Annotated in this window: 208 protein-coding genes, 1 other RNA gene, 4 pseudogenes and 2 riboswitches (2 of these 215 only partly in view); of the genes and pseudogenes, 109 read left to right on the top strand and 104 right to left on the bottom strand. The window is 66.7% G+C overall.

Translation table 11 applies throughout. The annotated features are described in order from the left end of the window. A protein-coding gene (locus tag ACIIOY_RS01315; protein WP_411032796.1) for an Hsp20/alpha crystallin family protein crosses the window boundary here: on the bottom strand, positions 1 to 116 show its 5' end (the start). The gene continues 394 nt to the left of window position 1, outside the view; only the first 116 of its 510 coding nucleotides appear in the window; it begins with the start codon at positions 114 to 116; its stop codon lies beyond the left edge, outside the window. A 96-nt stretch (positions 117 to 212) separates the two neighbouring features. Then, a complete protein-coding gene (locus ACIIOY_RS01310; protein WP_411032795.1) occupies positions 213 to 689 on the bottom strand; it encodes an Hsp20 family protein in 477 nt (158 codons plus the stop codon). Between the two features lie 230 nt (positions 690 to 919). On the opposite strand from ACIIOY_RS01310, the gene ACIIOY_RS01305 reads away from it, so the two are divergent. Further along, positions 920 to 1,633 carry a Crp/Fnr family transcriptional regulator gene (locus ACIIOY_RS01305; protein ID WP_411032794.1) on the top strand — a complete coding sequence of 238 codons (714 nt, stop codon included), beginning with the start codon at positions 920 to 922 and terminating at the stop codon, positions 1,631 to 1,633. Then, positions 1,590 to 1,991, top strand: coding sequence for a DUF6894 family protein (locus ACIIOY_RS01300; RefSeq protein WP_411032793.1), 402 nt, complete (start codon positions 1,590 to 1,592; stop codon positions 1,989 to 1,991). Before ACIIOY_RS01305 ends, ACIIOY_RS01300 begins: the two co-directional genes overlap by 44 nt. Positions 1,992 to 2,038: 47 nt before the next feature. Here ACIIOY_RS01300 and ACIIOY_RS01295 read toward each other — a convergent pair whose 3' ends face one another. Together ACIIOY_RS01295 and ACIIOY_RS01290 are read right to left on the bottom strand one after the other, a co-directional pair. Beyond that, positions 2,039 to 2,620, bottom strand: a complete 582-nt coding sequence (locus tag ACIIOY_RS01295) for a cysteine hydrolase family protein (RefSeq protein WP_411032792.1) — start codon at positions 2,618 to 2,620, stop codon at positions 2,039 to 2,041. A gap of 8 nt (positions 2,621 to 2,628) precedes the next feature. Continuing rightward, positions 2,629 to 2,754: pseudogene (locus tag ACIIOY_RS01290) on the bottom strand (ammonia-dependent NAD(+) synthetase); the annotation flags it as partial. Between the two features lie 76 nt (positions 2,755 to 2,830). Here ACIIOY_RS01290 and ACIIOY_RS01285 point away from each other — a divergent pair. From ACIIOY_RS01285 to ACIIOY_RS01275, 3 genes are all read left to right on the top strand, one after another. Beyond that, positions 2,831 to 3,373 (top strand): DUF2934 domain-containing protein, encoded by a 543-nt coding sequence (locus ACIIOY_RS01285; protein ID WP_411032791.1) that lies wholly within the window; start codon positions 2,831 to 2,833, stop codon positions 3,371 to 3,373. Between the two features lie 60 nt (positions 3,374 to 3,433). After that, on the top strand, positions 3,434 to 4,933 hold the full coding sequence (glgA, locus tag ACIIOY_RS01280) for a glycogen synthase GlgA (RefSeq protein WP_411032790.1): 1,500 nt from the start codon (positions 3,434 to 3,436) through the stop codon (positions 4,931 to 4,933). A 102-nt stretch (positions 4,934 to 5,035) separates the two neighbouring features. Continuing rightward, complete coding sequence (locus ACIIOY_RS01275; protein ID WP_411032789.1) at positions 5,036 to 6,016, top strand: sensor histidine kinase; 981 nt, start codon at positions 5,036 to 5,038, stop codon at positions 6,014 to 6,016. On the opposite strand, the gene otsA is transcribed toward ACIIOY_RS01275, so the two are convergent. The 7 genes from otsA to ACIIOY_RS01240 form a co-directional block, all read right to left on the bottom strand. After that, positions 6,000 to 7,448: an alpha,alpha-trehalose-phosphate synthase (UDP-forming) gene (gene otsA / locus ACIIOY_RS01270; protein ID WP_411032788.1), complete on the bottom strand. Its 1,449-nt coding sequence runs from the start codon at positions 7,446 to 7,448 to the stop codon at positions 6,000 to 6,002. The genes ACIIOY_RS01275 and otsA overlap by 17 nt on opposite strands. Before the next feature lie 179 nt (positions 7,449 to 7,627). Further along, positions 7,628 to 8,731 carry a sialidase family protein gene (locus ACIIOY_RS01265; RefSeq protein ID WP_411032787.1) on the bottom strand — a complete coding sequence of 368 codons (1,104 nt, stop codon included), beginning with the start codon at positions 8,729 to 8,731 and terminating at the stop codon, positions 7,628 to 7,630. Next, on the bottom strand, positions 8,728 to 9,021 hold the full coding sequence (locus tag ACIIOY_RS01260) for a SemiSWEET family sugar transporter (RefSeq protein ID WP_411032786.1): 294 nt from the start codon (positions 9,019 to 9,021) through the stop codon (positions 8,728 to 8,730). The genes ACIIOY_RS01265 and ACIIOY_RS01260 overlap by 4 nt, the downstream gene beginning before the upstream one ends. A gap of 13 nt (positions 9,022 to 9,034) precedes the next feature. Beyond that, positions 9,035 to 9,409, bottom strand: coding sequence for a GFA family protein (locus ACIIOY_RS01255; protein WP_411032785.1), 375 nt, complete (start codon positions 9,407 to 9,409; stop codon positions 9,035 to 9,037). Positions 9,410 to 9,522: 113 nt separating this feature from the next. After that, entirely contained in the window at positions 9,523 to 10,644 is a 1,122-nt protein-coding gene (locus ACIIOY_RS01250; RefSeq protein ID WP_411032784.1) for a two-component system sensor histidine kinase NtrB, read from the bottom strand. A gap of 26 nt (positions 10,645 to 10,670) precedes the next feature. Beyond that, the gene (gene kaiC / locus ACIIOY_RS01245) at positions 10,671 to 12,170 is read right to left on the bottom strand and encodes a circadian clock protein KaiC (RefSeq protein ID WP_411032783.1); all 1,500 of its coding nucleotides are present in this window, start codon (positions 12,168 to 12,170) and stop codon (positions 10,671 to 10,673) included. Further along, on the bottom strand, positions 12,167 to 12,478 hold the full coding sequence (locus tag ACIIOY_RS01240; protein ID WP_411032782.1) for a circadian clock KaiB family protein: 312 nt from the start codon (positions 12,476 to 12,478) through the stop codon (positions 12,167 to 12,169). Before ACIIOY_RS01240 ends, kaiC begins: the two co-directional genes overlap by 4 nt. A gap of 273 nt (positions 12,479 to 12,751) precedes the next feature. On the opposite strand from ACIIOY_RS01240, the gene ACIIOY_RS01235 reads away from it, so the two are divergent. From ACIIOY_RS01235 to ACIIOY_RS01210, 6 genes are all read left to right on the top strand, one after another. Further along, entirely contained in the window at positions 12,752 to 13,531 is a 780-nt protein-coding gene (locus tag ACIIOY_RS01235; RefSeq protein ID WP_411032781.1) for a Crp/Fnr family transcriptional regulator, read from the top strand. Between the two features lie 315 nt (positions 13,532 to 13,846). Then, positions 13,847 to 15,208: a DegQ family serine endoprotease gene (locus ACIIOY_RS01230; protein WP_411032780.1), complete on the top strand. Its 1,362-nt coding sequence runs from the start codon at positions 13,847 to 13,849 to the stop codon at positions 15,206 to 15,208. Positions 15,209 to 15,253: 45 nt separating this feature from the next. Then, positions 15,254 to 16,447: a COG1470 family protein gene (locus tag ACIIOY_RS01225; RefSeq protein WP_411032779.1), complete on the top strand. Its 1,194-nt coding sequence runs from the start codon at positions 15,254 to 15,256 to the stop codon at positions 16,445 to 16,447. Beyond that, the gene (locus tag ACIIOY_RS01220; RefSeq protein WP_411032778.1) at positions 16,444 to 17,382 is read left to right on the top strand and encodes an ABC transporter ATP-binding protein; all 939 of its coding nucleotides are present in this window, start codon (positions 16,444 to 16,446) and stop codon (positions 17,380 to 17,382) included. Before ACIIOY_RS01225 ends, ACIIOY_RS01220 begins: the two co-directional genes overlap by 4 nt. Beyond that, positions 17,372 to 18,325: an ABC transporter permease gene (locus ACIIOY_RS01215; RefSeq protein ID WP_411032777.1), complete on the top strand. Its 954-nt coding sequence runs from the start codon at positions 17,372 to 17,374 to the stop codon at positions 18,323 to 18,325. The genes ACIIOY_RS01220 and ACIIOY_RS01215 overlap by 11 nt, the downstream gene beginning before the upstream one ends. Positions 18,326 to 18,397: 72 nt before the next feature. Continuing rightward, a complete protein-coding gene (locus ACIIOY_RS01210; RefSeq protein ID WP_411032776.1) occupies positions 18,398 to 18,709 on the top strand; it encodes a DUF982 domain-containing protein in 312 nt (103 codons plus the stop codon). 186 nt (positions 18,710 to 18,895) lie between these two features. Here ACIIOY_RS01210 and groL read toward each other — a convergent pair whose 3' ends face one another. From groL to ACIIOY_RS01195, 3 genes are read right to left on the bottom strand one after another with little or no spacing between them, the layout of a single operon-like run. Further along, positions 18,896 to 20,524 (bottom strand): chaperonin GroEL, encoded by a 1,629-nt coding sequence (groL, locus tag ACIIOY_RS01205; RefSeq protein ID WP_411032775.1) that lies wholly within the window; start codon positions 20,522 to 20,524, stop codon positions 18,896 to 18,898. Positions 20,525 to 20,571: 47 nt separating this feature from the next. After that, positions 20,572 to 20,886, bottom strand: a complete 315-nt coding sequence (gene groES, locus ACIIOY_RS01200; protein ID WP_411032774.1) for a co-chaperone GroES — start codon at positions 20,884 to 20,886, stop codon at positions 20,572 to 20,574. Positions 20,887 to 20,925: 39 nt separating this feature from the next. Continuing rightward, positions 20,926 to 21,138, bottom strand: coding sequence for a hypothetical protein (locus tag ACIIOY_RS01195; RefSeq protein WP_411032773.1), 213 nt, complete (start codon positions 21,136 to 21,138; stop codon positions 20,926 to 20,928). A 30-nt stretch (positions 21,139 to 21,168) separates the two neighbouring features. Here ACIIOY_RS01195 and ACIIOY_RS01190 point away from each other — a divergent pair, with 30 nt between their 5' ends. Then, positions 21,169 to 21,441: an usg protein gene (locus ACIIOY_RS01190; RefSeq protein WP_411032772.1), complete on the top strand. Its 273-nt coding sequence runs from the start codon at positions 21,169 to 21,171 to the stop codon at positions 21,439 to 21,441. Positions 21,442 to 21,504: 63 nt separating this feature from the next. Here the strand turns inward: ACIIOY_RS01190 and ACIIOY_RS01185 are convergent, their stop codons facing one another. From ACIIOY_RS01185 to ACIIOY_RS01150, 8 genes are all read right to left on the bottom strand, one after another. Further along, entirely contained in the window at positions 21,505 to 22,713 is a 1,209-nt protein-coding gene (locus ACIIOY_RS01185; RefSeq protein WP_411032771.1) for an MFS transporter, read from the bottom strand. 95 nt (positions 22,714 to 22,808) lie between these two features. Then, complete coding sequence (locus tag ACIIOY_RS01180) at positions 22,809 to 23,012, bottom strand: cold-shock protein (protein ID WP_411033043.1); 204 nt, start codon at positions 23,010 to 23,012, stop codon at positions 22,809 to 22,811. Positions 23,013 to 23,187: 175 nt separating this feature from the next. Beyond that, on the bottom strand, positions 23,188 to 23,490 hold the full coding sequence (locus ACIIOY_RS01175) for a DUF982 domain-containing protein (protein WP_411032770.1): 303 nt from the start codon (positions 23,488 to 23,490) through the stop codon (positions 23,188 to 23,190). Positions 23,491 to 23,604: 114 nt separating this feature from the next. After that, complete coding sequence (locus ACIIOY_RS01170; RefSeq protein ID WP_411032769.1) at positions 23,605 to 24,639, bottom strand: DUF6925 family protein; 1,035 nt, start codon at positions 24,637 to 24,639, stop codon at positions 23,605 to 23,607. Then, entirely contained in the window at positions 24,632 to 25,426 is a 795-nt protein-coding gene (locus tag ACIIOY_RS01165; RefSeq protein ID WP_411032768.1) for an ABC transporter ATP-binding protein, read from the bottom strand. Before ACIIOY_RS01165 ends, ACIIOY_RS01170 begins: the two co-directional genes overlap by 8 nt. Beyond that, the gene (locus tag ACIIOY_RS01160; protein WP_411032767.1) at positions 25,423 to 26,424 is read right to left on the bottom strand and encodes a FecCD family ABC transporter permease; all 1,002 of its coding nucleotides are present in this window, start codon (positions 26,422 to 26,424) and stop codon (positions 25,423 to 25,425) included. Before ACIIOY_RS01160 ends, ACIIOY_RS01165 begins: the two co-directional genes overlap by 4 nt. Then, the gene (locus ACIIOY_RS01155) at positions 26,421 to 27,266 is read right to left on the bottom strand and encodes an ABC transporter substrate-binding protein (protein WP_411032766.1); all 846 of its coding nucleotides are present in this window, start codon (positions 27,264 to 27,266) and stop codon (positions 26,421 to 26,423) included. Before ACIIOY_RS01155 ends, ACIIOY_RS01160 begins: the two co-directional genes overlap by 4 nt. After that, positions 27,266 to 29,173, bottom strand: coding sequence for a TonB-dependent receptor plug domain-containing protein (locus ACIIOY_RS01150; RefSeq protein WP_411032765.1), 1,908 nt, complete (start codon positions 29,171 to 29,173; stop codon positions 27,266 to 27,268). Before ACIIOY_RS01150 ends, ACIIOY_RS01155 begins: the two co-directional genes overlap by 1 nt. Positions 29,174 to 29,332: 159 nt before the next feature. Further along, positions 29,333 to 29,536, bottom strand: a riboswitch (cobalamin riboswitch). 141 nt (positions 29,537 to 29,677) lie between these two features. Here ACIIOY_RS01150 and ACIIOY_RS01145 point away from each other — a divergent pair. Genes ACIIOY_RS01145 through ACIIOY_RS01130 form a run of 4 tightly spaced genes read left to right on the top strand, consistent with a single transcriptional unit; the run spans position 29,678 to position 31,336 of the window. After that, positions 29,678 to 30,001: an ArsR/SmtB family transcription factor gene (locus tag ACIIOY_RS01145; protein WP_411032764.1), complete on the top strand. Its 324-nt coding sequence runs from the start codon at positions 29,678 to 29,680 to the stop codon at positions 29,999 to 30,001. Beyond that, positions 29,998 to 30,444 (top strand): SRPBCC family protein, encoded by a 447-nt coding sequence (locus ACIIOY_RS01140; RefSeq protein WP_411032763.1) that lies wholly within the window; start codon positions 29,998 to 30,000, stop codon positions 30,442 to 30,444. The genes ACIIOY_RS01145 and ACIIOY_RS01140 overlap by 4 nt, the downstream gene beginning before the upstream one ends. A 14-nt stretch (positions 30,445 to 30,458) precedes the next feature. Next, positions 30,459 to 30,824 carry a DoxX family protein gene (locus tag ACIIOY_RS01135; RefSeq protein WP_411032762.1) on the top strand — a complete coding sequence of 122 codons (366 nt, stop codon included), beginning with the start codon at positions 30,459 to 30,461 and terminating at the stop codon, positions 30,822 to 30,824. 44 nt (positions 30,825 to 30,868) lie between these two features. Then, positions 30,869 to 31,336: a DUF1801 domain-containing protein gene (locus ACIIOY_RS01130; protein WP_411032761.1), complete on the top strand. Its 468-nt coding sequence runs from the start codon at positions 30,869 to 30,871 to the stop codon at positions 31,334 to 31,336. A 39-nt stretch (positions 31,337 to 31,375) separates the two neighbouring features. Here ACIIOY_RS01130 and ACIIOY_RS01125 read toward each other — a convergent pair whose 3' ends face one another. From ACIIOY_RS01125 to ACIIOY_RS01105, 5 genes are all read right to left on the bottom strand, one after another. Continuing rightward, the gene (locus ACIIOY_RS01125) at positions 31,376 to 32,767 is read right to left on the bottom strand and encodes an FAD/NAD(P)-binding protein (RefSeq protein ID WP_411032760.1); all 1,392 of its coding nucleotides are present in this window, start codon (positions 32,765 to 32,767) and stop codon (positions 31,376 to 31,378) included. A 170-nt stretch (positions 32,768 to 32,937) separates the two neighbouring features. After that, positions 32,938 to 33,273 carry a protein tyrosine phosphatase family protein gene (locus ACIIOY_RS01120; protein WP_411032759.1) on the bottom strand — a complete coding sequence of 112 codons (336 nt, stop codon included), beginning with the start codon at positions 33,271 to 33,273 and terminating at the stop codon, positions 32,938 to 32,940. A 544-nt stretch (positions 33,274 to 33,817) separates the two neighbouring features. Beyond that, positions 33,818 to 34,246, bottom strand: a complete 429-nt coding sequence (locus ACIIOY_RS01115) for a hypothetical protein (protein WP_411032758.1) — start codon at positions 34,244 to 34,246, stop codon at positions 33,818 to 33,820. A 61-nt stretch (positions 34,247 to 34,307) separates the two neighbouring features. Continuing rightward, entirely contained in the window at positions 34,308 to 34,928 is a 621-nt protein-coding gene (locus ACIIOY_RS01110) for a helix-turn-helix domain-containing protein (RefSeq protein ID WP_411032757.1), read from the bottom strand. Next, complete coding sequence (locus ACIIOY_RS01105; RefSeq protein ID WP_411032756.1) at positions 34,918 to 35,103, bottom strand: hypothetical protein; 186 nt, start codon at positions 35,101 to 35,103, stop codon at positions 34,918 to 34,920. Before ACIIOY_RS01105 ends, ACIIOY_RS01110 begins: the two co-directional genes overlap by 11 nt. A gap of 323 nt (positions 35,104 to 35,426) precedes the next feature. Here ACIIOY_RS01105 and ACIIOY_RS01100 point away from each other — a divergent pair, with 323 nt between their 5' ends. From ACIIOY_RS01100 to ACIIOY_RS01070, 7 genes are all read left to right on the top strand, one after another. Further along, complete coding sequence (locus ACIIOY_RS01100) at positions 35,427 to 36,380, top strand: sulfonate ABC transporter substrate-binding protein (protein WP_411032755.1); 954 nt, start codon at positions 35,427 to 35,429, stop codon at positions 36,378 to 36,380. Further along, positions 36,380 to 37,216: an ABC transporter permease subunit gene (locus tag ACIIOY_RS01095; protein WP_411032754.1), complete on the top strand. Its 837-nt coding sequence runs from the start codon at positions 36,380 to 36,382 to the stop codon at positions 37,214 to 37,216. Before ACIIOY_RS01100 ends, ACIIOY_RS01095 begins: the two co-directional genes overlap by 1 nt. Further along, positions 37,213 to 37,956 (top strand): ABC transporter ATP-binding protein, encoded by a 744-nt coding sequence (locus tag ACIIOY_RS01090; RefSeq protein WP_411032753.1) that lies wholly within the window; start codon positions 37,213 to 37,215, stop codon positions 37,954 to 37,956. The genes ACIIOY_RS01095 and ACIIOY_RS01090 overlap by 4 nt, the downstream gene beginning before the upstream one ends. Before the next feature lie 52 nt (positions 37,957 to 38,008). Continuing rightward, positions 38,009 to 39,049: an isopenicillin N synthase family dioxygenase gene (locus ACIIOY_RS01085; protein ID WP_411032752.1), complete on the top strand. Its 1,041-nt coding sequence runs from the start codon at positions 38,009 to 38,011 to the stop codon at positions 39,047 to 39,049. A 51-nt stretch (positions 39,050 to 39,100) separates the two neighbouring features. Next, on the top strand, positions 39,101 to 39,949 hold the full coding sequence (gene cysE / locus ACIIOY_RS01080) for a serine O-acetyltransferase (RefSeq protein WP_411032751.1): 849 nt from the start codon (positions 39,101 to 39,103) through the stop codon (positions 39,947 to 39,949). Positions 39,950 to 40,087: 138 nt separating this feature from the next. Further along, positions 40,088 to 41,017 carry a sulfurtransferase gene (locus tag ACIIOY_RS01075; RefSeq protein WP_411032750.1) on the top strand — a complete coding sequence of 310 codons (930 nt, stop codon included), beginning with the start codon at positions 40,088 to 40,090 and terminating at the stop codon, positions 41,015 to 41,017. 102 nt (positions 41,018 to 41,119) lie between these two features. After that, positions 41,120 to 42,283 carry a YeeE/YedE family protein gene (locus tag ACIIOY_RS01070; RefSeq protein WP_411032749.1) on the top strand — a complete coding sequence of 388 codons (1,164 nt, stop codon included), beginning with the start codon at positions 41,120 to 41,122 and terminating at the stop codon, positions 42,281 to 42,283. Between the two features lie 16 nt (positions 42,284 to 42,299). On the opposite strand, the gene ACIIOY_RS01065 is transcribed toward ACIIOY_RS01070, so the two are convergent. From ACIIOY_RS01065 to ACIIOY_RS01030, 8 genes are all read right to left on the bottom strand, one after another. Beyond that, positions 42,300 to 43,793, bottom strand: a complete 1,494-nt coding sequence (locus ACIIOY_RS01065; RefSeq protein WP_411032748.1) for an ABC transporter permease — start codon at positions 43,791 to 43,793, stop codon at positions 42,300 to 42,302. Next, complete coding sequence (locus ACIIOY_RS01060; protein ID WP_411032747.1) at positions 43,790 to 44,638, bottom strand: ATP-binding cassette domain-containing protein; 849 nt, start codon at positions 44,636 to 44,638, stop codon at positions 43,790 to 43,792. The genes ACIIOY_RS01065 and ACIIOY_RS01060 overlap by 4 nt, the downstream gene beginning before the upstream one ends. Before the next feature lie 3 nt (positions 44,639 to 44,641). Continuing rightward, positions 44,642 to 45,610, bottom strand: a complete 969-nt coding sequence (locus tag ACIIOY_RS01055) for an ABC transporter substrate-binding protein (RefSeq protein WP_411032746.1) — start codon at positions 45,608 to 45,610, stop codon at positions 44,642 to 44,644. A 1-nt stretch (position 45,611) separates the two neighbouring features. Then, on the bottom strand, positions 45,612 to 46,988 hold the full coding sequence (locus ACIIOY_RS01050; RefSeq protein ID WP_411032745.1) for an LLM class flavin-dependent oxidoreductase: 1,377 nt from the start codon (positions 46,986 to 46,988) through the stop codon (positions 45,612 to 45,614). A gap of 157 nt (positions 46,989 to 47,145) precedes the next feature. Next, the gene (gene ssuD / locus ACIIOY_RS01045; RefSeq protein WP_411032744.1) at positions 47,146 to 48,315 is read right to left on the bottom strand and encodes an FMNH2-dependent alkanesulfonate monooxygenase; all 1,170 of its coding nucleotides are present in this window, start codon (positions 48,313 to 48,315) and stop codon (positions 47,146 to 47,148) included. 100 nt (positions 48,316 to 48,415) lie between these two features. After that, positions 48,416 to 49,540, bottom strand: coding sequence for an amino acid ABC transporter permease (locus ACIIOY_RS01040; RefSeq protein ID WP_411032743.1), 1,125 nt, complete (start codon positions 49,538 to 49,540; stop codon positions 48,416 to 48,418). Continuing rightward, positions 49,537 to 50,739, bottom strand: a complete 1,203-nt coding sequence (locus ACIIOY_RS01035; RefSeq protein ID WP_411032742.1) for an amino acid ABC transporter permease — start codon at positions 50,737 to 50,739, stop codon at positions 49,537 to 49,539. The genes ACIIOY_RS01040 and ACIIOY_RS01035 overlap by 4 nt, the downstream gene beginning before the upstream one ends. Further along, positions 50,739 to 51,770 (bottom strand): amino acid ABC transporter substrate-binding protein, encoded by a 1,032-nt coding sequence (locus ACIIOY_RS01030; RefSeq protein ID WP_411032741.1) that lies wholly within the window; start codon positions 51,768 to 51,770, stop codon positions 50,739 to 50,741. The genes ACIIOY_RS01035 and ACIIOY_RS01030 overlap by 1 nt, the downstream gene beginning before the upstream one ends. Positions 51,771 to 52,303: 533 nt before the next feature. Between ACIIOY_RS01030 and ACIIOY_RS01025 the strand changes: the two genes are divergently transcribed. From ACIIOY_RS01025 to ACIIOY_RS00995, 7 genes and pseudogenes are all read left to right on the top strand, one after another. Then, positions 52,304 to 53,338, top strand: coding sequence for an ABC transporter substrate-binding protein (locus tag ACIIOY_RS01025; RefSeq protein ID WP_411032740.1), 1,035 nt, complete (start codon positions 52,304 to 52,306; stop codon positions 53,336 to 53,338). 16 nt (positions 53,339 to 53,354) lie between these two features. Further along, positions 53,355 to 54,344: an ABC transporter permease gene (locus tag ACIIOY_RS01020; RefSeq protein ID WP_411032739.1), complete on the top strand. Its 990-nt coding sequence runs from the start codon at positions 53,355 to 53,357 to the stop codon at positions 54,342 to 54,344. Then, positions 54,344 to 55,132 (top strand): ABC transporter ATP-binding protein, encoded by a 789-nt coding sequence (locus ACIIOY_RS01015; protein WP_411032738.1) that lies wholly within the window; start codon positions 54,344 to 54,346, stop codon positions 55,130 to 55,132. Before ACIIOY_RS01020 ends, ACIIOY_RS01015 begins: the two co-directional genes overlap by 1 nt. Then, positions 55,122 to 55,421 carry a hypothetical protein gene (locus tag ACIIOY_RS01010; RefSeq protein ID WP_411032737.1) on the top strand — a complete coding sequence of 100 codons (300 nt, stop codon included), beginning with the start codon at positions 55,122 to 55,124 and terminating at the stop codon, positions 55,419 to 55,421. The genes ACIIOY_RS01015 and ACIIOY_RS01010 overlap by 11 nt, the downstream gene beginning before the upstream one ends. 29 nt (positions 55,422 to 55,450) lie before the next feature. Next, the gene (locus ACIIOY_RS01005) at positions 55,451 to 56,812 is read left to right on the top strand and encodes an O-acetylhomoserine aminocarboxypropyltransferase/cysteine synthase family protein (protein WP_411032736.1); all 1,362 of its coding nucleotides are present in this window, start codon (positions 55,451 to 55,453) and stop codon (positions 56,810 to 56,812) included. A 56-nt stretch (positions 56,813 to 56,868) separates the two neighbouring features. Further along, positions 56,869 to 56,979 (top strand): annotated as a pseudogene (locus ACIIOY_RS01000) (ABC transporter permease); the annotation flags it as partial. A gap of 27 nt (positions 56,980 to 57,006) precedes the next feature. Beyond that, positions 57,007 to 58,221 carry an SfnB family sulfur acquisition oxidoreductase gene (locus ACIIOY_RS00995; RefSeq protein WP_411032735.1) on the top strand — a complete coding sequence of 405 codons (1,215 nt, stop codon included), beginning with the start codon at positions 57,007 to 57,009 and terminating at the stop codon, positions 58,219 to 58,221. An 86-nt stretch (positions 58,222 to 58,307) separates the two neighbouring features. Here the strand turns inward: ACIIOY_RS00995 and ACIIOY_RS00990 are convergent, their stop codons facing one another. Further along, on the bottom strand, positions 58,308 to 59,519 hold the full coding sequence (locus ACIIOY_RS00990) for an acyl-CoA dehydrogenase family protein (RefSeq protein ID WP_411032734.1): 1,212 nt from the start codon (positions 59,517 to 59,519) through the stop codon (positions 58,308 to 58,310). Next, positions 59,516 to 59,722: a hypothetical protein gene (locus ACIIOY_RS00985; RefSeq protein ID WP_411032733.1), complete on the bottom strand. Its 207-nt coding sequence runs from the start codon at positions 59,720 to 59,722 to the stop codon at positions 59,516 to 59,518. Before ACIIOY_RS00985 ends, ACIIOY_RS00990 begins: the two co-directional genes overlap by 4 nt. 21 nt (positions 59,723 to 59,743) lie before the next feature. Here ACIIOY_RS00985 and ACIIOY_RS00980 point away from each other — a divergent pair, with 21 nt between their 5' ends. Further along, positions 59,744 to 61,159 carry an LLM class flavin-dependent oxidoreductase gene (locus ACIIOY_RS00980; protein ID WP_411032732.1) on the top strand — a complete coding sequence of 472 codons (1,416 nt, stop codon included), beginning with the start codon at positions 59,744 to 59,746 and terminating at the stop codon, positions 61,157 to 61,159. 10 nt (positions 61,160 to 61,169) lie between these two features. After that, positions 61,170 to 62,630, top strand: coding sequence for an FAD/NAD(P)-binding protein (locus tag ACIIOY_RS00975; RefSeq protein ID WP_411032731.1), 1,461 nt, complete (start codon positions 61,170 to 61,172; stop codon positions 62,628 to 62,630). A gap of 36 nt (positions 62,631 to 62,666) precedes the next feature. On the opposite strand, the gene ACIIOY_RS00970 is transcribed toward ACIIOY_RS00975, so the two are convergent. After that, the gene (locus ACIIOY_RS00970) at positions 62,667 to 63,671 is read right to left on the bottom strand and encodes a helix-turn-helix transcriptional regulator (protein WP_411032730.1); all 1,005 of its coding nucleotides are present in this window, start codon (positions 63,669 to 63,671) and stop codon (positions 62,667 to 62,669) included. 239 nt (positions 63,672 to 63,910) lie between these two features. Between ACIIOY_RS00970 and ACIIOY_RS00965 the strand changes: the two genes are divergently transcribed. Genes ACIIOY_RS00965 through ACIIOY_RS00955 form a run of 3 tightly spaced genes read left to right on the top strand, consistent with a single transcriptional unit; the run spans position 63,911 to position 68,388 of the window. Then, a complete protein-coding gene (locus ACIIOY_RS00965; RefSeq protein WP_411032729.1) occupies positions 63,911 to 66,133 on the top strand; it encodes a TonB-dependent siderophore receptor in 2,223 nt (740 codons plus the stop codon). A gap of 47 nt (positions 66,134 to 66,180) precedes the next feature. Further along, a complete protein-coding gene (locus tag ACIIOY_RS00960; RefSeq protein WP_411032728.1) occupies positions 66,181 to 67,299 on the top strand; it encodes an ABC transporter substrate-binding protein in 1,119 nt (372 codons plus the stop codon). 9 nt (positions 67,300 to 67,308) lie between these two features. After that, positions 67,309 to 68,388, top strand: coding sequence for a DUF2218 domain-containing protein (locus ACIIOY_RS00955; RefSeq protein ID WP_411032727.1), 1,080 nt, complete (start codon positions 67,309 to 67,311; stop codon positions 68,386 to 68,388). Positions 68,389 to 68,429: 41 nt separating this feature from the next. Here the strand turns inward: ACIIOY_RS00955 and ACIIOY_RS00950 are convergent, their stop codons facing one another. The 3 genes from ACIIOY_RS00950 to ACIIOY_RS00940 all read right to left on the bottom strand — a co-directional run bounded on the left by ACIIOY_RS00950 (position 68,430) and on the right by ACIIOY_RS00940 (position 71,975). Continuing rightward, positions 68,430 to 68,891, bottom strand: coding sequence for a hemerythrin domain-containing protein (locus ACIIOY_RS00950; protein WP_411032726.1), 462 nt, complete (start codon positions 68,889 to 68,891; stop codon positions 68,430 to 68,432). A 177-nt stretch (positions 68,892 to 69,068) separates the two neighbouring features. Further along, a complete protein-coding gene (locus ACIIOY_RS00945; protein ID WP_411032725.1) occupies positions 69,069 to 70,217 on the bottom strand; it encodes an alpha-hydroxy acid oxidase in 1,149 nt (382 codons plus the stop codon). 84 nt (positions 70,218 to 70,301) lie between these two features. Continuing rightward, positions 70,302 to 71,975: an L-lactate permease gene (locus ACIIOY_RS00940; RefSeq protein WP_411032724.1), complete on the bottom strand. Its 1,674-nt coding sequence runs from the start codon at positions 71,973 to 71,975 to the stop codon at positions 70,302 to 70,304. A gap of 176 nt (positions 71,976 to 72,151) precedes the next feature. On the opposite strand from ACIIOY_RS00940, the gene ACIIOY_RS00935 reads away from it, so the two are divergent. Both ACIIOY_RS00935 and ACIIOY_RS00930 read left to right on the top strand, forming a co-directional pair. Beyond that, positions 72,152 to 72,946 carry an FCD domain-containing protein gene (locus tag ACIIOY_RS00935; protein ID WP_411032723.1) on the top strand — a complete coding sequence of 265 codons (795 nt, stop codon included), beginning with the start codon at positions 72,152 to 72,154 and terminating at the stop codon, positions 72,944 to 72,946. A gap of 140 nt (positions 72,947 to 73,086) precedes the next feature. Beyond that, positions 73,087 to 73,281 carry a hypothetical protein gene (locus tag ACIIOY_RS00930; protein WP_411032722.1) on the top strand — a complete coding sequence of 65 codons (195 nt, stop codon included), beginning with the start codon at positions 73,087 to 73,089 and terminating at the stop codon, positions 73,279 to 73,281. Between the two features lie 84 nt (positions 73,282 to 73,365). Here ACIIOY_RS00930 and katG read toward each other — a convergent pair whose 3' ends face one another. Continuing rightward, positions 73,366 to 75,543: a catalase/peroxidase HPI gene (gene katG / locus ACIIOY_RS00925; protein ID WP_411032721.1), complete on the bottom strand. Its 2,178-nt coding sequence runs from the start codon at positions 75,541 to 75,543 to the stop codon at positions 73,366 to 73,368. Positions 75,544 to 75,712: 169 nt separating this feature from the next. Between katG and ACIIOY_RS00920 the strand changes: the two genes are divergently transcribed. Further along, the gene (locus ACIIOY_RS00920) at positions 75,713 to 76,636 is read left to right on the top strand and encodes a hydrogen peroxide-inducible genes activator (protein WP_411032720.1); all 924 of its coding nucleotides are present in this window, start codon (positions 75,713 to 75,715) and stop codon (positions 76,634 to 76,636) included. A gap of 94 nt (positions 76,637 to 76,730) precedes the next feature. Here ACIIOY_RS00920 and ACIIOY_RS00915 read toward each other — a convergent pair whose 3' ends face one another. Next, positions 76,731 to 77,009 (bottom strand): hypothetical protein, encoded by a 279-nt coding sequence (locus tag ACIIOY_RS00915; protein ID WP_411032719.1) that lies wholly within the window; start codon positions 77,007 to 77,009, stop codon positions 76,731 to 76,733. Between the two features lie 83 nt (positions 77,010 to 77,092). After that, positions 77,093 to 77,416: a hypothetical protein gene (locus ACIIOY_RS00910; protein ID WP_411032718.1), complete on the bottom strand. Its 324-nt coding sequence runs from the start codon at positions 77,414 to 77,416 to the stop codon at positions 77,093 to 77,095. A 221-nt stretch (positions 77,417 to 77,637) separates the two neighbouring features. On the opposite strand from ACIIOY_RS00910, the gene ACIIOY_RS00905 reads away from it, so the two are divergent. Further along, positions 77,638 to 78,498 carry an urea carboxylase-associated family protein gene (locus ACIIOY_RS00905; RefSeq protein WP_411032717.1) on the top strand — a complete coding sequence of 287 codons (861 nt, stop codon included), beginning with the start codon at positions 77,638 to 77,640 and terminating at the stop codon, positions 78,496 to 78,498. Between the two features lie 38 nt (positions 78,499 to 78,536). Here the strand turns inward: ACIIOY_RS00905 and ACIIOY_RS00900 are convergent, their stop codons facing one another. Continuing rightward, a complete protein-coding gene (locus ACIIOY_RS00900; protein WP_411032716.1) occupies positions 78,537 to 79,169 on the bottom strand; it encodes a Vgb family protein in 633 nt (210 codons plus the stop codon). Between the two features lie 33 nt (positions 79,170 to 79,202). After that, a complete protein-coding gene (locus tag ACIIOY_RS00895) occupies positions 79,203 to 80,423 on the bottom strand; it encodes a helix-turn-helix domain-containing protein (RefSeq protein ID WP_411032715.1) in 1,221 nt (406 codons plus the stop codon). A gap of 283 nt (positions 80,424 to 80,706) precedes the next feature. Between ACIIOY_RS00895 and ACIIOY_RS00890 the strand changes: the two genes are divergently transcribed. Continuing rightward, positions 80,707 to 81,915, top strand: a complete 1,209-nt coding sequence (locus ACIIOY_RS00890; RefSeq protein ID WP_411032714.1) for an MFS transporter — start codon at positions 80,707 to 80,709, stop codon at positions 81,913 to 81,915. A gap of 203 nt (positions 81,916 to 82,118) precedes the next feature. Here ACIIOY_RS00890 and ACIIOY_RS00885 read toward each other — a convergent pair. Both ACIIOY_RS00885 and ACIIOY_RS00880 read right to left on the bottom strand, forming a co-directional pair. Further along, positions 82,119 to 82,304, bottom strand: a pseudogene (locus ACIIOY_RS00885) (hypothetical protein); the annotation flags it as partial. 33 nt (positions 82,305 to 82,337) lie between these two features. Then, positions 82,338 to 82,535: a hypothetical protein gene (locus ACIIOY_RS00880; protein WP_411032713.1), complete on the bottom strand. Its 198-nt coding sequence runs from the start codon at positions 82,533 to 82,535 to the stop codon at positions 82,338 to 82,340. 218 nt (positions 82,536 to 82,753) lie between these two features. On the opposite strand from ACIIOY_RS00880, the gene ACIIOY_RS00875 reads away from it, so the two are divergent. Beyond that, complete coding sequence (locus tag ACIIOY_RS00875) at positions 82,754 to 83,137, top strand: hypothetical protein (protein ID WP_411032712.1); 384 nt, start codon at positions 82,754 to 82,756, stop codon at positions 83,135 to 83,137. A gap of 26 nt (positions 83,138 to 83,163) precedes the next feature. Here the strand turns inward: ACIIOY_RS00875 and ACIIOY_RS00870 are convergent, their stop codons facing one another. Next, positions 83,164 to 83,823, bottom strand: a complete 660-nt coding sequence (locus ACIIOY_RS00870) for a glutathione S-transferase family protein (RefSeq protein WP_411032711.1) — start codon at positions 83,821 to 83,823, stop codon at positions 83,164 to 83,166. Between the two features lie 138 nt (positions 83,824 to 83,961). Between ACIIOY_RS00870 and ACIIOY_RS00865 the strand changes: the two genes are divergently transcribed. After that, positions 83,962 to 84,348, top strand: coding sequence for a hypothetical protein (locus ACIIOY_RS00865; RefSeq protein ID WP_411032710.1), 387 nt, complete (start codon positions 83,962 to 83,964; stop codon positions 84,346 to 84,348). Between the two features lie 46 nt (positions 84,349 to 84,394). Here ACIIOY_RS00865 and ACIIOY_RS00860 read toward each other — a convergent pair whose 3' ends face one another. Then, complete coding sequence (locus ACIIOY_RS00860) at positions 84,395 to 84,649, bottom strand: hypothetical protein (protein WP_411032709.1); 255 nt, start codon at positions 84,647 to 84,649, stop codon at positions 84,395 to 84,397. Between the two features lie 31 nt (positions 84,650 to 84,680). Continuing rightward, positions 84,681 to 85,562, bottom strand: coding sequence for a LysR family transcriptional regulator (locus ACIIOY_RS00855; RefSeq protein ID WP_411032708.1), 882 nt, complete (start codon positions 85,560 to 85,562; stop codon positions 84,681 to 84,683). Between the two features lie 128 nt (positions 85,563 to 85,690). Here ACIIOY_RS00855 and ACIIOY_RS00850 point away from each other — a divergent pair, with 128 nt between their 5' ends. Genes ACIIOY_RS00850 through ACIIOY_RS00840 form a run of 3 tightly spaced genes read left to right on the top strand, consistent with a single transcriptional unit; the run spans position 85,691 to position 90,514 of the window. Beyond that, entirely contained in the window at positions 85,691 to 88,141 is a 2,451-nt protein-coding gene (locus ACIIOY_RS00850; RefSeq protein ID WP_411032707.1) for a GcvT family protein, read from the top strand. Then, on the top strand, positions 88,138 to 88,983 hold the full coding sequence (locus ACIIOY_RS00845; RefSeq protein ID WP_411032706.1) for an isocitrate lyase/PEP mutase family protein: 846 nt from the start codon (positions 88,138 to 88,140) through the stop codon (positions 88,981 to 88,983). Before ACIIOY_RS00850 ends, ACIIOY_RS00845 begins: the two co-directional genes overlap by 4 nt. After that, the gene (locus ACIIOY_RS00840) at positions 88,976 to 90,514 is read left to right on the top strand and encodes a trimethylamine methyltransferase family protein (protein WP_411032705.1); all 1,539 of its coding nucleotides are present in this window, start codon (positions 88,976 to 88,978) and stop codon (positions 90,512 to 90,514) included. Before ACIIOY_RS00845 ends, ACIIOY_RS00840 begins: the two co-directional genes overlap by 8 nt. Here the strand turns inward: ACIIOY_RS00840 and ACIIOY_RS00835 are convergent. After that, the gene (locus ACIIOY_RS00835; RefSeq protein ID WP_411032704.1) at positions 90,511 to 90,954 is read right to left on the bottom strand and encodes an Lrp/AsnC family transcriptional regulator; all 444 of its coding nucleotides are present in this window, start codon (positions 90,952 to 90,954) and stop codon (positions 90,511 to 90,513) included. The two genes, ACIIOY_RS00840 and ACIIOY_RS00835, sit on opposite strands and share 4 nt — an antisense overlap. A 110-nt stretch (positions 90,955 to 91,064) precedes the next feature. On the opposite strand from ACIIOY_RS00835, the gene ACIIOY_RS00830 reads away from it, so the two are divergent. Continuing rightward, positions 91,065 to 91,613, top strand: a complete 549-nt coding sequence (locus ACIIOY_RS00830; RefSeq protein WP_411032703.1) for a cysteine hydrolase family protein — start codon at positions 91,065 to 91,067, stop codon at positions 91,611 to 91,613. Here ACIIOY_RS00830 and ACIIOY_RS00825 read toward each other — a convergent pair. The 5 genes from ACIIOY_RS00825 to ACIIOY_RS00805 all read right to left on the bottom strand — a co-directional run bounded on the left by ACIIOY_RS00825 (position 91,610) and on the right by ACIIOY_RS00805 (position 96,538). After that, positions 91,610 to 92,125 (bottom strand): hypothetical protein, encoded by a 516-nt coding sequence (locus ACIIOY_RS00825; protein ID WP_411032702.1) that lies wholly within the window; start codon positions 92,123 to 92,125, stop codon positions 91,610 to 91,612. The genes ACIIOY_RS00830 and ACIIOY_RS00825 overlap by 4 nt on opposite strands. A 59-nt stretch (positions 92,126 to 92,184) precedes the next feature. After that, positions 92,185 to 93,294, bottom strand: a complete 1,110-nt coding sequence (locus ACIIOY_RS00820; RefSeq protein ID WP_411032701.1) for an ABC transporter substrate-binding protein — start codon at positions 93,292 to 93,294, stop codon at positions 92,185 to 92,187. Continuing rightward, complete coding sequence (gene fhuF, locus ACIIOY_RS00815) at positions 93,291 to 93,953, bottom strand: siderophore-iron reductase FhuF (RefSeq protein ID WP_411033042.1); 663 nt, start codon at positions 93,951 to 93,953, stop codon at positions 93,291 to 93,293. The genes ACIIOY_RS00820 and fhuF overlap by 4 nt, the downstream gene beginning before the upstream one ends. Before the next feature lie 97 nt (positions 93,954 to 94,050). Further along, positions 94,051 to 96,222, bottom strand: a complete 2,172-nt coding sequence (locus tag ACIIOY_RS00810) for a TonB-dependent siderophore receptor (RefSeq protein ID WP_411032700.1) — start codon at positions 96,220 to 96,222, stop codon at positions 94,051 to 94,053. 142 nt (positions 96,223 to 96,364) lie between these two features. Continuing rightward, positions 96,365 to 96,538, bottom strand: a complete 174-nt coding sequence (locus ACIIOY_RS00805; protein ID WP_244766861.1) for a DUF1328 domain-containing protein — start codon at positions 96,536 to 96,538, stop codon at positions 96,365 to 96,367. Between the two features lie 113 nt (positions 96,539 to 96,651). Here ACIIOY_RS00805 and ACIIOY_RS00800 point away from each other — a divergent pair, with 113 nt between their 5' ends. From ACIIOY_RS00800 to ACIIOY_RS00790, 3 genes are read left to right on the top strand one after another with little or no spacing between them, the layout of a single operon-like run. Continuing rightward, complete coding sequence (locus ACIIOY_RS00800) at positions 96,652 to 97,563, top strand: alpha/beta hydrolase (protein ID WP_411032699.1); 912 nt, start codon at positions 96,652 to 96,654, stop codon at positions 97,561 to 97,563. Next, positions 97,560 to 97,976 (top strand): ACT domain-containing protein, encoded by a 417-nt coding sequence (locus ACIIOY_RS00795; protein ID WP_411032698.1) that lies wholly within the window; start codon positions 97,560 to 97,562, stop codon positions 97,974 to 97,976. The genes ACIIOY_RS00800 and ACIIOY_RS00795 overlap by 4 nt, the downstream gene beginning before the upstream one ends. After that, the gene (locus ACIIOY_RS00790; protein ID WP_411032697.1) at positions 97,976 to 98,326 is read left to right on the top strand and encodes a PAAR domain-containing protein; all 351 of its coding nucleotides are present in this window, start codon (positions 97,976 to 97,978) and stop codon (positions 98,324 to 98,326) included. The genes ACIIOY_RS00795 and ACIIOY_RS00790 overlap by 1 nt, the downstream gene beginning before the upstream one ends. A gap of 240 nt (positions 98,327 to 98,566) precedes the next feature. On the opposite strand, the gene ACIIOY_RS00785 is transcribed toward ACIIOY_RS00790, so the two are convergent. The 9 genes and pseudogenes from ACIIOY_RS00785 to bcoG form a co-directional block, all read right to left on the bottom strand. Continuing rightward, positions 98,567 to 100,198, bottom strand: coding sequence for an ABC transporter ATP-binding protein (locus ACIIOY_RS00785; protein ID WP_411032696.1), 1,632 nt, complete (start codon positions 100,196 to 100,198; stop codon positions 98,567 to 98,569). Further along, a complete protein-coding gene (locus ACIIOY_RS00780) occupies positions 100,191 to 101,018 on the bottom strand; it encodes an ABC transporter permease (RefSeq protein WP_411032695.1) in 828 nt (275 codons plus the stop codon). The genes ACIIOY_RS00785 and ACIIOY_RS00780 overlap by 8 nt, the downstream gene beginning before the upstream one ends. After that, positions 101,015 to 101,968: pseudogene (locus tag ACIIOY_RS00775) on the bottom strand (ABC transporter permease); the annotation flags it as partial. The gene ACIIOY_RS00780 and the pseudogene ACIIOY_RS00775, both read right to left, overlap by 4 nt. 155 nt (positions 101,969 to 102,123) lie before the next feature. Continuing rightward, positions 102,124 to 103,713: an ABC transporter substrate-binding protein gene (locus tag ACIIOY_RS00770; protein WP_411032694.1), complete on the bottom strand. Its 1,590-nt coding sequence runs from the start codon at positions 103,711 to 103,713 to the stop codon at positions 102,124 to 102,126. A 276-nt stretch (positions 103,714 to 103,989) separates the two neighbouring features. After that, positions 103,990 to 104,772 (bottom strand): carnitinyl-CoA dehydratase, encoded by a 783-nt coding sequence (locus ACIIOY_RS00765; protein ID WP_411032693.1) that lies wholly within the window; start codon positions 104,770 to 104,772, stop codon positions 103,990 to 103,992. Continuing rightward, on the bottom strand, positions 104,769 to 106,835 hold the full coding sequence (locus ACIIOY_RS00760) for an acetate--CoA ligase family protein (protein WP_411032692.1): 2,067 nt from the start codon (positions 106,833 to 106,835) through the stop codon (positions 104,769 to 104,771). The genes ACIIOY_RS00765 and ACIIOY_RS00760 overlap by 4 nt, the downstream gene beginning before the upstream one ends. A 172-nt stretch (positions 106,836 to 107,007) precedes the next feature. After that, on the bottom strand, positions 107,008 to 108,168 hold the full coding sequence (locus ACIIOY_RS00755; RefSeq protein WP_411032691.1) for an acyl-CoA dehydrogenase family protein: 1,161 nt from the start codon (positions 108,166 to 108,168) through the stop codon (positions 107,008 to 107,010). 162 nt (positions 108,169 to 108,330) lie between these two features. Continuing rightward, positions 108,331 to 109,827 carry a carnitine 3-dehydrogenase gene (locus tag ACIIOY_RS00750; protein ID WP_411032690.1) on the bottom strand — a complete coding sequence of 499 codons (1,497 nt, stop codon included), beginning with the start codon at positions 109,825 to 109,827 and terminating at the stop codon, positions 108,331 to 108,333. A 186-nt stretch (positions 109,828 to 110,013) separates the two neighbouring features. After that, a complete protein-coding gene (gene bcoG, locus ACIIOY_RS00745) occupies positions 110,014 to 110,928 on the bottom strand; it encodes a 3-dehydrocarnitine:acetyl-CoA trimethylamine transferase BcoG (protein ID WP_411032689.1) in 915 nt (304 codons plus the stop codon). Positions 110,929 to 111,042: 114 nt separating this feature from the next. On the opposite strand from bcoG, the gene ACIIOY_RS00740 reads away from it, so the two are divergent. Continuing rightward, the gene (locus tag ACIIOY_RS00740; RefSeq protein ID WP_411032688.1) at positions 111,043 to 112,017 is read left to right on the top strand and encodes a GlxA family transcriptional regulator; all 975 of its coding nucleotides are present in this window, start codon (positions 111,043 to 111,045) and stop codon (positions 112,015 to 112,017) included. A gap of 4 nt (positions 112,018 to 112,021) precedes the next feature. Here ACIIOY_RS00740 and ACIIOY_RS00735 read toward each other — a convergent pair whose 3' ends face one another. Continuing rightward, complete coding sequence (locus ACIIOY_RS00735) at positions 112,022 to 113,113, bottom strand: nucleotidyltransferase family protein (RefSeq protein ID WP_411033041.1); 1,092 nt, start codon at positions 113,111 to 113,113, stop codon at positions 112,022 to 112,024. Between the two features lie 117 nt (positions 113,114 to 113,230). Then, positions 113,231 to 114,394 (bottom strand): LysR family transcriptional regulator, encoded by a 1,164-nt coding sequence (locus tag ACIIOY_RS00730; RefSeq protein ID WP_411032687.1) that lies wholly within the window; start codon positions 114,392 to 114,394, stop codon positions 113,231 to 113,233. A gap of 172 nt (positions 114,395 to 114,566) precedes the next feature. Here ACIIOY_RS00730 and ACIIOY_RS00725 point away from each other — a divergent pair, with 172 nt between their 5' ends. The 7 genes from ACIIOY_RS00725 to ACIIOY_RS00695 all read left to right on the top strand — a co-directional run bounded on the left by ACIIOY_RS00725 (position 114,567) and on the right by ACIIOY_RS00695 (position 123,456). Next, a complete protein-coding gene (locus tag ACIIOY_RS00725) occupies positions 114,567 to 116,105 on the top strand; it encodes an aromatic amino acid lyase (protein WP_411032686.1) in 1,539 nt (512 codons plus the stop codon). A gap of 13 nt (positions 116,106 to 116,118) precedes the next feature. Continuing rightward, a complete protein-coding gene (gene ertD / locus ACIIOY_RS00720; protein ID WP_411032685.1) occupies positions 116,119 to 117,495 on the top strand; it encodes a hydantoin-5-propionate amidohydrolase in 1,377 nt (458 codons plus the stop codon). A gap of 2 nt (positions 117,496 to 117,497) precedes the next feature. Next, positions 117,498 to 118,775: a Zn-dependent hydrolase gene (locus ACIIOY_RS00715; protein WP_411032684.1), complete on the top strand. Its 1,278-nt coding sequence runs from the start codon at positions 117,498 to 117,500 to the stop codon at positions 118,773 to 118,775. Beyond that, entirely contained in the window at positions 118,775 to 119,866 is a 1,092-nt protein-coding gene (gene ertC / locus ACIIOY_RS00710; RefSeq protein WP_411032683.1) for a thiohydantoin desulfurase, read from the top strand. The genes ACIIOY_RS00715 and ertC overlap by 1 nt, the downstream gene beginning before the upstream one ends. Positions 119,867 to 120,045: 179 nt before the next feature. Continuing rightward, positions 120,046 to 121,707: a thiourocanate hydratase gene (ertB, locus tag ACIIOY_RS00705; RefSeq protein WP_411032682.1), complete on the top strand. Its 1,662-nt coding sequence runs from the start codon at positions 120,046 to 120,048 to the stop codon at positions 121,705 to 121,707. Between the two features lie 15 nt (positions 121,708 to 121,722). Further along, complete coding sequence (locus ACIIOY_RS00700; RefSeq protein WP_411032681.1) at positions 121,723 to 122,295, top strand: helix-turn-helix domain-containing protein; 573 nt, start codon at positions 121,723 to 121,725, stop codon at positions 122,293 to 122,295. Positions 122,296 to 122,433: 138 nt separating this feature from the next. Continuing rightward, a complete protein-coding gene (locus ACIIOY_RS00695) occupies positions 122,434 to 123,456 on the top strand; it encodes a glycoside hydrolase family 25 protein (protein ID WP_411032680.1) in 1,023 nt (340 codons plus the stop codon). Between the two features lie 23 nt (positions 123,457 to 123,479). Here the strand turns inward: ACIIOY_RS00695 and ACIIOY_RS00690 are convergent, their stop codons facing one another. After that, the gene (locus ACIIOY_RS00690) at positions 123,480 to 124,079 is read right to left on the bottom strand and encodes a YdeI/OmpD-associated family protein (protein WP_411032679.1); all 600 of its coding nucleotides are present in this window, start codon (positions 124,077 to 124,079) and stop codon (positions 123,480 to 123,482) included. Between the two features lie 166 nt (positions 124,080 to 124,245). Here ACIIOY_RS00690 and ACIIOY_RS00685 point away from each other — a divergent pair, with 166 nt between their 5' ends. Next, complete coding sequence (locus tag ACIIOY_RS00685) at positions 124,246 to 124,959, top strand: L,D-transpeptidase (RefSeq protein ID WP_411032678.1); 714 nt, start codon at positions 124,246 to 124,248, stop codon at positions 124,957 to 124,959. Between the two features lie 2 nt (positions 124,960 to 124,961). Here ACIIOY_RS00685 and ACIIOY_RS00680 read toward each other — a convergent pair whose 3' ends face one another. Beyond that, positions 124,962 to 126,125, bottom strand: a complete 1,164-nt coding sequence (locus tag ACIIOY_RS00680; RefSeq protein WP_411032677.1) for a polyamine ABC transporter substrate-binding protein — start codon at positions 126,123 to 126,125, stop codon at positions 124,962 to 124,964. Positions 126,126 to 126,413: 288 nt separating this feature from the next. Here ACIIOY_RS00680 and ACIIOY_RS00675 point away from each other — a divergent pair, with 288 nt between their 5' ends. Then, entirely contained in the window at positions 126,414 to 127,211 is a 798-nt protein-coding gene (locus ACIIOY_RS00675; RefSeq protein ID WP_411032676.1) for a helix-turn-helix transcriptional regulator, read from the top strand. Between the two features lie 96 nt (positions 127,212 to 127,307). Here the strand turns inward: ACIIOY_RS00675 and ACIIOY_RS00670 are convergent, their stop codons facing one another. The 6 genes from ACIIOY_RS00670 to ACIIOY_RS00645 all read right to left on the bottom strand — a co-directional run bounded on the left by ACIIOY_RS00670 (position 127,308) and on the right by ACIIOY_RS00645 (position 132,984). Beyond that, complete coding sequence (locus ACIIOY_RS00670) at positions 127,308 to 127,784, bottom strand: 6,7-dimethyl-8-ribityllumazine synthase (protein ID WP_411032675.1); 477 nt, start codon at positions 127,782 to 127,784, stop codon at positions 127,308 to 127,310. A gap of 94 nt (positions 127,785 to 127,878) precedes the next feature. Beyond that, positions 127,879 to 128,027: riboswitch (FMN riboswitch) on the bottom strand. Between the two features lie 104 nt (positions 128,028 to 128,131). Further along, positions 128,132 to 129,199 carry an ABC transporter ATP-binding protein gene (locus ACIIOY_RS00665; RefSeq protein ID WP_411032674.1) on the bottom strand — a complete coding sequence of 356 codons (1,068 nt, stop codon included), beginning with the start codon at positions 129,197 to 129,199 and terminating at the stop codon, positions 128,132 to 128,134. A 10-nt stretch (positions 129,200 to 129,209) separates the two neighbouring features. Then, positions 129,210 to 129,998 carry an ABC transporter permease gene (locus ACIIOY_RS00660; protein WP_411032673.1) on the bottom strand — a complete coding sequence of 263 codons (789 nt, stop codon included), beginning with the start codon at positions 129,996 to 129,998 and terminating at the stop codon, positions 129,210 to 129,212. Further along, entirely contained in the window at positions 129,995 to 130,891 is an 897-nt protein-coding gene (locus ACIIOY_RS00655) for an ABC transporter permease (RefSeq protein WP_411033040.1), read from the bottom strand. The genes ACIIOY_RS00660 and ACIIOY_RS00655 overlap by 4 nt, the downstream gene beginning before the upstream one ends. 19 nt (positions 130,892 to 130,910) lie before the next feature. After that, positions 130,911 to 132,017 carry an ABC transporter substrate-binding protein gene (locus ACIIOY_RS00650; protein WP_411032672.1) on the bottom strand — a complete coding sequence of 369 codons (1,107 nt, stop codon included), beginning with the start codon at positions 132,015 to 132,017 and terminating at the stop codon, positions 130,911 to 130,913. Positions 132,018 to 132,078: 61 nt separating this feature from the next. Beyond that, positions 132,079 to 132,984, bottom strand: a complete 906-nt coding sequence (locus ACIIOY_RS00645; RefSeq protein WP_411033039.1) for a MurR/RpiR family transcriptional regulator — start codon at positions 132,982 to 132,984, stop codon at positions 132,079 to 132,081. Positions 132,985 to 133,172: 188 nt separating this feature from the next. Here ACIIOY_RS00645 and ACIIOY_RS00640 point away from each other — a divergent pair, with 188 nt between their 5' ends. The 6 genes from ACIIOY_RS00640 (at position 133,173) to ACIIOY_RS00615 (ending at position 141,618) form a co-directional block, all read left to right on the top strand. Then, positions 133,173 to 133,934 (top strand): N-formylglutamate amidohydrolase, encoded by a 762-nt coding sequence (locus ACIIOY_RS00640; RefSeq protein WP_411033038.1) that lies wholly within the window; start codon positions 133,173 to 133,175, stop codon positions 133,932 to 133,934. A 135-nt stretch (positions 133,935 to 134,069) separates the two neighbouring features. Further along, complete coding sequence (locus ACIIOY_RS00635) at positions 134,070 to 135,584, top strand: amino acid permease (RefSeq protein ID WP_411032671.1); 1,515 nt, start codon at positions 134,070 to 134,072, stop codon at positions 135,582 to 135,584. Positions 135,585 to 135,660: 76 nt separating this feature from the next. Then, positions 135,661 to 137,025, top strand: a complete 1,365-nt coding sequence (locus ACIIOY_RS00630; protein ID WP_411033037.1) for a glutamine synthetase family protein — start codon at positions 135,661 to 135,663, stop codon at positions 137,023 to 137,025. A 184-nt stretch (positions 137,026 to 137,209) separates the two neighbouring features. Continuing rightward, positions 137,210 to 138,595, top strand: a complete 1,386-nt coding sequence (locus ACIIOY_RS00625) for an aldehyde dehydrogenase family protein (protein ID WP_411032670.1) — start codon at positions 137,210 to 137,212, stop codon at positions 138,593 to 138,595. Beyond that, complete coding sequence (locus ACIIOY_RS00620) at positions 138,592 to 139,737, top strand: iron-containing alcohol dehydrogenase (protein WP_411032669.1); 1,146 nt, start codon at positions 138,592 to 138,594, stop codon at positions 139,735 to 139,737. The genes ACIIOY_RS00625 and ACIIOY_RS00620 overlap by 4 nt, the downstream gene beginning before the upstream one ends. A gap of 357 nt (positions 139,738 to 140,094) precedes the next feature. Further along, positions 140,095 to 141,618, top strand: coding sequence for a methyl-accepting chemotaxis protein (locus ACIIOY_RS00615; protein ID WP_411032668.1), 1,524 nt, complete (start codon positions 140,095 to 140,097; stop codon positions 141,616 to 141,618). Positions 141,619 to 141,802: 184 nt separating this feature from the next. Here ACIIOY_RS00615 and ACIIOY_RS00610 read toward each other — a convergent pair whose 3' ends face one another. Next, a complete protein-coding gene (locus tag ACIIOY_RS00610; RefSeq protein ID WP_411032667.1) occupies positions 141,803 to 143,251 on the bottom strand; it encodes a L,D-transpeptidase family protein in 1,449 nt (482 codons plus the stop codon). Positions 143,252 to 143,491: 240 nt separating this feature from the next. Here ACIIOY_RS00610 and ACIIOY_RS00605 point away from each other — a divergent pair, with 240 nt between their 5' ends. Both ACIIOY_RS00605 and ACIIOY_RS00600 read left to right on the top strand, forming a co-directional pair. Next, positions 143,492 to 144,346, top strand: coding sequence for a DUF4432 family protein (locus tag ACIIOY_RS00605; RefSeq protein WP_411032666.1), 855 nt, complete (start codon positions 143,492 to 143,494; stop codon positions 144,344 to 144,346). Positions 144,347 to 144,418: 72 nt separating this feature from the next. Next, positions 144,419 to 144,757 carry a protein tyrosine phosphatase family protein gene (locus ACIIOY_RS00600; protein WP_411032665.1) on the top strand — a complete coding sequence of 113 codons (339 nt, stop codon included), beginning with the start codon at positions 144,419 to 144,421 and terminating at the stop codon, positions 144,755 to 144,757. Between the two features lie 54 nt (positions 144,758 to 144,811). On the opposite strand, the gene ACIIOY_RS00595 is transcribed toward ACIIOY_RS00600, so the two are convergent. The 4 genes from ACIIOY_RS00595 to ACIIOY_RS00580 all read right to left on the bottom strand — a co-directional run bounded on the left by ACIIOY_RS00595 (position 144,812) and on the right by ACIIOY_RS00580 (position 149,720). Then, complete coding sequence (locus ACIIOY_RS00595; protein ID WP_411032664.1) at positions 144,812 to 146,461, bottom strand: thiamine pyrophosphate-binding protein; 1,650 nt, start codon at positions 146,459 to 146,461, stop codon at positions 144,812 to 144,814. Next, complete coding sequence (gene caiB / locus ACIIOY_RS00590; RefSeq protein ID WP_411032663.1) at positions 146,458 to 147,654, bottom strand: succinate--glutarate CoA-transferase; 1,197 nt, start codon at positions 147,652 to 147,654, stop codon at positions 146,458 to 146,460. The genes ACIIOY_RS00595 and caiB overlap by 4 nt, the downstream gene beginning before the upstream one ends. Positions 147,655 to 147,819: 165 nt before the next feature. Further along, a complete protein-coding gene (locus ACIIOY_RS00585) occupies positions 147,820 to 148,764 on the bottom strand; it encodes a DMT family transporter (protein WP_411032662.1) in 945 nt (314 codons plus the stop codon). After that, entirely contained in the window at positions 148,761 to 149,720 is a 960-nt protein-coding gene (locus tag ACIIOY_RS00580; protein ID WP_411032661.1) for an alpha/beta fold hydrolase, read from the bottom strand. Before ACIIOY_RS00580 ends, ACIIOY_RS00585 begins: the two co-directional genes overlap by 4 nt. A 176-nt stretch (positions 149,721 to 149,896) precedes the next feature. On the opposite strand from ACIIOY_RS00580, the gene ACIIOY_RS00575 reads away from it, so the two are divergent. From ACIIOY_RS00575 to metF, 5 genes are all read left to right on the top strand, one after another. Then, on the top strand, positions 149,897 to 150,649 hold the full coding sequence (locus ACIIOY_RS00575) for a ribonuclease T2 family protein (RefSeq protein ID WP_411032660.1): 753 nt from the start codon (positions 149,897 to 149,899) through the stop codon (positions 150,647 to 150,649). 132 nt (positions 150,650 to 150,781) lie between these two features. After that, positions 150,782 to 152,593 carry a hypothetical protein gene (locus ACIIOY_RS00570; protein WP_411032659.1) on the top strand — a complete coding sequence of 604 codons (1,812 nt, stop codon included), beginning with the start codon at positions 150,782 to 150,784 and terminating at the stop codon, positions 152,591 to 152,593. Between the two features lie 107 nt (positions 152,594 to 152,700). Continuing rightward, positions 152,701 to 154,350, top strand: coding sequence for an energy-dependent translational throttle protein EttA (gene ettA / locus ACIIOY_RS00565; protein ID WP_411032658.1), 1,650 nt, complete (start codon positions 152,701 to 152,703; stop codon positions 154,348 to 154,350). Between the two features lie 328 nt (positions 154,351 to 154,678). Next, positions 154,679 to 155,686, top strand: coding sequence for an ArsR/SmtB family transcription factor (locus tag ACIIOY_RS00560; RefSeq protein ID WP_411032657.1), 1,008 nt, complete (start codon positions 154,679 to 154,681; stop codon positions 155,684 to 155,686). A gap of 1 nt (position 155,687) precedes the next feature. After that, on the top strand, positions 155,688 to 156,593 hold the full coding sequence (gene metF, locus ACIIOY_RS00555) for a methylenetetrahydrofolate reductase [NAD(P)H] (protein ID WP_411032656.1): 906 nt from the start codon (positions 155,688 to 155,690) through the stop codon (positions 156,591 to 156,593). A 483-nt stretch (positions 156,594 to 157,076) separates the two neighbouring features. Here the strand turns inward: metF and ACIIOY_RS00550 are convergent, their stop codons facing one another. The 4 genes from ACIIOY_RS00550 to ACIIOY_RS00535 form a co-directional block, all read right to left on the bottom strand. Continuing rightward, positions 157,077 to 158,006 (bottom strand): DMT family transporter, encoded by a 930-nt coding sequence (locus ACIIOY_RS00550; RefSeq protein ID WP_411032655.1) that lies wholly within the window; start codon positions 158,004 to 158,006, stop codon positions 157,077 to 157,079. Positions 158,007 to 158,150: 144 nt separating this feature from the next. Further along, positions 158,151 to 159,347, bottom strand: a complete 1,197-nt coding sequence (locus ACIIOY_RS00545) for a lytic murein transglycosylase (RefSeq protein ID WP_411032654.1) — start codon at positions 159,345 to 159,347, stop codon at positions 158,151 to 158,153. A 131-nt stretch (positions 159,348 to 159,478) separates the two neighbouring features. Further along, complete coding sequence (locus ACIIOY_RS00540; RefSeq protein ID WP_411032653.1) at positions 159,479 to 160,258, bottom strand: glycoside hydrolase family 25 protein; 780 nt, start codon at positions 160,256 to 160,258, stop codon at positions 159,479 to 159,481. Positions 160,259 to 160,418: 160 nt separating this feature from the next. After that, positions 160,419 to 161,084 (bottom strand): outer membrane protein, encoded by a 666-nt coding sequence (locus ACIIOY_RS00535; protein ID WP_411032652.1) that lies wholly within the window; start codon positions 161,082 to 161,084, stop codon positions 160,419 to 160,421. Between the two features lie 232 nt (positions 161,085 to 161,316). On the opposite strand from ACIIOY_RS00535, the gene ACIIOY_RS00530 reads away from it, so the two are divergent. Further along, entirely contained in the window at positions 161,317 to 162,876 is a 1,560-nt protein-coding gene (locus tag ACIIOY_RS00530; protein ID WP_411032651.1) for a putative bifunctional diguanylate cyclase/phosphodiesterase, read from the top strand. 64 nt (positions 162,877 to 162,940) lie between these two features. Next, entirely contained in the window at positions 162,941 to 164,347 is a 1,407-nt protein-coding gene (locus ACIIOY_RS00525; RefSeq protein WP_411032650.1) for a serine hydrolase domain-containing protein, read from the top strand. Here ACIIOY_RS00525 and ACIIOY_RS00520 read toward each other — a convergent pair. Continuing rightward, positions 164,332 to 164,733 (bottom strand): ketosteroid isomerase-related protein, encoded by a 402-nt coding sequence (locus ACIIOY_RS00520; RefSeq protein ID WP_411032649.1) that lies wholly within the window; start codon positions 164,731 to 164,733, stop codon positions 164,332 to 164,334. The two genes, ACIIOY_RS00525 and ACIIOY_RS00520, sit on opposite strands and share 16 nt — an antisense overlap. Positions 164,734 to 164,814: 81 nt before the next feature. On the opposite strand from ACIIOY_RS00520, the gene ACIIOY_RS00515 reads away from it, so the two are divergent. Next, positions 164,815 to 165,402, top strand: a complete 588-nt coding sequence (locus tag ACIIOY_RS00515) for a GNAT family N-acetyltransferase (protein WP_411032648.1) — start codon at positions 164,815 to 164,817, stop codon at positions 165,400 to 165,402. Positions 165,403 to 165,442: 40 nt separating this feature from the next. Here the strand turns inward: ACIIOY_RS00515 and ACIIOY_RS00510 are convergent, their stop codons facing one another. Both ACIIOY_RS00510 and ACIIOY_RS00505 read right to left on the bottom strand, forming a co-directional pair. Next, positions 165,443 to 166,369 (bottom strand): transglycosylase SLT domain-containing protein, encoded by a 927-nt coding sequence (locus ACIIOY_RS00510; RefSeq protein WP_411032647.1) that lies wholly within the window; start codon positions 166,367 to 166,369, stop codon positions 165,443 to 165,445. Positions 166,370 to 166,608: 239 nt separating this feature from the next. Then, a complete protein-coding gene (locus ACIIOY_RS00505) occupies positions 166,609 to 167,823 on the bottom strand; it encodes a pyrophosphate--fructose-6-phosphate 1-phosphotransferase (protein WP_411032646.1) in 1,215 nt (404 codons plus the stop codon). 296 nt (positions 167,824 to 168,119) lie between these two features. On the opposite strand from ACIIOY_RS00505, the gene ACIIOY_RS00500 reads away from it, so the two are divergent. The 18 genes from ACIIOY_RS00500 (at position 168,120) to aqpZ (ending at position 187,411) form a co-directional block, all read left to right on the top strand. Further along, on the top strand, positions 168,120 to 168,803 hold the full coding sequence (locus ACIIOY_RS00500) for a TerB family tellurite resistance protein (RefSeq protein ID WP_411033036.1): 684 nt from the start codon (positions 168,120 to 168,122) through the stop codon (positions 168,801 to 168,803). Beyond that, complete coding sequence (locus tag ACIIOY_RS00495) at positions 168,800 to 169,564, top strand: N-acetylmuramoyl-L-alanine amidase (protein WP_411032645.1); 765 nt, start codon at positions 168,800 to 168,802, stop codon at positions 169,562 to 169,564. Before ACIIOY_RS00500 ends, ACIIOY_RS00495 begins: the two co-directional genes overlap by 4 nt. 225 nt (positions 169,565 to 169,789) lie before the next feature. Beyond that, positions 169,790 to 170,452, top strand: a complete 663-nt coding sequence (locus tag ACIIOY_RS00490) for a lytic transglycosylase domain-containing protein (protein WP_411032644.1) — start codon at positions 169,790 to 169,792, stop codon at positions 170,450 to 170,452. Positions 170,453 to 170,532: 80 nt separating this feature from the next. Next, positions 170,533 to 171,714 (top strand): NAD(P)/FAD-dependent oxidoreductase, encoded by a 1,182-nt coding sequence (locus tag ACIIOY_RS00485; protein ID WP_411032643.1) that lies wholly within the window; start codon positions 170,533 to 170,535, stop codon positions 171,712 to 171,714. A 41-nt stretch (positions 171,715 to 171,755) separates the two neighbouring features. Continuing rightward, positions 171,756 to 172,151, top strand: an RNA gene (gene rnpB / locus ACIIOY_RS00480) — RNase P RNA component class A. A gap of 422 nt (positions 172,152 to 172,573) precedes the next feature. Continuing rightward, complete coding sequence (mraZ, locus tag ACIIOY_RS00475; RefSeq protein ID WP_411032642.1) at positions 172,574 to 173,014, top strand: division/cell wall cluster transcriptional repressor MraZ; 441 nt, start codon at positions 172,574 to 172,576, stop codon at positions 173,012 to 173,014. A gap of 14 nt (positions 173,015 to 173,028) precedes the next feature. After that, positions 173,029 to 174,054, top strand: a complete 1,026-nt coding sequence (gene rsmH / locus ACIIOY_RS00470) for a 16S rRNA (cytosine(1402)-N(4))-methyltransferase RsmH (RefSeq protein ID WP_411032641.1) — start codon at positions 173,029 to 173,031, stop codon at positions 174,052 to 174,054. Positions 174,055 to 174,057: 3 nt separating this feature from the next. Then, positions 174,058 to 174,447, top strand: a complete 390-nt coding sequence (gene ftsL, locus ACIIOY_RS00465) for a cell division protein FtsL (protein WP_411033035.1) — start codon at positions 174,058 to 174,060, stop codon at positions 174,445 to 174,447. Position 174,448: 1 nt separating this feature from the next. Beyond that, positions 174,449 to 176,197: a peptidoglycan D,D-transpeptidase FtsI family protein gene (locus ACIIOY_RS00460; RefSeq protein ID WP_411032640.1), complete on the top strand. Its 1,749-nt coding sequence runs from the start codon at positions 174,449 to 174,451 to the stop codon at positions 176,195 to 176,197. A gap of 66 nt (positions 176,198 to 176,263) precedes the next feature. Continuing rightward, positions 176,264 to 177,715, top strand: a complete 1,452-nt coding sequence (locus ACIIOY_RS00455) for a UDP-N-acetylmuramoyl-L-alanyl-D-glutamate--2,6-diaminopimelate ligase (RefSeq protein WP_411032639.1) — start codon at positions 176,264 to 176,266, stop codon at positions 177,713 to 177,715. After that, positions 177,712 to 179,145, top strand: a complete 1,434-nt coding sequence (locus tag ACIIOY_RS00450; protein WP_411032638.1) for a UDP-N-acetylmuramoylalanyl-D-glutamyl-2,6-diaminopimelate--D-alanyl-D-alanine ligase — start codon at positions 177,712 to 177,714, stop codon at positions 179,143 to 179,145. The genes ACIIOY_RS00455 and ACIIOY_RS00450 overlap by 4 nt, the downstream gene beginning before the upstream one ends. Positions 179,146 to 179,260: 115 nt before the next feature. Further along, positions 179,261 to 180,361, top strand: a complete 1,101-nt coding sequence (gene mraY, locus ACIIOY_RS00445) for a phospho-N-acetylmuramoyl-pentapeptide-transferase (RefSeq protein ID WP_411032637.1) — start codon at positions 179,261 to 179,263, stop codon at positions 180,359 to 180,361. Between the two features lie 6 nt (positions 180,362 to 180,367). After that, positions 180,368 to 181,765, top strand: coding sequence for a UDP-N-acetylmuramoyl-L-alanine--D-glutamate ligase (gene murD / locus ACIIOY_RS00440; RefSeq protein WP_411032636.1), 1,398 nt, complete (start codon positions 180,368 to 180,370; stop codon positions 181,763 to 181,765). Positions 181,766 to 181,890: 125 nt separating this feature from the next. Further along, positions 181,891 to 183,045 carry a putative lipid II flippase FtsW gene (gene ftsW, locus ACIIOY_RS00435; protein ID WP_411032635.1) on the top strand — a complete coding sequence of 385 codons (1,155 nt, stop codon included), beginning with the start codon at positions 181,891 to 181,893 and terminating at the stop codon, positions 183,043 to 183,045. 9 nt (positions 183,046 to 183,054) lie between these two features. Next, positions 183,055 to 184,176: an undecaprenyldiphospho-muramoylpentapeptide beta-N-acetylglucosaminyltransferase gene (murG, locus tag ACIIOY_RS00430; protein WP_411032634.1), complete on the top strand. Its 1,122-nt coding sequence runs from the start codon at positions 183,055 to 183,057 to the stop codon at positions 184,174 to 184,176. After that, positions 184,173 to 185,588: a UDP-N-acetylmuramate--L-alanine ligase gene (murC, locus tag ACIIOY_RS00425; protein ID WP_411032633.1), complete on the top strand. Its 1,416-nt coding sequence runs from the start codon at positions 184,173 to 184,175 to the stop codon at positions 185,586 to 185,588. The genes murG and murC overlap by 4 nt, the downstream gene beginning before the upstream one ends. After that, the gene (murB, locus tag ACIIOY_RS00420; protein ID WP_411032632.1) at positions 185,585 to 186,559 is read left to right on the top strand and encodes a UDP-N-acetylmuramate dehydrogenase; all 975 of its coding nucleotides are present in this window, start codon (positions 185,585 to 185,587) and stop codon (positions 186,557 to 186,559) included. The genes murC and murB overlap by 4 nt, the downstream gene beginning before the upstream one ends. Positions 186,560 to 186,724: 165 nt before the next feature. After that, positions 186,725 to 187,411 carry an aquaporin Z gene (gene aqpZ / locus ACIIOY_RS00415; protein WP_411032631.1) on the top strand — a complete coding sequence of 229 codons (687 nt, stop codon included), beginning with the start codon at positions 186,725 to 186,727 and terminating at the stop codon, positions 187,409 to 187,411. 68 nt (positions 187,412 to 187,479) lie between these two features. Here aqpZ and ACIIOY_RS00410 read toward each other — a convergent pair whose 3' ends face one another. Further along, entirely contained in the window at positions 187,480 to 188,784 is a 1,305-nt protein-coding gene (locus tag ACIIOY_RS00410) for an MFS transporter (RefSeq protein WP_411032630.1), read from the bottom strand. A gap of 441 nt (positions 188,785 to 189,225) precedes the next feature. Here ACIIOY_RS00410 and ACIIOY_RS00405 point away from each other — a divergent pair, with 441 nt between their 5' ends. The 8 genes from ACIIOY_RS00405 (at position 189,226) to ligA (ending at position 200,473) form a co-directional block, all read left to right on the top strand. Continuing rightward, positions 189,226 to 190,152 (top strand): D-alanine--D-alanine ligase, encoded by a 927-nt coding sequence (locus tag ACIIOY_RS00405; protein ID WP_411032629.1) that lies wholly within the window; start codon positions 189,226 to 189,228, stop codon positions 190,150 to 190,152. Next, positions 190,140 to 191,060, top strand: coding sequence for a cell division protein FtsQ/DivIB (locus ACIIOY_RS00400; protein WP_411032628.1), 921 nt, complete (start codon positions 190,140 to 190,142; stop codon positions 191,058 to 191,060). The genes ACIIOY_RS00405 and ACIIOY_RS00400 overlap by 13 nt, the downstream gene beginning before the upstream one ends. After that, complete coding sequence (gene ftsA, locus ACIIOY_RS00395; RefSeq protein WP_411032627.1) at positions 191,057 to 192,388, top strand: cell division protein FtsA; 1,332 nt, start codon at positions 191,057 to 191,059, stop codon at positions 192,386 to 192,388. Before ACIIOY_RS00400 ends, ftsA begins: the two co-directional genes overlap by 4 nt. A 96-nt stretch (positions 192,389 to 192,484) precedes the next feature. Then, on the top strand, positions 192,485 to 194,224 hold the full coding sequence (gene ftsZ, locus ACIIOY_RS00390; protein WP_411032626.1) for a cell division protein FtsZ: 1,740 nt from the start codon (positions 192,485 to 192,487) through the stop codon (positions 194,222 to 194,224). A 332-nt stretch (positions 194,225 to 194,556) separates the two neighbouring features. After that, positions 194,557 to 195,513, top strand: coding sequence for a UDP-3-O-acyl-N-acetylglucosamine deacetylase (lpxC, locus tag ACIIOY_RS00385; protein WP_411032625.1), 957 nt, complete (start codon positions 194,557 to 194,559; stop codon positions 195,511 to 195,513). Between the two features lie 155 nt (positions 195,514 to 195,668). Beyond that, complete coding sequence (locus ACIIOY_RS00380; protein WP_411032624.1) at positions 195,669 to 196,535, top strand: outer membrane protein assembly factor BamD; 867 nt, start codon at positions 195,669 to 195,671, stop codon at positions 196,533 to 196,535. A gap of 31 nt (positions 196,536 to 196,566) precedes the next feature. Beyond that, on the top strand, positions 196,567 to 198,237 hold the full coding sequence (recN, locus tag ACIIOY_RS00375) for a DNA repair protein RecN (protein ID WP_411032623.1): 1,671 nt from the start codon (positions 196,567 to 196,569) through the stop codon (positions 198,235 to 198,237). 76 nt (positions 198,238 to 198,313) lie between these two features. Beyond that, positions 198,314 to 200,473 (top strand): NAD-dependent DNA ligase LigA, encoded by a 2,160-nt coding sequence (gene ligA / locus ACIIOY_RS00370; RefSeq protein WP_411032622.1) that lies wholly within the window; start codon positions 198,314 to 198,316, stop codon positions 200,471 to 200,473. On the opposite strand, the gene ACIIOY_RS00365 is transcribed toward ligA, so the two are convergent. The 4 genes from ACIIOY_RS00365 to ACIIOY_RS00350 form a co-directional block, all read right to left on the bottom strand. After that, positions 200,460 to 201,374, bottom strand: a complete 915-nt coding sequence (locus ACIIOY_RS00365; protein ID WP_411032621.1) for a M23 family metallopeptidase — start codon at positions 201,372 to 201,374, stop codon at positions 200,460 to 200,462. The genes ligA and ACIIOY_RS00365 overlap by 14 nt on opposite strands. 131 nt (positions 201,375 to 201,505) lie before the next feature. Next, the gene (locus ACIIOY_RS00360) at positions 201,506 to 201,916 is read right to left on the bottom strand and encodes a TIGR02588 family protein (protein WP_411032620.1); all 411 of its coding nucleotides are present in this window, start codon (positions 201,914 to 201,916) and stop codon (positions 201,506 to 201,508) included. Positions 201,917 to 201,923: 7 nt separating this feature from the next. Next, on the bottom strand, positions 201,924 to 202,766 hold the full coding sequence (locus ACIIOY_RS00355) for a TIGR02587 family membrane protein (protein ID WP_411032619.1): 843 nt from the start codon (positions 202,764 to 202,766) through the stop codon (positions 201,924 to 201,926). Positions 202,767 to 202,904: 138 nt separating this feature from the next. Next, positions 202,905 to 204,842: a DEAD/DEAH box helicase gene (locus ACIIOY_RS00350; RefSeq protein WP_411032618.1), complete on the bottom strand. Its 1,938-nt coding sequence runs from the start codon at positions 204,840 to 204,842 to the stop codon at positions 202,905 to 202,907. A 269-nt stretch (positions 204,843 to 205,111) separates the two neighbouring features. On the opposite strand from ACIIOY_RS00350, the gene panC reads away from it, so the two are divergent. The 4 genes from panC (at position 205,112) to ACIIOY_RS00330 (ending at position 207,958) form a co-directional block, all read left to right on the top strand. Next, a complete protein-coding gene (panC, locus tag ACIIOY_RS00345) occupies positions 205,112 to 205,987 on the top strand; it encodes a pantoate--beta-alanine ligase (RefSeq protein WP_411032617.1) in 876 nt (291 codons plus the stop codon). A gap of 1 nt (position 205,988) precedes the next feature. Next, complete coding sequence (gene panB / locus ACIIOY_RS00340; protein WP_411032616.1) at positions 205,989 to 206,813, top strand: 3-methyl-2-oxobutanoate hydroxymethyltransferase; 825 nt, start codon at positions 205,989 to 205,991, stop codon at positions 206,811 to 206,813. A gap of 96 nt (positions 206,814 to 206,909) precedes the next feature. Further along, the gene (locus tag ACIIOY_RS00335) at positions 206,910 to 207,644 is read left to right on the top strand and encodes an AzlC family ABC transporter permease (protein ID WP_411032615.1); all 735 of its coding nucleotides are present in this window, start codon (positions 206,910 to 206,912) and stop codon (positions 207,642 to 207,644) included. A gap of 2 nt (positions 207,645 to 207,646) precedes the next feature. Then, on the top strand, positions 207,647 to 207,958 hold the full coding sequence (locus ACIIOY_RS00330) for an AzlD family protein (protein WP_411032614.1): 312 nt from the start codon (positions 207,647 to 207,649) through the stop codon (positions 207,956 to 207,958). Here the strand turns inward: ACIIOY_RS00330 and ACIIOY_RS00325 are convergent. The 4 genes from ACIIOY_RS00325 to ACIIOY_RS00310 form a co-directional block, all read right to left on the bottom strand. Beyond that, complete coding sequence (locus ACIIOY_RS00325) at positions 207,948 to 209,783, bottom strand: aminopeptidase P family protein (RefSeq protein ID WP_411032613.1); 1,836 nt, start codon at positions 209,781 to 209,783, stop codon at positions 207,948 to 207,950. The two genes, ACIIOY_RS00330 and ACIIOY_RS00325, sit on opposite strands and share 11 nt — an antisense overlap. Positions 209,784 to 210,259: 476 nt before the next feature. Then, complete coding sequence (locus ACIIOY_RS00320; protein WP_411032612.1) at positions 210,260 to 211,141, bottom strand: 50S ribosomal protein L11 methyltransferase; 882 nt, start codon at positions 211,139 to 211,141, stop codon at positions 210,260 to 210,262. An 80-nt stretch (positions 211,142 to 211,221) separates the two neighbouring features. Continuing rightward, complete coding sequence (locus ACIIOY_RS00315; protein WP_411032611.1) at positions 211,222 to 211,821, bottom strand: SCO family protein; 600 nt, start codon at positions 211,819 to 211,821, stop codon at positions 211,222 to 211,224. A gap of 127 nt (positions 211,822 to 211,948) precedes the next feature. After that, a complete protein-coding gene (locus tag ACIIOY_RS00310) occupies positions 211,949 to 212,107 on the bottom strand; it encodes a hypothetical protein (RefSeq protein ID WP_411032610.1) in 159 nt (52 codons plus the stop codon). Positions 212,108 to 212,370: 263 nt separating this feature from the next. Here ACIIOY_RS00310 and ACIIOY_RS00305 point away from each other — a divergent pair, with 263 nt between their 5' ends. Both ACIIOY_RS00305 and ACIIOY_RS00300 read left to right on the top strand, forming a co-directional pair. Beyond that, complete coding sequence (locus tag ACIIOY_RS00305) at positions 212,371 to 212,835, top strand: chemotaxis protein CheW (protein WP_411032609.1); 465 nt, start codon at positions 212,371 to 212,373, stop codon at positions 212,833 to 212,835. A 189-nt stretch (positions 212,836 to 213,024) separates the two neighbouring features. After that, positions 213,025 to 213,387: a hypothetical protein gene (locus ACIIOY_RS00300; protein ID WP_411032608.1), complete on the top strand. Its 363-nt coding sequence runs from the start codon at positions 213,025 to 213,027 to the stop codon at positions 213,385 to 213,387. A 49-nt stretch (positions 213,388 to 213,436) separates the two neighbouring features. On the opposite strand, the gene ACIIOY_RS00295 is transcribed toward ACIIOY_RS00300, so the two are convergent. From ACIIOY_RS00295 to ACIIOY_RS00265, 7 genes are all read right to left on the bottom strand, one after another. Continuing rightward, positions 213,437 to 213,943, bottom strand: coding sequence for a CreA family protein (locus ACIIOY_RS00295; protein ID WP_411032607.1), 507 nt, complete (start codon positions 213,941 to 213,943; stop codon positions 213,437 to 213,439). A gap of 62 nt (positions 213,944 to 214,005) precedes the next feature. Next, the gene (locus ACIIOY_RS00290; RefSeq protein ID WP_411032606.1) at positions 214,006 to 214,752 is read right to left on the bottom strand and encodes a copper homeostasis protein CutC; all 747 of its coding nucleotides are present in this window, start codon (positions 214,750 to 214,752) and stop codon (positions 214,006 to 214,008) included. A 22-nt stretch (positions 214,753 to 214,774) separates the two neighbouring features. Next, the gene (locus ACIIOY_RS00285) at positions 214,775 to 215,830 is read right to left on the bottom strand and encodes a dipeptidase (protein ID WP_411032605.1); all 1,056 of its coding nucleotides are present in this window, start codon (positions 215,828 to 215,830) and stop codon (positions 214,775 to 214,777) included. Between the two features lie 92 nt (positions 215,831 to 215,922). Continuing rightward, complete coding sequence (gene nagA / locus ACIIOY_RS00280; protein ID WP_411032604.1) at positions 215,923 to 217,083, bottom strand: N-acetylglucosamine-6-phosphate deacetylase; 1,161 nt, start codon at positions 217,081 to 217,083, stop codon at positions 215,923 to 215,925. Further along, positions 217,080 to 218,102: an SIS domain-containing protein gene (locus tag ACIIOY_RS00275; RefSeq protein ID WP_411032603.1), complete on the bottom strand. Its 1,023-nt coding sequence runs from the start codon at positions 218,100 to 218,102 to the stop codon at positions 217,080 to 217,082. The genes nagA and ACIIOY_RS00275 overlap by 4 nt, the downstream gene beginning before the upstream one ends. Positions 218,103 to 218,126: 24 nt before the next feature. Continuing rightward, positions 218,127 to 218,891, bottom strand: coding sequence for a GntR family transcriptional regulator (locus ACIIOY_RS00270; RefSeq protein WP_411032602.1), 765 nt, complete (start codon positions 218,889 to 218,891; stop codon positions 218,127 to 218,129). Beyond that, on the bottom strand, positions 218,888 to 219,775 hold the full coding sequence (locus ACIIOY_RS00265) for a glucosamine kinase nucleotide-binding domain-containing protein (protein ID WP_411032601.1): 888 nt from the start codon (positions 219,773 to 219,775) through the stop codon (positions 218,888 to 218,890). Before ACIIOY_RS00265 ends, ACIIOY_RS00270 begins: the two co-directional genes overlap by 4 nt. A gap of 196 nt (positions 219,776 to 219,971) precedes the next feature. Between ACIIOY_RS00265 and ACIIOY_RS00260 the strand changes: the two genes are divergently transcribed. Together ACIIOY_RS00260 and ACIIOY_RS00255 are read left to right on the top strand one after the other, a co-directional pair. Next, positions 219,972 to 220,895, top strand: coding sequence for an N-acetylmuramic acid 6-phosphate etherase (locus tag ACIIOY_RS00260; protein ID WP_411032600.1), 924 nt, complete (start codon positions 219,972 to 219,974; stop codon positions 220,893 to 220,895). 14 nt (positions 220,896 to 220,909) lie between these two features. After that, positions 220,910 to 221,535 carry the 5' portion of an ABC transporter substrate-binding protein gene (locus ACIIOY_RS00255; RefSeq protein WP_411032599.1) on the top strand. Its footprint extends 634 nt past the window's final position, so only the first 626 of its 1,260 coding nucleotides appear in the window; it begins with the start codon at positions 220,910 to 220,912; its stop codon lies beyond the right edge, outside the window.

The raw sequence follows: 221,535 nt of genomic DNA, 5'->3' as shown, positions 1-221,535 counted from the left end.
AGCCGGTTCACCTCGCGGTGCAGCGAGAGGAACGGATCGCGGTCGTCATCGCGGAAGATGGTCGGAACCTGGTTGCCGTCGTTGCGGCGCCAGGGGATCAGATCACGGACACTCATTGTTTCTCTCCTTTCGTTCGTTCGATTGGCAATGCTTTCCCGGCGGCGCCGGACACATCGTCCGGCGCCGTGCGCGAAATACGCTCGCGGGAGGCCTCAGGCGGCCTGCTTCGCGGACTCGATCTGCTTCGTCTCGGGCTTCGGCAGCGCCTCGCCGGTCGCAATCTCGATCCTGCGCGGCTTCATTTCCTCGGGAATCTCACGCTTGAGGTCGATCGTCAGCAGACCGTTGACGAGGCTCGCGCCCACGACCTTCACATGGTCGGCCAACTCGAAGCGGCGCTGGAAAGCGCGTCCGGCGATGCCGCGGTGCAGATACTGGCCATCGTCCTCGCCCGCCTTCTGGCCGGACACCACCAGCATGTTCCGGTCCTGGGTGATGGTCAGATCGTCCTGGCTGAAGCCGGCCACCGCCATGGTGATGCGGTAGTCGTCCTCACCGGACTTGGCGATGTCGTAGGGAGGCCAGTTGTCGATCGTCTCGACGCGGCTTGCGGCTTCGAGCGCGTTCAGCATCCGGTCGAAACCGATGCTCGACCGGAACAGGGGAGAAAAATCGAAAGTGGTTCTCATAGCCACATCCTCCTTTTGAAGCAACATGGATACAAGTTCTTCTGCCGCCGGATACTTTTGCATCCGCTCGACATGCCGGCCCCGAATTGGGCGTCCGGCAGGTTACGATTTAGTTCAATCCACTGGCTGTTCAAGAGGGCCTTTTATACGAATGCTGCCGGATCGCCTTTGCGTGCCGGCGCCCTATATATGGGAGGCTTCCGGGGTAACGTGACGCGAGGAGCCGAGCGATGATGGAGCAGAACCGGCTCTTGGCCGGACTCGAGCTGGAGGACAGCGAGCTTCTGTTTCCGCACATGGCGGAGATGGAGTTTCCGCAAGGGATGGAACTGTCCATGCCCGGCCTGCCGGCCGATCATTGCTACTTTCCCACCGCCGGCATCATTTCCACCGTCGTCGTTTCGCCTGAGGGCAACCAGGCGGAAATCGGCGTCATCGGGCGCGAGGGCATGTCGCCGTCCTCGGCCATTTTGGGGGCGGACCGCAATCCCTACAGGACCGTCATACAGGTGGCCGGGCGGGGCTGGCGTGTTCCGCGGACGGACCTGCTCCGGTATCTGGACGCGCGGCCCGCCGCGCGGAGCATCATGCTGCGCTGGACGCAGGCCTTCTCCTGCCAGATCGCCTTCAGCGCGCTTTCCAACGCCGTGCACAGCGTCGACGAGCGGCTCGCCCGCTGGATCCTGATGTGCCACGATCGCCTGGAGGGGGACCGGCTGGTTCTGACGCACGAATTCCTGGCCATCATGCTGGCGGTGCGCCGCGCAAGTGTCACGAACGCCCTGCACGTGCTCGAGGGACACGGCTTCATCTACTCCCAGCGCGGAGTGATCATCGTGCGCGACCGCGCCGCGCTCGAGGCTTTCGCGGCGGACGCCTACGGCGGCAGCGAGCGGGAGTATGCCCGCCTTTTTCCTGCCCGCGCGGCGGGTTCGGGCGGATGAAGCTTCCGCCGCCCGGCAAGCGCCGGTCCCGCAAACCTTCCCAGGGAACAAAACCGGTGCCGGCCTGTTCGCCCCCGTCACGGAGGCGCAAATGCAACGGTATTTCTTTCACATCCGCGACGGTGAGAAAAAGGAAGTCGATCTGGAAGGAGCTGAATTTGAAACGCTTGGGCTTGCCATCGAGGATGCCCGCATGGCGGCGCGCGAGATCATGGCGGAGAAGGTGCTGGCCGGCTACGAGCCCGACGGGCAGTTCTTCGAGATCACCGACGAAAGCGGAGTTGTGTTGGCAGAAGTCAGTTTTCGTTCGGCCCTGAAGCCGAAAACGACCGTAGACGGCGAGCCGCCGCCGCGATAATTCGCCGATGTTCCGCCGGGACCTGGACGGGAGGCGCGGCACCGGCGTCAGGTCGCCGCCAGGAAGGCCTCCGTCGGGACCAGATCGAGCTGTACCGAGAAGCGTCCGCGCAGGATCGTCAATGCCGCGTCATGGGTCGTATCGGCGCTGCCGCACAGGGCGTCCTCCAGCACGATCGTCCGATAGCCGAGATCGATCGCGCCGAGCACCGTGGTGAGCACGCAGACATCGGTTTCCCCGCCGGTGACGACCAGCGTCGTCACCTTCTCTTCGCGAAGGCCCGCGTGCAGGCGCCCGTCCATCCAGGGCGAATAGCCCGCCTTGTCGAAGATGCGGGCGGGCGGGACGAGACGGCGCAGCTCCGGCACGATGTCGACAAGCTCGTCCGGCAGATGCTCGCGGGTCATCGTCCGCCATTTCTCGTAATAGGTCTTCCAGGTGCCGTGCGCATTCTCCGCCGTCCGAGGCGGAAGGAAGCGCGTGAAGATCGTCCGGGCCGCGTGGCGGCGCGACACTTCCGCGACCTGGTCCCTGACGCCGTGCAGCCAGGGAACATGCCATGGCGTATCCTCGGCGAACATGCCCTGCATGTCGACGCAGATGTGGCGCCAGTTGCCCAGCCCGTTCACGGCAGCGCCACGGCCCGTTGCGCCAGAAGCCCGGCGGCCAGGGTGTCCACCCTTCCGCTGATGCCGAGAACATAGGCGACAAGTCCGCTTTTCACGAGGTAATCCTTCAGGAAGTCGATCCTGCGGCGGGCTTCGCCTGCCGCGTCGAAGGCCGGTTGAACGCCGCGATCCCGGACGACCGCGAACTGCCGGTGCACGAATGTCTCTTCCATGGAAATCCTTTCCTTCCATCTTGTTCGCGGGCCGCATGCCGGTCAAACCATGCGCAAGGGGCAAAGTTCCTGGGCAAAGCCGGTTGCGGGCAAGAGCTTATCCCCCCTGTACGATACCGTACTGATGCCGGCGGCACAGGGCTTCGGGCATGCCGGAGCAGGTTCCTGGGAGCGAATGCCGGCGCGTTCGGGGAACAAACAGCCCGCGATGAGGTTGAAGATTTGTGTGCACCAGACCCGGCCGGACTTCGTCCCGCAAAAGAACGGGCTGGCGCCAAGGGCAATTCATTCAGGAAGGGACGATCACATGGCTGAATTCGACGATCTGGTTCGTACGGAAGCCTATCTCATCTGGGTTGCCGAAGGGCGTCCCCATGGGGAGCAGGACCGCCATTGGATGATGGCCGTTGAACGGGTCCGGTCCAGAATGTCCGTCAAGACCGAAGCGCCGGTCATTCCGCTTCCTCTCAAGCGCGTAACGCTTTCGCAGCGTCCGAAACGCAAGCCGCAGCAGGAGTCGGGTTTTCGTGAATCTGCTTGATATGCGGGCAGACGACGAAGGAAATTTCGAGCGGTGCAGCGGGGCGTCATCTGACAGGCCATGAACGTTCTGTCGATTGTTTCGGAGGTCTATCCCCTCATCAAGACGGGCGGGTTGGCGGACGTCGCTGGCGCCCTTCCAAAGGCCCTGCGTCTTCACGGCATAGACGTCCTGACCCTTGTCCCGGGCTACCCGCAGGTATTGGAGCACCTGCCGAACAGGGCGAGGGTCGGCGATCTCGACGACCTGCTCGGCCACCGTGCCGTCGTTTCGCGTGCCGAGACCGGCGGGCTCGATGTCCTGGTTCTGGAGGTTCCCGAACTGTACCAGCGCGGGGGCGGACCCTATATCGGTCCCGACGGACGCGACCATCCGGACAACTGGCTGCGTTTCGCGGTGCTTTCGCTGGCGGGGGCGAGGATCGCGCTCGGGCACCTCGCTCCGGGCAAGGCGGACGTGGTGCATGTGCACGACTGGCAGACGGCGTTGACGCCCGTCTATCTGCGCTACGCGTTCCGCAGCCCGCTGCCCGTGATGTGCACGATCCACAACCTCGCATTCCAGGGGCAGTTTTCCTACGATATCGCCCCGTGGCTCGGCCTTCCGCCCGCCGCGCTCGGTTTCGAGTGCCTCGAATATTACGGCGGTGTCGGATACCTGAAAGCGGGCCTGCTCTGCTCCGACATCGTGACCACGGTGAGCCCCACCTATGCGCGCGAAATCCTGTCGCCGGACCTCGGAATGGGTCTCGACGGCGTCCTGCAGCAGCGGCGCTCCGCGCTTTACGGGATCGTGAACGGCATCGACGCCGAGATATGGAGCCCGGGCGCCGATCCGTTGATTCCACGCCGCTACGACGCGCGCTCGCTGGTGCGTCGGCGGGAAAACCGGGCGGCCTTGCTCGAACGGTTCGGGCTGCCCGATGCGAACGGCCCGCTGTTTGCCGCCCTCACGCGCCTCACCTGGCAGAAAGGGGCGGACCTGCTTTCCGAGGCGGCGGAGGAAATCGTCTCGCACGGCGGGCAACTCGTGGTCTGCGGGCAGGGCGATCCGGACGTCGAGGCCGCGCTCCTCGATTGTGCCGGGCGCTTTCCCGACCGGGTGGGCGTCCATATCGGCTATGCCGAGGAACTGGCGCATCTCATCGTTTCGGGCTGTGACGTGTTGATGCAGCCCTCGCGCTTCGAGCCGTGCGGCCTCACCCAGCTTTATGCGATGCGCTATGGCGCAATTCCGCTGGTGGGAAGAACCGGCGGCCTCGCCGAGACGATCATCGATGCCAACGATGCGGCCATGGCGCGCGGCGTCGCGACCGGTTTCCAGTTCCATCCGGTCGACCCGCACAGCTTTCGCGAAGCGGTTCGTCGGACCTGCGAGGCATTCGAAGACCGGGAAGCCTGGACGAGCTTGCAGCGCCAGGCCATGAAAGCCGATTTTTCATGGGATCGCAGCGCCTTCCAATATGCCCAGCTCTTCGAGGCGCTGCAGGCCGCACGGCGGGTGAGGGGCGAAGAAGGCGAATTGACATATGCGATGGTGGACGAGCCGAATTCGGTCTAAAATCTAACAATAAACGAACCGATCCCGGAATGATTTTCTCCGCATGCCGCCAATGTCCACGGTCCGGCGGTAAGTTTTTGTCGGTTGCAGGGGGCGATTGCAATGATCCTGGAAGATTTGTATCGCCTGCTGCGCGATGACCACGTACAGGCGCAGGGGATCGTCGATACGCTGACTCTGCCCCTTGTCGTGCTCGATGAAAACCTCCGTGTCGTCAACGTCAGCAATGCGTTCATTCACACCTTCAAGATGGAGAGGGACGCGGTCCTCGGGCGCAGCCTGTTTTCGCTCGGCAACGGCGAATGGGACATCGAAGACCTGCGCAAGCTGATCGCAGACGTTATCCCCAAGGCGGCCTCCGTTGCAGGCTACGAGGTCACCCACGACTTTCCCAGGAGCGGCCGGCGCACCTTCCTCGTGGACGCACGGCGCCTCGTCCACCCCGACAACAATAGCACGAACATCCTCGTGCTCTTCGATGACGTCACCGAAAGCAACCGGCACGAGGCGGAGAAGGACTTCATCCTGTCCGAAACCCGCCACCGCATGAAGAACCTGTTTTCGGTCGTAAGGGCGATCGCCATGCAGACCGAGACCAAGGAGAGCACCGCCGAGGAGTATCGCGATGCCTTCCTCGGCCGCCTGAACGTGGCGCTGAGGACGCACGACCTCGCGCCGGGCACGAAGAACGCGGACTTCGCCGCAGTGCTCGAAAGCGCCGTCATCGCCGCCGATGCCGAACGCATTCGTTTCCAGGCCGGTCCCTCCGCGGAACTGTCTTCATCACGGGTGCTGCCGGTCAGCATGATCTTTCACGAGCTCACGACGAATGCGCTGAAATACGGCGCCCTATCGGTTCCCGAGGGAGAGGTGGTGGTATCGTGGCGCGTGGAAACCGTGGACGGTGAGCGTGGCATGCTCGTCTGCGAATGGCGCGAGGAAAACGGGCCGGCGCCCCAGCCTCCGTCACGCCGTGGCTATGGAACGGAGCTGGTCGTCGGCACGGCGAAGCATCTGGGCGGATCGGCGGAGCTGAAGTTCGAACCCGAGGGTTTGGTCGCGGTCGTCAAGCTCCCGATATAGGCGTGCGGCCTCCGACTGCCGCCATCCTGGGGCGGGCAAGCGCGCCCGCTTTCGGCTCGCCGGTCGACAGGTCGCGGAGAAACCGGTCGCACCAGGTGAACACGTCGTTGGCGCGCAGGGCCTTCATCATGCTCCTCCAGCGGTCGCGGCGCTCCTCCACGGGCAAGGCGAGGGCGCGCGCCATCGCGTCCGCGGTCCCCTCGACATCGTAGGGATTGACGAGGATGGCGTCCTTCAGCTCCTGCGCGGCGCCGGCGAAACGGGAGAGCAGCAGCACGCCCGGATCCTCCTCGCTCTGCGCCGCGACGAATTCCTTGGCGACGAGGTTCATGCCGTCGCGGAGCGGCGTGACGAGCGCGAGCTTCGCCATGCGGTAGAGGCCCGCCAGGGCCGGGCGGCGCAGGGAGCGGTTGACGTAGCGGATCGGCACCCAGTCCACCGTGCCGAGCGCGCCGTTCACCCGGCCGGCCTGCTCGGCCACCGCCCGCTGCATGGCCTCGTATTCCGGGACCTCGGAGCGCGATTTCGGCGTGATCTGCAGCAGCGTCACCTGGCGCTGGCTGTCCGGATGGCGCGTGAGGAAGGTTTCGAAGGCGTCGATGCGCTGCGTGATGCCCTTGGAGTAATCGAGCCGGTCGACGCCGATGATCAGCCTCTTGCCGTCGAGGCTCTGGAGCATGCGCTTGTGAAGCGTGGTTTCCGCCGCCCTTTGCGCCAGCGTGGCGAATTCGTCCGTCTCGATGCCGATCGGATAGTGCCGCGCTATGAACGTCCTGTCCCCCATGCTGAAATGCTCCTCGTCCTGGCGCTCGCCGAGCCCCTGGCGCGCAAGGCAGTCGGCGAAGTTCTCGCGGTCATGGGCCGTCTGGAAGCCGAGCACGTCATAGGCGGTAAGGCTCGTCAGGATCTCGTCGTGCACGGGCATGGCGAGGAAAACGTCGGGCGACGGCCAGGGAATATGCAGGAAGAAGCCGATCCGGTTTCTCACGCCGTGCCGCCGCAGTTCCGAGGCGAGCGGGATCAGGTGGTAGTCGTGAATCCAGATCAGGTCGTCCTCTTCGATCAGCGGCAAAAGGCGGCTTGCGAAAAAGCGGTTCACGCGGAAATATCCCGTCATCTCCCGCCGGCCGTATTCGGCAAGGTCCAGCCGATAATGGCAGATCGGCCAGAGCACGCGGTTGGCGAAGCCCTGGTAGTATTCCTCGACATCGCGCTCGGTGAGGTCGGTCAGCGCATAGTCGATATTGCCGTCCTTCAGCATCTTCAAGGGCCCGATGGCCTCCTCGGCGCTGGATTGGCCGGACCAGCCGAGCCACAGCCCGCCGCGCGCCTCCAGCGCCGATTGAAGCGCGACCGCAAGACCGCCGGCGGGCGCGGTCCCGCGCTTGTCCGGAACGGGAACGCGATTGGAAACGACGATAAGACGACTCATGATTTCACGGCACCAGATTGGGGCGATGGACACACCTTCTTGCGGCGAAAAGCCGGCGGGAGGAAGGGTTTCGCGGGAGCGAACATCGCCATCGAATTTATATTGCAACGCAATAGGAACGCGCCGGCGGCGGGAAGGTTCCCTGCCCATGACGACGAATGGACATGTCGGCGACGGTTTTATGGAACCTTGAAAGCCGTGGCGGCGATGAAGCGTTCGCCGTTTTCCGCGCAATTGAAGTAATAGACGGCAAGCACGCTCCCGTCCGGGCGCATCACGGTACGCGGATAGCCGAGGTCCGGGCCGCCTCCGTCATCACGTATCGTCATGGGCTCCGACCAGGAAGCTCCGCCGTCCGTGCTGACGACGGCGCGGATCCCGAAAGGCGGGCTGCGGTAGCCGTAGGTCAAAACGAGCCGGTCGTCGTCCAGCCGCGTGAGGGCAGGGGGATTTCCCATATGGCCGGTGTCCGCGACGGGCCGTCCGGCGAACGACCATGTTCGCCCTTCGTCGATGGACGCGTAGGCGTCGATCCAGCCGCGTTTGCCTTCGTCATTGCGGCGCACGAGCGTCAGGATCGTGCCATCGCTGAGGCGCGCCGAAGCCGGCATGATCGCATAGCCCTGCCGCCCGTTCCATAGATAGCTCCGGAACCGGAACGTCCGGGCGCCGTCCCTCGTGCGGGCGCAGAAAACGCGGCCTTCCTCTCCGTCATCCTTCGTTGTCGTCAGCATGAACAAGGCGTCGTGGCGGCCGAGCGCCACGATGTCCGTCCGGGCGGATATTCCCCCGGCAAGATCGAGGCCCTCGAAACCGAACGGGCCTTCCCATGAGCGCGCGCGATCGCGGCTTACGTAGAACCAGCTTGCCGGGCGGCCCGTAATCCCCGTGCGGGCTGCGAGGATGATGGTTTCGGCATCCAGGAAATCGATCGGCGCCTCCAGGGGATGAATATCGCGGGAGGGGGCCATCCTGTTGCGCGCCTTGAGCGCCTCATCGACATGTTCGTCTGCCGACAAGGTTCCGCTGCCGGGCACGCGGGCGTTGAAGGCCTCCGTCGTCCAGGTCAGCCCGCCGTCGCTGCTGCGTGCCTGCATCGGGGTGAAGGGGCTGCCGGAATCCTCGAGATGCAACCCGCCATCCGGTGACCCGAGGCGTCCGGCCGCGAATATGCAGACGGTTTCGTTTCCCCAGGTCCAGAGGCCGTAGTTTGCAGGCCATCCCGCAAACTCGCCCTGCCGGCGATAGACCTCGACATGGCGGCTCGCAATGTAGCGGTTCATGCACGCGGAGCCTCTTCACCCGTACTGTCTCGCCGCCGCCGGCCGCGGATCTTCTGAAACAGGATAAAACCGGAGAACACGAAACAAAGGCTATTGGTCAGGATTATCGGCCACTCGTTGCGCATGACGCCGAAGGCCGTCCACAGCGCGAAGCCCGTGACGGTCAGGGTATACATTCGAGCGGAGATGGCGGCGGTATCGCCGGTCCGGATCACCTTCCACGCCTGCGGAATGAAGCTGCTCACCGAGCAGAATGAGGCGAGGTAGCCGACGATCAGGGCAGTGTCCACAATGTACTCCCGCTCACGTCCGGTCCTCCTCGTATTGCTCGGCGCCTTCGATCGGGACGAGCCAATGCTCGCGCCGCTTGATCCAGAGTTCGTAGGTCGGCTTGAGCGGGGTGGGGGCCTCGGAGAGGATGCCGAGCTTGATTTCCGCCTCCCGGTCGTCGACGGAGAACAGGCGCGCGCCGCAGCGAGGACAGAAGCATCGCCCGCCGAACTCGGCGGTTTCGCCGGCGTGCTCGAACCGTTCGGCGGACCAGATCCCGAAGAAGGTGAAGGCCGAACCGCTCTCCTGCCTGCAATCGGTGCAATGGCAGATGCCGACGCGCAGCGGTTCGCCGCGGACGGAAACCTGCACCTGCCCGCAAAGGCATTTCCCGGAAAGGATCGTCATGGTGGAAGCCCGCCTTGTTTGATGCTCGCTGCCAAACAAACGGCCCGCCGGGGATTCGGTTCCTTGCATATGGATGACGCGGCCGAAAGCCAACGTCCACGTCGGCCCAAGGCTCAGCGTGGCGGGACCGGCGGGTCCTTTCCGCCGGAGACGTCGTCCGGCTGCGCATAGGGCAGGAACAGATGGATGCTCGTTCCCGCGCCGACTTCGCTTTCGACATGCACATGGCCGCCCGACTGATTGACGAAGCCGTAGACCTGGCTGAGACCGAGCCCGGTTCCCTCGCCCTCGCCCTTGGTCGTGAAGAACGGCTCGAACACCTGGGCGAGAACGTCCTTGCTCATTCCGCACCCGGTGTCCGTGACGGTTATGCGGGCAAATGAATCGCTGAGGCCGTCCACCATCTCCAGTTCCTTCGGCACGTTCCGGGCGGTGACGATCGTGAGGATGCCGGCGCCCGCCATCGCGTCCCGGGCATTGACCGCCAGATTGAGGATGGCGGTATCGAACTGATCGGGATCGACGAGGACGGGGTCGAGATCGGAGGCCAGGTCGAGGCGGATCCGGACGCCGCCGCCGAGCGTGCGCTCCAGCATGCTGGTGAGGGACCGGATGCGCTCGTTGAGATGGGTGACCTGCGGGCTCAGCGGCTGCTGGCGGGAGAAGGCGAGCAGCCGGTGGGTGAGCGCGCTGCCGTTCTGCGTGCGCTTGACCATTTCCTCGACCAGCGCGGCGACCGTCGGATGGGTGGGATCCTTCGCAAGCTGCTTTTCCAGCATCCGGAGGCCGGATTCGAAGACGGCGATGAGGTTGTTGAAGTCATGGACGATGCCCGCCGCAAGGCGCCCCACCGCTTCGAGCTTCTGCGACTGGCGCTGGCGCTCCTCCAGCGCCCGGCGGGCGGAGACGTCGCGAAGGCTGGCGAGAAGGGCCGGCTTGCCGTCCCAGGTCACCTCCACGACGCGCATCTCCACGTCGGCCGGCCTGCCGCCCGGCCGGTTGACCGTTATCTCGGTCACCTCGCCCCAGGCCATGGGGCGGCCGAGCGGAACATGGAGGAGATCCTCGCGCGAATGGCCGAGGATCTGCCCGGCGGCCGGGTTGGCATAGAGCACCGAGCCGGAAAGATCGACGACGAGGACGCCGTCGGCGGTATTCTCGATGAGCAGGCGGAAGCTCGGCTGGCTGATGCCGGCCAGCCGCGAGTCGTCGTCAGGCTCCAGGACCTCGATCAAGCCTTGCTCCCTGTTCACGGTCGTCCTCATGGGGATGACGGCCCGCCTGCCGCCGGGTCGTCGAAGACATCCGCGGCCTCTGCGAGGGGCTGGCCGAGATGCATGCCGCTTCCGTCGATGGTGAAGCGCCTGATCTGCTTGTCGTGGTCGCTGCCGCGCATCTTCAGCACCATGAGGCCGCGGTGCATGAAATCGGCCTTCTGGATGTAGCGCAAGAGGATGATGGAATCGGTCAGCGTCGAGATGTGCTGCTCGCTGGCGCTGTGCCCCCCGATCAGCGACTTGTCGGTGGCGGTGCACAGCCCGGCGATCTCCCGCTTCTTGATGAAGGAGGTCAGGCTGATCAGGAATTCGCGGAAGCCCGTTTCCGGGGCGACCCGCTCCAGCGCCGACAGGCTGTCGATGGCGAGCCGCTGCGGCTCGAACTCATCGACCAGTTCACGGATCATCAGGAGATGGTCCGGCAGGCTCTGGGCCTCCGGATAGAGGCAGACCACCTTGAGGCGGCCGTCCGCCTCCATCGCCTCGAAATCGACGCCCCAGCTGCGTGCGTTGCGGAACAGCTGGCCGCGGCTCTCCTCGTAGCCGATCAGCAGCGCGCGTTCGCCCGCCTGCGCGCCGCCGGCGAGGAAGTGGGTCACCAGCAGGGTCTTGCCGGTGCCGGTCGCGCCGCTGACCAGCGTGACGCTGTCGCGGAAGAAGCCGCCGCTGGTCATCGCGTCGAGCTCGGGATTGCCGCTCGTCACCCGCTTCGTGCCCGACTGCTGCTCGAGGCGCAGCGAGGAGAGGGGGACGGCGACCATCCCCTGTTCCTTCACGAGCGTGAAGGGCACCTCGCCCTCCACATGCCGGCTGCCGCGCATCTTCAGCACCTCGATCGTGCGCCGGCGCCGTTCGCGGTCGAGCGCGTTGCGCAGGATCACGACGTTGTCGGCGACGAACTCCTCGATCCGGTGGCGGGAGATCTCGCCGTATTCGCTGTTGCGCTCCGCCGTCATCAGCACGGTCAGCCCCTCCTTCTTCAACGCCGTCGCGATGCGCAGCAGCTCGCGCCGGATCAGGGCCTGGTCCGCGATGAAGTGGTCGAAGAGCTGGGTGATCGAATCGAGCACGATGCGCCTGGCCTTGGCGCTCCTGACGGCATGCTGGATGCGCGTGAGCAGCCCCGCCAGGTCGAACTCGCCCACCACGACCTCCTCGGTGTCGCGCGGGCTGGCATCGACGAAGGCCAGCTTGTTGGCCTCGCGCCAGCGGCGGACGTCCCAGCCGAAGCTCGCCATGTTGACCTCGATCTCGTCCGGCGATTCCTCGAAGGTCACGAACACGCCGGGTTCGTCGAGCTCGGTGATGCCGTGCGCGAGGAACTGGGTGGCGAAGACCGTCTTTCCGCTGCCCGGCGTGCCCCCGACGATGGTGGTGCGGCCGCGCGGCAGCCCTCCCATCACCAGGTCGTCGAAAGCCTCGACGCCGGTCTTGACACGTTCGAGCACCGGATCGGCGAGGGGCTCATTCGTCGTGGCGGTCATGGTGCAGCGTCCTTCCTGGGATAGCCGAAATAGGAAAGAACCTCGGCGATGTTGCTGATGTCGCCGATCAGGCGGCGCGGCGGATCGACGGCATCGTCGGACAGCGTCGGGGTCGCGATGATGCCGGCCTTCTCCGCGTCCTCGGGGTTGCGGAGGATGTCGACGACCTGGATGTCGATCCTGCCGTCCGACGCCTTGATGAGGCGCACGCGGTTGGCGAGCGCGCGCTGTGCGCCGGCCGATTCGCCGGCGACATAGAGCCGAAGCGACACACGCCCTTCCGGGCCGGATCCGTGTCCCGTGCTCATCGGATGCGCCCGCCTGCGTGCGGGATCGGCCCAGACGGCGTGCCGGAACCATCACACCGGAACATTCCATGCGTCGGCACCCGTCGTCCTCCAAAGGTTTGCACACGTCCGCCGGCAGGGGCCGGCGCACCATCATGTGCGCTCGGCGGGACCGATCCGTGCCCTTATGTCGCCTTGTAGACATAAGCGACGATTTCGTCTGTCCACTAGTGAACGTTTCGCGGGTTGCCGCGTTAAGAAATCCGACCGACCAAGGACCTTTGCGAGACGACGATGAAACCTGCCGCGGAATGGAACCCCGACACCATCGACAACAACCTGCTGCGCGCGCTTCGCGCGGACGACTGGGCCATCATCGGTCCCAGGCTGGAGGATTGGTCGGCACCGTCGGGAACGGTCCTGCACCAGCCGGGCGACACCGTGCGCTTCGCCTTCTTCCCGCGCGGCGCCAGCCTGATCTCCTATCTGGTCGTCTTCGAGGACGGGCGGGCGATCGAGACGGCGCTTGTCGGGCGGGAAGGGGCGGTCGGCGGCATCGTCAGCCATGGAAGGCTTCCCGCCTATTCCCGCGCGGAGGTGCAGCGCGGCGGAACCTTCTTCCGCATCGACCTCCATCATCTCGAGGAGGCCAAGGCGCGGTCGCTGACGCTGCGGTACCTGTTCGCGCGCTATGCGGATTGCCTGATGGCGCAGGTGTTCCAGTCGGTCGCGTGCAATGCCGCTCACTCGATCGAGCAGCGGACGGCCAAATGGCTCCTGGCCGCCGTCGAGCGGACGGGCACGGACGACCAGGCGCTCACCCAGGAGCAGCTCGCGGCGATGCTGGGCGTCGGCAGGAGCTATCTCAGCCGGGTCATCCAGGACCTGAGGCAGCGCGATGTGGTCGAAACGCGGCGGGGACGGATCCGCGTCAGCGACGTCGACGGCCTGCGCGCGCTCGCCTGCGAATGCAACGACGCCGTCAGCCGGCACTTCGACGACGTCCTGAAAGGCGTCTATCCGGCCGAGGAAAACGGCGTGGCGCCGCTTGCCGTCGGGCAGGAAGGCGGATGACGGAAGCCGTTCATTTCCGCGCCTTTAGCACTCTATGGGTATGAGTGCCAAAATTTTCGTGAACCCTCTTGAAACGTCGAAATCGTGAAACTAGCTCGATAGCGCGCGGCGCCGGGAAGGGCCGTGCGAGCCCCGCTCCGGCCGTCCGGACCGGAGCGGAGGAACCTCTCAAAATCTGTTTGTCCATGAGGAGAACGATATGACGTTCCGCCCATTGCATGACCGTATCCCGATCCGCCGCAGCGAAGGCCGGCCTTGGCGCCGCGAGCGCTCCACCGGCCGCATGCTGGAAGGCCTTGCCTGAGGAGCGGGACGATGATCGTTTGCTTTCCGAAGCGGGCGACGCGGGTCCTTACCGTTCTCACGGCAGCCTGCTTCCTGTTCTGCGCGGGCGAGGCTGCGGGGCAGGAAGCTTTTCCGCAGTCCTCGCGGCCGGCGTCGCTTGCCGACGTGCTCGAGGACATCACGCCCGCCGTCGTCAACATCGCCGTCACCTCGCGCGCGCCGGCCGAGACCAATCCGCTGCTCAACGATCCCTATTTCAGGCGCTTCTTCGACCTGCCCCAGACGCCGCAGCAACGGCCGCGCATGAGCGCGGGCTCCGGCGTGATCGTCGATGCCGCCAGGGGATATATCCTCACCAACCACCATGTCGTCGACGGCGCGAGCGAGATCGCCGTCACGCTGAAGGACCGCCGCCGCTTCACCGCGGAGCTGGTCGGCAGCGACAAGGCGACCGACATCGCGCTTCTCAGGATCGACGCGGCGAACCTGACGGCGCTGGAGCTCGGCGATCCCGGGGCATTGCGCGTCGGCGACAGCGTCGTCGCCATCGGCAACCCCTTCGGCCTCGGGCAGACCGTGACGTCCGGCATCGTCAGCGCGCTCGGGCGCAGCGGCCTCAACGTCGAAGGCTACGAGGACTTCATCCAGACCGACGCCTCCATCAATCCCGGCAATTCGGGCGGCGCGCTGGCGACGGCGGACGGCCGGCTGGTGGGCATCAACACCGCCATCATCGCGCCGGCCGGCGGCAATGTCGGCATCGGCTTCGCCGTGCCGATCGACATGGCTTCCGCGGTGATGAAGCAGCTCATCGAGCATGGCGAGGTCCGGCGGGGCCGCATCGGCGTCGCGATCCAGGACCTGACGCCCGATCTCGCCGAAGCGCTGGGCGTGACGGAAACCCACGGCGCGGTCGTCGCCGGCGTGGAGGAGGATTCCTCGGCCGCGAAAGCCGGCCTCCAGGCCGGCGACATCATCGTGTCCGTCGATGGGCGCCCGATCTCCGGTTCCGCGGACCTGCGCAACCGCATCGGCCTGTCGCCGGCGGGCGCGGAGGTCGAGGTCGCCTATCTGCGCGACGGCAGGCGGCAGACAGCAGCCATGCGCGTGGAGGCGGAGAGCGCACGGCAGCGGGACGCCGCGGCGGCCGTTCCCGACAGGCTCGCCGGCGCGAGCTTCGAAGCGGGATCCGGCAACGTGCTCGTCTCGAATGTCGCGCCGGACAGTCCGGCCGCGCAGGCCGGCCTCAGGCCCGGCGACGTGATCCTCGCCGTCAACCGCCAGCGTGTCGCCTCCGTCGCCGACCTCACGCGGGCGCTGCGGGCCGCGCGCGGCACGGTCGCGCTCGACCTCTCGCGCGGAGGCATGCGCTTCCTGCTCGTCCTGCGATAGGGCGCTTCCTTTCCTTTGTTCACATCGATCATTGGGAGAACACGAATGAGAACAATCACTCGAACGCTCATGGCAGCCGGACTGGTGGCGCCGCTTCTCGCCTCCGTTCCGGCGGCCGCCCAGCAGCCGGCCGGCCCGGCTGACGAACTGAGGGGGCTTTGGCTGACCACCGCCTATCCCGAGATGGCGATCAGGCCGGGTGAGACGGAGTCCGTCCCGCTCACCCTGCGCAACGAGAAGCTGCCGCCGCAGCGCGCGGCCATCGACGTCTCCGGCGTGCCGGATGGCTGGAAATGGTCACTGAAGGGCGGCGGCAAGGATGTGACCGCCGCCATCGTCGCGCCGGATTCCACCGAAAGCCTGACGCTGGAGCTGACGCCGCCCGAAAACGCGCCCGCCGAGGGCGACCACGCGATCGAGATCCATGCCCGAACGGGATCGGAAACGATCACGCTGCCGCTCGTCGTGCGGCTGTCGCAGGCTGAGGACGAGGCCTCCGGCCTCTCGCTCGAACCGGAGCTGCCGGCCCTGCGCGGCACGGCGCGCTCCACCTTCTCCTTCAAGATCGAGGTCAAGAACGAGGGGGCCGAGGACGGCCTGTTCAACCTCGCGGCCAATGTGCCGAACGGTTTCCAGACCCGCTTCAAGAAAGGCTACGGCTCGGAGGAGATCACCGGCGTGCCCGTCGCGGCGGGCGCGAGCGAGACCGTCACCATGGAGGTGATCCCGTCGCGCTCCGTCGAGGCCGGCCGCTATCCCGTCGGCTTCGAGGTCAGCGGCGAGGGCCAGTCTGCCGCGACGGAACTGAGCCTCGAGGTGACGGGCGAGCCCGAGATCCAGATCTCCGGCCCGCAGGAGCGCCTTTCGGGCGAGGCGGTCGCCGGCAGGGAGTCGAGCTTCACCTTCACGCTGACCAATACGGGCAGCGCGCCGGCCACCGACCTCGAACTGTCGGCGACCCCGCCCTCCGGCTGGAACGTCGAATTCGAACCGAAGGACATCGCGGCGCTGGCGCCGAACGCCACGGCTGAGGTCAACGTGAAGATCACGCCCTCCGAGCAGGCGATCGCCGGCGACTACATGGTCACGGTGCGCGCCTCCGGCGGCCCCGTATCGCAGGATGTGCAGTTCCGCGTCACCGTCAGGACCTCCACGCTCTGGGGTGCGGCCGGCCTCGGCGTGATCGCCGCCGCGGTCCTGGTCCTCGGCGGCGCAGTCTTGAGGTACGGGCGGCGATGAGCACGGTCGTTCTCGAAGCGAAGGGGCTTGCCAAGCGTTACGGCGATGCGGTCGCCGTCGACGGCATCGACCTGTCGGTCAACCAGGGCGAGGTCATCGGCCTGCTCGGACCCAACGGCGCCGGCAAGACCACCACGATCCTGATGCTCCTCGGGTTGACGGAGGCGAGCGAAGGCAGCGTGCGCATCCTCGGAAGGGACCCGCTGCGCCAGCCGCTGGAGGTCAAGCGCGAGGTCGGCTACCTGCCGGACGCCATCGGCTTCTACGACACCATGACGGGCCGGGAGAATCTCGCCTATACCGCGCGCCTGTCGGGCATGTCCCGCGACCTTGCGAAGGAGCGGATCGCGGCCGCGCTGGAAAAAGTGCGGCTGACGGAAGCGGCGGACCGGCCCGTCGCCACCTATTCGCGCGGCATGCGCCAGCGGCTCGGCATCGCCGAGCTGCTGATGCGCGACTGCAAGGTCGCGATCCTCGACGAGCCGACCTCCGGCCTCGATCCGCAATCGACGCAGGAACTGCTCGACCTGATTGCGGAGCTGTCGCGGGGCGGCATGACCATTCTGCTGTCCTCGCACATGCTCGACGTGGTGCAGTCGGTCTGCCATCGCGTGGCGCTCTTCAACCGGGGGCGGATCGGCTTCTTCGGCACCATCGAGGAACTGGCGGCGAGGATCGGCCGCGGCTCCTTCGTCATCGACGTGGAGGCGGAGGGGATCGATCTTGCGAAGGCCGCCGCGTCGGCCGACGGCGTGACCTCCGTCATGCCCGGCGAGGACGGCCACTGGCAGGTCGAGGCGATACGGGATGTCCGTCCCGAGATCGCCCGCCTCGTCGTCCAGGCGGGCGGATCGCTGAAGAACCTCGACCTGCGCCGGGCCCGGCTCGACCAAGCCTACAACCGCTATTTCAGGGAGGTCGCAAATGCGGCGTGAAGGGTCTCCGCTCAAGGGTGTCGGCACGGTGGCGCTGAAGGAGGCGGCCGATCACATGACGAGCGCGCGCATGCATCTCATCATGCTGCTGGTGCTGCTCACCGCCATCGGCGCGGTCTACGGTGCGATCGACCGCATCCGCGCCACCACCGCCGAGGACGCCTACCTGTTCCTCAAGCTGTTCACGGTGGCGCGCGAGCCGCTGCCCTCGTTCGCCGCCTTCCTCGGCTTCCTCCTGCCGCTGGTGGCGATCACGCTCGGCTTCGATGCGATCAACGGCGAATTCAACCGCCGCACGATGAGCCGGCTTCTCGCCCAGCCGATCTATCGCGACGCGGTGCTGTTCGGCAAGTTCCTCGGCGGGCTTCTCGTCATCGCGATCGCGCTGCTGACGCTGTGGCTGCTGATGACGGGGCTCGGCATGCTGTTCCTCGGCCTGCCGCCCTCGGGCGCCGACATCGTGCGCGGCGCCTTCTGGCTTGCCGCCACGCTCGCCTATGCCGGCGTGTGGCTGGCGCTGGCGATCGCCTTCTCGACCGTGATCCGCTCGCCGGCCACATCCGCGCTCGCGGCGCTTTCGGTGTGGCTGGTGTTCACCGTCTTCTGGGGCATGATCGCCCCGTTGATCGCGGGCATCGTCGCGCCGGTGGACCCGCTCGACCCGATGACGGTCCTCAGCCAGTTCGAATGGCGCCAGGCGATCGCGCGGGTGTCGCCGCAGACGCTCTACGGCGAGACGACCGCGCTGCTGCTCGATCCGGCCGCCCGCTCCGTCGGCCCGCTCTTCCTGCACCAGCTTCAGGGTGCGGTGATCGGCGCGCCGCTTCCCACGCTGGAGAGCCTGCTGATCGTCTGGCCGCAGCTGTCCGGCCTCGTGGCGGCGATGCTGGTGCTGTTCACGATCGCCTATGTCGTGTTCCAGCGGCAGGAGGTCCGCGCATGACCGGGGCCCCCGCGCGTGCGATCACGCGCGGGGCTTCTTCCGCGGGAGGAGGAAAGTGAAAGGGAGGAAAGAATGAAACGCTTCGAGGAACCTGTCGTCCTGCTGATCGGCCTCGGCTTTCCGGCGCGCATCGAAAGCGTCCCCGAGGCCTATGGCCTGCTTCTGGATTGGCCGCATGCCGGCCGCAACGCCAGCCTTGAGATCGCATTGAATGCCTGCAAGGCCGGCATGGCAGGCGAGGTCGAACCCGAGACCGTCGCCGCAGCCCTCGCCGAATTCGCCAGGCGCAACGACATCCTGATCGAGGATCCCGCGTTGCAGGCGGCCGGACGTGGCCGGTCTTCCCCGATCGTGCCGATGCGGCCGGCGCCCATTCTCGGTTGAACGTCGCAAAAGCATCGTTCCTGCATGAAGGGCGGCCCTGCGCCGCCCTTCATGCCTATGCGCCTGCGGCGTTGCCGTCCGGATGGCGGGAGCGGTATTCCGTTCCCGGAAGGCGCCTTCATGCCCATGAAAAAGGCCCGCCCTTGGACGGGCGGGCCCGGATGACCGGATGGGACCGGATCGCCTTCAGAAGTCCATGCCGGGGCCGGCCGGCACGGCCGGGGCGGCTTCCTTCTTCGGCTTTTCGGCGATCATGGCTTCGGTCGTCACCAGCAGGCCGGCGACGGAGGCGGCGTCCTGAAGCGCGGTGCGCACGACCTTGACCGGGTCGATAACGCCCTGGGCATAGAGGTCGCCGTATTCGCCCGTCTGCGCGTTCCAGCCATAGGAGAAGTCGGTCTTCTCGCGCAGTTTGCCGACGATGATCGAGCCTTCGGCGCCCGCGTTCTCGGCGATCTGGCGCACCGGCGCCTCGATCGCGCGGCGCACGATGTCGATGCCGACGCGCTGGTCGTCGTTTTCGGTCTTCAGGCCGTCGAGCGCCTTGACGGCACGCAGCAGGGCGACGCCGCCGCCCGGCAGGATGCCTTCCTCGACCGCAGCGCGGGTCGCATGCAGGGCATCGTCGACGCGGTCCTTCTTCTCCTTCACCTCGACTTCCGTCGAGCCGCCGACGCGGATGACGGCGACGCCGCCGGCGAGCTTGGCCAGGCGCTCCTGCAGCTTCTCGCGGTCGTAGTCGGAGGTGGTCTCCTCGATCTGCGCGCGGATCTGGGTGACGCGACCGTCGATCTCGGCCTTCGAGCCGGCGCCGTCGATGATGGTCGTGTTCTCCTTCTCGATGGCGACCTTCTTGGCGCGGCCCAGCATGTTGAGCGTGACGTTCTCCAGCTTGATGCCGAGGTCTTCGGAGATGACCGTGCCGCCCGTCAGGATGGCGATGTCCTCCAGCATGGCCTTGCGGCGGTCGCCGAAGCCCGGGGCCTTGACGGCGGCGATCTTCAGGCCGCCGCGCAGCTTGTTGACGACGAGCGTCGCCAGCGCTTCGCCCTCGACGTCCTCGGCGATGATGAGGAGCGGCTTGCCGGACTGCACGACGGCTTCAAGCACCGGCAGCATGGACTGGAGGTTCGAGAGCTTCTTCTCGTGGACGAGGATATAGGGGTCTTCGAGCTCGACCCGCATCTTGTCGGCATTGGTCACGAAGTAGGGCGAGAGGTAGCCGCGGTCGAACTGCATGCCTTCGACGACTTCGAGTTCGGTCTCGGCGGTCTTGGCTTCCTCGACCGTGATGACGCCTTCGTTGCCCACCTTCTCCATCGCCTCGGCGAGGTAGCGGCCGATCTCCGAATCGCCGTTGGCGGAAATCGTGCCGACCTGGGCAATCTCGGAATTGTGGGAGATCTTGCGGGCGTTGCTCTTCAGTTCCTTGACGACGGCGTCGACGGCAAGGTCGATGCCGCGCTTCAGGTCCATCGGGTTCATGCCGGAAGCAACGGCCTTGGCGCCTTCCTTGACGATCGCCTGGGCGAGAACGGTCGCCGTCGTCGTGCCGTCGCCGGCAAGGTCGTTGGTCTTCGAGGCGACTTCGCGCAGCATCTGCGCGCCCATGTTCTCGAACTTGTCTTCCAGCTCGATCTCCTTGGCAACGGAAACGCCGTCCTTGGTGATGCGCGGCGCGCCGAAGGACTTGTCGATGACGACGTTGCGGCCCTTCGGGCCGAGGGTGACCTTCACCGCATTGGCGAGGATGTCGACGCCGCGCAGCATCTTCTCACGGGCATCGGTGTGGAATTTGACTTCTTTCGCAGCCATTGTTCACTCCATCATAGGCAGCTGGTTATGACTGAAAAACGGACGCCTCAGGCGGCTTGCTTCTGTTCGGCCTGGGCTTCGATCACGCCCATGACGTCGGATTCCTTCATGATCAGGTAATCCTCGCCATCGATCTTGATCTCGGTGCCGGACCACTTGCCGAAGAGGACGCGGTCGCCCGCCTTGACATCGAGCGCCACGATCTGTCCCTGCTCGTTGCGCGCGCCGGGGCCGACGGCGACCACCTCGCCTTCCTGCGGCTTTTCCTTGGCGGTGTCGGGGATGATGATGCCCCCCTTGGTCCTTTCCTCGGACTCGAGGCGGCGAACGACGATGCGATCATGCAGCGGTCGGAACTTCATGTTTTCCTCCATGGACAAACAGGATGTTTGGAACCCCCTTCATTCGGACCGGATGACCAGTCCGGAACGAGGTGCCGAACCTTCATCGAAGCGTTCGGCGGCAATGATCTGGTTTGCGCCTTTTTCGATTTCAAGAGGGTGGCGAAGAAAAATCAGCACTCGCCGAAGGCGGCTGCTAACACGCTGTAAAGGAACAAGAAAACCGGATTCCACGTTCAATTTTCCATTGATGGCCGCAAAAAATGCGGTCATCCTCGGACCGTCCTGAAACGGAGATGAAGCATGCGATTTTCATCGGATCTGGAACGCCAGCTCAACGGCTACGGCCTCACCACCGCCCATATCCTCTACCGGATTCCCGACTTCGAATCCGTCCTGCAGACCTATGTGTGGCAGGACTACGATCTCGCGCCCGATTTTCCGGAGATGCACAGGTTCCTGGATTTCTGGCAGAGCAACCTCGAAGGGCCGCTGCATTCCGTCCGCTATACCCACCGGCGCCTGATCGGGCCGAACGAATGGCGGCGCGTCGAGGGAGAGTTCAAGCTGCACTGACGCCGGAGGACGCGGAGCGCGTGGGCGCTGCACGAGCCCGCGCGTTGCCATGGCCGCGACCGGTCAAGTGCCGCCTTCCTCGATCTTCGGGAGAAACCAGGCGAGCAGCCCGGCGAGCGGAAGGAAGGAGCAGATGGTGTAGACGGTCTCGACGCCGTACCGGTCGGCGAGGATCCCGAGGAGCGCGGCGGCAATGCCGCCAAGGCCGAAGTTCAATCCGTAGAACAGCCCGCCGATCAGCCCGATGCGGTGAGGCAGAAGCTCGATCGCGTAGATCAGTATCGAAGCGAAGGCGCTCGCCATGATCAGGTTGATCAGCACCGTCAGGACGCCGGTCCAGAACAGGTCGACGTGAGGCAGGATCAGCGTCAGGGGGAGCGGCCCCAGGACGGAGATCCAGATGATCCGATAGCGTCCGATCCGGTCGCCGACGATCCCGCCGACTAGCGCCCCCGCGGCCGAGGCCAGGAGGAAGATGAACAGCATCATCTGCGCCGAGGGGATCGAGAGGCCGAACTTCTCCATGAGGTAGAACGTGTAGAACGACCGGAAGCTCTCTCCGTAGGCATTCTTGACGAACATCAGCAGCGTCAGGACCACCAGCCCGACGCCGATCGTCACGGGCGCATGGCGGACGGCGGCGCCCTCCTTCCTGCCATTCGCCCGCATTGCCGCGAACTCGGCGCTGATCTGACGCTGCTTGCTGCCGATCCAGACGAGAAGCATCATCGCCAGCAGCGCCAGGACGGCGAACCAGGCGAGGCTTGCCTGCCCCCACGGCACGAGGATCAGCGCGGCGAAGACCGGGCCGAGCGCGCCGCCTGCCTGACCGCCGACCTGGAAGAGCCCCTGCGCCAGCCCCTGCCGGCCGCCGGCCGCGTAACGCGCCATGCGTGTGGCCTCGGGATGGAAGATCGACGACCCGATGCCGATCAGGGCGACCGAGACGAGGATCACCGCATAGCTGTGCGCGAAAGCCAGGCTGACCAGACCCGAAAGCGTGAACATCATTCCCACCACCGGCGAATAGGGGGCGGGATGCTTGTCCGTCACCATGCCGATCGCCGGCTGCAGCAGCGAGCCCGCGATCTGGAACGTCATGGTGATCATGCCGATCTGGACGAAATCGAGGGCATAGGCGTCCTTCAGGATCGGATAGGCCGCCGGGATGAGCGACTGCATCAGATCGTTGAGGAGGTGCGTAAGGCCGAGGACGACCAGAACGGCGAGGTAGGTCCTGGAACGCGTCGTGGTGGGGATGGCGGTTGTCATGTCTGTTTCCGTGACCGTCCGGATGCCACGGCGGAAGGTCCGCGGTTTCACCCGCGAACCTCACGCATCATGGTCGTCTCGGATGGGGAGCTTGCTCAGAGCGGGCGGACGTTTTCCGCCTTCGTCTTGCCGGTCTTGCGATCCTGGCCGATGTCGTAGTCGACCTTCGTGCCGTCTCGCAGCGGTCCGCCGCTCTGCACGGCCGATACATGGACAAAAACGTCTGCCCCGCCATTGTCGGGGGTGATGAAGCCGAAGCCCTTGTCCTGGTTGAAAAACTTAACAGTGCCGGTTGCCATGTCGTCCTCGTGATCTGGGCGGCGTTCGCGCCGCCGATGGAGCTTATGCATCGACTTGCGGCGGTGCAACCGTTTATCCGCAAGGATGTCCGCTGCGCGCCACATGCCCATGGCGCGCCGGGTGTATCGATCGAGGAGACCGCCCGCCTCGGCAGGGTCGGGCGGCGGTCTGCATTCAGGCGCTCATGCGCGGCGGCGTGGACGACCCGGAGCGCTGCCAGACCGGCGGCAATGCCTGAACGGGCAGGCCCGCCTCGAGGCAGGCGGCGACGAAGGCCTCGCGCGCGATGGCGACGGGGGTCTGCCGAAGGAGAGCGGCGCGGCACTTCTCGCAGGCGCGCTTGTATCGCTCGCCGCGCCGAAGCGGCCATTCGTGTTCCAGGAAATCGAGGGTGTCGGTGACGCTGTCGAAGGTGCGGCTGAGACCGTTGGACAGGTTTACATGAAGGGGCGTCGAAAAGAATACGTCGGCCAGCATCGATATCCTCCTTTCAAAAGACATCTGGCCTATTCGATATGGGCTGCGCGCGTGCCGGTTCAAGGCCTGCCGGACGGTGCCGGAAGGCGAGGGGGATATGCCTGTGCCGGAACGTCAGTGGCCGGGCGCGTCGTCGTCGGCCGCCGTCGTGTCGGAGACCTTGTCGAACGCCTCGCGCCAGCGCGCCACCAGGTCGAGGTAGGCGCTGTCGGCGAACTTTTCGGCGAGGCGGTGCTGCTGGCGGAGCGTGAGGCGCACCGTCGCGCGGCCGAAGCGGTCGGCCGGCACCGTAAACCGATGGGGCTCGACCTTCTTGTCCAGCGCCGCAAGCACGGCCTTGCGCAGGATTGGCAGATCGGGACGGGCGAACTGATCGTACAGCGCCTGGAAGCGGACGTGGTCCTCGATGTCGAAATCCCTGTCCGCCCCCATGCCGTCCATGACCGGATTGGCCGGATGGAGATAGCCGAGCGGCATCAGATGATCCGGGATCGGGACGTTGGCCGAATGGGTGCGGCCCGATTTCAGCAGCTGCGGCAGAAGATGGGTGTGGGGGCCGGGCGGCGAGACCCCGCCGGTATCCGGCCCGCCGATCTTCTGGAACACCTCGACGCGGCCGATGCGCGTCAGCGCGACCCGGTGCGGGTGGGCCTTCAGGATGGCGCCCCCCGCCGGGTTGGCGGGATCGAACAGGCTTCGCCCGGCATTCTCGCGCAGTATGGCGAGGAGGGCCGGATCGTCGGCGCGGATGCAGAAATCGCATTGCGGCAGGGCAAGCCCCATGTCGAAGAGGATCGCCGTGCGGTCGGCGGGGCGCACGGCATCCTCGTCCGGCCCGAGCTCGGTGAGGACATCGCGCCTGCTTCCGGCGGCATCCCCGGCGGGCAGGCAGAGCGCCAGGGCATGGCTCCAGCGGTGCGGCTTCGGGCTCAGCGTCTCGTAGGCGACGGGCTCGATCCTCCCGACCATCCCGGCATCGAGGCGGATGGCGCCGCGCCGGGTCGCCCGCACGAAGAGCGCCGGCGCATCGGCGTCGAGCGGCTCGCCCTTGTCCTGGTGGAATTCCGCGACGGCGCCGAAGGAGCCCATGCTCCAGCCGGCTTTCTCGTCGGCAAGGTGGTCTTGCAGCACGTCCCGCAGGTCAGCCATGTTCATTTTTCTCCTTCCGCGACAGGTCGACGGGTTGCACGATGAGGCCGCCGGCGGCGGCGCCTATGAAGGCCTCGACCTTGTAGACCTCTTCCAGGGTCCCGGCGGTCAGCACGGCCTCGGGCGGGCCTTCTGCGACGGCGCGGCCCTCGCGCAGCAGGAGCAGGCGGTCGCACCAGCGTCCGGCGAGCGTCAGGTCGTGCATCGAGGCGATGACGATCCTGCCTTCCTCCGCCAGCTCCCTGAAAAGCCGCATGAGCGCGATCTGATGCTGCGGGTCGAGCCCGGCCAGCGGCTCGTCGGCAAGCAGAACCGGCGTTTCCTGCGCGAGCGCACGGGCGATGAGGACGCGCGCGCGCTCGCCGCCGGAAAGGCTCGTGACGGCGCGATGGCGGAAGGCGGAAAGGTCCATGCGGGCGAGGGCGGCTTCCGTCGCCGCCCGGTCGCGATCCGAGGCAGCGGCAAAGCGCGCGTGATGCGGCAGCCGGCCGAGCGCCACCACGGCCTCCACGCTCATCGCCCAGGCGGTCTCGCGCTCCTGCGGCAGGTAGGCGAGATGGCGGGCGCGTTCGGATGCTCTGAGGGCCGCAAGGTCGAGGCCGTCGAGACGGACCGCGCCGCTTGCCGGAACGAGGCCGAGGCAGGCGCGCAGGAAGGTCGACTTGCCCGCCCCGTTCGGGCCGATGAGGCCGGTGAAGCTGCCCTTGGCGAGCGTGAGCGACACGCCGTCCACCACCCTCCTGCCGGAAAGCGCGGCCGACAGGTTCTCGATCGCAAGCACGCTCACAGCACCTTCCTCCTGTGCGTCCAGACGAGCCAGAAGAAGAAGGGAGCGCCGACGATCGCCGTCAGGACGCCGAGCTTGATGTCGCGGTCCGGCGCGATGACGCGCACGAGGATATCGGCGGCCAGCAGCAGCGCCGCGCCGCCGAGGGCGCTGGCCGGAAGAAGCCGCGAAGGCTGCGCGCCGACGAAGGAACGCAGCACGTGCGGCACCACGAGGCCGACGAAGCCGATGGCGCCCGTGACGGCGGTGGCGGCGCCCACCGAGAGCGCCGTGCCGGCGATCGCCAGCCGCTGCACGCGCCCGAGGTCGATGCCCATGCTCGCGGCGGCATCGGGGCCGAGCGTCAGCGCGTCGAGCGCCCGGCCGAGGCGGAACAGCAGCAGCCAGCCGGCCGCCGTGAAGGGCAGCACCAGCCAGACATGCGGCATCGAGCGATCCGTGAGCGAGCCGAGCATCCAGAACATGATCTCCATCGCCGCGAAGGGATTGGGCGACAGGTTCAGCACCAGCGACGTCATCGCGCCGGCGAGGCTGGAGATCGCGACGCCGGTGAGGATGACGGTGAGGGGCCGGCCGTCGGAGCCCGCCATCGCCTGCAGCACGAAGACGGCCAGCATCGCGCCGGCCAGCGCCAGGAGCGGCAGGGCAAGCGCGAAAAGCGCCGAAAGCCCCGTATAGATGGCGATCACCGCGCCCAGCGAGGCCGAGGCGCTGACGCCGATCAGCCCCGGTTCGGCGAGCGGGTTGCGAAGGTACCCCTGGAGCGCCGCCCCCGAAAGACCGAGCGTCGCCCCGACGATGAGGCCGAGCAGCGCGCGGGGCAGGCGGATCTCCTGCATCACCAGAACCAGCAATTCCTCGCCGCCGCCGAAGAGCGCGCGAAGGCTGTCCGCAAGCGTGACGTTTGCCGGACCGACGGTGAGCGAGAAGGCAAAGAGCACGAGGGCCGCTGCCGCGAGAATGGCGAGGGTTGCGGCGTAGCGGGAACGGGTCGTCATGGCCTGCCTTCCCCGGCCCGGCGCGCGGCGTCCTGCAGGGCGCGGGCGGCTTCCAGGGTGAACGGGCCGCCGCAGACGGTCAGCCGGCTTTCAAGCGGCGCCTCGGCCGTTTCCCTCGCAAGCGCGCGATAGGCGGGATGGGTGAAGTTCTGGTCGGCGAGCGCCGGCTTGTCCTGTCGTGCGCGTCCGCCGGCCAGCAACTCGGGATCGGAAAGGACCAGCAGTTCGAGCGGCAGGCGTGCGGTTCCCGCCATGCCCAATGTCTCGGCGATGTTCTCCAGGCCCGTGCGCTTCACCACTTCGGAAACGAGCGTGCCGGCGCCGGCCGTATAGCTGTTGGCGAAATAGAGCGCGGTGCGCAGCCGTGGCGGCCTGGCGGATTCGAGTGCCGCGATCTCGGCATCCATGCCGGCGATCAGCGCCTCGGCCCGCGCCGGGTTGCCGATCAGGCCGCCCATGCGCCGGAGGTTCGCGCGGACATCGTCGAAAGACGCTTCCGGCTGGAACTCCTCCACCCGGAAGCCGAGCCGGCGCAGCAGCGACACGGTGGTGCGCGTCGTATAGGTGCCGGCAAGCACCAGATCGGGCTTCATCAGGAAGATTTCCTCCGCCAGCCCGTGGTTGACGACATAGGCGCCGGCCTCCTCAGCCATCGCCGAGGCGCCGGCATCGCGTGCGAGGTAGGAGACCGAATGAAGCTGGCCCTGCCTTGCGACGAGCATGGCCAGCTGGTCCGTGCAGACGTTCATCGAGACGACGCGCTGCGGAAAGGCGTCGGCGCACGTCGTCCCCGGCCAGAGGAGGCCGGCAAGGACGATCGCATGCCAACGCTTCCCATGCATCAGAAGGTCGCCTTCAGTCCGGCGAAGGCCGTCAGGCCCGGCGTGTTGAAACCGTAGATTTCCTGATAGTCGCGGTCGAAGAGGTTGTCGATCCGGCCGAAGACCTCGACCGTGTCGTTGACCTTGAAGCTGCCGCCGACATTGACGACCGTATATCCTCCGAGCGTCACCCGCGGCGGAACGAAGGTGGCGAAGACGCTGTCCTGCATCTTGCCATTGAACACCGCCTCGGCAAACACCCGCGCCCGGTCCTCGTGGAAGACATAGGCCGCGCTCAGGGAGCCCGCATGGCGGGGCCGGCGGACTTCCTGGAGACGCGCGCCCCCGGCAACCGTCTGCTCCGTGGCATGCGTATAGGTATAGGAGGCCGTCGCCGTGAAGCCGTTGAAGAAATCGACCGTCGCCGAGACCTCGACGCCCCTGCGCCGGCTTTCGCCATCGCGGTTGACGGGCGTCGCCATGAAGTTCGAATCGTAGACGGTTGCGATCTCGTTCTTCAGGTTCTGGTTGAAGTAGGTGACGTCGACGACGAGCCCGCCGTCGAACAGGCTCTTTTCCACGCCGATGTCCCAGCCGAGGCTTTCCTCCGGCTTGAGGTTCGGGTTGCCGACGAAGGTGCTGGGGAAATAGCCGAACTGCTCGTAGAAGGTCGGGTTGGTGACGGCGGTGCCGATGGAGGCGTGCAGGCGCGTCCCGGCGTTCGGGATCTGCCAGGCGGCGCTCATCGTCCAGGTCACGGCGTCGTCGAAGGCGTCGTTCCAGTCCTGCCGCACGCCGCCGTTCAGATAGAACTGATCGGAGAACTCGCCGCGATATTCGCCGATCAGCGAATGGGTGTTGCGGCTGAAGGTCTCCGTGAGGTGTGACGGCGAGAAGGTCTCGCGCTGCCATTCGTAGCCGGCGGTCAGCTGGTGAACCTGGTTTTCCAGCTCGTCATAGCGGTAGGAGGCCTGGTAGGTGGCGTTGTAGCGGTTGCCGTCGTTCCAGCTGTCGCCGGTGGCCGCCGAATGGTTGAAGCGGGAGATGTCGTTGCCCGAGAAACGCGCCTTCTGCGTCAGCGCGCCATCGAGCGCCGTGTTGGTGAGGCCGAGGGAGCCGTAGAATTCGCGGCTTCTGGTGTAGTCCTCCGCATCGTAGGTCATCGCCGTGTCGTAGTCCTGCGGATCGAGATCGCTGCGGCGGTTGACGTAGCGCAACGTGCCGTCGACGGTCGTATCGGGCGAGACGTCCACCGTGAACTTGCCGTTCAGCGTGCCGTTGCGGTCGCCGTCGTCTTCCGCGCCGATGTCCGAGATGTTGAAGCCGCCCGTGCGCCTGAGGGCGCCGGACAGCGAATAGTCGAAATTCTCGCCGCCGCCGCGCGTGGAGAATGCACCCATCCAGGTCCCGTCGGTGCCGACTTCGGTCCGCGCGGTGGAGCGCACGGAATTGCGCTCGCCCCGCTTGGTGATGATGTTGATGACGCCCGACATGGCGTTCGCGCCCCAGAAGGTGCTCTGCGGTCCGCGCAGGACCTCGATGCGCTCGATGTCGTCGGCGATCAGGCTGCCGAAATCGAATTCGCCCTGGGCGTTGTCGTTGGCCTCGACGCCGTCGATCATCACCAGCACGTGGTTGCCCTCGGCGCCCCGCACGCGGACCTGCGTCAGGCCGCCATAGGAGCCCGTTCGCGACACGGCGAAGCCCGGCACCATCCGCAGGGCGTCCGCCACGTAGCGGACCTGGTTCTTCTCGATCTGCTCGCCGGTAACGACGGTGACGGCACGGCCGGACTTCCTGAGCTCCACCGGGGTCAGGCCGTCGGTGATCACGATCTCGTCGAGCTCGGTGGGCGCCTGGTCCTGCGCAAGGACGGGCTGACACAATGCGATGGCGAGCAGGGAGCCCCCTGCCAGATAGTTCCTCATCTTTCCCCCATGGCAGGACGCGCCTGCACAGCTTTCCACCGCGGGCTGAGGAGGATTCATGGGGAGCGGGCGCTTCCATCAACCGTCCGCCGATGCGGCGACATCTTCGACAATGTCACCGCTACGGACGGCCGCGCCCGGACACTCCCCGTATCCCGGCATGGGTGACCGGCACAGGCAGGTCTCCTGACTTCCGCGTCATCGCTCTCCCCGCCTTCCCGCGCCTCGGCGCAGTGGCATCATGGGGCAAGCTCGGCGGTTACAGTTGCGGGGGCAGTCACGGTTTCGGCCCCTGATGGGTAGTCCTCACCGTGTTCCCTTTTCATCCGTCATGCTGACGGAACCTGTTCCGTGATCGAAGTCTATCGGCGCTCCCGAACCCGGGTCAAGAGACGCTGCACTCTACCCACAGGCCCGTTCAGGCCGTTGGCGCGGGCGCTGCTTGACTCATCTATAGCTCTTCGGTTATGGGTTTGATCGATAACCGCAGAGCTATGGGTTTCAATGCCGGACGCGCACGACATCCTCTTCAGAACGCTCGCCGACCCGACGCGGCGGGCCATCTTCGAGCGGCTTTGCCTCGAAGGGGAGCAGACGGTCCGGGCTTTGACCGATCGGGCCGGGGTCTCGCAGCCGGCCGTATCGAAGCACCTCGGCGTGTTGAAACAGGCCGGGCTGGTCATCGACCGCCATGAAGGCCGCCAGACCCATTATCGGGCGCAGCTTGGCGCGCTGGCCCCTCTGGTCGGCTGGGCGAACGAGATGGCCGGCTTCTGGGAGAACCGGCTCGACAGCCTGGAGGACTTGCTGAAAAGGATGGACCAATGAATGCTGCCCCTGCGCAAAGGCGCTCTGTCGTCATCGAACGCGAGATCGCCCATCCGCCGGAAAAGGTCTGGCGCGCGCTCACCCAGCCGCACCTCATGGAGGAATGGCTGATGAGGAACGACTTCAGCCCGGTCGTGGGCCACCGTTTCCGCCTTCACGGCGACTGGGGCGGCGTGCTGGACTGCGAGGTCCTCGTCGTCGAGCCGAATAGGACGCTCTCCTACACCTGGAATTTCGCGCATGACGATCCGGCGTTCGATCTGCGGAGCGTCGTGACCTTCACGCTTGCGCCCACGGACGGAGGAACGCGCCTGCGCGTGGAGCAGGAAGGTTTCCGGCCGGAGCAGAAGCAGGCTTTCGGCGGCGCGAAGCAAGGCTGGCAACGGTTCCTTGAAAACCTGGAGCAGATCCTGGCGCGAATGCCCGGCATCGAGAGCAAGTAGGCTGGAAAGCGATCATGAACATTCTCCTTTGGGTTCTTCAAGTCCTCCTTGCGCTGCATACCGCCGTCGGGGCGGCATGGAAGCTTTTCAATTCCGAGCAGGCCGTACCGTCCCTGAAGGCCATTCCGCACGGAATCTGGCTGGGGATGAGCGCCGTCGAGGTGCTTTGCGCCCTCGGCCTGGTCCTTGCCGGATTCCATAGGCCGCTGGCCTTTCTGGTGCCGTTCGCGGCGATCGTCGTGGCTGCGGAAATGCTGCTCTTTTGCGGCGTGCATATCGCTTCCGGCGACAGGAGCTACGGCCCGATGGTCTATTGGCTCGTGGTTGTGGCCATATGCGCCTTCATCGCCTACGGCAGGCTTGTGCTGAAACCCTTGTGAGTGTTTGATCGACCGGAACTGACAGCTTGATGGAGGTGGATGCGATGGTGGGCAAGAAACCGTCGAAGGGCGGCAAAGCCGCGGGGCCGCGCCAGGCGACGCCGAAGCCCGGCGAGATCGTCCTTCTGTCCGGCGGCAATCCCCAGATACCAAAGGGATACGGCGACGGTCCCGTTAAGGCCTATATCGCCGCCATGCCCGGCTGGAAGAGCGACCTCGGACGCCGCCTGGACGCGCTGATCGAGCGCGAGGTTCCCGGCGTGAGGAAGGCGGTCAAATGGAACTCGCCGTTCTACGGGGTGGAGGACGACGTCTGGTTCCTGAGCTTCCACTGTTTCACGAAATACGTGAAGGTCACCTTTTTCCGCGGCACGTCGCTCACGCCTCCGCCCCCCGGCAAATCCAAGCATCCCGAGGTGCGCTACCTCGACGTCCACGAGGGCCAGCTCGATGAGGCGCAGTTCGCGCAATGGGTGAAGCAGGCAAGCGGATTGCCGGGCGAACGAATGTAGGCAGGCCGCCTCGCGGCGCAGCTCGAGCAGGTCGAAGGGCTAGCTGCGCACAGGTTGGACGGCCGGGCGATGTGCCGGCTCGCGGCCGTGCAGCCAGCCGTCGAGCGCCTTGGCTGCCGCGTAGGCCTGCACCACGATCTGCGGCACGAGGTCGATGTCCGGCAGGCTGCCGAGGCCGAGCGGCCCCATCGCGAAAAGCGCCTCGAACCGCTCCTCGTCCACGATCGCCCGCCCGCTGCGGTCGACGAATATGCCGAGATCCAGCTCGTCGCGCCGGACCAGGTCCGCAAGGAGCAGGGAGCGGTACAGGGGCGAATCGAGGTCGGTCGGACGAATGCGACAGTCGATCGTGCGGTCCGCCTGCAGAACCTGCAGGCCCGTGCCGGAGGAAAGCAGCACGCCGTTCGTCGCGATGCGCTCCACCTTGCCCTTGCGCACGGTGATCGCGCCATCGGCGATCGCCTGCCGCAGGCGCTCGTACTGCCCGGGGGGCAGGCGGTTGCGGTGGCTGTCGTAGATCGGCTTGACGTGGCGCTTGAAGCGGCGGCGCTCTTCCGGCGTCAGCGATTGCCAGAGGTCCCGCGCGCGCAGGCGGAAATCGTTCATGATGCCCTGCCAGCCGGTGCCTTCCAGCGCAGCCCTGTTCGCGGCCTCCCTGAGGTGGCGGAAGGCGCCGCGAAGGGTGTTGGGGAATGGCCGGTCGGACGCGACGGACCCGACCGCCGAAGGCGCATGCGGCTGCGGCAGGAAGCCGGATGCTGAGATCAGCGTGACATGGGAGGCCTCTCCCGCCGCGAGCAGCCGCAGCGCCCGGTCGACGGCGTGGACGCCGCCGCCGATCACCACCGCTTCCCCCTTTGCGCCGTCGCCCGACCTGCTGCCGGCTTCCTCGCGCAGGCCATAGCCGGTCGCCAGGAACACGGCGTCGAAGCGGGCCTTTTCCCCCTCGCCGGAGGTCACCGAAAAGCCGCCTTTCGGGGTCCGGTCGATCGCGGCCACGCTGTCGGCGCGCACCTGAACCATGACGTCGGTGCGTTGCCGCAGGGCTTCGGAGAAACGCTGGTAGACGTAGGCGCTGAAGACCTCGCCCGGCACGAAGGCATGGTCGACGTTGCCGCCCGCATCCTGCTCGCCGTTGCGCCACGCGTCGTTCGTTTCGAGCCACTGCCGGAAATCCTCGCGCGCGGCCGGATCGACCGACAGGTCGCGCACACGGCTGTTCAGCAATGTGGATGCCGGCCGGCCGATGGCCTCCCCGCCGTCGATCTTGGGATGGGGATCGTACATGACGAGATGGAAGGGGTGGGCGAACGCCTTGAGCAGCGCGATCGCCGTCATGAGGCCGGTAAAGCCGCGGCCGACGATCGCGATCCTGGCAAGGGTGCCGGCGTCCTGCGGCTGCGGGGAGAAGGGGGCGGGCACGAGCGTCATCAACCGGTTCCTTTCCTGCGCTGCGTCAGGCGGTTTCCAAAAGCGCGCCGGTCAAGGCGCGCCGTGACAGGGTGTTGTCTACTAAAACAATAGAATTCACCGTCCCAAATCAAGCCCTGTTTCGGACAATCCCCATGCGCCGGCGCAGCCGGCGGCACCGCGGCAGGCCTTCATTGCGGCTGAAGCGCCTGTTCGTAGATCCTTGTCGACCGGGTTCCCGAACGGCAATAGCCCAGGATCGGCCTGGGCAGGTCGGCAAGGGCCTCGATCATGCCGGCAACGGCTCCGTCCGTGAGCCCTGTCGACGGGACCGGGATATGCCGCACCTCGATGCCGAGCTCGGCCGCGCGGGCGGCAACGGAGGAGAATTCGGGCTGGTCGGCCTGCTCGTGATCGGGTCGGTGGCAGACGATGGACCTGAAGCCCAGCAGGCTGACGACATCGACGTCCTCCGGCCCGATCTGCGGGGAGACCGAATAGTCGTCATCGATCTTGCGGATGTCCATGCTTGTCTTCCTTTCGATTGCTTGAGCGAAGCGGATGCGGCCCTTGCGCCGCAGACCCTAGAGAAAGCCGAGTGCCCGCACGGACAGGCTGAGCCACAGGGCCGCGGAGACGAGTGCGACGGCGACGGCGGCCCCGACCACAAACCAGACCAGTTCGCTAGATTGTTTCAAATCCCATGCTCCCGGCGGATCGACAGCCTGCCTTCAGGCGCCAACGTCGTTCAGGTCGCAGAACGATGTCTCCACCGCATGGCGCGCGCCGATCGGCGAGGCGGTATGCCCGGCCGGAGCCCGGGTGTCGACATGGCGTTCTCCGTTTTGGCCGATAATTCTCTATAAAAATCATCGATTAAAGGAAAAACACGCTATTTTCGCCTTGCCCGAGGGAAAGATCGCCCTTGGATCCGGCGCGGTCCGGTGAGTCCGCTGGAAAGGCGCATTCGAACCGCTCTTGTCCGCATCCCAGTCCTGCGGCCTCTCAGATAACGGAGGCGTTTCCGCGATATTGCGCGAATTTCCGCTCGTGGCGGACGGGCTGCTCATTCTATTGGAGGAAAGATTCTTGGAAAGATTTATCTCCTTGAGCATCGTTCGCGCATTTATTACCCAATTCATCATTGAAACGCGAAACACAGGCCGCGGGCCGGGAGACTTCCATGAACACTGCAATGAACATGATGCCGATGATGAACGCCATGATGGGCGGCATGGGCCAGCCGATGATGTCGCCGATGATGATGAACGGCATGATGCCGATGATGGGCGGCATGCCCATGATGATGCCGATGCCCATGCCGATGATGATGGGCATGATGACCTGCAAGATGACCGACACCGGCATGGTCTGCGAGATGAAGCCGATGGACGGCATGGACCAGGCCATGTTCATGGAATGCTGCAAGCGCATGATGGCCATGATGAACGGCGGCATGCCGATGATGATGATGTGCGGCGGCATGATGATGTGCTGCACGATGGCCGCCTGAAGGGCCCGGCACAACGAGAGCTTCGAGGCCTCCCTGCGGGAGGCCTTTTCATATGTGGATGACTTCCCTGTAGGTCGAGACGAGATAGATGGTTGCCGGATTGCCCGTCATGTTGCGATAGACGTGCGGCACGTCCGCCTCGAAGACGAGCGCGTCGCCCTCGCCGAGAATGTAGGGCTGCTTGCCGACGACGACCTCGACGGTTCCCTGCGCGACGACGAGGTTCTCGACGGTGCCGTGGCGGTGGGCCTCGGCGCGTTCGGCATGATGGGGCGCCAGATGCAGCTCGTAGAATTCCACCGTGCGGTCGCCGTCGTAGGGAAAGAGCGCCCGCGTCTCGAATTTCCCGTCGCTCGACGACAATGTCTTTGACGCCGCGCGGGTGAGCAGCACCGTCGTCGGCTCGTCCTCCTCGATGATCAGCGAGCCGCAGGTGACGTCGAGGGCGGCGGCGATCTTGGCGAGGATGCTGAGCGTCGGGCTGCTCTTGCCGGTTTCGATCTGCCCCAGCATGGCCCGGCTGACGCCGGAGACCTTCGCAAGCCGGTCGAGCGAATAGCCGCGCCGCGTCCTCAGCCGGCGCAGGTTCTGCCCGGTCCGCACGCAGATCGCTTCCGACGGGTCCGCAACAGGTTCCTGGTCGAGCCTGGCGACAGCGTCACTGCGCATGGACCCACGGGCTCGCGACGACCGGGAAGAAGGTCCAGACCGGAACCCACATCATCATCGGCTGCATGCCGGCGAGGGGCATTGCGGTCTGCGGCGCCGGAGGAGGTGCGGATGCCTTGCGGCGTGCATCGCGGTAGGCCTGGAAATCGACGATCTTCGCACTCTCGGCTGCCATGAATATCCCCTGCGTGATTGTCTACAAGAATTATGTGCTTCTCGCCGGTTTGGAAGGCAGGCCGCCTCAAAAGTGGCGGCGTGGCGGGAAAAGTTTTTCCTTTTGCAAGGCCGGTGACGAAACGGGGCAGGGGCCGGGCGACGAAGGTGCGGCCGGTCCCGTGAGGCGCAGGAACGGCCCGCGCTGCGGCCTGGCGCCGGAGCGCGGGCCGTCCGCATAGGAGAAAAAACTACGCGCGCCGCGAAGGTTGGAATGGGCGCCCTCGAAAGAGTGTGAAATCTATAGATTATGTATTCTAACAGGTTTCAACCCAGGGGAACGCCATGAAGGTTTCGCGCCGCCTTTTCTCGACCGCTCTCGCCGCCGTGCTTGCCTTGCCGCTCCTGGGCGACGGGCCTGCCTGGGCCGCCGACAAGGAGGTCCGGATCGGCTACCAGAAGTACGGTACGCTCGTGCTGCTCAAGGGCAAGGGCCTTCTCGAGGAGAAGCTGGAGAAGATCGGCTATACGGTGACGTGGACGGAGTTCCCCGCCGGCCCGCAGCTGCTCGAAGCGCTCAATGTCGGCGCCGTCGATTTCGGCACGACCGGCGAAACGCCGCCGATCTTCGCGCAGGCCGCCGGCGCGCCGCTCGTCTATATCGCGCACGAGCCGCCCGCGGCGCGCGGCGAGGCGATCCTCGTGCCCAAGGACAGCCCCATCAAGACGGTGGCGGATCTCAAGGGCAAGACGGTCGCGCTCAACAAGGGCTCGAACGTGCACTATCTGCTCGTAAAGGCATTGGAGGAAGCCGGCCTCAGGTATAGCGACGTCAAGACCTCCTTCCTGCCGCCCGCCGATGCGCGCGCCGCCTTCGAGCAGGGCGCCGTCGATGCCTGGGTGATCTGGGATCCCTTCCAGGCCGCGGCCGAAGTGGCGATCGAGGCCCGCGAGCTGCGCAACGGCGAGGGCATCGTGCCGAACCATCAGTTCTATCTCGGTGCGAAGGCCTTCGTGGAAAACAATCCCGAGGCCGTCGACGTGGTGATCGAGGCCGTGGCCGAGATCGACGAATGGGCGAAGGCCAACACGGCCGCCGCCGCGGCCGAGCTGGCGCCCTCCGTCGGCATTCCCGAAGACGTGCTCGCGGTCGCGCTGGAGCGCCAGTCCTACGGCGTCAAGGCGATCGACGAAAGCGTCGTGAAGCAGCAGCAGGCGATCGCCGACACGTTCTTCGACCTCGGCCTGATCCCCGAGAAGATCTCGATCGCGGATGTCGTGCGCAAGGGTGGTGCCTGATGGCGGAGACGTCGGTGGCCGGTTATGCTACCGGCGAAACCCGTAAAACGAACCTGAAGGGCCTGGGAAGCGCGCTTGCGCCCTGGGCTCTTCCCCTCGCGCTTCTCATCGTGTGGGAGATCGCGGCGCGGACCGGTCTGGTGACCGCCCGACTCATGCCGGCCCCGACGACCATCGTCGCCGCGTTCTGGCGCTCGCTGCTGGACGGCTCGCTCATTTTCCATACGCTCGCCTCCACGCAGCGCGCGCTGATCGGCCTTGTCATCGGCGGAGGGCTCGGCTTCGTCGCGGGGGTCGTCAACGGGCTCTGGCGGCCGGCCGAGACCCTGTTCGACAGCACGCTCCAGATGGTGCGCAACATCCCGCATCTGGCGCTCATCCCGCTCGTCATCCTCTGGTTCGGCATCGGCGAGACGGCCAAGATCTTTCTCGTTTCGATCGGCGTCTTCTTCCCGATCTACATCAACACCTTCTACGGCGTGCGCACCATAGACCCGCAGCTCGTCGAGATGGCTTCCGTCTACGGGCTCGACCGCAAGGCGCTGATCCGGCGGATCATCCTGCCAGGCGCGCTGCCCTCGATCCTCGTCGGCCTGCGCTATGCGCTCGGCTTCATGTGGCTGACGCTCATCGTCGCCGAAACGATCTCCGCCACCAACGGCATCGGCTACATGACGATGAACGCACGGGAGTTCCTGCAGACCGACGTCGTGCTGCTCGGCATCATCGTCTACGCCCTTCTCGGCAAGCTTGCGGATGTCGCGACCCGCGCGATCGAAAGGCGCGTGCTGGTCTGGCACCCCGCCTATCAGGCAAAGCAGGGAGGCGAGCAATGAGCCTTGCCGATTTCTACGTGCCGGAAAGCGCGGGCGGCCTGCCGGTCTCGCTCGCCCGGGTCGAAAAGTCCTTCGGCGCGCTCAATGTCCTTTCAAACTTCAACCTCGAGGTTCCGGCCGGGCAATTTCTCGCCGTCGTCGGCCGGTCGGGCGGCGGCAAGTCGACGCTGATGCGCCTCATCGCCGGCCTCGATACGGCGAGCAGCGGCCGCGTCAGCATCGGCGGGCGCAAGGTCGAGCGTCTCCATCCTTCCGTGCGCCTGCTGTTCCAGGAGGCGCGCCTCGTGCCCTGGCAGCGCGTCGTCGAGAATGTCGGCATCGCCCGCGGCCCGAACTGGCAGGAGAAGGCGAGGGGCACGCTCGCCGATGTCGGGCTCGAGGGCCGGGAGGGCGACTGGCCGAGCGTGCTCTCCGGCGGCCAGCGGCAGCGCGTGGCGCTTGCCCGTGCCCTGGTCAGCGAGCCGCAGATCCTCCTGCTCGACGAACCCTTCGGCGCGCTGGACGCGCTGACGCGCATCGAGATGCACCGCCTGCTGGAACGGATATGGACAGGCCGCGGCTTCACCACCGTGCTGATCACCCACGACGTCGCGGAAGCCGTGGCGCTCGCCGATCGGGTCGTGGTGCTGCGGGACGGCGCCATCGCGCTCGACATCAAGATCGATCTCGACCGTCCGCGGCAGGAGCTCGCCGACCCGCGGGCCGTCGATCTCCAACGACAGATCCTGGACGCGGTGTAGAGCCATCGGGCGAACGCCTGTCCGGTGCCGGCCAATTTACCGAGGAGCATCCATGACCATCCATGCCAAACCCGTCCACCTGCCGACGATCGACTTCTCCCGCTTCTACGGCAGCCCCGCAGAGCGCGAGAGCTTCATCAGGGACCTGACCCGCATCCTGCACGATCACGGCTTCTTCTATCTCACCGGCCATGGCGTGCCGCAGAGCCTGATCGACGACGTGCTTGCCACATCCAAGCGGTTCTTCGCCCTGCCGGAAGCGGACAAGCTGGCGATCGAGATGGTGAAATCGCCGCATTTCCGCGGCTACAACCGCGCCGGCTACGAGCGCACCCGCGGCGAGCAGGACTGGCGCGAGCAGCTCGACATCAACACGGAAGGCACGGCGGTGGAAGCCGGGCCGGACACGCCCTGGAACCGCCTCTACGGCCCGAACCAGTGGCCGGAAGCGCTGCCGGAGCTGAAGCCGCTGCTGCTGCGCTACCAGGCCGAAGTCACCCGCGTCGGCATCGACATCCTCAAGGCCATCGCGCTGTCGCTCGGCCAGCCGGAAAGCGCCTTCGCCGAGATCTACGAGCCGTCGCCCTCGCAGCTCCTGAAGATCATCCGCTATCCCGGCCGCGAGGCGGCCGGCAGCGACCAGGGCGTCGGCGCGCACAAGGACGGCGGCTTCGTCACGGTCCTCCTCCAGGACACGACGCCGGGCCTGCGCATCCGCACGGAGGACGGCGTCTGGATCGAGGCGCCGCCGGTGCCGGGAACGTTCGTCATCAACAGCGGCGAGCTCCTGGAACTGGCGACGAACGGTTTCGTGCGGGCCGACGTGCACGACGTCGTCACCCCGCCGGCCGGCACGGAGCGCTTCTCCGTCGCCTTCTTCCTCGGCGCGCGTTACGACGCCACCATCCCCGTCATCCCCCTGCCGGAGGACCTGAGGCGCGGCGAACGGGGCGTGACGGTCGATCCGCTCAACCCGATCTTCCGCGAGGTCGGCATCAATCACCTGAAGAGCCGCCTGCGCTCCCATCCGGACGTCGCGGCCAAGCACCATCCGGACCTGCTGCATCTTCTTGAAAAGCCGGTCAAGGCGTGACGTCCCGCCCGCCCCGGAGGGCGGGCATTCCATCCTCGATGAGGCCGAACCATGTCCGGACACGAGAACAACATCGTCTTCCTTCCCGTCGAGGACGCCGCCCGCGGCGCGGTCGCCGCGCTGTGGGAAACCCTGCGGCAGGAGGCCGATGCGGCCGCCGAGCGCGACCGGGCGCTGGCGCGCGCGATGAACTCGGCCGTGCTGATGCATGCGAGTTTCGGCCATGCGCTCTCGCACCGCCTGGCGATCAAGCTCGCCGATCACGATGTCGATCGCGACGAGCTTCTTGCGCTGATCTACGGCGCCTACACCGACAAGCCGGGCCTGCTCGGGGCAGCGGCGGCGGACCTTCAGGCCGTGAAGGACCGCGACCCCAGCAACACGGAGCTCCTGACGCCGTTCCTCTACTTCAAGGGCTTTTCCGCGCTGCAGGCCTACCGCGTCGGCCATTGGCTCTGGACGACGGGCCGCCGGCATCTCGCCCGCCACATCCAGAGCCGGATTTCGGAGACCTTCGCGATCGACATCCATCCCGCGGCGGTGATGGGCCGCGGCATCATGCTGGACCACGGCAGCGGCCTCGTCATCGGCGAGACGGCGGTCGTGGAGGATGAGGTCTCCATCCTCCAGAACGTGACGCTGGGCGGGACCGGCAAGGAAACCGGCGACCGCCATCCGAAGGTGCGACGCGGCGTGCTGATCGGCGCGGGGGCGAAGGTGCTCGGCAACATCGAGGTGGGCGTCGGTGCCAAGATCGGCGCCGGCAGCGTCGTTCTCAGCCCCGTCAGGCCCTTCACCTCCGTCGTCGGCGTTCCGGCAAGGCCCGTGGGCAAGCCGCATACGGCCCTGCCGGGCGTGACCATGGACCAGTCCCTCAGCGAACCGGAATACACGATCTGATCCCCGGTGTGCAGCCCGGCGACGGACGGGGAGCAAGTGCGTTTAAATTCTACAAAGATTATAGAATATACTCCCTTCCGAACGTTATGGAAGCAGGCGATGCTCTTCCCGTTGCTTTGAGCTTAGGGGAGTTATGACATGACGGGAATCTGGGGCATCAGGACACTTTCGGCGGCCGCCTTGGCGACGACGTTCCTCGCCGGGCCGGCATTGGCGTCGGACGCGCTGGTCGATGCGAAGTGGCTGCAGGACAATCTTTCGAACCCGAAGGTCCGGGTCTTCGAAGTCAGCGTCGATACCGGCGTCTACGAACGCGGCCATATTCCGGGCGCTGCCCATCTCGACTGGCACACCGATCTCGTCGATCCGCAGAAGCGCGACATCGCCAGCCGCGAGGCGTTCGAAAAGGTCCTGCGCGATGCCGGCGTCGACAAGGACACGACGATCGTCCTCTACGGCGACAACAACAACTGGTTCGCCGCATGGGGCGCGTGGGTGTTCGAGGTCTATGGCCTCGGCAACCAGGTCAGGCTGCTCGACGGCGGGCGCAAGCTCTGGGAGGCGCAGGGCCTGCCGCTCGACACGGCCGTTCCGGACCATGCTGACTCCACGCTGACGCTGGCCGATCGCGACAATTCCGTGCGCGCGCGCTTCGTCGACGTCGTCGCGGTGGCGGAGGGCAAGCACGACATCAAGCTCGTCGATATCCGCTCGGCGGACGAATATTCCGGCAAGATCTTCGCGCCCGAGGGCGTGAAGGAACTGTCGGTGCGCGCCGGCCATATTCCCGGCGCCGTCAACGTTCCCTGGGGCACGATCGTCAACGAGGACGGCACCTTCAAGTCGGCCGACGAGATCAAGGCGATCTATGCGGAGAAGGGGGTCGACGGCTCGACGCCCGTCATCACCTATTGCCGCATCGGCGAGCGGTCGAGCCACACCTGGTTCGCGCTGAAGAAGATCCTCGGCTACGACGTGCGCAACTATGACGGCTCCTGGACCGAATACGGCAATGCCGTCGGCGTGCCGGTGAACAACATCGCCGGCACGGTCTGGACCGGGAAGTAACAGCGGTTCCCGAAAGCGCGGCTTCAGGCCGCGCGGGATGCCGACGCGGGCGGACGACCTCCCAGGTCCGCCCGCATTTTCATTTCCAGCCGACGGATCTCCATGTCTCCCATCGCCGCCCGCTTCCTTTCCCTGTCGACGCTCGTTCTCGTCGTCGCCTGGAGCATCTGGCTGGCGCAGGATGCCGGCGGGCGGGCTCTCTCCTTCTCGCTCATCGCCGGCAGTGCGTTCGGCATCGTCCTGCAAAGGGGCCGGTTCTGCTTCCTGTGCAACCTGCGCGACTTCGTCGAGGAGCGGGACGCCTCCGGCGTGGTCGCCATCCTGGCGGCGCTCGCCGCGGGGATCGTCCTCTACCAGGCCGTGCTCGGGGCCTGGGTGCCTGTGCCCCAGCCGGACCGCCTGCCGCCCAATGCGCATGTCGGCCCCGTCGGTCCGGTGCTTGCGGTGGCCGCCTTCGCCTTCGGCCTCGGCATGGCCATCTCCGGCTCCTGCCTGTCGGCGCATCTTTACCGGCTGGGCGAGGGAGCCTTCGGCTCGATAGCCGCCCTCCTCGGCGCGGCTGCGGGCTTCCTGATAGGCTTTCGGACCTGGAACGCGCTCTATACCCTCACGGTGTTCGACGATCCGCCGATCTGGCTTCCCGGCGTCGCGGGCTATGCCGGCGCCACGCTGGCCGCATTGCTCGCTCTCGCATCGATCGCGTGGCTGGTCCTCTCCAAGGCTGCGCCGTTGCCGAAGAGCGATTCCGCCACACCTTACGAGATGGTCTTCATCCGGCGCTGGCCGCCGGTCGTGACGGGGCTTCTGGTGGCCGTCATCAGCGCCTTGGCCTATCTGCGCGTGGCGCCGCTCGGCGTGACGGCGGAACTGGGCAGCCTCGTGCGCACGGGCGGATTGTCCTTGAACCTCGTTCCCGAGACCCTTGTCGGCCTGGACACGGTTCGCGGCTGCGTCAGCGCGGTCAAGACGGCGCTGCTGTCGCCGAACGGCCTCTTCGTCACCGGGATGGTGCTGGCGAGCTTCGCCGCCGCCCTGCCGGCGGGGCGTTTCAAGCCGTCCTGGCCGGGTCCGTCGGGCCTGGCTGCGCGCTTTGCCGGCGGCGTCCTGATGGGCTGGGGCGCGATGACGGGCCTCGGCTGCACCGTCGGCGTTCTGCTGTCCGGCATTCATGCCGGCGCCGTTTCGGGCTGGGTCTTTCTCGTCTTCTGCACGCTGGGCGCCGTCCTCGGCCTGGCGGGCCGGCGCCGGCTCGTGCGCAACGCCTGACCCCGATCGATAACGGTCACCGCGCCTGCCTGCCCTGGACGACGCGGTCGAGAACGATGGCGCAAAGCAGGATGGCAAGACCGGCGAGGAGCCCCTGGCCCTGCGCGGCATATTGCAGGGCATGCAGCACGTCCTCGCCGAGGCCCTTGGCGCCGATGAGGGCGGCGATCACCACCATGGACAGGCACATGAGGATCGTCTGGCTGATGCCGGCCATGATCGAGGGGGCGGCGGTCGGCAGGTCGACCTTGAAGAGGATGAACCGGCGCGAGGCGCCGAAGGCGACCGCGGCCTCGCGCACCGAGGCGGGGACGGAGGCGATGCCGAGCGCCGTCAGCCGCACCACCGGCGGTATGCCGAAGATGACGGTCGCGATGATGCCCGAGGGCTTGCCGATGCCGAAGAGCGCGATCACCGGGATCAGGTAGACGAAGGCCGGCATGGTCTGCATGAAATCGAGCAGCGGACGCACGACCGCCGCGAGGCGCCGGTTGTAGCCGCAGAGCACGCCGAGCGGGATGCCGATCGCGATCGAGATCAGGGCCGCCGTGCCGAGAAGCGCGACGGTCTGCATGCTTTTCTCCCAGTACCCGAGGATCGCCAGATAGCTGATCGCGACGAAGGTGAGGAGGAAGACGCGAAAGCCGGCGAGCTGCCAGGCGATCGCCAGGATCACGGCCATCACCACCGGCCAGGGCGTTTCGGTGAGGATCGCCTCCATCAGGCCCAGCATGGCGTTGATCGTCCGCGTCAGGGCGTTCGCCGCGGGCGCGACGGCGCTGCTGATCGCGCCGATGGCCCGGTCGAGCCAGGCGGCGGCGCTTGAATTCCAGGCCGGATCGCTCGGGAACGCGTCGAACAGGGTCCGGTCGCCGAAATGGATGGCGATGATCGGCTCGAAGACGGCGAGGAGGATCGCGGCGCCGGCGGCATGCGGCAGGCTGAAGCCCGCCTTGCGGGCGTCTGCCTCGAGCCGCCACTCGCGAAAACGCCGCTCCGCCAGGTGGTTTGCAAGGACGCCCGCGGCAAGGCGTGCGGCGATGAAGAGGCCGCCGCCGAGCGCGACGATCAGGCTGGCTCCCGAGCGCGCGTCCTCGGCGGCTTGCCGGGCCTCTTTCGCGGCCTGCTCCAGCGCGGCGGCCGAGCGCGTCAGCGACTTGGCGATGGAGGATGCCGCGTCCTTGTCGTTCGCGGCCCTGGCCTCGGAAAGGCGCGCGGCGGCAAGCGCTTCCAGCCGCTCGGCGCGGGCGCCCTGTTCCGTGCCAGCGCCTCCGGCAAGGGCAAACGCGATCAGAACGACGGCGAGAAGGTCGGCGATGAGGAAGGGCCAGAAGGCCGACCACAGGCGGCGCCCGCCGAGCCAGACCGGGCCGAGCAGGGCCGCGGCGATGTTGAAGGAGGGCACAAAGCCGCGGCGCTCGCCGATCTTGCGGAAAGCTTCCCGATAATAGGCGCCGTTGGTGCCGGCGAAGCGCTCCACCGCCTCGTCGCGTGCGGAATGGTCGCTCATGCGATGGCCCTCGCCTTGGCGGACGGAGTTTCCTGCCTTGCGGGAAGGCGGGCGTTTTCGACGAAGCGGCGGACATAGTCGTCGGCCGGCCGGTCCACGAGGGCCTCGGCGGTCCCGGCCTGGACGATGCGGCCGGCGCGCATGAGCACGACGCGGTCGGCGATGCGGAAGGCCTCGTCGACGTCGTGGGTCACGAAGACCGTGGTCTTGCCGAGCTCGCGCGACAGCGCCATGAACTGCGTCTGGAGATCGTGGCGGATCAGCGGATCGAGCGCGCTGAACGGCTCGTCCATCAAGAGGATGTCCGGATCGGCGGCAAGCGCGCGGGCGAGGCCGACACGCTGCTGCATGCCGCCGGAAAGGGCATGGACGCGCCGGTCGCCGAGGCCTTCGAGGCCGACGCGGGCGAGAAGCTCGTCGGCACGGTCCTCGCGTTTCGTCCTGGCGATGCCCAGGATCTCCAGCGGCAAGGCGACGTTGTCGCGGACCGACAGGTGCGCGAGCAGGGCGTGGGACTGGAAGACCATGCCGATGCGGCGCGAGCGCAGCTCGCGCAGCGCCTTCGGCCCCAGCGCGAGCACATCGCCGCCGTCGATCCGCACCGTGCCCGCGCTCGGCTCGAGCAGGCGGTTGATGAGGCGCACGAGCGTGGACTTGCCGCTGCCCGAAAGGCCCATCAGGCAGACGAGCTCCCCCTTGCCGACGGACAGGCTCGCGCCGCCGACGCCGATGACGGCGCGAAGGCGCTTGAGGACGGCCGCATCAGGCTCCGCCCGGCGGGCCTCGGCGAGAATCGCCCGCTCGTCCGTGCCGAAAACCTTCCAGACGTCCTCAAGCTCGATCATCGCTCAGTTCCCGATCCAGCCGGCGACGAGGTCCTGGTTGGCGGCAACCCATTCCTTGGCGGCGGCGTCGGGCGTCTTGCCTTCGACGGCGATTGCGTAGGCGAGCTTGCTCACGGCGTCGGTGGTGAACGTGACCTTCTCGAGGATCGCGGCAACCTCGGGCGCGCTGTCCGCCAGCGATTTCGAATAGGCGATGTGGATCGCCGCGTCCTTATAGGCGGACTTGATCGACGACTTTTCCAGCCAGTTCGGGTCGGAAGGCTCGACGAAGGTCCAGCTCGCAGCGTCATGCGCCGGCTCTTCCAGCACTTCGAGCTCGTACCGCGCGAAATTCTGGTGCGGGCCGTAGCAATAGCCGATCCAGCCGGTGCCGGCCTTCACGGCGGCGTCGAGGTCGGCGGTCGCGACCGCTTCGTCCGTCGTCTGGAGCTCGAAGAAATCGGCAAAGCCGTAGTCGCGGGCGCGCACGGTCTCGATGTTCGTCGACAGCCAGCCGGCCGCGCCGATCCAGATCCTGCCCTTGCCCTTTCCGTCGGCCGAGAAGACGGCCGCCTTCGCCGGATCGGAAAGGTCGAAGACCGAATGGATGTCGTGCTTGTCCGCCGTCGCCTTCGTGGTGCAATAGCCCTGCGTGCCGGCATAGGAGTTGGCCGCGAGCTTCACCTTGCCGCCTTCGCCGGCATACTGGTCGACGAGCGCCTGCTGGTTCGGCAGCCAGACGTCGGTCCAGATGTCGATCTCGCCGCCGTTGCGGTTCAGCGCCTCCCAGATGACGGGGACGGAGCCGGCCTTCACGGCCTCGACTTCCTTGCCGAGCTGGTCTTCGAGCAGCACCTTCACGACATAGGCGGTGCCCTGCGCGGTGGCGTAGCCGGGATCGGCGACGGTGATGGGATTGGCCTGGGCGAGCGCCGGAAAGAGGACGGCGAGCGCGGCGGAGGTTGCCAGAAGCGTCTTGAGGGTCGTGTGCATGTCAGGTTCCGTTGGCTTGGGTTTGATTTCCGGCGCGGTTCCGGCCGTCGTCGGGCCGGTTGCGCGCAAGGGCGGGAAGGCCGAGCCGCTCGCGCAGCGAGCCGGTTCGCGGGCCGGGATTGAGGAGGCCACGGTCGCGCAAGAGCGGCACGACCCCGTCGATGAAGTCGTCCTGCCCGTTCGGGAACGTCGGCGGAAGAAGCATGAAGCCGTCGGCGGCGCCGCTCGCGGTCCAGTCCTCGATCTGGCCGGCGATCTCCTCGGGCGTGCCGATGACCTGCCAATGTCCGCGGGCGCCGGCGATGAGGCGGGCGAGCGCGCCGACGGAAAGGCCTTCCTTGCGGGCAAGGCCCGCCAGAAGCGCCTGGCGGCTGCGGATCGAGTTGGAGACCGGCAGGTCCGGCAGCGGGCCGTCGATGTCGATGCCGGAAAGATCGATGTCGCCGAGATAGGTTTCGAGCAGCGAGAGCGCGACATCCGGCTGGATGAGGTCCTGCAGCTCGGCATATTTGTCCTCCGCCTCGCTCTTCGTCCTGCCGATGACGGGGAAGATGCCGGGCAGGATCAGAACGTCGTCGGCGTTCTTGCCGGAGGCGGCCCGGCGCTTCCTGATGTCCTGGTAGAAACCGCGGGCCGAGACGATGTCGGTCTGCGCGGTGAAGACGACGTCCGCCGTGCGGGCGGCGAGCGCCTTGCCGGCATCCGACGAGCCGGCCTGCACCAGCAGCGGACGGCCCTGGCGGGAGGGAATGACGTTGAGCGGGCCCTTGCTGCGGAAATAGCGTCCTTCATGGTCGACGCTGCGCACCGCGTCCGGGGCAAGGAAGACGCCGCTCTCCTTGTCCCGCACGAAGCCGTCCGGATTCCAGCTGCCCCAGAGGGCGAGCACGGCATCGACGAATTCGTCGGCACGGGCGTAGCGGGCGGCATGGTCGAAATCCGGCCCCGGATTGAAGTTGTCGCTCTCCTGCTGAAGCGAGGAGGTAACGATGTTCCAGCCGATGCGCCCGTTGCTGATGAGGTCGAGGGAGGCGAGCTGCCTTGCCAGGTTATAAGGTTCGCTGAAGGTGGTGGAGGCGGTCGCCACCACGCCGATCGTCTGCGTCGCGGTGGCGACCGCGGCCGCAAGGGTCAGCGCCTCGAAGCCGTGGGACCACTCGTCGACGCGGCGCAGGGCCTCCGCCCGGCTCTTCGGCACGCCGAGCCGATCGGAGATGAAGGCGATCTCGAAGCCCGCCGCCTCAGCGGCGCGGGCCGCGCCGATATAATGGGCGACGTCGATATTGGCATCGACCTGCGTCGAAGGATGCCGCCACGCGGCGACGTGATGGCCGCTGGGGTAAAGGATGGTGCCGAGGACGATCTTGCGTGCGGACATGGCCAGGTTTTCGTTTTGCTGTCGTTCTTTATATTTTTCCGAGCGCCGCCGAAGCGGCGGGCGGCAATCGGCCCGCCGGCTGGCGGGGTGGCCATCCGGATAAGCGGCTGACGTGTCTGGGCGCCGAACGCCGCGCGACCGGCCGCCCGGGATGCGGCTACGACGCCGAGGTCAGCTTGACGTTGCCGCCATGGCCGCCGCCGCCGAAGACTTGGCGGTCGCCGAAGGAGGCGCGCAGCTGGTTCCGGGGGCCGGGCAGGCCGAGCTCGGGGAAGAGCAGTTCGCTGACGCGGTAGGCCTCCTCCACATGGGGATAGCCGGAGGCGATGACCGTATCGATGCCGAGCGCCTGATATTCGCGCAGCCGCGCGGCAACGGTCTTCGGCGAGCCGACGAGGGCGGTGCCGGCGCCCGAGCGCACGAGGCCGATGCCGGCCCACAGGTTCGGCGAGACCTCCAGCTTGTCGCGCCGGCCGTTGTGCAGCGCGACCATCCGGGCCTGGCCGACGGAGTCGGAGTTCTTCGTCAGCACTTCCTGCGCGGAGGCGATGGCCTGGTCGGAGAGCTTGGAGATCAGCCTGTCGGCGGCCTCCCAGGCCTCCTCGTCCGTCTCGCGGACGATGAAATGGAGGCGGATGCCGAAGGTCGCCTCGCGGCCCTTGGCCGCGGCGGCCTTGCGGGCGTGCGCGATCTTTTCGGCCACCTGCGCCGGCGGTTCGCCCCAGGTCAGGTACTTGTCGACGAGGCCGCCGGCAAAATCGATCGCCGCGTCGGACGACCCGCCGAAATAGATCGGCGGACGCGGCTGCTGCACCGGCGGCAGGCCGAGCCTGGCGTCGATCGCCTTGATGTACTTGCCGTCGAGGGTCGAGCGGCCGGTCTCGATCAGCTCGTTGAAGACCTGGAAGAATTCCGCCGCGTGGTCGTAGCGCTCGTCGTGCGGCAGGAAGATGCCGTCGCCGGCAAGCTCCTGCGCGCTGCCGCCCACGACGATGTTGAGAAGCAGACGGCCGTTGGACACGCGGTCGAGCGTCGAGGCAAGCCGTGCGTAGTAGGCGGGCGTCGCCGTGCCGGGGCGGATCGCCACCAGGAATTTCAGCCTTTCGGTGCGCGCGGCAAGGTCTGCGGCCAGCACGAAGGATTCCTCGCACGCCGCCCCGACGGGGATGAGCACGCCAGAATAGCCGAGCCGATCGACGGCAACCGCGATCTCCCGGAAATAGCCCGGATCCGGCGGACGGCTCAACTCGTCCGAGCCCAGATAGGAACCGTCGCCGGAACTCGGGATGAACCAGAGGAAATCGAGGGGCTGGTCGGTCTTGCTCATGGAATGCGGTCCTGCCTGGGCGGATGCTGGAAAATCCCCGCCTGCCGGGGCGGGCGGTTTCAGGGCAGAATAATAAATTCTATAGTTTCAGTAAGAAATTCTATTCTCTTATGCTCCGGCTGGCTGGATTATTCATCGCGGCTTCCATCTCCAAGGGGGCGGCGGCCTGCCGCGGCGCCGGGTGCCCGCCGCCGGCCAGCCTGCGCTCCAGCCACCGGCTGTAGCGGGAGGCTCCGAAGCAGATGACGAAATAGACGAGGGCGACGACGATATAGGCCTCGTTGTAGAAGCCGAGCCATTTCGGATCGGCGGCCGCGGCGCGGGCGGCGTTGAGAATGTCGAAGATGCCGATGACGGCGAGCAGGGACGTCGCCAGCAGAAAGCCGATGGCGAGATTGAGCATGCCCGGGATGACGATGCGGAAGGCCTGCGGCAGGATGATCAGGCGCTGCGTCTTCCAGTAGCCGAGGCCGAGCGCGGTCGCCGCCTCCCTCTGTCCGTTGGGAATGGCCTGGAGCCCGGCGCGGATGACCTCGGCGATGTAGGCGGCCCAGAACAGCGTCACCATGAGGATGGCGCGCAGCATCTTGTCGAAGGAGAGGCCGTCCGGCAGGGCCATCGGCAGGATCAGCATGGCGACATAGAGGATGCCGACCATCGGCGTGCCGCGCATGAGCTCGATATAGAGGACGGAGAAGGTGCGCAGGCCCCCGAGCGCCGACCGGCGGGCGAGCGCCAGCAGCACGGCGATCGGCGTCGCGGCGGCGAAGCAGACGGCCCAGACGAAGAGCGTCACCGGCAGTCCGCCCCACTGGTTCGACGGGATCGGCGCGGCGGTGAAGGCGCCCTGCATCAGCAGCCAGCAGGCGAGGATGGTGAGCGGCCAGGCGAGAAGCAGGAAGCGGCCCCAGAAGCGGGGCAGGGCGCTCGCCGTCAGGATCGCCGCCAGCAGCAGGATGACGAGCGCCGGGCGCCATTGCAGGTCCGGCGGGTAGAAGGCGAACAGGATGAAGCGCAGCTTCGCCGTCACGAAGGCCCAGCAGGCGCCCTCCCGCGTGCAGGCGCCCGAGTCGCCGGTGAAGGTGGCGTCGAGCACGGCCCAGCGCAGGAGCGGCGGCACGAGCTGCGAAAGGACCAGCAGGGTCGCAACGGTGATCAGCGTGTTCGCGCGGGTGCCGAACAGGCCGGCGCGAAGCGTCGCGAGGGTGCGCGCGGCGGCCGTCATCGGGTGCTTCCCCGCAGGGCGACGCGGTTGTTGTAGGTGTTCATCAGGGCGGAGAGGGAAAGGTTGATCGCAAGGAAGGTGCCTATCAGGATGACCAGCGCCTCCATGGATTGGCCGGTCGTGTTGGCCGTGGTGTTGATGATGCTGACGAGGTCGGGAAAGCCGATCGCCACGGCAAGGCTCGAATCCTTCGTGAGGTCGAGATAGCTCGATGTCGTCAGCGGCGTGATGACGCGCAGCGCCTGCGGCAGCACGACGAGGCGGACGATCTGGCCGTCATGCAGGCCGAGCGCCCGCGCTGCTTCCCACTGGCCGGTTCCCACCGACTGGATGCCCGCCCGCACGATCTCCGCGATGAGGGCGGAGAACTTGACGACGAGGCCGGTGAGGAGAGCGGCGAATTCCGGCGAGAGATTGAGCCCGCCGCGGATGTTGAAGCCGGAAAGCGCCGGCGCCTCGGCGACCAGCCGGGCGCCGGACAGGAAGAGGAAGGCGAGGGTCGCAACGAACATGAAGGCAAGCGCCGCGGCGCCGGTGCGGCGCGTCAGCCGGCCGGCGGCGCGCAGCGCGAGGATGAGCGCGAGGCCCGTAAGGCCCGCGAGCGCCAGCACGGCCGGCAGGCCCAGCAGTCCGCCCTCCAGCGTAAGCGAGGGCAGGTAGACGCCGCGATTGGTGAGAAACACCGTTCCGAAAAGAGCCGAGGCCTGGCGCGGCGCGGGCAGGGCCTTGGCGAGCGACATCCAGAAGAAGAGCTGGAGCAGGAGCGGCGTGTTGCGGGTGATCTCGATGAACCAGCGCACGAGCCCGGAGAGCAGCAGGTTTCGCGAGAGGCCGGCAATGCCGATGGCGACGCCGAGGATCGTCGCAAGCAGGCAGCCGAGCAGGGAGACCTTCAGCGTGTTGAGGAGCCCCGCGAGGATCGCGCGCAGGTAGGTGTCGCCCGCCCGGAACGCGATCGGGCTCTCGCCGATCTCGAAATTGGCCGAACTCGACAGGAAGCCGAAGCCGGGCAGGATGCCGACGCGCGCCATGGTCTCGAGCACGTTCTGGACGAACAGCCAGCCCAGAAGGGCGCACGCGGCGAGGAAGGCGAGCTGGCCGATCGGCCAGCCGCCCCACCAGGCGCGGGCTTTTCCAAAAGTGCCGGGCCGCGGAGGGCCCGGCACGACGGCGGTGCGGAACATGCGTCCGTCAGACATCAGCGGAACGGCGGCGAGTAGAGCAGGCCGCCATCGGTCCACAGGCTGTTGTAGCCGCGTTCCCAGCCGAGCGGCTTGAGATGGCGGTCGAAGATCTCGCCGTAATTGCCGACGGTCTTGATGATGTTGTAGGCCCACTTCGGATCGAGGCCCAGCTCGCCGGCAAAGGACGGATCGACGCCGAGGAAGCGCTGGATCGCCGGATCCTCCGATTCTAGGAACTCGTCGACATTCTTGGAGGTGATGCCCCATTCCTCGGCCTGGATCGTCGCGTTCACCGTCCAGTTGACGAGCTCCAGCCAGCGGTCGTCGCCGCCGGCGATCGCGGGCGCGAGCGGCTCCTTGGAAAGGCGCTCGGGCAGGAGCACGTAGTCGTCCGGGTTCTTCAGCTGCGTGCGCTTGCCGACGAGGTCGGAGGAATCCTGCGTGATCGCATCGACGCGGCCGGATTCGAGCGCATCGATGAACTGCCCGGTATCCTCGATGGTGACCGGGGTGAAGCTCTTGCCGGTCTTGCGGAAGAAATCGGCGACGTTGAGCTCGCCCGTCGTGCCGCTCTGCGCGCCGATCGTCGCGCCGTCGAGATCGGCGGCTTTCGTCACGCCGAGGTCCTTGCGCACGAGAATGCCCTGCCCGTCATAGAAGATCGTCGGGCCGAAGTGGAAGCCGAGCTTGAAGGCGCGGGTGGCGGTGACCGTCACGCCGGAAAGCAGGATGTCGAACTCGCCGCTCTGCAGCGCGGGAAGGCGCTGCTGCGGCGAGGAAGAGGTGAACTCCACCTTGTCGGGCGTGCCGAAGACGGCAATGGAAAGGGCACGGCCGAAATCGATGAAGAAGCCCTGCCACTTGCCGTCGCTGTCCGGCGCAAAGAAACCGGGCGTGGTGCCGACGCCGACCTTGATGGCGCCGCGCTGGTTGATCTTGTCGAGTGTCGGGCCGGCATGGGCAGGAGCGGAGAAGAAGGTGGCGGCAAGCAAGGCGGCAGCCGCCGTCGCCTTCACCGCCCGCCGGAGGGTATCATGCGCTATCATATTGAAATGTCCCCATTTTCAAAAGAATCGAGCTTCCACCGGATGGGCGCTCTGCCGGACAGCGGAAGACATGTTTATATTATCTATAAAATTAGTGTATTTAAGGAACGGCCATCCAAATTTTGATGGTTAGAAGGGAAATTGCTTCCGGGCGGAGCGTTCGCGCCGTCGGTTCGATCTCCACGGGAGGCGGGTTCCCGCTGCCGGTGCTTGGAGGGAATCCTCTTTCAAGGCGCAAGGATGGAGCGGGCCGGCATGGCGAAAGGGGTGACGCGGAATTTCCGCGTGGCTCCATCAAATGCAACGGCCCGGATGCGGACGGCGGCAGACGGCATGCACACGGGAGCCATAGGCGTCCGCTTTCCACCGGAAGGCCGCAGCAAGGGAACGCCAAAGGTGAAGGACGCGAAATCCATCACGCCCGCCAACAGTAAAAGAATATTTCCCCGCTGCCCGCGGATATAATTCATAAAATCTATAAACTAAATATAATTTCGCTACGCTGGCCTTCTCAATTCGCGAGGGGATATCCGATGAGCCAGCAACCCGAAACCATTTTCTCCAGGGGCCTTTCCCGCCGCGGCCTGATCAAGGCGGCGGGGGTGACGGCGGTGGCCGCCACGGCCGGCGTGATCGGCGCGCGTTCGACCCGGTATGCCATTGCCGGCAACCTCATTCCGATCAAGCTGGAATGGACCGAGGTCGCCGCCTGCCATTCTCCCGTCGGCTTCGGCCTTGCCAAGGGCATTTATGCCAAGCACGGCCTCGATGTGGAACTCTTCTACCAGGGCGCGAGCGGCCAGACCCTCATCCAGGCGCTCGCCACCCGCAAGGCGGAAGCCGGCCCGGGCCTCCTCTACGACTGGCTGAAGCCGATCGAGCAGGGGTTCGACGTGCGGCTGTTCGCCGGTTCGCACGGCGGCTGCCAGAGCGTTCTCGTCAAGCCGGAATCCGACATCAAGACGCTGACGGACCTCAAGGGCAAGACGATCGGCACCTTCGACGTCATGTCGCCGTCGCGCGTCGCCTTCTCGGTCGCGCTCGCCAAGGCGGGCCTCAACCCCGAAACCGACGTCACCTGGAAGGTCTTCCCCTTCGACCTCGTCGCCGAAGGCGTGCTGAAGGGCGAGGCCGATGCCGTCGCGCACATGGACCCCTGGGCCTATTCCTACGAGAAGCAGCATGGTTTCCGCCGCGTGGCCGACACGCAGACCGGCACGTTCCAGGACCGCGTCTGCTGCGTGCTCGGCGTCAACGGCGACTACTACGAGGCCAACAAGGACGCCATCAAGCGCGTCGCTGCGGCGAACCTCGAAATCCACCAGTACACCGCAAAGCACCCGGACGAGGTGGCGAAGTGGTATTTCGACACGCTGAAGCCCGGCCTTCCGCTGGAAGACCTGACGGAAGTGCTTTCCTCCTTCACCTATCACGACCACTGGTTCGGCAAGGAGCTCCTGAAGGAAGTGAGGATCGGCTACGAGGACCTCAAGCTGACGGGCGTCATCGACGCCTCGACCGATCCGGAGGAGATCGCCAACCGCATCACCATCGACATCTTCGCGTGATCCCATGAGCGCGGCGGTGGAAGAAACGTTCGGCGAGGCAGGGCGGAGATCCTTCGCGCTGCCTGCCGGAGGGGTCTGGCGAAACGGGCTGCTGGCGGCCGGCACCTGGCTGCTTGCCGCCGCGCTGACCTATGGGCTGCCCGACGTCATCACCTGGGGCGCGACGGAGCTCTTCGCCGTCGTGACCCTTGCCGGCGCCGGCATCTTCCTCGTCCTGTCGGGGACGGTGCACCGGCTCGGCAGCGTCGGCCGGACGCTGGTGCATTACGGGCCGTGGTTCGTCGTGCTTGGCCTCTGGCTCGCCGCCTGGGAAGTGCTGACGGCCAAGCTCGGCTGGCTGCCGAAACCCTTCTTCTCGCCGCCGCAGGGCCTGCTGCATGTCTATGTGACGGACTGGGAGCGCCTGCTCGTTTGCATCGCCTATACCGGGCGGCTGTGGGGGCTCGGATTCTTCTCCGGCATCCTCGTCGGCTTTGCCGCGGGCGTCGCGCTCGGCTGGTCGAAGCGCTTCGCCTATTGGGGCATGCCGCTCTTAAAGCTCATCGGCCCGGTGCCGGCGAGCGCCTGGATTCCCTGCACCTTCTTCATCTTCCCCTCGACGTTCCATGCCTCGATCTTCCTCGTGGCGCTCGCCTCGGGCATTCCGGTCGCGATCCTCACGGCGGCCGGCGTCAGCCAGGTGAACCGCTCGTTCTACGACGTCGCCCGCACGCTCGGGGCCGACAACCGCTTCCTCGTCCTGAAGGTCGCGATCCCCGCCTCGCTGCCGAACGTCTTCGTCGGCCTCTTCATGGGGCTCTACTACTCCTTCGCCGTGCTGGTCGTCGCCGAGATGCTCGGCGCCAAGTTCGGCCTCGGCTGGTACCTCCAGTTCAACACGGCCTATTCGGCCTATGCCAATGTCTATGCCGCCCTCATCATCATGGCGCTGATCTGCGCCGGGCTGGTGCGCCTGCTCTTCCTCGTGCGCGACCGCCTCCTCGGCTGGCAGAAGGGGATTCTTTGATGTCGCTCGCCCTTGCGGAAGCCCCGGCCTCCACCAGCATCGCCCTCGATGTCGAGGCCGTTTCCCACCGCTACGACCTCGAGGGCAAGGAACTCCAGGTCCTCGACGATGTGAGCCTTGCCATCGCGCCCGGGGAATTCGTCGCCCTGCTCGGTCCCTCCGGCTGCGGCAAGTCCACGCTGCTGCGCCTTGCCGCCGGGCTGGAGACGCCGACGACGGGCAGGGTGCTGGAAGACGGCCGGCCGATCACCGCGCCGAACCCGGACCGCATCCTCGTCTTCCAGGATGCGACGCTGTTTCCCTGGCGCACCGTGCGCGCCAACATCGCCACGGGCCTCGAAGCGCGCGGCCTCATCCGCGAGCGCGAATACCGCATCGACGAGGTGCTGAAGCTGGTGAAGCTGGAAGGTTTTGCCGATTTCTACCCGCACCAGCTTTCCGGGGGCATGGCGCAGCGCGCCGCGCTCGCCCGCGCGCTCGTCAACGATCCGAAGCTGCTGCTGCTCGACGAGCCCTTCGGCAAGCTGGATTCCCTGACGCGGCTGAGGATGCAGAACGAGCTTCTCGACCTGTGGAAGAGCGCGGGCTTCACCGCGCTGCTCGTCACCCACGATGTCGAGGAGGCGCTGCTGCTCGCCGACCGCGTGATCGTGCTCTCCGACCGGCCCGCCTCCATCCTCGCCGAGGTGCGTGTCGACCGGCCGCATCCGCGCCGGCGGGACGACCCGGGCCTCGTCGCGTTGCGCCAGTCGCTGCTCGAAAAGCTGGGGATCTCCCATGACGTCTAGCGGGCGGGCCACCTACCACGCCGTCGCGCTTGCCGGCGGCGTCTTCGCCATCGTCGCGGTCGGCTGGTGGTGGCTGATCTTCAGCAAGGTCGTCGAGAACGACTACCTCACCGTCCGCCAGGCCGTCACCTGCCTCGCCGGCGCGACCGACCTGTGCGCGCTCGCCCAGGCGCTCTGCGCGAACGACCATCTCTACGGCATCCGGTGGTATGCGCCGGAAGCCTTCTGGGCCGCCGCAAGCATCCTCGTCGCGGGCGTCGCTCTGTCCGCCCGCCGCTCACGCGCCTGAGGGCGCCTCATCCAGGAAGGAGAAGTGCCATGACGATCCATCAATCCCCCGAGGTCGCCGAGCAGGATGTCGTGGACGTTCCGGCCGGAACCGCGACCTTCAAGAGCCGGCATCCGGAAACCATCGCGCTGCACGGCGGCAGCTTCCGCTTCGACCCGGCAAGCGGCGCCGTGGCCGTGCCGATCTACCAGACGAGTTCCTTCCAGCTGCCCGGCACCGACGGCGCCGACAAGCTCTTCGCGCTGGAGGCGGCCGGCCATCTCTATACCCGCGTCTCCAACCCGACGCAGGACGCCTTCGAGCAACGCCTTGCCGAGCTGGAAGGCGGCGCGGCCGCGTTGGCGCTCTCCTCCGGCCAGGCCGCCTCGGCCTTCGCGATCCTCAACGTCGCGCGGGCCGGCGACAACATCGTCAGCGCCGCCGGCCTTTACGGCGGCACCTGGGCGCTCTTCGCCGCGACGCTGAAAAGCTTCGGCATCGAGACGCGCTTCGTCGATGCTTCCGACCCGGACGCCTTCGAGAAGGCGACGGACGAGCGCACCCGTGCCTACTATGCCGAATCCCTGCCGAACCCGAAGCTGGAGGTCTTCCCGATAGCGGAGGTCGCGGCCATCGGCCGGCGCCACGGCATTCCGCTCGTCGTCGACAACACGGCCGCGCCGCTGGTGATCCGGCCGCTGGAGCACGGCGCGGCGGTCGTCGTCTATTCGACCACGAAATATATCGGCGGACACGGCACCTCCATCGGCGGGGCGATCGTCGACGGCGGCGACTTCCCCTGGGCCGAGCACGCGGCGCGCCACCCGAACCTCAACGAGCCGGACCCGAGCTACCAGGGCAAGACGTGGATCGAGAAGGCCGAGGCCATCGCCTTCCACCCCTACATCCTGCGCGCCCGCGCCGTGCTCCTGCGCGACCTCGGCGCGGCGATCAGCCCGCAGAACGCCTTCCAGTTCATCCAGGGCCTCGAAACGCTGCCGCTGCGCCTGCGCCAGCACAACGAGAATGCGGTGAAGGTCGCCGAATATCTCAAGACGCATCCGAAGGTGGAGCGCGTGATCTTCCCGAAATTCCAGGAGGGAAGCGCGCGGGAGAGGGCGGAAAAATACCTCAAGCCCGGCTATTTCGGCGCGCTGGTCGGTTTCGAGCTGAAGGGGGGACGGGAGGCAGGGCGCCGCTTCATCGACAGCCTCCAGCTCTTCTATCACCTCGCCAATATCGGCGACGCCCGCTCGCTCGCGATCCACCCCTCCACGACCACCCATTCGCAGCTCTCGCTGGAGGACCAGCTCGCGACCGGCGTCACGCCCGGCTACGTGCGTCTTTCCATCGGCCTCGAACATCCCGACGACCTGATCGCCGATCTGGAACGAGCCATCGCGCTGGCCTGAGGCCGGCCACCTGATCGGCGTGTGGCCCCGGCGCTTCCTCCTCGCGCCGGGGCCTTCTGCTCCTCTCGGGCCTCAACTTTTATTGGCAGCAGGTCGGCACCGGCCTCCTCATCTTCTCGGTCCTTGCCATCGGCTTCGCCAACCGCAGGGCTGGCGCCCGGGCATAGCCGGGCCCATACTCGAAAGGAACGATCATGAGCAGCGTCATCAAGCTCGCCGAACCCCAGCAAGCCGCTCACCGCATCGCCAGCGAGGAGGAGGCCCTCGCCGTCGCCCGCGCGCTCGCCCTCGACTTTGCCGGCGGAGCGAGCCGGCGCGACTACGAGCGGGCGCTTCCCTACGCCGAGCTCGACCGGCTCTCCGCCTCGGGCCTTCTTGCCATCACGGTGCCGGCGGAATATGGCGGCATCGACGTTTCGAATGCGGTGCTCGCCGAGGTGACCGCGATCCTCTCGGAGGCCGACAGCTCGATCGGCCAGATCCCGCAGAACCACTTCTACATTCTCGAAGCGCTGCGGCACGACGGCAGCGAGGCGCAGAAGCGCTTCTACTACGGCCGGGCGCTCGCCGGCGACCGTTTCGGCAACGCGCTTTCGGAAGTCGGCACCAGGACCGTCGGCGACTACAACACGCGCATCACGCCGGACGGCGAGGGCTTCCGCATCAACGGGCGGAAGTTCTACTCGACGGGCGTCCTGTTCGCCCATTGGATCGCGATCTTCGCGCTCGACGAGCAGGATCGGCTGACCATGTCGTTCGCCCCGCGCGGGACGGAGGGCATCGAGATCGTCGACGACTGGGACGGCTTCGGCCAGCGCACGACCGGCAGCGGAACGACGATCCTGCGGGACGTCTACGTGCCGGCGGACGCGGTCGTGCAGCACCAGAAGGGGTTCGAGCGGCCAGGCACGATCGGCTCGGTCGGGCAGATCATACATGCCGGCATCGACCTCGGCATTGCCCGCGCCGCGCTGAAGGAAACGATCGGTTACGTGCGCGACAGGGCGCGTCCCTGGACCGACAGGGGCGTCGAGCGGGCGGCGGACGATCCGCTGACCATCGCGCGCATCGGCGAACTTGCCATCCGCCTCGAGGCGGCGGAAGCGACGCTGGAGCGGGCAGGGCGCAAGGTCGACCAGGCGCAGGTCAATCTGAACGAGGAAAACGCCGTTGCGGCGACGCTCGCCGTCGCGGCCGCCAAGGTGCTGACGACGGAGCTGGCCGTGGATGCGACCAACGTGCTCTTCGAGCTTGCCGGCACCTCGGCGACGAAGCGCGGCCTCAATCTGGAGCGCCATTGGCGCAACGCCCGCACCCATACGCTGCACGACCCGGTGCGCTGGAAGTACCACGTCGTCGGCAACTATCACCTCAACGGCGTCAACCCGCCGAAGAACGGCGCGCTCTGAGATCCAGCCCTCGTGGTGGGGGGTGGTCCACTGGCCGCAATCCTTCGGGATTGCGGCCCTTTTTTTGCCCGATGGAAAGAGTGGCCTCAGCTATAGAGGCTCGGCTCGGGCACGCGGCCGTTGAGGGCGAAATCGCCGACCTCGCGCGCCTTGTAGAACACGGGGTCGTGCAGCGTGTGGGTGCGCACGTTGCGCCAGTAGCGGTCGAAGCGGTGGCGCGAGGCGGTCGAGCGGGCGCCGGTCAGCTCGAAGACGCGGGCGGTGACGTCGAGCGCCACATGGGTGGCGTTGACCTTGGCCGCGTAGGCCTCGATCGCCGCCTCGCCGCGTTCGCGCGCCGTGACGTCGCGGCCGCGCGCAAGTGCCGATTGAACGGCGGTTGCGGCAGCGTCGGCAAGCGCGGCGGAAGCCTTCAGGGCTGCCCGGAATTCCCCGATGCGTTCCAGGATATAGGGGTCTTCGCTGGCGCTATCGAGGCCCGAGGTGACCCAGGGCCGCGTCGTCGTACGCACATAGTCGGTCGCCGCGGCGAGCGCCCCTTCCGCGGTGCCGAGATAGAAGTTGACGAAGACGAGCTGGATGAGCGGCGTGTTGAACGTCGCCTGCACGGCGGGGGCGGCGTCCTTTTTCGCGAGCGGCAGGAGGAAGTCGCTCTCGTAGACCGGGAAGTCGCGGAACTCGACGCTGCCGCTGTCGGAGAGCCGCTGGCCGATATTGTCCCAGTCGTCGTTGGCGACATAACCGGGACGGTCCGTCGGCAGCACGAGGTTCGCGATCTCCTCGCCGAGGGCCGCGTTCGCATTGATGCGGTCGGAGACATGCGCGCCGGTCGAGAAGGTCTTCCTGCCGTTGAGCAGGTAACGGTCGCCGTCGCGCGTCAGCGTGAGGCCCGGATCGCGCGGATTGACGGCGGCACCCCAGTAGAGCTTCCTGGAAACCGTCTCGACGCCGAGGTCCCAGGCCTTGTCCGGGTCGTCCGCCGCCCAGTAGATGTACTGGCTGTTGACGAAATGATAGCCGAGGAGCTGGCCGATCGAGCTTTCGCCGCGCGCGAGGATGCGCACGAGCCGCAATCCGTCCACCCAGTCGAGCCCGCCGCCGCCGATCTCGGCCGGATGGAGCGCGGCCAGCAGCCCCTCCTTCTTCAGGCGCTCGATCTCGGCGACCGGCGGCTTGCCTTCCGCGTCGAGCGCCGCGCCGCGGCGGGCGAGGTCGGCGGAAATCTCTTCCGCCTTGGCAAACAGCCGCGCGCGGTCGTCCGCAAGATCAGGTTCCTTGAGAAGATGGAGGGCGTTCATCGTCGGATCTCCTGCTCGCCGGCCTCTGCCGGCACCTTGAAAAAGAGGCGCACGGTCTTCCGTCGCTCGCCCGCATCTTCCCAGAGCGGCTGCGCGGCAGCCAGAAAAGCCATTTCCGAAATTAATCCATATAAAAGATAGAATTTCTGTATTTGGATGGGGGAGGCGTTATCCTTGCGGCGACATCGGATGCCGCCGGGCATCCGCCAGATGCTGGAGACCCCATGGCACGCTACATCCGCTTCAACGCCTTCGACATGAACTGCGTGGGCCACCAGTCGCCGGGGCTCTGGGCGCATCCGCGCGACAAGTCCTGGAAATACAAGGACCTGGACTATTGGCAGGACCTTGCCCGCACGCTGGAGCGCGGCATCTTCGACGGCATCTTCATCGCCGACGTCATCGGTTACTACGACGTCTACAAGGGCTCGAACTACCACGCCATCCACCAGGCGGCGCAGATCCCGGTGAACGACCCGCTGCAGCTTGCCGCCCCCATCGCGCTCGCCACGGAGCATCTCGGCATCGGCATCACCGCCTCCACCTCGTTCGAGCATCCCTATACCTTCGCCCGCCGCCTTGCGACCGCCGACCACCACACCAGGGGCCGCGTCGGCTGGAACATCGTCACCTCCTATCTGGAGAGCGGCGCGAAGAATGTCGGGCAGGGCGGCCTTCGCCGGCACGACAACCGCTACGAGGTCGCCGCCGAATATGTCGAGGTGCTCTACAAGCTGCTGGAAGGCTCCTGGGAAGAGGGGGCCGTGGTGCGCGACGGCGAGAAGCGCATCTTCACCCACCCGGAGAAGGTTCACGAGATCGGCCACAAGGGCAAATTCTTCGAGGTGCCGGGCTACGGCCTCACCGAGCCTTCGCCGCAGCGCACGCCGGTGCTCTACCAGGCCGGCGCTTCCGGCCCCGGCAAGGCCTTCGCCGCCCAGCATGCGGAATGCATCTTCGTCGCCGCGCCGACGAAATCGGTGCTGAAGGCCTATGTCGCGGACATCCGCCAGCGCATCGCCGCCGCCGGCCGCGATCCCAGCAAGGTTTTCATCTACACGCTGATCACCATCATTACCGACGAGACGCAGGAGAAGGCCGAGAAGAAGTTCGAGGAGTACAAGGGGTACGTCTCCTACGACGGCTCTCTCACCTTCATGTCCGGCTGGAGCGGCATCGATTTCGGGCAGTATGCGCCGACGGACGTGGTCGAGAAGATCGAGACCAACGCCATCCACTCCTTCATCGAGCACATTGCCGGTGGCGACAAGTCCTGGACCATCGACGAGCTCGCCCAGTTCGGCGGCATCGGCGGCATGGGCCCGGTCTTCGTCGGCTCGCCGGAGCGCATCGCCGACATCCTGCAGGAATGGGTGGCGGACACGGATGTCGACGGCTTCAACATCGCCTATGCGGTGACGCCGGAGAGCTTCGAGGACGTCGTCGCGCATATCGTGCCGGAATTGCAGAAGCGCGGCGCCTATCCGACCGCCTACCGCCCCGGCACGCTGCGCGAAAAACTCTTCGGAGAGGGGCCTTACCTGCCGAAGACCCATCCGGCGGACGGCTACCGGGACATCGAGGCCGTGAAGCGCCGCGAAGCCGAGGCGGTGCCGGCGCTGAAATCGGTCGGCGCGTGAAGCGGCTTCCGTGACAAGGCCTCTGCGGAACGCGGGTGCGGCGCCCGGCACGCCGGTCGTCGCAATCGTCGGGGGCGGCTACAGCGGGGCCGCCTGTGCCTATCATCTCGCGCTGAGGCTTCCCGCCGGCGGCGCCAGGATCGTTGTCTTCGAGCCCCGCGCCGTGCTCGGCGGCGGCCTCGCCTACGATACCGACGAACCGGTGCACCGCATCAACGTGCCCGCATCGCGCATGACGCTCGTTCCGGAGGACGGCGATCATTTCCAGCGCTGGCTTCTCCAGAGCGGCGCCCTTGCGGACGATCCGGAGGCCACGACCTCGGACGGTCATGTCTTCGCGCGCCGCTCCGCGTTCGGCCGCTATGTCTCCGCCCAGCTTCGGCCCCTTGTCGAAAGCGGCGCGATAGAGCATCGCCGCAGCCCGGTTCGCGCCGTGTCGAAGACGCCGTCCGGGCCCTGGCGCATCGAGGCCGAGGACGGTTCGGCCTTGGCGGCCGATCTTGTGGTGCTCGCGACGACGCATCCCGGCCCGCAGGCGCCCGCCGCGCTCCAGCGTGCCCTTTCCGGCCACATCCGCTACGTTCCGGACACCACGGTGCCCGGCGCCTTGTCCGCGATCGGTGTGGACGACCGGGTGCTGGTCGTCGGCACGGGGCTGACGGCGGCGGATGTGATTGCGGCGCTCGATGCCGGCGGACACCGGGGCAGGATCACGGCCGTCTCGCGCCGTGGCCTTCGCTCGCGCGGGCACAATCTCGCCCCGCAGGATCCGTTCGGCGAGTTCGCCGATCCGCCGGCCCGCTCCGCGCGGGCCCTGCTCCGGCGGGTTCGCCGCAGCCTCGCGGAGGCGGAGGCCGAGGGGCGGACCTGGCACGCGGTTTTCGACCGGCTGCGCGGGCAGGGCGGCGACGTCTGGCGCGCCCTGCTGGTCGCCGAGCGCCGGCGCATCGTGCGTTTCCTGCGGCCCTATTGGGACGTGCACCGTTTCCGTATCGCGCCGCAGGTGGAAGCGGTCATCGAGCGGCGCATGGCGGCCGGCACGCTCGCCTTTCACGCTGCCGCGATCGCCGGCGTGGCCCGCGCGCCGGACGGCACAGTCACCGTGGACTTTCGCCCGCGCCATGGCCGGGAGCCGTTCCGGGAACAGTTCGACGGCGTGGTCGTGACGACGGGGCCGGGCCATGCTTCCATCCTCTCAAGCCAGCCGTTCCTGGCGGGCCTCGCACGGGCGGGCGTGCTGCAACCCGATGCCGTCGGCCTCGGCATCGCGGTCGACGGGAAAAGCCGCGCCATCGCTGCCGACGGGCGCGCGGAAGACACGTTCTACATCGCCGGGCCGCTGGCGCGCGGCACGTTCGGCGAGCTGATGGGCCTGCCCCAGGTGACGGACCACGCTGTCTTCGTGGCGGAGCTCATCGGGCAGCAGATCGAAGCCGAAGCTGGCAGTCGGGTGGGAGGCGCCACGCGCTAGCGGCGACAAAAGCAGCCCCCGGGCGCCGCCTCCGGCCTATTCCTTGCTTCGTACCGCCGTGGGCACGATGCCGAAGCGGCGGCGGAACGCGGTGGCGAAGTTGGCGGCGCTCGTGTAGCCGGCGATGGCGCTGGCTTCCTGCACGCTGACGTCTCCCCGGCCGAGGGCGGCGAAGGCGCGCTCCAGCCGGACGCTGCGCACGTAATCGAAGACGCTGCGGTTTTCCGACACGCGGAAGAGGCGTTGCAGGCCGCTGGCGCTGATGCCCGCCTCGCGTGCGATGGCTTCGACGCTCAGCGGATCGGCGATACGCGCCTCGATGAAGTCCTTGGCGCGTTGCAGGCAGATCGCGTCCTGCCGCGTCAGCAGGTTGCCGCCGGCATCGCGGCGGTCGGCCTGGAGCACGGCGGCCATGGTTTCCGCCACCAGCTCGACGGCGCGGCCCTCCAGGTAGAGGTCGCGCAGCTCGGGAACGAGCGGCGACGGGGCGAAGATCTGCCGGACGAGCTCGACCACGCGCGGCGTCAGCGTCCAGCGGTGCTCGGCCAGGTGGTTGCGCAGCAGGCGCGCGCCGCCCCTCGTGTCGGTGACGGCCTCAAGGGCATCGCGATGCAGCCATTCCGGCGTTGCGGACACGACGAGGTGGCGCAGGTGCTGGCGCCCGCGCGAGGCGCGCGCGAAGTTCTCCGGGCAGGCGTTCATGATCGCCACGCCTCGCGCCACGCCGCGGCCGGCCTGGAAGGCGAAGCGGCGGTCGCCGATCGACAGATCGACGCTGCCTTCGAGGAAGAAGATGCAGGAAAGCTCCTCCGGCAGCAGCGAGGTCGCGGTGAAGGCGCGCTCCTCGATCGCGTCGCTGACATGCAGCACCAGCCCGCGGCGCAGCTCCCGATGCAGGAACGCGCCCTTCATCAGCGTGTCGTCGGGGGAGAGGCGATCGTCCGGGCTGTTGAGCGAGATGCCCTGGTGGCGCATGAAATCGCGCACGCGCAAGCGTCCGTCGTTTGCCTGCTTTCCGGCATCGCCGTGTGCGGCCGCCATCCCAACTTCCTTCAGTGCCCGCATGCTTGAACCGCAACGTGACCGACGAGGATTATCGAACCTTCACGTTGCGCAGAGATTTGTCGGTTCGCAAAGGCATCTGCGCGTCCCGCAAAGGAACCGACATTGTCGGCCGTGCGATTGTTGCCGTAGGAATAGCTTAACTTGATGTAAGTGGTCAAGTTTAATGGAAGCGATTAGACGGTTGGGCGATGACGAGTTTGGTTGAGAAGACGAGGATGGAAGAGCCTGTGCCGGCGGCGCGCGCGATCCGGCGCAGGCGCCTGTGGCTCGCCTCCGGCGCGGCGCTTGCCTTCGCTGCGGCCGCCGGTCCGGCGCACGCGCAGGATGCCGGCGCGACGACGCTGGAGACCATCACCGTCGAGGGCGGTCAGGACACCGGCCGGGGACCGGACAAAGGCATCGTCGCCAAGCGCAGCCGCAGCGCCTCCAAGACGAACACCTCGATCCGCGAGACCCCGCAGGCCGTGAGCGTCGTGACGCGCGACGAGATGGATGCGCGGGGCGCCAATTCCGTTCGCGAGGCCCTGCGCTACACGCCCGGCGTCATGGCGGAGGCCAACGGCGACGACGTTCGCGGCGGCTGGATGTGGCTCAGGGGATACAACGCCTACGCCAGGCTCTGGCTCGACGGCCTTGCGCTGGCGGGCGATCCGGATGGCTATGCCTCGACGGCCATCAACTCCTACGCGCTGGAGCGCGTCGAGGTGATCAAGGGGCCGGCCTCGGTGCTCTACGGGCAGACCGTGCCTGGCGGGCTTGTCAACCAGGTCGGCAAGCGGCCGCAGACCACCACGCGCAACGAGGTGGAGGTCACGACGTCGTCGTTGGGCGGCATTCAGGTCTCTGTCGACTTCACGGGGCCGGTCGGCGCCGACGGCGACTGGTCCTACCGGCTTGTCGGACAGGGGCGCGATCTCGGCAGCCAGATCGACAAGGAGCGCAACAGGCAGTCCATGCTGTTCCCCAGCCTGACATGGTCGCCCGACGAGGACACGTCGTTCACCGTCTACGGCTTCCATCAGAAGGTGAATCCCGAGAACTTCAGCGGGCGCTTCTATCCGGCATTCGGCACGCTCATAAGCAATCCCGCCGGGCAGATCCCGGTCAGCACCCATATGGGCGACTACCTCTCCAATGCGAACGAGTTCGACGCCAATCTCTATATGGCCGGCTACGAACTCTCGCATAACCTCAACGAGAGCCTGACGTTCCGGCAGAACCTCCGATACAGCTATGCCGACCAGAACATGTTCCTGGCGATCGTCAACCCGGCCTTCGCATGGACGACCAATCCTCCCTCGGGCACCAGGCTCGGAAGGGCGGTTTCGGCATCCGACGACGTATTGTCGTCCATCGACATCGACAACCAGCTCGAAGCGCGTTTCGATACCGGCGCGCTGGACCACACGATGCTGTTCGGGTTCGAATATATCCATGTCAGATCCGACCGGTATTTCGGCTCCGCCAACATAACCAGCCAGGATTATCTCAATCCGGTCTATGGCGGCACCTATCCCTTCCCCGCGTGGAACACCTCCAGGCTGTCCAAGCAGAACCAGCTCGGCGCCTACGTCCAGGACCAGGTCCGCTACGGCAACTGGCTGGCGACGCTCGGCCTCAGATACGACCGTTCGGAGATCACGACGATCGATCGCCTGAAGAATGTCACCTACGAAAACACCGACGGAGCGCTTTCGGGCCGCGCCGGCCTTGCCTATCTGTTCGACAACGGCCTGACGCCCTACGCGAGCTTCTCGACATCGTTCCTGCCGACGATCGGGGCGGACGTGTACGGCGATCCCTACAAGGCGCAGGAGTCGCAGCAGTTCGAGGTCGGCGTCAAGTACGCGCCAGAAGGCGCGCCGGGCATGATCGGCGTTTCTCTCTACGATCTGACGCTGGACAACGCGCTGACGCCCGTCTACAGCGGCACCGGCGCCACGCTCGGCAATATCCAGACCGGCGAGCAGCGCATCCGCGGCCTCGAGATCGAAGGCAAGTACGAGCTGACGCCGGAAGTGGACCTGGTCGCCTCCTATGCCTATTCCGACTCGGAGGTGCTCAAGACGAATATCGGCAGGCAGCTCGGGCAGGATATGCTCCGGGTCCCCAGGCACCAGGGTGCGGTCTGGATGCAATACCGGCCGGAATGGGCCGAGGGGCTGGCGCTGAGCGCAGGCGTGCGCGCCACCTCGTCCTACCATACCGACACGACCTATCTGGACTCGCTTGAAATTCCCGGTCTCGCTCTCGTGGACATCGGCGCGCAATATGATCTCGGCGCCTTGAACAAGGACTTCGCGGGAACGACGTTGCGCGTCAACGTGTCCAATCTGTTCAACAAGACCTATGTCGTGCAGTGCACCAACGCCACGGGCGGAAGCTGCAACTATGGTCCGGCCCGGACCATCACGGCAAGCCTGAAATTCGAATGGTGATGCTGTTGACGGGAGCGGGGCGGAAGAAGACGGGGAAGGTCGGAGGTATGCCGCCGGCCGTCCGGCCGCTGCGCTGTCTGCTGGTGGCCATGTTGATCCTGCTGCCATGGCTGGTGCCGGCGGAGGGACGGGCGGAGATCGTGCTGTCCGATGCCGCCGGGCGCGACGTGCGCCTTGCCGAGCCGGCGCGCCGCATCGCGACGAACGAAAGCCTCATCCTCCTCTCGCTTGCCCTCGTGGATCCCGATCCCGTGGCGCTCATCGCCGGCTGGGCGGCGCCCCAGCGCATCGATCGCGGCATGTACGAGGCCTATCGCCGCCGCTTCCCGGCTATCGACGCCATTGCGACCGTCGGCGGCGTCGTGCCGGCGAAGACCTCGGTCGAGGCGATCCTTTCGGTGAAGCCGGACCTTTTCGTCGTCTCCATCTGGGAGGCGGGCTGGACGGAGGCCGCGGAGACGCTGGAGGCGGCCGGCGTGCCGGTGCTCTTCCTCGACGGCCCGGTGAACGACGGCAAGGGGCCGGCGGAAACGACGGCCTTTTCCGTCGAACTGCTCGCCAGGGCAATCGGGCAGGAGGCCAGGGGCAGGGCTTTCGGCGATTTCCTTCGTGCGCGCTACCGGCGCATCACGGAGCGTGCCGCGACGGTGCCGCCGGTCTCCGTGCTCGTCGATGCCCATGCCGGCGCGACCTGTTGCTCGACGCCCGGCAAGGGCAACCGCATGACGGAGTACCTGCGCCTTGCCGGCGGCGCGAGCATCGGCGCCGACGTGCCCGGCTATGACGGCCAGCTGAGCCCGGAATTCGTGCTCGGCGCCGATCCGAAGGTCTATATCGCGACCGGCGGGCCGCACCTTGCCGCCCAGGGCGGCCTGGTGCTCGGCGGCGGCGTCACCGCGCAGGCCGCGCAAAGATCCTTCGCGGACATCCTCGGCAAGGGCATGCGCGGCGCGCTGAGGGCGGTCCAGGAGGGCAGGGCGCATGCCGTCTCGCACCAGCTCTCGATCTCGGTGCTCAACATCCTCGTTTTCGAATGTTTCGCCAAATGGATGCATCCCGATCTCTTCGCGGACGTCGATCCCGCCGAAACGCTCGCCGAGATCAACAGGCAATTCCTGGCGGTGCCCCTCGAAGGCACTTTCTGGGTCGATTCCAAGCTGCAATAGGAACGTGACATGCAAGGCAGGGAGTATACCGCACAGGCCCGGATCGCGCTCAGCAATCCCGGCGCCGTCATCGCGGAGTTCTGCGACCATATGGTGGAGCACAATGCGGTCGTGAGCGAGGGGCCGGAGGGGCCGGTGCTCCAACTCGGCCGCATCCGCGCGCAGTTCTCGCGCGACGGCGACGAGACGCTTGTCGATGTCGCCGCGCCGGACCTCGAAGGCCTCTATCTCGCCCGCATGTCCGTCGCCTCGCACATCCTGGAATTTGCCGGCGACGATCCGCCGGTCATCGCCTGGACGGGCGACGGCGGGGAGATCGTCCGTCCGCCCAATTTCCAGATCCTCGAAGTCGTCTCCTGCCGGATGCTGACGCCGCACATGCGCCGGCTGACGCTTGCCGGCGAAGATGTCGCCCGCTTCGCCGGCCTCGACGCGCTGCACCTCAATCTCATGGTGCAGCGTCCCGAGGCGGGCGAGCCGCAGTGGCCGCGTGTCGGCGCCAACGGCGTGATCACCTGGGACCGGCCGGAGCTTAGGCCCCTCATGCGCAAGTACACGGTCCGCGCCGTCGATCCTGCCGCCGGCACGCTCGACATCGACTTCGTGCTGCACGCGGATGCGGGGCCGGGGGCGGGCTTTGCGCAGGCGGCCTCGGTCGGCGACAGGGTGGGCGTGGTCGGCCCCGGCGGGGGCGGCCTCGTGGAGGCCGACTGGTATCTCTTCGCCGGCGATGAGACGGCGCTGCCCGCGATCGCCCGCATGCTGGAACACCTGCCGGCGGGCGCGCGCGGCAAGGTCTTCCTCGAAGTGGCGGACGAGGCCGAGGTCCAGCCCCTCACGGTGCCGCAGGCGGTCGATGTCGAATGGCTGTTCCGCGACGGCCCCCCCGCCGGAGGCACGACGCTGCTCGCCGACGCGGTGAAGGGCAGTGCGTTTCCGGCGAACGGAGAGAGGGTCTATGTCTGGGCCGGCTGCGAGTTCGAGGCGTTCCGGGCGATCCGTGCCTTCGTCCGCCAGGAAAGACGCCTTGCGAACAACGAGCACCTCGTCGTCTCCTACTGGCGCCGGGGCAAGGCCGAGGGCGAATGAACGCGTGAGGCATATTGGCCGCCATGGCCGGCGGCTGCCGCTCAGGCAAAGACGCTGCGCGCTTCGGCCTTGGCGGAGAGCAATGCCTCCAGGACGACCTTTTCCGAGAAGACGTGGCGGCGCAGCGCCTCCTGGAAGCCGCCGATCATGCGCGCGACCGTCTCGGGCGAGAGCCCGCAGTTGCGGTCGGCGACGGCCTTCAGCGTCAAGGACAGCTCCTCGGCGGCCAGCCGGTCGCAGCGGTGCTCCGCCTTCAGGCGCTCGATCATCATGGCGGCGAAGCACGAGCCGGCATGGCGGTCGAAATCGGGGAAGAGCAGGCGCTCCTCGAGGTCGTGCACCGCCTTCAGCAGCGGCGGGACGGCTTCGGCAAGATCCCTCAGCTCGCCGACGATGCCCGGCTCGCCGGCGGCCTCTTCGAGGCGCAGGCACAGGTCGAGCAGGCGGTGGTGGAGTGCTTCCAGCCGGCCGATGTCGGCGGCGGCGAGGGTGGCGCCGTTCATGGTATCTCCTTGCTCCGGCAGGAGCGCCGCGGCGGCGGAATCGCGCTCCGCGTCCGCCGTGAAGGAACTCTTTCCTTCGCCGCTATCATGCCGCTTCCGCCGCCGCCTTTCTTTGCGCGGGCGCAAGGACGGCCGCGGGTCGGCCGTCCCCATGCGTACGTGCGGCCTGCGGGCGGATTACGGCCGGAATCGCAGGTTGCGGCGTGAAAGCTGGCCGATGGAGGCACAGCCCATCAGCCGCATGCCCCGTTCGATCTCGGCGCGCATCTGCTCCAGCGCGCGCTCCACGCCGGCCTGCCCGGCGGCGGCGAGCGGGAAGAGGTAGTAGCGCCCGACGCCCACCGCCTTCGCGCCGAGCGACAGCGCCTTCAAGACGTGGGTGCCGCGCTGCACGCCGCCGTCGATCATCACGTCGATCCTGTCGCCCACGGCGTCCACGATCTCCGCGAGCTGGTCGAAGCCGCTGCGCGAGCCGTCGAGCTGGCGTCCGCCATGGTTGGACAGGACGATGCCCGTGCAGCCGATATCGGCGGCGCGGCGGGCATCCTCCACCGTCATGATGCCCTTGAGGCAGAAATGGCCGCCCCAGTGCTTCACCATCTCGGCGACATCGTCCCAGTTCATCGCCGGGTCGAGCATTTCGGTGAAGTAGCGGCTGATCGACATGGTGCCGCTGCCCATGTCGACATGGCTGTCGAGCTGCGGCAGCCTGAATTTCTCGTGCGTGAAATAGTTGATCGCCCAGGCCGGCTTCACGGCGAACTGCGCGATGCCGGCGAGGTTGAGCTTGAAGGGAATGGCAAAGCCGGTGCGCTTGTCGCGCTCGCGGTTGCCGCCGGTGATGCTGTCGACCGTCAGCATCATCACCTCGACGCCGGCTTGCTTGGCCCGCGCCATCATCTCGCGGTTCAGGCCGCGATCCTTGTGGAAGTAGAACTGATAGACCTGCGGGCTCGTGCTGATCCGGCGGGCTTCCTCCAGGCTGATCGTGCCGAGCGAGGATACGCCGAACATCGTGCCGAACTTGCCGGCCGCGGCGGCCACGGCCCGCTCGCCTTCATGGTGGAACAGGCGCTGGAGCGCGGTCGGCGAACAGTAGACGGGCATGGCGAGCTTCTGGCCCATGACCGTCACGGAGAGGTCGACGGCGCTCACGCCGCGCAGCACGCTCGGCAGGAGGTCGCAGCTTTCGAAGGCGGCCGTGTTCCGGCGGTAGGTCACCTCGTCGTCCGCCGCGCCGTCGATATAGTTGAAGATCGGCCCGGGCAGGCGCTGCCTGGCCAGGCGGCGGAAATCATGGAAGTTGTGGCAGTTCTGCAAGCGCATGTCTGGTTCTCCGCGGCCCGTGCTCGCCGGGCCGGAAACGGGGGCGGCCGGAAGACGCCTTAAGCGCTCCCGGCCGCGGCATTGTCAATGGGCTACGGCGGGCAGAACCTCGGCCGGGACCATCATCGTGAAGGGCGGCACGTAGGCCTGTGCCATCACGAGCAGGCCGATGAGGCCGGCAAGCGCGATCGAATGGAAGAAGACGTAGCGCAGGATCTTCGATTCATGCCCGTACCACTGGGTGGCGGTGGAGGCGACGACGATGGACTGCGCGTCGATCATCTTGCCCATCACGCCGCCCGAGGAGTTCGACGCCGCCATCAGCACCGGAGAGAGCCCGAGCTGCTCGGCGGTGATCTTCTGCAGCCCGCCGAACAGCACGTTGGACGCGGTGTCGGAGCCCGTCAGCGCGACGCCGAGCCAGCCCAGCATCGCCCCGAAGAAGGGATAGACCCATCCGGTCTGGGCGAAGGCGAGGCCGAGCGTCGCGTCGGTGCCCGAATAGCGGGTGACGTAGCCGAGGGCCAGCATGGCCGCGATGGTGATGAGCGAGAAGCGCACCACATAGGCCGTCCGCCCGTAGGCCTTTACCAGGCTCAGCGGGTTGAAGCCCAGGACGAAGCCCGAGATGATGGCGGCGAGCAGGATGCCCGTGCCCGTGGCCGAGAGCAGGTTCAGCGTGTAGACGGCCGCCTCGGCATGGGCCTCGGCCACGACCGGCGGCACCTTGAACACCAGGTTGTGCAGATAGGGCACGGGCGTCTTCCAGACCCAGATCGAATCCAGCCAGGCGCGGAACTGCGGCGTGCCCCACAGGAAGACGAAGAGCGACAGGATGAGCCACGGCAGCCAGGCCTTGAACACCGTCGCGGTGGAATGGCTGTGCTTCGCCTGCACGGGTGCTGCCGCCTCCTCGCCCTCCTTGCCCGTCGATGTCCAGATGCGCTTCGGCTGCCAGACGCGCAGGAAGCCTGCGAGCGCGCCCATCGAGCAGATCGCCGCGACCACGTCCACCAGCCAGGGGCCATGGAAGTTGGAGACGAGATATTGCGGGACGGCGAAGGATGCGCCCGCCACCAGCAAGGCCGGCCAGACCTCCATCATGCCCCTGCGGCCCGCAAAGGCCCAGATGAGCCAGAAGGGCACGATGACGGAGAAGAAGGGGAGCTGCCGGCCGATCATGCCCGAAAGCTGCAGCAGGTCGATGCCGGTGACGGCGGAAAGTGCGATCACCGGCGTGCCGAGCGCCCCGTAGGCGACGGGCGCCGTGTTGGCGATGAGCGAAAGCCCGGCCGCCGGCAGCGGCGCGAAACCGAGACCCATCAGCATGGCGGCGGTCACCGCCACCGGGGTGCCGAAGCCCGCCGCGCCCTCGAAGAAGGCGCCGAAGGAAAACGCGATGAACAGCAGCTGCAGCCGCTTGTCCGGCGTGATGCCGGCAATCGAGTCGCGCAGGATGTTGAACTGCCCCGTCTGCTCGGTGAGCCGGTAGAGGAAGATGACGTTGAGGATGATCCACCCGATCGGCAGGAGGCCGAAGGCGGCGCCGTAGACGGCGGTGGCGCCCGCCATCTCGGCCGGCATGCCGAAGCCGATGACGGCGACGACGAGGGCGACGACAAGCCCGAGCAGCGCCGCGATATGCGCCTTCATGTGCAAAAGCCCGATCCCGCCCAGAAGGACCACGATGGGCAAGGCCGCCAGCAGCGTCGACAAGGTCATGCTGCCCAACGGGTCGTAGATTTGGTTCCAGGTCACGGCTGTCCCTCCCGGTAAAAGCTGAATCCCAGACGCGACCCCACGCAAGCGATTGGTCAGATCGTCGTCCCCTCACGGATGAGGTGGTAAAATTAATTTACCTAGTAAGTCAACTGGCAAGACTGTTTTCCACCCCCGGGAGCCTGCTATACTTTCGGCGAAGCAAAGGGGAGCCCATGGGACAGGACGGAGTGAAAAGCGCGAGCGCGGCCGAAAGCGCGGCCCGGCATCTGGAGGCGTTGATCCTCGAGGGATCCCTGGGGCCGGGCGATCTGCTGCTGCCCGAGCGGGAGCTGGCACAGCGCCTGAACGTATCCCGGCCGACCCTGCGCCAGGGCATGAAGATGCTCGAGGAGCGCGGGCTCCTGGTGGTCGAGCCGGGACGGCGCACGGTGGCCCAGCTGGGCCAGGACATAATCGATCCCCTCATCGAGCTGCTGGCCGCCCATACGGAGGTGGTCGACGACTATCTCGAATTCCGTGCGACGACGGAGAAGCTGGCCGCGCAGCTGGCGGCGGCGCGTGCCAACGACATCGACCGCGAACGGTTGACCGAGTGCATGCAGCGGATCGATCGGGCGCATGCAGACAAGGATGAGCAGGCCGAGGCCGATGCGGACGTCGATCTGCACATCGCGGTGTACGAGGCGAGCCACAACCTGGTGCTGCTGCACATCATGCGCGCGATTTCGGGAATGCTGCGCAAGGGCGTGATCGCAAACCGCGAAAAGCTCTTCACGCGTCCCGAAACGCGGGGCGCGCTGCTGGCGCAGCACCGTGCGATCTACGAAGGCGTGATGGCGGGCGACGTGCAGGCGGCGGGAGATGCCGCCGAAGCCCATATCCTCTATACCCACAAGGCGCTGAAGGAAATCAAGGCCGCCGAGGCGCGGCTCGAAATCTCGCTGCGGCGGATCGGCGGCGGTCAGGTGAGCGCCAGGAATGCGAAGCGCACAGCCAAGGGAGACTGACGACGGCACGGGGCGCAGCGATAACCTGCCTCCCGTTTCCTCTTCACGATCGAAAATCCGGGCTTTGCCAAACCGGAATGCGGGAACCACGCTTTGCCTGCGCCGTTAAGGCTGCATCGTGAAAAGGAGATGCAGGAACCATGGACAAAGAGGCTGAAGTTCGCAAGGCGAAGAAGGGCGGCCGGGACGATACCAAGCCCGGCACGATCGTCGCCGGGCCGGAAGCTCATGCACGCGAGCGCGCCGGGAAGGCGCCGTCGCCCCGCGGCGCGAAACCCAAGGACGAGGCTTCGAAGAAGCCGGCAAGCCGCACGGTGCCGAAGACGGCCGGCTGAGCCTATCCGTGCGGGTAGCCTTTCCCCAATCGCTTGGGGAAAGGCGGCAGTCCTGGCATTGAGGTCGCAGGACCCGGTTCGCGGTTATGCGGCCAGGTCGAAGCGGTCGGCGTTCATGACCTTCGTCCAGGCGGCGACGAAGTCCTTCACGAACTTCTCCCTGTTGTCGTCCTGGGCATAGACCTCCGCATAGGCGCGAAGGACCGAGTTGGAGCCGAGGACCAGGTCGACGCGCGTGGCCGTGTACCGGGTCGCGCCGGTCTTGCGGTCGCGGATCTCGTAGAGATTGTTGCCCGCCGGCACCCAGGAATAGGCCATGTCGGTGAGCGTGGCGAAGAAGTCCGTCGTCAGCGCGCCGACGCGGTCGGTGAAGACGCCGTGCGTCGTGCCGGAATGGTTGGTGCCGATCACGCGCATGCCGCCGATCAGCACCGTCGTCTCCGGTCCCGTCAGGCCCATGAGCTGGGCGCGGTCGAGCAGCAGCTCTTCGGGGCTCACGAGATAGTCCTTCTTCAGCCAGTTGCGGAAGCCGTCGGCGAGCGGTTCGAGCGGCGCGAAGCTGTCCGCGTCGGTCTGCTCGGCGGTGGCATCGCCGCGGCCGGGGGCGAAGGGCACCTCGATGTCGAACCCTGCGGCCTTCGCCGCCTGTTCCACGCCGTAATTGCCCGCCAGCACGATGACGTCGGCAAGGCTCGCGCCGAACGAGGCGGCGATCGGCTCAAGCACGGAGAGAACACGGGCGAGGCGCGCCGGCTCGTTGCCCTCCCAGTCCTTCTGCGGGGCGAGGCGGATGCGGGCACCGTTCGCGCCGCCGCGGAAATCCGAGCCGCGGAAGGTGCGGGCGCTGTCCCAGGCGGTCGTGACGAGATCCGAGACGGAAAGGCCGGAGGCCGCGATCTTCGCCTTGACCCCGCCGATGTCGTAGTCCTTGCGGCCGGCCGGGATCGGATCCTGCCAGATGAGGTCTTCCGCCGGCACGTCGGGGCCGAGGTAACGGGCCTTCGGACCCATGTCGCGGTGCGTCAGCTTGAACCAGGCGCGCGCGAAGGCGTCCGAGAAGGCCTCGAAGTCGTTCATGAAGCGCAGCGAGATCTCGCGGTAGATCGGGTCCACCTTCAGCGCCATGTCCGCATCCGTCATCATCGGGATGGTGCGGATCGACGGGTCCTCGACGTCGACGGGCTTGTCTTCCTCCGCGATGGTGATCGGTGCCCACTGGGAGGCGCCCGCCGGGCTGTGCGTGAGCGTCCATTCATGCTTGAACAGCATCTCGAAGAAGCCGTTGTCCCACTTCGTCGGCTCGGAGGTCCATGCGCCCTCGATGCCCGAGACGACGGTGTTGCGGCCGATGCCGCGACCCTTGGTGTTCATCCAGCCGAGGCCCTGGAATTCCGGGCCTGCGGCTTCCGGATCGGGGCTGAGGTCGCGCGGGTTGCCGTTGCCGTGGGACTTGCCGATCGTGTGGCCGCCGGCGGTGAGCGCCACGGTCTCCTCGTCGTTCATGCCCATGCGCGCGAAGGTCTCGCGCATCTGCGCGGCGGTCGCCAGCGGATCGGATCGTCCGTTGACCCCCTCGGGATTGACGTAGATGAGGCCCATCTGCACGGCGGCAAGCGGGTTCTCAAGCGTCTCGGGCTTGGAGACGTCGCCGTAGCGGCCGTCGCTCGGCGCCAGCCATTCCTTCTCGTCGCCCCAGTACACGTCCTTTTCCGGGTGCCAGATGTCCTCGCGGCCGAAGGCGAAGCCGAAGGTCTTCAGGCCGGCGACGTCATAGGCGATGGTTCCCGCCAGCGCGATCAGGTCGGCCCAGGAGATCTTGTTGCCGTATTTCTTCTTGATCGGCCACAGCAGGCGGCGGCCCTTGTCGGTGTTGACGTTGTCCGGCCAGGAGTTGAGCGGCGCGAAGCGCTGGTTGCCGGTGTTGGCGCCGCCGCGGCCGTCGGAGACGCGGTAGGAGCCGGCGGCGTGCCAGGTGACGCGCGCCATCATGCCGACATAGCTGCCCCAGTCCGCCGGCCACCAATCCTGGCTTTCCGTCATCAGCGCGCGCAGGTCGGCCTTCAGCGCCTCCACGTCCAGCTTCTTCAGTTCTTCCCGATAGTTGAAGTCCTTGCCCAGCGGATCGGTCTTGGTGTCGTGCTGGTGCAGGATGTCGAGGTTCAGCGCGTTGGGCCACCATTCCATGACGGATTTGCCGAGGGCGGTGTTGCCCCCGTGCATGACCGGACACTTGCCGGTCGTTGTCGTCGTCTTCGTATCCATTCGGTCCTCCAATGGATTTTCTGGTTCTACAGGACACTGGAAGCAGCTCTCACGGGCGAGCCTCTTGGGTTGGCGTCGCTTCGGCAGCATGTTCCGAGTAGCAAAGGAGTAGCAAACCCGATCGATAAATTCCAATTGTATATTCTAAAGGCTGCGATATGCTCAGGTTATGATTGGCCTGTCGATGAAGCACCTGCGCTATTTCGATGCGCTCGCCCGGCTCGGGCATTTCGGCCGCGCGGCCGAGGCCTGTTCCATTTCCCAGCCGGCGCTGTCGGTGCAGATAAGGGAACTGGAGGAACTGATCGGCGCTCCGCTGGTGGAAAGAGGGGGACGCCGCATCCGCCTCACGGGGCTCGGCGAGGAGTTCGCCGGGCGCGCGCGTTCCATATTGCGCGCCGTCGATGAGCTGGAGGACCTCGGCCGGGCGGCGCACGGGCCGCTTGCCGGCCGCCTTCGCCTCGGCATCATTCCGACCGTGGCGCCCTATCTGCTCCCGGATGTCATCAAGACGCTGGCACAGCTCTATCCGGGGCTCGATCCGCGTCCCCGCGAGGCGATCACGCACAAGTTGATCGAGGACCTGGCGGAAGCGCGGCTCGATGCCGCCATCGTCGCCCTGCCGATCTCGGAGCCTGCCCTGGAGGAGGTTCCCCTCTTCGAGGAGGAGTTCGTGCTGGTGCGCCCGTCCGAGGATGCAGGCAAGCCGGTGCCGAGCTCCAACCGGCTGCACGAGATGCGCCTGCTCCTGCTGGAGGAGGGGCATTGCTTCCGGGACCAGGCGCTTTCCGTCTGCAATATCGCGGCGTCATCGACACGCGACCTGATGGAGGGCAGTTCGCTTTCCACGCTCGTGCAGATGGTCGGCGCCGGGATAGGGGTGACCCTTATCCCGCTGATGGCGGTCGACATCGAAACGCGGTCATCCTCCGTCTGCGTCTTCCGGCTCGCCGAACCCCGTCCGACGCGGACGATCGGGATGGTGTGGCGCAAGACCAATCCCCTTGCAACGCAGTTCGCCCAGATCACCGAGATCGTGCGGGCGACCGGCCTCGGCAAGCAGAGCCGGATGAACCGTTTGCTCGACAGCTGACCGCCCCGGCCTGATTTATCGTCCGGGATCGACCGCCGCGAAACAGGGAATTCCCGGCCGACCGCGAAGTCCGCTGCCGCTGTTGGGATCTCCCTTACTCCTTGCCGCGTTTGCCCGCGCCGGTCAGCCAGTCGCGCAGGACGCTCCAGGCGGAATAGGTCGGGTATTCCAGGCCGATGGCGTTGTAGCCCGCCTCGGTGAGGGAGAAGTGCCGCACACCCTTTCGATCCCGGTAGCGGACGTAGCCCATGTTGAGCGCTCTCATCAGCACGGGCGTCATGTGCGGGCGCCAGTCGATCTGATCGGCCGGCACATCCTCGGCGCCGGATTCGTAGAGGATGCGCAGGAGTTCTTGCAGAGGGGTGTCCATCATGTCTCCTTGGCATCGTGATTGTGCCCGTGGCCCTCGTGAATGAACGATCCTACACCGCCGAAGATCGTTGTGCTCGGCCTGCGTCAGGCTTTCCGCCGGATGAGCAGGACGAGAAGCACGGTGAGCATGAGCGCCGTCGGCCAGAAGTCGGTCGTCTGGTCCCAGCTCCAGTCCCACATGAGATAGCCGTCGAGATGCGGCGGCTTCATCTGGACCGAGACCTCGTAGTCGCGTTTCTCGCGGCCATGGAAATGCCCCATCGCAAAGGCGAGCCCGATGATGGCGGATTCGCGCCACCGAAAGAGCGGCCGCGCGATGAGGGCGACCGCCGCGGCGATGAAAAGGGCCTCGACCATGTGTCCGAGCCAGTCGTAGTTCTCCTGAATGTAGGACCAGTCGATCGTCATGGGTGCGCGGTGCCTTTGCGGGATCGGCCTGATGTCGCGTTTGCCGGCCGGCCTGTCAAGCGGGGTTCCGGCCGGTTGCCTCCTGCGGATGATGGGTGCTCCGACACGCGACGTCGTGTCTTGAAATGCTTTCTGTTGAACAATAATGATATGGTCATTCAACAAGCTTGGATATGGGAGGCGTGGCGGGTGCGTGCCGCCGGAGCCTTTGGGAGGATGCGATGAAACCCGATGCGATGACTGCGGCGCCCGCGGATGCCGCCGCCCGCAAGGCGGTAAGGCCGGTGATCTGTTATCCGGTGGAGACCCTGCCGCGGCCGGACCTTTCCGCCTATCGCGCGCTGCGCGACGATCTGCAGCTTGTCGAGACGGTAATCGTGCCGCCGCGGGATGCGGCGACGTGGACGGTGCCGGCCGGGCACTTCTGCCGCATCGTCTGCAGCGAGGGACCGCAGGTCGGCGACCTCAACCTCTTCAATGCCGCCGATCTCAGGGAACGGCTCTATACCGGCAAGACGCGGGCGCTGAACGGCACCCATGTCGGCCTCGGCGACCAGCTCTTCTCCAACTTTCCTTATCTCCGCCCAATCGCCACCATCACCCATGACACGCTGGACTGGTACGGATTCGACGAATTCGGCGGCGCGGTGCACGACGTGATCGGCACGCGCTGCGACCCCTACACCCACAACCTGCTCAGCCACGGCGGACAGTACCACCATTGCTGCCACTCGAACCTCACGCGCGCCCTCGCCAGGAAGACGGGCATGGCGCCGCGCGAGGCGGAGGCCCATGTGCACGACGTGCTGAACGTCTTCATGTGCACGGGCTTCACCCGGGACACGGGGCAGTATTTCATGAAGGCGAGCCCGGTGCGGCCGGGCGACTACCTGGAATTCTTCGCCGAGATCGATCTTCTCGGCTGCATGTCCGCCTGCCCGGGCGGGGACTGCTCGGCGGAACATTCCTCCGACACGGCGGCCTGCCATCCGATGGTCGTCGAGGTCTACCGGGCGCGGGGCCTGCCGGAAGGCTGGGCGCCGCCGCCCGTCAACGGCTACGACGGCACCCACGGCCTGTGACGCGGCGCCTGCAAAGGCGATCGCGTGGAAGCCGGGAATCAGCGCGGCCGGAGCACGGCGCGGATTTTCCCGCTCCGCCCGCCGCCGCAGAAGAAGCGGCCGGCCCCGTCTGATTCGAGGCCGGACACGCCGGTGCCGGCGGGCATGACGATCGTGTCGAGCACGGCGCCGCTTTCGGGATCGAGGCGGCGCAGGTCGCTTTCCTCGCCCTCCCAGGTGCCGTGCCACAGCTCGCCGTCCACCCAGGTGACGCCCGTCACCATGCGGTTGCTCTCGACGACGCGGATGACCGCGCCGGTTTCCGGATCGATCCGGTGGATCCGCCTGGCGCGGTATTCGCCGACCCAGAGCGAGCCTTCCGCCCAGGTGAGGCCGGAATCGCCGCCGTTGCCGGGAGCGGGGATCGTGGCGAGCACGGCGCCGCTGGCGGGGTCGATTTTGCGGATCTTGTCCTCGGCGATCTGGAAGAGGTGGCGGCCGTCATAGGCGGTGCCGGCATGGGCGGCGACGTCGATCGAGCGCAGCACGCGGCCGTCCTCCGGATCCAGCGCGTTGAGCCTGTCGCCGGACGCGAACCAGACGGTTTTTCCGTCGAAGGTCACGCCGTGGACCTGCTCCACGCCGGGGAAGGGGCCGTATTCACGGATGATGTCTGCCTTGGATGTGGTCATCGGAGCCTCCTTGGGGTCGTTGATGGTGCGATCCTAGTCGCCCGGCAGCGGACCCGGGAGTAACAAGAGTGTCGAGAAGGCGCCGGGCGTCGGCGTCAGCCAGCGCCGGGTGCGGCCGCGGCCTATCGACCGTATCTTCCCGGCGGCGGAAAGCGCTTCGAGCGCGCGCTGCACGGTACGGGCGCTGGTGCCGAGCGCAATGGCGAGCGCCGAGCTCGACCAGGCCTCGCCATCGGCAAAGAGCGCGAGCAGATCGGCATGCGGCTCGTCGCGCGGCGGGGCGAGCACGGCGACCTCCCGGCCGTCGCAAGGAGCCAGCACGAAGCCGTCCCTCGTGGCCTCGACCTTTCCGAGCCGTTCCAGCGCCGCGCGCAGCCGGCCGATCTCCACGCGCAGCCGCGCCCGGTGCGATTCGTCGGCGTATCTCGCGCGGAAGGCGCGAAGGAGCAGGGTCTGACGGCTCGCGTCGCCCGGAAAGGCCTCCGCCAGCGTGCGCAGCAGCGAAAAGAGGACCGGCCGGGTGGCGAGCGAGATCGCCGTCTCCCCGCGGCGGACGACATGCCGGCAGGCATCCACGACGAGCGTGTCCGTGGCGAGCAGCGCCTCGACCTCGTCAGGCAGGAGGGGGCGCTCCTCGCCGCGGACGATCAGGCGGGCGGCGGGGCTTCGAAGGACGGCAGCGGCTTGCGCGACCTCGTTCTCCAATGCCGGGATGCCCGCCTGCCGGGCCGCGTCGGCGGCGCGGGCGAAGGCTTCGCGCGCCGCCGCCGTATGCAGCCGGCGGATCGCGATGCCGGCGGCGGCCAGTTCGTGCGCGGCCCGCAGCGGCGGGGGCAGGCTGGCCGGATCGGCCTCGGCGAGGAGTGCTGCCGCATCGTCAAGACGGCCGATCAGCAGCAGGCGGCGGATGGCGAGCGTTTTGGCATGGGCGGCATTCAGCCGGTCGCCGTGGGCGGCCAGCGTCGCGCCGGCTGCGGCGAGCGTCTTCACCGGCCAGGCGAGATCGCGCGAGGCAAGGGCGATTTCCGCCTCGGCGACGAGGCAGCGCGCCCGCGCCACCGCTTCGCGCGGGCCGAAGGCGCGCGCCGCGCTCTTCAGCAGCGTCTTCGCCCGGTCGAGCTCGCCGAGCTGCGCCATGGCGATGCCGCGCAGCGCCAGCGCGGGCGCGTCGTCCCGCAGGGCGACCCGGTCGAGGGCGCCGAGCGGGTCGCCGGCGGCGAGCGCCCGCGCGGCGGCTGTGATCATCGAGTCCATGCCATTCCCGTCACACTTGTAACTCCCGCTCGCGGTCGCCTCGCCCCTAGTCTCGGGCCGTTCGCTGCCGAGGAAAGGCGTTTTGCGGTCCGCGTTCAAGCCGTTTCTGCAACAGGTGGTCCGGCTCGCGATCCGTCCGCTTGCCGCGGGCCTCATCCGGCGTCATCGTGGCATTTTTCACGCGCGATGTCGGGAGAGGCTTGCCGTCGGCGTCTTCCATGCAGGTCGGACGAGATGATCCGGCATGGCGCCCGCCAGCCGGTCGACCCTGAAGGAGATGACCATGATCCATACGCATTATCGCTGGGTGATCGTTGCGGCGGGCGGCCTGCTCGGCTGCATCGCGATCGGCGCCATGTTCTCGCTGCCCGTCTTCCTGCTGCCGATCTCCAGGGATACCGGCTGGTCCGTGACGGGCGTTTCCACCGCCATGACCATCGGGTTCCTCGCCATGGCCTTCGCCAGCATGGCCTGGGGAAGCCTTTCCGACCGCTGGGGGCCGCGGCCCGTCGTGCTGACGGGCTCGGTGCTCCTGGCGGCAAGCCTTGCGCTGGCGAGCGTCACCACATCGCTTTTTGCCTTCCAGCTCGTCTTCGGCCTCGTCGCGGGCGGGGCGATCGCCGCCGTCTTCGCGCCGATGATGGCCTGCGTGACGGGCTGGTTCGACACGCATCGCAGCCTCGCCGTCTCGCTGGTCTCGGCGGGCATGGGCATGGCGCCGATGACCATGTCCCCCTTCGCCGCCTGGCTGGTTTCCCTCTACGACTGGCGTACCTCGCTGCAGATCATCGCCCTCGTCGTCGCCGTGGTGATGATCCCCGCTTCGCTGCTGGTGCGGCGCGCGCCGGCGCTCGAGGCGGGCGGGGAAGGCCTTGCCGAAGAGCCGCAGGCCGGCATGACGGTGCGCGAGATGCTGAAATCGCCGCAGTTCGTCATCCTGTGCCTGACGAACTTCTTCTGCTGCGCCACCCATTCCGGACCGATCTTCCACACGGTGAGCTATGCCATCACCTGCGGCATCCCGATGATCGCGGCCGTCTCTATCTACAGCATCGAGGGGCTTGCCGGCATGGGCGGGCGCGTGGCCTTCGGCATTCTCGGCGACCGGTTCGGCGCCAAGCATATCCTCGTGCTCGGGCTTCTCGCCCAGGCCTTCGGGGCGCTCGCCTATGTCTTCACCGGCGGGCTCGCCTCGTTCTACGTGGTTGCCGGCCTTTTCGGCTTCATCTATGCGGGCGTCATGCCGCTCTATGCGGTGATCGCGCGGGAAAACTTCCCGCTGCGCATGATGGGCACCGTCATCGGCGGCACGGCCATGGCCGGCAGCCTCGGCATGGCGCTGGGGCCGGTGGCGGGCGGGCTGATCTACGATACGTTCGCCAGCTATACCTGGCTCTATGTCGGCTCCTGGGGCATCGGCATCGGCGCTTTCCTGATCGCCATGACCTTCAAGCCGGCGCCGAAGGGGCGGGAAGCGCTGGCCGCGGCTTGAAGCACAAGCCCGTCCTCCCCTTGCGATCCCCGGCCTGACCGGGGATCCGGGTGGTAAGTCCGGCGTGCATCATCGGGTCGTTGCCCGGCGGCGCGGCATTCCCGGTGCTACGCAGCGCCCGACGGGTCGCCGATCGGCATCAGCGCGGGCTTGGTCGCCTGCTCGCGCTTCACCTTCTCGTCCTCGTCCTCCGGCTCGGCTTCCCTGGTCTTGCCGGCGTCGCGCAGCTTCTCGCGGGAGGGATCGGCGTTGGTCTCGCCGAGCGCGTCGCGGTCGTGATCCGGGTCGTCCTCGGCGGGAAGGTAGCCGCGCGGCCGGGTTTCCTCGGGGCCTTCCCAGCGGGGCGACTGTTCTGTGGTGCCGGGCGCGCCGGGCTTGGGTTTTTCGATCGTCATGGTCGGCTCCTTGTTTCGTCCGGCGCCTCAGAAGTTGAGGAACTGCTCGGGGTCCTTGCGTGCGCGCATGAGAAGATCCAGTTCCCTCTTCGAAGGGCCGAACTTGTCGAACAGGCGCTTGGCCTCCTGCGCGGAAAGGTCGTAGGCCGCGCGAAAGGCTTCCACCGTGTAGCGTTCTCCCGACAGCCTGCGATGGTCGGGAAAGAGCTTGGATTGGTCGGGCATATGCGATCACGCCTAATCGTCAGTGACGGTCCTTCAACCGGCAAAGGCCGCGATTGTTCCCGGCCCGCACTTGGAAAGCTTCGGGCGGATCGTCAACCGTTCCGGACGTGGGGCTGCCGGGCAGAAACCGGGCGGCCGGTGCAGGCCCTTTGCGTGCCCCCGCGAAGCTGCGTAGACTGGCGCTGCGGCCGCCGGCCGCAATCGCCGGAGAGGTCCGCATGCGTCTTACAGCTCTTCCTTTCGCCGCCTTTCTGCTGCTCCTTGGAGCGCCGCCGTCGACGGCGGCGGACGCTTCCTACGTCGCCTGCGACAACGGCCTGCGTTGCGTCGTGCCGCCGTGCCCCTCGACCACCGTGCGCAACCTCGGCACCGGGCAGGAGAGCAGGGGGATCCATCCGGACATCGACGGGCTTGCGGAGAGCGACCGGCAGCGCATCCGTGAGACGGATGCGCTCTATTTCGGTCGGCTCGTGCTGCGCGGCCATGTGGAAGACCGTGAGCAGACCATCCTCGGCAAGCGCCGAAGCCTGCCCACGCTGGTCGTCACCGGCATCGAACGCGAGGCGACGGCCGCCGAGCGGCGGCACTGCCCGCCCGGCTGAAGCGGGACGACTCGGCGTCCGCCGCTTTAATCGCGGTCGGGCGCGCCGAGCGGAAAGAACTTGCGGTAGGGCCGGGCCTCGTCGACGGCGCGGGCGAAGGCGGGGCGGGCGAGCAGGCGCCTGCGATAGGCATGCACGTTCCCGAATGCCGGATCGATGGCGTGCGTCCAGTCCGCGTAGAAGAGGAAAGGGCCGGCGCCGCAGTCGGCGAGCGTGAAGGCATCGCCCGTGGCCCAGAGCCTGTCCTCCATGTGCCGGTCGAGCCAGGCATAGGCCCGCTCGAGCATCCCGCGTGCCTCCCGGTCGCCGAGGGGGTCGCGGTCCTTCTCCTGCCGGATGGCGTTGAAGACGATGCGCTGCTGCGGTGCCGAGATGTAGTTGTCGAAGAAGCGGTCGAGCATGCGCACGTCGAGGGCCTTCCGCGGATCGTCCGGAATGAGCTTTACCGGCCCCGGATGATGCAGGCCGAGATATTCGATGACGATCGACGCCTCCATGACCGTGCGCTCGCCGTCGACGAGGATCGGAAAGCGCTTGATCGGCCAGCGCGCCTCGAAGTCGGCGAGCGTTTCCGGATCGTTGTGGTCGAGCAGGCGATACGCGAAGTCGGTGCCGTTTTCATAAAGCGCGGTCAGCACCTTCTGGCAGTAGCTGGAAAAGGGGTGGGCGTAGAGAACCGGTTTCATGGCAACCTCCCGTTTGCCGGCCTCTTGTCGCAAATCCGATTGCAAAATGCAATCGGATTATGCCGGCAGGCATCCGCAAGGCCGTGTTGATGGATTGCGGGCAGGCATCGTGTTTTCCGCCGCAAGCCGGCACACCCCGTGCACCCTGATGCACCATTTCCGGACAGTCTCGTTTTCCAGCATTCCGTGCGTGCCATGGGCATTGCGTATGCCCACAATTTTTTCCGTTCGCGTGTGAGAAATGTGTGGCTTTCTGCATTTTTATGTGGTTTTGTGTTGCTATTAATCAAAAAGGTGGGGAACATGGGTCGCAAACCGGAAGACTATGCGCGGCTGCTCGCCAGCGCGCTTTGCAAGCTGCATGCGGCGGAATGCCGGGGGGCATCGCCGCTCGTGTCGGAAAACAGCCTCCGCGTCATTGCCGAGACCATTGCGGTCGCGATGGATGATGCCCGGAAAATCCTTATCCAGCAGGAACTTGCGGCGACGCGCGAACACCGCGATCGCCTTCAGCTGCATTCCTGATGCCGCACGCCGGCTCCCCGGTTCGTTGCGGCAGGCCGCCTGCGGGCTATCGGCGCGGTTCGCCGCCCTGCGCGTAGACCGTCTTCTGCTGGAACTTGAAGATGTGGCCGCAACGGCAGCGGATCATGTGCCTGTCCGGATATTTCGACGCCCGTTCCGTCATGAAGCCGCGCGGCAGCGAATCGACCGCGAAATCGGGATGCCGCCGGCTGGGCATGTCGTCCTCGGAGACTTCGGCATAGCCGGAATTGCCGCACATGGCGCATTCGAGCTTGCGCGAATAGCGGTCACGGGCGGCCATGGGAACTCCTTCGTCGAATGCGGCTTTGCCGTTAATAGGCATCGCGCCCGGCGGTTTCAATGGTCGGCGCGACCAGCAGCGCCTGAAGGGCGGCGATGATGCGCCGGTGCTGGTGGGCATGGCGGGTACGCACGTTGACGGCGGCGTAGACGGGCTGGGCGATCGGCTCGGCGCCCGTCACCCGGCTGGCCGCGCCGCTGCGCAGCAACCGCTTTGCGTCCGCCGCCATCACGAAGGCCGAGCCGCCGAGCTTCTGCATCAGCGCCAGGATCGCCGTCGTCTCGCCGCTGGCGATCGGTGCGGTCGAGAGCCCCGGATGCGCCTGCCGGTGCAGCCTGTCGAAGGCGGGCGAATAGACGGCCTGGATATAATCCCCGGGTCTCACGTCTTCGATCCGGTTCACCCCGTTGCTCACCATCTCGTAGTGCACCTCGCCGATGCGCTCGTAGTGGAGGTCCGGCAGGTAATGCGGGGTGAAGAGGATGGCGAGGTCGAGGTCGCCGGCGCCGAGATCCCGGTTCATCTGGTTGGAATAGTCCACTTCAAGGTAGATCGAGGTCGCCGGCAGTTCCTTCCGTACCGCCGCCAGCCAGTCGCCGGCATAGTGGGCGGCAAGGTCGTGCTGGAGGCCGATGCGCATGGAGCGCTCGTAGGCGCCCGCCGTCTCCACCGCCCGCGCCGCCTCGTGCCACTGGTGCTGCAGCGCCTTGGCGTGATCGAGGAAGCGGAGTCCCGCGGCGGTCGGCTGGGTGCCGCCCTTGTTGCGCGCGAAGAGCTTTCGCGCGAACATCGCCTCCAGCGCGTTGATGCGGTGGGTGACCGTCGATTGCGTGATGTTCAGCCGCTCCGCCGTGCGGTTGAAATTGCGCGTTTCCATCAGGTCCAGGAATGTCTCAATCAGGACAATTTGCATGAATGCGCCGTATTTCCTCAATGTTTGACGCCAGTCTAATCGATACCGTCGATCAATAAAGCGAATTCCTCCCCTTGCCGCATCCTGCTTCGGCAGCCAAAAATCCGGGACGAAGAAGGGGAGCGAGAATGTCCGCACTGCCAAGCCATGCCCGTGTCGTCATCATCGGCGGAGGCGCCGTCGGCGCGTCCGCGCTCTACCATCTGGCGAAGGCCGGATGGACGGACTGCGTGCTGCTCGAAAAGAACGAGCTGACCGCCGGCTCCACCTGGCATGCCGCCGGCAACGTGCCGACCTTCTCCTCCTCCTGGTCGATCATGAACATGCAGCGCTATTCCGCCGCGCTCTACCGGGAGCTGGGCGCGCTGGTCGACTATCCCATGAACTACCACGTCACCGGCTCGATCCGCCTCGGCCATTCCAAGGAGCGGCTGCAGGAGTTCAAGCGCGTCGTCGGCATGGGCCGCTACCAGGGCATGGACCTCGACATCCTGACGCCCGACGAGATGCGCGGCAGATACCCCTTCCTGGAAACCCACGACCTCGCGGGCGCGCTCTACGACCCCTATGACGGCGACATCGACCCCGCGCAGCTCACGCAGGCGCTCGCCAAGGGCGCGCGCGACATGGGCGCGAAGATCTTCCGCTTCTGTCCCGCCACCGGCGCGCGCCGCGAGGGCGAGGCGTGGGTCATTTCCACGCCGCAGGGCGAGATCCGCTGCGAGAAGGTCGTCAACGCCGCCGGCTATTATGCCCGCGAGGTGGGAAAATGGTTCGGCCGTGACGTGCCGATGATGGTGATGAGCCACCAGTACATCCTCTTCGAGGAGATCCCCGAGCTTGCCGCCTGGACGAAGGAGGTCGGCCACAAGCTGCCGCTGCTGCGCGACGTCGACAGTTCCTATTATCTCCGCCAGGAGAAGACGGGCATGAACCTCGGCCCCTACGAGCGCAACTGCAAGGCGCACTGGGTGACGCCCGACGATCCGATGCCGGACGATTTCTCCTTCCAGCTCTTCCCGGACGACCTCGACCGCCTCGAATGGTACCTGAACGACGCCGTCGAGCGCGTGCCGATCCTCGGCACGGCGGGCCTCTCGCGCATGATCAACGGCCCCATCCCCTATGCGCCGGACGGCAACCCGCTGATCGGCCCGATGCCCGGCGTGCCGGACGCATACGAGGCCTGCGTCTTCACCTTCGGCATCTGCCAGGCGGGCGGGGCGGGCAAGGTGCTGGCCGAATGGGTGACGGAGGGCGAGACGGAGTGGGACATGTGGTCCTGCGACCCGCGCCGCTTCACCGCCTTCGCCTCCGACAGGGATTACTGCGTCGCCAAGGGCATGGAGGTCTACGGGCACGAATATGCCATGCACTTCCCCAGGCACGCCTGGCCGGCCGGCCGCGACAAAAAACTCTCTCCGATCCATGACCGCATCAAGGCGCTGGGCGCGCAGTTCAAGCCCTATAACGGCTGGGAGCGCGCCATGTGGTACGCAAGACCCGGCGACGACACCTCGGAAGAGGCGACGCAGACCTGGAACCGCGAGGGTCCGTGGCGGCCGCGCATCGAGGCGGAATGCCGCGCCGTCGCCGAGGCCGCCGGCATCCTCGACCTTCCCGGCTTCTCGCGCTTCCGCGTGAAGGGGGAGGGCGCGACGGCCTGGCTCTCCTCGCTCATCACCGGCAGGGTGCCCAAACCCGGCCGCATCGGCCTTGCCTATTTCGCCGACGACAAGGGCCGCATCGTCACGGAAATGTCCGTCATGATGCTGGAGGAGGACTTCTTCTTCCTCATCACCGCCGCAACGGCTGAGTGGCACGACTTCGAATGGCTGGCGAAGCACCGGCCGAAGGATGCGGCCTTCACCATCGACGACGTGACGGACGATTTCTCCTGCCAGATCCTCTCCGGCCCGAACGCCCGCGCCATCCTCGCCGAGGTGACGGATGCGGACCTTTCGAAGCCGTGGCTGACGCATCAGTCGGCGCAGATCGCCGGCCGCTGGTGCCAGCTCGTGCGCGTCTCCTTCGCCGGCGAGCTCGGCTGGGAAATCCACACCAAAGTGGAGGACACCGCGCCGGTCTTCGACGCCGTCTGGGAGGCCGGGCAGAAACATGGCCTGAAACCCTTCGGCATGGAAGCGCTGGACAGCCTGCGCATCGAGAAGGGCTACCGCGCCTGGAAGGGCGACCTTTCGACCGACTACACGGTCCTGCAAGGCGGCCTCGAACGCTTCGTGGACTGGTCCAAGCCCGCTTTCAAGGGCAAGGCGGCGCTGGAGCGGGAGAAGCAGCAGGGCGTTTCCAAGCGCTTCGTGCTCATGACCGTCGAGGCCGGCGAATGCGATGCGCCCTACATGTCGACGCTCTGGCACGGCGGTCAGGTCGTCGGCGAAACGACCTCCGGCAACTGGGGCTATCGCGTGGGAAAATCCATCGCGCTCGGCATGCTGCGCGCCGACCTCGCCGTTCCCGGCACCGAGGTCGAGGTGGAAATCTACGGCGACCGCTTCAAGGCGACCGTCGAGCCCGACGGCCCGCTCTTCGACCCCGAGAATGAAAGACTGCGCGCATGACCAGCCTTGCCGAACGCCACCGTCGCTTCCACGACCTGCACCAGTCTGGCTGCTTCGTCATCCCCAATCCGTGGGACATGGGCTCCGCCCGCATGATGGCGGCCGCCGGCGCCGTGGCGCTCGCCACCACGTCCGCCGGTTTCGCCTTCACGCTCGGCCGCCCGGACATGGGCCGCGTGACGCGCGAGGAGGCGCTGCGCCATGCCGAGGATATCGTGCGCGCCACGCCGCTGCCCGTCTCCGGCGACTTCGAGAACGGCTTTGCCGATGCGCCCGACGATGTGGCGGAAACCATCCGGCTTGCCGCCGAGGCCGGCCTTTCCGGCTGCTCGATCGAGGACACGCAAATGGTCGAGGGAAACCCGGCCTATGACTTCGGCCTCGCGGTCGAGCGCATCCGCGCGGCGGCCGATGCCGCCCGCTCGCTCGGCCGGCCCTTCGTCCTCTGTGCGCGCGCCGACGGCGTGATGAACGGCGTCTACGGCCTCGACGAGGCGATCCGCCGTATCCAGGCCTTCGAGCAGGCCGGCGCCGATCTCCTCTACGTGCCGGTGCCGCCCGGCGCGGCGGAGCTGCGCCGTGTCGTGCAATCGGTGTCGAGGCCGGTCAACGCGCTTGCGGCCGGGCCGCTGCGCCAGCTCACCGTGCCCGAGTTCGCGGCGATCGGCGTGCGCCGCATCTCGCTCGGCTCGATGATCGCCCGCGTCACCCATGCGGCGATCGCCGAGCAGATGGAGGCCATCGTGAAGGATGGCAGTTTCGCCAAACTGTCCGCGGCCGCGGCGGGGGATCGTATCAACGCAATGCTTGCCGCAGGCGCAGGGGAGACGGAGCATGAGTGAACAGGCAGTTTTGACCCGCCGTTCCGGCGGCCGCGCCGCCCGCGTGGCCATGCGCGCCGCGCCGCTGGCGGAAAACATCCGCCCCGTGCGCCCCGGCCTGCCCGGCGGCCAGTACAAGCCGCTGACGGAAGCGGGCGTGCGCCGCATCCATGAGGCGGCGCTGGACGCGCTGGAGAACATCGGCCTTGCCAACGCCCCGAAATCCGGCATCGAGATCATGACCGGCGCCGGCGCCGTCCTCGGCGAAGACGGGCGCATCCGCTTCCCGCGCGCGCTGGTGGAGGACATGCTGGCGCTCGCCGCGCGCGACATCACGCTTTACGGCCGCGACCCGAAATACGACATGGAGCTCACCGGCACCCGCGTCTATTACGGCACGGCTGGCGCGGCGGTGCATATCGTCGACGTCGAGAAACGGGAATACCGCGAATCGACCGCGAAGGACCTCTTCAACGCCGCTCAGATCGTCCATCACCTCGACAACGTGCATTTCTTCCAGCGGGCGATGGTCTGCCGCGACGTCGCCGACAATTTCCTGATGGACATCAACACGCTCTATGGCTGCTGCGCCGGCACGTCCAAGCATGTCGGCACCAGCTTCTCCGATCCCGCGCATGTTCCCGGCTGCTTCGACCTCATCCACATGATGGCGGGCGGCGAGGACAAGTGGCGCGCACGGCCTTTCGTGTCGAATTCCAACTGCTTCGTCGTGCCGCCGATGAAGTTCGCGGAGGAAAGCTGCATCACCATGGAGGCCTGCATCCGCGCCGGCATGCCGATCCTGCTGCTCTCGGCAGGGCAGGCGGGGGCGACGGCGCCTGCGCCGCTCGCCACCGCCATCGTGCAGGCCGTCGCCGAGTGCCTCGCGGGCGTCGTCTATGTCAATGCCATGGCGCCCGGCCATCCGGCGATCTTCGGCACCTGGCCCTTCGTCTCGGACCTTCGCACCGGCGCCATGTCCGGCGGCTCGGGCGAGCAGGCGCTGCTTACGGCCGGCTGCGCGCAGATGCACCAGTTCTACCGCCTGCCGGGCGGGGCGGCCGCGGGCATCGCCGATTCCAAGCTGCCGGACATGCAGGCCGGCTGGGAACAGGCGATCTCCAACGTCATGGCCGGCCTTTCCGGCCTCAACATGGTCTACGAGGCGGTCGGCATGCATGCCTCGCTGCTCGGTTTCTGCCTGGAAAGCCTCGTGCTCGGCGACGACCTTCTCGGCCAGGTGCAGCGCTGCGTGCGCGGCATCGACGTGACGGAGGATTCCGTCTCGCTGGAGACGATGCGCTCCGTCTGCCTCGACGGGCCCGGCCACTATCTCGGCGATCCGCAGACGCTCTCGCTGATGCAGACGGAATATATCTACCCTGCGGTGGCCGACCGCACGAGCCCGAAGGAATGGGCCGAGATCGGCAAGCCGGACCTCGTCCGCAAGGCGATCGAGCGTAAGAACCGCATCCTCTCCGAGGCCGGCGGGCCGCTCTTCGATTTCGCGACGGACCGGGCGGTGCGCGAGAAGTTCAGGATCTACTTCTAGCCGCGACGGTCGAAATGGGTGCGCAGCGACACGTGCGTCTGCACGGTCGCGATGCCGGGCGTCGTCGCGATCTGGCGGCGCACGGTGTCGAGCTCGGCGTTGGACGCGCATTCGACGAGCAGCATCAGGTCCGTCGGCCCGGCGAGCGACCAGCAGGTCACGACGTTCGGGATGCCGGTCAGGTGCGGCACGACATGGTCGCAGTTGCGGCCCTGCTGGAAGCCGACGGCGATCAGCGCCTCGACGCCCGGCCGCTGCCGGTCTGCGCCGAGCTTCACCGTATAGCCGGCGATCACGCCTTTGGCCTCCAGCCGCCGGATGCGCTCATGCACCGCGCTGCGTGAAAGCCCGGCGTGGCGTGCCAGCTCCACGAGGCTCTGGCGGGCATCGGCGCGCAGCGCGGCAAGCAGCAGCCTGTCCTTCTCATCCAGTTCATCCATCCGGAATTTTCTCCCCGCTTCCGGACATTCGTCCGGCTTTCCATCCCCTTGCTGCGCGAAACCGGACGGAAAAGCAACTATCCGTCGGTGATCGCTTCAAGGAGAGACCGATGCCGACCATACCGGAAAACGCCGTCCTGATCCCGATCGACATGCAGCGGGCCTTCGATGCCGCCCCCTGGCCGCGGCGCTGGAACGACAGGCTGGACGAGAACGGCCTCGCCCTCATCGCCTGGCGCGCCGCCGGGCGGCCGATCGTCCATGTGCGCCACGACAGCGTCGAGCCCTTCTCCACGCTGCGCCCCGAGGCACCGGGCAATGCGCTCCGCCCCGGCTTCGAGCCGCAGGCGGGCGAGCCGCTGGTCACGAAGAGCGTCAACGCCGCCTTCATCGGCACCGATCTCGATCTGCGCCTGCGCCGTCTCGGCGCCGATACGGTCGTGCTCTTCGGCGTTTCGACGGACATGTGCGTTTCCACCAGCGTGCGCGTCGGAGCGAACATGGGCTATCGGGTCGTTCTCGTGGAAGACGCCTGCGATTGCTTCGACCTGCCGGACGGCAAGGGCGGGATCGTCCCGGCGGAGGACATCCATCGCGCCCATGTCGCGACGCTCCGGCAGGAATTCGCCACGGTGCTGCGCACCGCGGACATGCTTTAGCGGCTGGCGGCACGCACCTCGCGTACGCCGAAGTCGAATTGCGGCGTCGTGACGGGATTGAGGTCTATGCCGGGGAAGACGGCGAAGGTGGTGAAGGCCTCGCTTTCGCCCGGCAGCACGCGCAGCACGATCAGCGCACTATCGCGGCCGACCTCGCGGCAGGTGCCGCCGGGGCAGTCGGAAAGCACGACGTCGAGGCGGAAGGACTGCATGGGCGCCGTGCCCTTGTTGGCGATGCGGCCGGTGACGCGGTAGCTCGTCTTCGTCTGGCCGGCGCTCGCCTGCATCTCGGAAAGCTCGACGGCTTCCGCGTCGCTCGCCGGCGCCGCGGCGTTCGTCGTTTCCGTCCTGTCGGTGGGGGCGCGCTCCTCGACGAACCAGATGAGGAGCGCGGCGGCAAGGCCTATGGCGACCACGATGGTGAGGACGGGTTCGACCCAGCTTTGGAAGCGCCGGAAGCGCAGTGCGAGATAGAGAATGGCCGCTGCCGCGACTGCGAATGCCCAGATCATTCATGTCCTCCTGGACATTGTATAGCGTGCGCGGCGGGCGGTCGGAAGGGCAATCCGCCTCAATTTGCCTTGAGGCTGATCCAGTAGGCGCCGTCGAAGGGCACGGCGGCGAAGCGCTCGTTGATCTCCTTCATCGTGGCGTCGGGGTCGACATCGGCGAAGATGTCCGGCCGCAGCCAGTGCGCGAAGACTTCGGCCGCGAGGACGTTGAGCGGCACGGCGTTGAAGAAGTTCCAGAGGCCGTAGACGCGCTCCTCCTTCACCGCCTTCAGGCTGGCGAGATGGGGGCTTTCGACCGCGCGCGCCAGCGTCTCGCGCGCCGTCGCCGGATCGACGCCGGGACCGATGGCGACCGAGGTGTAGGCGCCGTCCGGCAGGGCGGTGGCGATGTAGACGTCCGGGTTCGCCGCGACGATGAACTCCGCGCTGACGGTGCCGCCCTGCTTCGGCAGTGCCTCGGCGATGTTGCGGCTGCCGGTGATGGCGAGGAATTCGCCGAGCCCGCCGGTGCCGTAGGCGAAGCAGCATTTCTCCGGGTTCGGCAGGCCGTCCATGAAGACCGTCGGGCCGGGCTCGGGATGGGCGGCGATCCGGTCGCGGATGCGCTTCAGCCGTGCCTCGTAGAAATCGGCAAAGGCGTTCGCCTGCTCCTCCCGGTTCAGGATCCGTCCCAGGAATCGCATGCTCGGGGCCGTGTTCTTCAGCGCGTCGCTGTTGAAATCGACAACGACGACGGGAACGCCGGCCTGTTCGAGGAAGGCGATCGCCTGCCTGCCGGTATCCGTGTCCGCCTGCCAGTTGGCGAGGATCGCGAGGTCCGCGTTCAGCGACAGCAGCGCCTCGAAGGAGACCGTTATGCCGTCGCCGATGACGGGCACGTCCTCGATCTTCGGGAATTTCTCGCGAAACTGCGCATACATGCCGGACGTGTCGCCCTTCATGTCGCCCGCCCAGCCGGCGAGCAGGCTCACGGGGTCGGGATGGATGAGCGAGAGGGCGACGAGATCGAGCCCGGTGCCGAGCAGCACCGCCTTCGGCTCGGCGGGGATGGTGACCTTTCGGCCGAGCGCATCCGTCACGGTCAGCGGATATTGCACTTCCGCGCGCGCGGGCGGGCCTGCCAGCAGCAGGAAGGCGGCGGTGAGGAGGGCGAAGAGGCGCATGGTCATTGTTTTCTCAGTTCCGGTAGGGCGCAGAGCTCGCCGCAGCCCGGAATGCCCGGCAGCATGTAGCGCAGGCAGCAGACCTTGCGGCGACAGTGGATGACGCCCGCCTCCATCTCGTGGCGCAGGCAGCCGTGGAAGGGATTGCGGCTGCCGTCGGCGAGCCGCGGGCAGTCGAACAGCGGACGGGCGGGCCAATGGTCGTCGCCTTCGGGCGGCACGCGGTCCGTCGCGTTGAAGGCGTAGTCGATGTAGACGGCCGCGTTGTTCCAGGCAAGCTTCGGCGCGATGCCGGATTTTTCCTTGAGCAGCGCGACGACGCGGGCGAGGTGGCAGTCCACCAGCGGCGTGACGAAATCGAGAACGTCCGCGCCGCCGCTCCAGTCGCCCTCGTGCGGCAGGCCGAAGGCGCGCGGCAGGCCATCCTCGCCGATGGCGATCGTCATGCCGTCGAGGGCGACGGGCAGCGTCATTTCCGCCCGCCGCGCCACGACATAGGGGATCGCCAGCGCGGAGAAATAGTAGAGCGACCAGAACGAGGCGGCGGCCCGGCGGTCGGCATTGCCGTGGCTTGCCGCATAGCGGTCGAGCGTTGCCGTGAAACCGTCCCCTGCCAGGAAATCGCAAAGCGGCACGGCGCCGGGAAGCTCCGACGAGAGCATCATCTTCTCGCCGCACCAGGCGTGCTCGCCGGAAAAGACCGCCTTCAGGCAGGGCCTGAAAGCGGTCTCGCCGTCCTGGGAGGAAAGGGTGTTCAAGGGCTTACCATGAATATTTCAAGCTTCCGATGATCGTCCGGCCCTGGTCACGATAGCAGAAGCCGGCCGAGCATACAGCGTCGCGCCTGTTGAAAAGGTTGGTGGCGTTGACCTGCAGCTTGAGCCCTTCGAAGTCCTTGTCGATCGCGCCGAAATCGTAGTCGACCGATGCGTCGAAGAGGGCGCGCGAGCCGTTCCTCGTCGTGTTGGCGTCGCTGCCGTAGCTTGCGCCGGTGAAGCGCACGCCCGCGCCGATGCCGAGCCCGGCGAAGGCGCCGTCCTCCGGCATGTCGTAATGCGCCCAGAGCGAGGCCATGTGGCGCGGCACGGAGGAAACGTCGTTGCCGATGGTGGCGGCCGGCCCCTCGATGATCTTCGCCTGCGTATAGGTGTAGGACGCGATCAGCGAGAGGCCGTTGTCGAGGCTCGTGGAGGCTTCGAGCTCGAGGCCGCGCGAGCGCAGCTTGCCGCGCTGCACCTGGATGTTCGCCGGGCCGGACGGCAGGTTGACCACTTCGTAGTAGAGGCCGTTCGACTGGTCGATGTTGAAGAGCGCGGCGGTCAGCAGCGTGTTGCTGTCGGGCAGCAGGTACTTGACGCCGATTTCCTGCTGCTCGCTCTCCGTCGGCTTGAACGGGTTGCCCGTGGCGAGGTCCACGCCCGCGTTCGGCGAGAAGGCGGTCGAATAGCTGGCATAGGGCGTGATGCCCCATTGCGTTTCATAGGTCACGCCCGCGCGCCAGGAGAAGGCCCGGTCGTCCTGCGGGATCGTCTCGACCGCGCCGGTCGCAAGATCCGTGTTGTCCGTGTCCGTCGAGACCCAGTCGTAGCGCCCGCCGAGCGTGAAGGTCAGCGCGTCGTAGCGGATCTGGTCCTGGAGGTAGAGGCCGGTGATGAGCTGGTCCTGCACGCTCTTCGTCTGGAAGTCGATCGGATCGACCGGCCGGCCGAGCGTCGGGTTGCGCGTGTCGAGCGGCGGGGTGACGCCGTAGCCGTTGAGCGACTTCCAGCGGACCTTGGTGAAGTCGATGCCGGCGAGCAGCGTGTGCTCCAGCGCGCCGGTGTCGAACTTCGCCTCGAGCTGGTTGTCGACCGTGTAGGTGTTCAGCCATTCCTCGAAGGTGCCGGCGCTGCTGTCGAGCAGCAGCGGGTCGGCGGCGTTCGGCTGGTAGGCGAAAGCCCAGTCGGCGTCGATGTTCAGCCAGGAGGCGCGGGCGTTCTGGCGGAAGGTGAAGGTCTCGTTCAGGCGGCGCTCGAACTCGTAGCCGATGCGGCCCTGGTTCTGGACGGAATCGTTGAAGGCCGGGTTGCCGGCGAAGAAGTCGCTGACGGTGGTGCCGTCGAAATAGTAGGCGGCCGTGCCGCCCGTCTTGGTGCGGGAATATTCGCCGAGGATGGTGAGGCGCGTGTCCTCGTCGGGCTTCCAGGTGAGGGCCGGCGCGAGGTAGAGGCGGTCGTCCGGGACGCCGACCTGCTCGGTATCGGCGGTGCGGGCAAGGCCGGTCAGGCGGTAGTAGAACGGGTCCTCGTCGTTGACCGGGCCGGAGACATCGAACTGGCCCTGGTAGCGGTCGTGGCTGCCGTACTGGAGCTGCACCTCGCGCAGCGCCTCTTCCGTCGGGCGCTTGCTGATGAGGTTGTAGAGCCCGCCCGCGCCGGACGCGCCGTAGAGCGCGGAGGAGGGGCCGCGCAGGATGGAGACGCCCTCGAGGCCGTAAGGCTCGGTCTTGAACAGGGAGGAGCCGGCACCCGGCTGGCGCAGGTTGTCGCGGAAGACGCCGGTATAGGTCACGTCGAAACCGCGCACGGTGAAGCTGTCGAAGCGCGGGTCGAAGCCGTAGCCGCCGACGCGCGTGCCCGGCGTATAGGCGAGCGTGTCGAGAAGGGTCTGCGGGTTGCGGTCCTCAAGCTGTTTTTCGGTGACGGAAGAGATCGATTGCGGGGTCTGGAGGAACGGCGTGTCGATCTTGGCGCCTGTCGCGCTGCTCTTGCCGACATAGCCGTCCGCGTTGATCACGCCGCCGCTGCCGCCGTCGACGACGATGTCTTCCAGGACCGTTGCGCCGCCCTCGGCGGTCGCTGTCGGCTGGTCCTGCGCGACGGCCGCCGCGGCCGGCGTCAGGAGAAAGGTGCCGGCAAGCGCGAGGCGGAGGGTCGGACGAAGGGAATTGTGCATGGGCGGGTTACTCTCTGACAGGACAGTCAATACATGACTGTTTTCATCAGGATTCGGCCCGCCGCAACGAATTATATGACTAAAACTGTCATGTTTCGCCCCGTGTTGCCGCCTCGCAACACGGCCTGTGGATGGATTGCACTCAGAAGGCGAGGCTGCCCGCCATCAATGCAAGCACAAGGAAAATCAAGAAGATAACGAGCGCGATCGCGAACAGCACCTTGGCGATGGTGGCCGTCGCGGCGGAAACGCCGGAAAAGCCGAGGAAGCCGGCGATCAGCGAGATGACGAGAAAGATCAGTGCCCATTTCAGCATGGCGGTGCCTCCAAATCTGTCGACAGGAGGACGCGCGAACCGGAAAAAGGTTCCCGGCACGGCGACCGGCGGCGGCCGCGCTGCTATGATCGCGCAAACGACGAGGAGCCGCCATGACCGAACGCCCCATGCCGACCGAGGAGGGGATTCTCGCTTTCCACAAGCGCTGCGAGGATTTCTATCCCGCCGATGCCGTGGATGCGGACATCGCCCGGCAGCGCGCCTGGTACGATGCGCTCTGCGCCGCGTTCAACGCGCCGTCGCCGGCCGGCATGGTCCGGGAGGACGGCATGGCCGCAGGACGCGTCCCCGTCCGCCGCTACCGCCCGGCGCGGGTCGCGACCGGCACACGGCTCTTCTACATCCACGGCGGCGGTTTCGTCGTCGGCTCGCTGGAGAGCCATGACGCCATCTGCGCCGAAATCGCGGAGGCGGCCGGCGCGGAACTGGTGTCCGTCGATTACCGTCTCTCGCCGGAACATGTCTGGCCCGCCGCTTTCGACGACTGCTGGGCCGTGCTTGTCGAGCTTCTCCTGGAAAGCCGCCCGGTCGTCGTCATCGGCGACAGCGCCGGCGGAAACCTTGCCGCCGGCATCGTGCTGAAGGCGCGGGACGAGGGGCTGACGGGCATCGCCGGACAGGCGCTCGTCTATCCCGCCCTCGGCGGCGATCTCGTTTCCGGATCCTACCAGGAGATGGCCGACGCGCCGGGGCTTTCGACCGCGGACGTTGCCTGGTACCGCGAGGTCTACAAGGCGCCGGAGGATTCGGCGCATGCCTTCCCGCTGCGTTCGGAAAACCTCGCCGGCCTGCCGCCCGCCTTCATCACCGGCGCCTATTTCGATCCGCTGCGCGACGACTCACGGGCCTATGCGGCGCGGCTCGTCCTTGCCGGCGTGCCGGTGGAGTTCCGCGAGGAGAAGCAGATGATCCACGCCTGGCTGCGCGCCCGCTTCATGAGCGCAGGCGCGAAGGCGGGTTTTGCCGCGCTGTGCGAGGCCGTGCGCCGGATGGCAGGCTCATGAGCGGCGTCGTCGATCTCGATAAGCTTCTGCGGACGCTGGAGCCGGCGCTGGCGGAAGGCAGCTTCGTCTATGCCAGCGTGGCGCCGGCCGATCTGGCGGAGCATCTGGCCCGCGGGCCGATCGGCCTGTTCCGGGAGGAGGAGGGCATCACGCTGATCCTGCCGGCCGATGCCGCCGAAGGGCTGGCCGCCAGCCCGCCGATGCGGATGATCACGCTGACCGTGCATTCCTCGCTGGAAGCGGTCGGCCTGACGGCGGCCTTTGCGACGGCGCTGACCGATGCCGGCATCAGCGCCAACGTGGTTGCCGCCTATCACCACGACCATATATTCGTGCCGGAGCGGGATGCGGAACGGGCGCTCGAAACGCTGCGGGATCTATCCCGCACAGCGCGTGAAAAGGGAGATGCGTGATGAAATGCGGGCAATTTGCAGGTACGGCGCTGATCTTCGGCCTGATGGCCGGGCTGCCGTCCGTTTCGGCCGCCGAGACCGCTCCGGCCCCCATTCCGGCCTGCGCCTTGTCGGGCTCGAAGAGTGTCTTCATCGGCGGCGCGCCGGCTTTGCGCCTGTCCGATGTGGTGAACTGCCCGCCGGAGCTTTACGAGATCGTGCCGAGCGTCATGATCGAGGGCCAGCCCATGGTGAAGTTCCGCACGGGCGTCGGCGAGAAGGGCAATTGCACGGCGCGCGGCGAGGAGACGGTGAGCGTCGAAGGCGAATCCGCCAGCCGCGTCGGGGATGTGGCGTGCACGCAGAATTGAAGCGCGGGGCGGCCCCGGCCAATTCAGGGGCGCGTGGCAATTGAAGCCGAGGGTCCTGTTTGACGTGACCTTTCCCCATCCGCTGTCGTCATCCTCGGGCTCGACCCGAGGATCCACAGACGCCCGGGGGCGTGGATGGTCGGGTCAAGCCCGACCATGACGAAGGAGAGGTTGGCTGGGGGATGGAACGGTTGCATCCTTCTGAAACCAGACAGCCGACCGAAGCCGCCCGCCACCGTTTCAGTTCCCCGCGCTCTCCATGCGCCGTGTCGTCAGCACGCGTTCCAGCCAGCCGATCTCCATCTCGGGGACGGATTTCAGCAGGAGGTCGGTATAGTCGTCGAACGGCGGCGAGAGCACTTTCGACTTCGGCCCGAAGCGCACGAGACGCCCCCGATGCATCACGGCCACGCTGTCGGCGATGGCGCGCACGATGGCGATGTCGTGGGTGATGAACATGTAGGAGACGTGGGTCTCGTCCTGAAGTTTGAGAAGCAGCTTCAGGATGCCTTCCGCCACCAGCGGGTCGAGGGCGGAGGTCGGCTCGTCGCAGAGGATGAGCTCGGGCTTGGCCGCCAGCGCCCGGGCGATCGCCACGCGCTGCTTCTGGCCGCCGGAAAGCTCCGCCGGATAGCGGTCGGCGAAGCGGCCGCCCATCTCGATCTGTTCCAGGAGTTCCTTCACCCGTTCCGTCTTCTTCTGGCCGCGCATGCCGTAGTAGAAGGTGAGGGGACGGCCGACGATGTCGCGCACCGTCTGGCGCGGGTTCATCGCCGTGTCGGCCATCTGGTAGATCATCTGGATGCGACGCAGCTGGTCGTTGGTCCGGCCCTTGAGCGCCTTCGGCAGGGGCGAACCGTCGAAGCCGATCGTTCCCTCCTGCGGCGGCAGGAGTCCCGTGATGACGCGGGCGAGGGTGGACTTGCCGGAACCCGATTCACCCACGACCGCCAGCGTCTGGCCCTTCGGCAGGTGCAGCGAGACGTTCTGCAGCACCTTGAAGCCGTTGGAATAGCCGGCGGTGATGTTGTCCACCTTCAGGAGCGTGTCCGACTGGTCGGGCGCCTCCTCGCGCTTCGTGCTGCGCACGTTGACGAGCGCGCGGGTATAGTCCTGCTTCGGCGCCTCGATGATCTGCTTGACCGGGCCGTATTCCACCGTCTTGCCGTGGCGGAGCACGAGGATGTCGTCCGTGATCTGCGCCACGACGGCAAGGTCGTGGGTGATGTAGAGCGCGGCCGTGTGCGTCTCCTCGATGGCGTGCTTGATGGCGGCGAGCACGTCGATCTGGGTCGTCACGTCGAGCGCGGTCGTCGGCTCGTCGAAGACGATGAGCTCCGGGTTGGGGCAGAGCGCCATGGCGGTCATGGCGCGCTGCAACTGGCCGCCGGAGACCTGGTGCGGGTAGCGCTGGCCGAAGGTTTCCGGATTGGGCAGGCCGAGCACCTTGAAGAGGTAGAGCGCCCGCTTTTCCGCCTCCGCACGGCTCATGATGCCGTGCTTCAGCGAGGCCTCGATCACCTGGTCGCCGAGCCGGTGGGCGGGGTTGAAGGCCGCGGCCGCCGACTGGGCGACGTAGCAGACCTTGCAGCCGCGTACCTTGCGGATGCCGGAGGGCGGCAGCTTCAGGAGGTCCTGGCCGTTCAGCAGCACTTCGCCGCCGGTGATGCGCACCCCGCCGCGCCCGTAGGCGAGCGCGGTGAGGCCGATGGTGGACTTGCCGGCGCCCGATTCGCCGATGAGGCCGAGCACCTTGCCCTTCTCGACGTCGAAGGAGACGCCCTCGACGAGCGTCACGGTCCGCGGCGGCTCGCCGGGCGGGTAGCTCGTCGCCTCGATCTTGAGGTTCCGTACGGAAAGAAGATCAGGCATCGCCGCGCCCTCCCTTGAGGCTGGAGGTCCGTTTCATCAGCCAGTCGACGACGAGGTTGACGCAGATGGCAAGCCCGGCGATCGCGCCGCCCGGAATCAGCGCGGCGGAAATGCCGAAGATGATGCCGTCCTTGTTGTCCTTCACCATGCCGCCCCAGTCGGCGGCCGGCGGCTGGATGCCGAGGCCGAGGAAGGAGAGGGTGGAGAGAAACAGGATCGAGAAGGCGAAGCGCAGGCCGAATTCGGCGAGCAGCGGCGAGAGCGTGTTGGGCAGGATTTCCCGGAAGATGATCCAGCCCGTGCCTTCGCCGCGCAGCCTCGCGGCTTCCACGAACTCCATCACCGCGACGTCCAGCGCGACGGCGCGGCCGATGCGGTAGACGCGGGTGCTGTCGAGGATCGCCATGACGAGGATGAGGATCCAGAGCTGCTGCGGCAGCACGGCGAGCACGACGAGGGCGAAGATCAGCGTCGGGATCGCCATCATCAGGTCGTTGAAGCGCGAGAAGACCTGGTCGACGAAGCCGCCCGTCACCGCCGCGATGAAGGAGAGCAGCATGCCGAGCGAGAAGGAGAGCACGGTCGCCGCCAGCGCCACGAAGATCGTGGTGCGGGCGCCGTAGATCAGCCGCGAGAAGAGGTCGCGGCCGAGATTGTCCGTGCCGAGCAGGTAGTCGCCGCCCATCGGCTGCCAGACGGAGCCGACGATCTCGCTTTCGCCGTAGGGGGCGATGAGGGGCGCGAAGAGGGCGCAGAAGACGGCAAGGGCGATGCCCAGGATACCGACCCACGCGCTGACGGGAATGGTGGAAAGTCTCATCGCGGGTGCCTCAATCTCGGGTTCGCGACGATCGCGAGGATGTCGGCGAACATGTTGAGGAAGATGTAGAACGCGGCGAAGATGAGCCCGCAGGCCTGCACCACCGGCATGTCGCGCACCGTCACGGCGTCGACCATGTACTGGCCCATGCCGGGATAGACGAAGACCACCTCCACCACGACGACGCCCACGACGAGATAGGCGAGGTTGAGCGCGATGACGTTGATGACGGGCGCCACGGCGTTCGGTGCCGCATGTTTGGCGATGATGCGCAGGCTGGAGAGGCCCTTCAGTTCCGCCGTCTCGACATAGGCGGACGACATGACGTTGAGGATCGCCGCGCGCGTCATGCGCATCATGTGGGCGAGCACGACGAGGACGAGGGTCGCCGTCGGCAGCGCGATGGCCGAGAGCCGCTGGCCGAGCGTCATGGTGTCGTAGACCGTCGCCGGGAAGGTGGCGACGCCCATCTGCACGGCGAAGAACAGGATCAGGAGATAGCCGACGAAGAATTCCGGAAGCGAAATCGCCGCCAGCGAGATGACGTTGATGATCTTGTCCGGCAGGCGGTTGCGGTATTGCACCGCGAGCATGCCGAGGCCGACGGCGAGCGGCACGGAGATGAGCGCCGCGAAGAAGGCGAGGAACAGCGAGTTGCCGAGGCGCTTGCCGATCTGCTCGCTGACCGAGTTCCTGGATGCCCAGGACGTGCCGAAATCGCCCTGGACCGCCCCGCCGAGCCAGTTGAGGTAGCGGGTGGTGGCCGGCTGGTCGAGGCCGAGCTCCTTGCGGATGTTCTCCACCGCCTGGGGCGTCGCCGACTGGCCGAGATAGGTCGTCGCGAAGTCGCCGGGCAGGGCTTCCACGCCCCCGAAGATCATCAGGGACACGGCGAAGAGCAACGCCACGCTGAGCGCGAGCCGCTGCAATATGAGCGCCGCGAGCGGGCTGCTCTTGCTGAGTTTGGCCCAGAACGAAGGCACGCCTTCGCTAACGGGAGCTTCAGTGGACGCAACCGACCCGGCAACGCCGGCAGACTGCGGGGCTTCGCCCGCAGCCGCCGTTGCTGTCAGCTCCGGACCGTGCGCCGGTCCGCCGCCGGCCATCAGGCGTCCAGCCACACGCGGGTTGCGACATAGCCGTTCGACATGTCGTTGCCGATGTCGTGCACGTAGCCCTTCACCTGCTTGGAGGCGGCGTTCACGAAGTCGTTGAACATCGGCAGGATCAGGCCGCCCTCGTCGCGCACCATCATGGCCATGGTGCGGTACATGTCCTTGCGCTTGGCCTCGTCGAGTTCCGAGCGGGCTTCCAGCAGGAGCTTGTCGAAGTCCTCGCGCAGGAAGCGGGTGTCGTTCCAGTCCGCCGTCGACAGATAGGCGGTGGAATACATCTGGTCCTGCGTCGGGCGGCCGCCCCAATAGGAGGTGGAGAACGGCTGCACGTTCCACACGTTCGACCAGTAGCCGTCGCCCGGCTCGCGCTTCACCTCGATGTTGATGCCGGCCTTCTTGGCGCTCTCCTGGTAGAGGACGGCGGCATCGACCGCGCCGGGGAAGGCGACGTCGGAGGTGCGCAGCAGCACCGAGCCGCTGTGGCCGGACTTCTTGTAATGGAAGGACGCCTTGTCCGGGTCGTAGGTGCGCTGCTCGATGCCTTCCGGGAAGAGGGCATAGGTCTCGTTGATCGGGAAGTCGTTGCCGACCTTGCCGTAGCCGCCGAGCACCTTCTCCAGCATGGTCTCGCGGTCCATCGCGTATTTCAACGCAAGGCGCAGGTCGTTGTTGTCGAACGGCGCCGTGTTGCAATGCATGATGAACACGTAGTGGCCGCGGCCGGAGGTGGAGAGGATGTCCACGGTCGGGGCGCGCTTCAGGAGGTCGACCGTCTTCGGGTCGACGCGGTTGATGTAGTGCACCTGGCCGGAAGAGAGCGCGGCGATGCGGGCCGTCGCGTCGTTCATCGCGATCATCTCGATCGAATCGACGAAACCGCGGTCCTGGCGCCAGTCGTCCTGGTTCCGCTCGAAGGTGGCGCGCACGCCCGCCTCGAAGCTCGTGACCTTGTAGGGGCCGGTGCCGATCATGGCGTTCGGATCGTCGAGGCCGCCGTTCGGCTGGATGACGAGGTGGTAGTCGGTCAGCAGCAGCGGCAGGTCGGCATTGCCTTCCGTCAGCACGAGCACCAGCTTGTCGCCGTCGGCCTTGATCTCCTTGATCGACTTCATGACGCCGAGCGCGCCCGATTCCGACTTCTCGTCGGTGTGGCGTTGCAGGGTCTTGATGACGTCGTCGACGGTCAGTTCCTTGCCGTCGTGGAATTTCACGCCCTTGCGGATGTTGAAGGTCCAGGTCGCGGCGTCGGCGGACGGTTCCCAGGATTCGGCGAGCGCGGGCACCGGCTGGCCGGTCAGCGGCTCGGATTCGACGAGCATGTCGCCCCAGTTGCGGCCGACGACGAACATGAACTGCGAGAGCGCCTTGGCCGGGTCCTTCGAGTCGGTCGCGGCGGCGCCTTCGAGGCCGAGCTTGAGGTGGCCGCCGCGCTTGGGTTCCTGCGCGCGTGCGGCGGTCTCGAACATCGTGCCGGCAGCGGCGAGCGTGATGCCGAATGCAGCGGCGCGGCCCATGAACTCGCGCCGGTTCATGCGGCCGAGCGTGACCTGGCTGGTGAGGTATTTGGTGTAATCAGTCATTCCCCTGTTCCCTTTGCTGGCCCTGAAATGGGCATTTGTTGTTGTGATTGGCAGAATTTCTGTTTTTCGCCTCCAAGGCAACCTCCCCCACCGGCTTTTATGCCGGCGGCGGTTCATTTCCCGTCTCTCGAACGCCTCCTTCTTCCGCCGCCATGCGGCCCGTTTTCCATAAGCTATTCCCGTATAAGACGCCTGTAACGCCCTAAATTATCTATTTCTTCCACAAGTGAGGCTTATGGAAGTCTGCGCGCCTCGCCCGATGCAGGGGCAGGCTCCTCATCGTCCCTTCCAGACGGGATCGCGCTTTTCGGCAAAGGCGCGGGCGCCTTCGAGCTGGTCCTCGCTGGAATAGAGGATGTCGACCGTCCGGAACTGCCGGCGGGTGATCCTGTTCATGGTCGTCTGGAAGGTCTCGCCCTCGGCGGCGCGCACCACTTCCTTGATCGCGGCATAGACGAGCGGCGGGCCGCTTTCGAGGAGGCGCGCCAGCTCCCAGGCGCGCTCCATCAGCTTGCCTGCGGGCAGGATCTCGTTGACGAAGCCCCAGCGGTGCGCCTCCTGGACGTCGAGCCACCGGCCGGTCAGGAGCATGTCCATGGCGATGTGGTAGGGGATGCGCTTGGGCAGCTTGATCGAGGCGGCGTCGGCCACCGTGCCGGAGCGGATCTCCGGCAGGGCGAATGTGGCGTGCTCGGCGGCGAGGATGAGGTCGGTGGAGAGAGCGATCTCCAGGCCCCCGCCGCAGCAGATGCCGTTGACGGCGGCGATGATCGGCTTGTTGAGGTCGCGCAGTTCCTGCATGCCGCCGAAGCCGCCGACGCCGTAGTCGCCGTCCACCGCGTCGCCCGCGGCGGCGGCCTTCAGGTCCCATCCCGGACAGAAGAATTTCTCTCCCGCGCCGGTGACGATGGCGACGCGCAGGGTCTCGTCGTCGCGGAAGTCCCGGAAGACCTCGCCCATGATGCGGCTGGTCGCCAGATCGATGGCGTTCGCCTTGGGGCGATCGATCGTCACTTCCAGGATGCCGCCTTCGCGGCGCTGCCTTATCGGTCCGGTCATGGGCTTTTCCTCAGACGGATCAGTGCGTCGGCCGCGACGACACCGTCGCCTTCCGGCAGCACCATTATGGGATTAACGTCCAGTTCTTCGATTATTGAAGCGTTTGAAACGACATAGGATGCCGCTGATGCGACGGCGGCGGCAAGGGCGTCGACATCGCCCTTCGGCGCGCCGCGATAGCCGTCGAGCAGCCTTGCGATCTTCAGGCCGGATATGGCCTCGCGGATCGTCGTCTCGTCCGTCGGAAGCGTCAGAATCGCGGAATCTTCGAGCAATTCGACGAGGATGCCGCCCGCACCGATCGTCAGCACCGGCCCGGCCACCGGGTCGCGCATCGCGCCGACGATGAGTTCGGCGACCGGTTTGCCCACCATCCTTTCCACGAGGAAGCCGGAGGCGACGCCGGCCATCGCCTTCGCGGCCTCCAGAACCGCTGCGCGGCTCGCGAGGTTCAGCCTGACGGCCCCGGCTTCCGTCTTGTGCGCGACGCCGAGGCCTTTCAGCGCGACCGGAAAGCCGAGCGTTTCCGCGCCGTCGGCGGCGGCCTCCACCGTCTCGGCTGCGATGCCCCGGGGTACACGCAGGCCGTGGGCGGCGAGCGCCTGCTTGGCCTCGTGCTCGGTGAGCGTGACCGCTTCGCCTTCGCCGGCCGCTACCTTCAGCAGCGGCGCGGGCAGGGGCCTCGTCCAGATGTCGCCGATGCCGGCGGCGGCCTCCGCGGCGGCCAGCGCTTCCTCGATGCCGTGGAAGGGCACGACGCCGTTCCGCATCAGCATCCCGGCGGTCTCTTCCGGCATGTTCTCCGCCATGCTGGCGACGATGCCGGCCTTCGCGCCCGTCGCCTTCGAGGCATCGATGACGGCGTGGCAGGTGGCGGTCCAGTCGGCCGCGTCGCAGCGGTCGAGGCGCGGGAAGTCGAGCACGACGAGGTTCAGCGCGTAGCCGCCCTTCATCATCGTCGCGAAGGCGGCGGTCTGCTTCTCGCGATTGCCCCAGACGAAGGTGTGGTAGTCGAGCGGGTTGGAGATCGTCACCATCTGGCCGAGCGTTTCGCGCAGCGGCTGGCGCTGCTCGTCCTTCAGCGCCCGGTAATTGACCTTCCGCTTCACGCCGGCATCGGCCATCAGCGAGGCCTCGCCGCCGGAGCAGGACATCGAGGAGATGTCGTGGCTCGGCAGGGGGCCGGCGACATGCAGCAGCTTCAGCGTCTCCAGAAGCTCCGGCAGCGTCTCGACGCGGCCGATGCCGAGGCGGGCGAGGAGCGCGGAGGAGACCGCATCGTTGCCGGCGAGCGAGGCGGTATGCGAGACGGTGGCGAGCTGCGCCTGCTCCGACTTGCCGACCTTCAGCGTCACGACGGGCTTCTTCAGCTCCCGCGACCGGAAGGCGAGGCGTTCCAGCGCCTCCAGGCTGTCGAAGCCCTCGATGTGCAGGCCGACGGCGGTGACGCGCGGGTCTTCCAGAACCGCGCAGGCGAGGTCGGCAAGGCCGGTCTGAGCCTGGTTGCCGGCCGTCAGGATATAGGCGAGCGGCAGGCCGCGCTGCTGCATGGAGATGTTGCAGGCGATGTTCGAGGACTGCGTGAGGACGGCAACGCCCCGCTCGATGCGCAGCATGCCGTGCTGGTCGGGCCAGAGCAGGGCGCCGTCCAGCATGTTGATGAAGCCGTAGCAGTTGGGCCCGAGGACCGGCATGTCGCCGGCCGCCTCCACCAGCGCCTTCTGGAGATCATCGCCATCGGCGAGCTCGCTGACGGCCTCGCGGAAGCCCGAGGCATAGCAGACCGCCCCGCCCGCGCCGCGGGCGGCAAGGTCGCGGACGATGCCGATGGTGAGCTCCCGGTTGACGCCGACGAAGGAGGCATCCGGCGCGCCGGGCAGGTCAGCGACAGAGCGGTAGCACTTGCGGCCGAGGATTTCCTCCTCGCGCGGGTGCACCGGCCAGATCTCGCCGGCAAAGCCCATCTTGTCGCACTGGAAGATCACCCGCCGCGCCTCCTTGCCGCCGAAGACGGCGATGGATTCCGGGCGGATGAGGCGGTCGAGGGGGCGGGGAGCGGTCATGTGTTGTTCTTGCCCCTCATCCGCCCTGCCGGGCACCTTCTCCCCGTCGCGACGGGGAGAAGGAGATATGCCGGGCCGTTTTCCCGCTTGAAGGCGTGCTGTTTGGCACGTCCCCTCTCCCCGCTTGCGGGGAGAGGGTTAGGGTGAGGGGCAAAGACGGACTCTACCATCCTCAAGCCCCCAGCGGCCGCAACAAGTCGCGGCTGATGATGTGGCGCTGGATTTCCGAGGTGCCGTCCCAGATGCGTTCCACGCGGGCGTCGCGCCAGAAGCGGGCGAGCGGCAGGTCGTCCATCAGGCCCATGCCGCCGTAGATCTGGATCGCCTCGTCCGTGACGCGGGCGAGCATTTCGGTGGCGTAGACCTTGGCCGAGGCAATCTCGCGGTTCGAGGGAAGGCCCTGGTCGAGCCGCCAGGCGGCCGACAGCGTCAAAAGGTCGGCGGCGTCGATCTCCGTTATCATGTCGGCGAGCTTGAAGGAGACGCCCTGGTTCGCACCGATCGGCTTGCCGAACTGTTTTCGCTCGGCCGCATAGGAGAGCGAGTAGTCGAAGGCGCGGCGGGCCCGGCCGACCGAGGTGGCGGCGACGGTGAGGCGCGTCGCGTAGAGCCAGTCGTTGGCGATGTCGAAGCCCTTGTGCACCTCGCCCAAGATCTGGGAGGAGGGCAGGCGGCATTCGTCGAAGGTGAGGATGCAGTTCTTGTAGCCGCGGTGCGAGACGGAGTTGTAGCCGTCGCGGATTTCGAAGCCCGGCGTGCCGCGGTCGACGAGGAAGCAGGTGATGAGCTTCTTCCTGCCGCGGGGCGTGTCCTCCTCGCCGGTGGCGATGAAGACGATGACGAAATCGGCGATGTTGGCGTGGCTGATGAAGTGCTTGGTGCCGTTGACGACCCAGTCGTCGCCGTCCTTGCGGGCGAAGCACTTCATGCCGCGCACGTCGGAGCCCGCGTCCGGCTCGGTCATGGCGAGGGCGTCGAACTTGTCGCCGCGGACGGCCGGCAGCAGGTATTTCTCGCGCTGCTCGCCGTTGCAGGCCATCAGGATGCCGGAGGGGCGGCCGAAGAAGACGGTGAGCGCCATCGAGCCGCGGCCGAGCTCGCGCTCGACCAGCGTGAAGGAAAGATGGTCGAGCCCCGCGCCGCCGACCTCTTCCGGGAAATTGCAGCCGAAGAAGCCGATCTCCTTGCACTTCCTCGCGATCTCCCGGCCGAGCTCCGGCGGCACATGGCCGGTGCGCTCGACCTCGTTCTCGTGCGGATAGATTTCCGTCTCGACGAAGGCGCGGACCGTGTCCACGATCATCTGCTGCTCGTCGGTCAATGCGAAGTTCATGGCATTCTCCTCGTTTGGTTTGCCCCTCATCCGGCTGCCGCCACCTTCTCCCCGCGGGCGGGGAGAAGGGATATGCCGCGCCGGCTTCCTCCATTCCCAGGCCCGCCGTCGGCAGGTTCCCTCTCCCCGCTTGCCGGGAGAGGGCTAGGGGGCCATTCGTTCTTACTGCGCTTTCTTCTGCCCGACGCTCCGCCCCGCGCCGTCCGGCGCCGCCAGCCTGGCATGGGCCTCGGCGATCGGTGCGATCTTCGCCAGCACCTCGGCCGGCGCGTCGACGCTCCTGCCGGCTTTCGAATCGACGTGCAGCATCATCTGCTCGGCGGTCGCGATGACGTCGCCGGTCGCCGCGTCGTGGATGCGGGTGAAGAAGTGCAGGCGCTTGGCGTCGGACGACAGCAGCTGGAGCGTCGTATAGAGCGCCTGGCCGAGCCTGGCCTCGCCGAGATGGCGGATGTGGGTCTCCACCGTGTAGTAGCTGTGGCCGGCCTCGACATAGGCGAAATCGACGCCGATCAATCGCAGCAGCGCATCGGACGTGTCGCCGAAGAGCTGGAGGTAGCGGTGCTCCGTCATGTGGCCGTTGTAGTCGACCCAGGCGGCGTTGACCTTGGTGTCGACGAGGCGCAGCGGCGCGGCGGCGGAGACGTCCACCTTCGCCTTGCCGGCCCTGGCCCACAGATGCTCCTCGAATTCGGCGAGCAGCTTGCCGGCGCCCCAGCCGCGGCCCTCGTCGCCGGCCTTCAGCGCGTGCATGATGCCGACGAGGTTCTGGTCGCGGATGCGCTCCAGCTCGCGGATGCTTCGTGCGCCGGACTGGGCGTCGGACTGCGAGGCGATCTTCTCGACCAGCGCGTCGTCGAGGTCGACGACGTCGGTGAGCTTGGTCCAGGGCCAGGAGAGGCAGGGGCCGAACTGGGCGAGGAAGTGGCGCATGCCCGCTTCGCCGCCGGCGATGCGGTAGGTCTCGAACATGCCCATCTGCGCCCAGCGCATGCCGAAGGAATAGCGGATCACGTCGTCCAGCGTCTCGGTGTCGCAGATGTCGTCCTTGATGAGCCAGAGGCCCTCGCGCCAGACGGCTTCCAGCAGGCGGTCGCCGACGAAGGCCTCGATCTCCTTGTTGATGATCACGCCCTTCATGCCGATGGGGGCGAGCTTGGCCTTTGCGTCCTCCAGCACCGCGCGCGAAGTCTTCTCGCCGCCCACGAGCTCGGCGAGCGGCAGCAGGTAGACGGGATTGTAGGGATGGGCCACGAACAGGCGCTCGGGGTGCTTCATGTCGCGCTGGAGATCGGTCGGCATCAGGCCGGAGGTGGAGGAGCCGATGAGGGCCGTCGGGTCTGCGGCCGCGTCGATCTCGGTGAGGACGCCGCGTTTCATCTCCAGGCGTTCGGGCACGCTTTCCTGAATCCAGTCAGCGCCCTGCACGGCTTCCCTGATGCTGTTGCAGAAGACGACCTTTCCCTTCGGCGGCAGGGGCGCCATGGTGAGCATGCCATAGGCGCGCTCGGCATTGGCCATGACCTCGCCGATGATGCGCTCGGCTTCGGGGTGCGGATCGAACACGCTGACGTCGATGCCGGCCAGCGCGAAGCGCGCGACCCACGCCCCGCCGATGACGCCGCCGCCGATGCAGGCTGCCTTGTGGATGGTGGTCATGCTGTGCGTTCCCTTGTTGTGTTCTTGCATACTCGGCGATTTGCTCCTCAACCGGCTGCCGCCACCTTCTCCCCGCAGGTGGGGAGAAGGGGATATGCCGCGCCGTTTTCCTCCATCCCGGATGGTCGGTTTGGCAGGTCCCCTCTCCCCGCTTGCGGGGAGAGGGTTAGGGTGAGGGGCAATCGATCACCCGCGCGGCACGCGCTTCGTCAGCTTCAGCTTCTCGCGCACCTCGGCCGGGCCGATGACGCGCGCGCCCATGCTCTCGACGATGGTGACGGCCTTGTCGACGAGCTGCGCGTTGGTGGCGAGCTCGCCCTTGGCGACGTAGAGGTTGTCCTCCAGCCCGACGCGGACGTTGCCGCCGGCGAGCACCGCGGCGGCCGGGTAGGCCATGGCGTTGCGGCCGATGGAGAAGGCGGAGAAGGTCCAGCCCGCCGGCACGTTGTTGACCATCGCCATGTAGGTGTTGAGGTCGTCCGGCGCGCCCCACGGAATGCCCATGCACAGCTGGATGAGCACCGGGTCCTCGATCAGGCCTTCCTCGACGAGCTGCTTGGCGAACCAGAGATGGCCGGTGTCGAAGGCCTCGATCTCCGGGCGCACGCCGAGGTCCGTCATCAGCTTCGCCATGGCGCGCAGCATGGACGGCGTGTTGGTCATCACGTAGTCGCCGAGCGAGAAGTTCATCGTGCCACAGTCGAGCGTGCAGATTTCCGGCAGGCATTCGGCGACGTGGGAAACGCGTTCGGTCGCGCCGGCCATGTCGGTGCCGTTGGGGTTGAGGGGAAGGGGCTGCTCGACGTTGCCGAAGATCATGTCGCCGCCCATGCCGGCGGTGAGGTTGAGCACCACGTCGACCTCGGCGGCGCGGATACGGTCGGTCACCTCGCGGTAGAGGTCGTTGCGGCGGCTCGGCGCGCCGGTTTGCGGATCGCGGACATGACAATGCACGATCGCCGCGCCGGCCTTCGCGGCCTCGATCGCCGAGTCGGCGATCTGCTTCGGCGAACGCGGCACGTGGGGGGATTTGCCGGCGGTGTCGCCGGAGCCGGTGACGGCGCAGGTGATGAAGACGTCACGGTTCATGGCCAGGGGCATTGTCGTTCTCCCAGTATTCTCGTTGGGCCCATTACGAGCCAAGAGAACGTGCGATGCTTTCACTTTTCGGATCCATCCTTGACAATCCGAGAAGCCGCGCCGCAGGATCGCGCCATGCTCGACCCCTCTTCGGATACGCTCGACATCGACATCCTCGTGCTGCCCGAGACGAACCTCATCCTCGTCGCCTCGGTCATCGAGCCGTTGCGCGCCGCCAACCGCATCTCCGGCCAGGACCTCTACCGCTGGCGGATCTTCTCGCCGGACGGTGCGCCGATCGAGACGCGCAGCCGCATTCCCGTGCCCGTCGACGGCCCGTTCCGGCCGGAGAAGGAGGCCCATCCGCTCTTCGTGCTCTCCTCCTATCAATGGCAGGCGAGCGCGACGCCGCTCCTGCGCCGGCAGCTCTCGCAGACGGCGCGCCATCGCACGATGATGGCCGGCATCGAATCGGGAAGCTGGCTGCTGGCCGAGGCGAGCCTGCTCGACGGCCATTCGGTGACGATCCACTGGGAGGACATGGAGGAATTCGCCTCCCGCTATCCGCAGATCGCCGTCATGCGCGAGCGCTACGTCATCGACGGCAAGCGCATCACCACCGGCGGCTCGCTGCCGACGCTCGACCTGATGCTGGAGGTCATCCGCCGCCGGCAGGGCTATTCGCTGGCGCTCGAGGTCTCGCGGCTCTTCATCTACGAGCACGAGCGCACCGGCGGCCTGCTCCAGGTGCCGGCGCTCGGCAACATGCGCGTCGCCGACCAGCGCGTCAGCCAGGCGGTGCGGCTGATGGAGGAGACGGTGGACGCGCCGCTGACGCTCTCGCGTCTAGCAAGGCGCGTCGGCATCAGCGCGCGGCACCTGCAGGACCTGTTCCAGGAGGCGATGGGCGTCGCGCCGCACCGGCATTACCTGGCGCTGCGCCTCAACGCCGCGCGGCGCAAGGTGATCGAGACCAGGGCCGAGTTCGCCGACATCGCCGCGCTCACCGGCTTCAACTCCTCCTCGGCCTTCTCGCGCAGCTACCGCGCGCACTACCACGAGAGTCCGACGGAGACCCGGCGGCGGCTCAGGACCGGGGTGAAGGGCTAGCTTCTCAGAGGCCGACCGTCGCCGGGGCGTCGCCGATATGTTTGAGGCCTTCGAACAGACCTTCCTGCAACCTTTCGCGATCGTGCGGGGTAAGGGAGGCCAAGCTTCTGCCGAGCGCTTCCCGCCAGGCCTTGCCTCTCTGCCATGCATCCGAATAGGCAATCGTGAGCTCCACATGCCGGCGCAGATGCAGGAGCGCTTCGACAAGGGCGCTCGCCTGCCTCTTGTCCTTCTCGCTCTTTTCAAGGCTGCTGCCGTCGATGAGCCTGCGGCTTGCGACGATCAGCTTGTGTACGGTGAAGCGCTCGGGCGCGGGAACAAGGACAGGAACGCCGGCCTTGTGCAGCAGCACGCTGCGCACCGGTTGATGGATGAGGAAATCGAGGAAGCGCAGGGGCGTTGCCGCCGCGCCGCCGAGGGCGGGCATGCGGGCCGGCTGCTCCTCGTTCTCGTCCGAGCCCCGGTTCGGTGTCAGGAATTCGACCATGAAGCCGCTTTTTGCCCGGAACTGCGTGGCCTGGGTGCTCCCATTGCGATGGGGTATCTCGCGGAACGATTTGTCGACGCTGCGGATGACCTGAAGAACCGGGGGAATGCTGTCTTCCACTGCCGCAGACACGGAGTGGAACTGGGCAAAGTCGGCGTCGCCGGTTTGCAGGCTGGCTTTGTCAAAGCGAACGCCAAGCAGCCCCGGATAGGCCTGAAATGCGGTCGTGCCGACAAGGACGGTCCGCAAACGGAAGAGGCCAGCATTCGCAAGAGCCTCGACGACATCCCCGGCGATGGCGTTGGGCTGCGGCAGATAGGCTTCCCGCACCAGCGTGGAGACCAGTTTGTGCCTGGCCTTGATGTCGGCTTTCAGGTCCTTGAAGCGCTCGACACGGCCGGAAATCTCGGGGTCTTCGGCAGGGCCGACATAGGATCGCTTCTTTCCGCCGGCACCGTCCGGCGTATCGAAATACCAATAGGCGCGATCGTTGACCGTGACCGGGACGAACCGCCCCTCCGGCGGAAAATCGCTCACGAACGCACCGTCGAAACAGCGTTGCGTCAACTCCGAGAACAGGGTCTGGTAGGCGATGTCTATCGGTTTCAACATGGGGCGCATTATACCATTTCTGCGAAAAAGGTATAACCGATTCCCGTTGATTATACCTTTTTCGCAAAAATGGTATAATGCCGGGAAAACCCGTCAAAGTGCTTTCCGGCATCTTCATCCTCTCGTCGCTATCGCAAAAATCTGTTCCGCCGCCTGCCGGGAGAGCGCGTCGCGCGGCCAGACGAGGCTCAGCGGTTGCCGGTAGGCCGGATCGAGCGGCAGGAGCGTCGGGGGCGGGCTGATGTTGGCGACGGACTGTTCCGGCAGGACGGAGAGATGGCCGTGGCGGAGCACGAGGTTGATGATGACCGGGATCGAATCGACCTCGACCAGCGTCAGGCGGGCGCGTTCCGCCGGGGACAGCGTGGCTTCGAGGAAGCGGTCCGTCATCTGCCGCAGGCCGCTGCGCGGGCTCGGCACGGCGACGGGATGGCGGCGCAGCAGCGCGGCAAGGTCCTGCCCTCCGGTTCCGCCCAGCGCACGCGGGCCGGCGAGGGCGAGTTGCGCGCGGCCGATCAGGCGGCCCTCGAATTCGGCGGGATAATGGTCCGTGTCGAGGAGGATCAGGTCGAAACGGCGGTTCTTGAGGCCCGAGACGAGCTCGTCCGCCGTCGTGGAGGAAAGGAAGAGCGGCTGGCGGGGCCGGGCCGCGCGCCATTCGACGGCGAGGCGGGCGAGCATGGCGGCGATCTCGCTTTCGTGGCCGAAGGGGATGACGGTACCGAGCCGCCAGGTGGCGGCGTTGCGGCGGAAGCGCTCGGCGGCGGCGGCGGAGAGGGCGTCCCAGGCCGTGGCGATGCGCTCGGCGAGCGACAGGACCTCGAGGCCGGCTGGCGTGCAGCTTATGCCCGTCCTCGAACGCTCGAGCAACCTGCAGCCGACCGTCTCCTCCAGATGGCTGAGCTGGCGGGTGAGCTGCGGCTGGCCGAGGCCGAGGCTCTTGGCGGCGGCGTTGATGCTGCCGGCCCTTGCGGTCGCGGCGAAGCGGGCGAGGGCGGCGAGCGAGACGGGAGGCGGCATTGCCGAACCCTTGCCGAGGGCGGCGAGCGCCGCGCCGGCGCGGGCGATCTCCGCAAAGCGCGGCAGGCGGGCCTCGGCGTCGAGCGTCGGCACGAGCGCCCGGCCGTCGCGGCGCACCAGCGGCACGGACAGGGCCGCCTCGACGCGGCGGAGCGCGGCGCTGGCGCTGGAGGCCGGGCGCCCGGCCGCGGCGGCTGCCCTGCGGATGCCGCGTTCTTCGAGAATGCTGTGCACAAGGCAGAGGGTGGATAGATCCACGGGAGGGTCCTTCGGCTTCCGTCTGTTCGGCTTATAGCATAAGCCGTGCGGATTTTGGGATATACGTTTGGCCTGCGTTCCGCATAACATCCCCACCCGGTTTCCACGCAATTCCGGACGGATAACCGTTCGGCCTTTCCTGGGATTGCTTCCAAAACAGGCTTTCCGCACCATGCCCGCTTCCGCCGACACGCTCCATCTCACCGGCCAACCGCTCGATTTCGCCGCGCTGGAGGCGATCGGCACCGGTGCGCGCCGTCCGGTGGCCTGCGAGATCGGCATGGGGCGCGTCGCCGAGGCGCGCCGCGTCGTCACGGATCGCCTCGCCGCGGGCCTGCCCATCTACGGGGCCAATACGGGCGTCGGCTCGATGAAGGACAAGCTCTGGACGGCGGACGATCTCGTCGAATTCAACGACAGCCTCGTCAAGGCGCATCATTTCGGCACCGGCGAGCCCTTCTCCCTGCCGATCGTGCGCAAGGCGATAGGCATCCGCGTCAACACCGCGCTCGGCGGCTATTCCGGCTGCAGCCCGGACCTGATCGGCGCCTTCCTCTCGCTTCTCGAAAAGGACGTCGTGCCGGTGGTACGCCGTCACGGCTCCATGGGCTGCGCGGATATCGGCCTGATGGGGCAGGTCGCGGCGGTGCTGACGGGCGAGGGCGAAGCGTGGTACGGCGGCGAGCGGCTGGCCGCGGCGGAGGCCCTGAGACGTGCCGGCCTGCAACCCTATCGCATGCAGCCGCGCGACGCGCTGGCCGCGCTCAGCGTCAATGCGATCTCGCATGCCGCCGCCGCCAATGTGCTGCGCGAGGCGGCCAAGGCGATCCGCAACCTCATGGTGACGGGCGTGCTGTCCTCCCAGGCGCTCGGCGCTTCCGCCGATCCTTGGCGGGTGGCGGCCCGGCTGTCCGCCCATGGCGAGGCGCTGGCGGGCACATGGTTCGAGGCGCAGGCCGCATCGGGCCATTGGCCAAAACCCTCGGCGATCCACGATCCGCTGAGCCTGCGCATGACCGCGCAGGTGTTCGGCGCCTGCCTCGATACGCTGATGAATGCCGCCGAGCGCATCGTCGAGGCGACGGCGCAGCCGGACGACAATCCGGTGGTTCTGGACAACCACGTGATGGCTTCCGGCGGTTCCCTGCCGCTGTCGGCCACGCTCTATGTCGAGGCGGCGCAGACGGGCTTCGCGCACCTCGCCCGCAACGTCCTGAACCGCTGCGTGCTGCTTTCCAACGGCGTGCGGCGCAACCTGCCGGTCAACCTCGTCGCGCCCGGCGAGACGGCGACGGGGTTCGGCCCGCTCCTGAAGCTCGCGGTCGAGCTCTACATGCGCATCCAGTCGCTTGCCGTGCCGATCTCGGCACAGTCGATCGTGGTGGCCGGCGGGCTGGAGGAGGAGGCGACCTTCCTGCCGCTCATCGTCGAGCGCATGGAAAGCCAGGTGCGGGACCTGCGCCAGCTCGCCGCGCTCGAAGCCCTGCTGTCGGCGCAGGCGATCGACCTTGCCGGCGACAATGTCGAGGGCGTCGCGGCTCTCGCCTACCAGCGCACGCGGGCGATCAGCCCCTTCTACCGCAAGGACCGGCCGCTTTCCGCCGAGATAGAGGCGCTCGACCGCGACCTTGCAAGCCCCGATGCGCTCGCCGCCTTCATGGATGCCGCGCCCATGGCCGATCTCGACGGCTTCTTCGCTTTGAAAACCTGACGGAGGCACGGAAATGGCCGATTTCGATCTCGTTCTGAAAGGCACCGTGGTCCTGCCGGATCGCCTCGTCGAGGGCGGCCATGTGGCTGTACGGGACGGCAGGGTGGCGCATGTCGGGCAGGGCGCCATGCCGGCGGCGAGGGAGCGGCACGACCTTGCCGGGGCGCTGATCCTGCCGGGCGCGATCGACGCCCAGGTCCATTCGCTCTCGCAGAAGGACCAGGAGGATTTCATCTGGTCGACGCGCTCGGCGGCGGCGGGCGGCGTGACGACCATCGTCGACATGCCCTACGACGAGGGCAACCTCGTCTGCTCGGCCGAGGCGGTGAGGCGCAAGATCGATCATGCCGCGTCACAGGCACGCGTCGACTTCGCGCTCTATGGAACGGTCGACCCGGAAGAGGGGCCGGCGCGCATTCCCGAGATGGTCGGGGCGGGCGTCGCGGCCTTCAAGTTCTCCACCTTCGGTACGGACCCGAAGCGGTTCCCGCGCATCTCTGCGGCGCTGCTGGAGGAATGTTTCCGCGCCATCGCGCCGACCGGTTTGGCGGCCGGCGTGCACAACGAGGACGACGAGGCGGTGCGTGCGGCCATCGCCAGGGTGAAGGCGGCCGGCATCACCGACTGGCGCGCGCACGGTCTCTCCCGCCCGCCGCTGACGGAACTCATCGCCTCCTGCCAGATCTACGAGACGGGCGCGGCGACCGGCTGCCCGGCGCATGTGGTGCACTGCTCGCTCGGCCGCGGCTACGAGATCGCCGCCGCCTACCGGGCGCAGGGGCACCGGGCGACCATCGAGTGCTGCATCCACTACCTGACGCTGGACGAGGAGAACGACGTCGCCCGGCTCGGCGGCAAGGCGAAGATCAACCCGCCGATCCGCCCGCGCGCCGAGGTGGAAAAGCTCTGGCGGCATGTCGCGGCGGGCAATGTCACCCTCGTCTCCACCGACCATGTGAGCTGGTCGGAGGATCGCAAGACGAACCCGGACATGCTGGCGAACGCCTCCGGCGTGCCGGGGCTGGAGGTCATGGTGCCGCTCTTCGTCAAGGGCGCGCTGGAGCGCGGCATTCCGCTGACGCGGGCGGCCGAGCTGATGGCGCTGAACCCGGCCCGCCATTTCCGGCTCGATCACGTCAAGGGCGCGCTGGAAGCCGGCAAGGACGCCGACATCACCGTGCTGACGCCCGAACCCTATACCTATGACGCGGCGCAAAGCGGCCACAACGTCGTTGGCTGGTCGCCCTATAACGGCATCAGGCTGCCGTGGCGCGTTTCGGCGACCTGGCTGCGCGGCAGGCTGGCCTTCGACGGCAGGAAGGTTCTTGCCGAACCGGGCACCGGCGCCTTCGTGCGGCCGCCGCCGACGCTCGTTTGCGCGGAGGCCTGACGATGGCCCGCCCGACCAATCTGCCGGTCGATCCTGCCCATATACAGGATGTGATCGACGGGCTTGCCCGGCTTACCGAGCCCGGCCGGCCCTATACACGGCGTGCCTTTACCGCCCTGTTCCCGGCGGGGCGGGATTTTCTTGCCGAAAGGTTTCGGGCCGCGGGGCTCGAAACGCGGATCGATGCGGCGGGCAACCTGATCGGCCGCCGTCCGGGCAGGACGCCCGGCCTCGGCACGATCATGCTCGGCTCGCACTCGGACACGGTGCCGGACGGCGGGCGCTACGACGGCATCGCCGGTGTCGCGGTGGCGCTCGAAGTGGCCCGGGCGCTGGCCGACCAGGGCATCGCGCTCGACCACGACCTGGAGGTCGTCGATTTCCTTGCCGAGGAGGTCTCGATCTTCGGCGTCTCCTGCATCGGCAGCCGCGGCATGGCCGGCGTGCTGCCGGAAGACTGGCTGACCCGCGCGAGCGGCGGGCTGACGCTGGAACAAGGCATCCGCGATGCGGGCGGCGATCCGGCGCGCATTGCCGCGCAGGCGCGCAGGGACATCGCGGCGTTTCTCGAACTGCATATCGAGCAGGGGCCGGTGCTGGAAACGGAAGGGCTCGACATCGGCGTGGTGACGGCGATCGCCGGCATCACGCGCATCGAGATCGTCGTCGAGGGGCGGGCGGATCATGCCGGCACGACGCCGATGGGAAACCGGGCCGATGCGCTCGCCGCCGCCGCGCGGCTGGTGACGGGCGTCGAGGCGCTGGCGAAGTCCCTTTCCGAAGGGCCGAGCCACTTCACCGCGACGGTCGGCGAGTTTTCCATCGAGCCGAACGCCGCGAACGTCGTTCCCTCCCGTGCGCGCCTCCTGATCGATGCGCGGGCGGAGGACCGGGTGTCGATGGACCTCTTCGCCGCGTCCGTCGAGCGGCTGGCGGAGCAGATCGCACGCGAGACGGGAACCGTCGTCGAGGCGCCGCTCCGCATCTCCGACAACATGCCGACGCCCGGCGATCCGCTGCTGCTCGACGTGCTGGACGCCGCCTGCGAGGCGGCCGGCGCCAGCCATCGCCGCATGGCTTCCGGTGCCGGACACGACACGGCCTTCATGGCGAAGGTGACGCGCTCGGCGATGATCTTCGTGCCGTGTCTAGGCGGGCGCAGCCATGCGCCGGAGGAATTCGCCGAGACGGACGACATCGCGCTCGGCGCCGCGGTTCTTCTTAACGCAGTGATTCAGCTGGACGAAAAACTTCAGGAAGTGATTCAGGAGGGCGCCTGATGGGCCGGATTCTAAAGGAAAAAGACGTCGAGGCGGCGGTCAAGGGCGGCTCGGTCTATGCCGCCGGCGGCGGGGGCTGGGCCGATCACGGACGGATGCTGGGCTATGCCGCGGTCTCGATCGGCAAGCCGGAGCTGGTCTCCATCGACGAGCTTGCCGACGACGACTGGGTGGCGACGGCGGCCGCCATCGGCGCGCCGGCCTCGACCACACCCTGGGAGATGCGCGGCGTCGACTATGTGAAGGCGGTGGAACTCCTGCAGGAGGCGCTGGGCGAGAAGGTCGCCGCGCTGATGGTGGGGCAGAACGGAAAATCCTCGACGCTGAACGGCTGGCTGCCCTCGGCCATCCTCGGCACGAAGGTTCTCGATGCCGTCGGCGACATGCGGGCGCATCCGACGGGCGACATGGGGTCTATCGGCATGGCCGGCTCGCCGGAACAGATGATCCAGACGGCGGTCGGGGGAAATCGCGACGAGAACCGCTATATCGAGCTCGTCGTGCGCGGCGCGACGGCGAAGGTCTCGCCGATCCTGCGCACGGCCGCGGACCAGTCCGGCGGCTTCATCGCCTCCTGCCGCAATCCGCTGCGCGCTTCCTATGTGCGCCGGAACGCGGCGCTCGGCGGCATCTCGCTGGCGCTGACGCTCGGCGAGGCGATCATCGCGGCGGAAGGCAAGGGCGGTCCGGCGGTGATCGACGCCATCGTGAAGACGACGGACGGGGCGATCCTTGCCGAAGGCACGATCACCGACAAGTCAGTGGTCTATACGAAGGAGGCCTTCGACATCGGCACGGTGGCGCTGGGTGCGGGCGACAACGCCACGGTGCTCCATGTGATGAACGAGTACATGGCGGTGGAATCGGCGGGCGGCGAGCGGCTTGCGACCTTCCCGGACGTCATCACCACGCTCTCGCCGGAGGGCGAACCGCTCAGCGTCGGCCAGTTGGAGGTGGGGATGAGGGTCTTCGTGCTGCATGTGCCGAAGACGATCATCCCGCTCGCATCGAGCGTGCTGGACCCGACGGTCTATCCGCCGGTGGAGAAGGCGATGGGGATCGAGCTGGCGCGGTATGCGCTTGATGGCTGAGCGGGCTTGCCCCTCACCCTAACCCTCTCCCCGCCTGCGGGGAGAGGGGACTTGCCACACGAACCGCCCATGGCTGGGGAAACCGGTGCGGCATATCCCTTCTCCCCGCTTGCGGGGAGAAGGGATATGCCGCAGGCGGATGAGGGGCAGTGCCCCTGCGAAACGAACAGGAGACGACCATGCCCAGACCGAACCCGCGCCACCCCAATTACCCCATCCCCGGCGGCCCGGAGCTCCGGGCCAAGGGCTGGCGGCAGGAGGGGCTGCTGAGGCTCCTCGAGAACGTGCTGTCGGTCGGGGAGGACCCGGACAATCTCGTCGTCTATGCCGCGCTCGGCAAGGCGGCGCGCAACTGGGCCTCGCACCGGGCCATCGTCAAGGCCTTGAGCGAGATGGAGGAAGACCAGACGCTTCTCATCCAGTCCGGCAAGCCGGTCGGCCTCCTCAGGACCCATGCGAAGGCCCCGCTCGTCATCATGGCGAACTGCAACATCGTCGGGCAATGGGCGAAGGCCGAGGTGTTCTACGAGCTCCAGCGCAAGGGGCTGATCTGCTGGGGCGGGCTGACGGCCGGGGCGTGGCAGTATATCGGCAGCCAGGGCGTCATCCAGGGCACCTACGAGATCTTCATGCGCATCGCGGAGAAGCGCTTCGGCGGGAGCCTTGCCGGCCGTTTCATCCTGACGGCGGGCCTCGGCGGCATGGGCGGGGCGCAGCCGCTCGCCGGCCGCATGGCGGGCGCGGCGATCCTTTGCGTCGACATCGACCCGGAGCGTGCCGCCAAGCGCAAGGCCGTCGGCTATCTGGAGCATGTGGTGCCGGACCTCGACACGGCGCTGTCGATGGTCGACGCGGCCGTCAAGGAGAAGCGCGCGACCTCCATCGGCCTCGTCGGCAATGCGGCGGAGGTCTATCCGGAGATCGCCCGGCGCGGCATCGTGCCGGACATCGTCACCGACCAGACCTCGGCGCACGACCTCGTCTACGGCTACGTGCCGAAGGGCATGAGCCTCGATCAGGTGAAGGGCCTGCGCGAGGACGGGCAGGGGCAGCTGATGGCGGCAAGCCGCGCCTCCATCGTGGAGCATGTCTCGGCCATGCTGGAATTCCAGAAGCAGGGGGCGGAGGTCTTCGACAACGGCAACCTCATCCGCACGCAGGCGCGCGATGGCGGCGTGGCGAACGCCTTCGACATCCCGATCTTCACGGAAGCCTATCTGAGGCCGCTCTTTTCGCGCGCCATCGGGCCGTTCCGCTGGATGGCGCTGTCCGGCGAGGAGAGCGACATCGCGCGGATCGACGACCTGGTGCTCACGATGTTCCCCGACAACCGGATCGTCACCAACTGGATCCGCCTCGCGCGCGAGAACATCCCCTTCGAGGGCCTGCCGGCGCGCATCGCCTGGCTCGGCCACGGCGAGCGCACGGACCTGGCGCTCGCGGTCAACCGGCTGGTCGCGGCCGGCGAGCTCAAGGGGCCGGTCGCCTTCTCGCGCGACCATCTCGATGCGGGCGCCATGGCGCATCCGAACATCATGACGGAGCGCATGAAGGACGGCTCGGACGCCATCGCCGACTGGCCGCTGCTCGACGCCATGCTGCTCTCCTCCTCCATGGCCGACCTCGTCGTCGTCCATTCCGGCGGCGGCGGCTATGCCGGCTACATGACGAGCTGCGGCGTCACGCTGGTCGCGGACGGTACACCGGCGGCGGCCGAGCGGCTGGAGCATGCGCTGACGAACGACACCGCGCTCGGCGTCATCCGCTATGCGGACGCCGGATACGAGGAGTCGCTGGACGAGATCGCGAAGAAGGACATCGGCTACGTGCCGGTGGGCTGATGCCGGAGGAGCGCAATGCTGTTCAAGGCGAAGGTGCTTGAAGGGATCGCAAGGGGCGAGGTGACGCTCGCCTTCCGCCGCTGGTCCAGGCCCGCGGTCCGCCCCGGCGGCACCTTGCGCACGGCCGCTGGCGTGCTCGCCATCGACAGCGTCGAGAGGGTCGACCTTGCGGCCGTTTCGGACGCGGATATCCGCGCGGCGGGCCATGCCTCGCGCGAAGACCTCGTTCGCGGCCTTCGCCCGGACGGCGATCTCTACCGCATCGGCTTCCATGTCGCGGGCAGGGACCCGCGGGAGGACCTGCGCGAAAACGACACGCTCGGCGCCGCCGAGATTGCCGATCTCAGGAGCCGCCTTGAGACGCTCGACCGCGCGGCTGCCTGGACGGGCGCCGTGCTTTCCATGATCGCGGAGCGGGATGGCCGGACGGCCGCGGAGATGGCGGAGCGGCTCGGCATGGAGAAGCCGGCGCTCAAGCGGAAGGTCCGTCAGCTCAAGGAACTTGGGCTGACGGAGAGCCTTGCCGCCGGCTACCGGCTTTCCCCTCGCGGGCGGGCCCTTGTCGGCGCCATTCGTCAAGGAACGTGAGAATGCCGGACCTAACTACCTGAAATGTCGAGGTCGGGCGTAAACCTTGCATTTAACATTTCGCGGTAATCTTCCGTTAGTAATTCCGTCCTGTATCGAAAGGATGGGGGCTTCGGTTTGTTTTGCGTGCGAGTGCCAATGCGTCTTTCCGTCCTTACAGCGGTCCTCCTCGGCTGCGCCTCCCTGGCAGGCTGTGCGTCGAGCACGACTCCCGACACCGCGCTCGCCATCAAGCCGTCGCGCGAGACGACCAGTTCCGTCGCCAAGGGCGGCGGCCCGGTGCCGGAAGTCGCCGTCGGCGAGAGCAAGGTGAAGGCGGACGGTGCGGAAATGCTCGCCTGGGCCGGGCCGGTTCCGGAAACCCATGTCTTCGAGACGGTGGCCAAGCAGGCGGCGATCCCGTCGGAACGGCCGGCCGACGCTTTGGCCGCCGAGGAGCCCTCGGAAGGGCGCTCGCGCAAGCGTTCGCGCGTCTACAGCCAGCAATTCCGCGATGCCCATCCCATCAATTTCGGTAAGCGCGCGCCGAAGCACTATCAGGTGCACGGCGTCGACGTCTCGCGCTGGCAGGGCGACATCGACTGGGTGAAGCTGCGCATGCAGGGCGCCAACTTCGCCTTCATCAAGGCGACGGACGGCGGCGATCACCTCGACCCGATGTTCCAGAAGAACTGGCGCCGGGCGAAGGAAGCGGGCATCAAGCGCGGCGCCTACCATTTCTTCTACTGGTGCCGGGTCGCCAGCTCGCAGGCCGAATGGTTCATCCGCAACGTTCCGAAGGATCCGGATGCGCTGCCGCCGGTGATCGACGCCGAGTACAACGGCGAGTCGCGCTGCAAGAAGCGCCTGACGCGCGCCCAGTATGTCGAGAAGATCAGGGTGTTCGCCGAGATTCTGGAGCGCCACTACGGCAAGCGGCCGATCATCTACACCGCGCCGGACTTCTATGCCGACAACCTTTCGGGCGAGTTGAAGGAATATCCTTTCTGGCTGCGCTCGGTCGCCGCGCACCCGTCAAAGCGTTATCCGAACCGCCGCTGGGTGTTCTGGCAGTATTCCGGTTCCGGCCTGTCGCACGGCGTCTCGGGCAAGATCGACCTCAACGTCTTCCACGGCAGCGAGGACGACTGGCACAACTGGCTGGCCGGCCAGTCGAGCTGACCCAGGCGTAGATCCGGGACCGCCTATTTCCGCTTCTGCGGATAGATCGTCTCGCCGCGTTTCAGCATCTCCACGAAGGTTTCGATCCTGCGCTTGCGGGCCGCTTCCGTCTTGAGGTTGTGCAGGCGGAAGGCGAGGGCGAAACGGTTCTGCTCCGTGAGCTTGCCGAGCATGTCCCTGGCCGTCGGCTCGGCATCGATGGCGGCCTGAAGGTCCGGCGGGATCTTCAGGTCCTTGCCGCTGCCATAGGCATTGTCCCAGCGGCCGTCCGCCTTCGCCGCCTCCACCTGCTTCAAGCCGTGCTCCGTCATGCGGCCATCCTCGATCAGCCGGCCGACCGTTTCCACGTTCTTCTTGCTCCACACGCTTTTCCGGCCGCGCGGACTGTAGCGCTGGAGGAAGCTCCTTGCGTCCAGCCCCTTGCGGATACCGTCGATCCATCCCCAGCACAGAACCACCTCGATCGCCTCCTCCGGATCGATGGACTTAAGGCCGGAGCCGCGTTTGTGGATCTTGATCCAGACCTCCGGCGCGGTGTCGTGGTTCTCGGCGAGCCAGCGGTGGAAGCTTTCCGGATCGGGAAACTCGCGGACATGGGCGGGGTCGATTTCCACAGGCGCCATCGTGTTCCTCCCGATTTCCGGCGAACGTGTCCTTCCTGCACTGGCCGTGCCGGCGCACGCCGACTAATGCCGAAGAAGTGATCCGGATGTTTCTTGCCAGCCCGCTTCCGGTTTGGCTAGCCATCGGACGTTCCTTCCTCATCTTCCCAAGGAGATCGTACAGAGAATGCCTACGGTGTGCACATTGTCGCGCAGAGCCTTCTTCCTGGGCGCCGCCGCGACGCTCGCGGGATGCGCAACCACGGAGACCTCGGTCAGGAATGCCCCGGTGCCGCAGAAGGTCAGCTATCCGATCGTGCCGGCGACGGAAGAGGAACTGGCGGCGCGCTATGCGGCCGTCGAGGACGCCGGCCATCTCATTCCGGCGATCCCCTACAAGGAGATCGACCCGAAATACTACCGCCAGCGCGTGAAGGACCCGACGGGGGAGGCGCCCGGCACGGTGGTCGTCGATACGCCCGGCCGCTTCCTCTACGTGGTGGAGCCGGGCGGCACGGCGATGCGCTACGGCGTCGGCATCGGCCGGGAGGGCTTTGCCTGGGAAGGCGAGGGCATCATCCACTGGCGCCAGCCCTGGCCGCGCTGGAAGGTGCCGGCGGACATGATCGCGCGCCAGCCGCACCTGGCGAAATACTCCGTGGAGAACGGAGGCATGGAGCCCGGTATCAGGAACCCGCTCGGCGCGCGGGCGCTCTACATCTTCCAGGACGGCAGGGACACGCTCTACCGGCTGCACGGCTCGCCGGAATGGAAGTCGATCGGCAAGGCGACGTCGTCGGGCTGCGTGCGGCTCGTCAATCAGGACGTGCTCGATCTCTACAAGCGCGTGCCCTATCACGCGCGCATCGTCGTGCACCAGGCTCCGATGGCGTCGGTCTGAGGCTAGGCCGACTTGAAGCGCGCCATCAGCTCGGCGCGGGCCGGGTCGGTCAGCGTGACGGCGGCGCCGAATTCGAGCGGGGTCAGCGCCGCCTCGTCCGGATAGACGATCCTGTTGCCGGTGATTTCGGCCGGCAGCAGCGCGATGACTCGGCTGTCGGTGGTCGGCGCGCCGTTGGCGATGTGCTCCCTCACCGCGTTCTGCGGATCCATCAGGAAGTTGAGCAGCGCGTAGCCGGCGGGCTTGTTGGCGGCGCTCGCCGGCATCGCGTAGAAATCCGACCATATCTCGCCGCCATCGGCGCCGAGCGTGAACTCGATCTCCGGAATGTCGCGGTTGAGCTGCGCGCCGTCGTTCGTCCAGCACATGGTCATCCAGGCGTCGCTCGCGCGCATCGAGGGCTGGTAGTCGCTGTTGACGGCATAGAGGTGGGGCTTGACCTTGATCAGCAGTTCCTCGGCTTTGGCAAGCTCCTCGGGCTTGACCGAGTTGAAGGAGAAGCCGAGGGAGACGAGGGCGTTGCCGATGGTGGTGAGCTGGTAGTCGTGCACCATGGCGCGCCCGTCCGCCTCCGTCATGGCGATCTCGAAGAATTCCTTCCAGCTGGCGACCTTCGACTTCACCCTGTCGGAATTGAAGGCGATGCCCGTCGTGCCCCAGTTCTTCGGCAGGGCATAGACCTTGCCGTCGACCGTGCCCTCGTCGATGAAGCGGGTGTTCTGGGTCTTCCGGTCGAAATTCGGGACCTTGGAGAGATCGAGCGGGTCGATGAGGCCGAGGCTGGCATAGGTGGAGATCGTGTAGTTGGTCGGGACGAAGAGGTCCCAACCGGCGCCGCCGGCCTGGAGCCTCGCCAGCATCTCCTCGTTCGAGCCGAAGACGTTCACCTCGACGGCAACGCCGGTCGCGGCGGTGAAGGCCTCGAAGGTCGCAGGGTCGTGGTAGTTCGGCCATGTGGCGAGCGACATGACAGAGCCAAGATCGTCCTGGGCGAAGGCCTCCGCGGCGAAAAGCCCGGGCTGGCGGGCGAGCACCGCCGCGGCAAGGCCGAGGCCGGTGACGGCGAGGAAATGGCGGCGCGTGACCGAACCGCGTTTCAGCCGCATGAATTCGTCCGTCAGGTCGCGGGCGCTGATCGGAGCATTCTCTCTGAACCGTTTCGACATCACACTGTTCCCTTGTTGTTATCACGGACCTGTTTCCCTCAGGCCGGAAGATATGCGCCGTACCGGGACCGAAGCTTATGGATGCCCTGCCCGCCCGCTGCGGCAAGGTCGTTTTCCGATCGGTCGCGGCGCCCGGCGGTGATCGGCAGCCGTCGGGGCGTGTGATGCCGGCAGGCTGCCATTATATACCCCGTGAGAGGTATTTTATCCGTAAATGGGCTGTGGAAGGAGTATACCCGGACAGGACGGCGGATCACCCGTCGTGCGGAAACGGGAAGCAGCAGGGCGATGCGGGTCGATTTCACGGCACTTTTCCGGACGCTCGCCGACTGGACCGGAAGGCCGGCGGAACGTTCGGACCGGCTGACGGGCGAGACCTTGCTGGCGATGATGCGCGCGCTCGTGCGCTTCGACGAGATGGTCATCTTCGCCTATCGCGACGAGGCCCGGCCGATCGACCTTTTCAGCACCTTCGACGCGGACGGCTACCACGTCTTCGTCACGCTCTACCAGGCCGGGCCATACCTCCTGGACCCGTTCTACCACACGGCGCGGGCGGGCCGGGCCGGCATTTTCCGCATGCGCGAGCTCGCGCCGGACCGGTTCTTCTCCAGCGAATACTATCGCACCTACTATTCGAAGACCCGGCTTGCCGAGGAGATCGGCTTCTTCGTGCCGGCCGCGGACGGCGTGACGGTGGTGGTCTCGCTGATGCGGCGGGAGAAGGCGGGGAGTTTCCCGGCCTCGGAATTTGCGCTGCTTGCCGATGCGGCGCCGTTCGTCGCCGCTTTCGTGCGCCGCGAATGGGGCGACCTTGCCGGGCGCTTTGCGGCCGGGCAGGGACGCAGCCGGCGCAGCGAGCCGGTGAGCGCGACGGACAGGGTCTGGCGCAAGCTGAACCTCACCGACCGCGAGGCGTCGATCATCGAGATGGTGTTGCAGGGTCACTCGTCGGAATCGATCGGGCTCAAGCTCGACATCTCCACCGGCACGGTGAAGGTCCATCGCCGCAACGTCTACCGCAAGCTCGGCATCTCCTCGCAGATCCAGCTCCTGTCGATCTATCTGAAGAATCTCCAGTCGTAGGCCGCCGGGAGGGAGGGGCGCCTCCTTCCCGGCGAGTCTTTTCAACGGCTTGCCGCCTCTTCCTGACGGACCGATTCCGGTCGCTCGGATTTTGATTCAGGCGACCGCGGCGAGTGCCGCCCGGGCCCTGGCGTCGATGATCTGGCGGGCGGCCTGGGCGGCTTCCTTGCCCTTGATGACGAAATGGTCGCGGAAGAAGGCGATATGGGCTTCCGATTCCTGGAAGTTGTGCGGGGTCAGAACGGCGGAGAGCACCGGCACGTCGGTCTCGAGGCCGACGCGCACGATGGCATCGACCACGGTGCCGGCGACGAAGTCGTGGCGATAGATGCCGCCGTCGACGACGAGGGCGACGCCGAGGATGGCGGAATACCGTCCGGTCCTGGCGAGAAGCTGGGCGTGCAGCGGGATTTCGAGGGCGCCGGGCACGTCGACGATCTCGACATCCTCGGCGCGGCCGCCGAGCGCCTGCCATTCGGCGACGAAGGACGCGACCGCCTGGTCGACGATGCCGGCGTGCCAGCGGGCGCGGATGACGGCGATGCGGGTTGCGGGATTGGCATTCACATTCATGTCTAGGCCTTTCAAGGGTTGCGCCATTTTTCAACGGTCCCCTTGGGCGAACATGCACGAGGCACGCGGGCCCGCCTTCCGGCGGGTGCCTCCTGCTTGCTCTCTTCCATCCGGACTGTGACCGTCGGCTCCGGCATCGCACCGGATCTGCTGACCCTTCCGTTTGAGCGGAAGGCGCTCGCGGGCTCCGGAATTGCTTCCGATACCGCCGGTGGGGAATTCCGCCCCGCCCTGAGAACGATGGGAGACTAGCGGCCCGCCGCCCGCAGATCAAATCCGCGGGCGACGGAAAGCGCGCGATTCGCGACAGATTTTTCCAAGCTTCGGCCGAGGCTTGGAATGAGCGGCTAATCGCGGATGATCAGGAGGTCGCCTGCGGTGAAGCGCAGCGTGACGGTGTCGCCGGCGGCCGGCGGCACGAGACCGGGGCTGTTGAACATGTCGAAGGAGATGATGCTGCCGCCGACATTCATGCGGGTGCGGATGACCGAGCCGAGGAAGTTGGAGGAGACGACCTCGCCGGTGAGCGCCGTGTCGCCCCTGGCGTCGGGGGCTATGGAGCCGGCTTCCGGCCGCAGCGCCAGCGAGACCGTATCGCCGGCCTTGGCGTCGCCGAGCGGCTCGCGCAGCGTCACGGCCTGGTCGCCGATCGCGACGCGGTTGGCCGCCGGGTCGACGACCCTGGCCTCGATGAGGTTCAGCGTGCCGACGAAGCTGGCGACGAAGCGGGTGGCGGGACGGTTGTAGATCTCGGCGGGCTTGCCGATCTGGTCGGCCTTGCCGGCGTTCATGACGACGATGCGGTCGGAGATCGACAGCGCCTCCTCCTGGTCGTGCGTGACGAAGACCGTGGTGATGCCGAGCTGCTGCTGGATCTGCCGGATATGTTCGCGCAGCGAGACGCGGATCTTGGCGTCCAGCGCCGACAGCGGCTCGTCGAGCAGCAGTATGCGGGGGCTGGGTGCGAGCGCGCGGGCAAGCGCCACGCGCTGCTGCTGGCCGCCGGACATCTGGTAGGGATAGCGGTCGGCGAGATTTTCCAGATGAATGAGTTTCAGCATCTCCTTTACGCGCGCCGCGATCTCGCTTTTCGGCTTGCCGGCAATCTTGAGGCCGAAGGCGACGTTGTCGAAGACGCTCATGTTCGGGAATAGCGCGTATGCCTGGAAGACCATGCCGACGTTGCGCCGCCTGGGGCTCAGATTGGTGAAGTCGCGGCCTTCAACGTAGATCGCGCCGCTGGTCGGGCGCTCGAAGCCGGCGATCATGCGCAGAATGGTGGTCTTGCCGCAGCCCGACGGGCCAAGCAGCGATATGAACTCGCCCTTGTTGAAGGCAAGGTCCACGCTCTTGACCACCTGGTTGGCGCCGAAAGTCTTCACCAGCTTTTCGATTCGCAGAAATTCTTCGGCCATTGTCCGGTCTCTAATCCTTTTGGGCAGTCTTCGGCGCGAACCGGGCGAGCAACTGGATCATGCCCATCGCCCCCCAGGTGACGAGCAGCGATATGATGGCGAGCGCCGATGGTTCGTAAGCACGATTGGTGCCGACGGTGACGAGGTAGGGGCCGAAGGCCGGCCGGTTGAGGAGGCTGGCGATGGTGAACTCGCCAATGACGATGGCCAGGGTCAGGAATGCGCCGGAAAGCACGGCCACGAGAATGTTTGGAAAGACGATGCGGGAGATGATCGACCACTGACTGGCGCCGAGGATTTGTGCCGCTTCGGTCAGCGTGCGGATATCGATCGTACGCATGCCTGTGTCCACGGCGCGGTACATGTAGGGCAGGGCCAACGTCATGCAGGCGCAGACGAGCAGGATATCCGTTCCCAGGGCCGACCCGGTGAAGGGGATCAGCGAACTGGAGTTGTAGAGCCTGATATAACCGTAAACCAGCACCAGCGCCGGGATTACCAGCGGCAGGAGTGTGATGAACTCCATGATCGGACGCAGCCAGGGCATGCGCAGACGGACGTAGTAGACGGCCGGTACGACGACGAGGATGCCGAGGACGATGGTGAAGGCGCCGATTGCCAGGGAGTAGGCGAAGCTCGCCAGGAAGCGCGGATCGGCGAAGACCGAGGCATAGGCATCGAAGCTGAGCTCGCCTCGGCGCATGCGCAGGGAAAAGATGAAGGTCGCGATGAGCGGGACGAAGAAGTACACCATGCTCAGGCCGACGACGATCCAGGCCCAGAGGCGGTTCTGTTTCATTTCATCCACCTTTCGGCCCGTTTTGCCGCCACCAAATAGATGATGTTGGTGATGGAGGTGATGACCACCATGCCGATGGCGAGTGCGGCTCCGAGACCGGGGTTCTGCAGAGCATCGCCGCGTATCTGGTTATAGAGCAGCACGGTGACGATGTTCAGATTGGATCCGGTCAGCGCCCAGGCCGTGGCGATGGCGCCGAAGGCATTGGCGAAGAGCAGCGAGAGCGTGCCGAGGAACGGCGGCCAGAGGATCGGCAGGCCGACATAGCGCCAGAAATGCCACGTGCTTGCGCCGAGCGTTTCGGCGGCCTCGCTCCATTCGCGCTTCAGGCCGTCCACGGCCGGCGTGATGATCACGACCATGAGCGGGATCTGGAAATAGAGATAGGTGAGCGTCAAACCCCAGAAACTGAAAAGGGTGAAGCCGGTGCGATACAGGTCGAAGCCGAATGCCTCGCGCAGTATGAGCGTGACGAGGCCGAGGCGTCCCAGCGTGGCGATAAATGCGAACGCGAGCGGCACGCCGGCGAAATTCGAGGCGACTCCGGAGAAAGTCATGACGGCGGCGCGCAGGCCGTGGGGCAGACGACCGCGGATCAGCGCCAGGGCGATCAGAAGACCGAAAATGGCCCCAAGCAAGGCGGATGCAAGGGATATCTGGATCGAAATCGTATAGGCGCGGACGATTTGGTCAGTGGCCAGACCGCGGATGTTGTCTAGCGTAAAATCGCCCGCACGATCGGTAAAGGCCTGGACAACCAGAGAGACGGTAGGCGCAGCCAGGAACATCAAGGCAAAGACGATGAACGGCACGACGCTCAGCCACTCCAGACCGAACCGGAGGCGAGAGCGCAACGGGATGGCAGGCCCGAAGCTATCCGGGCCTGTCGACATGTGCGCAGCGTGTGTGTCGTTACTGGACATTGGCCCCTACGACCGAGTCCCATTTCGTCGTGATCGTGGCCTTGGCGGCATTCTGCTCATCGATCGAAGGGAAGATTGCCTTCGCGTAGTTGGCGGCATCCGGCAGCTTGGCCAGCAGCTCCTGCGGGATCTTGCCGGCAGCCGACATGGCGTTGAAGCGGATCGGGTGGCAGTAGCCGGCCAGCCAGCCGAGCTGACCTTCGTCCGAATAGAGATACTCCATCCACAGCTTTGCAGCGTTGGGATGTGGAGCGTAGGCGGAGATCGCCTGGATGTAGACGCCGGCGACGACGCCATCGGACGGAACGACGATGTCGAGCGGCGGGTTGCCGTTCATGCCGTCACGCTGCGCGAGAAGGTTGTAGTCCCAGTTGATGGCGATCGGCGTGGTGCCCTGCGCGATCGGAGCCGCCTCAGCATCGACCGGAACGAAGTTGCCGGCGTCGTTGAGCTTCTTGAAGAATTCCAGGCCCGCCTCGGCAGCGCCGGCGGCGTCTGCACCGGTGGAAAGACCGGCCGCATAGACGGATACGATGGCATTGTTGGCTGTGCGCGGATCACCGGCGAGCGCAACCTGATTGGCGTAGTCCGACTTCAGAAGGTCGGCCCAGCTCGCCGGGTTCGTGCCCGTCACGACGTCCTTGTTGATGCCGAAAGCCAGCACGCCGTAATAGTCGCCGTACCAGTAGCCGTCGGCGTCCTTGGCTTCTGCCGGGATCTCGTCCCAGGTGGAAACCTTGTAGGGCTGCAGAAGGCCTTCTTCCTTGGCCTGAGGACCGAAGGCGAGGCCGATGTCGAGGACGTCGGGAGCCTGCGGGCCCTTGTTGTCCTTGTTGGCGCGGACGGCCTCGAGCTCGTCGGCAGAACCGGCGTCGGGGTTCAGTTCGTTGATCTGGATTTCCGGATATTTCTTCTTGAAGTTGGCGATCAGTTCGCCATAGCCGCACCAGGTGTGCGGCAAGGCGATGACCGTCAGCATGCCTTCCTTCTTGGCGGCCTCGATCAGCTCCGCGCTCGGTTCGGCGAAGGCGAGGGAGGTGGTGGCGAGCACCATGGCGGTGGAGAGCGAAAGCAGGCGTCTCGTATGTGACATCACGGGGTTCTCCTTTTGTGAGTCAGGCACTTCGGCGAAGGTGATTACTTGTGGCGCATGAAGCTCATGTGACGTTTTTTCGTATGCCGCTCAGGTCTTTGCCGGGGACCTCCGTCCGAGGTTTGCGGAAAAGCCGGCTGGCCTCGAAGAGGCCTTCCAGCGTCTTCATCCGGTCGCTGGTTTCCTCCCAGCCCGAACTCTGGACGGCTTCGATCAGCGCCTCGACGATGAACAGCGTCACGACGGAGGAATCCCAGGCTGACGGCGCTTCGATATGGACGCGGAAGACCTTCGCCGCGTCCTTGGCGACGGGCGAGGCCCACTGGTCGGTGAAGAGGACGATCTCGACGCCGCGCTCGCGCGCCACGCGGCCCAGCGTCTCCATCTCCTGCTCGTAGCGGCGGATGTCGAAGATCACGAGCACGTCGCCGGCCTTCATGTTCAGGACGTAGTGCGGCCAGGAGCTCGGATTGGCGGGGATCTGGGTGACCTGCGGGCGGATGACCTGGAGATGGGTGAAGAGGTAGTCGGCAAGCGCCTTGGTGATGCGCCCGCCGATGATGTAGATGCTGCGCTGGCGGTCGGCGAGGAGGGCGGCGACGCTGTCGAAATCGGCGGTCTCCACCTGCGAGAGCGTCTGGCGCAGGTTGCCCATGATCGCGTCGGCGAAACGGTTGAGGATATGCGTGCCCGGCGCGTTCGCCGCCCAGCGGTCATGCTTGCTGATCGGGTTAGACAGGGTCGCTTCCAGCTCGTGGTGCAGGCGGGCCTGGAAATCCGGAAAGCCGCGGAAGCCCAGCTTCTGCACCATGCGGGCAACCGTCGGGGTGGACACGCCGGCGTTTTCCGCGACCGTCGTGATGCTGCCGAGGCCGGAGACGGGGTAGTTGTCGAGCAGCGATGCGGCCAGCTGCTTTTCGGCGCGCGTCAGCGCATCGAAATGGGCGTGGATCACATCCGACACCGTCATGGATGCTTGGTTGAGCGTCAAATCGTTCCCCTGCGCTCCGGTCTTTGCCGGAATTTCTAAAATTAACATCGCCGCCACAATTCGAGTCAAATGATTTTTTGAAGAGATTTTTTCAAAGACCCGTTGACAGCGGCAAAATGGTGAAGAATTCTTTTCAGCAACAAGAAGAGCCGGTCGAGGGGATCAGGCTGATGGGAATTCTGACTGGAGAGGAGGGCGAACCCGTCGCCCTGGAAAACGTTGCCGCGCGCGGCTGGGTCATCCTCGTCTGCGAGCACGCATCCCGCCAGCTGCCGAAATCGCTCGGCACGCTCGGCCTTTCCGAAGAAGCGCTTGCCAGCCACATCGCCTGGGATCCCGGTGCGCTCGGCGTGTCGCGCCGCATGGCCGGGATGCTGGATGCGACGCTCGTCTTCCAGCGCTTTTCCCGCCTCGCCTACGATTGCAACCGCCCGCCGGAATCGCCTGCCGCCATGCCGGAAAAGAGCGAGGTCTACGACGTTCCGGGCAATTCCGGGCTCGACCGGGCGGCGCGCGAGGCCCGCACGGAAGCGTTCTACCTGCCGTTTCGCGACACGCTCTCGCGGCTGGTGAGGAACCGGATCGAGGCGGGCAGGCCGCCGGTCATCGTGACGATGCACAGCTTCACGCCGGTCTATTTCGGCAAGCCGCGCGCCGTCGAGATCGGGATCCTGCATGACGCCGACACGCGGCTTGCCGATGCCATGCTCATGGCCGGCGCCCACGGGCCGTACGAGATCCGCCGCAACGAGCCTTACGGGCCCGAGGACGGCGTGACGCATACGCTGAGGGAGCACGGCCTTTCCAACGGCCTGCCCAATGTGATGATCGAGGTTCGAAACGACCTCATAAAGGACGAAGCCGGCCAGGGGGTCGTGGCCGGCTATCTGACGGGGCTGCTCCTGGAGGGGCTGGCCGCCGTACAATAAAACAGGCCCCGGGGAGCGGCATGTCCGCGGAGAATGTGGCGGATCGGGGATAGGCTCCGACCTCCGCCGAAGGCACACGTCGGGCGCTCTCTGCCGCGGTGCAGAAGAGCCGGCGGCAAACAGGAGAGAAGGGTAATGGACAACTCACAGACGGGGATCAGCTACAAGCGCGCTGATGCCTCCTATTTCGAGAAGCGCGGGCTTTCGCGCTATGCCGGCGTCTGGTCCCTCTGGGCCCTCGGCGTCGGCGCCGTCGTCTCCGGCCACTTTTCGGGCTGGAACTTCGGCTTTGCCACCGGCGGCTGGGGCGGCATGCTCGTCGCCGGCATCATCATCGCCATCATGTATCTGGGCCTGACGTTCTCGATCGCCGAGATGAGCCCGGCACTGCCGCACACCGGCGCGGCCTACTCCTTCGCCCGTACGGCGATGGGCCCGTGGGGCGGCTTCATCACCGGCCTTTGCGAAAACGTCGAATACGTGCTGACGCCGGCGGTCATCGTGACCTTCATCACGGCCTACGTGAACTCGATCCTCGGCCTCGATCCGGTCTATTCGCCGCTGTTGTGGATCCTGTTCTACGGGATATTCCTCAGCCTCAACATCTTCGGCCTCGAGCTCTCCTTCAAGGTGACGCTGGTCATCACCCTGCTTTCGCTCGCGGTCCTGGTGTTCTTCTGGATCAGCGCGATCCCGAACATGGACTTCTCGCGCTGGGCGCTGAACATCGGCGTCGGGCCGGATGGGGCGGCGGTCGAGCTGCCGGAGGGCAACGGCGAATGGTTCCCCTTCGGCTTCTCGGGCGTGCTGGCGACGCTGCCCTTCGCCGTCTGGCTGTTCCTCGCCATCGAGCAGCTGCCGCTCGCCGCCGAGGAATCCGTCGATCCCAAGCGCGACATGCCGAAGGGCATCATCCTCGGCATCGTCACGCTGATGATCTCGGCCTTCATGATCGTGCTGCTCAACCCGTCGCTTCCGGGCGTCGGCGCCTTCCAGCTCGGCTCCTCGCTCGAGCCGCTGCTCGACGGCTTCAAGTCGATCTACGGCGACGGGGGCGTCGTCATCCTCGGCCTCGTCGCGCTCACCGGCCTCATCGCCAGCTTCCACACGATCCTCTATGCGCAGGGCCGCCAGGTCTATTCGCTCTCGCGGGCCGGCTACTTCCCGACCGCGCTCTCGCTCACGCACCACCGCTACAAGACCCCGTATCTCGCCATGCTCACCGGCGCCGTCGTTGGGCTCGCCGTCATGCTTGTCATCTGGTTCGCGCTGGGGGCGGAGAAGGGCGGCAGCATCATCGGCAGCGTGCTTCTCAACATGGCCGTGTTCGGCGCGATGTTCTCCTACATCATGCAGGCCGTCTCGTTCATCCTCCTGCGCAAGAAGCTGCCGAACATCGAGCGGCCGTTCCGCTCGCCGCTCGGCATACCGGGTGCGGTGCTGACGATCGTCATCGCGGTCGTCACGCTGCTCTATCAGATCCAGGATCCGAACTTCTTCAAGGGCGTTGTCTGGGTCGCCGTCTGGTTCGGGGTCGCGATCGCCTATTTCGCGCTGGTCGGCCGCCACCGGCTGATCCTGTCGCCGGAAGAGGAGTTCGCGCTGGAGCACGGCGAGAAGGCCGCCGTCGCGGCCGCTGCCAAGGCTTGAGCCCGCAACCTTCACAGACGGCCCCGCCGCGGGGGCGGGGCCGTCATCCATTCCAACGATCGGATCTTCCATGAGCATGACCTACACATTCGATGATCTGAAGAAGGATGTCGCCGAAGGCCGCATCGACACCGTTCTTGCCTGCCAGGTCGACATGCAGGGCCGCCTCATGGGGAAGCGTTTTCACGCGCAATACTTCGTCGACAGCGCCTACGAGGAAACGCACAGCTGCAACTACCTGCTGGCGACCGACATGGAGATGGAGACGGTCCCCGGCTACAAGTCGACGAGCTGGGCGGCCGGCTACGGGGACTATACGATGAAGCCGGACCTTGCGACGCTGCGCAAGACGCCCTGGCTGGAAGGCACGGCGCTGGTGCTGTGCGACGTGCTCGACCACCACACGCACGAGGAGGTGCCGCACTCGCCGCGCGCCGTGCTCAAGAAGCAGGTGAAGCGGCTGGAGGCCATGGGCCTTGCGGCCTTCATGGCGAGCGAGCTCGAATTCTTCCTGTTCGACCAGACCTACGACCATGCGCGCGAGAGCGGCTACCGCGATCTCCTGCCCATCAGCGGCTACAACGAGGACTACCATATCTTCCAGACCACCAAGGAGGAGGACGTCATGCGGGCGCTGCGCAACGGCCTGCAGGGCGCCGGCATCCCGGTGGAGAACTCCAAGGGCGAGGCTTCGGCCGGCCAGGAGGAGATCAATGTGCGCTATGCCGACGCGCTGACCATGGCCGACCGGCATGCGATCATCAAGAACGCCGCCAAGGAGATCGCCTGGCAGCGCGGCAAGGCCGTCACCTTCCTCGCCAAGTGGAACTACAATGCCGCCGGCTCCTCCTCGCACATCCACCAGTCGCTGTGGAGCCTCGACGGGAAGGAGCCGAAATTCTTCGACCGGGACGCCAAGTACGGCATGTCGGAGCTGATGCGCATGTATGTGGCCGGCCTGCTCGCCCATGCGAGCGAGATCACCTATTTCCTTGCGCCCTACATCAATTCCTACAAGCGTTTCGTCGCCGGCACCTTCGCGCCGACCAAGGCGATCTGGAGCAAGGACAACCGCACGGCCGGCTACCGCCTGTGCGGGGACGGCACCAAGGCGATCCGCATCGAATGCCGCGTCGGCGGCTCGGACCTCAACCCCTATCTCGCCATGGCGGCGCTGATCGCCGCCGGCATTGCCGGCATCGAGCAGAGGCTGGAGCTGGAAGCCCCCTTCGTGGGCGACGCCTACGGCGGCAAGGACATCCGCGAGATCCCCAAGACGCTGCGCGGGGCGGCCGCGGCGCTGACCGGCTCCAAGATGCTGCGCGAGGCCCTCGGCGACGACGTCGTCGACCACTACGTCCGCGCGGCCGAATGGGAGCAGGAGGAATACGACCGCCGCATCACCGACTGGGAGGTGGCGCGCGGCTTCGAGAGAGCGTAGAAGCGTTTCGGGATCTGCCCCTCACCTGCCTGCCGGCATCCTCTCCCCGCAAGCGGGGCGAGGAACGATGGGCTCGCCGTTTTCCTCCTTCTCCCCGCTTGCGGGGAGAAGGTCCCGGCAGGGGGATGAGGGGCACTCGAAGCGCCGAACCTGAAATTCCGACAGAACCAACAGGAAGTCGATCATGACTGTGATCAAATGCATATCCCCCGTGGACGGCTCGGTCTATGCCGAGCGCGAGGCGATGCCGCTGGCAGCGGCGCAGGAGGCCGTCGCACGCGCGAGGAAGGCCCAGAAGGCCTGGGCGAAGCGGCCGCTGGAAGAGCGCATCCAGCTCGTCCTCAAGGGCGTCGCCCGCCTCAATGAGATGAAGGACGAGGTCGTGCCGGAGCTCGCCTGGCAGATGGGCCGCCCGGTCCGCTACGGCGGCGAGTTCAAGGGCTTCAACGAGCGGTCCAACTATGTCGCGGAGATCGCCCATTCCTCGCTGGCGCCGATCGTCATCGAGAACAGCGAGCGGTTCGAGCGCCGCATCGAGCGCGAGCCGCACGGCGTCGTCTTCGTCATCGCGCCGTGGAACTATCCCTACATGACCGCGATCAACACGATCGCGCCGGCGCTGATGGCCGGCAACACGGTCATCATCAAGCACGCCGCCCAGACGCTGCTCGTCGGCGAGCGGCTGGTGCGCGCCTTCAACGAGGCGGGCGTGCCGGAGGACGTCTTCCAGAACGTCTTCCTCGACCATGACACGACCTCGGCGCTGATCGCCGCCAACAGCTTCGACTTCATCAACTTCACCGGCTCCGTCGAAGGCGGCCGGTCGATCGAGCGCGCCGCGGCCGGCACCTTCACGCCCATCGGCCTCGAACTCGGCGGCAAGGACCCGGGCTACGTGATGGAGGACGCGGACCTCGACGCCGCCGTCGACACGCTGATGGACGGGGCGACCTACAATTCCGGCCAGTGCTGCTGTGGCATCGAGCGCATCTATGTCAACGAGACGCTCTACGACGCATTCGTGGAGAAATCCGTCGCCTGGGTCTCCAACTACAAGCTCGGCAACCCGCTCGATCCGGAGACGACGCTCGGGCCGATGGCGCACAGGCGCTTCGCCGCGACCGTGCGCGCGCAGATCGCCGATGCGGTCTCGAAGGGGGCAAAGGCGCTCGTCGATCCGAAACTCTTCCCGGCCGACGACGGCGGCGCCTATGTCGCCCCGCAGATCCTCGTCGATGTCGACCATTCCATGGAGTTCATGAAGGAGGAGACGTTCGGTCCCGCGGTCGGCATCATGAAGGTGAGGAACGACGAGGAAGCGCTGGCGCTGATGAACGACTGCAAGTACGGGCTTACCGTCTCGCTCTGGACGCAGGATGCCGACCGGGCGGCGAACATCGCGCGAAACCTTGAGACCGGCACCGTCTTCATGAACCGCGCCGACTATCTCGATCCGGCGCTGTGCTGGACGGGCGTCAAGGAAACGGGCCGCGGCGGCTCGCTCTCCGTCATCGGCTTCCACAACCTCACGAGACCGAAATCCTACCACTTCAGGAAAGCACTCGCATGACCATCACCGCCAACTGGAGCTACCCGACCGCGATCAGGTTCGGGGCAGGGCGCATCAAGGAACTGGCCGACCATTGCAAGGCGGCCGGCATCAAGAAGCCGCTGCTCGTCACCGACCGCGGCCTTTCGACCATGGCGATCACCAAAGGCGCGCTCGACATCCTGGAGGCGGCCGGCCTCGGGCGGGCGATGTTCGCGGAAGTCGATCCGAACCCGACCGACAGGAACCTCGAAGCCGGCGTCAAGGCCTTCAAGGACGGCGGGCATGACGGCGTCGTCGCCTTCGGCGGCGGTTCCGGCCTCGACCTCGGCAAGGCGGTCGCCTTCATGGCGGGCCAGACGCGGCCGGTCTGGGATTTCGAGGATATCGGCGACTGGTGGACGCGCGCCGATCCGGACGGCATCGCGCCCATCGTCGCCGTGCCGACCACGGCCGGCACCGGCTCGGAAGTCGGCCGCGCCTCGGTCGTCACCAATTCCGAGACGCATACCAAGAAGGTGATCTTCCACCCGAAGATCCTTCCCTCCGTCACGATCTGCGACCCGGAGCTGACGGTCGGCATGCCGAAGGTCATCACCGCCGGCACCGGCATGGACGCCTTCGCCCATTGCCTGGAAGCCTATTCGTCGCCGTTCTACCATCCGATGAGCCAGGGCATCGCGCTCGAAGGCATGCGCCTCGTCAAGGAATACCTGCCGCGCGCCTACAGGGACGGAACGGACATCGAGGCCCGCGCCCACATGATGTCGGCCGCCGCCATGGGCGCCGTCGCCTTCCAGAAGGGGCTGGGGGCGATCCACTCGCTGTCGCACCCGGTCGGCGCGATCTACAACACGCATCACGGCATGACGAACGCCGTCGTGATGCCGCCGGTGCTGACCTTCAACCGGCCGGCCATCGAGGCGAGGATCGCCAGCGCCGCCGCCTATCTCGGGATCGCCGGCGGTTTCGACGGCTTCTTCGACTATGTGCTGCGCCTGCGCGAGGACCTCGGCGTGCCCGACAAGCTCTCCGCGCTCGGCGTCGGCACGGACCGGATCGAGGAAATGTCCGAAATGGCCGTCGTCGACCCCACGGCCGGCGGCAACCCGGTCGAACTGACGCTGGACGCGGCGAGGCGCCTCTTCGTCGAATGCATCTGAATTCTTACCGAGGACGTGCTGCGGCTCCTGCCTTCGCGCCAGCGCACGGCGGCGGAGCGGGGTTTCTTCCGCACGCTTCGGCGGGTGGCTTGAGTTGCGGAATTGACGAAAGGCAGGAACGGCTGCGCGATTTGGCCGCAGCCGTTCCCGCAAATAGGCGCACGGCACGGTAATGAACAATTTACCATGCCTAACCTAATGATTTCCTGTCAGAAAGCTGTTCCGTGAAGGCGCATGTGCCTTCGGCAGGGCCCATGAAGGGTTGCGGGCTTCGGCGTGCCGGCCGGCATTGCCCTCCCGATGGAGCGTCGTCGCTTTCCTCCCGTTGTTCAACGCGTTGCCAGGATACCCCGCAGAATGAAGCCAGCCGCTCAGACCGCCAGCCAGAACCACGACATCGCGCGCCGTCTGGACTATCTCGGCCTTGACGAGGCAGCCCTGAAGCAGTTGCGCAGCCTGAAGCCCTTCATCGAGAAGGAGCTGGGCCCGGCGCTCGACAAGTTCTACGCCATCGTGCGCAAGAGCCCGGAGGTCAGCCACCTCTTTTCCGACGATGCGCACATGAACCGGGCCAAGACCGCGCAGCTCGGCCATTGGGTCAATATCGCCGCCGGCGATTTCACCGGTGAATACGCCGCCAAGGTGCAGGCGATCGGCCATGTGCACGCGCGCATCGGGCTGGAGCCGCGCTGGTATATCGGCGGCTATGCACTGATCGTCGAGCATCTTCTGACGGAGGCCGTGAAGGCCCTCTGGCCGAAGCAGGGTCTCTTTGCCCGGCAGGAAATCGGGCCGGAAGAGTTCGCCGCAAGGTTTTCGAGCCTGCTCAAGGCCATCTTCCTCGACATGGACCTTTCCATCTCCGTCTACATGGACACGTCCGACGTCGCCAAGCAGCAGGCGGTTCAGGCGCAGGTTCTCGCCGAGGAGCGCAAGCTCGTCAGCGACAGCTTCGGCGCCGCGCTGAAGCGCATTTCGGACGGCGACCTCACCGCGCGCATCACCGGTTCGCTGCCGCAGGCCTACGAGGAGCTGCGCAACGACTTCAACCATGCCATTTCCACGCTCTCGCAGGCCATCGGCAATATCGGCGCGGGCGCCGGCTCCATTCACCTGAGCGCCCGCGAGATCGCGGCCGCCTCCGACGACCTTGCAAAGCGCACCGAGCGGCAGGCCGCGAACCTGGAGGAGACGGCCGCCGCCGTCGAGGAGGTGACGACCACGGTGCGCCAGACGGCCCAGAGCGCCAATGAGGCGAACGCGCTCGTCATGGCCGCGCGCGACAACGCGCAGCGCAGCGGCGAGGTCGTCGAGGAGGCGATCACCGCCATGGGCGAGATCCAGGCGTCTTCCGCGGCCATCGCCAGCATCATCGAGGTGATCGACGAGATCGCCTTCCAGACGAACCTGCTTGCGCTCAATGCCGGCATCGAGGCGGCGCGGGCCGGCGAGGCGGGCCGCGGCTTTGCCGTCGTCGCCTCGGAGGTGCGTGCGCTCGCCCAGCGCTGCGCAGATGCCGCCAAGGACATCCAGAACCTCATCGCCAGGTCGCATGGCCAGGTCGAGGACGGCGTGCGCTCGGTGGGCGAGGTCGCGCAGTCGCTGCGCCAGATCGTTTCGCAGGTCGTCGAGGTGAGCGCGGTCTTCAACGCCATCCGTGCCAGCACCGCCGAACAGGCGACGGGCCTGCAGGCGGTCAACCAGGCCGTCAACGCCATGGACCAGATCACCCAGCAGAATGCCGCGATGGTCGAGCAGGCCAATGCGGCAAGCCAGGCGCTGACGCAGGAGGCCGCTTCCATCGCCGCCCAGCTCAGCGCCTTCCGCACCGGCGGCTCCGCCCAGCCGGCGGAAGATTCCGGCTACACCCGCGCCGCCTGAACAGCCTGACGAATCGAAAAAGCCGGCCGGCATCTGCCGTCCGGCCCAGTTCGATGGCACGCCCGCCCCGGCACGCCGCCCTCCTCGGGCCTGACCCGAGGGGCCACTCTTTTCAAAGGCTTATGGATGGCCGGTCAAGCCCGGCCATGAACGGAGGAGGGGGTGATCGCCCGCGCCGAAAGCGTCAGTCGACGAATTCGACCGTCACTCCGGGGCTGGTCATCTTGGCGAGCTCGGTGGCGTCCCAGTTGGTGAGGCGTATGCAGCCGTGGCTCTGGGTCTTGCCGATCTTCGACGGCTCGGGCGTGCCGTGGATGCCGTAGGTCGGCTTGGAAAGCGCGATCCAGACCGTGCCGACCGGGCCGTTCGGGCCGGGCTGGAGGGTCAGTATCTTGTCGTTGTCGCCCTGCTTGAAGTTGATCTTCGGATTGTAGGTGTAGCCCGGATTGAGCGCGATGCGCTCGACCGTGACCGTGCCGGAGGGCGAGGGCGTGTCGGCCGAGCCGATGCTTGCCGGATAGGCGGCGATCAGCATGCCGTTCTCGTCGTAGGCCAGCACCTGCTTGCGGCCCTTGTCGGCAAGGATCTTCGCCACCTTGCCGGTCTTGGCCGGGCCGGTGTCGACGACCTTGATGATCGTGCCGGGGATGGTGAAGTCGACGCCGGGGTTGATCTCCTTCAGATAGGCCTCGTCCATGTGGAACTTCTCGGCCAGCATCTCGCTGGTCGAGGTGAAGGACAGGTGCGGCAACGCGGCCTTTTGGGCATAGTCGTCCGGGATCGCCGCCACGTAGGGGCCGGCCGCGTCGGCGGCGGTGATCTCGTACGTCGTGAAGGCCATGCCGCCGGAAAGGCGCAGGCGCTCCAGGATGTCGTCGGCATTGTTCGGGTCGAGCTTCTCGCCCGTCGCGTTCTGCCAGGCCTCGATCGCCTTGGTGACGTTGGACCCCTTCTTGCCGTCGATCACGCCCGGCGAGAACCCTTCGCGGTCGAGGAACACCTGAAGCGCGGTGACCTCGGCGGACGACATCTTGCCCAGCGCCGTCGCCGGCTCGAATTGCGGGCCGGGCACGAATTCGGCATTCGGATCGATGCCGCCGTCCGGCAGGGACGCCGTGTCGGTGGCGTCGTCGGAGAGGCCGGGCAGCGACTGCGGGCTGCCGAAATCGGCATCCGGCAGGCTCTGGCGTTCGATATCGCCCGGCAGCGCCTCGCGCATTTCGGGCACCGAGCCGGTCGTCAGGTCGTCGCCGTAGTCGGATTCGGGCGCCGGTGGGAAATAATCCGGGTTCGTTTCGGGATAGCCGGGCACCGCGCGGTAGCGATCGCGGCGCGGGCGATAATCGTCGCCCCGGGCGAAATAGCGCTCGGCCGGCATGGCCGTGGCGACGATGTCGCCCCATGAATCGACCAAGACCCGGCGGCCGCGGCTGTCGCGCGCCCAGCGCACGCTGCCGTCGCTCGGAACGTAGTCGAGGATGTCGCCGTCCGGCGAGACGAGGATCGTATCGCCGGAAAACTGTTGCTGGGCGTGGGCAGGCACAACGGCGAATCCGAGGACGGAGGCCGCTGCCAGAAGCGAAATGCTTGTTTTAAATATCGAATTCACGATGGTTGACCTGCCAGATTGCATATATCGCGCGGACGGAACACTTCAATTCGGACCCTAATATGGAAAAACTGAATCGATGGTGAACGTAACGTCAACACGCCCGGCAAAAACTTGCGATCGGGCGCGATGGTTCCCGTGAAAAGATGTGGGCCGGGCAGGAAGGCCCGGTGGCGCTGGGCGGAGCTTCGCTCTAGGGTCTGTACGCGATCAGGCGGCCCGTCCCTAGCATGCCGCCGTTTCCCGCCGCCACCGGAGCCTTGGATGACCTTCGCCCTTACCGCAGACACGCAAGACCAGTCGTTCCGCCTGGAACTGACGCCGCATTCCGTGCTCGACGTCGGCAGCGCGATCTTTCACGGCGTCGACGTCGCGCCGGGCGCGGCTATCCCCTCGGACGGCGATCCGCGCATCGACAGGGCGCTGCCGGGCTTCCTGTTCACCTGCGGGCCCGATCACATCCGCCATCCCGTGCCGGTGGAGGGGGCGGCCGACGGGCGGCGCTATCCGCTGCACGGATCGTTCTCCTCCCATCCGGCACGCGACATCCTGATCGAGGAGGACGAGGGCGAGGTGGTCTGCGAGGCGCATGTCGCCGTCTCGCTCGCCCATGGCGGCACGGCCGACCTTGCGCGCCGCTGGCGGGCCGACCGCCGGACGGGGCATGTCACGCTCGACGACCTCGTCACCAATACCGGCGAGACATCCTGGCCGCCCTTCGCCATGTACCATATCAACTTCGGCACCGGCCTCTTCGACGCAAACACGCGGCTGACGGGCGCGATGCTGTCCGGCGGCAGCCTGCCCTGGCGCTTCGAGGACGGCGACATGAGGATATTCTGCGTGCCGGCGGCCGAGACGGCCGCGCACGGCTGGGCGCAGGTCGCCATCGGGCCGATCGCCGCGCTCGGCGGGCGCAGCGTCCATATCCGCTTCCGCACCGATACCTTGCCCTATCTGCAGGTCTGGCGGAACCAGTCGCCGGGCTGTGCGGTGCTCGGCATCGAGCCGGTCTCGCACCGGCTGGCCCCCCGCGAGGAGCTGATCGCTTCCGGCGAGGCGCCGAGCTTCTCGTCCGGCGAAAGCGTGGGGTACGGGCTCGCCTTCGAGGTGCGCTAGATTTCGCGTGATTGACGCTCCCGCAACGCGGGCTTAAACGATGAGCGCAGCTATTTCGGAAAGGACCTTCCCATGGATATCCGCGAGATCAACGACGAATATTCCGTTTCCGGCCAGATCACCGTCGAGGACCTGGATGCGATCGCCGCCATGGGTTTCAAGTCGATCGTCTGCCACCGTCCGGACCACGAGGAGCCCGGCCAGCCCGAATTCGCGGCCATCGCCGCGCGCGCCAGGGAACTGGGCATCGAGGCGGCCCATGTGCCCGTCGGCCCGATGGGCGTGACGGCGGAGGCGGTGAACGGCATGGTCGACGCGCTCGACGAATTGCCGCGCCCGATGCTCGGCTATTGCCGCTCCGGCATGCGCTCGACGAAGACCTACGAGCAGACGCGGCACATCCGCGGGTGATGGGTCGCCCCGAAGGGGCCGGCAGGCGGATGCGGGGCGCCTATACCCCCAACCTCACTTCCCGCTGCGGATATCCGACAGCGTGCGCGTCGGCGTGATGGCTTCCGGATCGAGCTTCACCTCGATGATCGCCGGCTTGCCGCTGGCGCGGGCGCGCAGGAACGCCGGGGCGAAGTCCTCCGTCTTCTCCACCGTCTCGCCATGGCCGCCATAGGCGACCGCAAGAGCGGCGAAGTCCGGATTGGTGAGGTCCGTGGCGCTGACGCGGCCCGGATATTCCCGCTCCTGGTGCATGCGGATCGTGCCGTAGATGCCGTTGTTGACGACGACGGTGATGATCGGGAGCCTGTAGCGCACGGCGGTGGCGAATTCCTGCCCGTGCATCATGAAGCAGCCGTCGCCGGCAAAGCAGATCACCTCGCGCTCCGGAAAGAGCTGCTTGGCGGCGACGGCGGCCGGCAGGCCGTAGCCCATCGAGCCGGAGGTCGGCGCGGCCTGCGTGCCGAAGCGGCGGAAGCGGTGGAAGCGGTGCACCCAGGTGGCGTAGTTGCCGGCGCCGTTGGTGAAGATCGTCTCTTCCGCCGTGTTTTCCTCCAGCCAGGCCATGATCGGACCCATCCGCACGCGGCCGGGGCCGTCGGTCGGCGGCGTCGACCATTTCAGGTAGGCCTCGTGCATGGCGGCTGTGCGGGCGGCCCAGCGCGGCGCGGTTCCCGGCGCGAGGCCTTCGAGCGCGGCGACGAAATCCTCGGGCGCGGCGCAGATCGCAAGGTCCGGGCGATAGACGCGGCCGAGCTCCGAGGGATCGGGATGGACGTGCACCAGCTTCTGCTCGGGATAGGGGCTCTTGAGCAGGCTGTAGGTCGCCGACGGCATTTCGGAATAGCGCCCGCCGAGCAGGACGACGAGGTCCGCCTCGCGGATCTCCTTGCCCAGCGCCGGATTGATGCCGATGCCGGAATCGCCGGCGTAGTTCGGGTGCCGGTGATCGAACAGCATCTGGCGGCGGAAGGAACAGGCGACCGGCAGCGACCAGCGTTCGGCAAAGGCGGTGAAGGCCTTGACGCTCTCCGCCGACCAGCGCGTGCCGCCGAGGATGGCGAGGGGGCGTTCGGCCTTTTCGAGCAGGCCGGCCAGCTCCTCCACCTGCCTGCGGCCCGGATGGGCTTCCACCGGCGTGTAGGCCTTCGCGGCAACCGCCTCGACCTCGTCCGTCAGCATGTCCTCGGGAAGGGCGAGCACGACGGGGCCGGGCCGGCCGGACGTGGCGACCGCGAAGGCGCGCGTGACGAATTCGGGAATACGGCGGGCATCGTCGACCTCGGCCACCCACTTGGCGACCTCGGTGAAGGCGCGGCGGTATTCCACCTCCTGGAAGGCCTCGCGCTCGCGCGCGTCGCGCTGCACCTGGCCGATGAAGAGGATCATCGGGATCGAATCCTGCCGCGCGATGTGAAGGCCGGCCGAGGCGTTGGTGGCGCCGGGGCCGCGCGTGACCATGCAGATGCCGGGCTCGCCCGTGAGCCGGCCCCAGCAGTCCGCCATCATCGCCGCGCCGCCTTCCTGGCGGCAGACGATGACGTCGATATCCGTGTCGTGCAGCGCATCGAGCACCGCGAGGTAGCTCTCGCCCGGCACGCAGGCGACACGCTTGACGCCGTTGGCGATAAGGGCGTCGACGATCAGCTGGCCACCGGACTTCATGCGCTTTTCTTTCCTGCTTCGAGCGTTTCGAGTTCCGCCAGCACGGCGTCGGTGTGTTCGCCGAGCCGCGGGCTCGGGCGGTCGTAGACGAGCGGCGTGCCGGAGAAGACGATGGGCGTGCGCACGCCGGGGATGAGGTTGCCGTCCGCATCCGGCAGGTCGATGCGCAGCCCGCGGGCCTTGACCTGCGGGTCGTCGAAGGTCTCGGCTATGGAGTTGATGGGACCGGCCGGCACGCCCTCACGCTCGCAGGCCTCCAGCAGCGCGGCCTTGGCAAGCCTCGTGGTCGCTTCCGTGACGAGGCGGCGCACCTCCGCGCGATTGGCGACGCGGGCGCGGTTGGTGGCGAAACGCTCGTCGTCGGCCACGCCGTCGAGCTTCAGGATGCCGCAGAGTTTCCTGAACTGCCCGTCATTGCCGACGGCGAGGATGACGTGCCCGTCCGATGTCGGCACGACCTCGTAGGGCGAGATGTTCGGGTGCGCATCGCCGAGCCGCGCGGGCGCCTTGCCGGAGGCGAGGTAGTTCATGTTCTGGTTCGCCATGACGGCGGACTGCACGTCGAGCAGCGCCATGTCGAGATGCTGGCCCCTGCCGGTCTTCATGACATGGATGAGGGCGGCCTGGATGGCGGTGACGGCATAGATGCCGGTAAAGATGTCGGCGATGGCCACGCCCGCCTTCATCGGCTCGCCGTCCGGCGCGCCCGTCACCGACATGAAGCCGGACATGCCCTGCACGATGTAGTCGTAGCCGGCGCGGGCGGCATAGGGCCCGTCCTGGCCGAAGCCGGTGATGGAGCAATAGACGAGCTTGGGATGCTTCTTGGCGAGGCTCTGGTAGTCGAGCCCGTATTTGGCAAGGCCGCCGACCTTGAAGTTCTCGATCACCACGTCGGCGGTCGCGACGAGGCGGTGGACGGTTTGCCGGCCTTCCTCCGTCTTGAGGTCGACGGCGATGGAGCGCTTGCCGCGGTTGGTGGCGTGGTAATAGGCGGCCGAAAGGTTCTCGCCGTCCTTGCCCGTCACGAAGGGCGGGCCCCAGGCGCGCGTATCGTCGCCGCCGTCCGGGTTCTCGACCTTGATGACGTCCGCGCCCATGTCGGCCAGCATCTGGCCGGCCCAGGGACCTGCGAGGACCCGCGCCAGCTCGATGACCCTTATGCCGGAAAGCGGCAGGTTCGACTTCTCCATCGTGCACTCCCTTGAGGGCGGGCGCGCAAGGATGCCCGCCGGGCTTTCCGCCCGTTTTACCCTGGATAACAAAAAGCCGGGGGGCAGGATAGCGAAAGGCGGGCCGGAGATCATGACGCCTCAGACTGACTTGATGTCTGCCGTGCGCGCCGGACTTTCCGTTCGTCAGATCGGTGCGGAGACGGGCGGTGCCGTCGCCGTCTTGCCCACTTGCCGCTCGCGCCAGATGACGTAGAGGCCCGAGCCGATGATGATGGCGATGCCGAGCCATTTCACGGCGTCCGGCAGGTGGCCGAACACCCACCAGCCGAGAATCGTCGCCGAGACGATCTCCAGGTATTGCAGCGGCGCGAGCGTGGAGGCCGGGGCGGAGCGATAGGCATAGACGCCGAGCACGCCGGCGATGGTGGCGGCGACGGCCGCGCCGGCGATGTAGAGGGTGTTCGCCGTGTCCGGCATGACGGGGGTCAGCATGGCGATGCCCGCGCTGCCGCCGACGACGAGCAGCAGGCCGGCAAAGAGCGCGCCCCACAGCCCGGCGTAGAACTGCATGGACCAGGGGTCTTCCTTCTGGGCGACGAGCCGGGTCAGGAGGTAGAAGAGGGCGAGCGAAAAGGCCGCGACCACCGGCAGGAGCGCGATGGGGCCGACCTCCTGGAGGCTCGGCTGGATGACGAGCATCGAGCCGAAGAAGCCGACGCCGCAGGCCGTATAGCGCCGCCAGCCGATGGTCTCCTTGAGGAAGATGGAGCCGAGGATGGTGAGGATGATCGGCTCGACGAAGAAGATGGCGATGGCGTCGGCCACCTCCATCACGGCGAGCGGCGTGACGAAGCTGATCATGGTGACGGCCATCAGCAGGCCGCGGGCCGCATGCAGGCCCATCTTCCTCCAGGTCACGTCCAGGAGCGTGCCGCGCATCAGGCAGATCGGCCCCAGCACCGTCATCTGGAAGAGGAGGCGCACGAAGGTGATCTCCGTCGCGGGCACGGAGGTGACGGCCAGCTTGGCAAAGATGTCGATGATCGGCGAGACGAGCACCGAGAGCACCATGAGGAAAAGCCCGAGGCCGACCTCGTGGCGCAGCGGCGTGACGGCGGATGTGCTCATGTGTGTTCCGGGATCCGGCGCCTTTTCGCGGCGACCCGCCTCAACCAGCCTGCGAAGGCGTCGATGGCGGGATCGCGCAGCGCCGGGCTTTCGTTCAGCGTTTCGTGACGCATGCCGCGATAGACGATCGCGTCGACCTCCTCAAGCCGCGATTTTTTCAGCCGCTCGGCAAAGGCCAGCACCGCCCGGCCGCGATCCGTCGCCGGATCCTCGTCGCCGCCGGCAAGATGGACCGGCAGGCCTTTCGGCAGGCGGGCGATACCTTTCCCGGAGGCGCCGGCGAAGGTGACGGCAAAAATGTCGATCCACATGGAGACGTTGACATCGAAGCCGCAGAGCGGATCGGCGATGTAGGCGTCCACCTGCGCCGGATCGTGCGACAGCCAGTCGAAGGCCGTCCGGCGATCCGCGATGGACCGGCCCCAGGCGCCGAAGGTGAGGCGGGGCAGGAGGCTGCTCGGCACATCCGAGCCCTTCAGCATCCGTTCCGCCGCCAGCAGCACCTGCGCCAGCCGCCCGGCAAGGCCCGGCTCGAGATTGGAGTTCCAGACGGCGAGGGCGTCGATATCGGCCGGGTAGGCCTCGGCAAAGGCGAGCGCCAGCAGCCCGCCCATCGAATGGCCGAAGAGCACGACCGGCAGGCCCGGATGCCGGCCGGCCGCGAACGCGCGCACGGCGCGCATGTCTTCGAGCACGCGCTCGATGCCGTTCCTCGCCGCGAACTGGCCGCGCGGCGCATCCGGCGCGGTGGTGAAGCCGTGGCCACGGTGATCGTGGGCGTAGACCGCGAAGCCCTCCGCCGCGATGCGCGCTGCGAAATCCCCGTAGCGGGCGCTGTGCTCGGCAAGGCCGTGGCTGAGAAGAAGGACGCCGCGGGCCTCGCCGGGCGCCGGCTCGTGCCGCAGCGCAAGCATCGCCCCGCTGGGGCTTTTCAGCGTCTCGACCTCTGAGAACACGGCCATTTCCTCCCGTTTGGCAAAGGTCAACGCGATTTGCCATGCAAAGACAATGGGATGCGGCGTGTATTTCTTTATTCGTTCCCGTATTTCGGGATTTTCCCGATTCCTGGTTGCGTTTTTTGGATTTTTGGTTGTATATGATCTTGTTTTGTTCTCTTTCTCGGGAGCCGGTCATGAAGACGAAAGCTGCCTTGTCCTTCCACGTCGCCTTTTCCTTTCTCGTCGCGTGTGCCTGCCTTTTCCTGGGGGCCGGCCTTGCGCGCGCCCAATCCGCGCCGGCGGGCGGCGGGACGCGCGAGATCCTGTCCGTCAGCTGGCAGCCGGGCTATTGCATGGCGCGCCCGAAGAGCCGCGGCTGTGCGGACTTCTCCGCGGCATCGCCCGCCGCAAGGCAATTCTCGCTGCATAGCCGCTTCCAGGCGCGCAAGAGCTATTGCGGCATCGAAGCCGATCTCAAGCAGCAGGCGCGCAAGGGCAAGTGGACGGATCTTCCCGAAATCGCGCTCGCCTCGGGCACGAAGAAGCGCCTGCTTACGGCCATGCCCGCGGCGCGCATCGGCCTCGACAGGCAGCAATGGCTGAGAAGCGGCAGCTGCATGGCCGCTTCGGCGGAAACCTACTACAGCCGCTCGCTGGATCTCCTCGATGAGCTCAATGCCTCGCCGGTCCGCACGCTTTTCACCGGCAAGGCGGGCGGCAGCGTGACGCTTGCCGAGGTCCGCGCCGCCTTCGACGCCGCCTTCGGTTCCGGCGCCGGCGAGCGGGTGCGCCTCACCTGCCGCAAGGCGGGCGGCAAGACCGTCGTGACCGGCTTCACCATCGGCCTTGCGTCCGGCGAGGGTGCGCTGGCAACCCTGATCGCCGGCTCGTCCCCGACGAAATCCCGCTGCACCGGCGGGATGACGGGGGAAGGGCCGGCGGGATGACGGGCTGGAACGGCCGGGAAAGCTTTCATCGGCCGGCCGGCAGCGGAAACGCGTGGCTTGAAGCCCGAACAACCCAAAATTAAGCGAAGCCGCGTTAGAGTGCGGACATATCGGTAACAAGGGGGGCAGGGCATGACGGATAGTCTTACCGGGGAAGCCTGTCGTGCGGCTCCCTCCGAGAGGCTGTCCGGACTGCAGGCTTTCGGTCTGGTTTTTTGTACCGCTCTCATCCTTGTCCTGGCGGATATGGCTGACGGTGTGCGTTTTCACGCCGACGTCGACGATGAACTGCGCGCATTGCAGATTGCCCATCTCCTGTCGCCAAGGGGAAGCTGGTTCGACCTGACCCTTCCTTTTGTCGCGACGCCCGATCCCTATGTGTCACCATGGTCCCGACTGATCGATCTGCCTTATGCGCTGCTTGCAGGGTCGTTCTCGTGGTTCCTGCCGCAGGCGACGGCGCTGAAAGCGGCCTTCTGGCTCTGGCCGCCGATGATGCTGGCCGGTTTCAGCATGCTGGCGGCCTTCATCGTAGGGCATTTGTCGCGTGACGTCACCATGTCGCGGACTGCTGAGGCAGTCTCGCTCATGCTCATGACGTTGCTGATGTCCTTCGCGGTGCTGGAGTTCGCACCTGGGCGCATCGATCATCACAATATGCAGCTCCTCCTGTTGCTGGCAATCGCTGCGGGCTTTTGCCGGTGGGATCGGCTTGGGGGAGCGCTCGTCGGGGCGGGAAGTGCGCTTTCCGTGGTGATCGGGCTCGAGTGCCTGCCGTTCGTCGTCCTTTCCTATGCGGGTCTTGTCGCTGCCTATCTTTTCCATGTCCGCCGCAGCCGAGACGTGCTTGTCGCCGCGTCGCTGTCCATGATCGCCACGACCCTTGCCTCGGCGGCCGCCTTCCTCGGTCTTGCGGGAAGTATCTCCGTACAGTGCGACGCTTTTTCCGCGCCGTATATCGTGCTGATGGTGGGCTTTTCGCTGATCTTCGGAGTGGTGGGGTTCGTCGTTCCGGCCCGGTTCCCGCTGATGGCCAGGGCCGGCCTGCTTACGGTCCCCTCCGCCGGGCTGCTTGCCGCCGCGGCCTGGTTGTTCCCCGCCTGCCGTGCGGGGCCTTACTCGATGATCGATCCGCTCTCGCGCCGGTACTGGTTCGAACGGATATGGCAGGAGCAGAGTGTCCTGCAATATTACGGCACGCACAATCAGTTCGGGCACATCGCGCTGTTGGCCCTGCTTGCGGTCATGCTGGTCCTTTTCCTGCCCGTGTTTTGGGCGCGGTCTCGCAGGGGCGGCGTTGCGCCGGCAATCGTCTACGCATTGATGATTGCAGCCTATGTCCTCACCCTGGTCCTGACGCGCTATATCCGCTTTCCGGCCGCGCTGGTGCCCTTGGCCCTTCCCGCAATCGTCGGCTGGTTTCTCTCGGTGAGGAACGATACCCGGATGCGCCGTGTGGTCGCGGCGGCGGTATCGGCCTGTCTGGCAGCCTTCATCCTACCTTATCTCGCGATCCCTTTGACGCCGCGCGCCTTCGATGCCGTGGACTATATGACGTTCGACCAATGCGCGGGTGAGGATTTCTCGGTGCTGGCCACCGTTGCGCCGGGCCGCATCGCCCTGCCGAACGGTCTGTCCCTGCCGCTGCTGGAACACGCGCCCGCCGGGTTTTCCGTCGCCGCGATCCCGTTCCACAGGGCCTCGCCCGGCATGAGGCGCATGTACGAAGCGTTCCTGTCCTCAGACCCCGCCGTTCGCAAGGCGGCGCTGGCGCCGTTCGACTATGTCGCCGTCTGCCGTTTTCCGCTGGAATCGGATCCGTCCTTCGCTCCGCTCTATGCGGCCCTCTCGGCGGGGAAGGACTGGCCGGGACTCATGCGGGTCGCCCCGCCGGCGGAAACGCGCTTCCAGCTTTTCCGCATCGATCATGGCGCCCTGCGATAGCGGACGGACGGAGGGCGCGGCCTGTGCGCGGCGGCTTTCGCAGATTGCCGCGGGCGGAGAATTCGCCTACATAGCGGGCAAATTTGTCCGATCCGGAGCGCGTTTTCATGGCACGTCAGTTCATCTACCACATGTCGGGGCTCAACAAGGCCTACGGCAACAAGAAGATCCTCGAGAACATCCACCTGTCCTTCTACCCGGATGCCAAGATCGGCATCCTCGGCCCGAACGGCGCGGGCAAGTCGACCGTGCTGCGCATCATGGCCGGGCTCGACAAGGAGTTCACCGGCGAGGCGTGGCTGGCCGAAGGCGCCACGCTCGGCTACCTGCCGCAGGAGCCGCAGCTCGACGGCTCGAAGAATGTGCTCGAGAACGTCATGGAAGGCGTTGCCGCCAAGAAGGCGATCCTCGACCGCTACAACGAACTGATGATGAACTATTCCGACGAGACGGCGGACGAGGGCGCCAAGCTCCAGGACATCATCGACAGCCAGAACCTGTGGGACCTCGAGAGCCAGGTCGAGATGGCGATGGACGCGCTGCGCTGCCCGCCGGGCGAGGCTTCGGTCGACAGCCTTTCCGGCGGCGAGAAGCGCCGCGTCGCGCTCTGCAAGCTGCTGCTCTCGCAGCCCGACCTGCTGCTGCTCGACGAACCGACCAACCACCTCGACGCCGAGACGATCGCATGGCTGGAAAAGCACCTGCGCGAATATCCGGGCGCCGTGCTGATGATCACCCACGACCGCTACTTCCTCGACAACGTCACGGGCTGGATCCTCGAACTCGACCGCGGCCGCGGCATTCCCTACGAGGGCAACTACTCCGCCTACCTCCAGGCCAAGGCCAAGCGCATGGCGCAGGAGGAGCGCGAGGAGGGCGCCCGCCAGAAGGCGCTCGCCCGCGAGCAGGAATGGATCGCCTCCTCGCCGAAGGCCCGCCAGGCAAAGTCCAAGGCCCGTATCAAGGCCTATGACGAACTGGTCAAGGCCGCCGCCGACCGACGGCCCGGCGATGCGCAGATCGTCATTCCGGTCGGCGAGCGCCTCGGCAACACGGTCATCGAGGCGGAAAACCTCACCAAGGCCTATGGCGACCGCGTCCTCATCGAGAACCTCAGCTTCAAGCTGCCGCCGGGCGGCATCGTCGGCGTCATCGGTCCGAACGGCGCGGGCAAGACGACGCTCTTCCGCATGATCACCGGGCAGGAAAAGCCGGATTCGGGCTCGATCGTCGTCGGCGACACGGTCGACCTCGGCTATGTCGACCAGAGCCGCGATGCGCTCAACGGCGACAAGACCGTATGGGAGGAAATCTCCGGCGGCAACGACGTCATCAAGCTCGGCAAGCACGAGATGAACAGCCGCGCCTATTGCGGCGCGTTCAACTTCAAGGGCGGCGACCAGCAGCAGAAGGTCGGCACGCTCTCGGGCGGCCAGCGCAACCGCGTGCACCTCGCCAAGATGCTGAAGGGCGGCTACAACGTCATCCTGCTCGACGAACCGACCAACGACCTCGACACGGAAACGCTGGGCGCGCTGGAAGACGCGCTGGAGAACTTCGCCGGCTGCGCCGTCATCATCTCGCACGACCGCATGTTCCTCGACCGCCTGGCCACCCATATCCTCTCCTTCGAGGGCGACAGCCATGTGGAATGGTTCGAGGGCAACTTCGAGGACTACGAGAAGGACAAGATCCGCCGCCTCGGCCCGGATTCGGTGAACCCGAGGCGCGTGACCTACAAGCGCCTGACGCGTTGACCGGGGTCTCGGCCGGTGGGGTGGGGGAATGCCCTCATGCGCCTGCCCGCGCCTTCCCGCCGCAAGCGGGGACATTGCCGCACTGTTTTCCTCGATTATCCGGCAAGGCATTGCCACAGGCTTCCTTCTCCCCGCTTGCGGGGAGAAGGAAGCCTGTGGCAGCGATGAGGGGCGGCCGCAGAGAACGTCTTTTATTGGCCACTCAAAAACCCCGGTTCGCCGGGGTTTTTCTTTGGGGCTGTTGATGGGAAGATCGCGTTACGGATTGGCTCTTGCGCGGTGCGGGTTAATCACATAAACATATCTTTATGTCTTGATTGGAAAGACCATGGGCGACACGCAGAAACTCGGACTGGACGACATCGTGGAGATCCTGAAGGCGGCGGGCGAGCCGACGCGCCTTCGCCTCATCGCGCTGCTCTCGCACGGCGACCTGACGGTGACGGACCTCACCGACATCCTCGGCCAGTCCCAGCCGCGCATTTCGCGCCACCTGAAGCTGCTTGCGGAAGCTGCGCTCGTCGACCGCTACCAGGAGGGGGCCTGGGCCTTCTTCCGGCTCAGCCAGGGCGGACCTGCCGTCGCGCTCGCCCGCGGGCTTCTCGATGCCGTCGACCCGGCGGATGCGGTCTTCGCGCGCGACGACGAGCGGCTGCGCGCCCTGAAGAAGATCCGCGCCGACAAGGCGCAGGCCTATTTCAGCCGCAACGCGGCGGAGTGGGACGCGGTACGGCGCCTGCATGTCAGCGAGGCGGAGGTGGAGGCAAGGCTTGCCGAGATGATCGGCACCGAGCCGGTCGATGCCTTCCTCGATCTCGGCACGGGCACGGGGCGCATCCTCCAGCTCTTCGAGGGGCTTTACCGGCGCGGCGTCGGCGTCGATGCCAGCCGCGACATGCTGGCGGTCGCGAGGGCCAATCTCGACCGCGCCGGCATCACCAAGGCTTCGATCCGCCACGGCGACATCTTCAACCTGCCGCTGGAGCGCGACGAATTCGACGTCGTGACGATCCACCAGGTGCTGCACTTCCTCGACGAGCCGGAGGCGGCGATCGCGGAGGCGGCGCGCATGCTGGCGCCCGGCGGCCGCCTTGCCATCATCGACCTTGCGCCGCACGCGCTGGAGCACCTGCGCGACGAGCATGCCCATATCCGCCTCGGCTTCTCGCACCAGACCATGTCCGAATGGCTGGAAAAGGCGGGGCTCGCCGTCGAGGAGGTCGTCGACCTTAAACCCGCGCATTCGGCGGCCGATGCGCTCACCGTGACCATATGGCTTGCCCGCGACCAGCGCGAACGGGCGGCCGACCCCATCGCGATCCGCAGGAGGAGTTGACATGAAGCCGGCGACCGCAAGCCCAGCCCGCAAGGACATCCGCCTGTCCTTCGAGTTCTTCCCGCCGAAGTCGGCGGAGGCCGAAGGCCAGCTCTGGGAGACGGCCGCCGCGCTTTCGGCCTATGAGCCGGGCTTCATGTCGGTTACCTACGGCGCCGGCGGTTCCACAAAGGCGCCGACGCTGGCGACCGTGCACCATCTCCTGAAGATGGGCCTGCCGGCCGCCTCGCATCTGACCTGCGTGGGCGCGACGAAGGAGGAGGTGCATGCCGTCGTCGCCGATTTCCAGGCGGTGGGCGTAAGGCATTTCGTGGCCCTGCGCGGCGATCCGCCGGGCGGCATCGGCACGGCCTACCGGCCGCATCCGGGCGGCTATGCCAATGCCGCAGAGCTCGTGGCGGGCCTGCGCGGCATCGCCGATTTCGAGGTTTCCGTCTCCGCCTATCCGGAAAAGCATCCGCAGAGCCCGGACGTCGCGGCCGATATCGACATGCTGAAGCGCAAGGTGGATGCCGGCGCCACCCGGGCGCTGACGCAGTTCTTCTTCGAGAACGACGATTTCGAGCGCTATCTGGAGCGGGTGCGCAAGGCGGGCATCGCCATTCCGGTCGTGCCGGGCATCCTGCCGGTGCACAATCTCGCGCAGGTCCAGAAATTCGCCGGCCTGTGCGGCGCCAGCGTGCCGGCCTGGCTTGCCGAGCGCATGGGACCGGTCGACGACCGGCCGCAGGAGCGCGCGGCCCTGGCGATCGAACTTGCGATCCGCCAGGTGAACGACCTCATCGCCCGCGGCATCAGCGAATTCCATTTCTATACGATGAACCGGGCGACGCTGGTATCGGCGGTCTGCGACGGCGCGGGCTTTGCGAAGATCGACCGGAGCCGCGCTGCGGGCGCCGCGGCCTGAGATTTCTCCCTGCCCGAAATGAAAATGCATGGCGCCGTCTCCGGGGCCATGCACTTTGCCTGAATAGGTTTCCGCAGGGTTTTCTTGTTTTTCTCCCTGACCTTTCGGCCTTCGCTTGAGTCGCTTCAGATGAAGATCATCGTTGCGACGAAGAGGAACGCTGCACTGATCATCAGAACATTCAAGGAATGTGTGAGTCCCATGGCTTACCTCCTTGCGTTACGGTCCGATATTACGACCGAAGAAAGCGGGTTGGAAAGGCGTTTTGTTGCTGCATTGCAACATCCGGGCTCCGCCGAATGGTTATTCACAACGCTAACCTGCTGAATTTCCTCCTTTATCGTTTCCGCCACAAAAAATTCACAATCCCTACCAGATGACGAATGCCGACACTGTGCATTTACCATTGTGGCGCAAGTCGGGCGCGCAATCCGGCGGATTGCCGGGAAACGGCCGGGAAAGCGCTTTGTTCCCGACGTTTTTTCAGCGGCGTCCCAGGCGGGCGAAAAGGCGTCCGTCGAGCACCGCGAGGCCGAGCAGCACCAGCGCCATGCCGAGGACGCCGAGCGACGTCAGCCGTTCGCCGAGGAAGAGCATGCCGGCGAGGATGGCGCTCGGCGGCACGAGCAGCGTGACGAGCGAGGTGTTGGTGGCTCCGGCCGCGGCCATGATTCGGAAGAACAGGATGTAGCCGTAGGCGGTCGAGAGAAGCGCCAGAGCCAGGACGGCGAGGATCGCGGAAAGCGGCGGCAGAGGCAGTTGCCAGGGTGTATCGAGGGCGAAGGAGACCGGCAGCATCAGGAGCGTGGAGGCGGTGAGCTGGCCGGCGGCGGTGACGGGCGGGGCGACGCCGCGGAAGCGTTTGCCGTAGGTCGCGGCAAAGCCGTAGGAGACGGCGGCAAGCACAGGCAGGAGGACGGCCCAGAGCGGCGGTCCGCTGTCGCCGGTGAACGGCGCGAGCGCCCGCGGGCCGATCAGAACCGCCGTGCCGACGAGGCCGATGAGGCAGCCGGCGATCTTTCCGGACGAGAGCTTTTCATCCGCGGTCAACCGGTTGGCGATGAGCACGGTGAAGATCGGCGTCGTGGCGTTGAGGATGGAGGCGAGGCCCGCGCCGATCTCGGTCTGCCCGAGGAAGATCAGCATATGCGGCACGGCATTGTTGATGAGGCCGAGCAGCAGGAATTCGCGCCAGCGGGCGCGCAGCGTCGCATAGATGCCGAAACGGCCGGCGACGTAGGTGTGGAGGGCGAGGGCGGCGATTGCGACACGCAGCAGCACGAGCGTCGCCGGAGGCACATGGGCGACGGCGACGCGGGCGAAGAAGAAGGAGCCGCCCCAGATCATGCCGAGGAGCGCGAGCAGGCCCCAGGTCCGGGCGTCCATGCGCGTTGCTGCTGCCCGCTGTTCCATCGCTTTCCCCGCTTCCCGAAACGTCCAGAGGCCTGACGGGCCTGCATGCATCAAGCAAAAAAACGGCGCATGGCCGGCTCGACCGCCGCGTCAGATCACGGATGTCCTATACCATCGGGGAGGCGGTCAGCCACCCGCTTTCCGTCAGAGGGCCGAGAGCAGGGCCTGCGTCGCCCAGCCGTCGGCCGGCATGCCGAGGCGCAGCTGCTCCTTCTGGATCGCCGCGCGCGTGCCGGAGCCGAGGATGCCGTCGATCTTGCCGACGTCGTGGCCGAGGCTCTGGAGCTTGGTCTGGAGCTGCTTCATGCTCTCCTCGGAAAGGCCTTCCTCCGGATTGCCGCGTTCATAGGGCGGGGCGCCGGCAAGGCGGGTCGCGAAATAGGCGGCCGACGTCGTGTAGATGAAGGACTGATTCCATTCGAGATAGATGTTGAAGTTCGGATAGGTGATGAAGGCCGGGCCCTTGCGGCCCTGCGGCAGCACCAGCGAGGCTTCGAGATGGCCGAAGGACGTGTCGCCGTCGCGCGGCCTGACGCCGAGGGCGAACCAGTCGGCCGCCTTCATGCCCGGTTGCAGGCCGGTCTTCTCGAAGGGCAGCACGTCCGGAATGGAGACCTCCTGGATCCAGGGCTGGCCTTTCGCAAAGCCGAGGTGCTGGATGAACTTCGCGGCGGTGAGGATGGCGTCCGGCGCGCTCTGCTTGACGTTGACATGGCCGTCGCCGTCGCCGTCCACGCCGAACTCGATGATGTCCTTCGGCAGCATCTGCACCTGGCCGATCTCGCCGGCCCAGGCGCCCGTCGTGCCGTTCGGGTCGAGGTCGCCATGGCCGACCATCTCGATGGCGGCGAGAAGCTGCGGGCGGAAGAGTTCCGGGCGGCGGCAGTCGTGCGACAGCGTCACGAGGGCGTTGCGGGTGTTGAAATCGCCCTGCACGGCGCCGAAGTCGGTCTCCATCGCCCAGAAGGCGGCGATGATCGGCCCCGGTACGCCGAATTCCTGCTCCGCGCGGGCGAAGACGGGCGCGAGCTCCTTCAGCTTCCTGCGGCCGATGTCGAGGCGCGACTGGCTGACCGTGCGCTTGGAGAATTCGAGGAAGGTCTGGCGGAAGACGCCCTGGGCACGGTCGCGCGACAGAACCTTCTGGTCGATGGCGGCACCGGCGAGCGCCCGGTCGGCGACATCGGCCGGAACGCCGCGTGCCACCGCTTCGGCCTTCACGCCTTCCAGGAAAGCGTTGACGTCGCCGCCGCAGGCTGCCGCGGACTGGGCGTGCGCGCTGCCGGCGAGAAGAAAGGCCGTGAGGCTTGCCGCGAGTGTCGTCTTCAGGTTTTGCCGCATCTCAATGCTCCTTGGGTCCGTTGCTGGCCCGGCTGTCTCAGATGAATGTGACGGAAGCAAGAAGAAAAAGGCAAGCGCGTCGTGCTGCCGCTCCTTGCCGGCCCTTCCCTGTCACGCGGCTGCCGCGGGGATCAGCGGGAAGCCGTGGCGGCCCATTTTTTCCAGCTCTTGGCGGAGCCGGCGAAGACGTTGATGTCCGTGTCGCCGGAGATGCCCGGAACGACGCCCGTGGACGTATATTGCCAGAACGCCCATTTGCGCGCCGGATAGATGTTTTCCGGATGGTTGGCGACCGAACGCAGCCAGAAGTGATAGTTCCCGAAATGGCCGACGAGGTTGTCGCGGTGGAAGTCCACCGTCGTGTAGATGATCGGCCGCTTGCCGTAATGCGCCTCGATGCGGTCCATGAAGCGTTGCAGCACGGTGCGTACCTCCTCCGCCGGCGGGCGGAGCTTGCAGGTCGGCGAGGCGGGATTCCATTCGGCGTCGAGCACCGGTGGAAGCTGCACGGCCTCCTTCGGCACGTTGGCGATGAACCAGTCCGCCTGGGCATCCGCCGTCGAGCAGAAATAGTAGAAGTGGTAGGGCGCGTGGGCGACGCCGGCGGCGCGTGCGCCGCGCCAATATTCGCTGAAGCGGCTGTCCAGGCGGTCGGTGCCTTCGGTCGCCTTCAGGAAGGCGAAGGAGACGCCGCTCTTCCTGACCGCGTGCCAGTCGATGTCCCCGTTCCATTTCGAGACGTCGATGCCGTGGACCTCATGGTGATGCGGCGTGCGGGCGCCGAAATCCTGCGGGTCCTTGTCCTCGAAGCGCGGCTGCAGCGATGCCGTGGACACGAGATCGTAATCGGTTGTGGAGCAGGAGGAGGCGAGGAGGGCGAGGGGCAGGAGAGCCAGAATGAACCGACGCATGGAGGTCCCGTTGTTGCGCGTTTACCAATCCTGCCTCGAATGGGCCGGGCCGTAAAGGGGAGCGCGCGAGACGGGTCCTCGACCTGTCGCGTATATTCGTGAAATTGCGGTTATCGGGCGATCGAGCCGGGGCGCTAGGGTGCGCGCCCCGGCTTCATCATCAGAACTTCATGCTCACGCCGAGCATGATGGAATGCGAATCGATATCGCCGTCCACGCCGGCCGCGTCGAACACGTCCGACTTGCTGTAGTCGCTGTAGCGGTACTCGATGCGGCCCGCCACATTGTCGGTGAACGCGTGTTCCACACCTGCGCCGATCGTCCAGCCATGCAGGGTGTCACCCTCGCTCGCGCCGGTATTGACGTCCTCCAGCTTGGCGTGCGTGAAGGCATAACCGCCGGTGCCGTAGATCAAGGTCCGGTCGATGGCATAGCCGAGACGCGCGCGGACGGAGCCGCCCCAGGTGGTTTCCGTTTCCAGCGTCGTGCCGCCCGCATCGAAGCGTTCGTCGTTGAAGTCCCGCTTGATGTCGGCTTCCACGCCGTAGACAAAGCCGTCGTTGAAGAAGTTGTAGCCGGCATAGGCGCCGACGGCGAAGCCGCCGAGATCCCGGTTGATGGCGCCGACGCCATCGGAATATTCGGTTCCCGTCCAGGCATAGCCGGTGTTCACACCGACATAGAAGCCGCCCCAGTCGTAAATGCCCGCCACCTCGGTGATCGGGGTTTCCACCGGCGGTTCGGCAACGGTCATGTCGGCCGCAAAAGCCGGCAGCGCACCTGCGGTTACCAGGATGCCGGCGGCACCGAAGATCATGGATTTCATTTGATGGTCCTTCCCACTCGATAAACGCGCGAAGCCCCACGCACGAATGACAACAACCGCAAGAACGCGTCACGGCGCCCATGGTTCCGAAGAAAATGAGCCCCCTTGAATCTTGTGAGCGGACGCCAACACACCCTTAACACTCTGTCATTCTTTGTCCGCTAGAACATCGTGAGGCCGATACGGGCCGGCGCACCCTGTTGTCATGATAACAACGGTTTAGGGTTACATGATGTTGAAAACCTTGTTGCCGAAGGTCGAGCAGCGCTATGCGCTGGCGGGATCGGTCTTCGGAGCCTTCCTTCCAACCATCTGCCTTGCCGCCGACCAGCTCCTGCGCGATCACGCGCAGGCGAGCCTCTTCGGCTTTTCCGCACCGACCGCCACCGCGCTTGCCTTGATGCCCGTCTTCTTCGGCGTGGGCTTCTACCAGATCGGCCGGTCGAAGGCGCAATTGATCGCCGAACTCGGCCAGCGCCGGCTGACGGAGCAGCGCCTGACGCACGATGCCTATCACGACCGGCTGACGGGGCTCGCGAACCGCTTCTGCCTGGAGCGGGACATCCAGGCCATCGTGGAGTCGAACGAGGAGGAGAGCCGCCCCGCCTTGCTTCTCCTCGACCTCGACCGCTTCAAGTTCGTCAACGACAGCCTCGGCCACGATGTGGGCGACCAGTTGCTGGCGGCCATCGCCGGACGGCTGAAACGCGCGCTCTCAGCGGCGGCGCGGGTCTACCGTCTTGGCGGCGACGAATTCGTCGTGACGGTCCCGGGACGACCCTCGCAGGGCAAGATCGAGGACGTCTGCCGCACGATCTGCGGCCTCTTCGAGGAACCGTTCGAGCTGAAGCGCACCCGTGTGGCAAGCGGATGCAGCATCGGCGTCACCTTCATGGAGGCGGGCGACGGATCCATGTCCGAGCTCCTGAAGCGCGCGGACGTGGCTCTCTACGAGGCCAAGGAGGCGCCCGGCAGCGGGTTCCGCTTCTTCGATGCGGCGCTCGCCGCGGACGTGCAGGCGCGTGCGGCGATCGAGCACGATCTCGCCAGGGCGATCGCCTCAAACGAGTTCTTCCTCGAATACCAGCCGATCGTCGGCGTGGAGAGCCGCTCGGTGCGCTCCTTCGAGGCGCTCCTTCGCTGGCGGCACCCCGAAAAGGGACTGATCATGCCGGACGTCTTCATCCCGGCGGCGGAGAAGACCGGCCTCATCCTGCCGCTCGGCAACTGGGTGGTGCGCGAGGCCTGCCGGGAGGCGGCGACGTGGCCGGCACCGACCGGCGTCGCCGTCAACGTCGTCGGCGACCAGTTCAAGGACCGGGCCTTCGTCGACTATGTGAAACAGTGCCTTGCCGAAACCGGGCTTGCGCCGGGGCGCCTCACGGTCGAGGTGACGGAATCCGTGTTCTCCGTGGACGAGACGGTGATCCGCGAAAGCCTGTGCGAGCTGCGCGATCACGGCGTGCGCGTCGCGCTCGACGATTTCGGTATCGGCTTTTCCTCGATCAACAACCTGCGCGCCTTTCCGATCGACCAGCTGAAGATCGACCGCTCGTTCGCGCGGGCGATGATGGAGAGCAAGCGGGACGCCGACCTCGTCGACATCATCCTGAAGCTCGGCCAGACGTTCCAGGTGACGACGACCGTGGAGGGCATCGAATCGGAAAGCCAGCTCGACTTCATCCGCCAGCGCGGGGCCTCCGAGGCGCAGGGCTATCTGATCTCCGAGCCGGTCGCCGCGCCGGACGTCCTGGGTTTCCTGATGCAGCCGGAAAACCGGCTTTCCGCCTGAGGCGCAAAAAGCCTTTTCATGACAGCGGAATCCTGATTGTCTCCCGACTGGAAGGAGAGGCTGTATGAGACGATTCTACAGGCTGGCCGCCTGGGCGCTTTCCCTCCTTGCCTTCATCGTCGTGGTGGGGGCAAGCTGGCTCATCGTATCGCCGCCCGCGCTGCTTCTTGTCGGGTCTGGCTATGCCGCAAAGATCGTCTGCTCCAATGTCTTCATCGCCGGGCGCGACCCGGCGGAGGTGCTCGCCGAGGATGTGCAGGCGCCCGGCCACCCGCTGCTGAAGCTCATGCGGCAGGCCGTCGATTTCGACGGGAAGACGGTGACGACCCATCTCTTCGGCCTCTTCGCGCCGGGCCATGCGGCCTTCCATGAAGGGTTCGGCTGCTCGGGCGTGCCGGACGGGGATTTCCGCGCGGCAGAGCAGGCGGTTTCGGATGTTCCGCTGCCGGAGATACCGGCGGGCGATCCTGCCGTCGCCTGGCCGGACGGAGAGGCGGTGACGCCCGATGCGCGCCTTGCCGCGCTTTTGGCCGACCCCGCGCTTGCCGGGCCGGGCATGCGGGCGCTCGTGGTCGTCCATGACGGCCGGATCGTCGCCGAGGCCTATGGCGAAGGCTATTCCGCCGCGACGCCCCTGCTCGGCTGGTCGATGACCAAGTCGGTCAACGCCGCCCTGATCGGCCGGTTGATGCAGGCCGGTGCGCTCTCCCCGCAGATGGACAACCTCTTTCCCGAGTGGCGAGGCGATGCGCGTTCGAAGATCACGCTTGCCCAGCTGCTCGCCATGGAAAGCGGGCTCGCCTTCAACGAAAGCTACGGCTCCGTCACCGACGTGACCCGCATGCTCTTCCTCGAGCCCGACATGACGCGTTTCGCCCTGTCGCTGCCGCTCGAAGCCAATCCGGGCGAGAAGTTCAACTATTCGAGCGGCACGGCGGTGCTGCTCTCGCGCATCTGGATGGGCGCGCTCGGCGGACGCGTGCAGGCGCTTTCCTTCCCGGCCAAGGCGCTGTTCGCGCCGCTCGGCATGGCAAGCGCGGTCATGGAGCCGGACGAGACGGGGATATTCGTCGGCTCCTCCTATATGTACGCGACCGCGCGGGACTGGGCGCGCTTCTCGCTGCTGCTTCTGAACGACGGCGTTTGGAAGGGAAGCCGGATGCTGCCGGAAGGGTTCGTCGCGGCCATGGCGACGCCGACCGAGGTGTCCGCAGGCGCCTACAGCCGCATGCAGACCTGGACCAAGGGGCCGGGCGGAGAAGACGATACGGATCACGGCCTGCCGGACGAGACGTTCTGGGTCCTCGGGCATGACGGCCAGTCGGCCGCGATCATTCCCTCGCGCAGGCTCGCGGTGATCCGGCTGGGGCTGACGCCGTCGAGATTGGGCTATCGGCCCCAGCCGCTGGTCAGGCGCATCCTCGATGTGCTGGATGCCTCCAAGCTCCAGGCCGATCAGGCGCCGACCTGAGCGATCCAGTCGTTGAGGTTGTAGGTGTTGGAGATGCGCGCCACCTTGCCGTCGCAGATCTCGAAGAAGGCGCCGGCCGGCAGCACGTAGGTCTGGCCGTTCGCTTCCGGCAGGCCCTCGTCGGTGGCGAGGTACTGGCCGTTGACGACGAATTCCGCCGCGCCGCGCGTGCCGTCGTCGTTCGACATGACGACGATGTCCGTCAGCGTCTCGCGGTAGCAGCGGTTCATGTGTGCCATGAAGTCGCGGAAGGCGTCCTTGCCGACCTGCCGGCCGCCCTGGTTGATGTCGTGGACGACATCCTCGTGCAAGAGATCGAAGAAGGCCTCCATGTCCTGCCTGTTGAAAGCGTCGTAATAGGCACGGATCGTCTCTTTTGCCGGCATGTCATCCCTCATATCGTTGTCGCTCGGGTAAACCCGACCGCCTTATAGCATTGTTCAAGCCTTTGGGAACATTCACGTATCATGCAGATCAAGATCGTCCATGGAAAGGCCGTGACGCCGCACATCGCGGACCTTGCGCGCCTGCGCATCGAAGTCTTCCGCGCCTTTCCCTATCTCTACGAGGGCAGCGAGGACTACGAGGCCTCCTACCTTGCCACCTATGCGCAATCGCCCGAAAGCCTTTTCGTGTTGGCGCTCGACGGCGAACGGATCGTCGGCGCCTCGACCGGCGTGCCGATGACCGACGCCGCGGACAGCTTCAAGGCTCCCTTCATCGGGGCCGGCATCGACCCGGAAAAGGTCTTCTATTTCGGTGAATCGGTGCTGCTGCCCGCCTACCGGGGGCGGGGGCTCGGCGTGCGCTTCTTCGAGGAGCGGGAGGCCTATGCGCGCCGTCTCGGCCGCTTCGACTGGTGCGCGTTCTGCGCCGTCGAACGGCCGGCGGATCATCCGATGCGGCCGGCCGGTTACGTGCCGCTCGACGCATTCTGGGCCAGGCGCGGCTATGAGCATCGCGCCGATCTGCGCACGATGCTTTCCTGGCAGGACATCGGCGAGAAGGAGGAAACCGGGAAGCCCATGTCGTTCTGGCTGAAGCCGACGCGGTAAAAGCCCCTCGCGGCAGCGGGATGAGGGGGCGTTGCCGTGCCTATCTCAGGCCGGTCTCGTCGAGCAGGCCCTTGCGCTTGGCGTGGTAGTAGTAGCCTGCCGCGTAGAGGCGCACGGCGCCGTCGTTCTTGTCGTCCGCGACGAGCCAGGCGCCGCGCAGGTACTTGCCGGCATATTTGATGTTCGTCTCGGCGTCGAACAGGCCCTCGGCCGGGCCTTCGTAGCCCATGCTCCTGGCCGTGGCGTACTTGATCTGCATCAGGCCGTAGTGGCCGCGGTTGTAGGCCTTGGGATTGTAGCGGCTTTCGCGCTTGACGACGCGGTGCAGCAGCGATTCCGGAATGCCGTAGATGGCGGCGTACTTGGTGATCAGCCCGTCGATCGGCGTGCCAGATTTCTGCACCGGCTGCTCGGCCTGCCGCACGACGAGGCCTCCCTCGGTGGTGAGCACCGCATTGCTGAGCAGCGCCGGCTTTGCGATCGGCACGATCTTGCGGCTGGCGACAAGCTGTTCGAGGCCTTCCGGCTCGCCCGTGTCGAAGCCGGGCTCCATGACGGAGACGCCGATGACCGTGTCGTGGGACTGCGGCATGCCGGCGAGCGGATCGACGGCGTCGGCCGTATTGCCGGCAAGCGCGGCGGTGGCCGCGGCGGCGCCCGTCACGGGCTTGGCTTCCGCGAGGGCGGAAACGGGCACGGCAGCCTCGCCGGCAACGGCGATCGGCGACGGCAGGGCTTCCGGCGTGTCCTCGGTACCGGGCTTGGCGACGGGAAGGGCCGCATAGGCGACCTCCGTTGCCGCACCCTCCGTCGCGGCAATGTCCGTCGTCGCCGCCGAAGCGGGGGTCACGGTCCTTGCCGCCGTCACGTCCTCGGCGACGCTCGCGCAGCCTGCAAGCGTTGCCAGAAGGCCCGCGCAGGCAAGCGCGGACATGCGGGCCGGACGGTGAACGGAGGGTTTTGCCATGGTCGTGGTTCTCGGTTTGCCGGGGTGCGCGGGCGCCGGAACGCCCGGGCGTTTGCAAATCAATCGGCCGTGGCCGTGCCTCGCTCATAGCCGATCGGCGGCCGGGCGGCAACCCGCAGGGCCGGCGATGCCCCGGCGGCAGCCTGCCCGAGGCTCGCCGTCACCGGCCGGAAACGAAAAAAAGCCCCGGATCGGCGGGCGATCCGGGGAGCGTCGTCGCGCATTCTGCGCGGCATCGTTCAGGCGGCCGGCTTCCACTTCTGGCCGATGACGTCCATCACCTCGCCGAACCACTTTACCGAGGTGTCGAAGTGCTTGCCGCCCTTGATGCGCGGGAACTCGATGGTGCGCAGCCTGCCGCCCTGCGCCTCGTCGTGGCCGGTGACGCCCGAGACCTTGTTGAGCGCGCTCTCGACCGCAAGGTCGGTCATGCTCTGGATGAGCCGCAGGTCGTCGCGGTTCGCCGGCGCGGAACGGGCAAAATAGCCCGACTTCTGCACCATGGAGCGCTCGGCGCCGAGGAGGGCGGCGAACTGCTTGGAGAACCAGTTGCCGACATTGATCGTGTCGATCTTCACATGGCCGAAGGCGTCGCGCTTGACGGTCTCGCCGGCGGCCTCGCGCTCGGCGACGATGGCGTCGAGGCAGGCGCCTTCCGACACGAAGAGCGTGACGAAGCCGGTGCGGTCCATGATCGCCTTCAGGCGCTCCGCCTCGGCCTCCAGGTTGAAGTCCATCTCCGGCAGGTAGAGGCCGTCGATGTTCTTCAGCTGCGTGTTCATCATGAAGCCTTCGACATATTCGTTGGCGCTGGTCTTCTGGATGTAGGCGCGGGCCGTGGCGGCGGTGAGCCAGCCGCAGTGGCGGCCCATCACCTCGTGCACGACGAGCGTGCGCGGCGCGGCGCTCTGCTCGTTGCTGACATGGTCGAAGAAGCCGGCGCCGACTTCCGCCGCCGTCCAGGCGCCGAGCGACTGGCGGATCGGCACCACGTCGTTGTCGACGGTCTTCGGCAGGCCGACGACGGTGAGGTTGTAGCCGTTCGCGCCGAGATAGGCGGCAAGGTCGGCCGCGGTCGTGTTGGTGTCGTCGCCGCCGATCGTGTGCAGGATGGTGATGCCGTCCTTGGCAAGCTGTTCGGCCGCCACGCGCAGCGGATTGTCGCCTTCCTTGACGAGGCCGCGCTTCACGCAGTCCGCCGCATTCGTCAGCTTCACGCGGCTGTTGCCGATCGGCGAGCCGCCGTAGCGGTGGAGGAGGGGCGCCTTCTCGCGCATCTGCCTGGTGATGTCGATGCGGTCGGCAAGAAGGAGGCCCTGGTAACCCGAACGGTAGGCGACGAGGTCGATTTCCGGCGCAATGTCGCTATAGCGCTCGATGAGGCCCCCGACGGCGGACGACAGGCAGGGCGCGAGCCCGCCGGCGGTCAGCATTGCGACTTTCTGCTTGGCCATAATTCCTCCTCGGCTTCGGCACGTCTCGATAAGTGGGCGTTGTCTAGCGCAGAATCCCCCGAAGGGGAACGGCGCGGCGAACTTATCCGCACTCCATGACGGAATGGCGTCGGGGATTCACACGCCGCACGAAATTTCGATGCCTCCACTTAATGAGGGGCATCAAAATTTTGTCATTCGGGGTAAAATCGTGGCCCGGCGCCTTGCTTTCCCTGCAATTGTCTGATCAAGATCACCTTATGTTCCAGAATTCGCCAAGTTGCTTCATCAGTGCCGTGTGGGATCGCCTCGTCGGCATGGTCTCGGACGCCGCCAGCAACGTGCTGTCCGGGGTGGTCGAAGCCGTGCGCACGCTCTTCGAGGGCGATCCGGAAACGCGCAGGCAGGTGGCCTTCTCCGTCGCCATGATCGCGCTTTCGGCAAAGATGGCGAAGGCGGACGGCATCGTCACGACCGCCGAGGTCGATGCCTTCAAGGACATCTTCAAGTATCCCGACAACCAGGCGGCCAATGTCGCCCGGCTCTACAACCTCGCGCGCCAGGACGTCGCGGGCTACGAGGCCTATGCGGAGAAGATGAAGGCGCTGTGCGTCTCCTGCGAGAAGAACTGCCCGATCCTCGAGGACATCGTCGACGGCCTGTTCCACATCGCCAAGGCGGACGGGCTGATCCACGAGAAGGAAATGGCCTTCCTCAACCGCGTGGCGGAAATCTTCGGCATGGCCGAGGAGCGCTTCGAGCAGATCACGGCGCGGCACGTCCATATCAGCGGGCGGGACCCCTACAAGGTGCTCGGCGTCAAGCCCAGCGACGACTTTGCCGAGATCCGCAAGCGCTACCGGGTGCTTGCTTCGGAGAACCATCCTGATAGGCTGGTGGCGCGTGGCGTGCCGGCCGAGTTCCATCAGATCGCGAACGACCGCATGGCCGCGCTCAACGCTGCCTACGAGGCGATCGAGAAGGAACGCTGCGCCGCATGAGCGCATTCACATGTGACTACCGCGGCGCGAGCGCCGCGCCGTCGCCGAATTTCGGCGAGCGGGCCGGCGGGCGCCGTCCGGACATCATTCTCCTCCACTATACCGGCATGGAAACGGCAGACGGCGCGCTGAAATGGCTCTGCGCGCCGGAAAGCCAGGTGTCCTGTCACTACTTCGTGCATGAGGACGGGCGTGTCGAGCAGCTCGTGCGCGAGAAGGACCGCGCCTGGCACGCGGGAAAAAGCTTCTGGAGAGGCGAGACCGATATCAACTCGGCCTCGATCGGCATCGAGATCGCCAATCCGGGCCATCCCGGCGGCCTGCCGGATTTTCCCGATGCGCAGATCAAGGCGGTCGTCGAACTTTGTCTCGATTGTGGCAAAAGGTGGGGAATTGCCCCGGAGCGGGTGCTCGCGCACAGCGATGTGGCCCCCGTTCGCAAGGTCGATCCGGGTGAAAAGTTCCCATGGGCGCGCCTTCATGCGGCGGGCGTCGGGCACTGGGTCGAGCCCTCGCCGATCGCCGGCGGGCGCTTCTTCCAGCGGGGCGATGCCGGCCAGCCGGTGGAGGCGCTGCAGACCATGCTGTCGCTCTACGGCTATGATATTGAAATCGATGGGAACTATCTGGAAAAGACGGAGGGCGTCGTCGCCGCTTTCCAGCGGCATTTCCGGCCGGAGCGGGTCGACGGCATCGCCGATTTTTCGACCATCGATACGCTGCACAGGCTGCTTTCCGCGCTGCCGCGCCTGGCTGCCTGATGGCATATGCGTTTGTTGGAATATTACGGCCTGTAACAGAAGTTTATCCCTCCGCCACATCCTGACCCGATTGGGCATGTCTTTTCCGGCTGCGTTCGTTGCAGCGCAGCATGCGGTCAGGGCCTGACCGCACTCAACAAGGATCGAGACGTTTGCGCAAGGTGCGCGGCTTGAGATGCCGCGGGCCAAGGCTCTGCCTTTGCGCCTTTTGGAGACTGTGACTCAATGAAAAGACTTCTTGCTGCCATCAGCGCGGCCTGCCTCTGTGTGTCCGTTTTTTCCGCCGGTGCGGTGCATGCTGCCTCCGGCGACTATCGGCAGCCCTTGGCGAAGATCTCCAAGGAGGCCGCCAAAAAGGAAAAGGCCGGCGGCGGGGAGAAGGTGCGGAAGGTGTCGGGCAAGCGCGGCAAGCGCAAGACGGTCGTCGACAGGAACGGTGTCGTCGTCGGCAAGCTGAAGACCTTCAGGAGCACGACCGGTTATCCCCGGGCGGAGAATCCGCTGGCGGCGGGGCTCAAGTCGGCAAGCTATTCCAGCCTCATCCAGACCTATGCGAAGACCTACGGCGTGCCGGTCGATCTCGCCCATGCGGTCGTGCGCATCGAGAGCAATTTCAACGCGCAGGCCCGCGGCAGCGCCGGCGAGATCGGCCTCATGCAGATCAAGCCGGCGACGGCGCGCATGATGGGCTACCGCGGCACGGCGAAGGGGCTCTACGATCCGGAAACGAACATCAAGTTCGGCATGAAATACCTCGCCATGGCCCATGAGCTCGGCGGCGGCACGACCTGCGGCACCATCCTCAAGTACAATGCCGGCCACGGTGCAAAGCGCATGAACCCGGTCTCCAAGCGCTACTGCGGCAAGGTGCGCAGCTTCATCGACTGATGTCGGCGGTGCGCGATTTTTCGCGGGCTGGAATCGGGCTGCGGCCATGCTATGCCATCGGTGGAAAGCGAGGGTAAGGCATGGTTCGGCATTTCGATTTCGTCGTCGTGGGCAGGGGGATGATGGGGGCTGCGGCGGCACGCCACCTGTCGAGGACCGGCGCTTCCGTGGCGCTCGTCGGGCGGGGAGAGCCGGCGGACTGGAAAACGCATGATGGCGTCTTCTCCAGCCACTACGACAGCGGCCGCATCACCCGGACGATCGATCAGGACCCGGACTGGGCGCTGCTCGCGAACCGCTCGATCGCCCGCTACCGCGAGATCGAAGCGGAAAGCGGCATCGCCTTTTACGGCGAGGCCGGCTGCCTGATCACCGGTCCCGCCGGCGGCGATTTCATCGCGTCGGTCGAGGCGGTCGCAAAGCGCCACGTGCTGGATGCGCCTTTGCTCGACCGCGCCGACCTGCGCGGGCGGTTCCCGTGGTTCCGCCTGCCGGAGACCTCGGCGGGCGTCTTCGAGGCGAGGGGGGCCGGCTACATCGACCCGCGCAAACTGGTCGCGGCCCAGGTCGCCTGCATGGAGAAGGCGGGCGGCGTGTCCATTCCCGACGATGCGGTGTCGGTGGCCGATGCCGGCGACCGGGCCGGCGTGGCGCTGAAATCCGGAGAGTCGGTGACCGGCGGACGCGTACTGGTCGCGACCGGCGGCTTTTCGCGGGCGCCGGGGCTGCTGCCGAAGGCGCCGGCGCTCACCGTCAAGGCGCGCACCGTGCTGCTGGCGCAGCTTGCGCCGCAACAGGCGCAGGCCTTTGCCGCCATGCCGTCCTGGATCGATGAAAGCGCCGATCCGTCCGAGCACTTCTATTTCCTGCCACCGATCGTCTATCCGGACGGCCATTCCTACCTCAAGATCGGCGGCGATCCGACCGAGATCGAAATCGAGGAGGAGCCGGCGATTCGCGAATGGTTCCGCGGGGAGGGCTCTGCCGAAGCGGCCGCCCATCTCGAGCGGCTGCTTTTCCGGTCGGTTCCGGACCTGAAGCCGGTCCGCCTCGTCTCCGTTCCGTGCGTGACGACCTATACGGTGCACGGTTATCCCTATGCCGGTTTCGTGGAGAGCGAGCGCATCGCGCTGCTCACAGGCGGCAACGGGGCGGCGGCGAAGAGCTCCGACGAGATCGGCCGCATCGGCGCGGACCTGGTGATTCGCGGCCGGCTCGACGAACCGGATTATCTGACCGATTTTGCCGTTCATTTCCGTTGAGGCTCTGGCCTTTCGGCCCGGCATGGGCTAGTCAGCCCCTGCCAGTTGGCCGGGCAGCCGCGCCTTGCAAGGGCCGAAAGGCCGCAGGGTGAGGAAAGTCCGGGCTCCACGGAAACACGGTGCCGGATAACGTCCGGCGGGGGCGACCCCAGGGAAAGTGCCACAGAAAGCAAACCGCCTTCCCCGGAAGGTAAGGGTGAAAGGGTGGGGTAAGAGCCCACCGCGGCCATGGCGACATGGACGGCACGGTAAACCCCACCGGGAGCAAGACCGAATAGGGATGACGCGAGCCGCGAAAGCGGCTCAGCCTGTTTCCGGGCCGGTCATCCGGGTGGGTTGCAAGAGGCCGGGCGCAAGTCCGGTCCCAGATGAATGGCTGCCACGTTCCGGCTCAAGCCGGAGCCATACAGAACCCGGCTTACAGGCCAACTGGCAAAAAATCTTCCGCTCCGCGACGCTTTTTTCATGACGGGTTAATGCGCTGAATTCCTTGCGGTTCGCGCATCGCTTGCTGCGTGTCGAAACGCACGCGGGCGGTGTCCGGCGCCATGCAAATACAAGGCGTTGGAAGGCGTTTCCTAACCTTTTGTTAAACTTAACGCCTTATAAACGTTTGACGGTCTGAGTAGGGGGAACGAGGTCTCTTCCCATTGACGCCCATATGGTCCCATGGTATCCCAAAATCATACTGCACGAGGACGCATGAGCGTCCGATCATCGCAAAGCTTTGAGGCAAACCGGCTGGGGACGGTGCGGCGCGGACGCGTTGCATCAGTGTTGGTTCGTGCGCGTTGTGTTGTGTTGGTTAGGTCGGGGCGGATGCACAGCGCTCCGGCAGGGGAAGCGGCTGTATCGTGTCATGAACCGGTTCCTGTCGAATGCGACGAACAGGATCGATGCCAAGGGGAGGGTTTCCGTTCCTTCGGCATTCCGTTCCGTCCTGTCGCAGCGCGACATCCGGGAACTCTACTGCTTCCAGGATTTCATGTTTCCGGCGATCAGCGTCGGTGGGCTGGATCTGCTCGATCGTTTCGAGCGCCAGATCGCCAGCGAGGATGCGTTCTCGCCGAAGGCCAATCGGATGTCGCTCCTCATCCACGGGGGCGGCGTCTTCATGAAGCTCGATTCGGAGGGGCGCCTGGCGGTCACGGATTTCATCCGGGACTATACGGGCATCACCACGGAGGTGACCTTTGTCGGTCGGGCGGATCATTTTCAGCTCTGGGCGCCGCAGACATTCGAAGCCACGCAGGCGGCCGCCCGGGAAGAGTTCAGAACGCGAGGTCTGGACTCGGGGTAAGACGGAGAATCGGAATGGCGGCGGATCTTGGCGGAGGTTCTACTGATGCCGATGGCGGACCGGTCCGTCACATTCCGGTTCTTCTCTCCGAGGTCCTCGATGCGCTCGCGCCCAAGCCTGGCCAGGTGATTCTCGACGGCACGTTCGGCGCCGGCGGCTATGCCTCCGCCATCCTCGCCGAAGGTGCGAACGTCATCGCGCTCGACCGCGACCCGGCGGCGATTGCCGGCGGAAAGGCGCTGGCGGAGGCGTCCGGCGGCCGTCTCACGCTCATCCATTCCCGTTTTTCCGATCTTGCCGGGCACGCGCCCGCGGGCGGGCTCGACGGCGTCGTGCTCGATATCGGCGTTTCCTCCATGCAGATCGACGAGGCCGGGCGCGGCTTCTCCTTCCAGAAGAACGGTCCGCTCGACATGCGCATGTCCGCCTCCGGCGTCTCGGCGGCCGATGTGGTGAACCGCGCCAAGGTCTCCGACCTCATCCGCATCTTCGGCTTCCTCGGCGAGGAGAAGCAGGCCGGGCGCATCGCCCGCGCGATCGAGAAGGCGCGCGAGAAGGAGCCCTTCACCACGACGCGGCAGCTCGCCAACCTCATCGAATCCGTCAATCCGCGCAAGGCCAAGGACAAGATCCATCCGGCGACGCGCGTCTTCCAGGCGCTGCGCGTCTTCGTCAACGACGAGCTCGGCGAGCTCGCCCGGGCGCTGATCGCCGCCGAGCGCGTGCTGAAGCCGGGCGGGCGCCTGGTCGTCGTCAGCTTCCATTCGCTGGAAGACCGCATCGTCAAGAAATTCTTCCAGGATCGCGCCGGAAAGGCGTCGGGGTCCCGGCATCTGCCGGAGGTCCACGACCGTGCCGCAACCTTCGCACCAGTCGGGCGCCCTATGGTGGCGGCCGGCGACGAGGAGAGTGCGGCCAACCCGCGCGCCCGATCCGCGAAGCTGAGGGCGGGCGAGCGCACCAGCGCCCCCGCCGGGACGGATGATCTGTCCATTTTCAACCTGCCCAACCTTGCCGGCCTTGAGAAGATGGGAAGCTGAATGATGTTCCGTACCCTTGATGTCGTGATGATCGCCGTCATGACCGCCGCAGCCACCGTCACCTACTCGATCAAGCATCAGGCCGAGAACAAGCTCGAAGAGGTGCGCAAGCTCGACGCCGAGATCAAGCTGGAGGAGGACACGATCGACCTCCTCAAGGCCGACTGGGCGCTCCTGACGCAGCCGAACCGCCTCAACCGCCTCGTGAAGACCTTCGAAGCCGACCTTCAGCTCGTGCCGACCGAATCGACCCAGCTCGCCCAGCCGAACGAGCTGCCGATGCCGGTCGCCGAGTTGCCGGCGCTGCCGCCCGAGAAGGACGAGAAGGTGGCCAAGAGCAAGAAGAAGGCGTCGGGCACGGACGCAATCCAAACCGGATCGGTGGCAAACTGATATGTCGTTTCTCTCCCGCATCATGGTCGTAAAGAGCAAGGCGCACTTCAGCGCCGGCGGCAACAACAACCGCACCGGCGGCGCCGGCGGCCATGCCTTCGAGGGCACGCGCAAGCGCTCCGGCTCTCAGGCCCGCAGCCGCGTCGCCGTCGTCATCTGCTGCTTCGGCCTCGTCTATGCCGTCATCGGCGGCCGCCTCGTGCAGTACGGCCTCGCCTCGCCGGAAACCGTTTCCTCGATCGGCCCCGCCGATCACCTGATGGCCTCGCGCCCCGACATCATCGACCGGAACGGGGAAATCCTCGCGACCGACATCCGCACCGTTTCGCTCTATGCCGAGCCGCACAAGATCGTCGATGCGGACGAGGCGGTCGAGATGCTCGCGACCGTGCTGCCGGACCTCGACCGCCGCGGCACCTATCGCAAGCTCACCTCCAAGTCGCGGTTCCAGTGGCTCAAGCGCCAGCTGACCCCCAAGCAGCAGAGCCGCATCCTGGCGCTCGGCATTCCCGGCGTCGGCTTCCGGCCGGAGAAGCGGCGCTTCTATCCCGGCGGCGCCACCGCCTCCCACATCCTTGGCCACGTCAATATCGACAACCGCGGCATCGCCGGCATGGAGCGCTATATCGACAGCCAGGGCCTCGCCGACCTCGCCGCCATCGGCATGACGAGCGATGCCAAGCTGGAGCCGGTGCGCCTTTCCATCGACCTGCGCGTCCAGGCGATCGTGCGCGAGGTCGTCAAGGAGGGCATGGAGAAGTACAAGGCGATCGCCGCCGGTGCCGTCGTCATGGACGTCAATACCGGCGAGATCCTCGCCATGGCCTCCGTGCCGGACTACGACCCGAACAATCCGGCCGAGGGCGCCAAGGAAGGCTGGATGAACCGCATGTCGAACGGCACGTTCGAGATGGGCTCGACCTTCAAGAGCTTCACCACCGCCATGGCGCTCGATTCCGGCAAGGTGAGGATCACCGACAGTTTCGACGCGCGCGCACCCATCCGCATCGGCGGCTTCACCATCAAGGACTTCCACGGCAAGCACCGGGTGCTGACGGTGCCGGAGATCTTCCAGTATTCCTCCAACATCGGCACGGCCAAGATGGCCGACGTCGTCGGCATCGAGGGGCACAAGGAGTTCCTGACCCGCATGGGCCTGCTGACGCGCCTCGAGACCGAGCTGCCGGAGGTGAAGACGCCGACGCAGCCGCGCGAATGGAAGAAGATCAACTCGATCACCATCTCCTTCGGCCACGGCGTCTCGACCACGCCGCTGCAGACGGCGGTGGCCGCCGCGGCGCTGATGAACGGAGGCAGGCTCATCAACCCGACCTTCCTGCCGCGCACGGTCGAGGAGGCGAACGAGATCGCCAAGGTCGTCGTGAAGCCCGAAACCGTCGATCACATGCGCTACCTCTTCAAGCTCAACGCCAACGACGGCTCCGGCCGGCGCGCGCTCGTGCCGGGCTTCAACGTGGGCGGCAAGACGGGCACGGCGAACAAGGTCGTGGGCGGGCGCTATTCCAACACGCAGAACTTCAACGCCTTCCTCTCCTCTTTCCCGATCGACGACCCGAAATACGTGGTCCTGACCTTCATCGACGCGCCGCAGACGGGCGAAGGGGGCGGGCGCACCGCCGGCCTCAACGCCGCGCCGATGGTGGGCGAAATCATCCGCCGTTCCGCCGCGCTTCTCGGTGTAAAGCCGAAATTTGGCGAGGACGGGTCTGCCTTGCTTGTGTCTTATTGAATCGGGAAGACGGGACGCCGATTCGTGGGGTGAAACGGCTGCCAAGGGAAAGCAACAGAGCGGACAATGAAGATCAGTGACCTCGCCGGACCCGAAACCGATGACCTGGGCGCCGCAGCCGCCGTGGATGTAGGCGGCATCGCCAGCGACAGCCGCAAGGTGAAGCCGGGTGATCTTTTCGTTGCCCTTGCCGGCACCAAGGCCGATGGACGTGCCTTTGTCGCCGATGCGGTCGCCCGCGGCGCTCGCGCCGTCGTGGTCGCCGCCGACGCCGCCGTCGAGACCTCCGTTCCGGTCATTCGCGCCGCCGAACCCCGCCGCTTCCTGGCGCTCGCCGCCGCGCGCTTCTACGGCCGCCAGCCGCAGACCATGGTCGCCGTCACCGGCACGGCGGGCAAGACCTCCGTCGCCTCCTTCACCCGCCAGATCTGGGCCCATGCCGGCCATCCCGCGGCGATGATCGGCACGACCGGCGTCGTCGCGCCGGGCCGCAACGACTACGGCTCGCTGACGACGCCCGATCCGGTGTCGCTGCACGCGCTGCTCGCCGAGCTTGCCGACGCCGGCGTCACCCATGCCGCGATGGAAGCCTCCAGCCACGGCCTCGACCAGTCGCGCCTCGACGGCGTGAGGCTTTCCGCCGCCGCCTTCACCAATCTCGGCCGCGACCACATGGATTACCACCCGACGGTCGAGCACTACATGGCCTCCAAGATGCGGCTCTTCGACAGCCTGCTGGCGAAGGGGCTGCCTGCCGTCGTCTATGCCGACGACGAGTGGTCTGGCGTGGCGATCGACGCTGCGCGCAAGGCCGGCCTCGACGTGCGCACGGTCGGCCGCAAGGGCGATTATCTCGCGCTGAAGCGCGTCGAGCATTTCCGCCACAAGCAGACCGCCGAAATCCATGTCGGCGACGAAATCCATGACGTGGACATCCCGCTCGCCGGCGATTTCCAGGTGGCCAACGCGCTTGTCGCGGCGGGCCTTGCCATGTCGACCGGCGTTTCGTCCGCCGTCGCCATGGCCGCGCTCGAAAAGCTCATCGGCGCCTCCGGCCGCCTCGAACTGGTGGGGCACGCGAAGAACGGCGCGCTCGCCTATGTCGACTACGCGCACAAGCCGGATGCGCTGGAGAACGTGCTGACCTCCGTTCGGCCCTTCACGACGGGCCGCGTCATCGTCGTCTTCGGCTGCGGCGGCGACCGCGACAAGGGCAAGCGGCCGATCATGGGCGAGATCGCCACGCGCCTTGCCGACGTGGTGATCGTCACCGACGACAATCCGCGCTCGGAGGTGCCGGCCGTCATCCGTTCCGAGATCATGGCCGCGGCGAAGGGCGCGACCGAGATCGGCGACCGCGCCGAGGCGATCCGCAGCGCCGTCCGGATGCTGCAATCGGGCGATACGCTGATCGTCGCCGGCAAGGGGCACGAGGAGGGGCAGACCGTCGGCTCCGTGACGCTGCCGTTCTCCGACCACGCCGAATTGCAGAAGGCATTGGAGGAATTCGACCATTGAATTGGCTCTGGACCAGCGCTGATCTCGTTGCGGCCATGCACGGCCGCCCCATCGGCAACCTGCCGCAGGGCGTGACGGGTATTTCCATCGACAGCCGCGCGATCACGCCCGGCGAGGCCTTCTTCGCCATCAAGGGCGACCGCGTCGACGGCCACGACTTCGCAAGCTTCGCCGTCGCCAACGGCGCGTCCCTGCTCGTCGTCAGCGAGGCCAAGCTGCCGGCGCTCGGCCGTCTCGTCACGCCGATGATCGTGGTGCCGGACGTGCTGCAGGCGCTCGTCGACCTCGGCTGCGCGGCGCGCGACCGCACCGCGGCGCGAATCGTCGCGGTCACCGGCTCGGTCGGCAAGACGACGACCAAGGAGATGCTGCGCCAGGCGCTGGCTCCCTCCGGCAACGTGCACGCCTCCGTCGCCTCCTTCAACAACCATTGGGGCGTGCCGCTGACGCTCGCCCGCATGCCGGAGACGACCGACTACGGCATCTTCGAGATCGGCATGAACCATCCCGGGGAAATCCGCCCGCTGGTCGGCATGGTGCGGCCGCACATCGCGATGGTCACGACGATCGCGCCGGCCCATCTCGGCAATTTCCGCGATCTGGAAGAGATCGCCGCCGCCAAGGCGGAGATCTTCGAGGGTGTCGTGCCCGGCGGCCACGCCGTCCTCAACCGCGACAACGAGCAGTACGCCTTCCTGGAAAAGGCGGCGCGGGCGGCGGGCGTCTCGCACATCCACGGTTTCGGCGCCGATCCGGACGCGCAGTTCCGCCTGCTGGACTTCGTGAGCAGCCCGGACGGCAGCCTGCTGCGCGCGTCCGTCGGCGGGCAGACGCTGGAAGTGCCGATGGGCGCGCCGGGACGGCACATCGCTGAAAATGCCGTTGCCGTGCTCGGCGCCGTGCACCTTGCCGGCGGCGATGTGGAGAAGGCGATGGCGGGCCTGGCCACCATGCAGGCGGAGAAGGGGCGCGGGCGGCGCTACCGGCTCGCCAAGGACGGCGGCTGGTTCACCCTGATCGACGAGAGCTACAACGCCAACCCGGCGTCCATGCGCGCGGCGATCGCGCTCCTGCGCGATGCCGAGCCGCACGGCACGGGCAGGCGCATCGCCGTGCTCGGCGACATGCTGGAGATGGGCGAGCATTCGCCCGCCGTGCACGCCGGCCTTGCCGAGCCCCTCTTCGAGGCGGGCATCGGCGATGTCTGGCTGGGCGGCCCCGAGATGGCGGCGCTGGGGGATGCGCTGCCGGAGGGCATCGAGAAGGAATACCGCGAGACGGCCGACGAGCTTGCCGCCCATGTGCTGGGCGCGGTGCGGCCGGGCGACGTCCTGGTCGTGAAGTCGTCGAAGGGGACCGGCTTCAGCCGCATCGTCGCCGCCCTGCTTGACAAATATCCGACGTTCCCGGAGAGGGAGCGCGACAGTTGAGGGAGGTTCGGCCGGGCAGACGCCCGCCGGACCTCGTCTTTTATGGAATTTTCTTCTCCTCCGCGGTCGGTCACGCCGCGGACGACTCGGGGAACCTTTTGGGGAAAGGGTGACAATGCTGCTTTGGCTCGTCGAGCTGGCTGACACCATTCAGGTGTTCAACCTGTTCCGCTACATTACCTTCCGGACCGGCGCTGCGCTGTTCACCTCCGCCACCATCGTCTTCCTGTTCGGCCCGATGATCATCTCCTCGCTGCGCATCCGCCAGGGCAAGGGCCAGCCGATCCGCGCCGACGGGCCGCAGACGCACTTCAAGAAGGCCGGCACGCCGACCATGGGCGGCCTGATGATCCTCGCCGGCATCGTCGGCAGCGCGCTGCTCTGGGCGGACCTGTCGAACGTCTACGTGGTCGCGACCCTCCTCGTCACCCTCGGCTTCGGCGCGATCGGCTTTTACGACGACTACCTGAAGGTCACCAAGCAGACGGACAAGGGCTTTTCCGGCAAGGCCCGCCTCGGCCTCGAATTCGTCATCGCGGGCATCGCGACCTACTTCATGATGCGCGCCTCGCTCTCGGCGGGAACGGCGGGCTCCACCTTCGGCTCCTCCATCGCCTTTCCCTTCTTCAAGGACCTGCTCGTCAATCTCGGCATCTTCTTCGTGCTGTTCGGCGGCTTCGTCATCGTTGCGGCCGGCAATGCGGTGAACCTGACGGACGGCCTCGACGGCCTCGCCACCGTTCCTGTGATGATCTCGGCGGCCGCCTTCGGCCTCATCGCCTATCTTGCCGGCAACGCGGTCTTTGCGAACTACCTGCAGATTCATTTCGTGCCCGGCACCGGCGAGCTTGCGGTCGTGCTCGGCGCGGTCATCGGCGCCGGCCTCGGCTTCCTGTGGTTCAACGCGCCGCCGGCCGCCATCTTCATGGGCGACACCGGTTCGCTCGCCCTCGGCGGCCTGATCGGCTCCGTCGCCGTCGCCACGAAGCACGAGATCGTCATGGCGATCATCGGCGGCCTCTTCGTCATGGAGACCCTGTCGGTCATTATCCAGGTCGCCTCGTTCAAGCTCACGGGCAAGCGCGTCTTCCTCATGGCGCCGATCCATCACCACTTCGAGAAGAAGGGCTGGACGGAAAGCCAGGTCGTCGTGCGCTTCTGGATCATCGCCGTCGTGCTGGCGCTGGTCGGCCTTTCCACGCTCAAGCTGCGGTAAGGCCGGATGATCCCCGTCACCACATTCAAGGGCAAGGCGGTCGCGCTCTTCGGGCTCGGCGGCTCCGGCCTTGCGACGGCACTGGCGCTCGCCGCGGGCGGCGCGGACGTCACCGCCTGGGACGATAGCCCGGCGAGCGTCGAGAACGCCACCGCCGCCGGCGTCAGGACCGGCGACCTGCGCGGCCTCGACTGGGCGGCGATCGATGCGCTGGTGCTGTCGCCCGGCGTGCCGCTCACCCATCCGAAGCCCCACTGGAGCGCGGACCTTGCGCGTGCGGCGGGTGTCGAGATCATCGGCGATGTCGAGCTTTTCGCGCGCGAGCGCCGGGCGCACGCGCCGGATTGCCCCTTCATCGCGATCACCGGCACGAACGGCAAATCGACCACCACGGCGCTGATCGCCCACATCCTAAGGGCGAGCGGCCGCGACACGCAGCTCGGCGGCAATATCGGCACGGCGGTGCTGACGCTCGATCCGCCGAAGGCCGGCCGCTTCTACGTGGTGGAGTGCTCCTCCTACCAGATCGACCTTGCGCCGACGCTCGATCCCTCCGCCGGCCTCCTGCTCAACCTGACGCCCGACCATCTCGACCGCCACGGCTCGATGCAGCACTATGCCGAGGTCAAGGAGCGTCTTGTCGCCGCGAGCCGGACGGCGATCGTCGGCGTCGACGACACCTTCTGCGAGATGATCGCCGACCGTATCGAGCGGGCCGGCACGAGGGTCGTGCGCATTTCCAGGCGCAACGTGCTGGCCGACGGCATCTATGCGGACGGTTCGCGCCTTATCCGGGCGCAGGGCGGGGCGACGCGCGAGATCGCGGACCTCTCGGCGATAGGGACGCTGCGCGGAAGCCACAATGCCCAGAACGCCGCGGCGGCCTTTGCCGCATGCCTTGCGGCCGGCGCCGGCGAGGACGAAATCCGCGCCGGCCTTGCCTCGTTCCCGGGGCTGAAGCACCGCATGCAGCCGGTCGGGCGCAGGGGCGACGTGCTGTTCGTCAACGATTCCAAGGCGACGAATGCCGATGCGGCCGCGCCGGCGCTTTCGAGCTTCGAGCGCATCTACTGGATCGCCGGCGGCGTGCCGAAGGAGGGCGGGATCTCGACGCTTTCCGGCTTCTTCCCGAGGATCGCCAAGGCCTATCTCATCGGCGAGGCGGCGCCGTCCTTCGCGGCGACGCTCGGCGAGGCGGTGCCTTTCGAGATTGCCGGCACGCTGGAGCGGGCCGTGGAAAACGCGGCGGCGGATGCCGAAAAGGACGGAAACGGCCCCGTTGCCGTTCTTCTATCCCCGGCTTGCGCAAGCTTCGACCAGTACAAGAACTTTGAAGTCAGAGGCGATGCCTTCGTCAAGCATGTCGCGGCGCTGCCGGGCGTGTCCATGCTGGTGGAGGTTTAGGATGGTATCGGGGTTTGCGGCCTTGCTTCCCACCTCCCCCGTCATCCCCGGATCAAACCCGAGGATGACGGGGGAGAAGAGGGTGAAACCGCAGATCTCAAACCGCTCAGCGAGAGGAAAGAGACATGGTTAGTCGTGCCGAACGTGGTGCATTGGCGGACTGGTTCTGGACGATAGACCGGTTCTTCCTCGCGGCCTTCATCCTGCTGATGGGGCTCGGTTTCATGCTGTCCTTCGCGGCAAGCCCTCCGGTCGCCGAACGGCTCGGGCTCGACAGCTTCCACTTCGTCAAGCGCCACGCCTTGTTCCTGCTGCCGGCCATCGCGGTGATGTTCGGCATCTCCTTCCTTTCGCCGCGGCAGGTGCGGCGCGCGGCGATGATCCTCCTCGTGATCTCGCTCGCCGCGATGGTGCTGGCGCTGTTCTTCGGCGTCGAGGTCAAGGGATCCCGGCGCTGGATCTCGATCGGCAGCTTCTCGATCCAGCCGTCCGAATTCATGAAGCCGGCCTTCGTCGTCATCTGCGCCTGGCTCTTCGCCGAGCATGCGCGCCAGCCGGAAATCCCCGGCAACCTCTTCGCCATCATCCTCTTCGGCATCGTCGCGGCGCTGCTCGTCGCCCAGCCGGACCTCGGCCAGACCATCCTGGTCGCCGCCGTCTGGGGCGGCATGTTCTTCATGGCCGGCATGCCGTGGCTCTGGATCATCATCCTCGGCGGCGCCGCCGTCGGCGGCCTATTGACCGCCTATACGCTGCTGCCGCACGTGGCGGGGCGCATCGACAGGTTCCTGACCGGCGAGGGCGACACGTTCCAGATGGACACGGCGCGCGAAGCCATCATCCGCGGCGACTGGTTCGGCCAGGGGCCGGGCGAGGGCACCGTCAAACGAATCATCCCGGACAGCCATACCGACTTCATCTTCTCCGTCGCGGCCGAGGAATTCGGCATCGTCTTCTGCATGGTCATCGTCCTGATCTTCGCCTTCGTGGTGATGCGCGGCCTCAACCATGCCTTCAAGGAGCGCAACGATTTCACGCGCTTTGCCGTCGCCGGCCTCGTCCTGCAGCTCGGCACGCAGTCGATGATCAATATCGGCGTGAACCTCGAACTGCTGCCGGCCAAGGGCATGACGCTGCCGCTGATCTCCTACGGCGGCTCGTCGATGATCGCGATCTGCGTGACGGCCGGCTTCGTCCTGGCGCTGACCCGCCACCGGCCGGAAAAGCGCGCTTCCGAGCGCAGCCTCTTCCGCGGCGGCATCGTGGCGCCCGCTGAATAAGGGTTTTGCATGGACAAGGGCATCGTTCTTCTCGCCGCCGGGGGCACCGGCGGCCATCTCTTTCCGGCGGAGGCGCTGGCGCATGAGCTGAAGGCGGGCGGCTGGTCGGTGCATCTCGTCACCGACAGCCGTGCCGAGCGTTTTGCGGGCAAGTTCCCGGCGGACGAGATCCATGTCGTGCCCTCGGCGACCATCGGCTCGAAGAACCCGATCAGCGTCGCGAAATCGCTCTTCACGCTCTGGAAGGGCATCCGCGCCGCGCGCAGGCTGATTGCGCGGCTGAGGCCGAAGGTCGTCGTCGGCTTCGGCGGCTATCCCACCGTGCCGCCGCTCCTCGCCGCGACCGGCATGGGCATCCCCTCGATGATCCACGAGCAGAACGCCGTGATGGGCCGCGCCAACAAGGCGCTTGCCGCCCGCGTGAAGGCGATCGCCGGCGGCTTCCTGCCGGAGGCGGGCGGGCAATATGCGGACAAGACCGTGACGACCGGCAATCCGGTGCGTCCGGCCGTGCTCGAGGCCGCCGGCATTCCTTATGAAGCTTCGGCGGACGGCGAGTTCCGCCTCGTCGTCTTCGGCGGCAGCCAGGGGGCGCAGTTCTTCTCGAAGGCCATTCCCTCGGCCATCGCCGCGATGGAGCCGGCGGACCGCGCGCGGCTGAAGATCACCCAGCAGGCACGGCCGGAAGACCGCGACGAGGTGGTGCGCACCTATGCCGACCTCGGCATCCCGGCGGATGTCTCGCCCTTCTTCACCGACATGGCGTCCCGCATCGGCCGTGCGCATCTCGTCGTCAGCCGGTCCGGCGCCTCGACCGTCTCCGAAGTCTCGGTGATCGGCCGCCCCGCCATCCTCGTGCCCTATCCCTATGCTCTCGATCACGACCAGGCGGCGAATGCCGCCGCGCTCGCCGCCGGCGGCGGGGCGAGGGTGATACCGCAGTCCGAGCTTTCCACGGAGCGGCTGGCAAGCATCGTTTCCGAGGCCATGCACGATCCGGCGGGCATGGCGGATATGGCCGCGAACGCCAGAAAGGCGGGCAAACCGGATGCCGCGCGCTTGCTAGCCTCCATGGTTGAGGCTATTGCGGGCGGCAGGACGATCGCGCAATTCAAGGGAGAACGGCCATGAAGATGCCGCAGAGCATAGGGCTCGTTCATTTCATCGGCATCGGCGGCATCGGCATGAGCGGCATCGCCGAGGTGCTGCACAATCTCGGCCATCGCGTGCAGGGCTCCGACCAGGCGGACAGCGCCAACGTGCAGCGCCTGCGCGACAAGGGCATCGATGTCTTCGTCGGCCACAAGGCGGAAAACCTCGGCGACGCGGAAGTGGTCGTCGTCTCCACCGCCATCCGCAAGAACAATCCCGAACTGATCGCGGCGCGCGAGAAGCTGCTGCCGGTCGTGCGCCGCGCCGAAATGCTGGCGGAACTGATGCGCTTCCGCAATGCGATCGCCATCGGCGGCACGCACGGCAAGACGACGACGACCTCGATGGTCGCCACGCTGCTCGAAGCCGGCGGGCTCGATCCGACCGTCATCAACGGCGGCATCATCAACGCCTACGGCACCAATGCCCGCATGGGCGAGGGCGAATGGATGGTGGTGGAGGCCGACGAATCGGACGGCACCTTCCTGAAGCTGCCGGCGGACATCGCCATCGTCACCAATATCGACCCGGAGCACCTCGACCACTACGGCAGCTTCGATGCCGTGCGCGCGGCCTTCCGCCAGTTCGTCGAGAACGTGCCGTTCTACGGCTTCGGCGTGATGTGCCTCGACCATCCGGAGGTGCAGGCCATGGTCAGCCGCATCGAGGACCGCAAGGTCATCACCTACGGCGAGAACCCGCAGGCCGACGTGCGCTTCTCCAATATCCGCATGGATGGCGCGACCTCGGTCTTCGACGTGGAGATCCGCCGCCGCCGCACAGGCCAGGTGATCTCGATGAAGGACCTGCGCCTGCCGATGCCGGGCCGCCACAACGTTTCCAACGCGACCGCGGCGATCGCCGTCGCCCAGCGCCTCGGCATCTCGCCGGAGGCGATCGCAAAGGGGCTCGAGAGCTTCGGCGGGGTGAAGCGCCGCTTCACCTTCACGGGCAACTGGAACGGCGTGAACGTCTATGACGACTACGGCCACCACCCGGTCGAGATCAGGGCGGTGCTGCGCGCGGCGCGCGAGGCGTGCTCGGGCCGGATCATCGCGATCCACCAGCCGCACCGCTACAGCCGCGTGGCGAGCCTCTTCGAGGAGTTCGCCGGCTGCTTCAACGATGCCGACACGGTGATGATCGCGCCGATCTACGCGGCGGGCGAGGACCCCATCGAGGGCGTGACGGCCGAGGAGCTGGTTTCGCGCATCAAGTCCGGCGGACACCGCGACGCGCGGTTCCTGCCGTCGCCGGAGGCCCTGGCGCCCATCGTGGCCGGCATTGCAAAGCCCGGCGACTTTGTGGTTCTCTTGGGGGCTGGCAGCATCACGTATTGGGCGCAGGCGCTGCCGAAGGAACTGGCAGGCATTTCGGGGCAGGTGGCATGAAGCAGGTTGACGGTGCGAAACTTCTGGCGTCGCTGGGCGAGGGAATCAGGCAAGTCCGCGGCCGTCTGACGCCGGATGCACCGATGGACCGCGTGACCTGGTTCCGCGCCGGCGGCCTTGCCGAGCTGATGTTCCATCCGCACGACGTCGAGGACCTCGTCACGTTCCTCAAGCTGGTGCCGGAAGAGGTGCCGCTGACGGTGACGGGCGTCGGCTCGAACCTGCTCGTGCGCGACGGCGGCATCCCCGGCATCGTGATCCGCCTTTCGGCCAAGGGTTTCGGCGATGTCGAGCTTGCCGGCGAGAACCGGATCAGGGCGGGCGGCATCTGCCCGGACAAGAACATCGCCGCCATGGCGCTCGACCACGGCATCGCTGGCTTCGAGTTCTTCTACGGCATTCCCGGCTCGATCGGCGGCGCGCTGCGCATGAACGCCGGGGCCAACGGCGGAGAGACCAAGGACCTCGTCGTCGAGGTCCATGCCGTCGACCGCAAGGGCGGTCGGCATGTGCTGACCAATGCGGACATGGGCTACGGCTACCGCCATTCCTCCGCTCCCGCGGACCTCATCTTCACGCATGCCGTCTTGCAGGGAGAGGCCGGCGACAAGGAGGAGATCCGTGCCAGGATGGACGCGGTGCGCCAGCACCGCGAGACCGTCCAGCCGATCCGCGAGAAGACCGGCGGGTCGACCTTCAAGAACCCGGAAGGCCATTCGGCCTGGAAGCTGATCGACGAGGCCGGCTGCCGCGGCCTGATGATCGGCGGCGCGCAGATGTCGCCGATGCACTGCAACTTCATGATCAATACGGGGCAGGCGACGGGCTACGAGCTTGAATATCTCGGCGAGACCGTGCGCAGCCGCGTGCTGGAGCATTCCGGCATCATGCTGCAATGGGAGATCAAGCGCCTCGGCAACTTCATGCCGGGCTACGAGGTCAAGGAATTCCTGGGCCGCGCCACGGCCTGACGCTTCCGCCGCGCGAAAGACGGGGCGGGCACTTGCCCGGAAGTGCTCAACCTCTCGTTTCATTCAGCCCCTGTTCAGGAAAGTAGAGCGAATGCTATGCGTGGTCGCGCGGTGGTTGCGCGGCGAAGCCCCGCGCGAGCGGGGTTCGGATCAGGGGGCATTCTCATGTTCAAGAAACTCTCAGCCGAATTCCTCGGCACGTTCTGGCTCGTCTTCGGCGGTTGCGGCAGCGCCGTGCTCGCCGCCGCCTTCCCCGACGTGGGCATCGGCCTTCTCGGCGTCTCCTTCGCCTTCGGCTTGACGGTGCTCACCATGGCCTATGCGGTCGGAGGCATTTCCGGGGGACATTTCAACCCCGCTGTCTCCGTCGGCCTGACGGTGGCCGGCAAATTCCCGGCCGCAAGCCTCGTTCCCTATATCGCGGCGCAGGTCGTCGGCGCTGTCGCGGCCGCCGTCGTGCTCTATCTCACCGCCTCTGGCAAGGCCGGCTTCCAGGCAGGGGGCTTCGCCTCGAACGGATACGGCGAGCTTTCGCCGGGCGGCTATTCGCTGACGGCGGCGCTCCTTGCCGAGGTGGTGCTGACGGCGTTCTTCCTTTTCATCATCCTCGGCTCGACGCACGGCCGCGCACCGGCCGGCTTCGCGCCCATCGCCATCGGCCTCGGCCTGACGCTCATCCATCTCGTCTCCATCCCGGTGACGAACACCTCGGTGAACCCGGCCCGCTCGACGGGCGTCGCGCTCTTCGCCGATACCGCCGCGCTCTCGCAGCTCTGGCTGTTCTGGGTCGCCCCGATCCTCGGCGCCGTCATCGGCGCGGTGATCTGGAAGGTGGTCGGCGAAGACGATTGATCGATCGCAGAACAGAAAGAACCCGCCGCGTCGCCGCGGCGGGTTCTTTGGTTCGGAGCCTTGGAGGCTCAGACTTCTTCCTTGCCCGAGAGCAGGATGCAGGCCAGCGTGATAACGGCGGAAAGGCCGAGATAGTAGCCGACATAGGCCATGCCGTAGTTCGCCTGCAGCCAGGTCGCGATGTAGGGCGCGAGCGACGCGCCGAAGATGCCGGCGAAGTTGAAGGTGATCGACGAGCCGGTGTAGCGGACCTTCGTGGGGAAGGGAGCCGCAAGCGCGGTGCCGATCAGGCCGTAGGTCAGGCCCATCAGCGCCATGGCGACGATCACGAAGACGAAGATGCCGGCCTCGCCGCCCGTCATCAGCCCCGGCAGGAAGAACGAGAAGATGCCGATCAGCACGGTCGTGGCGATCAGCACCTCGCGGCGGCCGAAGCGTTCGGCCAGCTTGCCGGCGACGGGGATGAACAGGCCGAAGAGCACCGAGCCCAGGAGCTGGACTTCGAGCGCCTCGATGAAGGGCAGCTTCAGGACCTTGACGTTGTAGGACAAGAGATAGGCCGAGCCGATGTAGAACAGCACGAAGGTGGCGAGCGCCACGAAGGTGCCGAGCACGAGGCTGCGCTTGTGGTTGCGGAAGAGCTCGACGACCGGGACCTCCACGCGCTCCTTCTTCTCGATGGCCTTCTGGAAGGCCGGCGTCTCCGTGATCGACAGGCGGACCCACAGGCCGACCGCGATAAGGACGATCGACGCGACGAAGGGGATGCGCCAGCCCCAGGCGAGCAGCGATTCCTGCGGCATGACGTGCAGCAGCAGCCAGAAGACGCCGGAGGAGAGGAAGAGGCCCACCGGGGCGCCGAGCTGCGGGAACATGCCGTACCAGCTGCGCTTGCCCGGAGGAGCGTTTTCCGTCGCCAATAGCACGGCGCCGCCCCATTCGCCGCCGAGGCCGAAGCCCTGGCCGAACCGGCAAAGCGCCAGCAGCAGCGGCGCGATGACGCCGATCGAATCGTAGGAGGGCAGGAGGCCGATGATCACGGTCGAGATGCCCATGGTCAAAAGCGCGGCGACGAGCGTCGTCTTGCGGCCGATGCGGTCGCCGTAGTGCCCGAAGACGATGGCGCCGAGCGGGCGGGCGAAGAAGGCGATGGAGAAGGTCGCGAAGGAGGCGAGCAGGGCGGTCGTGGGATCGTTGTTCGGGAAGAACAGCGTCGGGAAGACCAGCACTGCGGCGGTAGCGTAGACGTAGAAATCGAAGAATTCGATGGTCGTTCCGACCAGGCTTGCAAAAAGAACGCGCGCCGGAGAATTGAGCCCGGTGCGGTTGGAATGCGTTGCGGCCGGCGACCCGGAAGCGAGCGTGTCACTCATCGTTGGGGTGCCTTTTTAGGTTTCTTTTTTGCCGTCTTGGGAGGCAGCGGGCGTCTACTACGCCAACCGTCCGGCCAATGAAACAATAAAAGTACCCTTGCGGGCGAAAAATCGTACTTTTCGTTCTTCTATCGGCACGCCGCGTTTACGAACGCTTCGCGCCGCTCTGCCCTCGGGCGGGCGGCATTTCGGGTGCCGCAAATTTGCCCGCTCCCCTTGCGCTCAACCCAACTCTCTGATTCCAGAAGGAGAATCGAAGCGAGGCCTGATTCGGCGCGAGGAAAATTCACCCCGCAACGCATCAGGTTAACGAAAGTAAACGCTTCATTAACCTTAATGACGCTCTAGTGGTCCCATCTCGCTCGCCGAGTCGGAGCCGACAAGCAAATCAGGTCCGCACAAGCGACGAGGGGCAGTGTGCGGAATTCAGTTGGGGGTTCTATGAGCGTAAAGCATGTCGCGATGCTGATGGGTGGTTTTTCGTCGGAACGGCCGGTGAGCCTTTCGTCGGGGAACGCCTGCGCCGACGCGCTTGAGGCCGAGGGCTACAAGGTCACGCGTGTCGACGTCGGCCACGACGTCGCGAGCGTCCTTTCCGAGCTGAAGCCGGACGTCGCCTTCAATGCGCTGCACGGCCCCTTCGGCGAGGACGGCACCATCCAGGGCATCCTCGAATATCTGCAGATTCCATATACCCATTCCGGCGTGCTCGCCTCAGCGCTCGCCATGGACAAGGCCCAGGCCAAGATCGTCGCGAAGGCCGCCGGCATTCCGGTCGCCGAGCAGCGTCTCATGAACCGCTTCGACTTCACGTCGGCGCATCCGATGAAGCCGCCCTATGTCGTCAAGCCGGTGCGCGAGGGGTCTTCCTTCGGCGTCGTCATGGTCAAGGAAGACCAGTCGCATCCGCCGCAGATCATCACCTCCGAGGAGTGGCGCTATGGCGATGCCGTCATGGTCGAGCGCTACATCCATGGCCGCGAGCTCACCTGCGGCGTCATGGGCGACGTGGCGCTCGGCGTCACCGAAGTGGTGCCGCAGGGCCACGCCTTCTACGACTATGATTCCAAATATGTGAAAGGCGGCTCGAAACACGTCATCCCGGCGCAAATTTCACCGAATATTTACCAAAAAGTACAAACACTCGCACTCAAGGCGCATCAAGCGATCGGGTGCCGTGGAGTCAGCCGTTCCGACTTCCGCTACGACGACCGTTTCTCCGAGAATGGCGAGCTTGTATGGCTGGAGATCAACACCCAGCCCGGCATGACCCCTACCTCCCTGGTGCCCGAAATGGCCGAGCATGCCGGCCATTCCTTTGGTGAGTTCTTGAAGTGGATGGTGGAGGACGCGTCGTGTTTGCGTTGAGCGTCAAGAAGATGAGGGTGCGTCCCGCCGGGCTTTCCGAGACGGAAGCGGGGCGCGTGCTGCCGCGCCCGCTGCGCCGGATCGTCCGTTTCCTCGTCAGCCTCGCGGCCGGCCGCATCCATATTCCGCGCCATGTCGGAAGCGTGGCGAGCGTGCTCTTCCTCGGCGCGACGGGCCTCTACGGCATGTCGCTCGGCGGCCATTCGCAGGATTTCGCCCAGGCGTCCACGACGGCGATCGGCTTTGCCATCGAGGACGTGAAGGTTTCCGGCAACCGGGAGACCTCGGAGATCGACATCCTCGAGCGCCTCGGTCTCGACGGCACGACCTCGCTCGTCGCCCTCGACGTCAAGGAGGCGCGCCAGAAGCTCGCCGACCTGCCCTGGGTCGAGGACGTCTCCGTGCGCAAGGTCTATCCGGGCACGATCGAGATCGTGCTCAAGGAGCGCGAGGCCTTCGCGATCTGGCAGCACGGCAGCGACCTTTCGCTGATCGAGAGGAACGGCAGCGTGATCGCGCCGCTGCGCGACAACAAGTTCTCCACGCTGCCGCTCTTCGTCGGCCGCGACGCCGAAACCGCGGCGGCCGGTTTCGCCGCCGAGTTCGACAGCTGGCCGGAGATCAAGGCGCGGGTGAAGGCCTATATCCGGGTCGCCGGCCGGCGCTGGGACCTGCGCCTCGACAACGGCATCGTCGTGAAGCTGCCGGAGCACAACGTGCCGCGCGCCATGGACATGCTGGCGACGCTCGAAGCCGAGCAGGCGATCCTGGAGCGCGACATCGCGGCGGTCGACCTGAGGCTTGAGGACCGCACGACGGTGCGGCTGACGGAAGGGGCGCTGGAACGCCGCAACGCGGCGGTCGAGCAGAGGGCAAAGGACCTTAAGAAGGCAGCGAAGCGCACATGAGCATTTTCGGTTCGTCCCATTTCGGCCTGCCGCGCTTGAAGCCGCTTTCCTCCAAGCGTGCTCACGTCGTTTCGGTCCTCGACATCGGCTCCACCAAGATCGTCTGCATGATCGGCCGGCTGACGCCCCGCGCCGAGAGCGAGATCCTTCCCGGCCGCACGCACAAGGTCGAGATCATCGGCATCGGCCACCAGAAGTCCCGCGGCGTCAAGAACGGCGTGATCACCGATCTCGACGCGGCCGAGAGCGTCGTGCGCCTTGCCGTCGACGCGGCCGAGCGCATGGCCGGCCTGACCATCGAGAGCCTTATCGTCAACGTTTCCGCAGGGCGCCTGCAGAGCGACGTCTACACCGCGACCATCGATCTCGGTGGCCAGGAGGTCGACGCGAACGACCTGCGCAAGGTGCTCGCCGTCGCCGGCCAGCAGTCGCTGCGCCAGGACCGCGCCATCCTCCACTCGCTGCCGACCGGCTTCTCGCTGGACGGCGAGCGCGGCATCCGCGATCCGCTCTCCATGTTCGGCGATGTGCTCGGCGTCGACATGCATGTGCTGACGGCGGAGCGCTCGGCGCTGAAGAACCTGGAACTGTGCATCAACCGCGCGCACCTCTCCGTCGAGGGCATGGTGGCGACGCCCTACGCGAGCGGCCTTTCGGCGCTCGTCGACGACGAGGTCGAGCTCGGCTGCGCCTGCATCGACATGGGCGGCGGCACGACGACGATCTCCGTCTTCGCCGAAGGCAAGCTGGTGCATTCCGATGCGGTCTCGCTCGGCGGCCACCACGTCACGACCGACCTCGCGCGGGGCCTGTCGACCCGCATCGAGGATGCCGAGCGCCTCAAGGTCGTGCACGGCTCGGCCCTGCCGAACGCCGGCGACGAGCGCGACATCGTCACCGTCCCGCCGATCGGCGAGGACGACCGCGACCAGCCGACCCACGTGCCGCGCGCGCTCGTCTCGCGCATCGTGCGCGCGCGGATCGAGGAGACGCTCGAGCTCATCCGCGACCGCATCCAGCGTTCCGGCTTCTCGCCGATCGTTGGCAAGCGGATCGTGCTGACGGGCGGCGCAAGCCAGCTCACCGGCCTGCCGGAAGCGGCCCGCCGCATCCTTGCCCGCAACGTCCGCATCGGCCGGCCGCTCGGCGTGTCCGGCCTGCCGACGGCGGCGAAGGGCCCGGCCTTTTCGACGGCGGTGGGGCTGATGATCTATCCGCAGGTCGCGGAACTGGAAGAACACGCTGTGCAGGGCGGCATGCTCTCGCAGCTGACGGGTGGCAACGGCCGCATCGCCCGCATGGGCCAGTGGCTGAAGGAGAGTTTCTGACGGGTTTCCCGGCGGCGTGCCGCCGGGGAAGACCGACAACGAGTCTTGGGAATAGACCGGCTGGGCGATGCAGCCGGAAACGAAAGGAACAATGCAATGACTATCAAGCTGCAGAAGCCGGACATCACTGAGCTGAAGCCCCGCATCACCGTCTTCGGTGTCGGCGGCGGCGGCGGCAACGCTGTCAACAACATGATCACCGCGGGCCTCGAAGGCGTCGACTTCGTCGTCGCCAACACCGACGCCCAGGCGCTCACCATGACCAAGGCTTCGCGCATCATCCAGATGGGCGTCCAGGTCACCGAGGGCCTCGGCGCCGGCTCGCAGCCGGAGGTCGGCCGCGCTGCCGCCGAAGAGTGCATCGACGAGATCATCGATCACCTCAACGGCACGCACATGTGCTTCGTCACCGCCGGCATGGGCGGCGGCACCGGCACGGGCGCAGCGCCGATCGTCGCGCAGGCCGCCCGCAACAAGGGCATCCTGACCGTCGGCGTCGTCACCAAGCCGTTCCACTTCGAAGGCGGCCGCCGCATGCGCCTTGCCGAGGAAGGCATCCAGGAGCTGCAGAAGTCGGTCGATACGCTGATCGTCATCCCGAACCAGAACCTGTTCCGCATCGCCAACGACAAGACCACCTTCGCCGACGCCTTCGCGATGGCCGACCAGGTGCTCTATTCGGGCGTCGCCTGCATCACCGACCTCATGGTCAAGGAAGGCCTCATCAACCTCGACTTCGCCGACGTCCGCTCGGTGATGCGCGAGATGGGCCGCGCCATGATGGGCACGGGCGAGGCTTCGGGCGAGGGCCGCGCCATGGCCGCCGCGGAAGCCGCGATCGCCAACCCGCTGCTCGACGAAACCTCGATGAAGGGCGCGCAGGGCCTCCTGATCTCCATCACCGGCGGCCGCGACCTCACCCTCTTCGAGGTCGACGAAGCCGCAACCCGTATCCGCGAGGAAGTCGATCCGGACGCAAACATCATTCTGGGCGCAACCTTCGACGAAGAGCTCGAAGGCCTCATCCGCGTCTCCGTCGTTGCAACCGGGATCGACCGCGCGGCCTCGGAGGTGGCTGCGCGTTCGGCTGACTTTCGCAGCGTCAGCAAGCCGGTAGTCCGCCCGTCCGCCGTTCCGGCGCAGCAGCAGGCCCAGCCGGTCGCCGCCGCGCCGCAGCCGGTCGTGCAGCAGCAGCCCGCGATGCAGCAGCCGGTCGTCCAGCAGCCGGCCGCCGATCCGATCGCGGACGCCATCCGCGCCTCGGAGGAAAGCCTCGAGCGCGAGCTCGCCATCCCGGCAGGCCGTCCGACGCCGGTACAGCCCGTCGCTTCCCACCAGGAAGAGCCGCGCCTGCAGAACCGCATCTTCGCGGCGCCCGCCGAGGCGCCGGCCGTCCAGCGCGCCGTTCCGGCCCAGCAGCCGGTTCAGCCGGCTCCGGCCGTGCAGCAGCGCGTCGAGCCTGCCGCTCCGGTCATCCGCCAGGAGCCGCAGACCATGCGCATGCCGAAGATCGAGGACTTTCCGCCCGTCGTGAAGGCCGAGATCGATCATCGAGCGGCACAGCAGCCGGCCACGCACCAGGAAGAGCGCGGTCCGATGGGCCTTCTGCGGCGCCTGACGTCGTCGCTCGGCCGCAATGACGAGGCACAGGCCGCCCAGGAACAGGCGGCGCCCGTTGCCCAGCAGCAGCGCCGTCCGCTCTCGCCGGAAGCCAGCCTCTACGCGCCGCGCCGCGGCCAGCTCGACGACCACGGCCGCGCCAATCCGCAGCCGCGCTCGCTGGGCGAGGACGACCAGCTGGAGATCCCGGCCTTCCTGCGCCGGCAGTCCAACTGAGGCCGGAAACAGGGCCTTTTGACAGGATGCCCGGGTCGTTGATCCGGGCATTTTTATTTCACTTTGTTTTCAAAGGCTTGCCGGCTGAAAAATGCGTAACAAAGCGAAAGAAACAGTGATTTGTATGACGTTGAGGGGCCTACTACATTCAGCGTGGGCAGAGGGGACAGTCAGGATTCGCGCAGCCGGCATTGGCGGAGCGTGGCAGATCACTCCAGACGTTCCGGCACATTTTGTCGGCGGGCGCGACGCGTCCGACGATGGGCTCCTTGGGCCACGAAGCAAGCACTGTCGGCGAAGAATGGGCCGGCAATAAGACGAGGCGAATGCAAATGACGATCGGTATGCTCGGTTTCCAGACGACGATTTCCAACCCGGTGACGATTGCCGGGACGGGCGTCCATTCCGGCGCTGCCGTGTCGATCACCTTCAACCCGGCCGAGGCCGACAGCGGCATCGTCTTCCAGCGCCTGCACGACGACGGCACCGTCAGCGAATATCGCGCGGTCTCCTCGCAGGTCGGCAACACGGACCTGTGCACCGTGCTCGGCTTTTCCCCGGCGACCTCCATCGCGACGATCGAACATGTCATGGCCGCGCTCTATGCGCTCGGCCTCGACAACGTGCTGATCGAGGTGCACGGCGCGGAAATGCCGATCATGGACGGCAGCGCCGCTCCCTTCATCGACGCCATCGACCAGGTGGGCATCGTCCCGCTCGCCGTGAAGCGCCGTTATATCCGTATCGTGAAGCCGGTGCGCGTCGAAGCCGGCGCCTCCTGGGCCGAGTTCTCCCCCTATGACGGCACGCGATTCGAGGTCGAGATCGATTTCGACTGCCCGCTGATCGGCCGCCAGGCCTGGAAGGGCGACCTGACGCCCGCCACCTTCCGCAACGAGCTTTCGCGCGCCCGCACCTTCGGTTTCATGCGCGATGTCGAGCGGCTCTGGGCCTCCGGCCACGCGCTCGGCTCCTCGCTGGAGAATTCCGTCGTCATCTCCGACGACAACACCGTGATCAACGTCGAGGGCCTTCGCTACCCGAAGGACGAGTTCGTGCGCCACAAGACGCTCGATGCGGTGGGCGACCTCGCCCTTGCCGGCGCGCCTTTCATCGGCTGCTACCGCTCCTATCGCGGCGGCCACAAGATGAACGCCCATGCGCTGAAGGCGCTCTTGAGCGACCGCACCGCTTACGAGGTGGTGGAAGCCTCCGTCCCGCGTTCGCGGGCCGGCCAGCGCGAGTTGATCGCCGTCAACGCTCCCGAGTTCGCGCCCTGGTCTCTGTGAGGCCGGGCGCGCCTGTCCTGCTCTTCCCGGTGCGAATGCCATAAAAATGCGTTAATGCGCCGCCATGGCGTTGCGGTCTCGACGTATTTGGAGATACAACGCGGGGCGCATGTGCGGCCCGTCCGCATTGAGTGCCGTTGAACTGGGATTGTCTCATGGTTTTTGCAGGGTCTGTTGGTGTGAAGAAGACGGCGCGCATTGTCTATCTTATGCTTTTCGCTACGGCGTCTTCCGCCGTTCTTTCCGCGTGCCAGTCGGATCCGGACATCGACATCTCGAAGCTCGGCGCGGAAACCGAATCCCCCGATACGCTCTACAACCAGGGCCTTGCCAACCTCAACGCCGGCAAGGTGTCCGAGGCGAGCCGCAAGTTCGAGGCCGTCGACCGCCAGAATCCGTTCTCCGAACAGGCCCGCAAGGCACTCGTCATGACGGCCTTCACGAACTATCGCCAGGGCCGCAACGAGGAAGCCATCAGCGCGGGCAAGCGCTATCTCAGCCTCTATCCGGGTTCGGAGGATGCGGCCTACGCCCAGTATATCATCGGCCTTGCCTACTGGAAGCAGATACCGAGCGTCACCCAGGACCAGCGCGCCTCGCAGCAGACGATCGAGGCCATGCAGGCCGTCATCGACAACTATCCCGATTCGGAATATGTCGAGGACGCCCAGGCGAAGATCCGCTTTGCGCGCGACCAGATCGCCGGCAAGGAAATGCAGATCGGCCGCTACTACCTCGAGCGCAAGGAATATATCGCGGCGGCGAGCCGCTTCCGCATCGTGGTCGAAAAGTATCCGATGACCAACCAGATCGAGGAGGCGCTGGCGCGTCTCGTCGAGACCTACTACGCCATGGGCGTCGACAGCGAGGCGCAGACCGCCGCGGCGGTGCTCGGCCACAACTACCCGGACAGCCAGTGGTATGCCGACAGCTACAAGCTTCTGCAGACGAAGGGCCTGGAGCCGCGTGAAAACTCCGGTTCCTGGATCGCGCGCGCGGGCAAGAAGCTGATCGGCGCCTGATCGAGTACAGACCCTAGAGATATGAAGCGATATGCTGGCGCAGCTATCGATCCGCGATATAGTCCTGATCGAACGGCTCGACCTTGCATTCGAGCCGGGGCTGTCCGTGCTGACGGGCGAGACCGGCGCCGGCAAATCCATCCTCCTCGATAGCCTTTCGCTCGCGCTCGGCGGGCGCGGCGACGGTTCGCTGGTGCGCCACGGCATCGAGCGCGGCCAGGTGACGGCCGTTTTCGACGTGCCGGACGATCACGCCGCCCGGGTGCTGCTGCGCGACAACGGCATCGACGACGACGGCGACCTCATCTTCCGCCGGCAGCAATCGGCCGACGGCCGCACCAAGGCCTATGTCAACGATCAGCCGGTCTCCGTGCAGCTGATGCGTCAGGCCGGCCAGCTTCTCGTCGAGATCCACGGCCAGCACGACGACCGTGCGCTCGTCGATACGGATGCCCACCGTCTGCTGCTCGACGCCTTCGGCGGCCTCAGTGAGGCTGCCGCGGATGTCGGCAGGCTCTATCACCAGTGGCGGGAAGCCGAGCGCGCGCTGCGCCGCCACCGCGAGAAAGTGGAGGCTGCGGCCCGCGAGGCCGACTATCTCCGCTCGTCCGTGGAGGAGCTCGAAATCCTCTCCCCGCAGGACGGGGAGGAGGAGGCGCTGGCGGAAAGCCGCGCCCGCATGATGAAGGCCGAGCGCATCGCCGGCGACATCAACGAGGCGAGCGAGTTCCTGAACGGCCATGCCTCGCCCGTGCCGCTGATCGCCGCGCTCGTGCGCCGGCTGGAGCGCAAGAGCCACGAGGCGCCGGGGCTTCTGGAAGAAACCGTCGAATTGCTCGACCAGGCGCTGAACCAGCTTTCCGACGCGCAGATGGCCGTCGAGGCGGCGCTGCGCAAGACGGAATACGACCCCAAGGAACTGGAGCGCACGGAAGAGCGTCTTTTCGCGCTGCGCGCTGCCGCCCGCAAATATTCCGTTCCCGTGGCGGGCCTGCCGGCGCTCGCCGCCAAGATGATCGCCGACCTTGCCGACCTCGACGCCGGCGAGGAGAAGCTGGTGCAGCTCGAGGCCCGCCTCGCCGAGGCGCGTGCCGCCTATGAGATCGCCGCCCGCGCGCTTTCGGAAAGGCGCCATCATGCGGCCGAGGCGCTGGCCGCCGCCGTGATGACGGAGCTGCCGGCGCTGAAGCTGGAGCGGGCGCGCTTCACGGTCGAGATCGCCACCGACCCGCAAGGCGGCGCGGAGGAGGGGATCGACACGGTGGAATTCCACGTCCAGACCAATCCCGGCACGCGCCCCGGCCCGATCATGAAGGTGGCCTCGGGCGGCGAGCTCTCCCGCTTCCTGCTGGCGCTGAAGGTGGCGCTGGCCGACCGCGGCTCCGCGCCGACGCTCGTCTTCGACGAGATCGACACCGGCGTCGGCGGCGCGGTCGCCGATGCCATCGGCCAGCGGCTGAAGCGGCTCTCCTCCACCGTGCAGGTGCTTTCCGTAACCCATGCGCCGCAGGTCGCCGCGCGCGCCGCGACGCATCTCCTGATCTCCAAGGGGCCGGTCGAGGGCAGCGAGACGGTCGCCACCCGCGTCGCCCGCATGGACGACACGGCCCGCACGGAGGAGATCGCCCGCATGCTCGCCGGTGCCTCGGTGACCGACGAGGCGAGGGCGGCCGCGGCGCGGCTGCTTTCGGGTGCGGTTTAGCGGCAATCTCGCCGTACCGGCATCTTTCCTTTCATCAGCTTTGCTCTAAAACCGACTCCGAAATCCGGAGCCTGCCATGACGAACGCCAAGACCCCCGTCGAAAACCTGTCCGAGGAAGAGGCCGCCGCCGAGCTCGCCTATCTGGCAGCGGAGATCGCGCGCCATGACGAGCTCTATCACGGGCAGGACGCGCCGGAGATCTCGGATGCCGAATACGACGCGCTGAAACGGCGCAACGGGGAGATCGAGGCGCGCTTTCCGGCGCTGGTGCGCGACGACAGCCCGTCGCGCCGGGTCGGCTCCGCCCCGCTGCCGACCTTCGCGCCCATCGTGCATTCGCGCCCGATGCTCTCGCTCGACAACACGTTCTCCGACGAGGACGTCAGGGACTTCGTCGCCTCCGTCTACCGCTTCCTCGGCCGCCTGCCGGACGATTCGATCGCCTTTACCGCCGAGCCGAAGATCGACGGTCTCTCCATGTCGATCCGTTACGAGAACGGCCGCCTCGCGACGGCGGCGACGCGCGGCGACGGCACGACGGGCGAGAACGTCACGGCGAACGTGCTGACCATCGGCGAGATCCCGAACCGCCTGCCTGCCGGCGCGCCGGCCGTCGTCGAGGTGCGCGGCGAGGTCTACATGGCCAAGAGCGACTTCCTCGCCCTCAACGAGAAGATGGCGGCGGAGGGCAAGCAGACCTACGTGAACCCGCGCAACACGGCCGCCGGCTCGCTGCGCCAGCTCGACGCCACGGTGACCGCGAGCCGCAAGCTGCGCTTCTTCGCCTATGCCTGGGGCGAGATGTCGGAAATGCCGGCGGATACCCAGTCCGGCATGATCGAGGTGCTGAAGTCCTGGGGTTTCCCGGTCAACCCGATGACCAGGCGGCTTTTCCGCGTCGACGACATCATCGACCACTATCGCGAGATCGGCCTCGCCCGCCCGGACCTCGACTACGACATCGACGGCGTCGTCTACAAGGTGGACGAGCTCGCCCTTCAGGCGCGCCTCGGATTCCGCTCCCGCTCGCCCCGCTGGGCGACGGCCCACAAGTTCCCGGCCGAGCAGGCCTTCACGACGGTCGAAAGGATCGACATCCAGGTCGGCCGCACCGGCGCGCTGACGCCCGTCGCGCGCCTTACCCCCGTCACCGTGGGCGGCGTGGTCGTCACCAACGCCACCCTGCACAATGCCGACTATATCGAGGGTCTGGGCAACAGCGGCGAGCGCATCCGCGCCGAGGGGCACGACATCCGCATCGGCGACACGGTCATCGTGCAGCGTGCCGGCGACGTCATTCCGCAGGTGCTCGACGTGGTGATGGAAAAGCGCCCGGCGGATGCGCGCCCTTACGCGTTCCCGAAGACCTGCCCGGTCTGCGGCAGCCATGCGGTGCGCGAGCGCAACGAGAAGACGGGACGGCTCGATTCGGTCACGCGCTGTACCGGCGGCTTCGTCTGCCGGGCGCAGGCGGTGGAGCACCTGAAGCATTTCGTCTCGCGCAACGCCTTCGACATCGAGGGGCTGGGCTCCAAGCAGATCGACTTCTTCTTCGAGGCGGAGGACCCCTCGCTGACGATCCGCACCGCGCCCGACATCTTCACCCTCGAAAAGCGGCAGGCGGATTCGCTGACGAAACTCGAAAACATCGACGGCTTCGGCAAGGTGAGCGTGCGCAAGCTCTACGAGGCGATCGGCGCCCGCCGCTCGATCGCGCTCCACCGCTTCATCTATGCGCTCGGCATCCGCCATGTCGGCGAGACGACGGCCAAGCTGCTCGCCCGCGCCTACGGCACCTATGCCGCCTTCGAGGAGGCGATGAAGGCGTCGGCCTCGCTGACGGGCGATGCCTGGGCCGAGCTCAACAGCATCGACGGCATCGGCGAGGTGGTCGCCCGGGCGATCGTCGAGTTCTACAAGGAGCCGCGCAATCTCGACGTGATCGGCCGGCTGCTGGAGGAGGTGACGCCCGAGGCCGCCGAAGCGGTGGTGGTGACGTCGAGCCCGGTCGCCGGCAAGACGGTGGTCTTCACCGGCTCCCTGGAGAAGATGACGCGCGACGAGGCCAAGGCGATGGCCGAGCGGCTGGGCGCCAAGGTGGCGGGATCGGTGTCCAGGAAGACGGACCTCGTCGTCGCGGGGCCGGGGGCCGGCTCCAAGCTCGACAAGGCCCGCCAGTTCGATGTCGAGGTCATCGACGAGGACGGCTGGTTCGACCTGATCAGGGGATCGTGACGGTCGAGCCGCGCACGAGGAACCGGCCGTCGAAGGTCATCGGCACGCCCTGGCCGGCATTATAGTCGAGCGTGCCGCCGATATAGGCATGCATGTGCAGGTGCGGCTCGGAGGAGTTGCCGGAGTTGCCGACGCGGCCGAGATATTGGCCTTCGGTGACGATCTCCCCGCCCGAGACGGTGATCGAGCCTTTCTTGAAATGGGCGAGCAGGATGCGTGCCGTGCCGCAGGCGAGGATGATGTGGTTGCCGGCCGGCTCCTGCGCGTTCGTCTCGGAGATGCGGTTGTCGTCGACGCCGTCATGGGTGGTGATGGCGACGCCGGTGCAGGGGCTCTTCACGTCCCGGTCATAGATGACGTAGTCGGCAAGGTTCTCCGGCATGAGCCCGCTCGCCCGCGCGCCGAAGCCGTTGAGCGCCACGATATCGAGCGCGAAGCGCTGGCTCTGGCTCGCGTAGTGATAGTTGATCGACGAGGCGCTGCCGCCCTGGCCGACATAATAGGTTCCCGCGCCGAAGGGGAAGGCGAGGTCCACGGCTGTGTCCTGGTAGCCGTAGCCCGAGAGCGCGCGGGCGGCGAGCGCCAGGAAGAAGACCGCCATGGCCGCGGTGAAGCCGTGCGTGCGCAATGCGAACGGCGAGACGTTCCAGGGGCGGGCGCGCACGCGCATGTAGGAGAGCGCAGCCAGGACCAGGAAGACGACCGGAAGCGCGAACGCCAGAAAGGAGCTGAGGAAATCCCAGCGTCCGATGATGGAGATGAAGGCGAAGTAGCAGGCGCCGTAGAATACCCGCATCGTCCAGCCGAGGCGGTCGGCCGGGCGCGGCACCCACAGCCACAGCAGGAAGAAGACCGGCAGGAGAATCTGCGTCGTCAGCAGGATGAGAAGAGGCATTTCCATGGTTGTGGCCTTGCTGGGTCAGCCATGTCCTTCCTCATCGCGGGACACGGGAATTGAACATTTGCTCAATTCCCGTCGCGCAGATTGGTTCCGCTTTTTCCCGAGTCTCTTCCGAGGCTTGCCACGGTTTCTTAAGGGGCCGTATATCCGGCCGGCCGCAGGCTCACGGTGCGGCCTGCCGGATCGTTTTCGAAGAGGATCGCGCCGGTCGATTTCGATTCGGCGGCGACATAGTCGAAGACCACGTGGTTCTCCTCGATCACCCGCTCGCCCTCCATAAGCCGGCCGATGACGGTGACGGCGGCGGCGGTCGTGGTGGCGGAGTTGTAGATGTCGAAGGCGATGCGGTGGCCGGAGCCGGCTTTTTCCGTCGCTAGGACGGTGACGGAAAGGTCCGGCGGCGTCGCCTCCCGCGTGAAGGCCTCCCAGCCGACCCAGCCGAGCATGCCGGCGATCAGGATGGCGGAGAGGATCCCGGTCAGCCATTCGACCCAGTGCGGATCGTGGCGTTCCCTGTGGCGGCCCTGCTCGGATCTGGTCATGACGGCCTCACAGGATCAGGCGCGCGGCGGCGGCGCCGAGCGAGGCCGGGAAGCCCAGCACGATGACGGACAGCATGATCTCGACCGCGGAACTGTCGCCGAGACGCTCGAACACCCAGAGCGCGAAGATGCTGATCGACAGCGCGACGACATAGCCGGGCAGGGTGAAGCGAACGAAGGCGTGCCACCAGGGCGTTTCCGGCGAAAGCTCGTGGCCGCCGGTGAAGGAGACCGCATAGACGAAGCCGTGCATGAGGGCGATGGAGAGCACGGCGACGACGAGCGCGTGCCAGATCGTCATCTTGTAGGCGAGCACCATCATCTCGTCGGTCGGCGCGATGTTGAGCGAAAGGAAGAGGGCGCCCGCCGCCATCATCAGGAGTTCGCCGTGGTAGGCGGTCTCCCTGGCATCGCCGCCGTCCTCGTCGTCGCCCAGCTGGCTGCGGCCGAGCATGGCGCCGATGCTGGCCGGCACGGATTGCAGGGCGGCCTTGCCGACGAGTTCGCTTGCCGGCATGCCGCCGCGCAGGAGGCCGAGCGCCGTCAGCACCACCACGCTGGTCACGATGCCGATGCCGTAGGCGATGATCGCATCGCGGATCGCCTCGCGCCAGGAGAAGGTCTCCTCGAAGCCGATGCGATGGGCGAGGAGGATGAGCAGGGGCATGTTGAGGAGCAGGAGCAGCAGCAGGCGCTCGCGCGCCATGTAGAAGCCGAGGTGCCACATCTCCATGGTCATCAGCATGGGCAGCGCCAGGAAGAGCGCGCCGGCGACGCCGCGGCCGAGCCCGGTCACGAAGCGGTTGAATTCGCTTGTCTCGTCTTCGGCGGCTGCCGCCTTGCCCGACATGAAACGTCCCCTCGCAGAAGCGCGGGGATAACGCTGCCCGGAGGGCAAAGTTCCGTGAGGACCTGCGCCGGCCGGGTCCTCACGCCCGCGTCACCTTCCGGTGAGTCGAGGAGATCCGGCATCGGCAATCGCGAGGGCTCAAAGCCGGTCGGGCTTCCTGCCCTTCGGCTTGCCGGGCCTTTCGTCCCGCTTGCCCTTGAAGGGCTTGGGGCCGGCGAAGGGTTTTGCAGGCTTCCTGCCGCTTTCGTCGCGATCCTTCCGGTTCGGCTTCGCGGCGGTGCCCTCCGGCCTGTCGAAGTCGCGCTTCCCGTCGGGACGGGCCTTCTTCTCGAACTCTCCCCGCGGCTTCCAGTCGGCGCGGCGCTCCTCGCTGCGGGCCGGCCTGTCGTAGCGCTTTGCCGGCTTGTCGCCGGGCGCGCGCGTATAGGGCTGCGGGGTGAGGTCGGGCTGGCCTTCGAGGACGGTGACGCGAATGCCGCGCTCCAGCATGCTGCCCGGGCCGATCGCCTCGAGGAAGCCGTTTGCGGCGTCGGCGGAAAGCTCGACATAGGTCTCTTCCGGCTGCATCTTGATGGCGCCGATCTCGTTCTTGGTGATGTTGCCGTTGCGGCAGAGCATCGGGATCAGCCAGCGCGGCTCGGCGCGCTGCTTGCGGCCGACCGAAACGGAAATCCAGAGGCTTGCGGCGAAGGAATCGCGCGGGCGCTTGGTCTCGGCCGGAATGGCGTCGTTGCCGCGTTCGCGCGGCTTGCGCTGTTCGAGCGGGACTTCGATCAGGTCCTCCGGCGCCGAGCGGCCTGCCTTGAAGAAGCGGGCGACGGCGGCGGCGAGCTGGCGGGCGTCGAACCTGGCGACGAGCGCCTCGACGGTCGCCGCCTCGTCCTCGGCGATCTTGTCGGCAAGCAGCGGATCGGCTAGCAGGCGCTCGTCGTCGCGCTGCAGGATCTCCTCAACCGAGGGCGGCCTTGCCCAGTTCGCCTTGAGGTTGGCGGCTTGCAGCAGGCGTTCGGCCTTGCGGCGGGCGCTCACCGGCACGATGAGGGCGCTGACGCCCTTGCGGCCGGCGCGGCCGGTGCGGCCCGAGCGGTGCAGCAGCGTTTCCGGATTGGTCGGCAGGTCCGCGTGCACCACGAGCTCGAGGTTCGGCAGGTCGATGCCGCGCGCGGCGACGTCGGTGGCGATGCAGACGCGGGCGCGTCCGTCGCGCATCGCCTGGAGCGCATGGGTGCGCTCGTTCTGGCTGAGCTCGCCGGAGAGGGCGACGACGGAGAAGCCGCGATTGTTGAAGCGGGCGGTCAGGTGGTTCACCGCCGCGCGCGTGGAGCAGAAGACGAGGGCGTTCTGCGCATCGTAATAGCGCAGCACGTTGATGATGGCGTTCTCGCGGTCGGCGGGCGCCACCAGGAGGGCGCGATAATCGATGTCGACATGCTGCTCCCGCTCGGCGGCCGTCGAGATGCGCATCGCATCGCGCTGGTAGTTCTTGGCGAGCGAGGCGATCTCGCGCGAGACGGTGGCCGAGAACATCAGCGTGCGGCGGTCCTCGGGGGCGGATTCGAGGATGAATTCCAGGTCTTCGCGAAAGCCGAGGTCGAGCATCTCGTCGGCCTCGTCGAGCACCACCGCGCGCACGCCGCCGAGATCGAGGTTGCCGCGGGTGATATGGTCGCGCAGGCGCCCCGGCGTGCCGACGACGATATGCGCGCCGCGTTCCAGCGCACGGCGTTCCGTGCGCATGTCCATGCCGCCGACGCAGGAGGCCATGACGGCGCCGGTCATCTCGTAGAGCCATTCGAGCTCGCGCTTGACCTGCATGGCGAGCTCGCGGGTCGGAGCGATGACGAGGGCGAGCGGGCTTGCCGCGCGCGCGAAGCGCTCTTCGCCCTCAAGCAGCGTCGGGGCGAGCGCCAGGCCGAAGGCGACGGTCTTGCCGGAGCCGGTCTGTGCGGAGACCAGCGCATCTGCATCGCCGATCGCCGGATCGGAGACGGCGACCTGAACCGGCGTCAAGGTGGTGTAGCCGCGTTTTTCCAACGCCTTTGCCATCGCCGGAGCGAGGCCTGCAAAACTCGTCATGTGGGGTCTTTCGGAATTCGGGTTCCGCGACGATCTGGCGTCGCGCTCTCAAGCCCGGTGCGCGGGCATGCTGGGGCGCTCTCTAATGGTCCTCGGCCGAAATGTACAGTGCGCAATATGCAACCCTGCCCAGCGGGCGCGGCGCGGGCGTTTGCCGATTGTCTTTTTGCGCTGCACAAGATAGAAAACGGCGCCCCCTCACGAGGTCCGAAGAGACCGCAGGGGCGGCATCGCCCGCGGGAGAGGGCGAGAGCAAGGAGGAACCGCCGATGCAGACCTTCACCACCATCGCGGATTTGCGCGCGGCGCTGGCGCCGCACCGGCTCGACGGGCGCACGATCGGGCTCGTGCCCACGATGGGCTACCTCCATGTCGGCCATATGGAGCTTGCCCGCCGGGCGCTCGCCGACAACGACATCGTCGTCGCCACCATCTTCGTCAACCCGCTGCAGTTCGGCGAAAACGAGGACCTCGCGCGCTATCCGCGCGACCTTTCCCGCGACCAGGCGATGCTGGAGGCAGAGGGCGTGCACTACCTCTTCGCGCCCGGGGTCGCGGACATGTACCCGCGGCCGATGGAAACGGTCGTCGACGTGCCGAAGCTCGGCGCCGAGCTGGAAGGCTCCGTGCGTCCCGGCCATTTCGCGGGTGTGGCGACGGTGGTCACGAAACTCTTCAACATCGCGCAGCCGGACCGCGCCTATTTCGGCGAGAAGGATTTCCAGCAGCTCACCATCATCCGCCGCATGGTCGCGGACCTCGCGCAGCCCGTCGAGGTGATCGGCGTGCCGACCGTGCGCGAGGCGGACGGGCTCGCCTGCTCCTCGCGCAACGTCTACCTCTCGGCGCAGGAGCGCGCCGCCGCCGCCATCGTGCCGCGCGCGCTGGAAGAGGCCGAACGGCTGATCGGCGAAGGCGAAAGGGATGCGAAGCGGCTGGAGGCGGCGGTGACGGCCTTCATCCGCACCGAGCCCCTGGCACAGCCCGAGGTGGTCGCCGTCCGCGATCCGGAAACGCTCGCCGAAATCGATGCGGTCGGCGAAAAACCGGTTCTTTTGTTGCTTTTCGTGCGCTTTGGGAGCACGAAACTCCTCGACAACCGGGTCATCGGCCCGAAAAACGCGAAATTTGCAAAGGTAGCGTGACATGAGCGTACACACCGCGAAACGCCGGCTGGCGCCCGCCGACATCAGGGCCCTCAAGGGCCAGCGTCCGATCGTCAGCCTCACCGCCTATACGACGCCGGTCGCCAAGCTCATGGATCCGCATGTCGATTTCATGCTGGTCGGCGACAGCCTCGGCATGGTGCTCTACGGCCTTGATTCGACCGTCGGCGTGACGATCGAGATGATGATCGCCCATGGCCAGGCGGTCATGCGCGGCTCGTCGAACGCCTGCGTCGTCGTGGACCTGCCGTTCGGCTCCTACCAGCAATCGAAGGAGCAGGCCTTTGCCACGGCAGCCCGGGTCCTCAAGGAAACCGGCTGTTCCGCCATCAAGCTGGAGGGCGGGGCGGAGATGGCCGAGACGGTGCATTTCCTCACCCAGCGCGGCATTCCGGTGCTCGGCCATGTGGGGCTGATGCCGCAGCTCATCAACACGACCGGCGGCTACCGCTCGCTCGGCCGCAACGACAAGGAAGTCGAGAAGATCCGCCGCGACGCCGCCGCCATCGACGATGCCGGTGCCTTCGCCATCGTCATCGAGGGCACGGTCGAACCTTTGGCGCGCGAGATCACAGGCAATGTCAAGGTGCCGACCATCGGCATCGGCGCGTCGCCGGCCTGCGACGGGCAGGTTCTCGTCGTCGACGACGTGCTCGGCATCTTCACCGATTTCAAGCCGCGCTTCGTCAAGCACTTCGCCAACCTCGCACCGGTGATGAGCGAGGCCTTCGCCACGTACGCGGAGGAGGTGAAGGCGCGCAGCTTTCCCGGGCCGGAGCACACGTTCCAGCTCAAGAAGAGCTGATCGATCAACGGCGCTGAACGGTCCATCAGCCCTATTGGTTTGCCGGTGGGGCGATCCTACTTTATGGCTGGGCCGTTGTCAGTTAGAGCAGGCTCCATGACCCCCGCCACCAAGGAAGAAATCAGCGACGCTTTCCGGCGTGGCATTGCCGTCGCGATCGCGGCTGCGCCCTTTGCCGTGCTGTTCGGCGCGGTCGCCGTCGACAACGGCCTGACGATCGCCGAGGCGGCGCTGATGAGCGCGACGATCTATGCGGGCGCCAGCCAACTCGTCGGCGTCGAGCTCTTCGATCATCATGTCGCGCCGTGGCTGGTGGTCCTGTCGATATTCGCGGTCAATTTCCGCCACGTGCTCTATTCGGCAGCCATCGCGCCGCATATCCGGCATCTTTCCTTCTGGCAGAAGGCGACCTCGCTCTTTCTCCTGACAGACCCGCAGTTCGCCGAAACCGAGCGGCGTGCCGATGCCGGCATCCGCGTCGGCTATGTCTGGTCCATCGTCCTCGGCCTCAGCGTCTACGTGCCCTGGCTGTGCCTTACGGTCGTCGGGGGCTTCCTCGGAAACCTGATCGGCGACCCGAAGGCCATCGGCATCGACGTGCTGCTGCCGATCTACTTCATGGGCCTCGTGCTCGGCTTCCGCAGCCGGGCGAACTGGCTGCCGGTCGTGCTCGCTTCGGCGGCGGGCTCGATCCTCGCGCTGCACTTCGTCGGCTCGCCGTGGCATGTCAGCCTCGGCGCGCTCGCCGGCATCCTCGTCGCCGCGCTCCTGCCGCTGGACGACAGGGAGAGCGCGGCGCCGGTCGGCGAGGCCGTGGAAGGGGAGGCGTGAGCATGGATGCGCTGTTCCACATGCAGACAGTGCTCATCATCCTTGCCGGCGCGGTCGCGACCTATCTCACGCGCGTCGGCGGCTATGTCTTCATCACGCGCATGAAGCGCATCCCGCCCCGCGCGGAGGCCGCGCTGAACGCCGTCCCGGCGGCGGTGCTCACGACGCTGGTGGCGCCGGCCGCCGTGACGGGCGGGTTGGACGTGAGCCTCACCATGGCGGTCGCGTTCCTGCTCGGCCTGCGCATGGCGCTCCTGCCGATGCTCGCCGTCGGCTGGATCACCGTGATGATCTTGCGTCATTTCATCGGCTGATCGGCGCGGTCGCCTTTTCGAGCCAGGCTTTCGCGCCCTCGTCCGGCAGCAGCGGGGCGATCTTCTCGCGCGTCTCGGCGTGATAGGCGTTGAGCCAGGCGAGCTCGTCGTCCGTCAGCAGGGCGGGCACGACGAGCCGGCGGTCGATGGGGCAGAAGGTCAGCGTCGCGAAGCCGAGCATCTCCGTGTCGCCGCCCTCCACGGGCGCCGCCGGCAGGACGTGGACCAGGTTCTCGATGCGGATGCCGAAGCTGCCGGGGCGATAATAGCCCGGCTCGTTCGACAGGATCATGCCGGCAAGCAGCTCCTGCGTCGAAAGCCGCGAGATGCGCTGCGGGCCTTCATGCACCGAAAGGTAGGAACCGACGCCGTGGCCGGTGCCGTGGGCGTAGTCGGCGCCCGCCTTCCACAGCGCGATGCGGGCGAGCGGATCGAGGTCGCAGCCGCGCGTGCCTTTCGGGAAACGCGCGGTGCTGATGGCGATCATGCCTTTCAGAACAAATGTGAAGAAGCGCTTCTGCTCCTCCGGCACGGCGCCGATGGCGACCGTGCGGGTGATGTCCGTCGTGCCGTTGATGTACTGCGCGCCCGAATCGATCAGGAAGAGCGTGCCCGGCTCGATGATCGCGTCCGTCGCCGTCGTCACGCGGTAGTGCATGATGGCGGCGTGGGCGCTGGCGCCGGCGATCGTATCGAACGAGACATCCTTCAGCGGGTTCTGATGGCGCTCGCCCACGCTGCGGCGAACCTCCTCCAGTTTCCGCGTGATGGAGATTTCGGTCTGCGAGCCCGGTGCCGTGCCGTCGAGCCAGGCCAGGAATTCCACCATGGCCGCACCGTCCTGCAGATGGGCGCGGGCGGAACCCTCAAGCTCGACGGCATTCTTGCAGGCGCGGGGCAGGCGGGCGGGATCGGCGGCCTCGACCAGCGTGCCGCCCCTGGAGCGGACGATCCCGGCGAGCGCGAAGGGCGCCTGGTCGGGGTCGATGAGGATGCGCTTGCCTTCGGCCGCCAGCGCCGCGATCCGCTCGTCGAACTGTGAAGGCGGCACGAGGTCGGCAAGCTGGGTGAGATAGGCCTCCTGCTCGATGCCGGTCTTGCGCTTGTCGAGGAAGAGGAGCGGCCGGCCGTCCGCGGGGATGATGGCGCGGGCGAGGGGATGGGGCGTGTGCGGCACGTCGCTGCCGCGGATGTTGAAGATCCATGCGATGGAGGAGGGGTCGGTGACGGCGAGCGCATCCGCGCCGGCCTTCGCCGTAGCCTCCGCCATCTTCACGAGCTTGTCCCTGGCGAGCTCCCCGGCGTGGTCGATGGCCTGGATGGCGACGCGGCCGAGCGGTTCGGCCGGGCGATCGGTCCAGGCCTTGTCGAGCGGGTTGTACGGCAGGAGGACGAGCGCGCCACCGATGCCGGCGAGCGCCTTTTCCAGCCGCCGCACTTCGGCGCCGGTGTGCAGCCACGGATCGATGCCGAGGCGGAATCCCTTCGGCGCGTGGTTCTGCAGCCAGAGATGCGGCGGCTCGCCGACGAGGTCGCCGCCGGTGAAGACGCCGCCGTCCACCTGCTCGGCCAGCTGCGTGACGTAGCGGCCGTCGACGAAGACGATCGCCTGGTTGCGCATGACCAGCGCGACGCCCGCCGAGCCGGTGAAGCCCGTCAGCCAGGACAGCCGCTCGGCCGAGGCCGGGACGTATTCTCCCTGGTATTCGTCGGCGCGGGGCACGAGGAAGCCGTCGATGCCGAGCGCATCGAAGGAGGCGCGCAGCGCATCGGCCCGTTCGCGGCCGTGCTGGGGCGTGGAGGTGACGTCGAAACTCTGGAACATGGAGGACTTCCGGATGAGGCGATGAATCGTGCCGGCAATCTAGCCGATCCCTTCCCCAAGGGAAACGCGCGCGCTGCCCGGATTTTCCGAAGCGGCCCGCGCCGGACTTATGCATCCCGTGCATGGCACCCATGCCCCAAAAGACCTGCCTCGATTTCCTGAATCGATTATAAGCGGCGCCAACGAAGCGAACGCAAAACGCGCTTCAAGCGAAACGAAGTGAAACCTCCTCCAGTCCTTCGGATCGCAAAAAGCTAGGTGTTCCGATCAGGCGTCTTGCCGGTCACTCCTCCTCCCTCCTCCGGGAAGGCGCTCGGAACGCATAGGCCCGCTTGAGCACTCCTCCTCCTCAAGCTCGCGGGCATGGCCGGTTCGCCGGTCTATAGGCGGTGCCTCTGGCACCGCCTTTATTTTTTGTCCCTTGCCCGATGCCGCGCTTGCAAGGATGGCCGGGCCGGGGCGATGACCGCGCCGGCCTAGCGCCTGTTGTCGAGATGGATCGTCACCCAGCCCTCGCGCCAGATCGTGCGCACATGGCGCAGGCCCGCGCCGTTATAGGCGGCAAGCACCTTCCAGCGCTGCGTGGCGAGGATGCCCGAAAGGATGACGTCGCCGCCAGGTGCAAGTCGGGCGGCAAGCTGTGGCGCCATGCGCATCAGCGGGCGGGCGAGGATGTTGGCGATGATGAGGTCGAACGGGCCGTGGCGGCCGAAGGCGGTGGAATGGAAGCCGGGGGCCGTTTCCAGCGCGATGCCGCTTGCAATGCCGTTGAGGCGCACGTTTTCGCGCGCGACGCGGATGGCGAGCGGGTCGATGTCGGTTGCGAGCACCCGGACCGGCGCCAGCTTGCGCGCGGCTATCGCCAGCACGCCGCTGCCCGTGCCGAGGTCGAGCACGCGCCTGACCCTGCGGGCGCGCATCACGTCGAAGATGACTTCGAGGCAACCGGCCGTCGTGCCGTGATGGCCGGTGCCGAAAGCCTGGCCGGCATCGATCTCGATGGCGATCTCGCCGGCCCGCGCCGTGCCGCGGTCGTGCGATCCGTGCACCACGAAGCGACCGGCGCGAACCGGTTTCAGGCCCTCCAGCGACTTGGCGATCCAGTCGATGTCGGGAAGGACCTCGCGCTCGATCTCGACGCCCGGGAAATCGGCGGCGAGGAGGGCGGCGAAACGGTCGCGGATCGCCTCTTCGTCTTCCTTGAACATGTAGACGGAAGCTTCCCAGACGTCGTTCTTCTCGTCGATCTCCATCGTCGCGATGGCGTAGCCCTCGTCCTCGAAGGCATCGGTCATCAGCGCAAGCGCAGCTTCCGCCTTCTTCTCGGTCGTGGTGATGTAGAGGCGGATTTCGCTCACGGCTTGCGGGTCCCTGTTGTTCCAGGCCCGCCTAGCATGTCCGAAAGCCGAGGGCAAAGGTGGAACGCCGGCTGCCGCGCTCATCGCTTGATGAGGTTCGCGAGCTTCTGCTCGGCGACGTCGGGATTCTCGCCGTAAGCGATGGTGCCGGTGAAACGGCCGTCGGCGTCGAGCAGGAACACGGACGCGGTGTGATCCATCGTGTAGTCGCCATCGGGCTGAGCCTCGTCGAGCGGCACCTTGCGGTAGTAGACGCGGAAACCCTTGACCATTTCCAGCACCTTTTCCGGCGGGCCGGAAATGGCGGTGATGCGCTTGGAGACATTGCCGACATACTGGCCGATGATCTCGGGCGTATCGCGCTCGGGGTCGACGGTCACGAAATAGGCCTGGAGCTTGGAGCCATCCGGGTCGACCTTCGTAAGCCAGCCGTTGAGCTCGAACAGCGTCGTCGGGCAGACCTCCGGGCAATGGGTGAAGCCGAAGAAGAGGGCGGTCGGCTTGCCGGTGAAGGCCTTTTCGGTGATCGGCTTGCCGTCCTGCGCGACGAGCTCGAAGGGCACGCCGAACGGGCCGCCGGCCACCTGCTCCCGTGTCCGGGTCATTTCCAGCGTCAGCCAGCCGAGCAGGGCCGCGACAAGAGCGACGGCGATCCACAGTACGAGGCGCAGGGTCTTCATGGCAGTCCTTCGATCGGGCTATGTCGGCGAGAGCCGTTCGCCGGTTTCATAGTCCTTCCCGCCGGGGTGCGCAAACGCGCCAATTGCCGCAACGGCGGGCAGACATGGAAGGCTCGCGCAATCGTGATCAGAAGCACCAGGCCATGCCGGATTCGGCGAGGCTGAGGAAGATCGCCGTGCCGTGCTCGAGCCAGCCGGCAAAGGCGGCGGTTGCGGCCATGACGCCGAGGCCCAGCGCGATCAGCGCGGCCGGCAGGACGGTGTATCGGCGATCGGACTTGTCCATGCGCGAAGCATAGCATGAAACGCCAGGTTTTTAAACCGAGGCCGTCCGCCGCAACGCCAGGTGTTTCGGGCGGGATTTATCGAAACCCGCTGAAATGCAAGTTCCGGCACGCCCTCCTTAGGCTTTGCTTAATCTCTCTTTGCCACCCTCCGGAAACGCGCAATAGGCCTCGACGGCTTCAGGACATGACGTCCGCCGCGCGCCGGAGACGGCGAGCTGCGCATCTCAAACGGTTCGTTCCCTGTCGGGAAGAGGTCTTGTCCATGTCCAACGCCATCAAGCAGTCCGGCGCCTATCTCGAAATCGTCTCCTTCCATCTCGGAGAGCAGGAATTCTGCATCGACATCATGGCCATCCGCGAAATCCGCGGCTGGGCCCCGGTGACGCCGATGCCGCATACGCCGCCCTACGTGCTCGGCCTCATCAACCTGCGCGGCGCGGTGATCCCGGTCATCGACATGGCCTGCCGCCTCGGCATGAAGATGACGGAGCCTTCCGAGCGCTCGGCGATCATCGTCACGGACATCGCCGGCAAGCTGGTGGGCCTCCTCGTCGAGCAGGTCTCCGACATGATGACCATCAAGAGCGAGGCGCTGCAGCCGCCGCCGGAAATCATTCCGGAAGCCCAGCGCGCCTTCTGCCGCGGCATCGTGGCGCTCGAGAAGTCGATGGTCTGCTTCCTCAATCTCGATACCGTCATCGCCGACGAACTCGCCCAAGCCGCCTGAGGCGGTCAGATGGATCGGTCCGCATGCGCCTCCGCCGGCTTGCGGCGGGCGCATGCGGCCGTTTGCAGGACAGCGTCGCTGAATATCACTGAAATAAAAACCTTGATCTTGCCGTAATTCGCCAGGAACCAAACGAAGGGGCTTCCGTTTTCTTCATGCTTCTCACAAACGAAACAGTGGAGAAATGCAATGAAGAAGACAGTTACTATCGCCCTTGCTTCGCTGCTCGCGGTATCGCCGGTCGCCGGCATTGCCTATGCGCAGGAATCCACCACCGGCGCGACCGCAGACACGTTGTCGACGGGCTCCATCACGGCCGACAAGGTGAATGTCGTCGCCATCTCCTCGCTTGAGTCCGACGACAGCAAGCGTGAGGACTACGACCGGCTGACCTCGAAGTCCAAGGACCCGGCCGTCCTGGAGCAGACCCAGGCCGAACTGCAGTCCGATCCGGGCCTGGCCGAGATCCTTGCCTCGAAGAATGTCCAGCTGCAGAACGTCGTGGAAATCACGACGGCAGCGGACGGCGGCAAGATCGTCTACGTCAAGTAAGTTGCCGCCTTCAAAAAAGCGCCCCGGACAGTTTCTGCCGGGGCGTTTTTCATGGCTTGCCGTTCGTCCAGGTGACGTCCTGGCCGTAGAGCGGCACGGTGGAGATCGACATCTTGGCCGATCCCTCCGTCAGTTCGCGCGAATGGGCGAGATAGATGAGCGTGTCGTTCTTCTTGTCGTAGATGCGCGTGACGATCAGCGATTTCCAGATCAGCGACAGGCCGGACTTGAAGACCTCCTCGCCCTCCCGGTCCAATTCGATGTCGCCGACAGTGATGGGCCCGGTCTGCCGGCAGGCGATGGCATTGTTCGAGGGATCCTCGAACCAGTTGCCCTTCTTCAGGCGGTCGATGACGCTGCGGTCGAAATAGGTGACATGGCAGGTGATGCCGGTGACCTCGGGGTCCGTCAGCGCGTCGATATAGATGTCGTTGCCGATCCAGTCGACGCCGACCTTGCCGACCGTGTCGGCGGCGGCGGGCAGGGTGGCGAGTGCTATCAGGCCGGCGGCGACGGCCGGGCGCAGGCTGGCGGATGGGAAAGGCTTGAGCGGCATGGCGGGTCTCCTTGTTCACCAACACGTAAGGGCGAGTGCCCGCTGCTTGCAAGACGCAAGCGTCAGGATTTTGCGGCGGCGATGGTCGCGCGCACGGCATCCTCGTCCGTCAGCGTCAGCTGGTATTCCCGGTCCTTCTCCGTACCGCCCATGCCGACATGCGGATTGCGGAAGGCCATACCGCTCGGCACGGTCTTCAGCGCCGCGAAATGCAATTCGGCAAGGCCGGCCCCGTCCCGGACCCTGCGGATGTTTGACGCATCGAGCGCGCCGCAGCCCATGACAACGATGCGGCCGGCGGCCTGCTCCACGGCGCTCTTCAGGATCGCCATGCCTTCGAGGGCCGTGTCGCGCTGGCCGCAGGTCAGCACGCGGTCGACGCCGCAGCGGATGAGCGCTTCCAGCGCCTCGCGGGCGTCGGCGGTCATGTCGAAGGCGCGGTGGCAGGTGACGGACATCGGCCGCGCGGTGTCGACCAGCGTTTTCGTGCGCGCCTCGTCGATCCGGCCGTCCGGCGTCAGGCAGCCGATGACGACGCCGGAGACGCCCTCGCTCCGCAGCGCCCTGATGTCCTCCACCATGGTCTCGAACTCGGCCTCCGAATAAAGGAAATCGCCGCCGCGCGGGCGGACGATGACGTGGACGGGAATGCGCGCCGCCTTCACCGCCGCGCGGATCGTGGCAAGGCTCGGCGTCAGGCCGCCCTCCATCAGGCTCGCGCAGAGCTCCACCCGGTCGGCGCCGGCCGCCTGGGCGGCGAGGAAACCGTCGATGCCTTCGACGCAGAGTTCGATGAGGGGCTTGGTCATGGCGTCTTTCCGAGGTCGAGGGTCAGGCTTCCCGCCAGACGGTTGTGAGGAGCCGCAGCCAGTTTTCGCGGCAGAGTTTGGCAAGGTCGTCCTCGCCGTAGCCGGCACCGCGCAGCGCTTCGACGAGCGCCTGGTTCCCGGCGGCGTCGCCGATGGCGGCGGGGATCGTCGCGCCGTCGAAATCCGAGCCGATCGCCACGCAGTCGATGCCCATGCGCTCGACCATGTGGTCGATGTGGCGCACCATGTCGGAGAGCGGCGTGTCGGCGTCTTCGAGGCCGTCGGCGCGCAGCATCGTGGTGGCGTAGTTGAGGCCGGCGATGCCCTTGCGCTCGCGGATCGCGTCGAGCTGGCGGTCGGTGAGGTTGCGCGAGATCGGCGTCAGCGCATGGGCGTTGGAATGGGTGGCGACGAGCGGCTGCGTGCTTTCGCGCGCCACGTCCCAGAAGCCCTGTTCGGTGATATGGGCGAGGTCGATCATGATGCCGAGCCGGTCGCAGGCCTTGACCAGCTCGACGCCGGCCTCGGTGAGGCCGGGGCCGGTATCGGGCGAGGAGGGGAAGGCGAAGGGAACGCCGTGGCCGAAGCGGTTGTGCCGGCTCCAGACGGGGCCGAGCGAGCGCAGGCCCGCCGCATAAAGCGTCTCCAGCGTGGAAAGGTCTTCGGCGATCGGCTCGCAGCCTTCTATATGGAGGACGGCGGCAAAGCGGCGGGCATCCATCGCGGCGCGGATGTCGGCGGTCGAACGGCAGATCGAGAGCGCGCCGGCCCGTTCCAGCCGGAAGGCGATCGCGGCCATTTCGAGCGCGGTGCCAAGGGCGGCCGGCTGCTCCAGCGGGCCGACCATCGGGATGCTGTAATGACCGTTTTCATCCAGCTCGCGCGGCGGATAATCCTCGTTCGGCGGGATGAACATGGCGCAGAAACCGCCGGCAAGGCCGCCCTTCAGCGCGCGCGGGGCGTCGATATGGCCCTCTTCCGTGCCATTCACGAATTCGGCGACCGGATCGGCCCCGCGTTTCGCATGCTCCCACAGGCGCAGGAGAACGTCGTTGTGGCCGTCGAAGATCAATTGCATATGCCGCTCCCGGATCGAAAACGCGTCCATTCCGGCTGGGGTAGAGCCGATTCCGCCGCCGCCCGCAAGGACCGCGGCGGCGGTCCTCTGCGTCAGGCGGCGAAAACCGGCGTGCCGCCGATCCAGGTGGAGACCACGTCGACACCCTCGCCGATGACGGCGAAATCCGCGTCGTGGCCATGCGTCAGGCGGCCCTTGCGGCCCGTCATGCCGATCGCCTCGGCGGGATAGAGCGAGGCCATGCGCAAGGCTTCCTCCAGTTCGATCCCGACCACGTCGCGCATGTAGCGCACGCAGGAGGCCATATCGATATCCGCGCCGGCGAGCGTGCCGTCGGCGAGCGTCAGGCGCCCGTCCTTTCGAAAGATCTCGCGGCCGTTCAGGAAAAAGCCCGTCATGTCGGTGCCGATCGTCGGCATGGCGTCGGTGACGAGGAAGATGCGGCCCGGGCCGCGCTTGGCCCGCAGCGCCGCGCGGATGGAGGCGGGGTGCACGTGGAAGCCGTCGGCGATCAGGCCGGCATTGAGATGGCCGAGGTCGAGCGCGGCGCCGACCATGCCGGGCTCGCGGTTGCCGAGCGGGCTCATGGCGTTGAAGAGGTGCGTCATCATGCGCGCGCCCGCCTCGACGGCCGCTGCCGCGGTTTCATAGCCGCAATCGGAATGGCCGAGGCTGACGGTGACGCCCGCCGCATGGAGCGCGGCGATCTGCTCGTTCGTCGCGCTTTCCGGCGCCAGCGTCACCAGGAGGGCTTCGAGCCCCTTGCGCGCCGTGACGGCCCGGTCGAGGTCCGTCCCGTCCATCGGGCGGATGAAAGCCGGATCGTGCGCGCCCTTGCGGGCGATGGAAAGGTGCGGGCCTTCGAGGTGGAGGCCGAGAAAGCCGGGGACTCCCGCCCGGCGCGCGGCAAGGCCGGCGGCGACGGCGTCCGCCGTCACCTCGCGGCTGTCGGTGATCAGCGTCGGCAGGAGCGCGGTCGTGCCGAAACGGGCGTGCGCGGCGCAGATGGTGCGGATGCCTTCGGGGTCCGGCCGCTCGTTGAGAAGCACGCCGCCGCCGCCGTTGACCTGGAGGTCGATGAAGCCGGGGACGAGCGAGAGCCCGTCCATGGGCACCGTGCGGGCGCCGTCCGGCACCTCGCGGCTGGCGGCGATGGCCGCGACCTTGCCGTCCTCGATCAGCAGCGCGCTGTCCGAATGCCACAAATCGCCGTCGAAGATCCGGGCGCCGGTAATGGCGGTGAGCGCTGTCATCGGGTTTCCGTCACTTTCTTGAGGTTGACCGGCTTGTCCGGGTCGAGGCCCTTGCCGCGCGACCAGGCCTCGACGAAGCCGTAGAAGGGCACGATGAGCGCGAGCGCGTCGGTGATCGGATGGCCGGTGGCGACGAAGGGCAGCTTGCGGGCGCTCCTGGCGCCCGCCGCCGTGACGCCGGCATAGGCGCCGTGCTCGGCAAGGCTGTCGGCCATGCCGGTGACGGAGGCTTCCGCCGCATCGCGTGCGGCAAGCGCGACGACCGGGAAGGAGGGGCCGACGAGGGCGACGGGGCCGTGCAGCACTTCCGCGGAAGAATAGGCCTCGGCATGCATGCCCGAGGTCTCCTTGAACTTCAGCGCCGCCTCGCTGGCGATCGCAAGGCCGGGGCCGCGGCCGAGCACGTAGAGCGACTGGGCTTCGGCAAGGTCGCCGGCAAGGTCGGACCAGTCGAGCGCCGCAGCCCTGGCGAACTGTTCCGGCAGGTCCTTCACGGCGCGGTCGAGGTCGGCGTCGCCCGTCCATTCGGCGATGACGGCAAGGCCGGCGACGATGGAGTTCACGTAGGACTTCGTGGCCGCGACGCTGAGTTCCGGCCCGGCGGAGAGGTCGAGCGGGTGCAGGCAGGCGTCCGCCAGCGGCGAGGGCAGCGTATTGGTGAGCGCGATGGAGACCGCGCCGCCCTTCGTCGCGCCCTCCGCCATGGCGACGATGTCCGGGCTCTTGCCGGACTGGGAGATGGCGATGGCCGCCCCGCCACCGAGCTTCAGCTTCGCGCCGTAGATCGAGGCGAGCGACGGGCCGAGCGAGGCGACCGGCCGGCCGGCGGTCAGCTCGATGGCGTATTTCAGGAAGAGCGCGGCATGGTCGGAGGAACCGCGGGCGACCGTCACGAAGAACTGCGGGTCACGCACGCGCAGCGCCTTGCCGGCGGCGGCGATCGCACCGGCCGAGCTTGCCAGCAGGCGGGCCGCCGCTTCAGGGATTTCGTCGATCTCTCTGCGCATGTTGGTCTGCATGGAATTGCCTTTGCGATTGGACGCTCACGTCTCCGACAGCGTCAGTTCGGCGACGAAGTCATAGGCGTCGCCGCGATAGATCGAGCGGGTGAACTCGACGACCCGGCCGGTGCGCAGATAGGAGACCCGCTCGATGGAAAGCCCTGCCGAACCCGCGGGCACGCCGAGCATGGCGGCGTCGGGATCCTTCATGTTGTAGGCCGAGATGCGCTGGACGGCGCGCACCGGGCGGCAGCCGCGCTTTTCCAGCACGGCGTAGAGCGAATCGTGCACCTGGAGCGGGTCGGGCAGGAACTCGGCGGAGATGCAGGCGCGCTCGATGGCGAGCGGCATGCCGTCGGCTATGCGCAGGCGGCCGAGCCGGGCGACGAGCGCGTCGGCCGGCAGGCCGAGCATCATCATCTCGTCGGGGGAGGGATGGAAGAGGCCGCGGTCGAGCCATTCGGCGCGGGTGGTCAGCCCGCGCCGCGCCATGTCCTCGGTGAAGGAGGTGAGGCGGGACAGCGACTGCTGCACCTTGGCGACGGGTTTTGCGACGAAGGTGCCGGAACCGTGGCGGCGGACGAGCAGCCCGTCCTTGACGAGGTCGTCGACGGCCTTGCGCACGGTGACGCGGCTGACATTGGCATGGTCGGCAAGGTCGCGCTCGGCGGGCAGGGCGTCGCCGTAGCCGAGCTTGCCGGAGGTGATCGCGTCCTCCAGGGTCTGGCGGAGCTTCAGGTAGAGCGGGCCCGGCGCGCCGGACTGGAGGCTCTCGGGGCTCAGGATGGCCGACAGTGCTGTCGTCATGCGGCGGCCCCCGTGCGCTTCCTGTGGCCCTTGGCGGCAAGCGCGACAGCTCCTGTCAGGGCGTCGGCCTTCGCTTCGACCAGGATCGATCGATGCCGCTCGGAAAGCCATTCCGGATAGAGCGGCGCAAGACCGCCGAGCAGGCAGAGCTGCGGGGCGCCGGCAAGCGCCATGACGGCGTCGAGGGATTCGCTGACCGCTGCCGCGCCTGCCTTGACGATGGCGATCGCCTGCGGATCGCCCTGCCGCGCATATTCGAAGGCGAGCGGGGCATAGCGGCCGAAGTCGCCGGGCTTGGAGAGGCGCGCGAACTCGACGATGCCGCGCGGATCGTGCTTGAACTCGTCGAGCACCGCGGAGGTGACGGCCGAGCGGGGATGCACGCCGTCGTGGGCGAGCAGCGCCTCCTGCAGGAGCGCGTGGCCGATGCGCGCGCCGCCGCCGAGGTCGCCGACCGTGAAGCCCCAGCCGCCGATATAGCGGACCGTGCCGTTCCTGCGTCCCATATAGATGGAGCCGGTGCCGAGGATCGCGACCGCGCCGTCCTCGTCGCCGATCGCGCCTTGCAGGGCGACCAGGCCGTCGGAATCGATGTCGGTATGGCGGAAGGGCAGGCGGTCGTGCACATAGCGGGTGAGGTCGCCGACATTGGTGCCGGCAAGGCCGAGGAAGGCTGAGGCGCGGCTGACGCCGGACTCGTCGAGCCCGGCATCGCGAAAGGCGGCCTTGGCCGCTTCCGTGATGGAAATGATCGCATTGTTGGGGTCGGTCAGGATATTGGCCGCGCCGCTCTTGCCGCGCCCGAGGATGACGCCGTTCGGGCTTGCCACCGCCGCACGGCAGCTCGTTCCTCCGCCGTCGATACCGAGAATGTAATCCGTCATGGCCACCTCCGAGAGAAACGATACCAAAAAAATACCATTAACCAAGGGGTATGGTGGTCTGGAAAATGAGCTTTCTTTCAAATTATTGATTTTAATATGTAAAAATATCAACCGTCAAAAAAGTGATCTCAAAAGTTAATTCTCTATGGACAAGTGGTATTTTTTTGGCATTAATTTGGGCCAGAGGAGAACGACGATGGCCGCAGGCAGGACCGAAGGCAGGCATGATCAGGCGGACGGGCTGGACGAGCGCCAGCCGCTGGACGTGCTGACGGTTCTTGCGGACGCGCAGAAGGCCGCGGCCGCCACGGTCGACGCGGCGCTCGGCGACATCGCCGCCGCGGCCCGCCTTGCCGCCGACGCGCTTCTTTCCGGCGGCCGCCTCGTCTATGCGGGCGCCGGCAGCTCCGGCCTGATGGCGATGGCCGACGCGCTGGAGCTTCCCGGAACCTACGGCATTTCCCGCGACCGCATCGTCATCCTCATTGCCGGCGGGGCTGCGAGCCTTGAGGATCTTGCGGGCGGTTACGAGGACGATCGCGGGCTTGCCGTCCGCGACGCCTCGGCTGCCGGCATCGGCCCGCGCGACTGCGTGATCGCGGTCTCCGCAAGCGGCAGCACGCCCTATGCGCTGGCCGTCGCAGGATATGCCAGGGAAAGGGGCGCCCGCATCGTGGCGCTCGCGAACAATCCCGGCGCGGCGCTTTTCGAGGGCGCGGACGTCCCGATCCTGCTTCAGACGCCGCCGGAGGTCATTTCCGGCTCGACGCGCATGGGGGCGGGAACGGCGCAGAAGATCGCCTTCAACCTGTTCTCGACGCTCGTCGGCATCCATCTCGGCCATGTGCACGACGGGCACATGGTCAATCTCAAGGCCGACAACATCAAATTGAAGGGGCGGGCCTGCCGCATCGTTTCCGATATTTCCGGCGTCGGCCTCGACGAGGCGGAAAGCCTGCTTGCCCGCTCGGGCGGCTCGGTCAAGACCGCGGTCCTGCTCGCCGCCGGGGCGCAGGACGCGAATGCCGCGCAGGCGGCGCTGGACCGCTCGGGGCAGAGCCTCCGGCGCGCCCTCAAGGCTCTTGGACACAATGGTCTCAAAACGCGCTGCGGCGCATAAAAGGGGAGAATGACATGACACGCAACGCAATCAAGGGCCTGCTCCTTGCCACGAGCATCCTCGGCACCGCCGGGCTCGCGCAGGCGCAGGACGTTTCGCTGACCATCGAGAGCTGGCGCAACGACGACCTTTCCATCTGGCAGGAAAAGATCATCCCGGCCTTCGAGGCGAAGAACCCGGGCATCAAGGTCGTCTTCTCGCCGTCCGCGCCGACCGAGTACAACGCCGCCCTGAACGCCAAGCTCGACGCCGGCTCGGCAGGCGACCTCATCACCTGCCGTCCGTTCGACGCCTCGCTCGAGCTCTTCAACAAGGGCCATCTCGCCAGCCTGAACGACCTGCCGGGCATGGAGAACTTCTCCGACGTCGCCAAGTCCGCCTGGACGACGGACGACGGCTCCACGACCTTCTGCGTGCCGATGGCCTCGGTCATCCACGGCTTCATCTACAATGCGGACGCCTTCGCCGAGCTCGGCCTCTCGGTGCCGACGACGGAAGCGGAATTCTTCGCCGTGCTCGACAAGATCAAGGAGAACGGCACATACATCCCGCTCGCCATGGGCACGAAGGACCTCTGGGAGGCCGCGACCATGGGCTACCAGAACATCGGCCCGACCTACTGGAAGGGCGAGGAAGGCCG

This window comes from Shinella agrisoli, assembly GCF_046557955.1.
Classification (GTDB): domain Bacteria; phylum Pseudomonadota; class Alphaproteobacteria; order Rhizobiales; family Rhizobiaceae; genus Shinella.
The sequence above is the reverse complement of the archived record's forward strand: the minus strand, read 5'-3'. Positions and strand labels throughout refer to the sequence as shown.

Coding starts and splice junctions, on each gene's coding strand:
- ACIIOY_RS01310 (WP_411032795.1), bottom strand. CDS start 689: ATGAGAACCACTTTCGATTTTTCTCCCCTGTTCCGGTCGAGCATCGGT.
- ACIIOY_RS01305 (WP_411032794.1), top strand. CDS start 920: ATGATGGAGCAGAACCGGCTCTTGGCCGGACTCGAGCTGGAGGACAGC.
- ACIIOY_RS01300 (WP_411032793.1), top strand. CDS start 1,590: ATGCCCGCCTTTTTCCTGCCCGCGCGGCGGGTTCGGGCGGATGAAGCT.
- ACIIOY_RS01285 (WP_411032791.1), top strand. CDS start 2,831: ATGGAAATCCTTTCCTTCCATCTTGTTCGCGGGCCGCATGCCGGTCAA.
- glgA (WP_411032790.1), top strand. CDS start 3,434: ATGAACGTTCTGTCGATTGTTTCGGAGGTCTATCCCCTCATCAAGACG.
- ACIIOY_RS01275 (WP_411032789.1), top strand. CDS start 5,036: ATGATCCTGGAAGATTTGTATCGCCTGCTGCGCGATGACCACGTACAG.
- otsA (WP_411032788.1), bottom strand. CDS start 7,448: ATGAGTCGTCTTATCGTCGTTTCCAATCGCGTTCCCGTTCCGGACAAG.
- ACIIOY_RS01265 (WP_411032787.1), bottom strand. CDS start 8,731: ATGAACCGCTACATTGCGAGCCGCCATGTCGAGGTCTATCGCCGGCAG.
- ACIIOY_RS01255 (WP_411032785.1), bottom strand. CDS start 9,409: ATGACGATCCTTTCCGGGAAATGCCTTTGCGGGCAGGTGCAGGTTTCC.
- kaiC (WP_411032783.1), bottom strand. CDS start 12,170: ATGACCGCCACGACGAATGAGCCCCTCGCCGATCCGGTGCTCGAACGT.
- ACIIOY_RS01240 (WP_411032782.1), bottom strand. CDS start 12,478: ATGAGCACGGGACACGGATCCGGCCCGGAAGGGCGTGTGTCGCTTCGG.
- ACIIOY_RS01235 (WP_411032781.1), top strand. CDS start 12,752: ATGAAACCTGCCGCGGAATGGAACCCCGACACCATCGACAACAACCTG.
- ACIIOY_RS01230 (WP_411032780.1), top strand. CDS start 13,847: ATGATCGTTTGCTTTCCGAAGCGGGCGACGCGGGTCCTTACCGTTCTC.
- ACIIOY_RS01225 (WP_411032779.1), top strand. CDS start 15,254: ATGAGAACAATCACTCGAACGCTCATGGCAGCCGGACTGGTGGCGCCG.
- ACIIOY_RS01220 (WP_411032778.1), top strand. CDS start 16,444: ATGAGCACGGTCGTTCTCGAAGCGAAGGGGCTTGCCAAGCGTTACGGC.
- ACIIOY_RS01215 (WP_411032777.1), top strand. CDS start 17,372: ATGCGGCGTGAAGGGTCTCCGCTCAAGGGTGTCGGCACGGTGGCGCTG.
- ACIIOY_RS01210 (WP_411032776.1), top strand. CDS start 18,398: ATGAAACGCTTCGAGGAACCTGTCGTCCTGCTGATCGGCCTCGGCTTT.
- groL (WP_411032775.1), bottom strand. CDS start 20,524: ATGGCTGCGAAAGAAGTCAAATTCCACACCGATGCCCGTGAGAAGATG.
- groES (WP_411032774.1), bottom strand. CDS start 20,886: ATGAAGTTCCGACCGCTGCATGATCGCATCGTCGTTCGCCGCCTCGAG.
- ACIIOY_RS01195 (WP_411032773.1), bottom strand. CDS start 21,138: ATGACCGCATTTTTTGCGGCCATCAATGGAAAATTGAACGTGGAATCC.
- ACIIOY_RS01190 (WP_411032772.1), top strand. CDS start 21,169: ATGCGATTTTCATCGGATCTGGAACGCCAGCTCAACGGCTACGGCCTC.
- ACIIOY_RS01185 (WP_411032771.1), bottom strand. CDS start 22,713: ATGACAACCGCCATCCCCACCACGACGCGTTCCAGGACCTACCTCGCC.
- ACIIOY_RS01180 (WP_411033043.1), bottom strand. CDS start 23,012: ATGGCAACCGGCACTGTTAAGTTTTTCAACCAGGACAAGGGCTTCGGC.
- ACIIOY_RS01175 (WP_411032770.1), bottom strand. CDS start 23,490: ATGCTGGCCGACGTATTCTTTTCGACGCCCCTTCATGTAAACCTGTCC.
- ACIIOY_RS01170 (WP_411032769.1), bottom strand. CDS start 24,639: ATGGCTGACCTGCGGGACGTGCTGCAAGACCACCTTGCCGACGAGAAA.
- ACIIOY_RS01160 (WP_411032767.1), bottom strand. CDS start 26,424: ATGACGACCCGTTCCCGCTACGCCGCAACCCTCGCCATTCTCGCGGCA.
- ACIIOY_RS01155 (WP_411032766.1), bottom strand. CDS start 27,266: ATGCATGGGAAGCGTTGGCATGCGATCGTCCTTGCCGGCCTCCTCTGG.
- ACIIOY_RS01150 (WP_411032765.1), bottom strand. CDS start 29,173: ATGAGGAACTATCTGGCAGGGGGCTCCCTGCTCGCCATCGCATTGTGT.
- ACIIOY_RS01145 (WP_411032764.1), top strand. CDS start 29,678: ATGCCGGACGCGCACGACATCCTCTTCAGAACGCTCGCCGACCCGACG.
- ACIIOY_RS01140 (WP_411032763.1), top strand. CDS start 29,998: ATGAATGCTGCCCCTGCGCAAAGGCGCTCTGTCGTCATCGAACGCGAG.
- ACIIOY_RS01135 (WP_411032762.1), top strand. CDS start 30,459: ATGAACATTCTCCTTTGGGTTCTTCAAGTCCTCCTTGCGCTGCATACC.
- ACIIOY_RS01130 (WP_411032761.1), top strand. CDS start 30,869: ATGGTGGGCAAGAAACCGTCGAAGGGCGGCAAAGCCGCGGGGCCGCGC.
- ACIIOY_RS01125 (WP_411032760.1), bottom strand. CDS start 32,767: ATGACGCTCGTGCCCGCCCCCTTCTCCCCGCAGCCGCAGGACGCCGGC.
- ACIIOY_RS01120 (WP_411032759.1), bottom strand. CDS start 33,273: ATGGACATCCGCAAGATCGATGACGACTATTCGGTCTCCCCGCAGATC.
- ACIIOY_RS01110 (WP_411032757.1), bottom strand. CDS start 34,928: ATGCGCAGTGACGCTGTCGCCAGGCTCGACCAGGAACCTGTTGCGGAC.
- ACIIOY_RS01105 (WP_411032756.1), bottom strand. CDS start 35,103: ATGGCAGCCGAGAGTGCGAAGATCGTCGATTTCCAGGCCTACCGCGAT.
- ACIIOY_RS01100 (WP_411032755.1), top strand. CDS start 35,427: ATGAAGGTTTCGCGCCGCCTTTTCTCGACCGCTCTCGCCGCCGTGCTT.
- ACIIOY_RS01095 (WP_411032754.1), top strand. CDS start 36,380: ATGGCGGAGACGTCGGTGGCCGGTTATGCTACCGGCGAAACCCGTAAA.
- ACIIOY_RS01090 (WP_411032753.1), top strand. CDS start 37,213: ATGAGCCTTGCCGATTTCTACGTGCCGGAAAGCGCGGGCGGCCTGCCG.
- ACIIOY_RS01085 (WP_411032752.1), top strand. CDS start 38,009: ATGACCATCCATGCCAAACCCGTCCACCTGCCGACGATCGACTTCTCC.
- cysE (WP_411032751.1), top strand. CDS start 39,101: ATGTCCGGACACGAGAACAACATCGTCTTCCTTCCCGTCGAGGACGCC.
- ACIIOY_RS01075 (WP_411032750.1), top strand. CDS start 40,088: ATGACGGGAATCTGGGGCATCAGGACACTTTCGGCGGCCGCCTTGGCG.
- ACIIOY_RS01070 (WP_411032749.1), top strand. CDS start 41,120: ATGTCTCCCATCGCCGCCCGCTTCCTTTCCCTGTCGACGCTCGTTCTC.
- ACIIOY_RS01065 (WP_411032748.1), bottom strand. CDS start 43,793: ATGAGCGACCATTCCGCACGCGACGAGGCGGTGGAGCGCTTCGCCGGC.
- ACIIOY_RS01060 (WP_411032747.1), bottom strand. CDS start 44,638: ATGATCGAGCTTGAGGACGTCTGGAAGGTTTTCGGCACGGACGAGCGG.
- ACIIOY_RS01055 (WP_411032746.1), bottom strand. CDS start 45,610: ATGCACACGACCCTCAAGACGCTTCTGGCAACCTCCGCCGCGCTCGCC.
- ACIIOY_RS01050 (WP_411032745.1), bottom strand. CDS start 46,988: ATGTCCGCACGCAAGATCGTCCTCGGCACCATCCTTTACCCCAGCGGC.
- ssuD (WP_411032744.1), bottom strand. CDS start 48,315: ATGAGCAAGACCGACCAGCCCCTCGATTTCCTCTGGTTCATCCCGAGT.
- ACIIOY_RS01040 (WP_411032743.1), bottom strand. CDS start 49,540: ATGACGGCCGCCGCGCGCACCCTCGCGACGCTTCGCGCCGGCCTGTTC.
- ACIIOY_RS01035 (WP_411032742.1), bottom strand. CDS start 50,739: ATGTCTGACGGACGCATGTTCCGCACCGCCGTCGTGCCGGGCCCTCCG.
- ACIIOY_RS01030 (WP_411032741.1), bottom strand. CDS start 51,770: ATGATAGCGCATGATACCCTCCGGCGGGCGGTGAAGGCGACGGCGGCT.
- ACIIOY_RS01025 (WP_411032740.1), top strand. CDS start 52,304: ATGAGCCAGCAACCCGAAACCATTTTCTCCAGGGGCCTTTCCCGCCGC.
- ACIIOY_RS01015 (WP_411032738.1), top strand. CDS start 54,344: ATGTCGCTCGCCCTTGCGGAAGCCCCGGCCTCCACCAGCATCGCCCTC.
- ACIIOY_RS01010 (WP_411032737.1), top strand. CDS start 55,122: ATGACGTCTAGCGGGCGGGCCACCTACCACGCCGTCGCGCTTGCCGGC.
- ACIIOY_RS01005 (WP_411032736.1), top strand. CDS start 55,451: ATGACGATCCATCAATCCCCCGAGGTCGCCGAGCAGGATGTCGTGGAC.
- ACIIOY_RS00995 (WP_411032735.1), top strand. CDS start 57,007: ATGAGCAGCGTCATCAAGCTCGCCGAACCCCAGCAAGCCGCTCACCGC.
- ACIIOY_RS00990 (WP_411032734.1), bottom strand. CDS start 59,519: ATGAACGCCCTCCATCTTCTCAAGGAACCTGATCTTGCGGACGACCGC.
- ACIIOY_RS00985 (WP_411032733.1), bottom strand. CDS start 59,722: ATGCCCGGCGGCATCCGATGTCGCCGCAAGGATAACGCCTCCCCCATC.
- ACIIOY_RS00980 (WP_411032732.1), top strand. CDS start 59,744: ATGGCACGCTACATCCGCTTCAACGCCTTCGACATGAACTGCGTGGGC.
- ACIIOY_RS00970 (WP_411032730.1), bottom strand. CDS start 63,671: ATGGCGGCCGCACACGGCGATGCCGGAAAGCAGGCAAACGACGGACGC.
- ACIIOY_RS00965 (WP_411032729.1), top strand. CDS start 63,911: ATGGAAGAGCCTGTGCCGGCGGCGCGCGCGATCCGGCGCAGGCGCCTG.
- ACIIOY_RS00960 (WP_411032728.1), top strand. CDS start 66,181: ATGCCGCCGGCCGTCCGGCCGCTGCGCTGTCTGCTGGTGGCCATGTTG.
- ACIIOY_RS00955 (WP_411032727.1), top strand. CDS start 67,309: ATGCAAGGCAGGGAGTATACCGCACAGGCCCGGATCGCGCTCAGCAAT.
- ACIIOY_RS00950 (WP_411032726.1), bottom strand. CDS start 68,891: ATGAACGGCGCCACCCTCGCCGCCGCCGACATCGGCCGGCTGGAAGCA.
- ACIIOY_RS00945 (WP_411032725.1), bottom strand. CDS start 70,217: ATGCGCTTGCAGAACTGCCACAACTTCCATGATTTCCGCCGCCTGGCC.
- ACIIOY_RS00935 (WP_411032723.1), top strand. CDS start 72,152: ATGGGACAGGACGGAGTGAAAAGCGCGAGCGCGGCCGAAAGCGCGGCC.
- ACIIOY_RS00930 (WP_411032722.1), top strand. CDS start 73,087: ATGGACAAAGAGGCTGAAGTTCGCAAGGCGAAGAAGGGCGGCCGGGAC.
- katG (WP_411032721.1), bottom strand. CDS start 75,543: ATGGATACGAAGACGACGACAACGACCGGCAAGTGTCCGGTCATGCAC.
- ACIIOY_RS00920 (WP_411032720.1), top strand. CDS start 75,713: ATGATTGGCCTGTCGATGAAGCACCTGCGCTATTTCGATGCGCTCGCC.
- ACIIOY_RS00915 (WP_411032719.1), bottom strand. CDS start 77,009: ATGATGGACACCCCTCTGCAAGAACTCCTGCGCATCCTCTACGAATCC.
- ACIIOY_RS00910 (WP_411032718.1), bottom strand. CDS start 77,416: ATGACGATCGACTGGTCCTACATTCAGGAGAACTACGACTGGCTCGGA.
- ACIIOY_RS00905 (WP_411032717.1), top strand. CDS start 77,638: ATGAAACCCGATGCGATGACTGCGGCGCCCGCGGATGCCGCCGCCCGC.
- ACIIOY_RS00900 (WP_411032716.1), bottom strand. CDS start 79,169: ATGACCACATCCAAGGCAGACATCATCCGTGAATACGGCCCCTTCCCC.
- ACIIOY_RS00895 (WP_411032715.1), bottom strand. CDS start 80,423: ATGGACTCGATGATCACAGCCGCCGCGCGGGCGCTCGCCGCCGGCGAC.
- ACIIOY_RS00890 (WP_411032714.1), top strand. CDS start 80,707: ATGATCCATACGCATTATCGCTGGGTGATCGTTGCGGCGGGCGGCCTG.
- ACIIOY_RS00880 (WP_411032713.1), bottom strand. CDS start 82,535: ATGCCCGACCAATCCAAGCTCTTTCCCGACCATCGCAGGCTGTCGGGA.
- ACIIOY_RS00875 (WP_411032712.1), top strand. CDS start 82,754: ATGCGTCTTACAGCTCTTCCTTTCGCCGCCTTTCTGCTGCTCCTTGGA.
- ACIIOY_RS00870 (WP_411032711.1), bottom strand. CDS start 83,823: ATGAAACCGGTTCTCTACGCCCACCCCTTTTCCAGCTACTGCCAGAAG.
- ACIIOY_RS00860 (WP_411032709.1), bottom strand. CDS start 84,649: ATGGCCGCCCGTGACCGCTATTCGCGCAAGCTCGAATGCGCCATGTGC.
- ACIIOY_RS00855 (WP_411032708.1), bottom strand. CDS start 85,562: ATGCAAATTGTCCTGATTGAGACATTCCTGGACCTGATGGAAACGCGC.
- ACIIOY_RS00850 (WP_411032707.1), top strand. CDS start 85,691: ATGTCCGCACTGCCAAGCCATGCCCGTGTCGTCATCATCGGCGGAGGC.
- ACIIOY_RS00845 (WP_411032706.1), top strand. CDS start 88,138: ATGACCAGCCTTGCCGAACGCCACCGTCGCTTCCACGACCTGCACCAG.
- ACIIOY_RS00840 (WP_411032705.1), top strand. CDS start 88,976: ATGAGTGAACAGGCAGTTTTGACCCGCCGTTCCGGCGGCCGCGCCGCC.
- ACIIOY_RS00835 (WP_411032704.1), bottom strand. CDS start 90,954: ATGGATGAACTGGATGAGAAGGACAGGCTGCTGCTTGCCGCGCTGCGC.
- ACIIOY_RS00830 (WP_411032703.1), top strand. CDS start 91,065: ATGCCGACCATACCGGAAAACGCCGTCCTGATCCCGATCGACATGCAG.
- ACIIOY_RS00825 (WP_411032702.1), bottom strand. CDS start 92,125: ATGATCTGGGCATTCGCAGTCGCGGCAGCGGCCATTCTCTATCTCGCA.
- ACIIOY_RS00820 (WP_411032701.1), bottom strand. CDS start 93,294: ATGACCATGCGCCTCTTCGCCCTCCTCACCGCCGCCTTCCTGCTGCTG.
- fhuF (WP_411033042.1), bottom strand. CDS start 93,953: ATGATGCTCTCGTCGGAGCTTCCCGGCGCCGTGCCGCTTTGCGATTTC.
- ACIIOY_RS00810 (WP_411032700.1), bottom strand. CDS start 96,222: ATGCACAATTCCCTTCGTCCGACCCTCCGCCTCGCGCTTGCCGGCACC.
- ACIIOY_RS00805 (WP_244766861.1), bottom strand. CDS start 96,538: ATGCTGAAATGGGCACTGATCTTTCTCGTCATCTCGCTGATCGCCGGC.
- ACIIOY_RS00800 (WP_411032699.1), top strand. CDS start 96,652: ATGACCGAACGCCCCATGCCGACCGAGGAGGGGATTCTCGCTTTCCAC.
- ACIIOY_RS00795 (WP_411032698.1), top strand. CDS start 97,560: ATGAGCGGCGTCGTCGATCTCGATAAGCTTCTGCGGACGCTGGAGCCG.
- ACIIOY_RS00790 (WP_411032697.1), top strand. CDS start 97,976: ATGAAATGCGGGCAATTTGCAGGTACGGCGCTGATCTTCGGCCTGATG.
- ACIIOY_RS00785 (WP_411032696.1), bottom strand. CDS start 100,198: ATGCCTGATCTTCTTTCCGTACGGAACCTCAAGATCGAGGCGACGAGC.
- ACIIOY_RS00780 (WP_411032695.1), bottom strand. CDS start 101,018: ATGAGACTTTCCACCATTCCCGTCAGCGCGTGGGTCGGTATCCTGGGC.
- ACIIOY_RS00770 (WP_411032694.1), bottom strand. CDS start 103,713: ATGACTGATTACACCAAATACCTCACCAGCCAGGTCACGCTCGGCCGC.
- ACIIOY_RS00765 (WP_411032693.1), bottom strand. CDS start 104,772: ATGACCGGACCGATAAGGCAGCGCCGCGAAGGCGGCATCCTGGAAGTG.
- ACIIOY_RS00760 (WP_411032692.1), bottom strand. CDS start 106,835: ATGACCGCTCCCCGCCCCCTCGACCGCCTCATCCGCCCGGAATCCATC.
- ACIIOY_RS00755 (WP_411032691.1), bottom strand. CDS start 108,168: ATGAACTTCGCATTGACCGACGAGCAGCAGATGATCGTGGACACGGTC.
- ACIIOY_RS00750 (WP_411032690.1), bottom strand. CDS start 109,827: ATGACCACCATCCACAAGGCAGCCTGCATCGGCGGCGGCGTCATCGGC.
- bcoG (WP_411032689.1), bottom strand. CDS start 110,928: ATGCCCCTGGCCATGAACCGTGACGTCTTCATCACCTGCGCCGTCACC.
- ACIIOY_RS00740 (WP_411032688.1), top strand. CDS start 111,043: ATGCTCGACCCCTCTTCGGATACGCTCGACATCGACATCCTCGTGCTG.
- ACIIOY_RS00725 (WP_411032686.1), top strand. CDS start 114,567: ATGCCCGCTTCCGCCGACACGCTCCATCTCACCGGCCAACCGCTCGAT.
- ertD (WP_411032685.1), top strand. CDS start 116,119: ATGGCCGATTTCGATCTCGTTCTGAAAGGCACCGTGGTCCTGCCGGAT.
- ACIIOY_RS00715 (WP_411032684.1), top strand. CDS start 117,498: ATGGCCCGCCCGACCAATCTGCCGGTCGATCCTGCCCATATACAGGAT.
- ertC (WP_411032683.1), top strand. CDS start 118,775: ATGGGCCGGATTCTAAAGGAAAAAGACGTCGAGGCGGCGGTCAAGGGC.
- ertB (WP_411032682.1), top strand. CDS start 120,046: ATGCCCAGACCGAACCCGCGCCACCCCAATTACCCCATCCCCGGCGGC.
- ACIIOY_RS00700 (WP_411032681.1), top strand. CDS start 121,723: ATGCTGTTCAAGGCGAAGGTGCTTGAAGGGATCGCAAGGGGCGAGGTG.
- ACIIOY_RS00695 (WP_411032680.1), top strand. CDS start 122,434: ATGCGTCTTTCCGTCCTTACAGCGGTCCTCCTCGGCTGCGCCTCCCTG.
- ACIIOY_RS00690 (WP_411032679.1), bottom strand. CDS start 124,079: ATGGCGCCTGTGGAAATCGACCCCGCCCATGTCCGCGAGTTTCCCGAT.
- ACIIOY_RS00685 (WP_411032678.1), top strand. CDS start 124,246: ATGCCTACGGTGTGCACATTGTCGCGCAGAGCCTTCTTCCTGGGCGCC.
- ACIIOY_RS00680 (WP_411032677.1), bottom strand. CDS start 126,125: ATGTCGAAACGGTTCAGAGAGAATGCTCCGATCAGCGCCCGCGACCTG.
- ACIIOY_RS00675 (WP_411032676.1), top strand. CDS start 126,414: ATGCGGGTCGATTTCACGGCACTTTTCCGGACGCTCGCCGACTGGACC.
- ACIIOY_RS00670 (WP_411032675.1), bottom strand. CDS start 127,784: ATGAATGTGAATGCCAATCCCGCAACCCGCATCGCCGTCATCCGCGCC.
- ACIIOY_RS00665 (WP_411032674.1), bottom strand. CDS start 129,199: ATGGCCGAAGAATTTCTGCGAATCGAAAAGCTGGTGAAGACTTTCGGC.
- ACIIOY_RS00660 (WP_411032673.1), bottom strand. CDS start 129,998: ATGAAACAGAACCGCCTCTGGGCCTGGATCGTCGTCGGCCTGAGCATG.
- ACIIOY_RS00655 (WP_411033040.1), bottom strand. CDS start 130,891: ATGTCGACAGGCCCGGATAGCTTCGGGCCTGCCATCCCGTTGCGCTCT.
- ACIIOY_RS00645 (WP_411033039.1), bottom strand. CDS start 132,984: ATGACGGTGTCGGATGTGATCCACGCCCATTTCGATGCGCTGACGCGC.
- ACIIOY_RS00635 (WP_411032671.1), top strand. CDS start 134,070: ATGGACAACTCACAGACGGGGATCAGCTACAAGCGCGCTGATGCCTCC.
- ACIIOY_RS00630 (WP_411033037.1), top strand. CDS start 135,661: ATGACCTACACATTCGATGATCTGAAGAAGGATGTCGCCGAAGGCCGC.
- ACIIOY_RS00625 (WP_411032670.1), top strand. CDS start 137,210: ATGACTGTGATCAAATGCATATCCCCCGTGGACGGCTCGGTCTATGCC.
- ACIIOY_RS00620 (WP_411032669.1), top strand. CDS start 138,592: ATGACCATCACCGCCAACTGGAGCTACCCGACCGCGATCAGGTTCGGG.
- ACIIOY_RS00615 (WP_411032668.1), top strand. CDS start 140,095: ATGAAGCCAGCCGCTCAGACCGCCAGCCAGAACCACGACATCGCGCGC.
- ACIIOY_RS00610 (WP_411032667.1), bottom strand. CDS start 143,251: ATGCAATCTGGCAGGTCAACCATCGTGAATTCGATATTTAAAACAAGC.
- ACIIOY_RS00605 (WP_411032666.1), top strand. CDS start 143,492: ATGACCTTCGCCCTTACCGCAGACACGCAAGACCAGTCGTTCCGCCTG.
- ACIIOY_RS00600 (WP_411032665.1), top strand. CDS start 144,419: ATGGATATCCGCGAGATCAACGACGAATATTCCGTTTCCGGCCAGATC.
- ACIIOY_RS00595 (WP_411032664.1), bottom strand. CDS start 146,461: ATGAAGTCCGGTGGCCAGCTGATCGTCGACGCCCTTATCGCCAACGGC.
- caiB (WP_411032663.1), bottom strand. CDS start 147,654: ATGGAGAAGTCGAACCTGCCGCTTTCCGGCATAAGGGTCATCGAGCTG.
- ACIIOY_RS00585 (WP_411032662.1), bottom strand. CDS start 148,764: ATGAGCACATCCGCCGTCACGCCGCTGCGCCACGAGGTCGGCCTCGGG.
- ACIIOY_RS00575 (WP_411032660.1), top strand. CDS start 149,897: ATGAAGACGAAAGCTGCCTTGTCCTTCCACGTCGCCTTTTCCTTTCTC.
- ACIIOY_RS00570 (WP_411032659.1), top strand. CDS start 150,782: ATGACGGATAGTCTTACCGGGGAAGCCTGTCGTGCGGCTCCCTCCGAG.
- ettA (WP_411032658.1), top strand. CDS start 152,701: ATGGCACGTCAGTTCATCTACCACATGTCGGGGCTCAACAAGGCCTAC.
- ACIIOY_RS00560 (WP_411032657.1), top strand. CDS start 154,679: ATGGGCGACACGCAGAAACTCGGACTGGACGACATCGTGGAGATCCTG.
- metF (WP_411032656.1), top strand. CDS start 155,688: ATGAAGCCGGCGACCGCAAGCCCAGCCCGCAAGGACATCCGCCTGTCC.
- ACIIOY_RS00550 (WP_411032655.1), bottom strand. CDS start 158,006: ATGGAACAGCGGGCAGCAGCAACGCGCATGGACGCCCGGACCTGGGGC.
- ACIIOY_RS00545 (WP_411032654.1), bottom strand. CDS start 159,347: ATGCGGCAAAACCTGAAGACGACACTCGCGGCAAGCCTCACGGCCTTT.
- ACIIOY_RS00540 (WP_411032653.1), bottom strand. CDS start 160,258: ATGCGTCGGTTCATTCTGGCTCTCCTGCCCCTCGCCCTCCTCGCCTCC.
- ACIIOY_RS00535 (WP_411032652.1), bottom strand. CDS start 161,084: ATGAAATCCATGATCTTCGGTGCCGCCGGCATCCTGGTAACCGCAGGT.
- ACIIOY_RS00530 (WP_411032651.1), top strand. CDS start 161,317: ATGTTGAAAACCTTGTTGCCGAAGGTCGAGCAGCGCTATGCGCTGGCG.
- ACIIOY_RS00525 (WP_411032650.1), top strand. CDS start 162,941: ATGAGACGATTCTACAGGCTGGCCGCCTGGGCGCTTTCCCTCCTTGCC.
- ACIIOY_RS00520 (WP_411032649.1), bottom strand. CDS start 164,733: ATGCCGGCAAAAGAGACGATCCGTGCCTATTACGACGCTTTCAACAGG.
- ACIIOY_RS00515 (WP_411032648.1), top strand. CDS start 164,815: ATGCAGATCAAGATCGTCCATGGAAAGGCCGTGACGCCGCACATCGCG.
- ACIIOY_RS00510 (WP_411032647.1), bottom strand. CDS start 166,369: ATGGCAAAACCCTCCGTTCACCGTCCGGCCCGCATGTCCGCGCTTGCC.
- ACIIOY_RS00505 (WP_411032646.1), bottom strand. CDS start 167,823: ATGGCCAAGCAGAAAGTCGCAATGCTGACCGCCGGCGGGCTCGCGCCC.
- ACIIOY_RS00500 (WP_411033036.1), top strand. CDS start 168,120: ATGGTCTCGGACGCCGCCAGCAACGTGCTGTCCGGGGTGGTCGAAGCC.
- ACIIOY_RS00495 (WP_411032645.1), top strand. CDS start 168,800: ATGAGCGCATTCACATGTGACTACCGCGGCGCGAGCGCCGCGCCGTCG.
- ACIIOY_RS00490 (WP_411032644.1), top strand. CDS start 169,790: ATGAAAAGACTTCTTGCTGCCATCAGCGCGGCCTGCCTCTGTGTGTCC.
- ACIIOY_RS00485 (WP_411032643.1), top strand. CDS start 170,533: ATGGTTCGGCATTTCGATTTCGTCGTCGTGGGCAGGGGGATGATGGGG.
- mraZ (WP_411032642.1), top strand. CDS start 172,574: ATGAACCGGTTCCTGTCGAATGCGACGAACAGGATCGATGCCAAGGGG.
- rsmH (WP_411032641.1), top strand. CDS start 173,029: ATGGCGGCGGATCTTGGCGGAGGTTCTACTGATGCCGATGGCGGACCG.
- ftsL (WP_411033035.1), top strand. CDS start 174,058: ATGTTCCGTACCCTTGATGTCGTGATGATCGCCGTCATGACCGCCGCA.
- ACIIOY_RS00460 (WP_411032640.1), top strand. CDS start 174,449: ATGTCGTTTCTCTCCCGCATCATGGTCGTAAAGAGCAAGGCGCACTTC.
- ACIIOY_RS00455 (WP_411032639.1), top strand. CDS start 176,264: ATGAAGATCAGTGACCTCGCCGGACCCGAAACCGATGACCTGGGCGCC.
- mraY (WP_411032637.1), top strand. CDS start 179,261: ATGCTGCTTTGGCTCGTCGAGCTGGCTGACACCATTCAGGTGTTCAAC.
- murD (WP_411032636.1), top strand. CDS start 180,368: ATGATCCCCGTCACCACATTCAAGGGCAAGGCGGTCGCGCTCTTCGGG.
- ftsW (WP_411032635.1), top strand. CDS start 181,891: ATGGTTAGTCGTGCCGAACGTGGTGCATTGGCGGACTGGTTCTGGACG.
- murG (WP_411032634.1), top strand. CDS start 183,055: ATGGACAAGGGCATCGTTCTTCTCGCCGCCGGGGGCACCGGCGGCCAT.
- murC (WP_411032633.1), top strand. CDS start 184,173: ATGAAGATGCCGCAGAGCATAGGGCTCGTTCATTTCATCGGCATCGGC.
- murB (WP_411032632.1), top strand. CDS start 185,585: ATGAAGCAGGTTGACGGTGCGAAACTTCTGGCGTCGCTGGGCGAGGGA.
- aqpZ (WP_411032631.1), top strand. CDS start 186,725: ATGTTCAAGAAACTCTCAGCCGAATTCCTCGGCACGTTCTGGCTCGTC.
- ACIIOY_RS00410 (WP_411032630.1), bottom strand. CDS start 188,784: ATGAGTGACACGCTCGCTTCCGGGTCGCCGGCCGCAACGCATTCCAAC.
- ACIIOY_RS00405 (WP_411032629.1), top strand. CDS start 189,226: ATGAGCGTAAAGCATGTCGCGATGCTGATGGGTGGTTTTTCGTCGGAA.
- ftsA (WP_411032627.1), top strand. CDS start 191,057: ATGAGCATTTTCGGTTCGTCCCATTTCGGCCTGCCGCGCTTGAAGCCG.
- ftsZ (WP_411032626.1), top strand. CDS start 192,485: ATGACTATCAAGCTGCAGAAGCCGGACATCACTGAGCTGAAGCCCCGC.
- lpxC (WP_411032625.1), top strand. CDS start 194,557: ATGACGATCGGTATGCTCGGTTTCCAGACGACGATTTCCAACCCGGTG.
- ACIIOY_RS00380 (WP_411032624.1), top strand. CDS start 195,669: ATGGTTTTTGCAGGGTCTGTTGGTGTGAAGAAGACGGCGCGCATTGTC.
- recN (WP_411032623.1), top strand. CDS start 196,567: ATGCTGGCGCAGCTATCGATCCGCGATATAGTCCTGATCGAACGGCTC.
- ligA (WP_411032622.1), top strand. CDS start 198,314: ATGACGAACGCCAAGACCCCCGTCGAAAACCTGTCCGAGGAAGAGGCC.
- ACIIOY_RS00365 (WP_411032621.1), bottom strand. CDS start 201,374: ATGGAAATGCCTCTTCTCATCCTGCTGACGACGCAGATTCTCCTGCCG.
- ACIIOY_RS00360 (WP_411032620.1), bottom strand. CDS start 201,916: ATGACCAGATCCGAGCAGGGCCGCCACAGGGAACGCCACGATCCGCAC.
- ACIIOY_RS00355 (WP_411032619.1), bottom strand. CDS start 202,766: ATGTCGGGCAAGGCGGCAGCCGCCGAAGACGAGACAAGCGAATTCAAC.
- ACIIOY_RS00350 (WP_411032618.1), bottom strand. CDS start 204,842: ATGACGAGTTTTGCAGGCCTCGCTCCGGCGATGGCAAAGGCGTTGGAA.
- panC (WP_411032617.1), top strand. CDS start 205,112: ATGCAGACCTTCACCACCATCGCGGATTTGCGCGCGGCGCTGGCGCCG.
- panB (WP_411032616.1), top strand. CDS start 205,989: ATGAGCGTACACACCGCGAAACGCCGGCTGGCGCCCGCCGACATCAGG.
- ACIIOY_RS00335 (WP_411032615.1), top strand. CDS start 206,910: ATGACCCCCGCCACCAAGGAAGAAATCAGCGACGCTTTCCGGCGTGGC.
- ACIIOY_RS00330 (WP_411032614.1), top strand. CDS start 207,647: ATGGATGCGCTGTTCCACATGCAGACAGTGCTCATCATCCTTGCCGGC.
- ACIIOY_RS00325 (WP_411032613.1), bottom strand. CDS start 209,783: ATGTTCCAGAGTTTCGACGTCACCTCCACGCCCCAGCACGGCCGCGAA.
- ACIIOY_RS00315 (WP_411032611.1), bottom strand. CDS start 211,821: ATGAAGACCCTGCGCCTCGTACTGTGGATCGCCGTCGCTCTTGTCGCG.
- ACIIOY_RS00310 (WP_411032610.1), bottom strand. CDS start 212,107: ATGGACAAGTCCGATCGCCGATACACCGTCCTGCCGGCCGCGCTGATC.
- ACIIOY_RS00305 (WP_411032609.1), top strand. CDS start 212,371: ATGTCCAACGCCATCAAGCAGTCCGGCGCCTATCTCGAAATCGTCTCC.
- ACIIOY_RS00300 (WP_411032608.1), top strand. CDS start 213,025: ATGAAGAAGACAGTTACTATCGCCCTTGCTTCGCTGCTCGCGGTATCG.
- ACIIOY_RS00295 (WP_411032607.1), bottom strand. CDS start 213,943: ATGCCGCTCAAGCCTTTCCCATCCGCCAGCCTGCGCCCGGCCGTCGCC.
- ACIIOY_RS00290 (WP_411032606.1), bottom strand. CDS start 214,752: ATGACCAAGCCCCTCATCGAACTCTGCGTCGAAGGCATCGACGGTTTC.
- ACIIOY_RS00285 (WP_411032605.1), bottom strand. CDS start 215,830: ATGCAATTGATCTTCGACGGCCACAACGACGTTCTCCTGCGCCTGTGG.
- nagA (WP_411032604.1), bottom strand. CDS start 217,083: ATGACAGCGCTCACCGCCATTACCGGCGCCCGGATCTTCGACGGCGAT.
- ACIIOY_RS00275 (WP_411032603.1), bottom strand. CDS start 218,102: ATGCAGACCAACATGCGCAGAGAGATCGACGAAATCCCTGAAGCGGCG.
- ACIIOY_RS00270 (WP_411032602.1), bottom strand. CDS start 218,891: ATGACGACAGCACTGTCGGCCATCCTGAGCCCCGAGAGCCTCCAGTCC.
- ACIIOY_RS00265 (WP_411032601.1), bottom strand. CDS start 219,775: ATGACGGATTACATTCTCGGTATCGACGGCGGAGGAACGAGCTGCCGT.
- ACIIOY_RS00260 (WP_411032600.1), top strand. CDS start 219,972: ATGGCCGCAGGCAGGACCGAAGGCAGGCATGATCAGGCGGACGGGCTG.